Source organism: Neobacillus niacini, from assembly GCF_023715415.1.
Taxonomy (GTDB): Bacteria; Bacillota; Bacilli; order Bacillales; family Cytobacillaceae; genus Neobacillus; species Neobacillus niacini_C.
Window position 1 is genome coordinate 1 of sequence record NZ_JAMBOB010000007.1, and the last position, 230686, is coordinate 230686.

A 230686-nucleotide genomic window follows, 5' to 3' on the forward strand; every position below is an offset into this window, starting at 1 on the left:
AGTATATTCACTATTACAATCACAAACGAATGAAGGCAAAATTAAAAGACCTGAGTCCAGTGGAATACCGAACTCAAGTCTTAAAGGTTGCATAAAATATTTGTCTAACTTTATTGGGTCAGATCATTATGCAGCGGTTTTTGTATATTTGGCGGTTGCATAAATGGTGCCTGTCACCGCTACAGGATAACGATTTTCATGGAGTTAACCTGTGATACGAGTAGTTCTTCGTATTGTTTTTGGGCTTGGAAGTTGATTTCTTGTTGGGCCATGGTTGGGTTTTCTTTTTTTACTTTTTCGATGATGTCGTTTTGTACTTTTTGGGAGAGGACGATGAGTTGATATTGCTGCTTTTCGATTTCCCAAAATTTATCTTCTCCGTATTCGTTGATCATGGCTTTTGCAGATTCGAACTGGTTGTATTGGTCACGGACCTTATTGATTTCTGTTTCCACTTCTGCATCGGTGGCTGTGTGTCCTTTTTCTTCAGCGAGCATCGCCATGGAGCGGAGACGAATGATTTGTGTTAATAATTGATTTTGGTCTTCCACTAGCTTTTCTTGCGATTCCCAGTAGGATAAGGCTTCTTTTAGTTGATCGCCCGTATAGCGCTTTTGATCGGTTTCACGGTTGATGGCTAGCTGAAGATAGTTGATAAACTTGTAAAACTCTATATCTTCATTGGTAATCCATTTACCGTTAATCGATGCCACGCCTTCTGCCTCTTTAACCTCATAATTGATGACCTTTTCTGCCTTTTTTCCATCCTTTTCTAACACAAAGAAAATTTCATATTTACCCGTCATCGGAAGTTCGACTTTACCAGCGTATAGCCCATCTTCTTCCTCTGTAAGTTTCACTTCTGTTGTGCCGTGATCCATATTGGTCATTGAAAATTCTGCTGAAATTTTAAGTCCGGTAGCAGCCTCATCTTTTTCTGTTACCTTCACTTCAAAAGGCATTTCTTTATCTGCTAGTTGATAGATTGGACCTACCACTTCTATATCATACTCAGGGTCGGCACTACAGCCTACAAGGACAGCAAAAAGTAGCAGTGCGGTCAGCCTCATCGCTTTTTTCATGATTCAATCCCTCCAAGATTATGTGTTTGTAAGAATTCCTCAACGGTGTATTTCTCCATTTTCCCATTATTTAAATAGGCGACATGTGTACAAACCTGTTTGATTTCATCAAGATGATGGGAGGAGAGCAGGATGGTCTTATCATGAAGCGATTTTAGCACTTCTAAGATTTCCTTCCGTCCCATCGGGTCAATCCCGCTTGTAGGCTCATCGAGAATCAGAATACTTGAATCCTGATAGAGAGTGATGGCCAACCCAAGGCGCTGCAGCATCCCTTTTGAATACTTCTTCACCTGAACAGTGCGTTCCTCCCACAAACTGACCGACGTAAGGACGCTCTCGATACGGCCATGGTCTACTGTTTTTCCGACGGACTCCGCAAAGAAGGTTATATTTTCAAGCCCTGTCAGCATGGGATACAGTTGAAATTTTTCTGGCAGATAAGCAATTGCTTTTTTCCAGTCATGATTTTTCCTTGTTACTTCAATTCCATTAATAGAAATGGAACCTTGTTTGACGGGAAGGAGACCAAGAAGACTGTTAATAAAAGTCGACTTTCCAGCCCCATTACGCCCAACAAGGGCACATATTTCATGTTTCTTAATTTCAATATTGATAGATTCTAGAATTAACTTTTTCCCGAAGGATTGGTTTAAATTCGATACAGCTATCATTCAAATCCCTCCTTACGGTGAAAAGTAATACCTGTGATGATAGATGTTATGAGCCAGAATAAAAGATTTCCAAGTAAGAAGAATACTGGTTCTGTCCACATGAAGGCCTTTAGAAGCCTTGACATATGACCAAACGAATAAACGCCCATCCCAGTTTCTAAGAACATTCGAACAGACTGCAGTGGATTTAAGAAATACAGTGATGAAAATAGTTTCACATTTTCATGGGTAACATCCGGTAAAAACGAGAGCAAGATAAAGTCGTGCAAAAAGAAAAAGTAAAACCAAACAAAGATGGTGTAGCCGATAATCTGCATTCTTGAAGAGCTGAAGCTGCCGATTGCTGCACCCATCTGTAAAAATACCAGCGACAGAGTCACAATCGCTAAAATAAAGATGAAATACGCCTTCATATCCAGCTGGAAATTAAACTTGAGCAATAATAAGTAGAGAAAAAACCAAACTAGAATTGGGATTAGGACGACCGCATAAAGCCCTAAACTTTTGCGTAGTAAAAAGCTTGTATAGGAATCCTTTTTTGTTAGGAGCATGATTAATGTCTTCTGTTCCTTTTCTTGAAAAATAGAAAAGGCACCTATAAACAAGCAGAGTATCGGGATAAAATAGATAATTGTATCAAATAAATTAATTAAGAGAACATAGAAGCCTTTATCAAATGAAAGGGCAGTGGAACGAAACAAGATACTGACTGATATGAGAACAATGATACTTAAGGCGAGCCATAATCCTTTTCCTCTTATATTTTCCTTCCATTCCTTCCAAATGTAATGCATAGTAAATGTCTCCCTTTTATTAAAATCAGCACTGCGGCGAGCCCTAACGCAGCGAATAGTATAAGGTTGTAATTTCCTTTTGCAGCTGCGAGCGGATGAGGGTCATTAAACATCACTTTTTCATCCACCAAGGCCGCATTCATTTTTTCATAGATAGCAAGTGCTGGACTTTTTAAAAATAAATACGATAATTCTTGGTCCTCTATTAATTGGTATAACGAGGATCGATAGGTTATAGGAAAGTCCCCAATGCCGTTCTGGTTTAAATCAGTAAGCGGGAAGGAGTTTCCCCAGTCATTTCCTTTGCCTTCATGACTCCAGAAATTGGTTTCTCCTGTTCCGCCTATTGTCACGGCGGAAATAGTGTTTTCGGTAATTAGATTTCCAGTAAAGACTTGTTCGTTAGAACTAGCCCAGAGCTCAATCCCAATTTGATTTTGAGAGATTTTATTTCCTTGAATTGCATTTCTTGTCGCTTGATCGATGTATATACCTCTTTGGTTCATATAAAAGGTATTGTTTTTTATTTGATTATCATTCGCTTGCAGCAGCAATAATCCGAACGATTGGTTTCCATAGTTAACGATAAAATGATTATCCTCTAACAGCAGACGATTGGAATTCATGACCGCAGCGCCGCCCGTATTCATCGTAAAAGTATTACCTTTAAAAATATTCTCATCGGAATACATGTAATGCAGGCCGTACCTTGTGTCGCTTATATTATTTTCATAGCTTTCGTTGTTGTTACCATATTCGAAGAACATTCCATCACGCGTGCCTTCAATGGTGTTATGGGATAAAAGATTATGGTTTGCGTAATAGACATGGATTCCGTTTCCTTGTGCCGCAATTTCGCCTTTGCCCATTCCTTGAATCTGGGTATAGGTGATTTTATTGTGGTGTGCCTGACTTAAATAGATTCCATGGAATGAATGGGTAATCTTGATATGTTCCAAGATATTTCCGTTGGTATATATCTTAATGCCGGCATATTCCTCTGGTGAGTTACGGTCCATACCGCTATTGGTAACAGTCAGCTTTTTAAGCGTCACATTGGAAGCTTTTATGGAGATGACATTCCCCGTTCCGTCTCCTTTGATAACGGTTTTTGCCTTGCCAATAAGGGTTAACTCCTTGTTAATAACAATATTGCCTTCATACGTTTTATCTTCAAGCTTGAGAACTGCTCCTTCTTCCAAGCTGTCGATGATGGCTTGTAAGTTTTCGGCAGCACTATTTTTCTCAGGATAAATGAAAATAGTAAGTGAGAAAACGAAAAGAAAGAGCAGTAGTTTTTTCATCTTTTCCGATCCTTCCATAATGGAATCAGTAATAGAATAAAAGCAGCTATTAGGAAATACGCACCATATCCAAGAACACTTTCGGTGACAAAGTTTGCAACTGTATTATGCCCTAAAAGCGGCGGAACAAATGGATCAATTTTTATCGGAGCGGTTGGGCTTAAGTTGGTGCCAAATTTACGAAGTGCTCGTGTAAGGTCCCAAACTCCGAGTGAACCGCCAATGATAAACAGGCCAATTAATCCATAAAGCAATGATTTTTTACGAAGTATGGCTGTCAAGAGTGTAATCACCGCTAACCCAATGACTAGGTAGGATAGATACGCCAACTCAGGGAAGTTCTCTTCACTGAAATTTTCCATTCCAATATAGTGATTTAAGCCGTTAACAATATCGATTTCACCTTCAAGCTTATTTGGATAAACAATAATATTTAATCCTTCTGGATACTGCGGGGCAAAGAAAATCATCTGCCACCAAGGGAAAAATAATGAGAGTCCAACCAAGATAGCAGCCAGGGCAATCAGAATTGAAGATACAAGTGATAATTTTTTTGTTTTCAAAAAAAACAAGTCCCTTCTAAACGGAGAAGGGTATCAATTGAATCAATTGATACCCTTACCATCTTTTTTATTTCTTTGGTTTAACAAGGAAGTAGCCGGTCATTTCTTGGTGTAGTGCTGAACAGAAGTTAGTACAGTAAAGCGGGAACGTTCCTGCTTTGTCTGCAGTAAATTCGATTGTATTTGTTTGGCCAGGCTGAACTTCAATGTTTAAGTTATAGCTGTTGATGGCAAATCCGTGGGTAATGTCCTCATCAAAATCTGTGTTCGTTAAGTGGATAAACACCTTATCTCCTTGATTGACTTCAATCACATCTGGACGTTTTGCTTTGGCGTCAAAGATAAACTTCGAACGCATTGCAATACCATAGACATGAACTTCGTTTCCATTACGTTCGATTCTGGCCTGATCCTGCTTATACGTCGCAAGCTTATTGTTTTCATCCTTCGGATATACTTCAATCGTTTTAATCTTATCTGCCTTAATGATTTGCGCGTAGTGTGGCTCAGGGTTAACTGGTGAAGATTGAATCACCTTCATTTTGCCGCTGATATCGATTAACTGCATGGACTCAGGATGTGATGGTCCTACCGATAAATAGCTGTCTTTGGCAATTTTGTTCAATGCAATCAGCCATTTTCCATCTGGTGCAACTGTATCACCTTCAGCTGCTACAGAGTGTCCAGGTGAATATTGTACAGGTACACGATCTAACGTTTCGCCTGTTTTTGGATCCCATTTCACGATTTCAGAAGAAATGAACATCGTTGTATAAGCCATTCCTTTGTCATCAAATTGAGTGTGAAGCGGTCCAAGGGCATTTTCAGGGTTAACTTCTCTTTCCATAATAGAATCATAGTTGATAATTGGAATACCATTGCGCTCGCCAGCGAAATCTTGTTTTTCAATCGCTGCAAATGCTTTTTCAAACGAGAATACGGTCATCGATGGTGCTAGCTTTCCTGAAGCAATAAAATGTTTTCCATCAGGCGTTACGTCGACACCATGTGGTGATTTCGCAACAGGAACTAGGTAGATACCGCCTTTATGCTTTTCAGGGAAAATCATTTTTTGACCTGTAACTTCATCATATTGTCCGTCGGCAACCATTTTCTCAAGCTCTTTCCAGTTAAAAAGAACAATGAAGTCACGGTCAGCCTGTGAAGCATTAATTTCAAGATTTGTTGTGGCCTCTTCTGTATTATAAGTTGTCATGACTGCCCAATCCGCAGAGGATTTTTTACCAGCGTCTGATAAATCATAGGACCATGGTGGAAGAGCAACCTGGTAGGCAATATTAAGCTTATCTTTGTTTTGATCAAACGTTACGGCTGACATTACACCACGGTATTGGTCGCTGTAATCGTCGAGTGGCTTGTATTCAGAGCCGATTGGAACTGCGAAACGTGTTGGCAGGAACATATACTCAGTATTCTGCGTAACGAACGCCGCACAGTGCGGACCGCTAGTATTTGGAACATTAATAATGTCTTTTACGGTAAAGGTTTCTAAATCCATTGCAGCGGCACGGCTGTTTCCTACATCCGTTGCAAACATGTATTTACCGTCATAGTCACCATTCGTTTCAGAGAATGCTGGGTGATGAAGGTCTCCCCATGTGTAGTCACCCAACATTTTTTTAGAATGCTCGTCAAACCCATAACCTGTGGCAGAGTCTGGTGAGAATACTGGTACAGTCCGAATATGACGCATCGATGGAACACCATAGATAAACATTTGACCGGAGTGGCCGCCTGATGCGAATAGGTAGTAATCATCTTTTTCACCGAATGGTACATAAACTTTTTCAGCATCGCTTTTGGTACTATTAGAAGCAACTTGATTGTTTGTACTATTTGAGAAATCAGCGAATGATATCGTTGCTGCTACAAAGCCTGCTAGTAATCCTGAGGCGATTGGAACCCATTTTTTCATCAATTACACCACCTTATTATTTTTCTGAAGCTTGCTTCAACATATCTAACACTTGCGTGCGTTCTTCATCTGTTAACGGGCTGCCGCCAATAACGCTCGACATAACCGCAGAAGTTGGTTCTTTTAAGAATTCATCAATCGATTTGCCATGCTTTCCTTCAACATCTGTGAAGGCCTTTGAAAGGTCAGGACCTGTTGCCCCGCCGTCTAATCCAAGAGAATCAACTGCGTGACAGCCGAGACAGCCTTTGCTGTTAAGGATGTTATTGGCATCCACCGTTGTGGTTTCCTCTTTTGCTTCTTCTTTTTGACCTTCTGTTTTACTTGCTTCGTCTGTTTGTTCTGTTTGAGCCACCTGTGGCTGTGAATCTCCATCTCCCATAATGACGCCAAATACTAAGTACCCAAGACCAAAACCAATGATTATACTAGCGACAAAGCTCATAATTGCCTTATTCATACTTCCCCCTCCTTTATGTCTAATGAACATCTTCATCCTAATAAGAAATCAAGTTTAAAAATGTGACGTTTCTCACAACTTTTTATCTAACTTTGAACGTTTTGTGAAGGGGGTTGGAATGATAGGGTTTTAAGAAATTGAACGTTTTGTGAAAATTATCACTTCGAGCTGAGACGATTTTCACTACAATGGGATTAACATAAGTGGTATCACAGAATTTTTTAAAAAGGAAGGAGGGGTAGCATGAATCCTGTACATGCTTTACAGGAACAGCCAAAAGGCAGAGTAAGAGAGTTGAAAATCGAGGACTTTCTCCGTAAAATTGTCATTTTTAAAGATTTATCGGCAAAATCTATTCATCTTATCGCCAACCGGATTCAAACAATAACCCTTAAAAAGGGAGCACAGGTTATTTGTGAAGATGAAGTGGCCAAAGGGGTATTTTTTATTCATTCAGGGGCGGTAAAGCTAACAAAGCAGGATGAAAACGGGAATGAGATTATTGTTTGTATGAAGCAAAAGGGGGATGTGTTTGCGGAGGCTTGTCTATTCTCAAAGACCTCCGTGCTCTATCCAGCAACAGCTACATTGCTCCAAGATAGTCAGCTTTTCTTTTTAGATAAAGTAGAATTAGAGAAGGGTCTTCATGAATATCCTGATCTTGCGGTTCAAATGATCGAATACATGAGTGAAGCTCTCCGTGAAATGACTTCGACCTTAAGGGATGTTGCACTGTTAGACGTTTATGCGAAGACAGTAAAGACGTTAGAGCGGTTGGGGAATAAGTTTAATAGTTCAACCTCGAGATGGGATATTGAAATCCCTTTGACGATTCAAGAGTTTGCGACAGTGGTGGGGACCACACGTGAAAGTGTCAGCCGTGTATTTTCGAAGCTGAAAAAAGAAGGAATCATCGATATGAAATCAAGGAAAATCATCATCCTTGATATGTGTAAACTGTGCACCTTAATCAATCCAGCCTATTAAAAAACCCTTCGCTTTTTACGAAGGGTTTTTTGCTGGTTAAGGGGCCATGAAGGACAAAACTCGATAAGTTCACCAGAGATTTGTCCTTCACAGGTCTCTTTAAGAAAAGAGGTATTTTAATTATTCAAATTTGTACGTCCAGAATCGTTCGTTATTGATCCAGACCATCATTTGCGGGTCTTGGTTTTTCAATTTCTCGGTCACGTCTCCAAACATTTGCTCCGTTTGGGAGCGATGAGCTTGAATGGCAGCGAGCTTTTTATCGGCTACGGCAGTAATATTATGGACAATGTCGGCCTCACCAAGTTCTTCTACACAATTATTTGAAAAGGCCACACAGTGCAGCTTTGGTCTTTGCGCAGCAGGAATCTTTTCGATGGCCCTAACGACCGCCGCACCGGTAGCGTCATGGTCGGGGTGAACAGAATAGCCTGGATAAAAAGTAATGACAAGCGATGGATTTACCTCATTAATTAATGACAACATCGCATTTGCCAGTTTCTCATCATCTTCAAACTCAACCGTTTTATCACGGTATCCCAGCATGCGTAAATCCTGAATTCCGATGGCACTTGCTGCAGCCTTAAGCTCCTCTTTTCTGATTTTTGGGAGATTTTCTCGGTTGGTAAAGGGGGGATTCCCCATGTTACGCCCCATTTCACCCAAAGTTAAACAGGCGTAAGTGACAGGAGTACCATTTTGTACATGAGTGGCAATCGTTCCAGATACTCCAAAAGCTTCGTCGTCTGGATGTGGAAAGACGACTAATAGATGACGTTCTTTTTCCATAAAAGGTTCCTCCTTTCCTTTACTCAAACGGTGTGGTGCTGATTTCTAGGGCAACCGCAAGTTTCCCTTTGTTATCATGGCCTGCTAACAGCAAGCGGTCCTCTTCATCGATTTCAAAATGAGTAAGACCTTCTGCATAAATCCAGCCAAGGTTTATTTTTAAGCCGACACGATAGGGGTCAGTTCCAGTGATCTTCCCATGTTCGTACCGGACAAGCGCATTTCGAATATAGGCACCTGCTGAAAAGAAGGTTTGGTCATGGTGGGATGCATAGGCACCGTTTGTTGTTTCCAGGTGAATATAAACATCCTGATTTGCGTATCTGTTAATCGCTTCTTGAACCTGGAGATGGTTTTTTATCGGTTCCATAATTCTTTTCTCCTTTCCCTGTACGTGGTATGTAATCTATCAACTAGTGTATTTAATAATGTAACTATCATACTAAAATAACATTGAAAAAGCGAAATGTACGCCTGATTTTTTTATAATAAAAGGGCCGTTCGATGGGGAACGGCCCTTCAATGATTAACAATCTGTGCAGTATTCAGTTTTTGCGCCGCGATAGGCACCATGCCAAGTAGGTCCTACAAATTCATTTAAGCGGAAGCCTTGGCTGATAGCAGCGGAAATGAAGTCTTTTGCAACTTCTACTGCTTCCACAACGGAACTTCCCTTTGCTAGCTCTGCGGTAATGGCAGATGAGAAGGTACAGCCAGCACCATGAGTGAAGTTCGTCTCAACTTTATCACTTTCAAAAATGGTGAAGTCTTTACCATCGAATAATAAGTCAATGGACTTTTCTTCTGTTAAAAGCTTGCTGCCACCTTTAATAACTACATATTTTGCACCTAAATCGTGAATTTTTCGTGCTGCTTCCTTCATCTGCTCTAGGGTTTTAACGGGACCTGTTTGTGCTAATTGACCAGCCTCAAAAAGGTTAGGTGTCACAACTAAAGCACGTGGCAGTAACAATTCACGCATGGCGTCAGTGGTTTCAGGATTTAGCACTTCATCCTCGCCTTTACACACCATAACGGGGTCAATGACAACCGTTTCTAATTTATGTTCATCGATAACCTTCGCTACTAATTCAATAATTTCAACCGTACCTAGCATGCCTGTTTTCATAGCATCAATTCCTACAGATAAGACGGTATCAATTTGTGGTTTTAAACTTTCGACGGAGATTGGAAAGACACTGTGGTGCCAATCCTTAGGATCCATTGTAACGATGGTAGTCAGCGCTGTCATTCCGTACACGCCTAGTTCTTGGAATGTTTTGATATCAGCCTGAATTCCTGCACCCCCACTCGTGTCTGAACCCGCAATCGTCATAACCTTTTTAATTGTCATATGTACTCCTCCTAAAGCTTGTTGTAAAAACACTATTTCTATTATAAATCAAATGAAGAAATATAGCAGAGATTTAGAAAAATATGATTTTGTCAGAAAGATGACAAAAGACGCTTTTTATCTTATTTAGATGGTTATATGTGATATTTCTTACTTCCGAGAAAAAAGACTCATCGTACGATAGTACTAAAGATACAAAATAAAATTTGGTATCGCTTACAAATAGTGGTTTAGGCTGTCGATTTTGAGAGAATTCAATAATTCGACACACAAATGTCCGAGATTCGTCAAAGTCCTATGATTAAGTGCTCATTATTTATTATAAATTTAAATGGCATAGCTAATTCATTTTGATGTGCTGTAAATTGTGATAAATGTCGCTGAGAAGGCTAGGTAACATCATTACAATTGAAACGCCAAGAATGTATTTCCTGAATAGGAGGGACAACAATGCACCGAAAAGGATGTCCTGATGAATATCCAATTACCTTAATTTTAAATGGGTATGAGATAGCTGTATTTCAACTAACGAAACACGATTTAGAGGATTGGGCCTATGGTTATTTGTTTTCTGAAGGGTTTATTCAGAGATCGTGTGAGATTGAATCCATTACCATTAATGAAGAGATGGGAAGCATCAACGTCTCACTTCTGAATGGCTTTAATGAGGAAGAGCTATTTACAAAAAAGAAGCACTATACAGCTGGCTGCGGCCGCGGAGTCACGTTTTTCTCGATGACAGACGTGAAAAATTTTCAAAAGGTGTTTTCTGAGCACAGTTATAAATTAAGTTATTTGTTAAAAAAGCGAAGTGAATTTGCTCAAAATTCACCGTTTTATTTGGAAACTGGCGGCATGCATGGAGCCTGTATTATTGATGAAGCAGGTACTATCACCGTCCGTGAAGATATTGGGCGGCACAATGCAGTCGATAAGATCATTGGCCACACATTACGAATGGGTTTGCATCCTGAACGGTTAGTACTATTAACAACCGGCAGGGTTTCATATGAAATGCTCTCCAAAGCAGCGAAATTTGGCTTTCCTGTTATTGGTTCACGAACAGCGGCTACCAAGCAGGCTGTTCAGTTGGCTAAATATTTAAATATAGAGGTTATTGGCTATTTACGAGGGAAAATGGCTAATATTTACACCTCAACAGGCCGAGTTGAAAATGATTTATTGGAAATACCCGCTGTCGAGATGCATTGAAGGGGGGAATAAGAAAACGAAGCTAGGCTAGAGAAAAAAAGGGATGTTCTATTCAATACTGGGAAGGAGATAGAAAAATGGTTGAAATCAACTTAAACCGCCGGCAATTCTTGAAGTTGTCTGGTGCTACTGCAGCAACGTTAGCAGTAGTTGAACTAGGCTTCAATGAGAAAAAAGCGTATGCCAGCACAAAAGAATTTAAAATTGCCAAATCAACTGTTACACCAACCATTTGTTGCTTTTGCGGCGTTGGCTGTGGGATTTTAGTCCATACAAAGGACAATACAGTGGTTTATACGGAAGGGGATCCGGATAACCCAATTAACGAAGGTAAGCTATGTAGTAAAGGAACAACAATTAGACAGTTATATACTTCTGAAAAACGTATTAAGAAACCGCTTTACCGTGCACCAGGAAGTAATAAATGGGAAGAAAAAGAATGGGAATGGATGTATGAAACCATTGCCAAGCGTGCGAAAGAAACACGTGATAAAACATTTGTAGTAACAGAAGATGGCATGACAGTGAATAAGACCGAGGCGATTGCCAGCCTTGGCGGAGCAGCTCTTGATAATGAAGAGACGTACCTGCTTTCTAAAATGATGAGAGGGCTTGGTGTCACCTATTTAGAGCACCAGGCACGAATATGACATAGTTCTACGGTTGCCGGTCTGGCACCTTCATTTGGTCGTGGAGCAATGACTAACAGTTGGAATGATGTGCAGTATACTGATTGTGCGTTGATTATGGGCGCAAACCCTGCTGAAAACCATCCAATTAGCTTTAGATGGCTACAAAAGGCAAAGGATAATGGTGGGAAAATTGTTAGCGTTGACCCTCGTTACACAAGAACGTCGTCAATGTCTGATATTTATGCACCTTTACGCTCTGGAACAGATATTCCGTTTATTGGCGGAATGATCAAGTATGCGCTTGAAAATAATCTTTACCACAAAGAGTATGTTGCTAAATATACAAACGCAAGCTTTATTGTTAACGCAAACTATAAATTCGAAGATGGCTTATTCTCTGGTTATAACGAAGATAAGCGTGCTTATGATAAAACACAGTGGGCATTTGAAAAGGATGCCGAAGGGAATCTAGTTAAAGACTTCACATTAGAGCACCCAAGGTCTGTTTTCCAATTAATGAAAAAACATTACTCTCGCTATGATGTAGACACCGTTGTAAAAATCACTGGAACACCGAAAGCGGACCTATTAAAGGTATATGAAGCTTTCTGTGCAACGGGTCAAGTCGGTAAAGCAGGAACCATCATGTATGCAATGGGAACAACCCAGCATACAGTTGGAACACAAAACGTTCGTGCGTTTGCTATTATTCAGCTTCTCTTAGGTAACGTAGGTTTACCAGGCGGCGGGGTTAACGCAATGCGCGGTGAATCCAATGTTCAAGGTTCAACAGATTTCGGGCTGCTATATGGTAACTTAACAGGATATTTGAATGCTCCTACATCCACAGATGTAAAAAATGCAACATTAGCAGGACATTTAGAAAAGGAAACACCAAAAACAGGCTACTGGAGCAATAAACCTAAGTTCATTGTCAGCTTATTAAAAGCTTGGTATGGACCGAATGCAACAGCAGAAAATGAATTTGGCTATCAATATCTGCCAAAAGGCAATAAAAACTATTCACATATTAATCTATTTAAAGCTATGTATGATGGTAAGCTAGAAGGTGCCTTCCTATTTGGAACAAACCCAGTTGTTGGCGGACCAAATGCAGGGAAAGAAAAAGAAGCACTTTCCAATCTAAAATGGTTAGTGGCTGTTGACCTTTGGGAAACAGAAACTTCCGCTTTCTGGCAAGAAGAGGCCGGCAGTAACCCATCTAAGATCAATACAGAGGTATTCCTACTTCCAGCATGTTCTTCTTATGAAAAAGAAGGAAGTATATCGAACAGTGCTCGCTGGATGCAGTACCGCTGGCAGGCGATTAAGCCGCTTGGTGAATCAAAGGCAGACTTAGAAATTATCCATGAGCTTGCAACTAGAATCAAAGGTTTATATAAAAATGAAGCAGGTCCAACCGCAGCTCCAATTAATGCTCTTTATTGGAACTATGGTGAAGGTCACCACCCAGATATCGACCTTGTTTGTAAGGAAATCAACGGCTATGATACGACAACAGGTAAATTAATCGCTGGCTTTGGTGCCTTAAAAGCTGACGGAACAACTTGCTCTGGTAACTGGATTTATTGTGGATTCTACCCTGAAGAAGGCAAGAACCGTGCGAAAAACCGTGATAAGAAAGATACCGGAATGAGTTTATATCTAAATTGGTCCTATTCGTGGCCGATGAACCGTCGTATTCTTTACAATCGAGCATCATGTGATCCAAACGGTGTTCCTTACAATAAGGAAAAAGCAGTTGTATGGTATGACGCAGTACAAGGTAAATGGACAGGAGTGGACGTTCCGGACTTTGTGGCAACAAGGAAGCCTGGCGACGCTGGCTTTGAGGATCCATTTATCATGATGAATGACGGTGTTGGCGGAGTATTTGCACCTACATTAAATGACGGCCCATTACCAGAACACTATGAGCCTTTTGAAAGCCCGGTTAAGAATCCATTCTCAAGTCAGGAAATTAACCCTGCGATCCAATTATTTGATGGCAAATTTAATGAGCGCGGCTTCAAGGCAGATTTCCCGATTGTGGCAACCACTTACCGAGTAAGTGAGCACTGGCAATCTGGTACGATGACACGTAACCAAGCATGGCTATCAGAGCTTGTACCACATATGTATATTGAAATGAGCGAAGAGTTAGCAAAAGAAAAAGGCATCAAAAATAAAGACGAAGTCATTGTCAGCTCTGCACGTGGCGAGGTAAAAGCCTACGCAATGGTAACAAAACGCTTTAAGCCTCATAAGATTGATGGCAAAAATGTTCACCAAATCGGAATGCCATGGCATTTCGGTTATAAAGGAATTGCAACTGGGGAGACAGCGAATCGCCTGACGCCTCATATCGGGGATGCGAATACAACGATTCCTGAATATAAGGCATTCCTCTGTGACGTAAGGAGGGCTGACTAATGGCCACTGAATATGTAAAATTTGTTGATGTGACCAAATGTGACGGCTGTCGTGCCTGTATGGTTGCTTGTAAAAACTGGAATGACCTTCCGGCAGAACCACAGGACTTCTCAGGAAGCGTTCAGTCACATGCCAAGACAACAGCTGATACTTGGAATGTACTGCAATATATTGAGCATGAAGATTCAAAAGGAAACCTTGACTACCTCTTCCGTCACTCAGCGTGCTTCCACTGTACAGATGCTGCCTGTGAAAAGGTTTGTCCAGAAAATGCAATTAGCTACACGGATTTTGGTACGGTTGTCATTGATCATGAGAAATGTGTAGGCTGTGGATATTGCGTAAATAACTGTCCATTTGAAGTTATTTCCCTTAAGGAATACGTTGATAAAAATGGCGACAAATATAAGAAAGCAAATAAATGTACAATGTGTACCGACCGCTTAGAAGAAGGTTTGCAGCCTGCCTGTGTTACAACTTGTCATACAGGTGCAATGGAGTTTGGTGATAAGGCTGAAATGATCAAAAAAGCAGAAGCACGTGTTAAACAAATTAAAGACCGTTACCCGAATGCAATGGTCTACAATCCACAAGGTGTTGGCGGAACACACACGGTTTACGTATTAGCAGAAAAGCCATCTGTATATGGTTTGCCTGAAAACCCTAAGGTTCCAACTTCAGCTGTGATTTGGAAAGATTATGCACAGCCAATTGGTAAAATGATGATTGGTGCAACTACTATGGCGGTTGTCGGTGCTTTTATTACCAACACTATCATTAGTAAGAAAAAGAATGGTAAAAACGAAGACGGAGGTGAGCACCATGAGTAAACCTCAAAAGTCGACAGTAAAAGTAAGACGTTTTTCTAGGGCATTTGTTTGGGCACATGCAGTCAATGCGATTTCCTTCTTCGCCCTTTATATTACGGCTTTGCCAATGTATACGGAGTTTTTCGATTGGCTGTATCCGGTTCTTGGCGGACCGGAAGGAGCTCGTCTCCTTCACCGAATCTTTGCCGTTGCATTTGTAACACCAACGTTTATCTGGGTGATTTTTGACTTCAAAGGTTTTAAGCTATGGATGAAGGAACTAGTTACGTGGAAAAAACGTGATCTTGAATTCTTTACTGAATTCGTAAAAGAGCTTTTCGGTTTCAATTTCAAACATGTTAGACAAACATTTTTTAACGCTGGTGAAAAGATTAACTCAATTATACAAATCCTTACTGCGATTTTAATCATTGGTTCAGGTATCCCAATGTGGTTCCCGGAAATTTTCCCAAGAGCTTTGGTTCAATGGGGGTATTTATTACACAACGTCGGTTTCGGATTAGCTATCGCAGTAGTAGTCGGACACGTCTATCTATCTGTTATCCACAAAAACTCTAAACCAGGATATAGCGGTGTTATTACAGGTGAGGTTCCTGCATGGTGGGCAAAAGAACACTATCCAGACTGGTATGATGAAGAGGTTGCAAAAGGCAACTTCCCTGACATTGATAAAAATGGCAATCCAAAGAAACCAACTAGTCCTGACAAGAAGAAGAAAAAAGGCGCTTGATCATATTAAAAGTTAATACAAATAAAGGCTGTCTCTCGCAGGACAGCCTTTATTTAAAGAAACACTTTGGCCCTACCAAATATAAAAAGAGGTGCACAACGATGAAAAAATCTGTTGTTTCGAAAGAATATCAGAATTTGCAGAAGGATATTTTAGCCCTTCAAGAGAATTGGAAGAAGAGTATCAATCCAGAATCAATTATTCCAAACCTCGATAAGGGTGCAATGTCAGCAGGAGTGCCTGCGGCAGCATTAACGTCTATTAATTTTGAAATTTCACTATTCTTACAGTGGATAGAGGAGATAAACACGCTATTAACCAAGATGAATCCTGAGCTTGAAACAAAGCTTGCTGGTATAAGTGCACTAGTAAACGAAGAAACAGCGATTCGCTGGATTGACGAAGCCTTTTCTTTTAACAGTGTTTATTTTGCTAGTTTTGCTGAAGAAAATGGGCTTGAAGAGTGGATCCCACAATTCTTAGCTGAAACAGCACTGCGACCTTACTTACAGGTAACTGCAGAGAAAGTCCAGCACGAAATTACTCATGCTGTTCCAGGAGCAGGCTGCCCTGTTTGCGGTGAACCAGCTCGTCTTGCCGTTCTTCGTGATGAAGGACAAAAAGTAATGACATGCCCTCGCTGTCTTGCACATTGGCAAGCAAAACGAATTGAATGTGCCCACTGCGGCAATTATGACCATAACACCATTCAGTATATAACCATTGAGGGTGACTCCACCTCTCAAATTCAGGTTTGCGAAAAGTGTACAGGATATATTAAAGTGATAGATACAAGACAATATCTGAGCATGCCGTCAAGCGCTATGCTGGACTTAAATACAATTCATCTTGACTTTGTAGCTCAAGAGCAAGGATATCAAGTGGTTGGGCAAGTAAAACAATCAAATTAAGAAGGTGCACAAATTCATGAAAGCTGCTGCTATTATATTATCAGGCGGAAAATCGAGCAGAATGGGCACAAATAAGGCTCTCCTAAAACTAAATGAGAAGACGACTATTGAAAGAATGGTAGATACTCTTAAAATCTATTTTGATGATATCATTCTTGTCACCAATGAAATGGAGTCCTATCAGTTTTTAGGAGTGAAAATGGTCTCCGATCATTATCCCGGAAAGGGACCACTTGCAGGATTTCATGCCGGCTTAATGGCTTCAGACTATGATGTGAATTTCATTACAGCATGTGATATGCCATTTATTTCTGGCGAGCTAGCTGCGACCCTTGTGAATATGATTGACCATCACGATGCCTTAGTTCCAGTTATTAATGGGAAAATGCAAACTCTATGTGGTGTTTTTCAAAAGAAGAATGTAACAAAAATTGAAGAATGTATTGAAAATGGACGTCTTCCAATCAAACAACTGCTTGATCATCTAAATGTCCTTTATATAACAGAAAATGAGCTGCAGGCCTATACCAACATCGATTTGGAGCGAGTTTTTTTCAATATGAATCATCCCCATGAGTATGAGGAAGCCAAAAAATGGCTCAGAAGCTGATGATGCAGGAAGGATGTAAGGCAAAGTGCAATTTTTCAAAGTAAAAACCGTTGAAGAAACGTTTGAACTGATAGAAGAAAAAATCCAAGCGATCGTAGAAACGGAAGTTCTCTCACTTGAAGAGGCTCTTCATTATATATTGGCCGTGCCTGTCACCGCAAAGGAAAATGTCCCTGGCTTTGACCGCTCAACGGTGGATGGTTATGCTGTGAAGGCAAAGGACACCTATGGTTCATCTGATTCCATGCCGGGGTTTTTAACGGTGGTGGGTGAAGTTGCAATGGGAGAGTGTGCAGCCATTCCTGTCGGTCAAGGGGAAGCTGTCTATGTCCCAACAGGCGGAATGATTCCTCCTGGCAGTGACAGCGTGATTATGATTGAACACTGCGAAGACCATGATGGGCTGTTAAACACTTACAAGTCAGTCGCACCTGGTGAAAATATTATTCGTGCAGGCGAGGATATCCGCGAAGGGGAAATCCTCCTTCGGGAAGGAACCCTGATTCGCCCGCAAGAGTTAGGTGCAATTGCCTCACTTGGAATTAGCCATGTAAGTGTCTACCGTAGGCTCAAGGTCGGTTATCTATCATCTGGTGATGAAATTGTTCCCTATCAAACAGAAAAACTTTCAGAAGGACAAATCCGTGATATTAACTATTTGACGATTTCGGGTCTCGCAAAACAATGGAATGTCGAGGTTGTGTATGGTGGAATTGTGAAGGATGACTATCAGGAGTTTCAGCAAAAAGCGCAGGATTTATATAATGAAGTTGATTGCTTAATTCTCTCAGGAGGAAGCTCGGTCGGCGCAAAGGACTACACAACGGATGTGGTTCAGTCACTAGGTTCACCAGGCGTGTTCGTTCACGGCATTTCAATCAAACCAGGAAAACCTACGATTCTTGCTATGGCAAATGGAAAACCTGTTATGGGCCTTCCGGGGCATCCCGCTTCTGCGATGATTATTTTTATGCTGTTTGGTGAGAAGATTCTTCAAAAGTTAAAAGGGGAAAAAATTGATAAAAAGCCTAATAGAATTTTTGCCCGAATTACGAAGAATATTCCTTCATCACCAGGAAGGTCTGACTACATTCGTGTTCGTTTATTTGAGAAAGACGGAGAATGGTGGGCGGAGCCGATTATTGGAAAATCAGGGTTAATCACTACCTTAGTAAAAAGTGATGGTATTGTTGAAATTATTTCAGAAAAAGAGGGTATTTCACAGGGAGACTATGTTCCTGTGATTGCAACACGATGAGGGGGATAAAATAGATGGACCGCAAAACGTATAAACGGAAAATATATTTAGAGGACAAACCCCGATCGGAAGCGAAAACAGAAATTCTCGAGAACTTTTCTCTGCCTCTCGAAAAAGAAATGATTCCAACAAGTGACGCCCTTGGACGTGTAACGGCTGAACCGATTTTTGCAAATGTATCCATGCCACATTACCATGCATCCGCCATGGATGGAATTGCGGTGATTGCTGAAAAAACGTATACCGCCCATGAACAAAATCCACTTCAGCTTAAGCTGGGGATTGATTTTGCCATTGTGGACACAGGAAATGCGATACCAGCTCCATTTAACGCAGTCATTATGATTGAGCATGTTGATATGATTGATGAAGAAACCATTGAAATTATAGAGCCCGCAACACCATGGCAGCATATCCGCCCAATTGGCGAGGATATTGTACAAGAGGAAATGCTTTTCCCGCAGGGGCATATCCTTAGACCAGCAGATTTGGGTATTCTTTTAGCAGCCCAACAACTACAGATTCCGGTTGTGAAAAAGCCGGTTGTTACCATCATCCCGACAGGTAATGAGCTTGTTGAGGCAAATAGTGTACTTTCCTCAGGAAAGATTATTGAGTTTAATGGAACGGTTTTTGCGAATTTTGTAAAAGATTGGGGCGGGGAGCCAAGACTTCACCAAATTGTGAAGGACGACCCTGAAAAGATTAAGTCTGTATTACTTGAAGCAGCGGAAACCTCGGATATTATTGTTATTAATGCCGGGTCATCAGCAGGTTCAAAGGATTATACCGTTCATATTATCGGTGAAATTGGAACGGTCTTTACCCACGGTGTGGCTGCAAGACCTGGAAAGCCCGTTATTTTAGGAAAAATAAATGAAAAGATTGTCGTAGGTGTCCCAGGATATCCGGTCTCCGCCTATTTGTCGTTAGAATGGTTTGTCAGGCCGTTGATATGTAAGTATTTGCAAATCCCAGAGCCAAAACGGCAAACAGTCACTGTTAAACTTGGCCGCAGAATTGTTTCGGGTATGGGGGCTGAGGACTTTGTACGAATGAATATCGGCTATGTGAATGGACAGTATGTTGCAAATCCACTGACAAGAGCAGCGGGCGTAACGATGTCCTATGTGAGAGCAGATGGCCTTCTTGTCGTACCAGCCAACGTAATTGGCTATGAACAAGGTGATTTTGCTGAAGTTGAGTTATTACGACCACTTGAGGAGATCAAAAATGCCATTATGTTTTGTGGCAGCCATGATTTGACCATTGACCTTTTATCCTCACAGGTGAAAAGACAACGTGCAGATATGAAAATCGTTTCAGCACATGTTGGCAGTATGGCTGGTATTATGGCAATTCGAAAAGGCGAGGCCCATGTAGCGGGCATTCATTTGCTTGATCCGAATACAAAGCAATACAATATCTCCTATGTTAAGAAAATGCTAGCAGGTGCAGATGTTGTTCTCTATCCATTTTTAAAAAGAAAGCAAGGCTGGATACTACCAAAGGGAAATCCGCTGGGAATTGAGACGGTAATGGATATTGCTGAGAAAAAAGCGAACTTTGTTAACCGTCAAAAAGGCGCAGGAACAAGGATTCTCTTTGACTTGCTGCTTGAGGAGAACGGAATTTCTTCAGAAGAAGTTACCGGATATGATAGAGAGATGTTTTCACACTTAGCTGTAGCTGCGGAAGTAAATGGGGACAGTCAGGGTGCAGGGCTCGGGATTTATCCTGCCGCAAAAGCAATGGAATTGGATTTTGTACCTGTCGGTGATGAAGAGTACGATTTAGTGATGTCGAGGAGCTTTTATGAAAGTGAAAGCGGCAAATTATTAATCGACATTATCCAATCACCGCAATTTAAAGAGCAGGTCGAAAAGATTGGCGGATACGAAGTAGTGGAAAAGGCGCAGCCAAAGAATTTGATCTAAAAGAGGTGCACAAAAAATGAACTTTCAAATTTCAAAGGAACCTATTGATATACAATCGGTTATTGATAAGGTTGTTCAGCGTAATGCTGGAGCAATCACTACTTTTATTGGAACGGTACGTGAATTAACAAAAGGCAAAAAGACGCTATTCTTAATTTACGATGCGTATGAAGCAATGGCTGTGAAAAAGCTTGAGCAAATCGGCAGGGAAATTGAAGAGCGCTGGGAAGGTTCTCAGGTGGCGATTACCCATCGTGTCGGCCGTCTTGATATCACGGATATCGCCGTCGTTATTGCTGTTTCCACTCCACACCGTGCCGATTCCTACGATGCCAATCGTTATGCGATTGAAAGGATCAAAGAAATTGTCCCGATTTGGAAAAAGGAACATTGGGAAGATGGTGAAGAGTGGATGGGCAACCAGCTTGAAACGGTTGCTTACCCAAGCGGCAAACCTGAGGAGGACGATTTGAATGAATAAAGTAATGTTTTTCGCCCATTTGCGTGATGCGGTTGGCGAAGAGTTTCTTAAATTAAATGCGACAGGTAAAAGTGTGGCTGAATTGAAGGCAGAGTTGGGAGCAATCTACAATCTTCCTAAATTAGATACCGTTATGACGGCAATAAACGAAGAGTTTGCCCAGGACGATGAAGTGATTCAAGACGGAGATGAAATCGCCTTTATCCCGCCAGTAAGCGGCGGTTGATTCAGGGTAACTCTCGGAAAATGGAGGATACTCTCGGAAAGCGGGGAATACTCTCGGATGGCGGAAATTACTCTCGGATAGCGGGGAATACTCTCGGATAACGCGAGTAATACCCCATTAACCAAGTAAAACGATTGTGGAAGGGGAAGCAGAATGAACGAACGATATTCACGTCAGGTCCTCTTTCCAGGAATCGGGAAAGAAGGACAGGCTAAAATCCGCTCGAAGCATGTGTTAATGATCGGTGCCGGTGCGCTTGGGTCAGGGAATGCAGAAATCCTCACTCGAGCTGGTGTTGGCAGGCTTACGATTGTTGATAGAGATTATGTTGAGGCAAGCAATCTGCAGCGCCAGCAGCTTTATACCGAAGAAGATGTGGCGGAGAAGCTTCCGAAGGCTGCTGCCGCTGAAAAACGGCTAAAGGCAATCAATTCAGACGTTGAAATTCATGCGATTATTGGGGATGCCACTCCAGATATGCTCGAGGAATTGGTGAAGGATGTCGACATCATCATGGATGCCACCGATAATTTTGAAACACGGATGATTATTAATGATGTTTCACAAAAGTATCAGATACCATGGATTTATGGTGCGTGTGTCGGCAGTTATGGGATGAGTTTTTCAATCATTCCAGGAAAGACCCCGTGCCTAAACTGTTTGTTACGGACAATTCCGATGCAGGGATTAACCTGTGATACCGGAGGAATTATCTCGCCGGCTGTCCAAATGGTCATTGCTCATCAAAGTGCGGAAGCGCTCAAAATGCTAGTCGAGGATTGGGACGCAGTTCGGACCTCATTTGTCAGCTTTGATCTATGGCGGAACCAATATACTAGTTTGAAAATGGGGAAAGCCAAATTTACAGGCTGTTTATCCTGTGGCGAGGAAAGAACCTACCCTTACCTCGACAAGGAAAATAGGACAAAAACCACTGTTTTATGCGGGCGAGACACGGTCCAAATTCGTCCAGCCTCTCAAGGCGAAATATCGCTAGAGAAGCTGGCAGGACAGCTTAGTACACTAGGCTATGTCGTAAAAGGGAATCCCTATCTATTATCAGTAGAAATGGGAGAGGAACGGATGGTCATCTTCAACGACGGCCGTGCTCTCATTCATGGAACAAAGGATCTTACCCATGCTAAAACTATTTATCAAAGAATTTTAGGATGACTTAGAACTCGTACCTCATTGGTGCGGGTTTTTTATATGACAAAACCTAACATGTTTCACGTGAAACATGTCGAATTTCTAATTGGCTGGCGAATTTGGTATGATAATAAAGAGATTGAAATAGAGGAGTTAATAAATTGTGGATATTTCAGTAGATAAATTACTAAGGAAAATAGAAGAGGAATTAAGGCTTGCGAAAACCAGCAGTAAGCAAGAAAACTTGCGGGAAAAAGTGTACTCTATTAAAATATTATGCGAGTTGATACTAGATGAAAAGCAGGTACAACAGGAGGCACTACCAATGCCTATAACAGCCTTTCAACCTATGACAACACAGCCAGCCTTTGGGCAGCCCGTATCACTCAATCAACCAAAGAAACTAGAAATGGAAGACGAAGCAAACGGAGATTCATTATTTGACTTTTAAGGGGGAGAAAGTGTGAAAACTTTTATAATCATTGGAGCGATAAATGCCTTTTTAGCGGTTGCACTAGGAGCCTTTGGAGCACATGGACTTAAGGATAAGCTAGATCCTCATTATCTAGAAATTTGGAAAACAGGTGTCACCTATCAAATGTTTCATGCAACAGGACTGTTAGTGATTGGAATGCTGCTTGGAAAAGTTGAAGCTAGTTCCTTCTTTACTTGGTCTGGCTGGTTATTTCTTATCGGAATCATTCTTTTTAGCGGCAGTCTCTATGTTCTAAGCTTGACTAAGATAGGCGTGCTCGGTGCCATCACACCGCTTGGCGGAGTCTGCTTTTTAGCAGGCTGGGTTTTGATGATTATAGGTACTGTTAAAGATTTGTAAAATAGCAAAAAGGCATTGGATATAGCTCCAATGCCTTTTGTTTTTATCTAGGAGAATAAGTACCTAAAGCGGGTGCTCCTGCTGCAAAAGGATACTCATATTCAATTTCTTCATCAAACGTAATGTAGTCAATCGGTACCATTGGGATGAGGAAACGAGTACCAACCTGCGGGTCACTTAAAATAACATGGTCCCTTCCGGCAGCTTCAATAATCCCAACAAATTTCTTGGCATTCCATTGATTGTTGCCCTCAAAGGTTGCATAAACGGTGGCTAACTTCCCTTTGTTTAATCGCAGAATATTTTCGATGTACGATTGTTCAACTGGCAGCATTCCCGGTTGTTGTGCTGCAGGTGGCGATGTAGGTATACCTTGCTGTGGAAATCCTTGTTGTGGGAACTGCGGAAATCCTTGCTGTTGCCCACCAGGAAAAAATCCCTGCCCTTGACCTTGATATGGAGCTTGTGCTCCCTGTCTAGCTTGATAGGGCTGATACCCTTGTTGATTATAATACTGATTCATCTTTTCCCCTCCTAAAAAATGACTAACCCATTTGTGCCAACATTTCATTCATACTCCCAGAAGCCTAAATGGTGACAATCGGGATAGTCCCGTTTGTGAGATTATTCGGAGCTAAAACTTAAGACTCGCTGTTTTATTAGTATGAGGAGGAAGGGAGAAATATGACTTAACGAGAATACAAAAAAAGCCCCCAGCAGATGCTGAGAACTTTCAAGATTAAACCTGCAAGAAGCGAGCTACTCTCTCTTCCTCTAACAGATTACCCACAAAGAAAGCACCAAATTCACCGTAACGGGCACTTACTTCGTCAAAACGCATTTCATAGATAAGCTTTTTGAATTGAAGAACATCTTCAGCAAAAAGCGTTACGCCCCATTCGTAGTCATCAAAGCCGACAGAACCGGTAATGATTTGCTTTACTTTTCCTGCATATGTACGGCCAATCATTCCGTGGCTGCGCATCATACTGCGGCGCTCTTCCATCGGAAGCATATACCAGTTGTCATTTCCTTGACGGCGCTTGTCCATAGGATAGAAACAAACATGTGCAGTTTTAGGAAGCTTCGGATAGAGTCGTGCAAGAATTTGTGGATTTTGGTATGGATCCTCGCCAGCAGGCAGATAGTTGCTGAGCTCAACAACAGATACATAAGAATGTGCTGGGATTGTAAATTCAGCTAATTTTGTTTTATTAAATTCTGTTTCAATTTCGTTTAATTCTGCCATTGTCGGGCGTAAAATCATCATCATAAAATCAGCTTTTTGACCAACAATTGTATAGAGAGCATGGCTGCCTTCGTTGCGCTCCTGCGTGTGATTCCACTTTTCAACTAGACTTAAAAACTCGTGAATCGCACTTTGACGTTCATCACTTGAAAGCATTTTCCAAGTCGTCCAATCAACCGTACGGAAATCATGCAAACAATACCAGCCATCAAGCGTTTGAGCTGCTTCACTCATGATAATCACTCCTAAATAATCATTCTTCTTATTAACAATCTTTACTATATCATAGTTTGACCAAGACACGCTCGAATAAACCCCCATGGATAATTTTAAATAAAGAGGTAAATAGTAAAGGTTGTGTGAGTTTTTTGAATAAAAGAACATTTACAGTGGAAGCGTTACCTAAGTTGAATTTTTCAACAGGTAAAGTATGCTAAAAGAAGTAGATATATTTAGGGAGGATTTAATGTGGCAGATTTATTTGAAGGGTTAAAACAGAAATTATCAGGCCGGGATATGAGGATTGTTTTTCCAGAAGGCTTGGATGAGCGAATTGTCAGAGCAGCCAGCAGACTTGCAGAAGAAAAGCGATTAACTCCTATTTTGGTAGGAAATATTGAACAAGTTCAGGCTAAAGCACAGGAGCTAGGTGTTTCCTTAGAGGCAGCAGAAATTTATGACCCAGCGAGCTATGCGGCAATGGACGAGCTTGTGGCAGCGTTTGTGGAACGCCGTAAAGGAAAAGTGACAGAAGAAGATGCACGTAAGATCTTATTAGATGAAAATTATTTTGGCACCATGTTGGTGTACTTGAATAAAGCAGACGGTTTGGTGAGCGGTGCGGCGCACTCTACAGCCGATACGGTCCGCCCTGCATTGCAAATTATTAAAACAAAAGAAGGCGTGAAGAAAACGTCTGGTGTCTTCATCATGGTTCGTGAGGATGAAAAATATGTATTTGCCGATTGCGCCATCAATATTGCGCCGGACAGCAATGATTTAGCTGAAATTGCGGTAGAAAGTGCGAAAACAGCGGATATGTTTGATATCGAGCCAAGGATTGCGATGCTAAGCTTTTCCACAAAGGGTTCAGCGAAGTCTCCAGAGACGGAAAGAGTTTCAGGAGCAGTGGAAGAAGCAAAGCGCCGTGACCCTTCCTTGGTAATCGATGGTGAATTCCAATTTGATGCTGCCTTTGTTCCGTCTGTGGCAAAAAGTAAAGCACCCGATTCACCGCTGCAAGGCGATGCGAGCGTGTTTATTTTCCCAAGTCTTGAAGCTGGAAACATCGGTTACAAAATTGCTCAGCGTTTAGGCGGATTCGAAGCAGTTGGTCCGATTCTTCAAGGGTTAAACAAACCTGTGAATGACCTATCACGCGGCTGTAATGAAGAAGATGTCTATAAATTGGCATTGATTACGGCAGCGCAAGGAATAAAATAGGGTTTTGCGAGCCAGTCCTGGGGTGGGCTGGCTTTTTGTGTTGGCGGTTTTTGAGTTATGGACTATTTTATGAGGGTTATGGACTATTTTGAGTCAAGTTTGGACTATTTTTTGTGGGTTATGGACCTTTTTGAGTGGCATTTGGACTTTTTTAGAAGGGTTTTGTACTTTTATACATAATATGGAAAATCGACAGTAGCTGTTTTAGTAGGATTCTTTTTGTTAAAATAAGCTTACTATTCATTTTGAGGAGAAAAACAATATGGAAGGTTTATTGCATCAACAAGAATGGCGGATTATTGATCAGTCGAGTGCTGGCCGTCATTTTCATGCATTACAGTCATTTGGCACCGATGATACGCTATGTGCTTCTATCGGCTCTGGACAGGCTCCTGCAACAGCTAGAACCTGGGTCCATCACAATACCATCGTCCTCGGGATACAAGATACCAAACTGCCATTCTTAAAAGAAGGAAGACAATTTCTCGGGAGCCAGGGCTATCAGTCTATTGTCCGGAACTCAGGCGGATTAGCGGTGGTGCTTGATGAAGGTGTTTTGAATATCTCCTTGATTCTCCCTGAAAAAGAAAAAGGGATTGATATCAACCGTGGATATGATACGATGTGGCAGCTGATTCAAGATATGTTTGCGGATTATCATAAGAAGATTGAGGCAAAGGAAATTGTTGGCTCCTATTGCCCAGGAAGCTATGACCTCAGTATTGATGGCAGAAAATTCGCCGGTATTTCGCAGCGCCGCCTTAAAAAAGGGGTCGCGGTTCAAATCTATTTATGTGTTACTGGCAGCGGCAGTCAGCGGGCACAAGTAATTAAACACTTTTATGAGATTGCTAAAGGTGACCAGCCAACAAAGTTCACGTATCCAGAGATTGTACCAGAAGTGATGGCCTCTCTCTCTGAGCTTTTGGAAAAGCCAATGACCATATCAGATGTGATGCTGCGTCTATTAAACCAATTAAAAAAGAACAGCGACCATCTTTACTCAGGAGTATTAAATGAGTTTGAATTGGAACTTCTCCCCGGTTATTACCAAAGGATCATGGAGCGGAATGGGAAAATATAAAAAGCCGTAAACCCCCAGTGGATTTACGGCTCTTTTTTAAGAGGATATTGTTCTCTCCCAATTGCTTTGTCTAGCCCAAGCGCCGATAGGCAGGCGCTTGTAGCTTCTCGTTTTACTCAGCGACTTTCTCTAAATTCCCATTACGGTCCATTTTGAATTTCGTCGCTGCTGGTCTTTCTTCTTCTTCAAATAATACAAGCTTACGAGCGCGGTTCATAATCTTCATGAGTGTCTCGTAATCTTCTTGGATGGTTTCAGTATTTTGCTCGAGACCTTCAATTTTAGCAGACATTTCTTCATTTTGCTTGCGTAGCTCCGCAATTTCACGCTTTAATCTTTCATTCTCACTTTTTAATGCTTCATTTTGCAGATTCGCATGATTAAAGTTTTGCAAGTAATCAATAACGCTATCTAATGATAGTCCCGCTCCTGTAGGTGTTGATACTGTTGGTCTGTACACTGGTGCCGCAGGCTTAACGTATGTTTCAGCGGCAACTTCAGTTGTTAAATCTGGCATTTCATAAGAAGCCTCCATTTGTACTTCGACTGGTGCAGAAAGTGTTTCAAAGTCATCCACAGCCGGTACTGGAGGATTATATAGTAACTTTTTCTTTCCTCCTTGGTCTTTCCCTAACACTCTTTGTCTTTGTTTACGCTGTTTTTTTGCTAATTGCAATGCTTTTTCATAGCGATGGCGCACAACCGCATTCCATCTGAACCCACAGGCTGCAGATGTCCGATTTAGCTTGTCGCCAACCTCTTCAAAAGCGTTCAGCTGGGTACTTCCTTCACGTACATGGCGAAGGACGGTTTCAGCTAACAATAGATCATCTTCATCTGTCCATGCATCTTGCCGTACTTTCATCCTTTTCAACTCCCTAAATAGTAATTTCAGTGAACCCGCTCGGGGACGAGTTTTTAAAAGTTCTAGTCTTATCTTGGACAAGTTTTGGAAGCTTTATACCAAAATGTCTGCAAGGATAATAGTTTTTTTAACTAAAAGAGTTAGAAGGATTTCAAAAGAAAAGCAACTTGCAATGGAAAGAAAGAAATTGTAAAATACCTAAGGAGTTAAACCGTAAATATATTGGACAAAATAGAATAGATAGCCCAAAAGAAAGGGTGGAAGTAATGTCAAATGAATTCCGCGTTTGTGATGATTGTCAGGCCGTGAATCTGAAGACATTAATCCCTCGTTTGAAAGAATTGGATCCTGAAGCTGAAATCATAATTGGCTGCCAATCTTATTGTGGACCTGGCCGGAAGAAAACATTTGCCTTTGTCAATAACCGTCCGGTTGCTGCTCTAACCGAAGAGGAATTAATGGAGAAAGTAAATAAAAAGTTAAAATAATCACCTTCGACTTCACGATCCTAGGTGATTTTTCTTTTTAGGTCTGTCGAAAAATCCTGCAGAAAATTGTTGGAAATTGGGATATAATAGAAGAAAGTTTAGAGGAAGAGGGAAAGCGATGGTATATTCGGCGGAAAAACTAAGTGAAGAAAAAGTGTTTAAAGACCCTGTTCATCGCTACGTACACGTACGTGATCGCGTGATATGGGATTTGGTCGGAACAAAAGAGTTTCAACGCCTGCGCCGTATCAAACAGCTTGGTACCACCTTTTTGACCTTCCATGGCGCTGAGCACAGCCGCTTTAACCATTCTCTCGGAGTATATGAAATTGTCAGACGCATTATCGATGATGTGTTTGCAGGCAGACCGGAATGGAATGACGATGACCGTCTTCTTACGCTATGTGCCGCTCTTCTCCACGATTTGGGGCATGGCCCATTCTCCCATTCATTTGAAAAAGTATTCGACTTCGACCATGAAGATTTTACAAAAAAAATCGTGTTAGGAGATACAGAGGTTAATTTTATTTTAAAAAAAGTTAGTCCTGATTTTCCCCAGCAGGTTGCTGAGGTGATTGCAAAAACATCTGCTAAAAAGCTCGTGGTCAGCTTAATTTCCAGCCAAATTGATGCAGACCGGATGGATTATTTGCAGCGGGATGCTTATTTTACCGGTGTAAGCTATGGCCAATTTGATATGGAGCGAATTCTTCGTGTCATGAGACCAAAGGAAGACCAGGTAGTGATTAAGAAAAGCGGAATGCATGCGGTTGAGGATTATATCATGAGCCGCTATCAAATGTATTGGCAGGTTTATTTTCATCCTGTTTCTCGGAGTGCAGAGGTGATTTTGACCAAAATTCTTCACCGTGCCAAGCAGCTTTATGAAAACAACTATTCTTTTAAAAATGACCCGATTCACTTTTATTCTTTCTTTATGGACAAGGTAACGTTAGAAGACTATTTAAAGTTAGATGAATCGATTATTATGTATTATTTTCAAATCTGGCAGGAAGAAGATGATGCAATTTTAAGTGATCTTTGCCGGCGGTTTGTGAATCGGAATTTATTTAAATATGCTGAGTTTGACCCTGCAAAGGAATATAAAAAACTCGCTGAACTGACAAGTCTTTTTGAAAAAGCAGGAATGGACCCTGAATATTATTTAGTTGTCGATTCGTCTTCGGATTTACCGTATGACTTTTATCGTCCTGGAGAAGAAGAAGAGCGTCTGCCGATACATTTATTAATGAAAAGCGGGGAACTAAGGGAGCTTTCTAGGGAGTCCGAGATTGTGGATGCCATCTCTGGTAAAAGGAGAACGGACCATAAATTATATTACCCTGGTGACTTCTTAGAGGACGATTCTTCAGAAATAAAAAAACAAATACGTAGCCTATTAGAGATATAACCCTGGAGTAGGAGCTGACGAAACTTGTTAAGAGATCATGCTAAGCTGATGCAGGCTGTTTTAGTATCCGGAGAAATCATCGGAAGAAAAAAGCTGCAAAAGATGATATATATTGCAAAAAAGGTGAGCTTTCCGTTCCATGAGCGGTTTCAGTTTCATTTTTATGGCCCATATTCTGAGGAATTAACATTGCGTGTCGAAGAGCTTTGCAATATGGGATTTCTCAATGAAATCAAAGAGAAAAAGGGCGGTTATTTTCAATACCGCTATACGTTGACTGACACAGGAAAAGAGTTTTTGAGCTTAAACGAAGTGGAAATGCCATTTTTACAAGATTGCCTAGGAGATATGAACGAGCAGAATGCTAGATTCCTCGAGCTTGTTTCGACTGTTTTATATTTTGATAATCTATCGAAAGAAGAAGTAACCGACAAAGTCTTTACATTAAAAAGCAGCCAGCGGTATACAGAGGAAGAAATTGACCAAGCCTATGCGTATATTGAGGAATTAAAAGAAAAAGCTAAGCTTAATTAAAAAAGTGTCCGCGTTTTTGAAGCTGTCTTCAAAGACACGGACACTTTTTTGGCTATTTGTCGCTGGCACGAACGCCGGCAACACCGTAATGTTCTTTTTGCATTTCTTCAATAAAAACAACAACAGCCTCTTTTGGTGCGCCAGTCGTTTCACTGACAGCATCCGTCACCTTTTCAACAAGTGCTCTCTTTTGGTCATCCGAACGCCCTGGAAGCATCTTTACAGTTACATATGGCATATATGTATTCCTCCTTTTATGGCTGTGTAAAGGAAACTTTTGTTTTTTGGAACCCTGTTGATTTGTGCGGAAGGCGCGAGACTCCTCGAAAATGCTATCGCATTTTCTTCGTGCGTGGGCAGATTCGAGGATGTAATTCAAAGTCCTGCGGGATGACGGGCCAGGTGAGACCCCACAGGCGCTTTAGCGCCGAGGAGGCTCACCCGTTCCGCCCGCGGAAAGCGAAGCGCCTGGAGCACAAATCAACAGGCCAGTTAACACAGCCAGATTCTTAACAACATAGATAGTTTAGCAAACATTTTCATTTTATATCCAGTATCATGTATACTAAAAGGAAAAAAGAGGAGAAATGGGGAAACTAATTTGGAAGGATTTCTTGCTTATTCGTTACGGGAAATTCCCTATGTGGCGATTACGTTAATGATTGCGTTCACGTTTCATGAATTTGCCCATGCGTATGTTGCCTATAAATTTGGAGATCATACAGCACAAAAGCAGGGTCGATTGACCTTGAATCCGTTGAAGCATCTGGATCCATTTGGTACCATCTTAATTTTTATTGCCGGCTTTGGCTGGGCCCGTCCGGTGCCGGTTAATCGCTTTTTCTTTAAAAAGCCCCGCCTGGCAGGTATATTAGTTTCTGTAGCAGGTCCTCTTAGTAATCTTATCCTTGCGGCAATCGGTTTTTTTGCTGCCTTTGGATTAGCGCGTACTGGTTTAGCGGTGAACCTTCCAGGTATTTTTGAATTCTTTGAAATCTTTAATTGGCTTAATTTAGTTCTGTTTGTCTTTAATTTATTGCCGTTTCCGCCTTTGGATGGCTATCGGATTCTAGAGGATTTGGCGCCAAACCATATTCGAGCAAAAATGACTCAATTTGAGCAGTATGGGGTATTAATCTTTATCATTCTGGTGATTACTCCCCTCGATCGCTACACCATCCAGCCGATTTTCCAATTCATTATCCCTGGAATCTGGCAGGGATTAAATAATATCTTTTATCAACTATTTTTTTAACATAGGAGGTTACTGGTTTAATGGAAGAAAACAAGAAAAAACCAATAGGCTTTAATATAATTAAACCTGACCCGACAGATGGACATAAGGGCTTTGGCAAGGGGGCATTGAGCCTTGATAATGTTTCTCCCGTGATTGTCGATGTTGACGCAGGTGATGCGGTCATCGATGTCGGTGCAATGCATGCACGCAGTGTGGTCGAAAAGGGAATTAAGTTCCTTAAGACAAAGGAAGAAGTTCCAAACGGCAAACCGTACTGGCTGGTGTGGGTGACGGTGGATCGGAAACAAGAGGGTCCTTATTATGCCGGAGTCACTGCCTGTGAAATGACCGTGGACCGTGAAATCCGCCGCGGTTACAAGTCGCTGCCTGAGCATGTGAACCGGATGGATAAGTCGTTGAAGCGTCATATCATCGTTGACCATATGGACGATAAATCGAAAAAAATCTTATCTGACTTCCTCAAAAATCACAATTTAGATATGTGGAACAATTCTGTTGAAGAGTTAAAAAATGGCCTGGCAGTTGAATAAAATTAATTTTTTGCAATAGCATTTTTAAAAAATAAGTAGTAAAATGAAGGCAGTGTTTAAGCACGATAACACTAGGACACAGAAAAGCTCCGGAGACATTCTCCGGAGCTTTTCTAATTCATTTCGAAGCGCAGCCCTAGGCGCCCCACTTAAAAATCCTTTTATACCAAGGGTCCTTTGGATTCTGTTTCTCCTTCGCTGGTTTATCATCCTTATGCTGTAAATGATCTGTACAGTATTCAGTCGGCTCAGTGCCTGCTACAAAATAGGTAAAGCGGCGGACCGGGCAATCCTTTGAGGCAAGTTTGCCGTTTTCAGGATTGACGTAAACGCCAATGACACCCTCTTTTGGCGGAGCAAATGCCTTGACCGGCTTACCTTTTAACGATTCCTCCATGAACCTTGCCCAAATGTTTTTCGCATAGCTTTTTTCCGCAGTTAGGGTAATCGGCTTCCCTACATCATGACCAGCCCAAACAGCTGTCACCAACTGTGGCGTGAAACCAATCATCCAGCTGTCCGTCTCGGTGGAACCAGATTTACCTGCATAAGGACGTGTGATGTCGTCGATCAGGGAATTTCCTGTAACCTTGGCATAGCCGTTCAGCTTCTTATCGAACATTCCTGTCATCATTTGTGTCATTACATAGGCTTTTGCAGGGTCTAGAACCTTTTGGGGCTCGTGGTTTCTTTCGAAAATAACATTTCCATTATAGTCTTCTACTTTTGTAATCAAGGTCGGTTCTACCTTTTTTCCGCCATTGGCAAAAAGGCTATAGGCATTCGCCATGTCAATAACCCGAACGCCGGATGTACCTAGCGCAAGTGAAGGGACATTATCCATTTTTGTAGAGATTCCAAAGTTTTTAACTGTATTAATCAATGTTTTTGCACCCATAAAAAGGTGCGTTTTGACTGCGTAAATATTATCTGAGACAGCCAGGGCTTGTGCAAGGGTTATTTCACCGTCTGCATACTTGTTATTAAAGTTATGTGGTGAATATTCCGCTCTGCCATCATCTAGTTTAAAGGTAGTTTTTTCACTTCTCATTGTTGAGGATGGGGTAAATCCTTGGTTCAATGCTGCGTAATATAGAATTGGCTTAATGGTCGAGCCTGGTTGTCTAATCGCTTGAACCGCACGATTAAACGGACTTTCATCATAATTCCGGCCGCCAACCATCGCTTTGATATGACCGTTTTTCGGATCCATGGCGACGAGGCCCACCTGAATTTCAGATTCACTCGCAATTGTTTCTAGAATTTTTTTCTCCGCAGTCTCCTGCTGTTTTAAATCTAGGGTAGTATAGACTTTTAAACCGCCAAGTTCGATGGTCCGTTCATCAAGATTGAGTTGATTTTTTAATGCATTTCTTACAGCATCCTGGAAGTAGGGTGCCGCTTCTACGCGCTTATGTGGATGTGCGCCCGTAAAGGTAAGCGGGGTTTCCTTTGCCTTTAGGGACGTTTCTTTTTTTATATAACCGTTTTCTACCATTGAGTTTAGAATAATTCTTTGGCGTTTTGTAGCGTTTTCCAAGGACTCCAGTGGTGAATAGTGGCTAGGCCCTTTTGGAACACCTGCTAACATTGAGCTTTCCGCCAGGGATAACTCAGAAGCATCTTTTCCATAATAAAATTGGCTGGCCGCTTGGACCCCATATGCACCGTTGCCATAATAAATTGTGTTTAAATAGCCTTCTAAGATTTCTTCCTTTGAATAATTCATTTCAATCCGAATCGCATAAAAAGCTTCATTTAATTTCCGTGACCACGTCTTGTCGTGCTCAAGGAATAGATTCCGGGCATATTGCTGGGTAATTGTGCTGGCACCCTGAACCTTTGCGCCAGCTTTAATATCAGCAAGAATCGCACCGATAATCCGTTTATAATCAAAGCCATTATGTTCATAAAAATTTTTATCTTCAATCGAGACTGTCGCATGAATCAAATCGGGTGAAATTTCTTCAAGAGGAACCCAGTATCGTTTTTGACCGCTATTGCTTTCCCCAATCAGCGTCCCATCACTGGCAAAGAATAAGGTGGATTGTGGAACGGCAAGCGGCGGCGCCCCAAGAATTTTGGCATAACCCAGAATTCCAAGGAAAACAATCAGCATACATGCCAAGCCTATCAAACTAATGATGATAAAAGCACGCAAGTATTTTACCGTTTTTCGAAACCCATGATTCGTCATCACTTCCACAACAATACCCTCCTTCGCCGATTTGTAAAAAATCCATAGTAACAGTATTGAGACAAATTAAGGGTTTTAAACTAGCAATAAGAAAATTTTTCTAGAAATTTTGATAGATTATGCTAGACTTTTCTTTATGTTTGTAATTCAATAGTTTGGGTACTATAAAAATGGAATCATTTCTTAGTATAAATAAGAATTCGGAAGGAAGATGAAACATGGCAATTTGGTTTACAGAAAAGCAGACTGAAAACTTCGGTATTACAATGAAGATAAATAAAACTTTACATACGGAACAAACAGAATTTCAAAAGCTTGATATGGTGGAAACAGAAGAATGGGGCAACATGCTTCTACTAGATGACATGGTTATGACCTCTGTTAAGGATGAATTCGTTTACCACGAGATGGTTGCGCATGTACCTTTATTTACACATCCAAACCCAGAGAACGTTTTAGTTGTCGGCGGCGGTGATGGCGGCGTTATCCGTGAAGTATTGAAGCACCCAAGTGTGAAGAAAGCAACGCTTGTTGATATTGATGGAAAAGTAATTGAGTACTCTAAAAAGTTTTTACCAGAAATCGCTGGCATGCTTGATGATCCGCGCGTTGATGTTCAAGTAGACGACGGTTTCATGCATATCGCAAAAAGCGAAAATGAATATGACGTAATTATGGTTGACTCAACCGAGCCAGTAGGACCAGCAGTGAACCTATTTACAAAAGGGTTCTATGCGGGAATTTCTAAGGCATTAAAAGAAGATGGAATCTTTGTAGCGCAGTCTGATAACCCTTGGTTTAAAGCGGATCTTATTCGCAGCGTACAACGAGACGTTAGGGAAATCTTCGCGATTACCCGTTTATACGTAGCGAACATCCCTACGTATCCAAGTGGTCTATGGGCATTCACCATCGGATCAAAAAAACACGACCCATTGGAAGTAAGCGAAGACCGCTTCCACGAAATCGAAACCAAATATTACACAAAAGAACTTCACAAAGCAGCATTCGTCCTGCCTAAATTTGTTGGGGATTTAGTGAAGTAATGTATTGATGCTCCTGCAGCGGTGCCTGTCACCTTTGGTGACAGGCACCACTCGTGGACACTGTCCACCTGGGGCGGACACTTCCAACCCTCAGGCGGACAGTTAGAATTGCAAATATGAAAATATAAGTGAGGTTTGATAGATGCGTTTTGATGAGGCTTATTCTGGTAATGTGTTTATAAAGAGTCATCCGAATTTTGAGGATAGCCAGGTTGTGCTATATGGAATGCCGATGGACTGGACGGTCAGCTATCGTCCGGGTTCACGCTTTGGTCCATCTCGAATCCGTGAGGTATCGATTGGGCTGGAAGAGTACTCTGCTTATTTGGACCGCGAGCTAGAAGAGGTTAAATATTTTGATGCCGGTGATATTCCACTTCCTTTCGGAAATGCCCAAAAGAGCTTAGATTTGATTGAGGAATTCGTTGATCAAGTGTTAGCGGCTGGCAAGTTTCCTTTTGGCATGGGCGGCGAGCACTTGGTGTCTTGGCCGGTGATGAAGGCGGTCTATAAGAAATATCCTGATTTAGCAATTATTCATATGGATGCCCATACGGATCTTCGGGAGAACTATGAGGGTGAACCGCTATCCCACTCCACTCCGATTCGCAAAATTGCTGAACACATTGGACCGAAGAACGTTTATTCCTTTGGTATCCGTTCAGGGATGAGGGAAGAATTCCAATGGGCAAAGGAAAACGGTATGCACATTTCGAAATTTGAAGTGCATCAGCCGTTAAAAGAGGTACTTCCTGAGCTTGACGGGCGACCAGTTTATGTCACGATTGATATCGATGTTTTGGATCCAGCACATGCGCCTGGTACAGGTACGGTCGATGCTGGTGGGATAACTTCAAAAGAGCTTCTCGCTTCTATTCATGAAATTGCTCGTTCTGGTGTGAACGTGGTTGGCTGTGACCTTGTTGAAGTCGCACCTATTTACGATCCATCTGAACAAACAGCAAACACTGCCAGCAAATTGATTCGTGAAATGCTGCTTGGCTGGGTGAAATAAAAACTTTTTTCGTGCCTGTCCCAATTGCGGGGCAGGCATGTTTTGAATTGTGGCTTGACTATCGTTATAATGTTAGAAGTGGAAGCGTCTTGCTCAGGGGCTTATGACCCCGAGCCCCTAGACGCTGGAACTGGATAATAGAAAAAGTGCCCTAGTTGGCAAACTAGAAAAATTCCAAGGACCTGCATAAGGTTCATTTTTAAAAAAGGGTGTGCATTTTGATTGTCAATCCCTGAACTGCCTGTGAAAATTAACGTCAAGACGACAATTGACCAGCAAGAGACTTTTGAATTGATGGTATTTGGTACATACTTTGAAAAAGGAAATGCTGCGTATCTTCGATATGAGGAAGCGATGGAAGAGGGAAGTGTACGGACGATTGTGAAGATGGCCGCAAAGGATGCCCTGATTTTACGCGGCGGTGCCGTTAAAATGCGTCTTCCATTTGAATTGAATCGAAAGCTGAATGGCAGTTATGAAATGCCGTTTGGTCAGTTTAAAACCGTGACAAAGGCAAAAAGATTAGACTATTCCTATGAAAAGGAAAAGGGTAAGGGTCATTTTGATGTTCTTTATGATTTTTCAATGGAGGGTAGTCCGACAAGTACATATCAGTTAGAAATTGCGTTTCAGGAGGAAAAGAAATGAACATTGTAGAACAGGTTCAAAGTAGATTAAAAGAGGAAATTCGGGCAGCGGTTGTGAAGGCAAATCTTGCAAGTGAAGACCAGATTCCGGATGTCGTCCTAGAAATACCGAAGGAAAAGGCGCATGGTGATTATTCAACCAACATGGCGATGCAGCTTGCACGTGTTGCGAAGAAGGCGCCACGGGTAATTGCGGAAACACTTATTGAAAATTTTGACCTCTCGAAAGCCTCCATTGAAAAAATGGAAATCGCAGGTCCAGGGTTCATTAATTTTTATATGAATAATGCGTACCTAACGGATTTAATTCCGACGGTTCTTGATGCTGGAGAAAAGTATGGGGAAACGACGGTCGGCGGCAAGCAGAAGGTTCAGGTTGAGTTTGTTTCAGCGAATCCAACGGGTGACCTGCACCTTGGCCATGCGCGTGGTGCAGCGGTCGGCGATTCACTTTGCAATATTCTAGCGAAAGCGGGTTATGATGTTTCCCGTGAGTACTATATTAACGACGCTGGTAATCAGATTAATAATCTAGCACTTTCCGTTGAGGCGCGTTATTTCCAAGCGTTAGGCATGGAAAAAGCAATGCCGGAGGACGGCTACCATGGTGCGGATATCATTGGAATTGGGAAGACGCTGGCAGAAGAGTTTGGCGATAAGTATGTAAATGTGGACGAGCAGGAGCGTTTTGAATTTTTCCGAGAGTACGGCTTGAAATATGAAATGGCGAAATTGCAAAAAGATCTTGAGGATTTCCGTGTTTCGTTTGATGTTTGGTATTCGGAAACTTCCCTTTATAAAAATGGAAAAATCGATGAGGCGCTAAAGGTGCTTACGAAGAGCGGCTATATTTATGAGGAAGAGGGCGCAACATGGCTTCGTTCAACAGATTTCGGTGACGATAAGGACCGTGTGCTCATTAAGCAAGATGGTTCGTATACGTATTTGACACCGGATATTGCTTACCATAAAGACAAGCTTGACCGTGGCTTTGAGAAGCTGATTAATATTTGGGGTGCCGATCACCACGGTTATATCCCGCGGATGAAGGCGGCGATTCAGTCACTTGGCTATGGTGGTGATGCCCTCGAGGTGGAAATCATTCAGCTTGTCCACCTGTATAAAAACGGTGAAAAGATGAAGATGAGTAAACGGACCGGTAAAGCGGTCACGATGCGTGATTTGGTTGATGAGGTCGGCCTCGATGCCACTCGTTATTTCTTTGCGATGAGAAGTTCGGATACCCACATGGATTTTGACTTAGATTTAGCGGTATCGGAATCAAATGAAAATCCTGTGTATTATGCTCAATATGCACACGCGAGAATTTGCAGCATCTTGCGCTCGGGCGAGGAGCAAGGGATTACGGTTGATAAGAATGCTGATTTCTCATTAATTGGTGCGGAAAAAGAAGTTGAGCTGTTGAAGAAGCTGGGCGAGTTCCCGCAAGCGGTTGGAGAGGCAGCTTTGAAGCGTGTACCACACCGCGTTACAAACTATATTATGGAACTAGCTTCAACCTTCCACAGCTTCTACAATGCGGAAAAAGTACTAGACAGCGAGCAGCCAGAGCGCACTAAGGCGCGCCTCGCCTTAATCAAAACCGTTCAAATCACACTGCGCAATGCATTAGCACTGATTGGTGTTTCAGCGCCTGAAAAAATGTAAGCTCTCACGGTGACAGGCACCATTTATACATCACTGCATACTTTTCCGCTTTTTGGTAAATGTTAGTAAGGTGATTTTTGAGATGTGTAGATGGGGGTGACCTTGATGAATGTGGGAAGAGCGAAGGAGATTGCTGATTCTCTGGAGATGATTAATGTTACGTATGAGGGGATGCCTGTAATTATTCAGCATGTGGATGATCATACGAAGATGGCGCGAATTTATGCGAAGTCTGATCCGGAGAATGAACGGGAAGTTCCAGTTTTGAATTTAATTGAAGAGTAGAAAGAGTCTCCTCGAAAAGGGAGACTCTTTCTTTTTAAACACCTTGTGAGTGCTTGTGGTTTGGTAATTTGCTTTCGGGGTCGTTGTTGCCGTGCTTTTTATTTTTTTCCTGCTTTTTTTGATTTTCAGCTAATTTTTGAACAAACTCGTTTGTGCTCTCCATTAACAATCCCTCCTTGTGTGAATCTGTTGTTACTTTAACCATTTCTCCTTGCAAAAATGCTGGGAGTTATTTCACCTCAATGGCAGCCCCGCTGATGCGTTTAAATCCACGAACCTTGCTAATATCCTCGACTAATTTCAACGTTGCCTGGTCCTTTGCCTTCGCCTCAATCATGAAATCAACATCTTGTCCGATTTCCTTCAGCATTTTTAGCAGCGGCATGATAAATTCCAGGTCCACGTAATCGGCATGTGACCGAAATTCCTTCTCAGCCTTTGGTGAGGAAATGTGGATTTTTGGGATAAGGTCAACATGATCCCAGGTATGAAAAATCCTTGGCAGCAAGTCCTCTAGTGGCGGATCGCAAAGGTTTGCCATGTGATGATGATAATCAAACACAAACGGAATGGTTTCTTTTTCACAAGCAATCAGCGTTTCCTCTGTATGATAGGTTTTGTCATCGTTCTCCAGGGTCATTGCCTTTTTAATATGGCTCGGAAGCCTCTTTAAATTTTCATGAAACCGAACAATGGTTTCCACCTTATCCCCATATGCCCCGCCAATATGAATATTCATCATGCCTCTATCCTCGACACCCATTGCCTCGAACATTCGATAATGGTATTCCATATCAATGACGGCATTCTTTGTAATTTTTTCTTGTGGAGAGGTAAATAACGTATACTGGTTCGGATGAAAGCTTACCCGCAAATTGTGCTTTTTTATTAATGCGCCAATCTCTTTCCATTGTTTTTTAAAAGGAGTGACAAAATCCCAAAACACCTCTGGATGGGTAGCCAACGGCACAATAGAACTTGATAACCGGTACAATTCAATCTCATGGGCAAGATTGAAATATAACATTCGAAGCGTATGGGCAAGATTGAGCCGGGTAAGTTCAAGCAATTTGTGTTTTCGCTCTGAATCTGACAACTGCTGATAGCGTGTAAAGGTAAGTGTCTTCGACGGAGAGGCGTCCCACAGTGTAATGGCCGTCGAAACATAGCCAAAACGAATCTTCATACCATAACTCCTTACTATAAAAAGAATGAGAGAGCACCGGCAATGCCTTCCTTAAAACTTCTGAGTAAATTAGGCTTATTAAGATCCTCCAGCCTCAGAGGCTTGGAGTCTAATATGTCTTTGTGAATGATTTCCTTAAACCGATTTACAAACGAAGGATCATGAAAATAACAATTCATTTCTTTGTTTAAAAATAAGCTTCGTTTATCAAAATTAGCGGTCCCGATATCACATAGGCTGTCGTCGATAATAATCGATTTTGCATGGTAAAAACCATTTTTATATTGAAAAACCTGTGCTCCTGCTTTCAACATCAAACGGAAATAGCGGTATGAAGCTTCCTGGACAAGCATATGATCAGTGATATAGGGAACGACAATGGTAATCTTAATTCCGCGCTTTGCGGCACCAATGAGTTCATGGGTGAGTTTTTTGCTTGGAATGAAATAAGGTGTTCCGATCATAATCGACTTTTTGGCACATTGCATCAAGTGGAGATGCTTGTCTTCAAGAGAGCCCACTTCAGTGGGAACAAATTGATGAGGAATCTTCCCTTTTGGCTGCTTTGGAGCATAAGCATCTGCAGACACCTTTTCAGCAGAATATTCATTCCAATCAATAAAAAACTCTCGCTGCAGGTATGGAACGCTTTCACCGGTTATTTTAAGGTGGTAGTCTCGCCATGGGCTAAGCTTTGGATCTTGATCAATATATTCTTTCCCAATATTAAAGCCGCCAAGATAACCAATTTTTCCATCAATAATCGTAATCTTGCGGTGGTTTCGAACCTGAGAGGAATAAAAGAGAAACGGAAGCCGGATAGTGTTGCTAAAGGCGAAATGAACTCCAGCAGCACGCAGTTCATTAATCGCAGGCTTCTTCACTTTATGACTGCCAATCCGGTCGACCAGTAGTCTGACTTCAATTCCCTGCCTGGCTTTTTCTTTTAAAATAGTGAAGAACTGCTGAGTAAATTGGTCATCCTTCACGATATAAAAAAGGATATGAATATGGCTTGCGGCATTATTTAGTTCATGAAAGTAATCGGCAAACAGCTCTTTCCCATGTGGGAAAATATCAAAGTTTCCGTGAAGAATTGGCGTTTCTCGCTTTTGAAAAAGGCTTAAATGCTTTTTCCTGCCAAGGGTGAAATCAAGGTAAAGCCATACAATGATAAGAAGTATAAGAGCGATGACTATGGATGGTAAATTCATTTGAGTATCGTTCCTCCAATCATTTGTTTTAGGTTTGCCAAACAGAGGCTATAGTATGAATTTGATAAAAGGGTAAATAAATTTTCAGAAAACCATTTGACTGAATGCTCATTCATTATATAATGGATTTAATAGTATTCAGAAAATTGTATTGGTTTTAAATTTTCTAGTAAAAAGGATAGTAAAAAACAAGGGGGCGTATTGAATGAATGGGCTTTTATGGGTAAACCTCATTGCATTCCTGGCTGTAACCGCTTACGCGATCAGTCTATTCGTTTACGTAGTGAAAACGAGGATTGAATTCATTAAGCTGGGGAAGAAAGTCGAGTTTGACAATAATGTCAAAGAACGAATGCAAAAAATTTGGGTCAATGTTTTTGGTCAGAAGAAATTATTAAAGGACAAGAAAAGCGGTGCCATGCACGTCATGTTCTTTTATGGCTTTCTTCTTGTCCAATTTGGGGCGATAGATTTTATTTGGAAGGGATTAGTACCGGGTTCGCATTTACCTCTCGGACCGCTTTATGCTGGATTTACTTTCTTCCAAGAAATTGTTACACTCATGATCTTAATTGCCGTCATATGGGCATTTTACAGACGTTATGTCGAAAAACTTGTCCGCCTAAAACGCAATTTTAAATCAGGTCTTGTGTTGATTTTTATCGGTGGGTTAATGCTTTCCGTACTAGTAGGAAACGGGATGGGCATTATCTGGCACGGCCACGAAGCCACTTGGACAGAGCCAATTGCATCATTAATTGCGCTTATTTTTTCAGGAATTGGTGAAACCGCTTCAATTGTCATTTTTTATGCGGCATGGTGGCTGCACTTATTATTCCTTTTAACTTTCTTAGTTTATGTACCACAATCCAAACACGCACATTTAATTGCCGGACCGGCAAACGTATATTTTAACCGACTAGAAAAACCAGGTAAGTTGAAGAAGGTCGATTTTGAGGACGAGTCACAGGAATCCTTTGGAGTCGGAAAAATTGAGGACTTCACACAGCACCAAATGATCGACTTTTACGCTTGTGTAGAATGTGGACGCTGTACCAATATGTGTCCGGCAACAGGAACAGGAAAAATGCTGTCACCAATGGACCTAATCGTAAAAATGCGTGATCACCTAACGAACCATGGTGCTGCCGTTACGTCGAAACAGCCGTGGGTGCCAACTTTCGCATTTGGCAATACAACGGGTAACCAAATCGCACTTGCAGCAAGCGGTCAAGGTGCACAAGAAACAGCTGCCACACTTGCTTATAACCCAAGCTTGATTGGCGATGTAATCACTGAAGAGGAAATCTGGGCTTGTACAACCTGCCGAAACTGTGAAGACCAGTGTCCTGTTATGAACGAGCATGTGGATAAAATTATCGACCTACGCCGTTATCTTGTTTTAACAGAAGGAAAGCTTGACGCAGACGCTCAGCGTGCGATGACAAACATTGAACGTCAAGGAAATCCGTGGGGCTTAAATAGAAAAGAGCGTGAAACATGGCGTGAAGTTCGCGAGGATGTTGAAATCCCTACAGTAAAAGAAATGAACAAAAAAGGCGAAGAGTTCGAATACTTATTCTGGGTGGGTTCAATGGGATCCTACGATAACCGCAGCCAGAAGATTGCTCTTTCCTTTGCGAAGCTGATGAATGAAGCAGGCGTGAAGTTTGCGATTCTTGGTAACAAAGAGAAAAACTCAGGGGATACACCGCGCCGTCTCGGCAATGAGTTCTTGTTCCAAGAGCTTGCGACGAAGAATATTGAGGAATTCCAAAAGGCGGAGGTTAAGAAGATTGTTACGATTGACCCGCATGCCTACAATATTTTCAAAAATGAATACCCTGACTTCGGTTTAGAAGCAGAGGTTTATCACCATACCGAGATTCTTTATGAGCTCGTTCGTGTTGGGAAGCTTGTACCGAAGCATGCAGTCAATGAAAAGATTACCTTCCATGATTCATGTTACTTAGGCCGATACAATGACGTTTACGATCCACCACGTGAAATTTTGAAATCAATTCCTGGTGTACAGCTCGTGGAAATGGAAAGAAACAGAGATACAGGAATGTGCTGTGGTGCAGGCGGCGGCTTGATGTGGATGGAGGAAGAAACCGGACACCGTATTAACGTGGCAAGAACCGAGCAGGCGATTGCAGTCAATCCTTCTGTTATCAGCTCTGGATGTCCGTACTGCTTAACGATGTTATCAGACGGAACCAAGGCAAAAGAAGTAGAAGAAAAGATTGCAACCTATGATGTCGCAGAGCTTTTAGAAAAAGCAGTTTGTGGGGAAGTAGCTTAGAAAAGCGGAGGCACCTTGTCCAGCCCCGACAAGCACTGGAGGCCCAGCGGGTGAAGTCGTGCACTTTGACTTCACCAGTTGGACCGAAGTGACCTCGAGGGGCTAGGTGCCGGAGCTAGACAGAATAGATTTGAGGCAGAAGTTGATTGAAGATTACCTAAATTCATAAAATATTAAGAATTTTGTGTAAAACATTTCAACTTTTGCCTTTTATTATGTAAAATAGATAGTGGGTAGGAAAACGCTTTCAGTGTGAGGGATTTTTTTTTGCTGCTATATCGAGCGAGCGTTCAGTCGGTAATGATTTAAAGCGATAAAAAGGGAGAGTGTTTTGGATGGGAAGAACAGTTATTTTAAGTGGAGTTCGAACACCATTTGGTAAATTTGGCGGATCACTAAGCAGTTTAACTGCCGCACAGCTTGGTGGAATTGCTGTAAAAGAGGCGATTTTACAAGCAGAGGTTAAGGGGGAAGACGTGCAGGAAGTGATTTTAGGTACAGTTTTACAAGGCGGCCAGGGACAAATTCCTTCACGCCAAGCAGCGAGAGAAGCAGGTCTTCCTTGGGAAGTGAAAACAGAGACCATCAATAAAGTATGTGCATCCGGTATGCGCAGTGTCACGTTAGGGGACCAAATTATCCGTGCGGGCGATGAAGATTTGATTGTAGCAGGCGGAATGGAATCGATGAGCAATGCGCCTTATATTTTACCAAAAGCTCGCTGGGGCTTAAAAATGGGCGATTCATCTGTGAAGGATTTAATGATTCATGACGGCCTAAGCTGCAGCTTCACAGGCGTTCATATGGGAACATACGGAAATTCGACCGCAAAAGAAATGGAAATCAGCCGAGAGGCCCAAGATGAGTGGGCATATAGAAGTCACCAAAGAGCAATTGCTGCAATCGAAGGCGGTATTTTTGCAGAAGAAATCGTGCCTGTCACTGTACCGCAGCGTAAAGGTGCACCGGTTGTAGTCGAGCATGATGAATCACCACGAAAAGACACCTCAATTGAAAGACTTTCAAAATTAGCACCTGTATTTAACTCTGATGGAACGATTACGGCAGGTAATGCGCCTGGAATCAATGACGGTGCGGCGGCCCTCGTTCTAATGAGTGAAGAAAGAGCGTTGCGTGAAGGCAGAAAGCCGGAGGCAATTATCTTAGGGCATGCAGCGATTGCCCTTGAAGCAAAGGATTTTCCACAAACACCAGGAGTCGTCATTAACACATTATTGAAAAAGACCGGTAAAAACGTAGAAGACATTGACTTATTTGAAATCAATGAAGCCTTTGCAGCGGTTGCTTTAGCAAGTGGAAAAATCGCTGGCTTAGATGCGGAAAAGTTGAATGTCAATGGCGGTGCGGTCGCACTTGGTCATCCGATTGGAGCGAGCGGGGCTAGAATTATTATTACGTTAATGCATGAACTGAAGCGCCGCGGGGGCGGAATTGGAATTGCAGCGATTTGCAGCGGCGGCGGACAGGGTGATGCGGTAATGATTGAGGTTCCTAGATCCTAGTTGGTTTCCAAATATTGTCTAATTGTCCAAAAGTGGTTGGAAAAAGTCCATAACCACATAAAAATAGTCCAAAAGGTCATGAAAATAGTCCAAAACATGCTGGAAATAGTCCAAAACACCTTAAAAAAAGTCCAAAACTCAAATACGTCAAATTTTTTAAAAAATAAAGGGGCTTGAATGCAGTTCAAGCTCCCAATTGGAGGGGAAATAATGAAGGTTGAAAAAATTATGGTCATTGGAGCCGGACAAATGGGTTCCGGAATTGCTCAGGTTTGTGCACAGGCTGGCTACACAGTGTATCTGAATGATTTAAAACTGGAATTTGTGGAACGCGGTTTGGGGATAATCGGCAAAAATTTATCTCGTCATGTGGATAAGGGACGTATGACAGAAGAGCAAAAACAGGAAGTTTTAAACAAAATTACACCTTCATCTGAACTAAAGGATGCCCGTAGTGTCGACCTCGTCATTGAGGCGGCGGTTGAAAACATGGAAATTAAAACAAAGATTTTCGCACAGTTGGATGAAATTGCGCCAGCTCATGCGATTTTAGCGAGCAATACATCATCACTGCCGATTACGGAAATTGCGGCTGCCACGAAACGTCCGGAAAAAGTAATCGGAATGCACTTTATGAATCCGGTGCCAGTAATGAAACTCGTGGAAATCATTCGCGGTTTGGCTACAGCGGATGAAGTCTATCAAGTGATTGAAGATATGACAAAGACGCTCAGCAAGGTTCCGGTAGAGGTTAATGATTTCCCTGGATTTGTGGCGAATCGAATTCTGATGCCGATGATCAATGAAGCGATTTACACACTGTATGAAGGTGTGGCAACGAAGGAAGCCATTGACGATGTCATGAAGCTGGGGATGAATCACCCAATGGGGCCGTTGACGCTGGCTGATTTTATCGGACTGGATACATGTCTTTATATCATGGAAACTTTACATGAAGGCTTTGGTGATACTAAATACCGCCCATGCCCATTGCTGCGCAAGTACGTTAAAGCTGGCTGGCTAGGCAAGAAATCTGGTCGAGGCTTCTACACATACGAATAGTCGGGAGTGTTACTATGAATCTAAGATTTTCAGAAGAGCAGGAAATGATGCGAAAAATGGTGCGCGATTTTGCCCAAAACGAAATTGCCCCGTTTATTGAGCGGATGGAGAAGGGAGAATTTCCTCGGGAGATACTTCGGAAAATGGGTGAGCTTGGCCTGATGGGAATTCCAGTTCCAGAAAAATACGGCGGTGCTGAAATGGATTTTGTTTCTTACATCATCGCTATCAACGAGATTTCACGAGTAAGTGCTACAGTGGGCGTGATACTTTCCGTTCATACGTCTGTCGGAACGAACCCTATCCTGTATTTTGGCTCGGACGAACAAAAGCAGCGATTTTTGCCAAAACTGGCATCAGGTGAGTATTTGGCGGCGTTTTGTTTAACGGAAGCAGGCTCAGGGTCAGATGCAAAAAATATGAAATCCCGATCAGTAAAAAAGGATGATCATTATGTCATCAACGGTTCAAAGATGTTTATCACCAATGGTGGGGAAGCAGATGTTTATATCGTATTTGCTTCAACAAATCCTGAACTAGGCAGCAACGGAATCTCAGCGTTTATTGTGGAAAAAAATTCACCTGGCCTCGTGATTGGCAAGGATGAACATAAAATGGGACTTCATGGCTCTCGTACGGTACAGCTTACCTTTGAAAACATGATAGTACCAGCCCAAAACCTTTTGGGTGCAGAAGGCGAAGGGTTTAAAATTGCGATGGCGAACCTGGATGTCGGGCGAATTGGCATAGCGGCGCAAGCACTTGGGATTGCGGAAGCGGCATTAGAAGCAGCAGTGGGGTATGCAAAGGAACGTCAACAGTTTGGCAAACCGATTGCGGCTCAGCAGGGAATTGGTTTCAAATTGGCGGATATGGCGACGAATGTGGAAGCTGCAAGACTATTACTCTATCGGGCAGCGGATTTACGGGCACAGGGTCTAAAATGTGGACTGGAAGCTTCGATTGCAAAGTTATTTGCATCGAAAACGGCTATGGAGACGGCAACAGAAGCGATTCAGGTGTTTGGTGGATATGGCTATACCGAGGACTATCCCGTTGAGCGCTATTTCCGTGATGCTAAGGTGACCGAGATATATGAGGGAACAAGTGAGATTCAGAGGATTGTAATTAGTAAATATCTTTAATTTGTAGATATCATACGAAATTGTGTTTGTAAGAACTATATGGTTTTTCGTAACAACGGTTCAATTAATAGAGAACTTACCTTGAGGAGGACATATAAAATGAATTTTCGCTTATCTGAAGAACATGAAATGATTCGAAAAATGGTTCGGGATTTTGCTCGAAATGAGGTGGCTCCAACAGCGGCTGAGCGTGACGAGGAGGAGCGCTTTGATCGTGAGATTTTTGACAAAATGGCGGAGCTTGGCCTAACGGGGATTCCGTGGCCGGAAGAGTACGGCGGAATCGGCAGCGATTATCTAGCGTATTGTATTGCGGTGGAAGAGTTATCAAGAGTTTGCGCTTCAACGGGTGTAACGCTATCGGCACACACTTCATTAGCGGGCTGGCCAATTTATAAATTTGGTTCTGAGGAGCAAAAGCAGCAATATCTTCGTCCGATGGCAGAAGGTAAAAAGATCGGTGCCTATGGCTTAACGGAGCCTGGCAGCGGTTCGGATGCTGGCGGGATGAGAACAACTGCAAGACTTGAAGGCGATCATTACGTCCTCAACGGTTCAAAGATTTTCATCACAAACGGCGGTATCGCTGACATTTACGTGGTTTTTGCATTAACAGACCCGTCTAGCAAACAAAAAGGAACGACTGCCTTCATCGTCGAAAGTGACTACCCAGGCTTCTCGGTTGGGAAAAAAGAAAAGAAACTTGGCATTCGTTCATCACCTACAACAGAAATTATTTTTGAAGAATGTAAGGTGCCTGTCACCAACGTACTTGGTGAAGTGGGCGATGGCTTTAAAATTGCGATGATGACGCTTGATGGCGGCCGAAACGGCATTGCGGCACAGGCTGTTGGGATTGCACAGGGTGCGCTTGACGCTGCGGTGGACTATGCGAAAGAACGCCAGCAGTTTGGCAAGCCAATTGCTGCTAACCAAGGCATCGGCTTTAAGCTTGCGGATATGGCAACAAACATTGAAGCAGCAAGACTATTAACCTATCAAGCTGCATGGCTCGAGTCAGAGGGTCTGCCGTATGGCAAGGAATCGGCCATGTCGAAATTATTCGCTGGCGACACGGCGATGAAGGTTACGACGGAAGCCGTTCAGGTATTTGGGGGTTATGGTTATACAAAGGATTATCCAGTTGAGCGGTACATGCGTGATGCAAAAATCACGCAAATCTATGAAGGAACACAGGAAATCCAACGCCTCGTGATCTCCAGAATGATTACGAAATAACCATTTTAATGAATAAAGGCGGTAAAAAGGGATGAAAAAGCGTGAAGTGCAAGCTTCAGTGAAAGATGAACGCCTTGTACAAAGAAGACGGGATCAGATGATTAAAGGGGCCGTTTCACTTTTTAAAGAAAAAGGGTTTCATCGGACGACGACAAGGGAAATTGCGAAGGCTGCAGGCTTTAGCATTGGGACGTTATACGAATATATTCGTTCGAAGGAAGACGTCCTTTACCTTGTTTGTGATAGCATTTATGACCATGTGAGCGAGCGGCTTCAGGAGGACCTTGAAGATAAGCAGGGTACGCTTGAAAGCCTGAAGCATGGGATTGCCAATTATTTTCGGGTTATTGATGAACTGCAGGAGGAAATCTTGGTCATGTATCAAGAGGCGAAGTCGCTTACCAAGGATGCTCTTCCATATGTGTTGAAAAAGGAAAATGAGATGGCGGCGATGTTTGAAAAACTCATCACGCTGTGTGTGGAAAATGGGGAATTGAATTTAACGGAAAGTCAGGTAAAAATTCTTTCGCACACGATTATTGTCGAGGGACAAATGTGGAGCTTCCGCCGCTGGACACTGCAAAAGTTATTTAGTTTAGAAGAATATATAGAATTGCAAACGGAGTATTTATTTTCAGGAATTAACGGACTTAGTCAAGCCCAGAAAAAAGGGACGATAACGAAATGAAAATTTTTGAAAAACAAAGGGGGAGACATATGAGTACGACGGAGGTTTATCAGCCGAAGCACCATATTCGTTTTGTAACGGCGTCGAGTTTGTTTGATGGACATGACGCTTCGATTAATATTATGCGGAGAATTCTGCAGGCGAGCGGAGCAGAGGTCATCCATCTTGGTCATAACCGTTCAGTCGAAGAGGTTGTCAATGCGGCGATTCATGAGGATGCGCAGGGGATTGCGATTTCTTCTTACCAAGGCGGTCATGTCGAATACTTTAAGTATATGTACGATTTGCTGAAGGAGAAAGGGGCGCCGAACATCCGCATTTATGGCGGCGGTGGCGGTGTTATTATCCCGCGTGAGATTAAGGAACTGCATGATTACGGGATTGCTTGGATTTTCTCGCCTGAGGATGGCCGGAAGCTGGGGCTTCAGGGAATGATTAACCGAATGCTCGAGGAATGTGACTTCCCAACGGTTAGTGCTGATCATGCTGATCACATTGAAAAGCTTCCAGCGGGTGATGTCAATGCGATTTCAAAATTGATTACCCTTGCTGAGCTTCATGTAGACAGCAACCGGGAAGCAGCAGCCGCTGCGGAAAGTCTGCTTGAAAAAGTAAAATCACTAACGAAAGAGATTCCTGTTGTCGGAATCACTGGTACGGGCGGTGCGGGTAAAAGTTCATTGACCGATGAATTGATTCGCCGATTCATCAATGAACTTCCTGATAAAAAAGTGGCGATTCTATCGGTTGACCCGACGAAGCAAAAAACAGGCGGCGCTCTTTTAGGCGACCGCATTCGGATGAATGCGATCTTTAATCCGAATGTTTATATGCGAAGCCTGGCAACCCGTTCTTCAAAAACCGAGCTTTCACTAGCGATTAAAGATGCTGTATCGGTTGTGAAGGCAGCTGGATTTGACCTTGTCATTGTTGAAACGAGCGGTATCGGCCAGGGCGATGCCGAGATTACCGAGATTTGTGATGTGTCCTTTTATGTCATGACCAGTGAATTCGGTGCGCCATCACAGCTCGAAAAGATTGATATGATTGACTTCGCAGACTTAATTGTCATTAATAAATTTGAGCGCAAGGGCTCTGAGGATGCACTGCGTCAGGTGCAAAAGCAATACCAGCGCAGTCATATGCTGTTTGAAAAAGACACAAAACAAATGCCGGTGTACGGTACGATTGCCAGCCAGTTTAATGATCACGGAACCAATGCCTTATTTGCGGCACTTATTGAAAAAATAAATCAAAAAATGGGCACGGATTGGGTGACTTCTTTTAGTAAATCGGCGTTAGTAGAAAAGCAAAATGTGATTATTCCAACTGACCGTCGTTACTATCTCCGGGAAATATCGGAGACAGTCCGCCGCTATCATCAAAAAGCCGAAGAACAAGCAAATATTGCCCGGAAATTATTCCAGCTTGAAGGGGCAATTGCAGCGGTCAAAGAGACAGAAGGCAATCCTGAAGTTCTTGCTTCCTTAGAAGCCATTAAGCAAGCAACGGAAGAGAAATTAACACCAGAGTCGAAAAAAATACTAAATGGCTGGGAGAAAACAAAGGTTGCTTACCAGGCTGATAAATTTGTAACAAGAATTCGTGACAAAGAAATCATTACCATTTTAAAAACAAAGAGCCTCTCTGGCATTGACATTCCTAAGGTCGTTTTACCAAGATATAAAGATTACGGTGAGATTCTCCGCTGGGTGTATCGTGAGAATGTACCTGGTTCTTATCCGTTTACAGCAGGCGTGTTCCCGTTCAAACGAGAAGGGGAAGATCCGAAGCGTCAGTTTGCTGGCGAAGGAACACCAGAAAGAACAAATCGTCGTTTCCACTATTTATCCAAGGATGATGATGCAAAACGCTTAAGTACGGCATTTGATTCGGTTACCTTGTATGGGGAGGACCCAGATCACCGTCCAGACATTTTTGGGAAGATTGGTGAAAGCGGCGTTAATGTGTGTACACTGGATGATATGAAAAAGCTTTACGACGGCTTTGACCTTTGTCATCCATCTACTTCGGTGTCGATGACCATTAATGGTCCTGCTCCAATTATTTTAGCGATGTTCATGAACACAGCGATTGACCAGCAGGTGAAGAAAAAAGAAGCGGAGCTTGGGCGTGTGCTAACCGTGGAGGAATTTGCGCAGGTAAAGGCGTATACGCTAAAGTCTGTGCGCGGTACCGTGCAAGCAGATATTTTAAAAGAAGACCAAGGTCAAAACACATGTATTTTTTCAACAGAGTTTGCACTACGAATGATGGGCGATATTCAACAGTATTTCATCGACCAGCAGGTGCGTAACTATTATTCTGTTTCGATTTCTGGTTATCATATTGCCGAGGCGGGTGCGAATCCAATTTCGCAGCTGGCATTTACACTATCGAACGGCTTTACGTATGTCGAGTATTATTTAAGTCGCGGAATGAACATCGATGACTTTGCACCAAACTTATCGTTCTTCTTCTCGAATGGCTTGGATCCTGAATATACGGTAATTGGCCGGGTAGCCCGCCGGATTTGGGCAAGTGTTATGCGTGATAAATACGGTGCGAGTGAACGCAGCCAAAAGCTAAAGTACCATGTTCAAACCTCTGGCCGCTCGCTGCATGCACAGGAAATTGACTTTAATGATATTCGCACCACGTTGCAAGCGTTGATGGCATTGCAGGATAACTGTAATTCGCTTCATACCAATGCCTATGATGAAGCGATTACTACACCAACAGAGGAATCCGTTCGCCGTGCGATGGCCATTCAGATGATTATCACAAAAGAACATGGCTTAGCGAAAAATGAAAATCCACTTCAAGGTTCTTTTATTGTGGAGGAACTGACGGACCTTGTAGAGGAAGCGGTTCTTCAAGAATTTGAACGCTTAAATGACCGCGGCGGTGTGCTAGGTTCAATGGAAACCCAGTATCAGCGCGGAAAAATTCAAGATGAATCAATGTACTATGAAACGAAGAAGCATACAGGTGAGCTTCCAATCATCGGTGTGAATACGTATTTAAATCCGAATCCACCTTCTGCGGAAGAAATCGACAGCATGGAACTGGCAAGAGCGTCCTATGAGGAAAAGGAATTACAAATTACCAATTTACGTGCCTTCCAACAAGCGCATGCGGCCGATACCGAAAAAGCATTAGAAAAGTTAAAAGCAGCAGCCGTCAACAACGAAAATATCTTTGCACAACTAATGGAAACCGTAAAAGTAGCCAGCCTCGGACAAATCACAAAAGCCCTCTACGAAGTAGGCGGGCAGTATAGAAGAAATATGTAAAGAAATATGCAATGGCTTAAAAAGCAAAAGCTTTTAAGCCATTGTTTTTTATGTTAAACTAATCAACTCCAATCACTGCTAAAAATAATTTTTAAACTAGTACTAATATTAGCTCTCTTTCTTATATAATAGATGGCATACATACATCAATGGTGCCTGGGGCGGGTGTTGACAGATGAAGATAAAACATTTGATTTTACTATTAATAATTTTAGCCTGGCCGTTATACTATCTCTATCAACATCAATTAGGGGCAATTTCCTTTCTCGTCCTTGCGATTCTCTTCTTTTTTTCAGCGATGAAAGAGTTGAAAATGCTGAAAACAGAGAAGAAACCCGATGATCCCCAGGCAAAGAGGTAAAATATCAAACAAAACAATAGATAGAACTAGCATAAACGGGAGAATATTGTTTATAATGAAGAATATGTCAAAATACGTGAAAAGCGAAAGCGCCTTGCACAGGGGCGACAGGCATAAGACGAGCCGGCGGAAAGGTTGCTCTTTAACCTTTTTGACGGATTGGCTTATGACCCCGAGCCCCTAGGCGCTGTAGCTAGACAAGACATAGTTTTAAGCCCGTTATCACTCATGTAAATACAGAGTGTTAAATAGAGAAAGGAAGTGCCGATATTGAGTTTACAGAGTTTCTCAAAAGAGCAGTTACAAGAGTTATCCCTCATTGAGATGGCGTATGAATTTCTAAAAGGCAGCAAACAGCCAATTTCCTTCCATGATTTAATCAAAGAAATTGCGGCAGCTACAGAAATTTCAGAGGAAAATATCAAATCAAGAATTGCACAATTCTATACCGACATAAATATTGACGGTCGTTTTCTTTCATTAGGAGACAACCGCTGGGGACTTCGCGTTTGGTATCCAGTCGATACACAGGAAGAAGAAGTCGTTACCGTGATTAAGCCGAAGAAGAAAAAGGCGAAAAAGGTTGTCGATGAAGACGAGCTTGAAGACTTTGATGATGTCGATGAAGATTACGAAGAGCTTGATGACTTCGCCGATGAAGACGACCTACTCGATGACGATGACGATGAGGATGATCTTTTAGATGATCTTGACGATGTCGATGATTTAGACGATGATGAAGATGTTATCGAAGACGACGATGAATTTGAGCTTGATGAAGAAGAAGACCTTGACGAGGATCTGGATGAAGAAGAAGAATTAGAGGATGAAGACGACCTATTATAGGCTTGACTTTTTACCTCTGCACTTGTAGAATCTTTTTTGGGCTCCTTTAAACAGGAACGGATCATAATTCGCTTATAAAGCGCTCCCTTACGTTTAACGTAAGTGGAGTGCTTTTTTATTTTTTATAGTCAAATGATACATAGCTCTTTCGGCGAAAAGCCCGAAACTTCTTTACAATTTAAAAAATTTTATAAAAGAAGCCTTTTAACAACAAGAATATTGCACAAACTGAATTAGAGGAGGATATTTTATGACGAAGTATATTTTTGTAACTGGCGGTGTGGTTTCATCGTTAGGAAAAGGGATTACCGCAGCCTCTTTAGGCCGTTTGTTGAAAAATCGAGGATTGAACGTTACGATTCAAAAGTTTGACCCATATATTAATGTGGACCCAGGAACGATGAGTCCTTATCAGCACGGTGAAGTATTTGTTACCGATGATGGTGCGGAAACGGACTTAGACTTAGGACACTATGAACGCTTTATCGATATTAACTTAAACAAGTATTCGAACGTGACCACTGGAAAAATCTATTCTACTGTTTTGCGCAAGGAGCGCCGTGGTGATTACCTCGGTGGAACTGTTCAGGTTATCCCGCACATTACCAATGAAATTAAGGAACGCGTCTTCCGTGCTGGCAACGAAACAAATGCCGATGTGGTTATCACTGAAATCGGAGGAACAGTAGGTGACATCGAGTCACTGCCATTCTTAGAAGCGATTCGTCAAATTAAGAGTGATATTGGCAGTTCCAATGTGATGTACATTCACTGTACATTAATTCCTTACATTAAAGCGGCTGGTGAAATGAAGACCAAACCAACGCAGCACAGTGTTAAAGAGCTTCGCAGCCTTGGTATTCAGCCAAATATCATTGTTGTTCGTACAGAAATGCCAGTTTCTCAAGATATGAAGGATAAAATTGCTTTGTTCTGTGATATCGATGCGAAAGCGGTCATTGAATGTCAGGATGCGGATACACTTTATTCGATTCCACTTGCTCTTCAGGAGCAGCATATGGATCAAATTGTCTGTGACCACTTGAAACTAACGACACCAGAACCAGAAATGACCGAATGGAAAGCGTTAGTGGACAAGGTTCTTAATCTTTCCGGCAAAACTCGCATTGGTCTTGTTGGAAAATATGTTGAGCTTCAAGATGCTTATATTTCTGTTGTTGAGGCGATGAAGCATGCAGGCTATGCGTTTGATGCTGATGTGGAAATCAAGTGGATCAATGCCGAACATGTTACTTCAGATAATGTTGCAGAGCTTCTGCATGATGTGGATGGAATCCTTGTACCAGGCGGCTTCGGTGACCGCGGGATTGAAGGGAAAATCCAAGCAACTCGTTATGCTCGTGAAACGAAGAAGCCTTTCCTTGGCATTTGCTTAGGGATGCAGCTGGCAACGATTGAATATGCACGCCACGTTCTTGGCTACCAGGATGCACATTCTGCTGAATTTGTACCGGAAACCAAGCACCCAATCATTGACTTACTTCCAGAGCAGAAGGATGTTGAGGATTTAGGCGGAACATTAAGATTGGGTCTTTACCCATGTCGTCTCATTGAAGGTACGAAGGCGTTCGAAGCCTATGTGGATGAAGTGATTTATGAGCGTCACCGCCACCGTTATGAGTTTAACAATCATTACCGTCAAGAAATGGAGGACGCTGGATTTGTGTTCTCTGGGACTAGCCCAGATGGCCGTCTTGTGGAAATCGTTGAGCTGAAAGACCATCCATGGTTTGTTGCGTCTCAGTTCCATCCGGAATTCGTTTCAAGACCAAACCGTCCGCAACCGCTATTCCGTGAATTTATTAAAGCTACCTTGCAAAAATAAAATTTTGGCCAGTTCTCTTTATGGGGAACTGGCTTTTTTATGGTTGGATTTTCCAGAAAATGTCTAATAGTCCAAAACCTATTGAAAAAAGTCCATAACCACTTTAAAAAAGTCCATAACCTAAACAAAATAGTCCATAACCACTCAAAAATAGTCCAAAACACCCTAAAAATAGTCCAAAACAAAAAACGACCCAATCAAGGTCGTTCCAAAGTCACTCATATTCTGCTAAAATCTCATCAATGGTGAATTTTAAGCCATAATACACGTATAATCCTGCCATGGAGGACGGATAGCCATAGCGATTTCCGAAGTCATCTGGCAATAGGCCCTTTAAAAGCTGTAAATTTATATGGACATCCGCCATTTCTTCCAGTTTTCCACCTTCTGGGACCGATGTAGATACGGCCACAAACGGGATATCTTTTTCCTTGAGTGTAGAAGCAAGCGCCAGTGCATCGTCATCAGCCGAGGTACGTGTAAATAGCAGCACCCTGTCGGCAGGGGTTGCAGCTTCAACATTTGTTAACGCACCCTTTAATGGTTCTGCACCTTCTAAAGCCTCATATTCAACAGCCTTCATTTCCCGAAATCCCACAAGATATATACTTTGACCTTGTGCGAGCAGGCGGGCACCGTCTTCAAAAGAAAACTCTGCCTTTTCCTCAATCCTTTTAAATAGCCCAGTCAATTGGGTTGTAAACATTTTCATCAACTAAAACCACTCCTTCACAAAAGATATTATAGCTTTTTAAAAATAAAAGACAATTACCACAATATACCTATATAATTAATAGAGGATTTTTAAAAGAAATGTCGAAGAATATCAAGGTGGAAGAAATAGGTATATACTATACATAAATAGGGTGGAAGAGGTGGAGTTATGAAAGAGAAAATTTTAATTGTTGACGACCAATTTGGGATACGGATTTTACTGAATGAAGTATTCTCAAAGGAAGGGTATCAAACCTTTCAGGCAGCAAATGGAATACAGGCACTTGATATTGTTACGAAGCATGACCCTGATCTCGTCCTATTGGATATGAAAATACCTGGTATGGATGGTATTGAAATTTTAAAAAGAATGAAAGTCATTGATCCTGATATTCGCGTGATTATCATGACCGCCTATGGTGAATTGGATATGATCCAAGAAGCGAAGAATCTAGGTGCGATTACCCATTTTGCAAAACCATTTGATATTGATGATATTCGTGCGGCAGTAAGAAAGCATATTCCTCAAAAAGCAAATTAGGCTATTTTTAAAAATAAAATGATTGTCGAAAAGTGTTGCCGCTTTCATTGTGAACGTTTATAATATTGGGCTTTCTTTAATGGCAATTTATCAATCAGTTTGGTATGATACTTATGAACTTTTGACTTGACCATTTATCTTTCTCGGTTATACATAATCAGTAAAATGATAGGAAATCCTTTATAGGAAAGCCCTAATTCGAGAAGATAAACACCCATACCAAGGAGGAAATAAAATGCCTTTAGTTTCAATGAAAGAGATGCTCATCAAAGCGAAAGCAGAAGGTTACGCTGTTGGGCAGTTCAACCTAAATAACTTAGAATTTACCCAAGCTATTTTACAAGCAGCGGAAGAGGAAAAATCACCAGTTATTCTTGGTGTTTCTGAAGGGGCAGCTCGTTACATGTCCGGCTTTAAAACTGTTGTAAAAATGGTAGAAGGTTTAATGGAAGATTTGAAAGTTACCGTACCTGTTGCGATTCACTTGGATCACGGTTCTAGCTTTGAAAAATGTAAAGAAGCGATTGACGCTGGCTTTACTTCTGTTATGATTGACGCTTCTCACCATCCATTTGAAGAAAACGTAGCAACTACTTCTAAAGTAGTAGAATACGCACATTCAAAAGGTGTTTCGGTTGAAGCAGAATTAGGAACGGTTGGCGGACAAGAAGACGATGTATCTGGAAGCATTATCTATGCAAATCCAGCTGAATGTAAAGAACTTGTTGAGCGTACAGGCATCGACTGCCTTGCACCAGCACTTGGTTCTGTTCATGGACCATACAAAGGCGAGCCAAAGCTTGGTTATAAAGAAATGGAAGAAATCGGTCAAGCTACTGGTCTTCCGCTTGTTCTACATGGCGGAACTGGTATTCCAACACATGATATCCAAAAATCAGTTTCTCTTGGAACTGCGAAAATTAACGTGAACACTGAAAACCAAATTGCGTCTGCAAAAGCGGTTCGTGAAGCATTAGCTGCAAAGCCAAATGAATACGATCCACGTAAATACATGGGCCCAGCTCGTGAAGCCATCAAAGCAACAGTAATTGGCAAAATGCGCGAATTCGGTTCAGCTGGCAAGGCTTAAAACGAAAAGCGGAAGCGCGTAGGCTGCTTGCGCTAGACAATTTTAATAGAAGAGGGCAATGTCCTCTTGAAAAAACGATTCAATGTTTGTTACATTGTGAGTAATTTGAAACCGCCCCTTAACGAATGGGCGGTTTCAAACTGTAAGGAAAAATTAGAATATTGGCGAAACTTGTCATAAAATTGGAGGAGAAACAGTTGAAATTTTTTATTGATACAGCTAACTTAGAAGAAATTCGTGAAGTACATGAGCTTGGATTATTATCAGGAGTGACAACAAACCCATCGCTTGTTGCAAAAGAAAAAGAAGTATCCTTCCACGATCGCATTAGAGAAATTGCTGCACTTGTTCCAGGTTCTGTTAGTGCAGAGGTTATTGCCCTTGACGCAGAAGGCATGATTCGAGAAGGGAAAGAACTTGCAGCAATTGCCCCAAATATCACGGTTAAAGTTCCAATGACTCCTGATGGCTTAAAGGCTTGTCATGCATTTTCAGAAGCAGGAATTACAACCAATGTCACCTTAATCTTTAACGCCAATCAGGCACTTTTAGCAGCAAGAGCAGGAGCTACATACGTTTCACCATTCCTAGGCAGATTGGATGATATCGGTCAAAACGGCTTAGAATTAATTTCTCAAGTGGCAGATATTTTTACTGTTCACGGACTTGATACACAAATTATTGCGGCATCCATCCGTAACCCAATCCACGTTACAGAAGCAGCGCTTAGAGGAGCACATATTGCAACGATTCCTTACAAAGTATTAATTGGCTTATTCCATCACCCATTAACAGATAAAGGGATTGAAGGATTTATGAAGGATTGGGCAGCACGTAACGCATAAATTTACCGATTTTTAAAACTTTTTTTCATATTGATACATGAAAATAATATATTGGTGTACACTAGATGATAGACAAATTGTCGGATTATGTAATTTGCTATTGGAAATAATTACCTAAAGAAGAATATTTGGTTATCAATTTAGTTGATTAATACAGGATAACAGTCCATCCCAATGGCGTAGAAGGGAGTCGAAAATGGAAAAACTTAAAATTGCAGGCGGATATCCGCTTAAGGGAACCGTACGAATAAGTGGTGCCAAGAACAGTGCAGTTGCGTTGATACCAGCAACCATTTTAGCAGAATCACCGGTGACAATTGAAGGGCTGCCAGATATTTCAGATGTGGAAATATTGAAGGACCTGCTCGAAGAAATTGGCGGGAAAGTGGAGCTTTCAGATGATTTTGATATGACGGTTGACCCATCGACAATGATTTCGATGCCATTGCCAAACGGAAAAGTAAAGAAGCTTCGTGCCTCTTATTACCTTATGGGGGCGATGCTTGGCAGGTTTAAAAAGGCCGTCATCGGTTTACCGGGTGGATGTCATCTTGGGCCACGTCCAATTGATCAGCATATTAAAGGCTTCGAAGCACTTGGTGCTCAGGTAACAAATGAGCAGGGGGCTATTTATTTGCGTGCGGACGAGCTTCGCGGCGCACGTATTTACCTTGATGTTGTCTCTGTTGGCGCAACCATTAATATCATGTTAGCAGCAGTAAGAGCTAAGGGCAGAACGATTATTGAAAATGCCGCAAAAGAACCGGAAATCATTGATGTTGCTACCTTGCTTACAAATATGGGAGCGAAAATCAAGGGTGCAGGAACCGATGTTATCCGTATTGATGGCGTGGACAGCCTCCATGGCTGCCGTCATACGATTATTCCTGATCGGATTGAAGCAGGAACTTATATGATCTTAGGTGCTGCTGTCGGTGAAGGGGTATTGATTGATAATGTTATTCCCCAGCACTTAGAATCGCTGATTGCTAAGCTGAGAGAAATGGGTGTGACAATTGAAACAGGTGATGACCAGGTGTTTGTCAGCAGTTCGGACAAGCTGAAGGCAGTTGATATTAAAACCCTTGTATATCCTGGTTTTCCAACGGATCTACAACAGCCATTTACAACACTCTTAACGAAAGCATCGGGTTCTAGCGTTGTAACGGATACGATTTATGGTGCCCGGTTTAAACATATTGATGAATTAAGAAGAATGAACGCAAACATTAAAGTGGAAGGCCGCTCGGCTATTATTAGCGGACCTATTAAGCTTCAAGGTGCAAAAGTGAAAGCGAGCGATCTTAGAGCGGGAGCTGCACTTGTGATTGCCGGACTTCTTGCGGAAGGCATTACAGAAGTCACCGGCCTTGAGCACATTGACCGTGGTTATAGCCATCTTGTTGAAAAATTAAATGGGCTCGGTGCAACGGTTTGGCGTGAAGCTTTGACAAAAGATGAAGTCGAACAACTAAAGAATACCTAAATAGGCTATACTAATTCCTCTAATCTGTTATACTAATGTTATTGAAAAGTATGAATAGATAAATTGGGGGATTGAGAACATGGAGAGAAGTTTATCAATGGAGCTTGTCCGCGTAACAGAAGCGGCTGCGCTTGCTTCAGCACGTTGGATGGGACGCGGGAAAAAAGATGAAGCGGATGGTGCAGCAACCTCTGCGATGCGTGATGTGTTTGATACGATCCCAATGAAGGGTACGGTTGTCATTGGTGAAGGCGAGATGGACGAGGCACCAATGCTTTATATCGGTGAAAAACTTGGTACAGGGTACGGACCTCGTGTTGATGTAGCCGTTGATCCACTTGAGGGTACAAATATCCTAGCAGCAGGCGGATGGAACGCTCTAGCAGTTTTAGCCATTGCTGACAATGGCAACCTTCTTCATGCTCCTGATATGTATATGGAGAAAATTGCTGTGGGCCCTGAAGCTGTAGGACTTATCGATATCAATGCTTCTGTTCTTGATAATCTGAAAGCAGTGGCGAAAGCGAAGAACAAGGATATCGAAGACGTTGTTGCAACGGTATTGAACCGTCCGCGTCATGAACATATCATTGCACAGCTTCGTGAAGCAGGTGCACGAATTAAGTTAATCAATGACGGCGATGTGGCAGGAGCGATTAATACGGCTTTTGATAACACTGGCGTTGACATTTTATTCGGATCTGGCGGTGCTCCAGAAGGGGTCATCTCAGCGGTTGCGTTAAAATGTTTGGGCGGAGAAATCATTGGTAAATTACTGCCTCAAAGCGATGCTGAATTAGAACGCTGCGTGAAAATGGGACTAGATGTCAGTAAAGTTCTTCGTATGGAAGATCTTGTGAAAGGTGACGACGCCATTTTTGCAGCAACCGGTGTAACAGACGGCGAATTACTGCGTGGTGTCCAATTCAAAGGCTCTTATGGTTCTACTCATTCGATTGTTATGCGTGCAAAATCAGGTACTGTCCGCTTTGTCGAAGGCCGTCACAGTTTGAAAATGAAACCAAATTTAGTGATTAGATAAAGATAATTAGTAAACTCTTACCAAGAGACTAGACCTGGATTCTAGTCTCTTATCTCCATATCCTGCAAATAGAAAATTTCCAGTTGATTATTATTTTAAACAAAGGGTACAATAGATAGTGTTTTTATAAAAAAAGATTCTGCTATTCTATTCATTTCTATCTTCCTCAATATATATTTAGAAATCAAAAATCCTCTATTATACGATTAGGTTCTCGGTAACGAAAATAGAGTAAAAATTTTAAAGTGTGGTGTACTATGGAATTAACTATATCAAGTTTAGAAAACATGAAGCTGAAGGAGCTTTATGAGCTTGCGCGCGAATTTAAAGTGACTTACTATAGTAAGTTGTCGAAAAAAGAACTTATTTTTGCCATTTTAAAATCACGAGCAGAGCAGCAGGGTTATTTTTTCATGGAAGGCGTTTTGGAAATCATCCAATCTGAAGGCTTTGGATTCTTACGCCCGATTAATTACTCGCCAAGTTCGGAAGATATTTATATCTCTGCATCACAAATCCGTCGTTTTGACCTTCGTAACGGGGATAAAGTATCCGGTAAGGTTCGACCTCCAAAGGAAAATGAACGTTATTACGGACTTTTGCATGTAGAAGCAGTTAACGGTGAAGACCCAGAGTCAGCGAAAGAACGTGTTCACTTCCCAGCATTAACTCCTCTCTATCCAAACAGACATATGAAACTCGAAACCACTCCAAAACATATCTCTACAAGAATTATGGATGTTGTTGCTCCAGTTGGTTTTGGACAAAGGGGCTTAATTGTTGCGCCGCCAAAGGCAGGGAAAACCATGCTGTTAAAGGAAATCGCTAACAGTATTACGACCAATCATCCTGAAGTGGATTTAATTGTACTTCTCATCGATGAACGTCCAGAGGAAGTGACGGACATTGAGCGCTCTGTTGCCGGCGATGTTGTCAGCTCGACGTTTGATGAGGTGCCAGAAAACCATATTAAAGTGGCGGAGCTTGTGCTGGACCGCGCGATGCGCTTAGTTGAGCATAAGCGCGATGTCGTTATTTTAATGGACAGCATCACACGTTTGGCTCGTGCTTATAACTTGGTGATTCCGCCAAGCGGCCGTACCCTTTCAGGTGGTATTGATCCAGCGGCTTTCCATCGTCCGAAGCGTTTCTTCGGGGCAGCCCGAAACATTGAAGAAGGCGGAAGCTTAACGATTCTTGCTACGGCATTAGTCGATACGGGTTCACGTATGGATGACGTTATTTATGAGGAATTTAAAGGAACAGGTAATATGGAACTGCATCTAGATCGTCAGCTTGCAGAACGCCGTATCTTCCCAGCGCTTGATATCCGCCGCTCTGGCACACGAAAAGAAGAGCTTCTTCTTCCAAAAGATCATCTGGACAAGCTATGGGCCATCCGAAAATCGATGTCCGACTCACCAGACTTCGCCGAGCGCTTCCTGAAAAAACTAAAACAAACCAAATCCAACGAAGAATTCTTCGCCCAAATCGGGGAAGAACTAAAAGGCAGAAGATCTTAGGTTTATTTCTCGGTCTGTGTTAACGCGGGAACCTTGTGGTTTTAGAACCTGTTGATTTGTGCGGAAGGTGCGAGACTCCTGCAGGAGGACGGGGCAGGGGAGACCCCGCAGACGCTTTAGCGTCGAGGAGGCTTCCCGAACCGCCTGCGGAAAGCGAAGCACCTGGAGCACAAATCAACAGCCTAATTTAACACAGCTAGCATAAAAACCATAAAAACCCAACTTGCCAAAATAGGTTCACCTTGTTATAATGTGAACAGCGTGTTTTTAGTAATTAGTGCTCGTCTTTAAGACAGGCATGTATATAACTCTGTTTCGAATGATTCAGGGCGGAAGGAGATGAAAAGAATGAAAGCAGGAATTCATCCAAATTATAAAATGGTACAGGTGACTTGTGCATGCGGAAATACTTTTGAAACTGGTTCAGTGAAAAAAGAAATTCGCGTTGAAACATGTTCTGAATGTCATCCATTCTATACTGGTCGTCAAAAGTTTGCTGAAGCTGGTGGACGTGTAGACCGTTTCAACAAAAAATACGGCCTTAAAGATCTTAACGCGCAACAACAATAATCACTCACACAAAACAGGCAAGCAGAAACTTACTTGCCTGTTTTTTAATTGAATAAAACAGGGTAAATCTTAAAAATATAGATGTAGAAGGTTTCGTACATAGGAAGGAGACGCCGATTTATGTATTTAATGAAGCAACTCGGATGGGTTGAGGTTATTTGCGGCAGTATGTTTTCAGGAAAATCAGAGGAATTGATTCGTCGAGTCAGACGGGCTCAATTTGCTAAACAAAAAATAGCTGTTTTCAAACCGAAAATAGACAATCGCTATAGCGAACAATCTGTCGTTTCTCATAATGGCAACTCTTTTCATGCGAAACCCATTTCCCATTCGATTGAGATTTTACACCATGTAGAGGCGGATATCGATATCATCGCCATTGATGAGGTACAATTTTTCGATGAAGGAATTTTAAGGGTTGTTCAACAGCTTGCTGATAGTGGACATCGCGTCGTTGTGGCAGGTTTAGACATGGATTTCCGCGGCGAACCGTTCGGACAAATGCCAGCATTGATGGCGATTGCGGAAACAGTAACGAAGCTCCAGGCTGTTTGCAGTGTTTGTGGGTCGCCATCAAGCCGGACGCAGCGCTTAATCGACGGCAGACCAGCATCGTATCATGATCCTGTTATCTTGGTAGGTGCTTCGGAGGCCTATGAGCCACGCTGCCGCCACCATCATGAGGTACCTAAAACAGCATCCTACCGCATACAAGAACCTGCGGTGAAATAAGACACGAAAAACCGTCTGAGACTCTCAGGCGGTTTTTTGGCATTATCTTACTTGAACGTTCCCCCGATTGCTTGGGAAAGATAGTGATAGGGGGTGCAATACGTTGAAAAAGATGATGTGTTTAGGGGTATTAACGATTCTTATGCTTTCAGGGTGTATGAAAGGGAATGATACGGAAAATACTGCCTATAATTTGCGCAATGACAACACAAATCCGAATTTTATGTCGAACAATGTAAATCAGGATATGGGACCGATGTCTGATCAAAACCCGAATTTCCTTAATTTACGCGGAACATCTATGAATGATGCTTCTAATAGAAACAATACCGGCAGAGATATAGACGTCGCCAGAGATATTGTAAATGGAAGTAATCATTTTAGATCGGAATCGATTTGGATTAACAACGCAGGGGATAGGATGACCGTTTCGGTAGATAGTAAAGGGGCGCTTGATGGCAGAGAACGCAAGAAAGCCATTGAAACCCTTCGCACAAAACTACAACAGGCTCTGCCTCGTTATTCATTCGAAATAAGAGAACGTTAACATGCTCTGGCTTCAGGGCATGTTTTTTTGATTTTGGACTTTTTAAATGGAACCAAAATTTTTTCTCCAAGAATTTGGTTTTGACGGGGGTTTTCACCTATACTATAATTAGAATGTTATGGACAAAAACTAGAGGTGGTAACTGTGTTTGATCGTCTTCAATCCGTTGAAGATCGCTACGAAAGATTAAATGAGCTTTTGAGTGATCCAACAATTATTAATGATTCAAAAAAACTACGTGAATATTCAAAAGAACAATCTGATATACAAGAGACTGTACAAACGTATCGTGAATATAAAGAGGTTCGCGAACAGCTTCAGGATGCGAAGGCTATGCTTGAAGAGAAGCTTGACAACGATATGCGCGAAATGGTCAAAGAAGAAGTAAATGAATTGGAAATGCAAATTGAGGAACTAGAAGCAAAAATGAAGTTCCTGATGATTCCGAAGGACCCGAATGATGACAAAAACGTTATCTTTGAAATCCGCGGTGCTGCTGGCGGCGAGGAAGCGGCGCTATTTGCTGGTACGCTTTACCGTATGTACAGCCGTTATGCGGAGGCTCAGGGCTGGAAAACGGAACTGATTGATGCCAACGCAACAGGTCTTGGCGGTTACAAGGAAATTAGTTTTATGATCAATGGACAAGGTGCCTATTCCAAGTTGAAATTTGAAAATGGTGCTCACCGTGTGCAGCGTGTGCCGGAAACTGAATCTGGCGGACGTATTCATACTTCAACCGCTACCGTTGTTTGCTTACCAGAAGCGGAAGAACTAGAAGTGGAAATCCATGATAAGGATATTCGTTTTGATGCGTTTGCTTCAAGCGGCGCCGGCGGTCAGTCTGTTAATACGACGATGTCAGCGGTTCGTTTAACGCATATTCCAACTGGAATTGTGGTATCCATTCAGGATGAAAAATCGCAGCACAAAAATAAAGATAAAGCGATGAAGGTATTGCGTGCACGTGTATATGACAAGTTTCAGCAGGAAGCACAAGCTGAGTATGATCAGGTTCGTAAATCAGCGGTTGGTACCGGTGACCGTTCTGAACGTATCCGTACGTACAACTTCCCGCAAAACCGTGTGACCGATCACCGTATTGGCTTAACCCTTCAAAAGCTGGATCAAATTATCGAAGGCAAGCTTGACGAAATCATCGATGCGTTAACGCTAGAAGATCAAACAAGTAAGCTTGAAAGTGGTTCGGATGAGTAAGAAAGTGTATGAAGCTCTGCAATGGGCTTCTTCTTTTTTAAAAAAAGCAAGTCGGGACGAAAACGCTGGGGAGCTGCTGCTGCGCCATATCACGGGGATGTCGCGCTCGCAGCTGTTTGCCAATGTTCGTGATGACCTGCCACAAGCTCAGTGGGAAGTATTTGAAAAAGCAGTCCATGAACATGTGAAGGGAACGCCGGTTCAATACATAATGGGTTCTGAGGAATTTTATGGCCGCTCATTTATTGTCAATGAAGAGGTTCTAATCCCTAGACCGGAAACTGAGGAGCTCGTTTACGAAACATTGAAGCGGATCAATAAGCGGGAAGTAAAGGTAGTTGATATTGGGACGGGCAGCGGGGCGATTGCGATTACCCTGAAGCTTGAGCAGCCCTCGTTAACTGTATATGCTTCTGATATTGCTGAGGAATCCTTGAAGGTTGCACGAGAAAATGCCGCCCAGCTTGGTGCTGAGATTGAATTTGTTCAAGGTGATTTGTTGCAGCCGTTTCGGGGACAGAAGTTTGATGTGGTAATTTCAAACCCGCCGTATATTCCGGTAAGTGACATTGTAACCATGTCAGAGGTAGTAACGGAGCATGAGCCGCATCGGGCGCTGTTTGCGGGCGAGGATGGACTTGATTTCTACCGCCGCTTTATGATGGAGCTGCCGGAAGTGATCGCACACGAAGCGCTGGTTGGCTTTGAAATTGGGGCCGGACAGGGGGAGGCGGTAGCCGACCTTTTTAAAAAGAACTTTGTAAATGTGGAAGTGGAGATACTAAATGATATGAATGGCAAGGACCGGATGGTGTTTGCAGAAATAATTCAGTAGCAGAGCGGTTCGTCCATGAATTCGCTCTGCTTCTTTGTTTACTTGTTTTGACGTTCTTGAGCTTTTAATGCGACTTTTTCAAGTCCATTATGGGCAAATTCTACATCTGTTTTTGGCATGGCCGGATTATTTTTCAATTTCTTATTTTTCTGTTTGGACATATTTTTTCACCTCCGCTATTTTAGTTTGCTTTCTTTGTTAAGAAAAAATTCTAATTCTAGTTTTTTTAATTTTACTAGTTTAAGATTCTTGGCATTTGTCCACAATGAGGATAGTGAAGGGACGGTGCGAGAATATGAACAGTAAAGTATTAGTATGGTCTTATTTAATCATTTTATCGTTAGGAACGATTTTAAACTTATATATACCAAAAACGGAAGCGGTGGCGAAGGATGCGGTGGTGATCCCAGCGGAAGCGATTCGACTCCGAATTCTTGCCAATAGTGATAGTGCACAGGATCAGGAGCTTAAAAGGAAGGTCCGTGATGCAGTCAATGAGCAGATTACGTTGTGGGTTCAGGAGTTAACGTCCTTGGAAAAGGCAAAAGAGGTGCTTACCTCGAAGCTGCCAGAGGTTCAAAACATTGCTGAGAAGGTTGTCGCTGAGCAGGGGTCGAAACAAAGTGTCAATGTGGAGTTTGGAAAGGTTCAGTTTCCAACTAAATTGTATGGCGAGTTTTTATATCCAGCAGGAGAGTATCAAGCGATTTTGATTACCTTGGGTGAAGGAAAAGGCGCCAACTGGTGGTGCGTGCTCTACCCGCCATTGTGTTTCTTGGATTTCTCAAATGGTGTGGCTGTCCAAAGTGAAGGATTTGAAAGCAAGGCGTATGCGGCGGAGAATGAAGAACCCGTTGAAGTAGTGGAAAAACCAAAAGCAGAAGAAGTGAAGGTTTCTAATTTTAGTAAGAAAAAGATTCTAGAAGAAGTTGTTGAAGAAGAGGAAGCTGTAGATGTAGAGGAAGTTATAGAGGAAGTAGTAGAGGTAAAAGTAGAAGAGAAGAAGCAAACTAATGTGAAAAAGGAAAGCAAAAAGGAAAAAACAGCTCCGGTTTATACAGCAGAAGACGAAGAACCGGTGAAAGTGAAATTTTTTGTGGTAGAAATGTTTGAAAGTATTTTTAAATAAGCACCAGCCTCCTAAATGGGGCTGGTTATTTATTTTTAATAGATTTTGCACGTATTTGGTTCTAGTTCTCTCATTTACTCATAATAATAGAGTATCAAAATAATGAGGTGGTAAGGATGCAAGCACTTATACGTTGCGCGACTAAAGAGGATTTGGGCACTTTAAGAGAGTTCCTGATGAAGGCGAGCCTTGGGACGGATGGATTAACGGAGGAAACGGTAGAGTATTTTATATTGCTAGAGGATGAGGATGGGGCGATTAAGGGTACACTGGGAATGGAGGCTTTTGCGGATTGTGGATTACTGCGTTCGCTAGTGGTCTCGCCGGGACAGGCGGAAAAGGATATCGTCCTGTTGATAACTCAAATGATGCAGCTGGCGAAGGAAAAAGGGATAAGAAACTTGTTTTTGGCGACAAATAAAGGAGTGGCATTGCCGTTTTTTGAATTGCTAGGTTTCGAGAAGGTGGACCGGGACCTATTACCTGAGGAACTTTATTCACTTGAACACATTCAGCATGTATTTAATGTGGATAACTCGTTATTTTTGAAATTTTCACTCTAACTGTGGATTAATCCACAAAGTTATCCACATTTTTAAGATTGTTATGCACAATTTGTGGATAAAGGGTTGTGTTTATGTTCACCATCTTTTATACTTTCAAAAGTAATATGAGACAAAGAGCCTAAATTCGGCAAATTTCGATATCATTTGCGCTTCCGGTAAAGGTGGATAACTATGAACACAAAAGTATGGAAAGTGGATAAATATGTGGATAACCTCGAAAATAATCCACAGGTTGTGGATGCCGCTCATTTTTTACAGGAAAATGAAGTGGTGGCATTACCAACAGAGACTGTTTATGGACTAGGTGGAAATGCAAAAAGTGATGTGGCGGTGGAAAAAATCTTTGCTGCAAAAGGCAGACCGAGTGATAATCCACTGATTATCCACATTGCGGATAAACATCAGCTTTCAGCATTTGTTGCGGAAGTTCCTAAAAATGCTGAACGATTAATGGAAAGGTTCTGGCCAGGACCGTTGACAATTATTTTTAAAAAGAGAGACGGTGTTCTTTCGGAAAAAGCAACCGCAGGTTTGGAGAGTGTTGCCGTTCGGATGCCAGATCATCCTGTCGCCTTGGCACTTTTGAAAAAATGCCAGCTTCCGATTGCGGCGCCAAGTGCGAATAGTTCCGGAAAGCCAAGTCCGACAAATGCCCAGCATGTGTTGGATGATTTAAACGGGAAAATAGCTGGTGTGCTGGACGGCGGTTCGACGGGTGTTGGTGTGGAATCGACGGTTTTGGATTGTACCGAGGAAATTCCGGTTATTTTACGTCCGGGCGGAGTGACGAAGGAACAGCTGGAGAACGTTATCGGTGAGGTTCATCTGGATGCGGCATTGATTGATGAAGCTTCTAAACCGAAGGCCCCTGGGATGAAGTATCAGCACTACGCTCCGAATGCCCCACTTTATTTAGTTAATGGAAGTACATCTTTTCTGCAAGGTTTAATAGAAGAAAAGCAGAATGCTGGGCTGCGAGTGGGTGTGCTTGCAACGGAAGAAAGTGTGGAAGATTATCAGGCTGATGTTTCGGTCGCATGTGGAAGAAGAGACGAGCTTGAAAGTGTTGCAACAAAGCTATATGAAACATTACGGGCGTTTAATCAGGAAAAAGTAGACGTTATTTTCAGTGAAACTTTTTCGAATACGGGTGTCGGTCATGCCATCATGAATCGTTTGCAAAAAGCAGCAGGGAACAAAATGATAAACGAGTAACCCAGGTCTCCTAATAAGGAGGCCTTTTTTTAGAAATTACTCTTTCGGAACGGGGTGGTGAGTATATTAATGAAACTTCCTAATGGAGTGAGTGGTTTTTATGATTCAGAAGCAAATGAGCCTCCACAAATAGACGGAAAACTATTTAAACAATTGTGTTACCATTTGACCGCTTGTAATGGTGGGAAGGTTCTAGATGGTAATCTCTCTCATTCTTCAGCAAATTTTTTTAAAGTTCAGGTTGAGATGTTTGATTTTGTGTTCTATATCCTGCTCAATAAGCATTATCCTTATCTAGCATTTGCGGCTGCCGTTGACTTTGGGGATATTCAATTCGTGGATATACCTGCTCTTTCGGAACAGTTTTCTCCCTTTTATCAGGTTTTAGATACATTAGAGCTTCGTACGCCTTTAGAAGACAAGCATAAAAGTGGGTTGAATCGTGCTGAGTTGCAGCAGATTTCATACTGGAAACCTGAAAAAGTAGGACAGATCGTTTTTAATTTTTGGGATTAGCATGGGCAGGCAGGTCCGTGTACATGCGCTTTTCGATTCTAAAACCCTTTGGACGTGCATATGTTAAATCAGGGCAAGTCCGAGGGGGTAGAGATTCGTGTATGGAATTATTGGGGAACTTGTAACGCTGTTGTTAATGGCGTTTGCACTAGGGATGGATGCCTTTTCTGTTGGTCTCGGAATGGGTATGTTTAAGTTAAGACTTCGGCAGATTTTTAAAATTGGAATCACGATTGGTTTATTCCATGTGTGGATGCCGCTTGTGGGAATGCTCGCCGGGAGGTTTTTATCCGATAAATTTGGAACCTTTGCGTCTTTGGTGGGAGGGCTGCTCCTTATGTTGCTCGGGGTGCAAATGATTTGGTCAAGCCTTCGGAAAAGTGAGGAAAAGGTGATGACGCCGGTTGGATTTGGACTACTCATCTTTGCAACCAGTGTGAGTCTCGATAGTTTTTCGCTCGGACTGACGCTAGGAATCTATGGGGCAAAAACGATTTTGGTGATTATCTGCTTTGGGGTAGTGGCAACCATTTTAACTTGGGCGGGTTTGTTATTGGGAAGAAAAGCGCAGGGTTGGATTGGATCGTATAGCGAAGCATTAGGGGGAAGCATCTTACTCGCATTTGGAATAAAATTACTTTATTCCTTTTTATAAAACCTTTCCAAAAATGTGAAAGGTTTTTTCGTTACTGTTGGAGAAATGATAGAATGTACATAGAAAAGCGGAAGCGCCTTGCCCAAGGAAAAAAGCAGTTCATTTTTTCCCAGGGGTGACAGGCATAAGGCGAGCCGGCGAGAAGGTTGGTTTTTACCTTCTTGCTGGATTGACTTATGACCCCGAGCCCCTAGGCTGCTTGCGCTAGACAATAGAAAAGTGTCTAGGCTGCTTAAGCTAGACAATTTTGAAAGGAGGCTGGCAGTTTGCAGCGCATTTTGTTTGTTTGTACAGGGAATACGTGCAGAAGCCCGATGGCGGAAGCAATTTTAAAAAGTAAGAAGATTGAAGGTTTAGAAGTGAAGTCGGCAGGAATTTATGCGGCAACGGGAAGTGAGGCATCTGCTCACGCTAAACAGGTGCTTAATTCTCATTATATTGAACATAACCATTCCTCCACGATGCTAACTATAGAATCTGTACAATGGGCAGATCTAATTTTAACGATGACAGGTTCGCATAAAAATGCCATTCTGGAGCAATACGCTTCTGCAGCCGGAAAAGTTTTCACCTTAAAGGAATTTACGGGAGAGGACTATGATGTCGATGTTGTTGACCCTTTTGGCGGCAATTTGGCCATCTATCAGGAAACCTATCAGGAATTAGAAAAATTGATTACAAAAGCGATTGAAAAAATGTAAAGCTCTCAGTAGTGAGGGCTTTATATTTTTTTACCGGTATGTCAATATTAAGGAAGGATTAGTATAGGAGGTTTTTAGATGAAAGTAGCATTAGCGTCTGATCATGGCGGAGTGAATATTCGTAAGGAAATTGCTAACTTAATGGATGAACTTGGGATTGAATATCAGGATTTCGGCTGTGACTGTGAAGGGTCTGTCGACTATCCGGATTATGCGCTGCCGGTTGCTGAGAAGGTAGCGAGCGGTGAGTTTGATAGAGGAATCTTGATTTGTGGAACAGGAATTGGCATGAGCATTGCTGCGAACAAGGTAAAGGGTATACGCTGTGCCCTTGTGCATGATACGTTTAGTGCAAAGGCAACACGTGCGCACAATGATACCAATATTCTCACGATGGGTGAGCGTGTAATCGGACCTGGCCTTGCTCGTGATATTGCACAAATTTGGCTGACAGAAGAGTTTGAAGCCGGCCGACATGCTACTCGGATTGGAAAAATCAGCGAATACGAGCAGAAGTAGGTTGATGACCGTGATTCAAGTATGGGAAAAAGAGCTTGAAACAATTTTAACTGAATTTCAATTGCAGGCTTCTTTGGTGCCGGGGCAGCTGCTAGTCGTGGGCTGTAGTACGAGTGAAGTAATTGGTGAGAAAATCGGAACGGCGGGGACATTGGATGTCGCTGAGATGATTTTCCGTCAATTAAGTAGGTTTGCGGCGAATACCGGTGTTGCGTTGGCATTCCAATGCTGCGAGCACTTAAACCGGGCACTTGTGATTGAAAGAGTTGAGGCGGATAAGCGAAGATTAGACGAAGTATCTGTGGTGCCAGTAAGGACTGCAGGCGGAGCAATGGCTACACATGCGTTTGAAAAAATGGAGGACGCCGTTGTTGTTGAATTTTTGAAGGCGGATGCTGGGATTGATATTGGTCACACCTTTATTGGTATGCACCTGAAACATGTGGCGGTTCCCATCCGAGTGGCACAGAAAAACGTTGGACATGCACATGTTACCTTAGCGAAAACACGGCCAAAACTCATTGGCGGGGCTCGAGCGGTTTATGAAAAGACAGCGGGAAATTCCAGCTGTAGTTGATTGTTAAAGGCGAACGTTTTTAGTATAATTTATTTTAATGTTCGTGTATAGTGTATTTTCTTTATCCTTTTACTAGGGTAAAATAAAAGAAATGGAGATTTTACGAATATCCATTTCTCTTTTTGAGAGAAACGTGCTATTATATAGAGAGAATTTTCAGGAAAGTCATTTCAGGTTTATACATACAGGGGGGATTACCATGAAGCATTTGTCTAATCAGGACAAACAGGTATTTGAAGCGATTCAACAGGAATTAGGACGCCAGCGCGGAAAAATTGAATTAATTGCCTCAGAAAACTTTGTGAGTGAAGCGGTAATGGAGGCACAGGGTTCTGTGTTAACCAACAAATATGCAGAGGGCTACCCAGGTCGCCGCTATTATGGCGGTTGTGAATACGTGGACGTAGTCGAAGACCTTGCTCGTGAGCGTGCGAAGGAGATTTTTGGTGCGGAGTATGTGAACGTTCAGCCGCATTCTGGTGCACAGGCGAATATGGCTGTTTACTTTACGGTCCTTGAACAAGGCGACACTGTTCTTGGTATGAACCTTTCGCATGGCGGCCACTTAACACACGGCAGCCCGGTCAATTTTAGTGGTGTTCAATATAAGTTTGTTGAGTACGGTGTGGACGAAACAACACATCTGATTAATTATGATGATGTGTTGGCAAAAGCTCGCGAACATAAGCCGAAGATGATTGTTGCTGGTGCAAGTGCGTATCCTCGTGCAATTGATTTTGCGAAATTCCGTGAAATTGCCGATGAAGTGGGCGCTTATTTAATGGTTGATATGGCTCATATTGCTGGACTTGTGGCAGCTGGCCTTCACCAAAATCCAGTACCTTATGCTGATTTCGTTACAACAACTACGCATAAAACGCTACGTGGACCTCGTGGTGGAATGATTTTATGTAAAGAGGAATTCGGGAAGAAAATTGACAAATCGATTTTCCCTGGTATCCAAGGCGGACCGTTAATGCATGTTATTTCTGCAAAAGCGGTAGCATTTGGGGAAGTTCTTCAGGATAGCTTTAAAGAATATGCAGGTCAAATTATTGCAAATGCCAAGCGTTTAGCGGAAGGTTTGCAAAAAGAGGGGATCAAGCTGGTTTCCGGTGGTACGGACAATCACTTGCTGCTCTTAGACATGCAAACACTAGGTTTAACGGGTAAGGTTGCGGAAAAGGTCCTTGACGAAGTAGGGATTACCGTTAACAAAAATACAATTCCGTTTGATCCGCAAAGCCCATTTGTAACGAGCGGTATCCGTATTGGTACTGCGGCGGTTACGAGCCGTGGCTTTGGATTAGAAGATATGGATGAAATTGCGTCCATCATTGCGTTTACCTTGAAAAATCATGAAGACGAAGCAAAGCTTAAAGAAGCTAGTGATCGTGTTAGTGCTTTAACAGGTAAATTCACGCTTTATCCTGAATATTAAACAACTTTTGAAATCGACTCTGTGAATGGGTCGATTTCTTTTTTGATTTTTATTTGCTCTCTATATCGTTTTTCTGTAAAATGAGACGGAGTTAAATTTTAATAAAGGGGCGATCATTGTGGCAAAGGTATACGTCTTCGACCATCCACTTATTCAGCATAAACTTACATACATTCGTGATAAAAACACAGGAACGAAGGAGTTCCGTGAATTAGTAGACGAAGTGGCAACGCTTATGGCGTTTGAAATCACACGAGATATGTCGCTTGAAGATATCGAAATTGAAACGCCAGTCTGTTCGGCGAAATCAAAGGTATTATCAGGGAAGAAAATGGGCGTTGTCCCGATTCTGCGTGCAGGAATTGGTATGGTGGACGGGATTCTGAAATTAATTCCAGCTGCAAAGGTTGGCCATGTTGGTTTATACCGCGACCCGGAAACGTTACTGCCAGTGGAATATTACATTAAGCTGCCAAGTGACGTTGAAGAACGTGAATTCATCGTTGTTGACCCAATGCTCGCAACGGGCGGTTCTGCGAATGTGGCAATTGATAGCTTGAAAAAGCGCGGTGCGAAGCATATCAAGTTTATGTGTTTGATTGCGGCACCAGAAGGCGTTGAAGCGGTTAAGGCAGCACATCCGGATGTGGATATTTATATCGCTGCATTAGATGAGAAGTTGAATGACCATGGATATATCGTACCTGGGCTCGGAGATGCTGGGGATCGATTGTTTGGGACGAAATAATAAGGTAATTGGGGCTGAGCAGAACTATTTTTCTGCTCAGTTTTTGTTTTTTAAAATACCTATTTCGAGGGGTGTTTTTTACAAATATTGGCTAATAGTCCAAAACCCCTTGAAAAAGGTCCATAACTGCATGAAAAAAGTCCAAAACCCTCTAAAAATAGTCCATAAACCCATGGAAAAAGTCCAAAACCCCTCGAAAATAGTCCATAACTTTTCCTGAGGCTTTTCCCAAAAAATAAGTTCACACTATCTACTTATTTTTTAAGCAGGAATACTCAAATTAGTAGAGAATTACCCTTTTAATTCGAAAAAGAGGTGATTTTGTTGATCATGTTAGAGTTAAAACTCTCCGTTCACGCTGAACAATGCATAGCTTTATTAAAAAGGATGCCAAAAGGGCACCCCGTAAGGCCGATTGTGGAAAAGGACCTAAAGATATGGCTGAAAGGGTATTATGGGGAACTCAATACGAGTTATTACGTATCGTTTTTACCAGAAAATGAATATTACATTTTTTATGGATTGCGGCTAAAGGATAAAAAGGACTTCCAGATGGATTTGCTGCTGATTTCTTCAAGATTTGCGTTAATCATCGAGGTCAAAAATATTTCCGGTAAGTTAAAGTTTGAAAAGGGATCGGACCTAATGATCAGGGAATTAAATAATGTAGATGAAGGGATGGATAACCCTATACAGCAAGTGAAAAGGCACCACCTTCAATTTACGAATTGGTTAAAGTTTCATCAAATCAGGGGGATACCGGTGGAGAGCCTAGTGGTAATTAGTAAAACGTCTACGATTATCGAAACAACTCCAGACAACCAGCAAATTTTTCAAAAAATCATCTATGCCGAATCGCTGCTTGATAAGATAAAAGAATTGGAAGACAAGTATCAAAAGCCTCGCATGACAAAGAATACCCTAACTCAACTTTCAGATACCCTCTTAAAAGCCCATCATATCTACATTCCGGATATCTTTCAAAAGTACGAATTATCCCAAACCGATTTGATAACAGGTGTACAGTGTACGAATAGTAATTGCAAGTGTTACCCAATGGAGTATGTTTCAGCTTCTTGGCGGTGTAACAAATGCAAAGAAACCTCCAAAACCGCACACATCCAAGCTGTAAGTGATTATTTTCTTCTCTACAGTCCGACCATCAACAGGAAGCAGTTTGCTGATTTTCTACAGGTCGATTCCTCTATTAAAGCTAGATATTTACTGCTTTCCCTAAATCTTTTCTCGACAGGATCCAAACGAGGTACCAAATACTTTCTCCCAAAAAACTGCATATTTTCCCCTCACGATGAAAACTCTATGAAAAAAGGGGGATTTTTTACATGAAAAAATGGACACTTTTATTCGTACTAGTTTTCTCCCTTCAAACGACTACTTCTGCTCGGTCGCTCGAGAACCCTCCGATACCGAAAGAACGGGTGGCGATTGTGGTTCTTGAAGAGCCGCAAACCCCCGAGGACATTCAACAGCTCATTAAACCCTACAAAGATATTCACCTCAGGCATGTTTTTACAGAAGCGATTTATGGATTCTCGGTCGAAGGAAACCCAGAATCAATAGAACAATTGGCGGAAACCAGCAAACAAATTATCAGTATTTCACCTGTAAATCAGTACAGGGTGCAGGGGGAGGAAGGTGTTAAAATTATTGGCGGTGAAGAGATTCGCGGCCTTTTTGATAAAAAGAATCGCCGCTTGACGGGGAAAGGAATTACGGTCGGGGTTATCGATACGGGTGTGGATTACACCCATCCTGACCTGAGAAGAAATTATGCGGGCGGACGGGACCTTGTGGATAATGATGGTGATCCAATGGAAACAAAAACGCTAGGAAGTGCGACGGTTCATGGCACCCATGTGGCCGGAATTATTGCGGCAAATGGAAAGATAAAGGGAGTCGCACCGGAGGCGAAAATCCTCGCTTACCGTGCGCTGGGACCTGGTGGCGGCGGAACGACGGAAAATGTGCTTGCGGCAATCGAGCAGGCGATAAAAGACAAAGTGGATATTATGAACCTTTCTCTTGGCAATGATATTAATGGTCCGGACCTGCCCATCTCCCTCGCTTTGAATCGAGCGGTGGATAAGGGGATTGTGGCCATCGCAGCATCCGGTAATTCCGGTCCAAATATCTGGACAGTTGGTTCGCCGGGAACGGCATCAAAGGCAATATCGGTTGGAGCTTCGACCCCTACCTTAGAAGTCCCTCATATTCTAATAGAAGGAATACGGGATAAAATCAAGATTCAGCCTCTGGCGGGCTCAGCGAATTGGGCAATGGACCGGTCCCTTCCTATTGTTGATGGCGGGATGGGGACGCAGGCAGATTTAAAGGACGTAATGGGAAAAATAGTTCTCATAAAAAGAGGGAAATTGACGTTTACTGAAAAAGCCAATAATGCTAAGGCGGCTGGGGCGAAGGGAGTTATTATTTACAATAATTTAAGTGGCGGGTTCATGGGGAATCTGGAGGCTCCGCTCGATATTCCGGTCGGTTCCATCACAAAGAAAGAGGGGGAGGTTTTAAAAAGCAAAACCAATTCCTTAGCGAGAATCGAATGTGTGGAGGAAAGGGATTTGCTGGCGGATTTTAGCTCGAGGGGGCCGGTGACGGACACGTGGGAGGTCAAACCGGATCTTGTTGCACCAGGTGTGGCGGTTAATTCAACCATTCCCGGCGGTTATCTTTCTCTCCAGGGAACGAGTATGGCAGCCCCCCATGTGGCGGGGGCATGTGCGCTTATTAAACAGGCACATCCAGAGTGGACCCCGGATCAAATTAAGGCAGCCCTAATGAATACCGCCAAACCGTTAGAAAAAAACGGTAAACCTTACCGGACGTATGAACAGGGGGCAGGAAGGATTCAGGTGAATGAAGCTGTAAAAGCCACCTCGCTTGTTAGTCCAAGTTCGCTCCGATTTGGCAAGTTTGAGAGTGAAGGCGATACCCACAAAGCATTTTTGCGTGTTGAGAATCTAAGTGAAAAACCTGTGCGCTATACCTTTGACATCCCCAAAGGTAAAGACGGCCTTGAATGGCAATTCCCGCTGGCTTTTACCCTTAAGCCTGGAGAATCTCGAGACGCTAAGCTTGAACTAAAGGTGAATCCTGTAGAATTGAAAGGAAAGATTCATGATGGGTATCTAACCATTCATGCTGGGGCTAATTCGATTCAAGTTCCCTATATCTATGTACTTGAGGAACCGAATTACCCGAGAGTAATGGGATTTGATTTTAAGGATGGCGACAAGCCTGGGACTTATCACTATGAGGTCTATCTACCAGGTGGGGCGGAGGAGTTTGGAATTGCCCTTTTTAATCCGGATGATTTCCGATTCGTTGGCTTTTTAGACAGTAATCAGAACGTAAAGAAAGGGTTGGTCAGCAAGGTGATTACAGCTGAGAACCTCCCTCCTGAAGGAACGTATCTTGCCAAGGTATTTGCAAAAAAGGCAGGGAAAGAGGATTTTATTGAAACGATGCTTGTGATTGGAGCAGCGGTCAGGTGAATTTAATTGGGGTGGTGTTATTTGCCACTCCTGATCAATTTGTTCACAAAATGGTCACATTTTAGACATAAATATATTGGTGAATTACACTACAATTATAGTGTTAACTAAAACTTCCAAATGGAAGAAATTACTCAGAATAGTTTGTACGTAATTTCACGTAAATCCATTGACTTTGAAGAATCGCTATTGTATGCTAACAAAGGATGTAGAATGAGAGGGTTTTCACGTAATTCGACAGAATTCTCGGAATTCTACCTATCTTCTTTTTGTACATACCCTCGTTTTTTTGATTGTATTCTCTAAAGGTGAGAGAGCGATAAGTATGCGTAATGAAAACCGCAATCCGTTTAAAGCATATGCCCTAATGTCCGCCATTCTTGCAGCCCTTGTAGGATCCATTCTTATCGGTATATTTTTTGGCAGATGGCTGGATAAGCAGTGGGGCACAGAACCAATTTTCTTAATTGTTGGATTGTTTATTGGTTTAGCGGCCGGTATTTACTCGATGCTTGTTACAATTCGCAAGTTCAATTCAGGAGATTAGACCAACCATGCCAGAATTTCAAACCATGTTTGTCCGACAGCGAAAGTGGATGTTTTTCATATTGTCTTTTTATGTGCTTGGTTGGGGGTTCACTGCGCATCAATCAATCTTTCTTGGATTGATTCTTGGGACAAGTTTGAGCCTCTTTAATTTGTGGTTGATGGCTCGAAAAATCGACAAGTTTGGTCAAGCGGCAGCTGAAGGAAGACAAATTCGTTCACTTGGATCTTTTTCACGAATGGCAAGTGCTGCTTTAGCGATTGTCATCACTTTGAGGTATCCTGAGCAATTTCACCTCATTAGTGTGGTTATAGGATTAATGACATCCTACATTGTCATTATGATAGATTTTTTTATGCGCAATTTCTATTCAGATAAATAGCGGGGGAAGCGAGGTGAATACTGTTGCATCACGAAGCTCCAATAGTTACGTTTCTTGGGCTCCAATTTAATCTGGCAAACATTTTGATGATTACAATAGCAACTGCAATTGTCTTTTTGTTAGCCGTCCTATCTACTCGAAAGCTGGCCATGAAACCGACCGGAATGCAAAACTTTATGGAATGGGTCATGGATTTTGTTAAAAACATTATAAACAGTACGATGGATTGGAAAGATGGCGGACGATTTCATATTCTCGGAATCACCATCATCATGTATATCTTTGTTTCGAATATGCTAGGGCTTCCATTTTCAATCGTTGTCGACGGAGTTCTTTGGTGGAAATCGCCAACAGCAGATCCGGCTGTAACGTTGACACTAGCCACATTGATAGTGGGATTATCTCACTTCTACGGTGTCAAGATGAGAGGTGCCGGAGCATATGGGAAGGAATTCTTTAAACCTTTCTGGTTCATGTTCCCAATCAAAATTATTGAAGAGTTTGCAAATACTCTGACTCTCGGTCTCCGACTTTACGGAAACATTTATGCGGGGGAAATTTTATTAAGCTTACTCGCAGCTGGTTTAGCTACCGGTGTGGGCGGAACAATCGCCGCTGCACTTCCAATGCTGGTATGGCAAGGCTTCTCACTGTTTGTCGGTGCCATCCAATCATTTATTTTCTGTATGTTAACAATGGTGTACTTAGCTCATAAAGTGAGCAGCGACCATTAAGATAAACCGTTCTTAAAAATTAAGAACAAAAAATAAGAATTCATTTTTTTATACATTAAAGGAGGAAATTTTCAAATGGGTCTTTTAGCAGCAGCAATCGCAATTGGTTTAGCAGCACTAGGTGCTGGTATCGGTAACGGTCTTATCGTATCAAAAACAGTAGAAGGTATCGCTCGTCAACCAGAAGCTCGTGGTATGCTTCAAACTACAATGTTCATCGGGGTTGCGTTAGTTGAGGCGATTCCAATTATCGCGGTTGTTATCGCGTTCATGGTTCAAGGTCAATAATCGAACGCTAAAAAGTGTTCATATAAATGGCGAAGATCATTCGTGAGAACCTTCGCCATTCGTTTATGTTCATTAGTGTGCATAAACGATTGATTTCGACAATTATTTCGACTGATAGATAGGTTGTTTTAAGGAAAGACCTTGAAAGGAGTGAACCGCGGGTGTTAACAAATAGTTTTGTATTAGGAGCTGCAGCAGCACATTCTGGTGTGAACTGGGGAGATATCATTTTCCAGCTAGTTATGTTCATTATCTTAATGGTATTGCTTAAAATATTCGCTTGGGGTCCATTAATGGGCATCATGAAACAGCGTGAAGAGCATGTTGCTGGTGAAATTTCAGCGGCTGAACAAAGTCGTGTCGAAGCAAAGAAACTATTAGAAGAGCAACGTTCTCTTTTAAAAGAAGCTCGTTCAGAAGCGCAAGTTTTAATTGAAAGTGCGAAAAAGCAAGGCGATATTCAGCGTGAAGAAATCATTGCTGTAGCACGCACAGAAGCTGATCGTATGAAAGAATCTGCTAAGCTTGAAATCGAGCAGCAGAAAGAAAAAGCGGTTGCCGCTATTCGTGAACAAGTTGCTTCCTTGTCTGTATTAATTGCTTCAAAAGTTATTGAAAAAGAATTGAATGCAGCAGACCAAGATAAACTTATTAACGAATATATTCAAGAGGCAGGAGATAAGCGATGAGCAACTCCATGGTAGCGAAACGCTACGCGTTGGCTCTTTTTCAAATCGCAAAAGAACAGCAGCTTCTTGGAGTAGTAGAAGAAGAACTTCGTGTAGTGAAGGAAGTTTTTGTTTACAATACCGATTTAAAAGCAGTTTTGAAGTCTTCGAAGCTTACACTAGATAAGAAGAAAGAGATTTTAACAAATGCTTTTTCAGCGGTTAATCCATATGTAATGAATACACTAATGCTTTTGATTGATCGCCATCGCGAAGACGAGATCATTGAAGTAGCAAACCAATTCTTTGAACTAGCAAATGAAGAAAAGGGAATTGCTGATGCTGAAGTTACTAGCACACGTGAGCTATCTGATGCTGAACGTGAAGCAATCTCTGCAACATTTGGAGCAAAGGTTGGCAAGAAATCACTTAGAATTGAAAATATCGTGGATTCCGAATTGCTCGGCGGCGTTAAGGTCCGAATCGGAAACCGTATATACGACGGTTCATTGCGCGGGAAGCTAGACCGTTTAGAACGTAAATTGTTAAGCTAAGATTCGAAAGAATAGGGGTGAAACTCATGAGCATCAAAGCTGAAGAAATTAGTGCCCTGATAAAAAAGCAAATTGAAAACTATCAGGCTGAAATTCAAGTGAGTGATGTAGGTACTGTTATCTCCGTAGGTGACGGTATCGCACGTGTTCATGGCCTCGACAATGTCATGGCTGGAGAACTTGTTGAATTTTCAAACGGCGTTATGGGTATGGCTCAAAACCTTGAAGCCAATAACGTTGGTATTATCATCTTAGGACCTTTCACTGAAATTAAAGAAGGTGACGAGGTTCGTCGTACAGGACGCATCATGGAGGTTCCAGTTGGTGAGGAACTCATTGGTCGTGTTGTTAACTCTTTAGGACAACCAGTTGATGGTATGGGTCCAATCAATACTACAAAAACTCGTCCTGTTGAAGCAGTTGCTTCAGGCGTTATGGCTCGTAAATCCGTTCATGAGCCATTACAAACAGGTATTAAAGCGATTGACGCACTTGTACCAATTGGCCGTGGTCAACGTGAGTTAATTATCGGAGACCGTCAAACAGGTAAAACATCTGTTGCCATCGATACAATTTTGAACCAAAAAGGTCAAGATATGATCTGTATCTACGTAGCAATCGGTCAAAAAGAATCAACTGTACGTGGTGCGGTTGAAACCCTTCGTAAATTTGGAGCATTAGATTACACAATCGTTGTTACTGCATCTGCGTCTCAACCAGCTCCATTGCTATTCTTAGCTCCATATGCGGGCGTTTCAATGGCTGAAGAATTTATGTATGCTGGCAAGCATGTTTTAATCGTATATGATGATTTATCCAAACAAGCGGCTGCATACCGTGAGCTTTCCCTATTACTTCGCCGTCCTCCAGGTCGTGAAGCATATCCAGGGGATGTATTCTACTTGCACAGCCGTTTACTAGAGCGTGCAGCGAAATTGAACGACACACTTGGTGCTGGTTCAATTACTGCATTGCCATTTATCGAAACACAAGCAGGAGACGTTTCTGCTTATATTCCAACAAACGTTATTTCCATCACAGATGGACAAATTTTCTTACAATCAGATCTATTCTTCTCCGGTGTACGTCCAGCGATTAACGCAGGTCTTTCCGTTTCACGTGTAGGTGGATCCGCACAAATCAAGGCGATGAAGAAGGTAGCAGGTACACTGCGTCTTGACCTTGCTTCATACCGTGAGCTAGAAGCATTCGCACAGTTCGGTTCTGACCTTGATAAAGCGACACAAGCGAAGCTTAACCGTGGTGCACGTACTGTTGAAGTACTAAAGCAAGATCTTCATAAACCGCTATCTGTTGAAAAGCAAGTAGCTATTCTTTATGCATTAACACGCGGATTCTTGGATGATATTCCATTAGAAGATATCCGTCGTTTCGAATCAGAATACCTTAATTGGTTAGACCACAATCGCAAAGACTTGTTAGACCATATTAAAAACAGTAAGGACCTTCCTTCTGATGACGATATGGCTGCTGCGCTTAACGCCTTCAAAAAGACGTTCGCAGTTTCCGAATAAGTAGGGTCTGACATTTAATTGATGGCGGAGGTGGTGACAGGCACGGTTTTGGGTGCCTGTTTCCACCGGAGCCGAACACAATCTTTGTAAGAGGGTGGTGAGAACCTATGGCATCATTACGCGATATAAAAAATAGTATAAATTCTACCAAAAAGATGAGTCAGATTACCAAAGCAATGGAGATGACGTCTGCAGCTAAATGGAATCGTGGAGTTATGAATGCGAAAGCATTTGTTCCTTACATGGAAAAAATCCAGGAAGTTACTGTGGCAGTCGCAATGGGCAGCAAAGGGATTAATCATCCTATGCTTCAATCTCGTCCTGTTAAGAAAACGGGTTATATTGTTATGACTTCTGACCGTGGTCTGGCTGGTGCTTTTAACAGTAACGTGATCCGACGTGTGTTTCAAACAATCCAAAATCGTCACAAGTCGAAAGACGAATACTCGATTATTGCAATCGGTCGTGTAGCACGTGACTTTTTTGTGAAGCGCGGCATTAATGTCGATCTTGAAATTGTTGGAGTATCGGATCAGCCGAACTTCGAAAGCGTGAAAGATATTACCAGTAGTACGGTAGGTATGTTCTCCGATGGAACCTTCGATGAACTTTACTTATTCTACACTCATTATAAAAGCGCAATTACACAAGAGGTAATGGAGAAGAAGCTGCTTCCGTTAACGGATATTTCAACGACTTCGAAGCTTACTGCTTATGAATTTGAGCCATCTGCAGAAGAAATTTTGGACGTTCTCTTGCCACAATATGCTGAGAGCTTAATTTATGGCGCTCTGTTAGACAGCAAAGCGAGTGAGCATGCAGCCCGGATGACTGCGATGAGAAATGCTACTGATAATGCGAAAGAAATGATTAAAAATTATTCACTTATCTACAACCGTGCTCGTCAAGCAGCGATTACGCAAGAAATTGCGGAAATTGTCGGCGGAGCGGCAGCATTAGAGTAGAATCTTTTATTTAAAATGAACCCCATTTAGGGGCCTTGATAAGTTCTGCGAGTCGCGGGAATGAGTTCATCGTTCCCGACTACATATCAGGACGATAACGTGTTAAGTGCGATTCACAGGTTCCTTTTTAAAAAAGGGTTTGTGAGAAAGTAAGATAGGAGGGAAAATAATGAATAAAGGACGCGTTCTTCAGATTTTGGGTCCGGTTATTGACGTTAAGTTTGAAAACGGTCAGCTTCCTGAGATTTATAACGCTTTGCGTATTGAGTACAAAGCGCAGAATCAGTCAGAAGTTGATATTAACTTAACTCTTGAAGTAGCCCTTCATTTAGGTGACGATACGGTTCGTACGATTGCAATGGCTTCCACTGATGGTGTAATGCGTGGAATGGATGTTGTTGATACAGGTGCAGCTATTTCTGTACCGGTTGGGAACGTAACTCTTGGCCGTGTATTTAACGTACTAGGTGAAGTTATTGACCTTAACGAGGAAATTCCAGCGAGTGAGCGCCGTGATTCGATTCACCGTGAAGCTCCAACGTTTGAAAATCTTTCTACTGAGGTAGAAATTCTTGAAACGGGTATTAAGGTAGTAGACTTGCTTGCTCCATACATTAAGGGTGGTAAGATCGGTCTATTTGGTGGTGCCGGTGTAGGTAAAACGGTATTAATCCAGGAATTAATCAATAACATCGCGCAAGAGCACAGCGGTATTTCGGTATTCGCTGGTGTTGGTGAGCGTACACGTGAAGGTAATGACCTTTTCCATGAAATGACGGATTCAGGCGTTATCAAGCAAACAGCGATGGTATTCGGACAAATGAACGAGCCGCCAGGAGCACGTATGCGTGTTGCCCTGACTGGTTTGACAATGGCTGAATATTTCCGTGATGAGCAAGGACAGGACGTTCTTTTCTTCATGGATAACATCTTCCGTTTCACGCAAGCAGGTTCGGAAGTGTCGGCGTTACTCGGCCGTATGCCTTCTGCCGTAGGTTACCAGCCGACTCTTGCTACTGAAATGGGTCGTTTACAAGAACGTATTACTTCTACTAATAAAGGTTCTGTAACATCTATCCAAGCGATTTACGTACCAGCCGATGACTATACGGATCCGGCTCCGGCTACAACATTCGCTCACTTAGATGCGACTACTAACCTTGAGCGTAAGCTATCTGAAATGGGTATCTACCCTGCGGTGGATCCACTTGCTTCGACTTCTCGTGCATTGTCACCTGAAATCGTTGGCGAAGAGCATTACAATGTAGCGCGCCAAGTTCAATCAACTTTACAACGTTACCGTGAATTACAAGATATCATTGCAATCCTTGGTATGGATGAGCTTTCTGATGATGATAAGTTAGTGGTACTTCGTGCACGTCGTATCCAAAACTTCTTGTCACAGAACTTCCACGTTGCTGAACAGTTTACTGGCCAGCCAGGATCTTATGTACCTGTAAAAGAAACGGTTCGTGGTTTCAAAGAAGTCCTTGAAGGTAAGTATGACCACCTTCCAGAAGACGCATTCCGCTTAGTTGGACGTATTGAAGACGTAGTGGAAAATGCAAAACGCATGGGTGTAGAGGCCTAAAGCCTGTCAGGAGGGTAAAAAATGAAGACGATTGAAGTCAGTGTTGTTACTCCGAATGGCCCGGTGTATGAGTCTGATGTGGAAATGGTTATTACGAAGGCTCAAAGTGGTGAATTAGGTATTTTACCTGGACATATTCCAATGGTTGCTCCTTTAGCAATTGGGGTAGTCCGCATGAAGAAGAATGGCAAGGAGCAGGATCTTATTGCAGTGAGCGGAGGCTTCCTAGAAGTCCGTCCTGATAAAGTAACGATTCTAGCCCAAGCCGCTGAAAAAGCAGAGGATATCGACGTTGAACGTGCACTAAGAGCGAAAGAACGTGCCGAGCAGCGTATGAGAGATCAGAAAGTGGAAGACATCGACTTCCGTCGTGCTGAATTAGCCCTGCAGCGTGCCATTAACCGTCTAACGGTTACAGGAAAACAATAATAGTTATAGATAGAAACCCCTGCTTAGTCGACGGACTGGCGGGGTTTTTTATTTTTTTTAAAAAAGCTATTAAATAAATAATATTTCATCTGTTCCTAGGGTTGGATTTATGGTAACTTAGGCTAATAATGAACTATCGTAGAATACTTATATTGAAAAAGGTGAGACCTTTTCGTCTCTGCCGCAGTCTATTAAAAATTGTTTGAAAGTTCCCCCAATTTAGATATTGACTCTAAAGGTTATATAATGTAATATCATATTATAATACAACAGGGCATCTAAGAGTACATCTTGAAGGTTAGTCTGGAGGCTGATAGGGACAAAAATAACTTGTAAGCGCTTTATAACCTTTTTTCAAAAACAAGAAGAAATATTGGGGGGTATGTTTGTGAAACGTTGGATGACTCTAGCAATCAGTATTTTAGTAGTAATGTCATTATTAATAGGATGTTCATCACAGAGCTCTAATTCAAAATCAGAAGATGGAAAAACTACGATTACCTTTTTCCACCGTTGGCCGAATGAGCCGTATAAGTCTTATTACAAACAAGTTATTGCAGAGTTTGAAAAACAGAATCCTGATATTAATGTTGAAGAGGTAACAGCTTTAAATGATGATTACAAACAAAAGGCGAATGTCATTCTTGGCAGTAAGAATCCCCCAGATATTTTCTTCAGCTGGGTAGGAGAATATGGTGAGAAGTTTATCCGTGATGGTGTGGCGTTAGATTTATCCGAATACTACGCAGCAGACACTGGGTGGTCTGGCCAATTAATTGAGTCACAGGTGGAACACTTCAAGAAGGACGGAAAAGTGTACGGCGTACCACTTTTTACCGATAGTAAGTTATTTTTCTACAACAAAGAGGTTTTTGATAAGTTAAATCTTAAGGCGCCAACTACTTGGGATGAGTTCATCACAGTACTTGAAACACTTAAAGGTAGTGGTACAACGCCATTAATTCTAGGTAATAAATCACCTTGGGCTGCGGCTCATTATGTAACGGCATTAAATCAAAGAACTGTTCCGGGTGAAGTATTGGATAAGGATTTTAGTTACCAAGGTGCAGAGTTTACGGACCCTGGTTATGTGGAAGCTTTAGAGAAGCTGAATGAATTAAAACCATATTTAAATGAAAATCCAAATGCCTCTGCACATGATGAAACAAGAAACTTATTCATTGGCGGTAAAGCGGGAGTGATTCTTTTAGAAACGCTTGAAATTTCTTTCTTAGATGATGCTCCGTTTGAATGGAGTTCCTTCAAGGTTCCGACCATTGAGGGTGCCAAGGGGGACCAAGAAGGAATCATCGGTGCTCCTGAAGGATTTATGGTAACGAAGAAATCAGCACATCCTGAAGAGGCAATGAAATTCTTGAAGTTTTTAACGTCTAAAGCAAATGGTGAAAAGTTAATCAAGGATACAGGTTTTGCTAGTACTGTTCAGGGTGCCGTAAACGAAGATACAGCAAGTGAACAAGAAGTGAAGGCTATGGATATGATTATCGAAGCAGGAGATATGTTAATTTGGGCCGATAGCGCCTTAGACAGCCGAGTGTTCAAGCCATATGGCGATGGTGTACAAGCAATGTTAGGCGGTACGATGACACCAGAGGAAGTTATGAAGAGTGTTCAAGAGGCAGCAAAACAAGTGAAAAAATAGGAGAAAGATGCAGTCTATTAAATGGTCGGTTTATAGATAACTAGTTTCCTATAAACCGACTTTTACTAGATGTTTGATGGGAGGGGTATAAATGCGCAGAACACGGATCATCCCGCTACTCTATATTGCACCAGCTTTACTTATGCTATCCTTATTTGTGTACTATCCATTAGTTCGAAATTTAGTAAATGGTTTTTATGAATGGAACCCGTTTACTTTAGATAGAAGCTTTGTATCAATCGAAAATTACACACGCCTCTTTAAAGACCCTGTCTTTTACACCGTGCTAAAGAACAATCTTTTCTACGCTGTGATCTCCGTTGTCCTTCAAGTTGGGCTTGGATTAGTGATTGCCGCCATCTTAGAAGACAAATTATTCAGGAGATTTTCTACCTTCTTTCGGACAAGCTTTTTTATCCCGGTTTTGATTTCGATGACGGTAATTGGGATTCTCTTTAGTTTTATTTATAACCCTGAAGTAGGTTTACTTAATAGTTTCTTGCGTGCAATCGGATTAGGTGAATGGGCAGAAGGCTGGCTCGGGAATCCAAAAACAGCAATCTTCGCGGTGATATTTGTCTCGCAGTGGCAGAGTATCGGGTATGCGGTCATGCTATTTGTGCTAGCCGTCCAAAAAGTACCTGGGGAGTTATATGAAGCAGCTACCATCGACGGAGCTGGGAAACTCCGTACCTTTTTCAGCATAACGGTCCCGCAAGTAAAAGAAATGACCTTTGTATTATTAATCTATACGGTTACAGGATCGTTCTTAGTGTTTAGTGAAGTATATGTATTAACGAGTGGTGGTCCTGCTAACTCATCACAAGTCTTTAGTACATATCTTTATCAGAAAGCGTTCATTGATAGTGAACCAGGGTTTGCCTCATCGATTGCCAATGTAATTTTGGGGATTACACTAATCTTTTATTTTGTTCAGAATAAGGTCTTAAAAACGGGGGAGGAGTAAAAAATGAAGCCGGTAGAGTCAGAGGTTGAGAGCCCGGAAGTAAAGCTAACACAGATCAGGTTGAAGTCGAAATTACGTAGACCAGGCACGCCAGTCGTTGTCGGACTAATCTTTGTTTTCCTCCTCCTTTATTTTATTGCAATTGCTTATCCGTTATTTTGGATGGTAATCAATTCCTTTAAAAATACGGCAGATATTTTCAATGATAGCTGGGGACTGCCGAAGGAATGGTTGTTTTCCAATTATGCAACAGCATGGCAGCAGGGTGTTTCCAGCTATTTTATTAATAGCGTAATTATTACCGTAGGAACCTGTTTGTTAACGGTGTTAATCAGTGCGTTGTGTGCGTTTGGGTTGACGCGCTTTCAAATCAAAGGTGGAAAGTTTCTGTTGCTATTTGTTTCAGCAGGCTTGATGTTTTCGCCGCAAAGCAGTTTAATTCCGCTTTATGAGTTAATTCAACAAATGGGGATATTTGATACGCATTGGGCATTGATTTTAACATTTACTGCTTATCGAATACCTTTAACCGTCTTGTTAATTCGCTCCTTTTTCCTATCCATTCCTAAGGAGCTAGAAGAGTCAGCTTACCTTGACGGGGCAACAACTTTAGATGTATTTGGAAGAATATTTTTACCGATGAGTAAACCAATCTTGTTTACCGGGGTGATTTTAACCGCTTATTACGCTTGGAATGAGTTCTTGTTTTCGCTTATTTTCATTCAAACGGAAGCTGTTAAGCCGATTACATCTGGTTTATTAGTGTTTAAAGATGCGCTTAATACGAATTGGGGAGTGTTAATGGCTGGCTTGGTGATTTCGGCACTGCCATTGATAGTTGTCTTTATGTTAATGCAGAAATACTTTGTCCGTGGTTTAGCGGACGGCAGTGTAAAAGGATAATGATGGGGGATTTCCCCCCCTTTGTAAAAAATAATTTACTGGTATTGACTAAATTGGGTAATCATTCTATTATTTATATAACGTTATATAACGTATTATTAAAAGGGAGTGGAATTGATGTTGAATTTTAGTAAAGAAAAGTATTTGAAGGTAACCGGTGGAGCGATAGGATTAAGGGAAGAAATTGAAAAGGTTGCAGGCAAGGTCTTTGAAAAAGGGTTCAAAAACATTTTTCTAATTGGATCTGGCGGGGCAGTGGCTACATTTTATCCTTTCGAATACATGATTAACTCAACATCAACAATTCCAGCCTATGCAGAGATTGCAGCAGAGCTTGTGCTGCAAAATCATAAGCAATTAAGTGAAGAATCATTAGTCATCTTATCTTCGTTATCAGGTACAACAGAAGAAACAGTCGCAGCAGCAAAATATTGTAAACAGCTTGGAGCCATAACAGTTGGTTTAACGGGTGAATACAACCAGCCGCTGGCAGATATCGTTGATTACCCGTTAGTGAATTTTGCGGAAAATGATTTTGCTAGTGATTCCAACCAATTGGTGCTTTATCACTTGATTTTTAAGCTTATGAATAAAAATGGTGATTTTCCTCGTTATGAGGAGTTTGCAGCTCAATTAGAGGTCTTACCTGAGAAGTTAATAGAGGCTAAGGAACAATTTGAACCTCATGCAGAAAACTTTGCGATTACGTACAAAGATGAGCCTTATCATTTGGTGGTGGGTTCTGGTACAACCTGGGGCCGTGCTTACTCCTATGCGATGTGTGTATTAGAGGAAATGCAATGGATTAAGACAAAATCAATTCATGCGGCGGAATTTTTCCATGGGACATTGGAGATTGTTGAGGAAGATACAAGCATGCTATTACTAAAAGGTCAGGACGAAACGCGTCCGCTGATGGACCGTGTCGAGCGCTTTGCTGAAAAGTATACAAAGAAACTGACCGTCATTGATACGGCCGATTATGAGTTAGCAGGAATCAGCGAAGAGTTTAGAAAATACCTGTCACCCATTGTCACGTCTACTTTGCTGCAAAGATTGAGCGTTCACTTAGAAGATAAGCGAAATCATAATTTAGAGATTAGAAGATACTATCGAACAGTGGCTTATTAAAAAATACCTAGAAAGATACAATAAACTATTGTATCTTTCTCTTATTCATTTTTATTGGGAGGGTTTTGAGGATGAGGCTGATAGCGGTTGGAGATAATGTAGTGGATTATTACGATGATCGCCAGGAGATGTTCCCGGGTGGAAACGCATTAAATGTAGCAGTCTTTTGGAAACGTTACGGAATCGAGGAGGTTGCTTACATAGGCATCATCGGGAACGATGAAGAAGGCGATCATATTATCGACTCGTTACAGAAAGAAGATATCGATGTTTCTCAAGTGCGCCGTGCGTATGGACCTTCAGGGGAGGCGGTTGTGTCTTTGGACGAGCAGGGTGACCGGATTTTTGTCGGCTCTAATAAAGGCGGTATTCAAAAGCACCTGAAGTTGAATTTTACAAAGGAAGACCTAGAGCGTATTGGCACCTATTCACTACTCCATACAAGTGTGTTTAGCCATATCGAAAAAGAACTGCCCTTATTAAAAAAGTACATTACTATCTCATTTGATTTTTCAACCATCCGTGATGAGGAATATTTGAACCTTGTCTGCCCGCATGTGAAGTTTGCGATTTTCTCTGGTGGAGATTTATCGGCTGCTGAATGTGAAGATTTTATAAAAAAGGTTCATGCAGCGGGAACACCCAATGTGATTGTTACGAGAGGTTCTGAAGGGTCGCTCTTCTCCGATGGAAAACAGGTGTTTAAACAAGGTATCGTCGAAACCGAGGTTGTGGATACATTAGGAGCAGGAGATACCTTTGTGGCTGTGTTCTTAAAGGAATACATCGTACATGGCGATGCACAGGAAGCGATGGAAAAGGGTGCGGCTGCGGCATCTGAAACCTGTCAGCGATTTGGCGCCTTTGGCCACGGGAAGAAGCGAGCAAGGAAGATAGTGCTTTGTTAGTGTTTAGGATAGAAGGGACCTGTTCTGGTAGAGAGCAGGTTTTTTTGTTGTTGGAAATTTGAGAGTCAGTGTGATTGAAAAGAAAAAAGCTCCTAGAGTTGAAACTCGAGGAGCTCTTGTTATTAGTATTCTACTTTCCACATATAACGTCTTTTTGAAAGCGGGTGGTTGCGGGCTTCTGCTAATTGTTCTGCATATCGGCGTAGCACGTTGTTTAATACCAGCGGTGCGATGTAGCCTTTTAACTCTTCATCGACACCCGTTAAATCTAGATCCTTAGCATCTAAAACTACCAATTTCTCGCCGTATTTTTTCGAGAAGTCTAAAGCTCTTTCGTCTAGTGGACGTGTTTCATCTAAGCCAAGAAGGATAATGAAAGGTACATCTTTATCGATAATTTCGAATGGTCCATGGAAGTATTCGCCTGCGTGAATAGCGTTGGAGTGAATCCACTGCATTTCCATTAGGATACAAATGGCATAAGAATAGGCGATTCCATAGTTTGCTCCGCTTGCCATAGTGTAAATAACTTTTTCGTCCTTGTATTCCTGACCGAATTGGAGCGCCTGCTCTTTATATTGTACATCTGATTTTTCAAATACAGCTTGAAGGTTTGTTAAGCTATTGATTACTTTATCAAACTTGTCATTTCCTTCTAACACATTTAGGACACCAAATGTTAATTGGTAAAGCAGTCCTAAGTTGGTATTAAAGGCAACAGATTCAGTACCCCATTCGTATTTAACAACAAATTCACTTTCAATAGCTAATGGTGAGGTTGGCTGGTTGGTATATCCAACCGTTAAAGCGCCTTTTTGGCGGGCAAATGTTGCTGCAGCGACAGTTTCAGGTGTTGTACCAGACATCGAACACAGGACAACAAGTGAGTTTTCGCTAAGTTTTTTAGGATTACGATGAATGAATTCATTGGCACTATAAACATCTGATGTAAGGTTTTTTGCCTCGCGGTCTAGTATGTACTTATTTGGGTACATAATCGCAGAAGAACCCCCGCAAGCTACAAAATATACGTGGTTAATGGTACGTCCTTTCAATGCCTCTAATACATTTTGAACCTGTGGATCTACAACTACTTGTGAATTTACCATTCATGTTTCCTCCTTAAATTCTTTTTGGAAGGTTTAAAATATAATATAACATTATATAACATTATATTAATTCACAGCTATTTAATTGTCAATCTTTTTTGAACATTTGATTTATTAAATTATACCACATTGACGTATAACGTAATATGATGTTATATTAACTTTAATACTATACTTTTTAAAGGGAAGGGGTTGGAATGATGGCTAAAATTACGATGGATCAGGTAGCTGGGATGAACTTTCATTATAAGCACTACCCGCTGGAGTACTTTCTAGATGCTATGGTTCGCTATGAATGCAAAAATATCGAATTATGGGGTGCATCTCCTCATTTTTATGTTAATGATTTGAGTCTCCACGAAATTCGAAATATAAAAAGAGAGATTAATAGAAGAGATTTATCGATAGTCTGTTTCACACCCGAGCAGTGTGTATACCCAGTCAATCTCGCTGCAAAAGAAGAGAGTCTTCGTGAGAAAAGTATTCAGTATTTTATCAAATCAGCTGAGGCTGCTAAGGAATTAGGCGCACCGATGCTCCTAGTGACTCCAGGCTGGGGCTATGAAAATGAGGAACCGGACGAGGCTTGGAAAAGAACGAGAGATTCATTGGAAAGGTTATCAACTGTTGCAGCTGAATTAGACCTAACCCTTGCGTTTGAACCTTTAACAAGAGTAGAGTCCAATTTGGTTTATGATTCTAAATCTTTAAAAAGGATGTTAGATGAAGTCAATTCTCCAAACCTAAAAGGAATGATTGATACGATTCCAATGGCGTTAGCGAATGAGGATTTTGAGAAATACTTTCATTTAATAGGAGAGGATTTAGTCCATATTCACTTTATAGATGGTAAGCCAGAAGGTCATTTGGTCTGGGGAGACGGCGTTTTACCGTTAGAGACCTACATCCATCAATTAAATGAAATTGGGTATAAAGGCTATCTAACTTTAGAATATACTTCCTATCAATATGTGCGAAATCCAGATGAAGCGATGGAACGGTCTTTGAAGGTCCTTTCAAGTGTGATAGATGGATGAAACAAATTGATAGTATGTAATAAAAGCTATATACTTAGTAGTACGAAGGATAAAGTAGGTATTACTTAAAATAATGATGTAAGCCTTTACTTTATCAAATATTAGGCAGGTGGAATATATGTTAAAACAGGATGATCAAGTTCCTTTATACATCCAATTGAAAGAATCGATTCGCGGCTCTATTGTTAATGGTCAGTTAAAATTTGGTGACAAGATTCCAACTGAATTAGAGTTAAGTGAAGAGTATAAAATTAGTAGAATCACCGTTAGAAAAGCGATTCTTGAGTTGGTAGAAGAAGGGTATCTGGTGAAAAAGCAAGGTAAGGGTACCTTTGTAAACAAGCGGAAGATAGAAAGGAAAATTGTTCATTTTTTAAGCTTTAGTGACGCCTGCAAGGCAAATGGCTTGATACCTAGCAGTAAAGTGATTAAAAAGGAAATTATCCAGCCAACCCCAAGAGATCAAAAGCTGCTTCAACTTGATGAGGGTGATGCTCTTTTATTTATTCAACGAATCAGATATGCGAGTGATTCACCAATTATGCTTGAGAATAACTATTTTTCATATAAAGAGTTTCATCCGTTATTAAATGAAGATTTGGATGCGTCCGTCTATAAAGTTTTGGAAGAAAAGCTGAATGTAAGACCAACGGATGCCGGTGAAACTTCTTTGGAGATTGTCAGGGCTGGTGAAGAAGAAACTCAACTGTTGAACGTTGCGAGCGGGGAACCTTTGTTTTATATGGAAACCATGGTATTTGACGAAAATGGCAAGCCAGTTCACATCGGAAAACAGTATATTGTTGGCGAGAGTTATAAATTTATCTTGAAGCAATAGGACAGTTAAACATTGACAGACATGAGATAACTGAAATTTTTTCATGAGGAAGTAGATCACAATGTGGAAATTGACGAAAATGGCAAGCCAGTTCACATCGGAAAGCAGTATATTGTTGGCGAGAGTTATAAATTTATCTTGAAGCAGTAGGACAGTTAAACATTGACAGACATGAGATAACTGAAATTTTTTCATGAGGAAGTAGATCACAATGTGGAAATCGGTCAAAGAATGTCTGTACATTTTATTTGGTGGACTCATTTTTTCAGTAGGTATCAACTATTTTACGATTCCAAACCTGTTGTCAGAGGGCGGGATTATTGGTCTGACTGTAATTGCACATTATTTATTTGACCTTTCCCCCGGAATGGTGAATTTTGTCCTCAATACGGTGCTGGTATTGATTGGATATAAATTTTTAGAAAAAAGAGCGATTCTGTATACGTTATTTTCTATCTTTTCTTGTTCTCTTTTTATGTATATCACGGAGGAGACGGGTAAAAGGATAACGGATGACCCGTTATTAGCGTCAATCTTTGCTGGACTTTTGGTTGGTGGAGGCTTAGGAATCATTTTCCGTGCTGGGGGCACTTCAGGTGGAACCACAATTCTGGCGAAATTGGCGAATCAATTTTTAGGCTGGAGCATGGGAAAGGGCATTTTACTGATTGATATCATTGTTGTTGCTGGTTCTGTTTTTATCATTGGACTAGTGAAAGCGATGTATACCCTCATTGCCGTTTATATCGGTGCTAAGGTCATCGACTTTATTGTGGATGGCCTCGAGGAAAAGGTGGCAGTTTTCATTATTTCGAATTCCCCACAATTAGTGCTGCATAGGGTGACGAAAAATATGTCCAGAGGTATTACCGTGCTAGAAGGGCGAGGCGGGTATACTGGTGATAATAAGGAAGTTCTTTATATTGTGATTAGCCGGCAAGAGGTTGTTCGGTTGAAAAATATGATTAGTGAAATTGACGAGCACGCCTATGTCACCGTCCATCATGTTCAGGAAGTGATTGGGAAGGGGTATAAGGCTAGCTGAGTGGGGCAGAGTGGACTCTGTCCTTTTTTGTTGTTCCTAGAAATGGTGAAGGCCAGTCTTTCGACTGGCTATTTTGGTGTTTAGCTGGGGGGATTTGTTAGGCAGGTAAACAAAGGGTATTGGCAGGTAAGCTGCGGAAAATGCAGGTAAGGGAGAGAATTATGCAGATATGTTAGGGGGAGTGGCAGGTAAGAGGTGGTGAGGCGTAAATTTATGTCGGGGGTTTGTTAAAAGAAGGGGATTTATGGGGGGGAATGAGGATGGCCAGTCTTGCGACTGGCTTTATCTAAGGTTAGTAGGGGTGTGGAATTGGTTAGGCAGGTAAACAAAGGGGATTGGCAGGTAAGTTGAGGAAAATGCAGGTAAGGGAGTGGATTATGCAGGTGGGGGAGGGGGAATGGCAGGTAAGAGGTGGTAAGGAGTAAATTTATGTCAGGGGTTTGTTAAAAGAAGTGGATTTATGGGGGTGGAATGAGGATGGCCAGTCTCGCGACTGGCTTTTTCTGGGGTTAGTGGGGTTGTGGAATTGGTTAGGCAGGTAAACAAAGGGTATTGGCAGGTAAGTTGAGGAAAATGCAGGTAAGGGAGTAGATTATGCAGATAGGTAAGGGGGATAGGAGAGGAAGTGAGCTGCGATATAATTAAAGTCGGGGTGTTTTATGAGGGGGGAAATGACGATGCCAGTCTGGCGACTGGTTTTTATAGGAATTTAGTAGGATGTTGATTGTATTTATTCTATTTTAATAGAAATTTTTGAATGATTTGGTTTATTGTGAATATGATGGTGGTGGTGATGTACAAGGATGTTTTGGTAATGTTGGATTTTGATAGTTGGCTTTTTTGTATAAATGGGTACGGTTTGGTGAAGGTTTTATGACAATTCTCACTGACAATGGTGGGTTTTTGTTGTTAAATGTCGATATAAGGACAAAACCCGGCTCTTGCGAGCCTTATACTATGCACGTCATCTTCCGCTTGCGCTGCAGATCACGTGCAGTAAGTTCAGGGGTTTGCGGTTCGCTCTTGCGTCATCTCTGAAGTGTTTTCAGGAAGCCTTTTCTGCGAGATCACGCAAACGCTCAGGGGGTGGGGCCCTTGTGTCGCAAAACCAGGCTGCCGACAAAATTGGAAATTCTATCGCCATGTGCTAACGCACATTGCGCTTCCGCTGCCGCGTAAGCTTGCAAAACTCCCCAATCCAAGGCGATTTTGTGAGCAAGCTCCCAATCGCTTGGATTGGGAAGTTTTGCGGCGATAGAATTTCCAATTTTAATGGGGTGGTGTTGTCGACACAGGTTTGTAACAATGCTATAATGTTATCGGTTACAAGTTTCATTTGTATGAAAATTTTCAACATTGGAGGGATGGACTTGGAACTTTTGAATTTATATCAGAATAATTATCTGATAGTTTTTGTGTTCCTCTGTCTTGGGGTGCTGCTGCCGTTGGTGGCTTTATTTTTGGGTAAGTTTTTGCGTCCTCATAAGCCGAGTGTCGAGAAGTATACCACTTATGAGAGCGGTATTGATCCATTTCACGATTCCCGTGTACAGTTCAATGTCCGCTATTATATTTTTGCCCTTATGTTTGTTATTTTTGATGTAGAGACTGTGTTTTTATACCCATGGGCGGTTGCCTATGATAAGCTAGGCGTTTTTGCGTTAATCGAGATGTTGATTTTCGTAATTATGCTGTTAATTGGCTTAATCTACGCTTGGAAGAAGAAGGTGCTACGATGGACTTAAAACTAGATGACCTTTCACCAGAGGAAATGAGAGAGTTAGAACGAAATGTGTTTTTTGCGACGCTGGAGCAAATTAAGGCTTGGGCACGAAGTAATTCTTTGTGGCCGATGACTTTTGGTCTGGCTTGTTGTGCGATTGAAATGATGGGTACGGGTGGAGCGAATTACGACCTTGACCGTTTTGGAACCATTTTTCGGACGTCGCCAAGGCAATCGGATTGTATGATTGTGTCTGGTACGGTTACGAAGAAAATGGCGCCGATTGTTCGCCGTTTGTATGATCAAATGCCAGAGCCGAAATGGGTTATTGCGATGGGATCTTGCGCAACTGCAGGGGGACCGTATGTGAAGTCTTATGCTGTTGTCAAGGGTGTCGATCAAATCGTCCCTGTTGATGTTTATATCCCTGGATGCCCGCCAAACCCGGCCGCATTAATTTATGGAATCAATAAATTAAAGGAAAAGATTCGCTATGAGGCGAAGACTGGGAAGAAGGTGATCTAACCGATGAGCGGGGAAAAGGATCTCGATCAATTGAAAAAGGAAGCCGTTGCAAAGGCAAAGGCGGAAGCTATAGCAAAACGTCAGGCAAAGGCTGCAGGGGAAGGTGCTCCAAAGCAGGAGGACAAACCTGCTGAACAAGCGCTTAGTCAGGATACGCATCCAGTTGAACCAGCGCAAACAGCGGGAACGCCTGCTGAAGATGGTGCGGACCTTGCGAAGAAAAAGGCAGCGGCGGCAGCGAAAGCAAAAGCGGCTGCATTAGCAAAGAAAAAGCGCGAGGGTATTGAAGAGGAAGAAGCTCCTGCTCCGGTTGAAACGACACCAGCTTCAGCCCAACCGAGCGAAGACGGAGACGACCTTGCGAAAAAGAAAGCAGCGGCGGTAGCGAAGGCAAAAGCGGCAGCAGCGGCAAAGCGTAAGGCGATGGAGTTAGCGGGAGAATCAACTCCGGCTGAAGAAACACCAGCAGCCCAAACGAGCGATGAAGCTGACGACCTTGCGAAGAAGAAAGCTGCAGCAGTAGCGAAAGCAAAAGCAGCGGCGGCAGCCAAGCGTAAAGCGATGGAGTTAGCAGGAGAATCAACTCCGGCTGAAGAAACACCAGCAGTCGATGCGAGTGACGATGGTGATGACCTTGCGAAGAAGAAAGCAGCGGCGGTAGCCAAAGCAAAAGCGGCGGCAGCGGCAAAAGCAAAAGCAGCAGCAACGGCGAAAGCGAAGGCAGCTGGTACCGGTGACGCAGACACTGCGGCGGGTGGCGATGATGAAAAAGCCAAAGCGAAAGCGGCAGCAGTAGCGAAAGCAAAGGCAGCGGCAGCAGCGAAGGCGAAAGCAGCAGGCGCGGCAAAAGGCGGCGACGTATCGCCAGCCGATACGGCCGAGAAACCATCGGCTAATCAACCTTTCTTAGACAAATATAGAAAGGTGATCGAAGAAAACTTGGGCGCGGATGTTTTAGAAGATTCTTATATTAATAAATTGTCTAAAGACGTTCCGACACTTGTTGCGAAGAAAGATACATATTTCAAGGTAGCTCAGTTTTTAAAATATAATGAGCTCCTAGGGTTCGATTATCTATCTGAGCTGCATGGAACAGATTTTGTTACACATATGGAAGTTTATGTTCACTTATTCTCATACAAAAATCGCCAATCTGTGGCGTTAAAAGTTAAGATTGACCGCGATGAACCAACAATCGAGTCCTTGCAGCCAATTTGGGCAGGTGCCAACTGGCCTGAGTGCGAAGCTTATGATTTACTAGGAATTAAGTTTACCGGACATCCGAATTTACATCGGATTATGCTAGGAGAAGATTGGGTTGGCCATCCACTGCGTAAAGATTATGAACCGTATGATGTGGAGGTGTAACCAATGATCAGAACAGAAGAAATGCTGCTAAACGTCGGTCCTCAGCATCCTAGTACGCACGGAGTATTCCGTCTTGTCGTTAAAATCGATGGGGAAATCATTACCGAAGCAACCCCTGTCATCGGTTATTTACACCGTGGAACAGAAAAGCTAGCAGAGGACCTGCAATACACCCAAATCATTCCGTATACCGACCGGATGGACTATTTGTCTGCAATGACGAATAACTATGTCATCTGTCATGCCGTCGAAACGATGATGGGCATCCAAATTCCTGAACGTGCCGACTTCCTTCGTGTAATGGCGATGGAATTAGGGCGTATCGCGAGCCACCTGGTTGCATGGGGAACATACATCCTCGACCTAGGTGCGACAAGTCCGTTCATCTATGCGTTCCGTGACCGTGAAATGATTATCAATATGCTTAACGAATTATCAGGTGCACGATTGACCTTTAATTATATGCGTGTTGGCGGGGTGAAGTGGGACGCTCCAGAAGGCTGGGTTGACGGAGTAAGGGAATTTGTTCCTTATCTAAGAGAACAGCTGAAAGGCTATCATAACCTTGTATCTGGAAATGAAATCTTTTTAGACCGTGTAAAAGGGGTTGGCGTTTATTCAAAAGAAGAAGCCATCAACTATTCACTCAGCGGTCCAAACCTTCGTAGTACTGGTGTGAAATGGGACCTACGTAAAGATGAGCCATACTCCATCTACGACCGCTTTGACTTTAATGTGATCACAAGGGAAGAAGGAGATTGCTTGGCTCGCTACCATGTGCGCCTTGAAGAAATCGAAGAATCCTTGAAAATCCTTGAGCAGGCCTGTGAACAATTCCCTGCTGAAGGCGAAATTATGGCCAAAGTACCAAAAATTATCAAAGCACCAAAAGGGGAAGCTTTTGTCAGAATTGAATCTCCACGTGGGGAAATCGGCTGCTATATCTCAAGTGACGGTAAAAAAGAACCGTATCGCTTGAAGTTTAGAAGACCTTCATTCTATAATCTACAAATTCTCCCTAAATTATTAGTAGGCGAAAACATTGCAAACTTGATTGCGATATTAGGGGCAGTTGACATTGTCCTTGGGGAGGTGGACGGCTAATGATTGAAGAGTTGCTCCAATCAAGTCCAGGCTTGATGAACTTTGGAATCTTCTTTTTACTCGCAGTTGTCTTACTATTAGTGGTTTTAGGTTTCGTAACCTATGCGATTTTAGCAGAGCGAAAGGTTCTAGGATACATGCAGGCACGTCACGGCCCTAACCAGCTTGGTGGTAAGTGGGGATTACTGCAAACCGTAGCCGACGTTCTGAAACTCTTAATCAAAGAAGACGTTATTCCAAAGGCAGCCGACAGGCCGTTATTTATCATTGCGCCAATCATTGCCTTTACGCCAGCCTTTATGGTCCTTGCGACCATCCCGTTCACGGACAAATTCCAATTTGCCGATATCGGAGTAGGCTTGCTCTATTATATTGCGGTTTCCGGAATGACCATATTTGGAATGGTTCTCGGCGGCTGGGCGTCCAACAATAAATATGCGCTCCTAGGGGGCATGCGTGCAGGTGCACAAATGATCTCCTACGAAATTCCGCTCGTTATGTCTGTTTTAGGTGTCATTCTATTAACAGGAAGCTTGAATTTAACAGATATTGTTGTGCAGCAAGAGCATGGCTGGTTCATTCTTTATCAGCCGATTGCGTTTATCGTATTTTTCATCGCATCAATTGCAGAATTAAACCGGACACCCTTTGACCTTCCTGAATCAGAGAACGAACTGGTTGCCGGATACTTTGTAGAATACTCAGGATTCCGTTGGGCATTCTTCATGCTCACAGAATATGTTTATATGTTCGCGATGTCATCCTTGATCACCGTCATCTTCTTAGGCGGATGGCTGCCACCGCTGGATATCCTAGGATTTATCCCTGGCGCTGTATGGTTTGCACTCAAATTCTGCGTCGTTGTCTTTGTATACATGTGGTTACGGGCCACACTTCCACGATTTAGAATCGACCGATTAATGGAATTCGCGTGGAAAGTGCTATTCCCAGTCGCATTAGCAAACATATTCTTAACAGCGCTAATTAAAACATTATTTTTCTAAGGCTATTTCAAAATGCTGTGTTAAAGGATACTGTTGATTTTAGAACCTGTTGATTGGAGCGGAAGGCGCTTGACTCCTGCGGGATGCACGAGCTGAGTGAGACCCCGCAGGAGCGAAGCTGCGAGGAGGCTCACTTGCGAGCCCGCGGAAAGCATAGCGCCTGGAGCGCAAATCAACAGCCTAGTTTAACACAGGCTTTGAAAAAGGAACCTAATGGGGCGTTCGCAAGTGCGTTAGTCCTTGAAGGAGTCCATAAAAACGTATGCAGAATGCAATTTTTAAAATGAAAAAGGGGTGAAAAACGTGCTTGGATTTACAAAAGGCTTGAAATATACCCTAAATCAGCTAACGAAAAAAAAGGTAACCTATAACTATCCAGATGAGCCGCTGCCGCTTCCGGACCGCTTCCGCGGAATTCAAAAGTTCTATCCGGAAAAGTGTATCGTGTGCAATCAATGCATGAACATTTGCCCGACAGAATGTATTAATTTAACGGGTAAAAAACATCCGGATCCAACGAAAAAGGGGAAAATCATTGATACCTATGATATCAATTTCGAGATTTGTATCCTTTGTGACCTCTGTACAGAGGTTTGCCCGACTGAAGCGATTGTGATGACCAATAACTTTGAGTTAGCGTCCTACAGCCGTGATATGTTATTTAAAAACCTTGAATGGTTAGATGAGAACGACGAAAACGTACGGCAGGTGAATAAACCATGACAATTACAGGCGAGTTTATCGCATTTATGGGCCTCGCCCTAGTTGCTATCATTGGCGGTGTCCTGTTATTGAACCTTACCAAGGTCGTGCACATGGTCGTTGCCCTCATTTTTACGTTCGTCAGCATTGCCGGTATTTACGTGCTGCTGTCAGCTGAATTTGTCGCAGCGGTTCAAATCCTGATTTATTCTGGTGCGATTACGATTATCATGTTATTCGGGATTATGTTAACGAAGCATGATGACGAAGGGGAAACAACCACAGGTAAAGGAAGAAAGTTCTTTTTATTCCTAGGTGTACTTGGCTTTGCAGTGGCAGTCTATATTGGAATCTATGATTTCAACGTGGTACAGGTACCAACCGACTTACATGTAGACAATACCATGAAAATTGGGGAAGCTCTGTATTCGAAATGGGTAATTCCATTTGAATTAACTTCTGTATTATTATTGGTGGCACTTGTCGGAGCGATTGTTCTGGCGAAGAAAGACGAGAAGGAGGGTGACAAGGAATGAGTTCAGTTCCTGCTTCAGCCTTCCTGGCACTCGCACTGATTTTATTCTGTATCGGTTTATATGGGGCACTGACAAAAAGAAACACCGTCATCGTCCTTATCTCTATCGAACTTATGCTGAATGCGGTTAATATCAACCTGGTAACCTTCAGCAAATACGGGGTGGCACCGTCCATCACCGGTCAAATCTTCGCGTTGTTCACGATTAGCGTAGCCGCTGCAGAAGCAGCGGTCGGTCTGGCTATCTTAATAGCCCTATACCGCAACCGCAAAACCGTCAACATCGACGATATGGACACAATGAAAAACTAGTTTTTAGGTAAGATAAATTTTTTTCTAGACTGCGGTGCCTGTCACCACAGAAAGACACTGTCCGTCTCGGGTGGACAAATTGGTAATAATTGGTGTCCTCCCTCGGCGGACAGTGTCCACGGGCGGTGACAGGCACCATTTTTAAAAAGGGGATTGTGATGATGATGGAAAATGCATGGATCATACCGCTTTTCCCGCTACTTTCGTTTTTGATTCTTCTTCTATTTGGTAAGCGGCTGAAGGATGCGAGTGCGTATGTGGGGATTCTTCTTACGTTAGCGTCGCTTGTGTATTCGTTGTTGGTGTTGTTCGAGCGGTTCACGGAACCCACGTTTAAGACTTCAACGGAGTGGCTCAGGATAGGAGATATTTCTTTAACAGCGGGCTTTGAAGTGAATCAATTGAATGCATTAATGCTTGTAATTGTCTCGCTCGTCAGCTTCCTGGTACATACTTATTCAAAGGGATATATGCACGGGGATGAGCGGTTTCCAGTATTCTATGCCTATTTAGGACTATTTACGTTTGCGATGCTTGGCCTAGTCATCTCGCCAAACCTACTGCAAACTTATATTTTCTGGGAGCTCGTCGGAGTCGGTTCCTTCCTCTTAATTGGATTCTATTTTTACAAAGAAGAAGCGAAGGCTGCGGCAAAAAAAGCGTTCATTATGACCCGAATTGGAGACGTTGGTCTCTTGATCGGGATGATTTTATTATTCTGGGAAACAAAAAGCTTTGAATACAGTGAGATTTTCGAGGCCGTTGAGGCTGGTGCTGTATCCACTACGATGATTACTTTAACAGCCATTTTAATCTTCATCGGAGCTGTTGGTAAATCAGGTCAGTTCCCGCTCCACACATGGCTGCCGGATGCGATGGAAGGTCCGACACCAGTTTCTGCTTTAATCCACGCAGCGACAATGGTTGCTGCCGGGGTATACTTAGTTGCGGCATTGTTCCCGCTGTTCGCAGCGAGTGAAACTGCACTATTAACCATTGCGATTATCGGTGCGTTTACGGCGATTTTTGCAGCAAGTATTGGTCTTGTACAAACCGATATTAAACGGGTTCTAGCTTACTCAACTGTCAGCCAGCTTGGCTACATGATGCTTGCTTTAGGGTCTGCAGGCTATGTTGCTGGTGTATTCCACTTAATGACACATGCTTTCTTTAAGGCGTTGCTCTTCTTAGCAGCCGGAAGCGTCATTCATGCGGTACACACTCAGAACATCGAGGAGATGGGCGGACTTTGGAAAAAGCTAAAGCTTACTGCACCATTATTCTTAATCGGAACACTTGCAATCAGCGGTGTGCCATTGTTTTCAGGGTTCTTCAGTAAGGATGAAATTTTAATTGCAGCCTGGGAAGGCGGACATCCAGTTCTGTTCTTACTAGCGCTTGCAGCGGCATTTATGACTGCTTTTTATATGTTCCGTTTGTTCTTCATGGTTTTTACCGGAGAAGCGCGAACACCAATGAAAAATGTTCACGAATCACCATCGATGATGACATTTCCAATGATCGTTCTTGGCGTATTAGCGATTATCGCAGGTTATGTTCAAACACCACTTAACCACAATCTTGGTGATTGGCTGGTGGACGGCAACGAAGCACTTGGTCATAGTCATATTGAAGGTCCAATTTGGATTATGATTGCAGCAACCGTTGTTTCATTAGCAGGTATTTACCTTGCTTATATGATTTACTACAAGCGTTCTATTGCACGCAACTGGCTTTCTGGCAGCGGCGATACGCTTCATACCATTCTTACGAACAAATATTACATTGACGAATTCTATCAAATGTCAGTGGTTGCCATTACAAAAGGAATCAGCTACTTCTTACGCTTCATCGATGTCTTCTTAGTGGAAGGAATCATGAAGGGGGTCGCAGGGATTGTTCAAGGACTTGGAGCAGCAGGGTCAAAGCTGCAAACGGGTCAAACACAAACCTATGTTACCGTAGCATTCGTTGGCATGGCACTGCTTGCTGTCATCTTTGTATTAACAGGGGGGTACTTATAAATGGATCTTTCTTTCGTTCTATCACTATTAGTATTCTCCCCGTTACTCGGTATTATTGTTTTGGCCTTCATGCCTAAAACAGAAGAAAAAACCATAAAAATCGTCGGCTTTCTTGCGACACTGCCAGCACTGGTTATTGCAATCGGCCTGTATCTTCATTACCTAGCTGGGAAAGCGTTGAGCGACTTTAGCGTTGCAAAGGATTGGATCACGTTTGGAGGTCTGCAGGGTGCTGAAGCAGGATTCTGGAAAGTGAACTATGAACTCGGTGTCAGCGGCTTTTCGATGCTGTTAGTACTCCTAACGGCTGTAGTCGCAACACTCGCAGCGATTGCCTCCATTTATATTAAAAAAGAATGGAAAGGCTACTTCATGCTGTTCCTGCTGTTAGAAATCGGAATGCTTGGTGTATTTACCGCTGAAAACTTAGTTCTCTTTTTCTTATTCTTTGAGATTACGTTAATTCCAACCTTCTTCTTAATCGGAAAATGGGGTTATTTTGAAAAAGAAAAAGCAGCCTACAGCTTCTTGATCTATAACGGGTTAGGCTCAGCTGTCCTGTTAATCGTGATCATGATTCTGTTTGCAAAAACAGGAACCACCAATATTGAAATGTTAACGCAAATGATGAACGACCCGAATGTTCCATTATCGGGCGATTTAAAACTAGGATTATTGATTGCCCTGCTTATCGCTTTTGGCGTTAAGTTGCCAATCTTCCCATTACACAGCTGGATGCTTCGCGTTCACGTGCAGGCACCGCCATCGATCGTTATGATTCACTCTGGTATTCTATTGAAAATCGGGGCGTACGGTTTAATCCGTTTTGGAATGGGAATTTTTCCAGAGCAGTTTGAAACGTTAGCAGTATTGCTAGCCATTCTTGGTGTGATCAACCTTCTCTACGGAGCTTTCCTAGCATTCATTCAAACAGACTTCAAAATGGTTTTGGCGTACTCGTCGATTTCTCACATGGGAATCGTGTTAATCGGGTTAGCGGCAATGAATGAGGCAGGCGTGCAAGGGGCTATTTTCCAAGTGGTATCACATGGTTTAATCTCTGCACTATTGTTCTTCTTAGTCGGTGCTTTCTATGAGCGCACAGATACATCATTGATGGAAAACCTTGGCGGAATGGCAAAAGGAATGCCGATTGCTTCAGGATTCCTGCTCGCTGGCGCTTTAGCGTCACTTGGCTTGCCAGGTATGTCTGGATTCGTCAGTGAATTTATGGCGTTCTTAGGGCTATTTGAAGAAATGCCATGGATCGCAGCCGTCGGTTGCATTGGTATCATCATGACCGCTGTATATTTATTACGTGCCGTACTCGGCATTACGTACGGACAATCACACCGTGACTTTACAGGAGTCCTTGATTTGAAGGGCGTTGAATTCGTTCCGGTTGTCGTGCTAATGGCTTTAATTATCTTAATCGGAGTAATACCAAGCGTTCTAAGCTCACCGCTTCAAGCCACACTTGAAACGATTATGCTAGGGTTAGGAGGGTGATGAAGGATGAGTCTTGAAGATTTAACATCATTTAATTGGGGCATCATGACACCAGAGTTCATCATCGTTGGTGTTGCAGCGCTTATCACAGTACTAGATTTATTTATGCCAAAAAAACAAGACCGTCGAATCCTAGGCTGGATCGGGATTGCTGCGATTTTCGCCGCAATGGTTTCCCTTGCCGGATTATTAGGGGCAGCGCCTGAATCTATTTTAGACGATACCTTCCGTCTTGATTCTTTTGGTAAAGCATTCAAATTCCTTCTTCTTGCTGGAGGAGCGCTTGTATTATTTTTAGCTGTCTCTTACAAGGCTGACGAGGGATTGGAAGAATACCGCGGTGAATTTTATTATTTATTCCTAACCGGATTACTCGGCGGAATGATTATGACTTCAAGCGGTGACTTAATCACCTTATTTATCGGTCTCGAGTTGTTATCCATTTCTTCTTATATTTTAGCGGGTATCCGCAAAAACAACTTACAGTCAAATGAATCGGCGATGAAATACGTCATCAACGGTTCGATTGCCACAGCGATTACACTGTTCGGTATGAGCTATGTATACGGCTTAACAGGCTCAACGAACCTGTTATCCATCGCACGGACACTGCAGGCCTTAGCGGACGCACAGCATGCTTATCTGCTCGGACTAGCGTTCTTAATGATCTTCGTTGGATTAGCCTTTAAACTGGCTGCTGCTCCATTCCATATGTGGGCACCAGACGTATACCAAGGCGCACCAACACCAGTTACCGCATTCTTGAGCGTTGTATCGAAAACAGCCGGCTTTGTCATTGTGGCACGAATTATGATTTCAATTTTTGGAGTAGCGGCTTCAGAAGGACCAGGTTCCATGCCTATCCTTTATAATATGCAGGACTACATCGCTGTTATTGCTGGAGCTACAATGATCATCGGTAACGTTGTCGCATTGAAGCAAAGCAATATTAAAAGAATGTTTGCGTACTCAAGTATCGCCCACGCTGGTTACATCCTAGTGGCGTTCACGTCTTTAAGCTCAAACTTCTTTTACACAGTTTGGTTCTATTTATTAGCTTACCTATTCATGAACCTTGGTGCCTTAGCTGTGATTCAAATAGTGGAGGCAAAAACCGGTTCAACGAAGATTGCTGACTTTGCTGGCTTGTATCGCCGTTCACCGGTGTTAGCAGTGGCAATGGGGATCTTGTTGGTCGCATTAGCCGGCTTCCCAGGAACCGCAGGCTTCATCGGAAAGTTGAACATCTTTATTGGTGCCTTCATGGTGCAAGAACCGCATTATGTATTAGCATCCGTGATGATTGCGACAACAGTAGTTTCCTATTTCTACTACTTCGGAATCATGACACAAATGTTCTTCCGCCCAGCAGCGGACGACAGCAAGTTTACAAAAATTCCAGTTGGAATTGTGGTTGTCTTAATCGTCACCGTCGCAGCATCTTTACTGTTTGGAATATTCCCAGACATCGCTATCGACTTCGTAAACGAAAACTTCAACCATTTCTCAGACTTCTTGCAATAGATCGGCAACTTTGGGGGAAGAACCCGATCTAGGTCGAATAAAGGGGTACCATATAAAGCAAAAGAAGAGGCATCGGGGCCTCTTCTTTTTTCTATATACAGATATCCTTGCATAAAGATGTTTTTTTGCATAAATGGTGACAGGCACCGCTATTTATTCTTCATTTCATCGCCAAGCTTTTTCACTTCATCCCAATCCTGTGCCATCGAGCTATTGTTCGCTGCCGCTAATGAATTCCTATCATCCATATGATGACTCATTCTATTCTTGGTTAAAACTAATATTTTTCCTTCTTTAACAGAGTTCCCGTAGTATTCGGCTTCATCATCAGGAATTCCCATTCCTATGAGTGCTCCCGTTAAGCCGCCTACACCAGCACCCGCTATGGTTCCAATGATACTTGAGGCAATGGGACCAGCTGCGATGATGGGGCCAGCTCCCGGGATTGCCAGAGCACCTACTCCTACTAATAAACCTGTTATCCCGCCGAAAGTTCCACCTGTTAACGCACCCGTCGCAGCCTTTTCCTCCACTACCGTACCAGTTTCGTCCGCAATATGATTCACATCTTTGAGGTCTTTACCAATGACACAGATATCCTGCTTGTCGTATCCTTGTTTAACAAGCGCCTCAATCGCAACAATCGCTTCTTGTTCTGTTTCATAAACACCTACAACATTCTTTTCAACCTTGTCCATTTTCAATTCCTCCTCTTTTTTTCAGTTCGAAAGTTTCATAGTTTGATAGATAGTAAAGTAGTTTTATCCAATGATTATCTTGATAATTTATCCTTTACTTTCCCAACACCTTCTTGTAATTTACCTTTAGCTTGATCAACTTTCCCTTCGGTTTCCGTTGAACGATCATCCGTCAGTTTACCCCATTGCTCCTTTGCCTTTCCTTTCACGGTATCAACATATCCATTCATTTTATCTTTGTTCATTTCGTTTCAGCTCCCTTGTTTTTATTATTTTACTGGGCGTAGTTCTTCTCAGCCATGAGTTACTGGTTAACACCATCACTAACGCCATTATCCTCAACTTTTTTCTCTAAGTTTTGTTGTGCTTGATTTAATTCTGTTTTTACATTATTAACGGTATCTTCGGCTTTTTGCTTTGTATCATTATCTACCGCATCCTTCTGCTGTCCATCACTGACTCCATTATCTTGGTCGACCCCATCGCCGCAACCAGTTAAACCTGCAAGAGTAAGAGAAACAGCCATTCCACCAACTAGTAAACTCTTCTTCATGATTTACACCTCCAAGAATTTTTGGAACTTTGTAGTGTTTTGTTCTGCCCTTTTTATATTCCCGTTAAAAAAGATCTGAAACTTTTTTTAGTAGAAAAGGGCTGGAAAACCTTTTTCTTCCTATTAATAGTTTTTTGAAAAAAATTAGGTTTGCTAGTAGGTTGATAGAAAAACAACATTTTTTGTTTAGGTTACTTACGAAAAGGGTAAAAGCATACTAGACAAATTAAAGGAGGAAATAACAATGGATAGAACCTGGAAAAAGAAATTATTCATGACAGGTCTGGTTTTTACATTAACATTTGGTGCTCTGACTGGCTGTGGAGATGGAGTGGACCAGGATAATGGAGTCAGTGACGGAGAACAAAAGGATGAGCTAGATAATAAAAATCCAGAAACAAACTAGGATCTAATCTATTAAAAAGTAGAAAAGGAGATTGGTAGAATGAATGTAAACGAAATGATGACAGGATGGACCTCGTACTTTTATCAGCTTCCCAACCTATTATTTGCCCTTTTAGTCTTATTGGTGGGCTGGTTGATTGCCAAAAGCATTGGAAAAAGTGTGGAGGCCCTTTTAAAGAGAACAAAATTTGATGATAAGCTGTTTGCAAACGTTGGACATAAGAAATATTCTTCTGAAATCATTATTGGAAAAATTGTTTATTATATCCTATTGGTAGTCGTGTGGATTATCTTTTTCAATATGCTTAACTTAAGCTTTATTGCGACGCCGCTTGTAGAAATGCTGACAATGATTACAGCAGCGATTCCAAACTTTTTAAAAGCTGCCCTTATTTTACTTTTTGCTTGGGGTGTTGCCTCGCTGCTGCGTATGCTCTTTAAAAAGGGAGCGGCTCTGGTTCATTTAGAACGCCACTTAGTAAAATGGAAGATTGCGATAAGCCAAAGTGAAGCGGTAAACAAGGTGAACGGTATCGCAACGGCACTCTTCTATTTTGTAATTTTACTATTCCTGCCTGGAGTATTAGGAGCCCTGCAGATTGAAGGGGTTTCAGAACCATTTGCAGATACGCTTTCAACCTTGCTGGCATTTATACCTAAGTTATTTGCAGCGGCCCTTATTGTGTTTGTCGGCTGGCTGATTGCAAAAATAGTCCGAGATATTCTAACAAACTTCTTACACAGTATTGGTACGGAAAAGCTTGGTCAACGTATAGGTATTGTAAAAACGACGGATAGTACAAGTCTTTCAAGTATAATCGGAAATATCGCGTTTATTTTCATCTTAATTCCTACCATCATTACAGCCTTAGAAAAACTAGAACTAAAGGGCATTTCGGATCCAGCAATTGCGATGCTCCAGGATGTCGTATCGGTTATTCCGAACATTGCGGTGGCCGTAATTCTAATTTTAGTTGGGATATGGCTTGGAAAATGGGTGGAGAAAATCGTTACACAAATGCTATGGCGTTTAAAGGTTGATAATATCTTCATCCACATGGGTCTCGGTTCACTTAAAACAGAGCAAACCACCTACACACTTTCTCAAATCATTGGATTGCTAGCAAAGATTGTCGTTATTTTATTATTTACGGTGGAAGCCTTACAAATTATCCAATTAGAGTTCCTTGTCGTTCTTGGAACAGGTGTGATTTCGTATTTACCAATGTTGTTTGCCGCCCTTATTATCTTAGGGATTGGTTTATATCTTGGTAACTTCGTACAGCGCATTTTACAAAATATCCTTAAGAACAGCTATTCCGGAACGCTCGCCGCTGTTGCGAAATATGCCATTTTCACGATAACCATCTTTATGGCATTAGATCAACTAGGTGTGGCGCACTCCATCGTTAATGCTGCATTTATTCTCCTCTTAGGTGGATTAGCGTTAGCTTTTGGACTTGCATTCGGTCTCGGAGGAAAAGACTTTGCTTCCAAGTATCTGCGTAAGCTAGACCATAAAATCGATAATAAAATAATAGAATAAGAGATTCGTTTAGGCTAAACGAAACGATAACAATCCGGATTTAGGTGATTTCGGATTGTTATTTTTATAAGAGGGAGGAAGACCGCTCAATGCTTATTTTAAATCTACTATTAATTGCCCTTTTAATCGCACTAACGGGTTTTTTTGTAGCGATAGAATTTGCGATTGTGAAAGTGCGTCCATCTAGAATCGATCAATTGATTGCAGAAGGGAAAAAGGGTGCGGTTTCAGCTAGAAAGGTGGTAAACCACTTAGATGAATACTTATCTGCCTGTCAACTGGGGATAACAGTTACGGCGCTCGGACTCGGGTGGTTAGGAGAACCCACAGTGGAAAAACTAATCCATCCCTTGTTTTCGGCATTAAATCTGAATGAATCGATTTCACATATTTTATCTTTTATCATTGCCTTTGCCTCCGTTACGTTTCTGCATGTTGTAGTCGGGGAGTTAGCTCCCAAAACACTTGCCATTCATAAAGCTGAGAAGGTAGCACTTCTGTTAGCCGCTCCCATCATAGGGTTTACCAAAGTGATGCGGCCATTTATTTGGGCACTAAATGGTTCTGCCGGGCTGCTGGTGGGAATCTTTGGCTTAAAGCCGGAATCTGAAAAAGAATTGGCTCATTCGGAAGAAGAGCTTCGGTTGCTATTGTCAGATAGCTATAAGAAGGGTGAAATCAATCAAAGTGAACTAACCTATGTAAACAATATTTTTGAATTTGATGAGCGGATTGCAAAAGAAATAATGGTCCCGCGGACGGAGATGAGCACGTTTTCGATTAACGACACCATTCATGAGGTGATGGAAAGAGTAAGGACAGAAAATTATTCGCGTTATCCGATTATTGATGGTGATAAAGACAACATCGTCGGTCTCCTAAACGTTAAAGTGTTCCTAACGTCAAAAGTAATTGGTATAAATCATCATGAAGAAATAAGTCTAAGCTCCTTCATAAAGCCAGTAATGAAAGTAATTGAAACCATTCCGATTCATGATTTATTGGTGAGAATGCAGAAGGAACGCAGTCAAATGGCCATCCTCGTCGATGAATACGGTGGGACATCAGGGTTAGTGACTGTTGAGGATATCATTGAGGAAATTGTTGGCGAGGTAAGGGATGAATTTGATACAGACGAAGTCGCAAAGATTCAAGAGGTGAAGGAAAATCATTATTTAGTGGATGGAAAAGTCTTAATTGAGGATGTTAACAGTTTACTCGGCATAAACATAACCGGTGAAAGAATCGATACAATCGGTGGCTGGTTTCTTACACAAAACTTTGATGTTGCGATTGGGACAGAGGCTAAATTCGATGGATACCTGTTCAAAGTCCGTGAGGCTGTTGGTTACCATATTTTGTATTTAGATGTGAAAAAAATTGTTAGCTAAGCAAATGGAAAAACAAACAAAGGCACACGTCATTTAATATAACGTGTGCCTTTTTATGTCCATATAGGGAGTGATTTGGGATTTTAGTCGGACCTGCACTTATGGTGATGATTGGTGCTCGCTAACCGGCGTATGTTGGGTATTCTTAAGTTTTTCCTCCATGATTTTAATGTCGTTTTTAAATAGCTTGGAAATGACGTTTTTTTCTCCGAATAACAGAATCTGATCGCCTTCGTGTATTTTTGTGTGATAGATATTTCTTCTGAGTTTTAATTCGCCTCTTTTGATAAACAATACAACAAACTCTAACTGGTCATGATCATGAATCACTTGATTGATCTGTTTTTGAAAGAGAGAAGATCCCTTATAGATATGAAGATTTAGCAGCTTGTCTTGTTTTTCGGACATAAAGATATCTCTTATTGGCAGATCACCAAGTTCAATATTCTGTTTCATGTCTTGCTTAAATAGCTTGGATAATTTCGTTTGCACACTCTTTAGCTTTAAAATGACAAAAGCAAGCAGTACACCGCCTGCACCATAGAAAATATCTTTCGTTCGAAGATCCTCTGACAAAATAGTACTAATCGATGAAATGATAACAGCAAGTGAGAAGGCCCCAAAAAGGATTAGAAAAGTAGCGAGTTTCCTCCGAACCGGGTGACCTAAAATCAGCTCAGACTCTCCAGTCGTAAAACCTGTACCTGTCATCAATGAAATGACCTGAAACCTCGAAATCTCCAATTTGAGGTCCGTTAGCCGAAAGAGAATCACAAAAATTTCGATGACAGTAGTAATGATGATGAAATAGATGAGTAGAAAGAATAGATTCATTTTTTTCACCTCTGAATTCAATAATAGGCTGGGCCAAAAAGAGCCCCAACCTTTTTATCACTGCATTTTCTACTAAATAAACGAACAGTTCAGTTCGAGTGACTTACTAGGTAAATACCCGATATATGTTGTCTTAATCTTTTTCGAAGGAAAAATAACCTTTTTAGTGGATTAGCTTCGGTAAGGAACGGGTATGTATTCATAAAGGGTTTTGATGAATGGAGTTGAGGAATATGCTTCAAACGAAGGCATTTCGATTTGGTTACGGCCTTTTGCTAATTTTTTTAATTATTTTTGTAGCAATGAAAATTGATTTTATTTTTCGACCTGTCTTTTTACTTGTCCAAACGCTCTTTTTTCCCTTCTTGTTTGCCGGGGTGCTCTTTTACTTATTTCGTCCACTCGTGAATTATCTTCAGTTGAAAAATATTCCAAAAACACTATCTATTCTGCTGATTTATTTAGTATCTGGTCTTTTAATCGCATTACTAATCTCTCTTGGCGGACCCGTTCTGAAAGAGCAAATGAAGAGTTTCGTTGATACCGCACCTCAACTCATTGAGGACATACCGGACAAATTGACTGAACTGCAACAGAGTAGATGGATCAATCATTTACAAGAAAATGACAGTGTTGATTTAGACAAGGCTTCCAAAGCGATTAAAAAGTCGGTTTCTTCAAGTCTCTCTACTATTGGAACAAATTTAATGAATATTATTGGGGTAGTCGCAAGTATTGTAACGGTCTTTGCGACTGTTCCGTTTATTCTCTATTACATGTTAAAGGAAGGCGAAAAGGCGCCTCAGCATATTCTACGTTTATTGCCAGCCAAGCAGCAGAAAAATGGACGAAGGATATTAGCAGATTTAGATGAGGCGCTCAGCTCTTATATCCAAGGCCAAATTCTTGTTAGTTTTTGTATAGGTATCATGCTTTTTATCGGTTATTTGATTATTGACCTTGACTACTCCCTTATTCTTGCGATTTTTGCAATGTTTACCAATGTCATCCCATTTATCGGACCAATCCTTGCGATTACTCCTGCAATGATTATTGCGTGTATGGATTCACCGATTATGGTGGTAAAAGTCCTCATTGTCATGATTGTCGTCCAACAGATTGAAGGACACATTATTTCACCACAGGTGATGGGGAAAAAGTTAGAGATCCATCCGCTCACGATTATATCCTTATTACTTGCAGCAGGACGTATAGGAGGGGTTCTGGGGTTAATCATAGCGGTTCCCATGTATGCGGTCATAAAGGTGATTGCTCATCATACCTATCGACTATGGAAGCTGAGAAAAGAGAAATCAATAGAAGAAAAAATAATCAAGGGGGAAAACAAGGATGAAACGAAGTCATACAAAAATGCGATTTTTTAAAAAGGAATCAACTAGGGTGGTAACGAGCAGGAACAACTGGATCGATTACAATGTTTCAGAGTTAACCATTCATGGGTAAATAAAAGGAAAGAAGTAAGGGAGGAATAATAAATGTTATCAAAAGAAGAGCTGAGCTATTTTAAGAAAAAATTAGTACAACTTAAAGAAGAAAGTATTCAAATGGTAGAAGCCAGTCAGCCTTTATCGTTCGAGGATTACGGAGAATTAACAAGTTATGATAATCATTTTGCGGATAGTGCCACACAATTAGAAGAACGAGAAAGACAAAGGGTTTTGCATGATACAGCAAACAATCTCCTCGAAGAAGTGAATGAGGCTTTGGAGCGGATTAACACAGGATCTTATGGCGTTTGTGTCGATACAGGAGAACCCATTTCCTATGAAAGGCTTAAAGCCCTGCCGTATGCCAAACGAACGGTAGAAGCGCAAAAAGAGCTGGATAAAGAGAAAATGGCTAGCCCTCAGGAGGATCCGTCATTTTTGACCCCGGAGGAAGATGTAAGAGGAGATAAGCGGATTCAAACCGTGGATGAACTGATAAGCGTGCATGGAAACTCATCGTCATAAAATGTACTCGTAACAAAAAATGTCTTCTTTCCGAGAGAAAGGAAGGCATTTTTATGTTGAAAGGAATTGGTTATCGAAGAGAAAATAAAAAAGAGTTGGGGTCCAAGGACCCCAACCACTGCTCTATTATTGGATTTTCTCATTATAAAATTGAACGGCATACTGTGCGCCCTCGCTCACCATTTCGTTATCGGCAAAATCCTGTGGATGCGGGTTGCCGCCCTTCTCAATCGGAAGCTGCTCGGCTTTTTCGTATACAGTCGGTTTCACCTTGCGTTTCCAGTCTCTTAACACACTCTCAGCTTTAATCCTGTTCGGTTTGTTTGATAGCCATACGGCAGCTGATGCTCCAATTCCTACCGCTACTAGCGAGCTCATACTTGCGACCTTTTTCATCAATAAAACCTCCTTAAGATTTGGACTTGTTCTGTACATACCCGTTTTCTTTCTCTAGTAAACATTTTTTTACGTTTGGGTTCCCTTTTTTTAGGGAATCAAAAGGATTGATTGGGAGGCGGTATAGTTTGGAGAGAAATATCAATTTTGATCAATGGAAATGGGTTCAATTAAACAAGAATGAGCTGAATACAGTCTGGGAACAGGAGACCATGATATCTGACTGGTTTACTTCTGTTCGAAAAAGTCAAACCAATTTTGTGAAAGTGCATGGGTTGGTAGATGGGGAAAGGGTTGTGAATGGGTCTCTTATTTATAGACAAGATGAGGAGGAGGAAGAAAATCGTCGAATCTTTCATTTCTATCTAACCTCTAACACCTTATTTACGATTGATTTAGAGTTTACCTCTTTTAAAGAACTGGCCCCAGAAGTGATGCTTCGGCAGCTAAATAAGACAGAGAATGCCGTCGATGGCTTTTTATTTTTGCTGGGGGAACTGGTTAATGACTTACTGGATGAGATTGACCAGTTTGAGGAGTCGCTCCATAAGCTAATGTGGGGTGTGAAAAACAGGAATGAAATGCAGATATTGGAACATATCTTTGCCCAAAGGCATGAACTGATGGTTTGTAAAAATCTATTGATTCCATTCCAGGAGCTGAAAATGGCGATAGAGGAAATTAATTTTCCTGCCGTCAAAACAAGCGAAATTTTTGTAAGGACGTGCAAACGGATCGATCGGGCGATGGTGTTGCTAAGGGAGTATGAACAGGAGTTAGACTCGATGATTCATTTAGAGGAGGTCATCTCCTCTCATCGGGGAAATGAAATTATGAAAACCTTAACGGTCCTGACAATTATTTTTACCCCGATTATGGCTTTAGGGGCGCTATGGGGAATGAATTTTAAACATATGCCTGAGCTTGAGTGGAGGTATGGGTACCTGGTTTCGATTATTTCGATTGTCTTGTCCACAGCTCTACTCTATGGCTATTTAAAAACAAAGGGCTGGACAGGAGATCTATTAAAAGGGAAAAAGAAAGGTTCATTTTTTCATTGAAAAAGGTTTGAACCTAGTACAATCGGGTATAACACTATCAAGGTTAGAAACTAGCTAACCTATTAAATCAAGATAGCATAGAAGGAGGGTGGTTGAAGTATGTGGTTGCATTGTTCGGTAAAACCAGCAGGAATGAAAAACAGCAATCTGAAAAAATAAAAGGAGGAAACAAATCATGAATAAAAATTATGTTGATGACAAGGATATGGAACGTAAGGAAGAAAACGAAATGAACAAAAGTTACGATATTAACGAAAAAAGACGAACAGGATATACCGATGGTGAAGATCCTTCGATGAAGCAAGAATTCCCTGGCGACGAGATTGTCGAGGATTTAAGAGAGCTTTCGCAGCAGAATGGGCAAAATAATCCAGCCTTTCTAAGCGGTGAAAATGTTAAACAAGAGACTGACAGGCAGAGATATGGTGATTCGATTTCCAAGAATGGTGATAAACAATTTCAAGACCCCCCATCGGAGTCGCAGAATAAAAGTAACGATCAAAATCGTAACTGATTCTTAATCTACCATTCACTACCTTTTCTATAGATAAGAGGCTTGCACAAATGCGTGCAAGCCTTTTTCTTAATTAATACAATTCCACTGGGAATTTAGTACTATTCGAAAATCTTCCTAATTTTGGTATAATGCTAGGAAATTATTTTTTTAAAAAATAGGTTTAGCTTTCTAGTAGAAAGGGTATGTAACCATTAACTATTTTCAAGAGGTGATGACATGAAGGTAAATATAGAGAAACATCAGAATGAGAAGGAAATACTGGTGAGTATAACTGGAGAAATCGATGCGTATACAGCGCCGAAGCTTCGTGAGGAACTGCTGCCTCTTACGGAGGGTAAAAATAAAGTGATTACGGTGAATCTAAAGGATGTCTCGTACATGGACAGCACCGGACTTGGAGTGTTTGTAGGATTGTTCAAGCAACTGAACAAGAATGACGGAGAACTAAAGCTAGTTGAGTTATCAGGCACCTTAAAGCGGCTATTTAAAATTACTGGTTTGAGTAACATTATGAACATTACAGAGGATGGGGGACGATGAAACACGTGATGGATTATATTGAAATGAAGATTCCAGCCAAACCGGAGTATGTGGGTGTTATTCGATTAACGATTTCAGGAATTGCCAGCACCATGGGTTATACATATGAGCAAATTGAGGATATTAAAATTGCTGTAAGTGAAGCCTGCACAAACGCGGTGCAGCATGCCTATCCGGAAGAGGAAGGCGGAGAGGTCATTGTCGGCTTCGGTATTTACGAGGATAAGTTAGAAACGATGGTTGCGGACAGCGGTCAAAGCTTTAATTTTTTACAGAAAAAAGCAGAACTGGGCCCATATACAGAATCCAGTACAGTGGATCAACTGGCAGAGGGAGGGTTAGGTTTGTATCTGATTGAAACGCTCATGGATGAAGTCCGTGTTTCGAATACTTCGGGAGTAAGTGTCTTCATGGTGAAGTATCTAGGCGAGGAGCGTGAAAATCATGACAAAGCTACCTCAGACCGTGAAACGAACTAAGGAAGAAATCTATTCATTGATCCTGGATTTTCAGGAGAACGAGAGTGAGGCCGCCCAAACCCAGTTAGTTAAACAGTACACCAATCTGATTGGGAGTATTGCGAGAAAATATTCAAAAGGCAGGAATTTGCATGAGGATATTGTGCAGGTAGGGATGATTGGATTATTATCCAGTATCCGACGGTTCGACCCCAGTACCGGGAATCCATTCGAAGCCTATTTAGTTCCGATGGTGATTGGTGAAATTAAACGATTTTTAAGGGACAAGACGTGGGATGTGCATGTGCCAAGGCGGATTAAAGAAACATGGCCCAAATTGAATGGAGCCGTGGATGAGCTGACGAACCGCTATCAACGCTCACCTAAGATACATGAAATCGCTGAGCATTTAGGGATTTCGGAAGAGGAAGTACTGGAAACAATGGAATTAGGAAAAGGGTATCAAACAGCCTCCGTGGACCAAACAATTGAAACCAGTTCCGATGGCAGCGGGGTTACTGCGTTAGATGTGATTGGGTCAGAAGATAAAGGATATGAAAAAATCGACCAGAAGCTGCTGCTCGGCAGCGCCCTTCATGTGTTGAACGAGAGGGAGAAGCAAATTATTCAGTGGACCTTTATCGAAAACAAAAGCCAGCGTGAAGTGGGGGAGCTGTTAGGAATTTCGCAAATGCATGTTTCTCGTATGCAAAAAAAGGCGATCGAGAAATTGCGTAAGGCGCTTGCCCGTAATAACTATCAAGACTGGAAAACGTAAAACAGATGCCTGACTCAAAAATGGACATGCACAGGGTCAGGCTCAGCTTTTGCAATAGGGGGGAAGCCAAATGCCAATGAAGATTGTCGTTGTTGATGATAATAAAACAAACCTAATAATTGTCGAGAAAATCCTAAGAAAAGCTGGCTATAATAGGTTGCTTATGCTGTCATCTTCAGGGGAGTTATACCAGTATTTACAGCTTGATGCACCGAACCCGAGTGAAGTACCGGTAGACTTAATTTTAATGGATATGATGATGCCGGAAATTGATGGAATTGAAGCCTGCAGGACGGTACTGGCCAATGAAAGGTTCTCAGACCTGCCGATTATTTTTGTTACGGCGATGGGAGATTCCAATAAAATGGCTGAGGCAATGGATGCGGGAGCCCTTGATTATGTGCTAAAACCGATTAATAAAGTGGAACTCCTTGCCCGGATTCGTTCCGTTCTGCGATTAAAGCAGGAAAAAGATTTGCGGAAAGAGCGGGACAGGCGAATTCAATATGAACTTGATCTGGCTAGGCAGGTGCAAAGGAGTATGCTCAGCAGCCCTCTTAAGGAAAAGGATGTCTGCATTTCCTCCGTGTACAGGCCCACCTTTGAGCTTGCCGGCGATTTCTATGCCTGGTATCAGATTAGTCACAACCAGTATGGCGTAATTTTGCTCGATATGATGGGTCATGGAATCTCATCCTCTCTTGTCGGGATGTACATCTATTCCGCTTTAAAAGATACAATTACGGGAATCGTTGATCCGGAAAAGGTTATGTTGGAATTGAACAGGCGAATGAATCAGCTTCATAACCCTGATAGTTTAATGAATTACTATTTTACGGCGATTTACTTTGTCCTCGATACGAAAAAACAAACCATCGAATACGTCAATGCAGGTCACCCTGCGGGGATTGCGATTGTGGATCAGGAAGTGAAACTGTTAACAGAAGGGTCATGCGCTCTTGGTTTTTTTGAGGAGATTGAAGTCACTAAAGGGGTCATTCCTTATCGAGAATCTGCGCGGATTCTGATGTTTACCGATGGGTTATCCGAATGGCTGGAGGAGAAATATGAGGATGCAAGTGATAAATTGATTGGCGCTTTGCAGGCGGAGGATATGCAAGACCCTGCGGCGTTACTTCATCAACTTGAGCCAGGCTGGGAGCTCGTCAATCCTCCAAAAGACGATATGTGTCTCGTCTTGATTTCTACAAATGCCTCCTGATAGAAGGGTGTCAGCTTTTTGGCTGACACCCCAATTTGAGTGGCTATTACTCACCTAGATAGGCTTCAAACATCCATCTGTGCTTTTCTAATGAGGTACGGATGTGAACGAGCATATCGGCTGTCGGCTGATCATCATCTTCCTCGGCAAGCGAGATCCCTTCTGTCAGCTCGGTACAAATCATCTCAAAATCATCCGCCAGTGTTTGGACCATTTGCTGGGCATTTTCATCACCTGTTGCTTCCTTTAGTGAGGTGAGTTCTAGGGTCTCCGTAAGGGTTGCCACCGGTAATGCCCGTTGCGACAGCATTCTTTCCGCAATGTTATCAAGATGTAAGGCTGCTTCTTTGTAAAGTTCCTCAAATTTGACGTGCAGAGTGAAAAAGTTCTCGCCCTTTACATACCAGTGGAAATGGTGCAGCTTCATATGAAGAACGGAAAAGTTCGCCACCTGCCTGTTGAGAGCCTCGGTTAGGGATTTGTTTTTTGTTTTCGTTTTTGTAGTTGTTGCCATTGTTATAACCTCCTCGATTTTGTGGTGTACTTTTTATATACCCGTTTTACTAGTTTTGAAACTATAAAATTTTCCTCCTAGGATAAGTAGATATTCCGTTCATAGGTTTGATGAAGGACAAATCGTGCCAAACGGATTGGAGAAATGTCCTTCATAAGGTTGGGACCAAATTCCCATTGGGTGAGATTGCTAGAAACGATATGATAGAAACATCTATTTTTTTACAAAGGGGAAAGCTGAGAATGAAGGGATTACATTTCAACATTCACACGAAAATTATTACAGGCTATGTATTCATTTTGGTTTGCTTAGTGGTCTCCCTGCTGATGGTCATGAATCGGATGTCAGCCATGCAGGAAGAGGTCGATTTCGTCACGCAGCATGATATCGAGGTCCACAATTTGGCCAGTCAGATTCAAAAAAATGTTCTCGATATGGAAACGGGCATGAGAGGGTATGTGATAACCGGCAATGAGGAGTACCTCGAGCCCTACAATACATCCAGCCGGAACTGGCTCGATTCCTTCAACAAACTTCACTCCCTGCTTGCGAATAACGGGTCGCAGCAGCGAAACTTAGAAGAAATAAAACCGCTGATTATCAACTATATCAGCAGTTCTGCAGAATATGCGGTTAATCAAAAAAAGAGTAATAACCAAACTGCTTTGGACGACTTTTTTAAAAATAACAAAGGCAAAAAGATGACAGATGAACTCCGGGCGCATTTTGATTCCTTCCTTGAACATCAGAAGAACCTGACAAAAGAGCGAGTTGAGAAGCTAAATCAGGATAATAACAATTTAAAAATCACGTTGTATGGCCTTATCATAGTGGTTACGTTGATTACGATTGCAACGGCTGTATTCCTGTCCAATTCGATTGTCAAAACGATTAAGCAGGTAGTCCGGACAATTAAAGGTGTTACAGATTCAAGAGAGACAGAGGTAGACCTTTCCACAAGAATTGAGGTCAGCACCCATGATGAAACCCGCGAACTTGCGGAAGCGATGAACGAGCTTCTCAGCAATCTTGAGAAACAGAATTGGATTCAGAAAAATATGGCGGAAATCTCGACGATGTACCAGGGAATGACGGATCTGACAGAATTGACGCATGCTTTTATCACGAAGCTTGCTCCTATGCTTGATGCGGTCTATGGCGTCGTCTACCTGCGCAGGAATCAAGGCAGCGAAGTTCGATACGTGAAGGAGGCCGGGTATGCCCTTGCTGGGGAAGAAGGGGCTGCTGTGAGTTTCCGGTTAGGTGAAGGGTTAATCGGTCAGGCGGCTATGGATAAAAGAATTTTCCTGATTGATCAGCTGCCAGAGGAGCATTTTAACGTCACATCGGGGTTAGGTGATTCTTCACCACGTAATCTTTTGATTGCGCCGATTTTAGTGGATGGCCGGGTGGAAGCAGTCGTTGAGTTTGCGGCGTTTCAGCAGTTTATGTCTCAGCATCTTACTTTGTTGGATTTGCTTCAGGATAAGTTCGGTTCTGCCATTACCAATGTGTCCGGAAGGATGGAAGTGGAAAGGCTGCTCGGGGAGTCTCAGGTATTAACCGAAGAACTTCAGGCGCAATCAGAGGAACTTCAAGCTCAATCGGAAGAGCTGCAAATGCAGCAGGAACAGCTGCGGATTACCAATGAATATTTAGAAGAACAGAAGCAATTCGCTGAACAAAGGGCGTTTGACTTGAAAAAGGCAAAGGATGAACTGGAAGACTATTCAAGGAAACTGCAGATGAGCTCTCAGTATAAGACGGACTTTCTAGCGAATATGTCCCATGAACTGCGCACGCCATTAAATAGTATTCTGATTCTCTCTCAAATGCTGATAGAAAATGACGAGGAAATGGACAGTTCAGAAGTGAAGGAATCCTCTCGGGTTATCTACACGGCAGGAAGTGATTTACTGCGGCTGATTGATGATATTCTTGATTTATCAAAAATTGAAGCAGGGAAAATTGAAATTCTAACGGATGAAGTCAATGTGACAGAAATTCCACAAATGATGAAAAGCATGTTTGATCCCGTTGCAGCCAAAAAGAATCTAACCTTTGAGGTGCATACATCTTCAAATGTACCTTCTGTGATTACGACAGACGGGCATCGCCTACAGCAGATTTGGAAGAATCTATTATCCAATGCCTTTAAGTTTACCGAACAGGGTTCTGTACAGGTTAGAATTGAACGGGCTGAACGAGGAAAGGTGGAGGAACTACTGCCTGGACTGGATGAGGAGGAAATGGTACTGGCCATATCGGTAAGCGATACAGGGATTGGAATCGCGCCGGAGAAGCAGGAAATTATCTTCAATGCCTTCCAACAGGTGGATGGTACAACCAACCGGCAATATGGCGGGACTGGTTTAGGATTATCGATATGCCGTGAATTTACCCGTTTACTTGGCGGTGCGATTACGGTTCAAAGCGAGCCGGAAAAAGGAAGTACATTTACGCTGTATATCCCTGGAAGACTGGAGGCAGCTGAATATTCTCTACAGCTTGAACAACTAGCGCTAGATGAAGTAGCAGTTAGTGTGAGCGAGTTGGCCGAGGACCAGCAGCCGATTAACGAAGAAACAGAAACAGTCGAGGTAATAGAAGCAGAGGCCACTGATGACCAGTTGTTTAAAGGGAAGAAGGTGCTGTTGGTTGAAGATGACCGCCGGAATGTATTTGCACTTGTAACCGCACTTGAGAAAAAGGGTGTGAAGGTTCAAGTGGCAGAGAATGGCAAACGGGCGATTGAATTTCTACAGGAGCAAGCAGATGTTGACCTCGTTTTTATGGATATCATGATGCCGGTAATGGGGGGCTATGATGCGATGAAGGTCATCCGGCAGGACTTGGAGATGGAAAGACTGCCAATTATTGCGCTGACGGCCAAGGCAATGAAAGGTGAACGTGACAAGTGCATGGAGGCAGGGGCTTCTGATTATATTATGAAACCCTTAAATATCAATCAGTTATTCTCGTTAATGCGGGTATGGCTGACACAGCAGGTGAATGAAGAGTGAAACAGATTGTAACAGACACCAATTTGCTAGAGCCCAATGAACTTCAGGAAATTGAAATCAACTTGCTGCTCGAGGGCTTGTATCAACTGTATGGCTATGACTTCAGGGGCTATGTCAGGGGTTCGATTGGCAGGAGGATTTTAAACCGGATGAAGGCGGAGAGGCTTCCAACGATTACGGCTTTATTGGAAAAAGTACTCCACGAACCAGGGGTTTTGGAGCGGCTGTTGAATGATTTTTCCATCCGGATGACGGAAATGTACCGAGATCCTCCCTTTTTTGTAGCCTTTCGGAACGAAGTGGTGCCTTTGCTTCGGGAGCTTCCTGAGATTCGGATTTGGCATGCGGGCTGCGCAACGGGCGAGGAGGTTTATTCCATGGCAATCCTTATGCAGGAGGAGGGCCTCTATGGGAAAACGAGAATTTACGCTACAGATATGAATGAAAAAGCGCTGATGGCTGCGCAAAAGGGAGCGTTTCCGCTAAAAAAGATGCAGCAATATACGAAAAATTATTTGAAAGCGGGAGGAAAAATGGCGTTTTCCGAGTACTATAACACGGACCATCAGTTCGCTTATTTTTCACCAAGCTTGAACGAGAATCTAACCTTTGCGCAGCACAATTTGGTGAGTGACAGCTCGTTTAATGAATTTCATGTGATCCTATGCCGCAATGTGATGATTTACTTTGATAATACCCTGCAGCAGCAGGTTCATAGCCTTTTCTATGACAGCCTGGCGGACGGAGGATTCATTGGACTGGGAAGTAAAGAATCGATTCTAGGAATGCCAAAGGGTATAAAATACGCAGAATTTAATTCAAGTGAAAAAATTTATCGAAAAAAAGCAGATGTCTGACTCTGAGTCAGGCATTTTTTTATGTTTGATAGGGTTGTTGAAAGGGTATATCTCTTTAAAAAGACTGTGAGGGAACAGGATGAAAATAAGAATCGAAATATTCTTTGTGATAATGATGTTTTTCTGCTGCTGGATGGTTCTTTTTACAAGATTCCCTTTTGGGTGGAAAGCATTTGGGTTTAGTTTGTATGCAGGTATCATTCTATACAGTTTAGCAGGGTTATGGCTTCAAAATCGTTCCGTTCCGAGAACTCTTTTATGGACCGTTCTGTTAATTTTAGTACCGGTGGCAGGCTATATTTTTTATGTGTATTCAGGACAATTGTTATATAATGGGGAGCTTTTTAAAAGCAAGCGCACTAGTGACCGTGAGTTGTTCGAGGCACTCGGTAAAAAAAAGCGGCCTGTTGAGGTGCCGCCTGAGCTCAATGAACATCAGCGCGGGTTTATCGGTTATCTCGAACGGGTGACCTTAACGAATCAAAACCAGAATACGAGGACCCAAATTTTAAAAAACGGGGAAGAAACCTTTCAGGAGATGAAACAGCGGTTGAAGGAAGCGAAGGACTTTATTCATTTAGAGTATTATATTTTTCGCTATGACCGACTGGGGCAGGAACTGATGGAAATCTTGGGCGATAAAGTAAAGGAAGGAGTGGAGGTCAGGCTGATTTACGATGATTTCGGAAGTTACTCCCTTTCCGAACAGGATAAAAGGAAAATGGCGGACTCCGGGATTCAGCTTCACCCTTTTCTACCGCTCAAATCCGGATGGTTTACGCAAAAGTTTAATTTCCGTAATCATCGAAAGATTATTGTCATTGATGGAAAAATTGGATTTGTCGGCGGGCTGAATGTGGGAGTCGAATATCTTGGGGAGGATAACAAGATTGGTTTTTGGTGCGATACGCATGTTTTGCTGGAAGGAGAAGCGGTCCAGACACTGCATGCAGTTTTTTTAGTAGATTGGAAGTATGTCTGTGGTGAAAAGCTGTTTGAAAATCCCCGCTATCTCAAGGGTGTGCCGGTGAAAGGGGATGGTCTCGTTCACGTGGTCGCTACTGGACCGGAAACCCGTGACATGGGTGATCACTTTTATGCGCTGATTACCTGTGCGACAGAATCGATATGGATTGCGACTCCGTACTTTATTCCCAATCAGGCCATTATGACCGCACTGCGGGTGGCTGCGAAAAAAGGCATTCAGGTCAGGCTAATGGTGCCCGAGAGCAATGACGGTTTTCTCACCCAATATGCCACTCAATCCTATTTTTCAGAACTTCTTCGTGCGGGAATAGAGCTCTACACCTACCAAAAAGGCTTCCTACATAAAAAAGTAATGATAGTCGATGGTGACATCGCCTCGATTGGAACGGCAAATTTGGACCTGCGCAGTTTTCATTTGAATTTTGAGGTGAATTTGTTTTTAACAGGCACCGACAGCATTAACGACCTTGTTGTTCATTTTGAAGAGGATCTTAAAGAATGCAGCCGGGTCCGGCCGGTTGCCTTTTACAAAAGAAATCTAGGTGTTAAATGGAAGGAATCCTTTGCCCGGCTGTTCTCGGGTGTCCTTTAACACAGTTACTAGGCATCTGCACTCCCGCAGATGCCCTTTTGAGAATATAAAAAAGGAAGACTGCAGGAATTTGCAGTCTTCACTTCTTTCTATATTATGCGTTTCGTCGAATCGTTCGGAGCACAAGGCTTAGGATAAGTACAAAGACGATGGCGCCGAGGAGTGCGGGTAAAACGTAAAATCCCCCAATTACAGGTCCCCATCCGCCTACAAGTGAACCAATCCAGGCCCCGATAAAACCTGCTATGACATTTCCAATAACTCCGCCTGGAACATCACGCCCCAGAATCAGCCCAGCCAACCAGCCGATAACTCCTCCAATAATTAATGACCAAATAAATCCCATGAAAATCTCTCCTTTTTCGTTTTTTCGTGAGTATGGTTAGTACATACCCGCCAATTTCAGCTTCGAAACTTATAAATGAAAAAATTTGTCACGATTTTGATCCAGACGTTCTATGAAGGAGTTCTCTTGGTGCTTCATTAGTGTTCCTAAATAACGCTGGCAAACTTTTAATTCATAAGATAATTGAATAAATCCTTCCCGGTCCCGATTATCCAGACACTGATCAATTTTTTGTTTTAACAAACTAATCTTTGTAATTAACTCTGCTCTTTTCTTCATTTCAAACCTCCCAAGTATTCTTTTTAATAATGGCTGTTTTAAACTTGGATGTTGATTTACGCTCCAGGCGCTATGCTTTCCGCGGGCTCGCCCGTGAGCCTCCTCGCAGCTTCGCTCCTGCGGGGTCTCACTCAGCTCGTTCATCCCGCAGGAGTCAAGCGCCTTCCGCTCCAATCAACTGGTGCCAAAAATCAACAGTCTCCTTTAACACAGCCATTAAAATAACTAAAGGGTAAATACCCCATTATCTGTTCACTTAAACTTTTTTAAAAAAAAGGTTTCGTTTATTGAAAGAGAGGATATATAACTGGTACAAGCTGACACAGCAGCTGACTATACCGCTTGAGGAGGAATGAAAATGGAAACTTTAAGAATAGTAGAAAACGGAGTCGAAGCAAGAAGGGAAATCGCTCAATTTCAGAGACAGGGATTTACCAAGGACGAAATTTATTTATTCGCACATGACAAAGACCGTTCCGAACATCTTACAGATGCACTGGAAATAAGCGCTATTGGTGTAGGTGAGCAGGGGGTCTTTGAATCGATTGCCAACGTATTTCGTTCCAGGGGGGATGAACTGCGATCGAAGTTAGAGTCATTGGGGTTATCAGCGCATGCTTCGGAGCTTTGTGAAGAACAAATGGATCATGGAAGAGTCATTGTCATCGCATCTAAATCGGCTTAATCTAGGGAACTAAAAAAGAATGAGGTGAAGGAATCATGAAAAAGACTAGTCAAAGTATAGAAGAATTGAAAGGTATGCGTAAACGAGCAAGGCACCGTATTAGGGAGAGCGAGTCATTCATGCAATATTTTAAAAAACCAATTATTCATAAGGAGATACACGGGGACAGAGTTTTCGTTCCGTTAAGAATCAGCAGGATTTGGAATGGAATCTAACATTTATATACACCTATTAACTGCCTAAACACTGATTGTTCCCACATAACCAGTGTTTAGGCAGTTAATGCGTTAAAAATTTGCTATAATAAAACGAAACCTTTCAGACTTTCATCCGTCAGTATGGTATGCACTTCTTTTATGCAACTCTTTTATGCAAAAAATCATGCATAAAAGAAGTTTATTGCATAAATGGTGACAGGCACCAAACACCAAAAGGAGGGGTATGATGGAGAATTTTGGACAGATTGCTTTGCTGAGTATTGTCTCGCATCTGGTGTTTATTGCGTTGGCGTGGTGGGCGCTGCAGTCGATCCGCTTAGACAAGCTGTTAAAACCCAGCCATGTTTTTCAAGCAAGATTGCTTTATATATTGTTGGCTATTGTTATTGGATCATCTGTTAGTAATTTTTTCCTAGACTACCTTCAATGGTCTAGACAGCTGCCATTGATTTTACAATACATACAACTGGTAAAAATTTAGGTCTTCGTACATGTATCTTTTTCAGGAGAAATTGAGTACAATTCTCTTTGTGTGAAAAAATAAACAAAGCTCACAGCTTAGATATAGAGTTAGCGCAAAAAGCGGAATTACATCAATGTGAAGAACCTCATGCAAAAACGAAAGCTATTCTAACGCAGGAAATAGGTAATTTTTCAAAGGAAAGATCTTCGGATTCAAAAAGCTTGTCAAAAAGTGACGACATTTCCCAAGTATGCTCTTGCTCTCCTTGGTAACAATGGTAGTAAGGGGGAGAGTAGAGATGAAGAGAAAAAAGGTCCTTTTTAGCATAGGTATGTTGATGATAGTTGGTTTGATGGCGGTCCTTGGCAGCCGGATGACGGAAGCTAGCGGTGAACTCGAATTAATAAAAATCGCCGACGCTTTTCAAACAGAAGATATTTTGCTCGAAGAATGGTCGTTTTATGCAAGGGAGCATTTGGTTGACCTGAATACTGAGAATGAAGTGCAGGAATATGTGAAGGAGCTTCAGCAAAAGTTTCCTGATTGGGATTGGTCTCGTAGCGCGACCAATGACAAATGGGAAGTAACAGCAGTATCTCCGACTTCTAAACACCACACAGAAATGCTTCAAATTATGGCAACCCACACAAAACAACCTGTAGATGCGTATATAGTATATAGGGTCAGCGGTAAAGCGTGGAACGAGGAGATGGAGTCCTTTTTCACGAAGAATCAATTTAAAAATAGGCAATCTGACATATTTCGAGGAAATCCAACAATTTTCTCTAGTATGAAGGGTAGTATCAGTGATAAGATTGATAAGTCTGTACCATCGATTGCAAATGATATTATGGAAATTTTTAAAGCAACAGAAATCGAAGCGTTAAAAGAGGAAAATTTCATGTCTGTTTCGGCGAATTCGCCAATGTTTACAGACTCCATAGCTGGTGACATGAATTTACAAATTGGGATACGCTCCGAAGGATTGGGCACAAAGACTACCATAGTAGTTGGCACACCAATCATTACGATTGAATATTAATATAGAGAAAATGGACGCGGAGGGGAATACTCTTGGAAAAGATCATCGTCCGCGGCGGACAAAGGCTAAACGGATCGGTTAAAGTAGAAGGCGCAAAAAATGCGGTCCTGCCTGTACTCGCTGCCACATTATTAGCAAGTGACGGAAAAAGTGTAATTCGTGATGTACCTACACTCTCCGATGTATACACAATTAATGAAGTATTGCGCAACTTGAATGCAGAGGTTGCCTTTGACAATAATACAGTTGTCGTTGATGCATCTAGAGTGTTGAAAGAAGAAGCGCCATTCGAATACGTTCGCAAGATGCGCGCATCTGTCCTCGTGATGGGATCGCTCCTCGCACGCAATGGCCGTGCACGTGTGGCTCTGCCAGGCGGCTGTGCGATTGGTTCTAGACCGATTGACCAGCATCTTAAAGGCTTTGAAGCCATGGGTGCGAAGGTGAAAGTAGGAAATGGATTTATCGAAGCGGAGGTTGAAGGCCGCTTAAAGGGAGCAAAGATTTACTTGGATTTCCCAAGTGTTGGTGCCACTGAAAATATCATGATGGCTGCAACGCTTGCTAAAGGTACGACAATCATTGAAAACGTAGCAAAGGAACCAGAAATCGTTGACCTTGCAAACTTCTTGAACAAAATGGGCGGTAATGTCCGAGGCGCAGGCACGGGCACTCTTCGTATTGAAGGTGTCGATGTACTGTTTGGCGCGGACCACAACATCATCCCAGACCGAATCGAAGCGGGAACCTTTATGGTTGCTAGTGCGATTACGGGCGGAAATGTATTGGTACAAGGTGCTGTCCCTGAACATCTCTCTTCTTTAATTGCAAAAATGGAAGAGATGGGCGTTACGATTATTGAAGAAGGTGATGGCGTTCGTGTCATCGGTCCTGATAAGCTTAAGGCTGTTGATATTAAAACGATGCCGCATCCTGGATTCCCAACGGATATGCAATCACAAATGATGGCTCTTCTGCTTCGTGCGGATGGTACATCAATGATTACCGAAACGGTCTTCGAAAACCGCTTCATGCATGTTGAGGAATTCCGCCGGATGAATGCTGACATTAAGATTGAAGGCCGTTCTGTTATTTTAAATGGTCCTTCTAACTTACAAGGCGCAGAAGTATCTGCTACAGATCTTCGTGCAGCAGCAGCTCTGATTTTAACAGGCTTGGTTTCTGAAGGTAACACACGCGTAACGGAATTAAAGCATTTAGACCGTGGATATGTAAACTTCCATGGAAAATTAGCTTCTTTAGGCGCAGATATCGAGCGCGTGAAGGAAGCAGATGAAGTTTTCCCAGAAGTCGAAAGTTATATTACGGATTTAAACGCGTAATTTTATAAAAAATAATCAACCGAAGAGGGTATCCTTGCTGAGGATGCATTCTTCGGTTTTTTATTATATGCTGTTTTTAGAAAATTCAGTCATTTATTTTTTGTCATAAATGCTTGTCCGCCTCCATATGATGGAATGAGAAAGCGCCCAAGAATGGGGTGCGTAAATTTCATAATTGGAGGCTCCTACATGAAAAAATTCAAACCACTCATCCTACTAGCGTCATTCTTATTTGCCCTCACATTAATCATTCCAGCGATCCTAGTGCTACCGTTCGGGGATGGGAAAGCAAGCGGCAAATTAGGTGAAGACCTATCCAACAAAGCCCCAAATTCCGAAACTGCAGACAATCCATCAAAAGACTCCTCCGTTGAAGTGGCGGTTTATCGCACATCGGCAGGACAAATTGATAACGTTCCATTAGAAGAATACCTTGTCGGGGTGGTAGCAGCTGAAATGCCTGTTGAATTCAAGGAGGAAGCCTTGAAGGCACAAGCGTTGACAGCTCGAACGTATATTGTTAAAAAAATGCTGAGCAAAGATGGCATCGGCGTTCCTGAAGGCGCACAGGTAACGGACACCCAGCTCCATCAGGTGTATTTGAGTGAGGAGCAAATGAGAAATAATTGGGGGATGGAGTTTGAATCAAACTACGCAAAAATACTATCTGCGGTTCGGGACACGAGCGGACAGATTTTGACGTATGACGGTCAGGCCATCGACGCCTCCTTCTTCTCCACCAGCAATGGCTACACCGAAAACTCCGAGGACTACTGGCCAAATGAAATGCCTTATTTGCGAAGTGTATCAAGTCCATGGGACAAAAATTCCCCAAAGTTTAATTCTGTTAAAGAAGTGACCGTCAAACAATTTGAATCCGCACTAGGAGTGAAGGTTGGATCGAGCGGGACGATTGGAAAAATTGTTGAGCGCACCGCAGGCAAGCGTGTCGCCAAAGTGGATTTCAACGGCAAGGTCCTAACCGGAAAACAAATCCGTGAAAAATTAGATTTACGGTCGTCTGACTTTGAATGGGAGCGGAAAGGAAGCAGCATCGTGATTACGACCCGCGGCTTCGGACACGGCGTCGGCATGAGCCAATACGGCGCAAACGGCATGGCCGCCGCAGGGAAGGACTATCAGGAGATCGTGAAGCACTATTATCAGGGAGTCGAAGTGACAAGTGCGGATACAATGCTTGCTACGATTACGGCGAAGAAATAAATGGTGGAGCTAGGCAATGCCTGGCTCTTTTGCTGTGCATGAGGCGGTGGGGAATTAGTTAGGCAGATAAACAAAGGGTTTATGCAGGTACAATGGAATCTAGGCAGGTAAGCGAATAAAAATAGCAGGTGGAGGAATCATTTTGGCAGGTAGAGGTTTTTTTAGAAAAAAGGTAATTAAAAAATCATACCTCGATTCCGAATCCACGCTTAATTCAGTGTCTGATATCCATATATAGGGGATTCTGATGCCTGAGCCAGGCCGCAGCCTGGCTTTTTCAGCTACATTCTGGTGTGTAGAATTAGTTAGGCAGATAAACAAAGGGTATATGCAGGTAAAAAGGAATCTAGGCAGGTAAGCGAGTGAAATTCGCAGGTGGAGGAATCATTTTGGCGGGTAGAGGATTTTATATAAAAATGGTAATTAAAAAATAACACCTCGATTCCGAATCCAAGCTTAATTCAAGGTCTAATATCCATATATAGGAAATTCAAATACCTATACCAGTCTGCAGCCTGGCTTTTTCAGTTACATTCTGGTGTGTGGAATTAGTTAGGCAGATAAACAAAGGGTATATGCAGGTAAAAAGGAATCTAGGCAGGTAAGCGAGTGAAATTCGCAGGTGGAGGAATCATTTTGGCAGGTACAGGATTTTATATAAAAAAGGTATTTAAAAAATAACACCTCGATTAAGTATCTAACAGTATTTTTGAGTCCAATACCCATATATAGGAAATCCAAATGCCTAAGCCAGGCCGCAGCCTGGCTTTTTCAGCTACATTCTGGTGTATGGTATTAGTTAGGCAGATAAACAAAGGGTATATGCAGGTAAAAAGGAGAATAGGCAGGAAAGCGAATAATATCTGCAGGAGAAGAACATAATTTGGCAGGTTAGAAAAAACTACTTATTTCTGTAACAACTTTTTTAAAGGATTCACCGATGGAAGAGAAGAAATACTGTAAAAAAGAAAGGATGGGTGGGAATGATAGCAAAACCATGTGTGCTGCCGCCAAGTATTGCAAAGTATCAAGCTTTAATAAGGAGGCTAAGTGAGAATCACTTGGTCAAATATGATGTGGTGACGGAGTATAATAATCGAATGACGGGATTCCTAGGCGAGGAGTCGGTAATGAATTTTCATTTAGAACCGATTGCAGACCTTAATTACCGAATTTATCACGATCTTCGTTTTTACCACGGCAAATATTTCTTCCAAATAGATATCCTCATTCTCTGTGCCTACTTTGCACTTGTGCTGGAAGTGAAAAATTGGGCAAGAGATTGGCACTTTGAAAAGGTCCTCCATCAAACGACCATCGATGTAAATGGAAAAATGGAGAGAACGAAGAATCCTATTTTTCAAGCAAGGTTACAAGCATTTAAACTGAGAGAATGGCTTAAGCTGCATAATGTTCAGGGGATTCCGATCCAATACCTATTTGTCAACAGTAATGAAAAATCCAATATCATTATAGGTGAGGACAATAAATACAAGTGGAATGCTTGTAATAGTGAATATTTGCTAGAGAGAATTGACCAAATTACCAATGATTATAAAATAGAATTGCTAGATGAAAAAGAACTGCGAAAAATAAACAAACTTCTATTAACCAGCCACACACCTGAAAATTTCGATCTCCTCGAAAAATATCATGTCACACGTAAAGAGATCCTCACAGGCGTTCACTGCCCGGATTGCAAACATTTACCGATGACATATAATGCGGGTACATGGAGATGTTCAAAGTGTCGAATCCAATCAAAAACAGCCTTCAATGACACACTTCATGATTATTTTCATCTCATAAGCCCTACTATTACCAACGCTGAGGCACGAAGATTTTTACAACTAAATTCACCGAAAATGGCCCACCATTATTTAAATTCAATAAACCTAAATAGTACAGGTAAATTCAAGTTCAAAATTTACCACCAATAAAAAACCACCGCACAAGCTTCGCAGTGGCTACCATTTCCTCACGAATCCTAGCACCTTCCCTAACCTCGTAAATCGACCTTTAAACAGTGCGCCCCGAATAAAATAAAAACATACGAGGATCCCGGTGACGTCTTTGACGAGGTCAAACCAGGACGCGGAGCGGTAAGTATAGAAGGATTGGTGAATCTCGTCTGTTAGTCCGTAAAGACCTGCCAGGACGGCACAGAACACGTTTAGTACCATTGTGAACGGAGCCTTGCGTGTGAGGAAGGCCAAAACGAGTAATACATATAGAATGGCGAACTCTATTAAATGCAGGGATTCTTTGATACTCCGATCGAGCGTGGAATCGGGGAGTTCGACAAAGTGATTGGATGGGAGACTCGACATAATCCAGATGGCCCCCATATAGAGTAAAGGCAGGATTCGCAAGATCCATTTGAAAACTTTCATAAAAATGTTCCTCCAAAAAAATAAATTTTCAACAAAAATGCATAAAAACTTCAGTACTTTCAAAAAATAAGTGGAAAAAATTTTTTTACTAGTGTATATAATTCTACTTATCTGTTCAGAATGATTGCTGAGGTGATGAAAATGAGAGAGGAAGAAAACAAGCGATCTTCTCAAGGTTCCAGCGTAAAACGCTTTTTCAAAAAGCGTTGGGTATTTCCAGCCATTTATATTGCAAGTGCAGCAATCATTTTGACAGGTGTTCTTTGGTTCCAAGGCAGTGACAATGCAACAGACAAGTATGATTACGAGTCTTCTGACCTAACAGGTAAAAAGAACGATGCTCCAGCACTTGAGGTTAACTCAAGTTTAGAAAACCTGAAAATGCCAGTAAAGAATCCATTGGAAGCAACTGTTAAAATGGAATTCTATGATGACAATGCAAGTCAAGAAAAACAAGAAGCGGCAATAGTAGTTTACAACAATAATTATGAGCCGCATACTGGTATTGACTTCACATCCAAAGATGGCGAAACTTTCGATGTCGTATCTGCCCTAAGCGGGAAAGTTACTAGAGTCGAAGAAGATGCTCTCCTTGGGAATGTCATCGAAATCGAACACGATAAAGGTATTATAACAAAATATCAGTCGGTGAAAGATATTAAGGTCAAGGTTGGCGATAAAGTAAAGCAAGGACAAGTTCTTGCCATGGCTGGACAAAGCTTGTACCAAGAAGAAGCTGGAACACATGTACATTTTGAAGTCCGTAAAGATGGTATCCCAGTAAATCCAACTGAATTTTTTAACAAACCAGTAAGTGACTTACAGGAAGAAACTACAGCGGATGAAAATACTGATAATAAGAAGAGTCCAAAACAACAAATGATTGAGGACCCTGCGAGTGATGAGTCAACTCCATCAAAGGATGAATCTTCTGAGTCAACAGATAAATCAAACTCTTAATACTGAACAAAGGGGAAAGGGGAATCTACTTTCCTCTTTTTTTGTGCGCTTTTGCCCACGTTATATTTGCATAAATATGGTAAACTGGTGGGAAAGGGGGGATCTTTTTTGAAAAAAATAATAGGGTTGCTTGTGACACTCGTTCTCTTTGCGATGGTGGCAGCCGGCTGCAGCAAGGAGCCCACACCGCAGGATCGATTCGACGCATACATAAAGCTATGGAATGAGCAAAAATTTGATAAAATGTATGACTACCTTACAGAAGGTTCCAAAGGGGTAATCTCAAAGGAAGACTTCACCAATCGCTATCAAAAAATTTACGAAGACCTACAAATTACAGACCTCAAGGTTAACTATAAAAAACCGAAAGAACAAGAGTTGGACAAGGAGCAAGACCGTATTACATATGATTTTTCCGCCTCTATGGACAGCATCGGCGGGCCCATCGAATTTACACACACTGCTAAGATGAAGAAAGAAGAACGGGATAAGAAGAAAAACTGGTATGTGGATTGGAATACCACCTATATTTTTCCGCAATTGAAGGATGGCGACAAAATCGGAATCAGCAATAGTAAGCCTAAGCGCGGGAAAATCCTTGACCGGGCAGGAAATGGGTTAGCTATAAATGGACAAGTATATGAGGTTGGGGTGGTCCCTGGAAAGCTTGAGGGGCAAAAGGAGACTGTTATTCAGCAATTATCCAGCCTATTAAAAATGACACCTGAGCAAATCAACAAAGCACTTAACGCCAGCTGGGTGAAGCCGGATTTGTTTGTGCCGTTAAAGAGCGTATCGATGGACGATACGGAGCGTATCGCTCAGTTAATCGCTTTAGAACCGGTGCAAACAAAAAAGGTGGAGGCTAGAATTTACCCTTATAATGAAGCGGCGGCCCATTTAATCGGCTATGTCGGTTCGATTACAGCTGAAGAGCTGGAAAAGGTTAAGGATAAAGGCTACACAAGCAATGACGTAATTGGAAAAAGAGGACTTGAGGAAGTATTTGACGAGCAGCTTAAAGGGAAAAGAGGCGTGAAGGTCAGCATTAAGAAACCGGATGGCGCTACGGAAATCCTAGCTGAAAAGCCGGTAGAGGACGGGAAGGATATATCGCTTACCATCGATATCGATATGCAGGTAAGTTTGTACGAAGAGCTTGTTGGTGAGGCAGGCGCAGGAGCGGCGATAGATCCCGTTAGTGGGGAGACGCTTGCACTTGTCAGCTCACCGTCGTTTGATCCGAATCAAGCTACCTTGGGCTTCTCAGGCGATGAGTGGAAACAGCTTCAGGACAATCCGCAAAAGCCGCTGACGACCAGGTTCAATAAGGCATATGCACCTGGGTCTGTATTTAAGCCCATCACGGCGTCTATTGGACTCACAAACAAGACCATCACTCCCGAGCAAACGATGGATATTAAGGGATTGAAATGGCAGAAGGGTGCCTCATGGGGCGATTATTTTGTGACGAGGGTTCATGAAGCCAACCCTGTTAACCTCGAAAAAGCAATGGTCTTCTCGGACAATATTTATTTCGCACAAACGGCATTAGGAATCGGAAAAGAGCCATTCAGTGCAGGCTTGAAGGAATTTGGCTTTGAGGAAGAATCCAATTATCCATTCCCGCTTGAGAAATCTACTATTGGGAATTTGGATAAGGAACTTGCCTTAGCGGACTCAGGTTATGGTCAGGGGCAAATTCAAATGAGTATCGTTCATTTGCTTGAAACCTATACTCCATTTGTAAATGCTGGGAATATGATTAAACCAAGTCTTATCCTAGATACCCAGAAGAGTGAGAAAGCAGTGGTTTCACCAGAAATCGCCACTACGGTGTCATCTTCGTTAAGAAAAGTCATCGGTGATGCGGATGGAACAGCACATTCTGCTGAAATTGCAGATTTACCACTAGCCGGAAAGACTGGAACAGCAGAAATCAAGGAAAAGCAGGGTGAAAAAGGAACGGAGAACGGCTGGTTCATCGCCTATAATACCAACTCGCCAAGCTTAATGGTTGCGATGATGGTCGAAAACGTCCAGGATCGGGGCGGTTCGCAGATTCCAGTGAAAAAAGTGAAAAAAGTCTTTATGCAAAATAGATAAGCGAAAACAGAAACCAGCTGCTGGTTTCTATTTTTTTTATCGAATAAGGATAATTAAAACAGAACTAGAAAAAATAATAGGAAAAAGACAGGAGCAGCAATTTGACCCAACAACCTCAAGCCCGAAGATATAGAGCACATTTATCTCAATTTACGACATCTGTTCTTCAAAAAAAGAATCCATGGGTGGTTGCCTTTTTTGCCTTTTCCTATCCTGGTTTTGGCCACCTATTACTGCATCGCTATATCGCTGGGTTTATTCTAATCCTCTGGGAAACGTTTATTAATGATAAGGCAAATGTGAATCTTGGGATTTTATTTACCCTGATTGGCGACTTTGACAAAGCCAAGGAGGTAATGGATGAACGCTGGCTTATGCTTTATGTAGGAATCTATATGTTTGGAATCTGGGACGGCTATCGAACCACGGTGGACTTAAACAAACAATATATATTAGCGGATCATGAGGATGCCTCCATACTTCCGACTACCATGGGGGCTTGGGATATAAACTTCATGGATAAGCGTAAACCCTGGGTCGCCGTCACGTGGTCCGCACTATTTCCAGGCTTGGGTCATCTTTATATCCATAAGGTGATTTCGGGATTTTTTATTTTTGCCTACACGGTTGCCATCATGTATTTTGGGAATATTCCAGAGGGGATTCAGTTCACGATGCTTGGTAAGTTTTCAGAGGCGAAAAAGGTAGTCGATATGCAGTGGCTCATTTATCTGCCTTCTATTTACTTTTTTATTCTATATGACGCTTATAGTACAACGATTGAATACAATAATCTTTTTGAAAAAGAATTGAAAAGGTTTTTACGTGAAAATTATCAAAAAAGGGAGTTCAAATTTCCTTTTTAAGAAGTGAGTGGAGTGGATGTGTTTGTTATTGCTACGTTTGAGAATTCCATTTATATTGAATTAGCTATTACAGCACTAGAACAGCAGGGGATTTCAAAGGAATTTATATTAGCGGCTCCACTTGATAAACGCAAGGAATTGAGGGGGGTGTTTGATACCATCCACAAATCAGACGGATTCAGTCTGTTTGACGGACCGTCGATTCTTGGAACCTGCTTGATGCTGCTTGGTGCCATTTATGGGTATGTCCTAGAATGGGGGCCGATTCTATGGGGAATCATTGGGGCGGTTTCAGGAATGCTGATAGGGTTTCTTATTAAGTTGCTTCTTCTTAAGAAAAATAAAAGAGGGAGAGCCACGATCACATCAGAAATTGTCCTTATGGTCCGTTGTGAGGACCGCAAATGGGAAATGGTTGAAAAGATATTATGGGACCACTTTGCACTGGGTCTAACGAAATTATAAAATACCACCTCTTTTTTTAGGGGTGGTATTGGTATTTTTCAAGGTCAATGGTTCCGTTAAGCCCGATTTGAATACCCTCACTTTCAAGTGAAAATAGCTGTTCATGGTAGGATTCATCATCCTGTAGGGCGATTTGACCTTTAGCGTTGACGACACGGTGCCAAGGGAGACGGTGCTTCCTGCTCATCGAGTGCAGGGCTCGAACAACCTGCCGTGCTGCACGTGGACTTCCAGCTTCTCTAGCGATTTGTCCATAGGTCATCACCTTGCCTTCAGGAATGTTTTTTATAATTTCTATGACTCTTTCTGTAAAAGGCTGCATCGTTCAAAATCCTCTCAGTCTAACTTATCCCATTATACAATAGTATGGTAAAAAGGCAGTGGAAAATTATTTTTAAAACAGTGTAATAGGGGTAGAAATCTTTAAAATAAACAAAAATTATTATTTTCAATAAAATTTTCATTCGACATTTGCACCTGACAAATTTCTCAGGAAATAATTGAAAGGACACATCATTTCCGAAATAAACCTATACCTCATGCGGACTTCAGCTCTTTCGCCAAATTGTCGATTTTGTGGTAAAAAGCACTTGAGGTGTCTGATTTTTCAAATAATTCACAAGCACCCTTGTCCATATTGTGTAATTCGTGCATATTCCCGTATCCAAGCTAATAAAATGGTTACAAACCTTTACAAAGAGAGTGTTTGAGGTGAAGCGTCGTTTGAAGCATTTGTGGATTCAGTTGGGGACATGATTATTCATCATATTACCGCATAATTGCATAAATGGTGACAGGCACCGGGCAATTTGTGGATGTAGTATTTCGTCTTAGTGATAAGCGGATTTCATTTCGCACTTCTCACATCCAATTTAGGGAGGGCGAGTGGTGTGCACGATTACATCAAAGAGAGAACTATCAAGATTGGAAAGTATATCGTGGAGACGAGGAAAACGGTTCGTGTAATTGCGAAGGAGTTTGGCGTATCCAAAAGTACTGTCCATAAAGATTTAACAGAGAGACTTCCTGAAATAAATCCTGAGCTGGCAAATGAGGTAAAAGAAATTTTAGATTATCATAAATCGATTAGACATCTCCGGGGTGGAGAGGCGACAAAGATGAAATACCAGAAGGAAGAAAAAGAAGGTGAGGCTGTAAAGTAAGCCAATTTTCAGAAGTACTCTCGAAAAAAAAAGAAAAAAGTTTTGAAATGGCCATTTTCATAGACTTCTTGGAGCATTCTAAGAAAGTCGGGGAAAGGGCCATTTTTAATGGCAAAAATAGCAGCATTCTCTTTCAATAAATTTTTTCCGACAAATTTCTACGTTTTTTGAGTTAAGAGTATGGAAATTTTAAGGAATATGATACAATTAGCAATTAGGAAAGTATGACCGTTTCAAGGAGGAAAGAAAAGAGAATGTTTGCTAGGGATATTGGGATTGATTTGGGAACGGCTAACGTGTTAATTCACGTAAAAGGCCGTGGAATTGTATTGAATGAGCCTTCTGTTGTTGCAATTGATAAAAATACAAACCGAGTTCTTGCTGTAGGTGAGGAAGCTCGCCGTATGGTCGGACGTACACCTGGGAACATCGTCGCGATCCGTCCGTTAAAAGATGGGGTAATCGCTGACTTTGACGTAACTGAAGCAATGTTAAAACATTTTATTAATAAGCTGAATGTGAAAGGCTTTTTATCGAAACCGCGTATTTTGATTTGCTGCCCGACGAATATTACAAGCGTTGAGCAAAAAGCAATCCGAGAAGCGGCTGAAAAAAGCGGTGGCAAGAAGATTTACTTAGAAGAGGAGCCGAAAGTGGCAGCGATTGGCGCTGGGATGGAAATTTTCCAGCCAAGCGGTAATATGGTTGTTGACATTGGCGGCGGAACGACGGATGTAGCGGTTCTTTCAATGGGTGATATCGTTACTTCATCCTCCATTAAAATGGCCGGCGACAAGTTCGACATGGAAATCCTTAACTACATCAAGCGTGAGTACAAGCTATTGATCGGTGAACGTACATCTGAGAATATTAAAATCAACATTGGTACCGTATTTCCAGGATCACGCTCGGAAGAAATGGAAATTCGTGGACGTGACATGGTCAGCGGCTTGCCGCGTACAATCACGGTTCGCTCTGAGGAAATTGAAGGTGCATTACGCGAGTCTGTGGCTGTTATTGTGCAAGCGGCTAAGAGCGTTCTTGAGCGAACACCTCCAGAACTTTCTGCAGACATCATTGACCGCGGCGTTATCTTAACAGGTGGCGGAGCGCTGCTTCACGGGATTGACGCTTTGCTAGCTGACGAGTTGAAGGTACCAGTCCTCGTGGCTGAGAATCCAATGGACTGCGTAGCAATCGGAACAGGCATTATGTTAGACAACATTGATCGAATTGCGAAAAGAAAACTTGGATAACAGGTAAGACCTCTTACCTTAAAAAAGTCTAGTGACCTTAAAATCATTGGGCTTTTTTTAGTTGGTTTGGTTAGGTTGATAGTGGAATTTGGTAATAAGAATCCAAAAATTTGCAATTACAACAAAAAATTTTCGCCACTTTTTGCCATGGAAATACTTTTTTTTCGCAAAATTTACTGCTATTTCCCTAATTTTTTTATAAAATAGAGTATAATATTAGGTAAAATGTAAATTCAGGCAAACTACAGGTCCATTACAATATAGAGGATTTCGGTTAAAGGGGAATACGAGATGTCAGTGAATCATCTAAAACAGGTGAAAACGAGGGAAGAGTATAAGAAGGCGAAGGAAGATGGGGTGCAGGCTGTAGAAAGTACAGCCACGCAAAAAGCTTCTAAGGTCAAAAGTGCTCAAAAAGCCCACAAAGCTGAAAGTACGAAGAAGAGAATTCGAATCCGTCTGATTCCAATTTGGCTGAGGATTGTCTTGTTGGTCATTTTTACAGGAGTTTTTGCAGCTCTTGGTGCCGCGGTTGGGTACGGCGTGCTCGGAAATGGAAATGCCGGAGATGTGTTTAAAGCATCTACCTGGACACATATTATCGATTTAGTGGAAAAAAAATAAACGAGGAAGGGCTCACTTGCCCTTCCTTTTTGTATGCTCTTAATAGTAAAATGTATATATCTGTTCCTAAGAGGAGGTACTAAAATGTTAGATGTGACTCAAATTAAAGAAATTATTCCCCATCGTTATCCCTTTTTGCTCGTCGATAAAATTTTAGAAATCGAAGAAGGGGTTAGGGCGGTTGGAATCAAAAATGTAACAGCTAATGAAGAATTCTTCAATGGCCATTTTCCTGATTATCCGGTTATGCCAGGAGTGCTAATCGTTGAGGCACTTGCGCAGGTGGGAGCGGTCGCTGTATTGAAGAAAGAAGAAAATCGCGGGAAATTAGCTTTTTTTGCTGGAATTGATGGCTGCCGTTTTAAAAAGCAAGTAAAGCCGGGGGATCAGCTTCGATTGGAAGTTGAAATCATTCGCCTGCGTGGACCGATTGGAAAAGGTAAAGCGGTGGCGACAGTAGATGGAGAAATCGCCTGCGAAGCAGAAATCACATTTGCACTAGGAAAATAATCGGGGAATCCTCCCGGTTATTTTTTTTTGTAATAGTCCTTAAATTCTTGGGGAAAATAACATCAGACCAAGTCAAACGGGTCAATATTTTTTTCATGGAAAGGGGCTTTTACGCTTGAAGAAAAAGCTGTTTTTGGTACTATTAAGTGCGCTTCTATCAGGGTCTATGTTAGCGGGTTGTAATAATAATGACGATGAACAAAATCCGCCGCCACCGGTAAACGATAATACACCGCTTGATGATGATAACAACCTGGATGGTAACGGCAACAACGACTTGAACAACACGAACACACGTTATAACAACAATAATGATGTATTTGATAACAACTACCCAAGAAGCGAAGACAAAAACACGGATACTGATAAAGATCCGACCAGAGACAGAAATACACCACGGGAAGACATGATTGAAGATGACATTGATATGAACGACCGCGACAATAAAGACGAATAAAGCACAAGGGGCATGCTGAATCAGCCTGCCCCTTTCATTTTAATCATGTTTAATTTTTAACTTCGGTTTACTTTTCATTTTATCCTTGAATTCTTCGAGTAAAGCTTGACCGCCAAGGCCTTTTTCAAGCAGGCTGTCGAGCAGCAGCTCAGAATAATCACTCCTGTTTCGGCGCAATTGACCTTCGAACAGGATACTAATATGTTTTTCAAACTTGTGAAGTGAAGCAACTTTCGTTTGGAAATAGGCAGGTGCGTTTTCGCGCTTCGTAATCACGGCTTGTACGATGACCTCGCGACGTTGCTCCTGAATATTTTTGAAAAAGTCATAGAGGGATAAATCCGTATAGGCCTCAAGCAGCCAGCTGGCACGTTCGTTTTCTTTATTGATAATTAATCCATCTTCTAATGGAATCTCCACTGTATTTCCACCGTCAACAACTTCTAAAGCGACTAACTTAAAGGTTTTCATCTGCGATACCTCACTTTCGATTCTCGGGTCACATTTTCTAAATTATAACATATTCGTACTAGAAACAAATGTCGAAAAATATTTGTCGCTTTTTGCAAGTTTGTACTTTATGTAACAAATGGCCTTCCAAACTCGATTTTTGCCCTAGGTGAAATCATGAATTTGGTGGGAGAATCTCGTCGGAAATTTTCATATCACAATTTTACAGGAAGGTGCCTGAGGATCTATGATTAAGCCATTAAAAGGAGAGGAGAATGTGTATGATCAATCAAGTCACGATTGTCGGACGACTCACACGCGATCCGGAGCTAAGGAAAACAAGTGAAGGGCTGTCGGTAACGACAATCACCTTAGCGGTAAGCCGTCATTTCCGAAATCAGCATGGCGAAATTGAGGCGGATTTCGTTCCATGCACTCTTTGGAAAAAAGCAGCCGAGAATACTGCTCAATACTGTCGAAAAGGCTCAGTCGTTGGGGTGACAGGCAGGCTGCATTCACGGCAATATGACAATAAAGAAGGAAAACGGGTTTATGTGACAGAGGTAGTGGCCGAATCGATTCAATTCCTAGGGGCAAAGCCAAATATCACTCCTGCTGGCCCACCTCCAGTTACCGTAACTGTTATGAAGGAGGAGCTGCCATTTTGACAAATCGTGACGATGTAGCCGCCAGTTTAGAACAGCTGCTTGAAAGTTTGATAAAAATGGTGGGTCGAGCCAATCAGAATAACGACCAATTACAAAAAAGAATGATTGAGATGAACGAAAATACGGAGAGTCTGCAGAAGAGAATCAGCCAGCTAGAATGGATTATGAAAGGGCAGATAAAGGAACGAGATTGGAGCCCTGTCAGAAATTACCCCACACATCCTCATACACACTCACCATCAGAAATTCACGACCAAGTCTCCATTCATTTTTAATAGCTTGAATTATTTTGGTAAAACTAAAATCAGCTTCTGATGCCTTTTTCAAAATTTCCCCCAAAGTTAGAGTATAGAAAAGGTAGTACTCTCCAAAATAATCCTCATTTTCCGGCCAAGCAGCGCCGGAATTTTTTTATCTATTTTTCCGTATAAATTATCGGCAGCCGGGCACACTAGTACAAAACCCCCTGTGTTTTATTTTTCGAGGCCGCTGATACTTGATCAGCGGCCTATTTTTTTTACTAGCTTTGAGAAAGATAAAAGGAGTTATGAAATTATTGTCGAATAGTAAATGTTAATGTAAATATTTGTCTCATTGGGGGTCACATAAGCGATGCCAAACTCATTAGTGTTTATTGGAGAACGACCGAGTCACATGGAGATGCAAATCAAAGGTAAACCGGATTTCTACGACGCCATCTTACTCTCGAAAAAATCCCATCACCCATCATCAAACCTTTCCTACCATTCTATCCCTCTTCACCAATCAAGAGTTACCATCCACATTCGTGAGAATAACTCCCTATTTAATTGTTATCATCAATCTCTACAGCTAATTGAAGGCGAAAAGCCACTTTCCGAGGAAGAGGCTTACGATGTGTTCACAAACTTTGCAATCATGGAGGGCAACAAGGTTGCATTCTTACTACGTTCAGGAAGTAAAAGAATCAAATTACGAGAAAAAGTGGAACCCAGGGTTTTGTCAGCGTGTGAAAAACAGGAAATCTAGTATGATTTGTTAAAATAGAAGAAACGAAGAAATAGCCATTATGTTACAAAGAAATGACAAATTGAGGGGTTCGGTTCCTGCCGAAGCCCTTTTCTTGTTTTTAGTTAACCTCGTTTACATCATATATTACACAAATTAGACAGAACCATCCCTAAATGACCCTTTTTCCCGTTTCTTTGCGCGTGCACTAATCTTATAAAAGATACTGTAGTATTGCGTAATATTACACATAGAAACATACTGTCCACCCCACACGGACAAAAAGGGCAAAATGTCCACGAGTGGTGACAGGCACCGCACTATTACCCATATTTTTCATCTGTTCACATTGTTTTCCACTGTTATATGACAATTTGTGATAGAGTTTTAACATTTCTGTAATATAACTGGTACATTGTCATGGTATAAATAGATTAATAGAGAAGGGGGAAAATTATGCAACTTTTAAAGCGTATGATTTTCATGTTTCTAACATGCGTATTATTGGTGTCAGGTACCGTTGTGGCACATGCACAATCAAGTAAGGAAGCTTTACATAGTGTGGAGCAAGAACTTGAACAAAAGGCGAATGAAAAGAACTCTATAAACCAAGAAATTGAAAAGATTAAAAGTGATATGGAAGCTTTACAATCTTATATAGCACAAAATAGAGAAGCATTGGCAGGAACACAACAGAGAATCGCAGAAACTCAACAGCAAATCGAAAAGAAAAAAGAAGAAATTGTCGTTCTTCAAGATAAAATTCATAACCGTAAAGATGTTATGAAAAGTAGGTTAGTGGCTTTACAAGAGGATGAAAAACTGAATGTAGCCATCAATGTCATTCTAGAATCGAAAAGTGTCGCCGATCTTATTCAACGTGCAAGCGCGGTAACGACTTTGTTTAACGCAGATAATGATATTATTAATGATCAAGAAAATGACTTAGCACAAATTGAAAAAGACAAGCAAGAAATTGCAAAGCATGAGGAACAGCTAGCTTTAGAAAAGGAAACGCTTTCAAAGCAACAAAATGAACTTGCTCTAAATTTACAAAAGAGACAGGAATCATTAACCGTCATGCAGCAAAAATACAGCGAAGTTAACGAAGAAATGGCTGGAATTCAAGCTGAACTGAACGCAGCGCAAGAGAAGGTTCGCCTAGAACAAGAGGCTGTTAAAACAATGAGCATTGCTAATGCACCTGCTGCTCCTTCGACACCTGCGCCAACGGGTTCAGAAATGTATGTAACTTCAACTGCCTATAGCTGGCAATCTTCCGGAAGTATTACGTACATGGGATACAATATTAAAGAAAATCCAAATATGAAATTAATCGCAGTGGATCCTTCGGTTATTCCATTGGGCTCAAAGGTATGGGTAGAAGGATATGGAGTCGCTATAGCAGGTGATACGGGCGGCGCCATCAAAGGCCATAAAATAGATGTATTAATGCCAAACAATGCACAAGCATACGCTTGGGGCAGAAGAACAGTAAAAGTTGTAGTCTTACCATAGTAGAAAAAAGAGACCTGTCATCGTAAAAAGATGGCTGGTCTCTTTTGGCTATTCATTGGATAACTGAGCGTAATTATTCCTTATACTGAGGTAATGTGCACTCATATATATAGCAATTTGGATGGGAACAGAGTAGGTATAGCGCCAATTTTTTGGTACATATACACCTAACCAATCAAAGACTGGTTCTCCAACATAGGACGCTAAGAGTGCAAAGAAAATAGCTTTCAACCAAGGATTAACGTGAGGTTTTACTTGCAGCAGCACAATTACCGCAAGGGGCATTAAGGTAACATCCCAGGGAAAGTATGTGGGAAGAACGGGAATAACATGAAACCGATAATGCCAAAGACCTATTTGGTCTCCTATGATATCCAAAAGAACAGAAATCGTCATAACATAAAAAGCGATATACAGTAACCGGTCGGTACTTCCCCTTTTCCTGAAAAAAAACCAAATGATCCAAGGCAAAATTGATAAAGCCAAGCCCATCCACCACAAACCAGAAAAAAGGACATAATCCAGCCAGAGATCAATTTTTTTACCAATTAACCTTTCAATTTGGTTTTGATTTCCGTCGAGAATTTCAATTACTTTCTCCTTATTCGCCATATCATTACCTCTTAACTTTTTACATCTCCTCACATTAGTATTAAACCCAATCCAAAATGTATGCCATATAAAAAAAGGAAAAGGTGCCTGTCACCACCGATAGTGTGGTGGTGACAGGCACCAAATATACATCAATGCATAATTAACCAAATTACCCCAAACTACCAAAGCTACCCTAAGTACACCAGGTCTTTGAGTTCGTCTGTGGAGAGTTCGGTGATCCAGTTTTCGCTTTGGATGATTTGGTCGTTTAGGTGCTGCTTTTTTTCTAGCATGGCGTCGATTTTTTCTTCGAGTGTGCCAGTGCAGATGAGTTTGTGTACGTGAACGAAGCGAGATTGCCCAATCCGATACGCTCTGTCGGTTGCTTGGTTTTCAACGGCCGGATTCCACCAGCGATCATAGTGGATGACGTGATTCGCCGCTGTCAGATTCAAACCTGTTCCTCCTGCTTTCAAGGATAGTAGGAACACGGGAAACTCATGATTTTGGAACCGCTCAATCATATCGTCACGCTGTGTTTTCGGTACACTTCCATTCAGGAACGGTACATCTACCCCAAACTTCTTTTTGATTGACGCACGAATCATTTCACCCATTTCAATATACTGAGTAAAAATCAGACAGCTTTCGCCTGAGTCCAAAACAGCATCGACCAGGTCAACCAGCTTCTCTAATTTATTCGAACGATTAAGGAGCAATCTGTCAGCCGACTTTTCTTTCAGATAGAGAGCAGGGTGATTACAAAGCTGCTTCAACCGGCTGAGCATTTGTAGGATTAGACCCTTCCGCTCAAAACCCGACAGCTTTTCAATCTCAGCAAAAGTATCACGGACAAGCTGCTCATACAACGAAGCCTGTTCCGTTGTAAGTGGACAGTATTCTTTTTGCTCCTGTTTGTCAGGAAGATTAAGAGCCACCTCTTCATCCTTTTTCGTCCTCCGGAGTAGGAATGGACGGATTAAAGATTGAAGCTCATTAACCTTCTCTTTTTTCTCATCCTTCTCGATTGGAATGACAAACTTTTTCTGAAATTGCCCTAGGCTGCCAAGATAACCATGATTGGTAAAATCAAAAATCGACCACAACTCAGATAATCGGTTTTCCATTGGAGTCCCCGTCAAGGCAATATGATGACTCGCTCGCAGCCTTCGAACGGCTTTCGACTGCTTCGTTCCAGCATTTTTAATATTCTGTGCCTCATCAATGGCAATCGAACTCCACAGTTTGGACTCAAACTCCTCCGTGTCCATATGGCTCAGTCCATATGAAGTCAGGACAACGTCAGCATCCTTGATTATTTCCGAAAATGCCTCTTCCTTCAGTCGGTTCGACCCATAATGCAAATACACATTCATTTCAGGAGCAAACCGTTCAAGCTCCTTCTGCCAGTTACCGAGAACAGAAGTCGGGCATATGATTAACGCTGCCTTAACAGGTGTTTTTGCAGTAGTGCTCTTTTCCTTCGAACTCTTGGCAGAATCCGCTCCACGTTTGGTGCCTGTCACCACTTCAGATGTCTCTATTTCCGGAAGGGCACCGATTTCATCTTTTACCTTCAAAAGGTAGGCAATTAATTGCACGGTTTTTCCGAGTCCCATATCATCAGCGAGAACTGCGCCAAAACCGTATTGCCGCAGAAACCAAAGCCAGCTCATCCCCAGCTGCTGGTAGGGGCGAAGTTCACCCTGGAGCCCTTCAGGAACTGCTTCTAGCGGAATCTCATGTGCTTCAGAAAGCTGTTTAATCATTTTTTTCCACTGGCTGTTCAATTCAATTTGAATTCGAGCAAAGGCCTTTGGATTTTCGAGTTCATCCTCCGTTAGAGGAGTCTCGACCAGTTCCTGCTCAAGCAAATCCCTTACATGGAGGCCCTCTTTCTCAGCACGCTTCATCAAATCCTGAATTTGTCGAATAAAGCCTGGATCGAGCTTGACCCAGCGCCCACGAATAAACACAAGTCGACGTTTTTCTTCGACAAGCTGGCTGAACTCCTCTTCGGAAAAATCGACACCATTCATGGAAAAACGCCAGTTGAAATCAAGCATCGCCTGCAGCCCAACAAACGACGGGCGGTGGCTGGATGATCCTTTTAATGATGCTTTCACCTTCAAATTAGCATTCTTCATTGCCTGCCACCAGGAAGGAAGCAGGATTTCAACATCCAAAGCGACAAGGGTTTCACTGGCCTCTGTTAAAAACATCCACGCTTCTTCCTCTGCAAGCCCAGACTTCAGGGTCACTCCGTCCTCACTCAACCAGGGAATCAATCGAGCCCAGCGGCTTTGCTCAGTGTCAACCCTTTCTAAAAAGGGCTTCCAGCGGGCAGGGAGCTTTGCTTCCAATCCGTACACATCATCGACATTCTTTTTACCACGCAAAAAGACATCTAGGTTCCAAGGGCCTTCTCCGTCTAGCGGTTCCTCTAACTTCAGGCCAATCGTGAATGGAGTGTCGCTTTCCTTAATCCCAACCCATACCTGCCAGCTGTCCTCATCAAAATACCTTGCCAGCTCAGCGCCAGAAATATTTTGTTTTCTCAGTAAGGCCAGCTTCGGTCCAAACAACTCCTTCATTGAAGCGTTTCGTGTCAAATAGGCATCTAGGGCATGGTCGTATAAATCAGAAATAAATTCATGTACGGTTCCAGAGGCTTCTTCTTGCGGGTCAACTTCCTGATTCCAGAAAGAAGGATCGAACTCATCCACCACCCTGTTAGGAAGCTGCCAGCGGAATTCCCCATTTTCCCAAACGGAAAAGTCAGGCAGCCAATCCTTCTCGAGAATCCCCTCATGGAGGGCGTGAGCAGCAGCAAGGCAAATTTCTGATTGTTCACTCCAGTCCCAGTCAATAAACCGGTTGAACGACTCCTTCGCAAAAAGAGAGACCAGATGCCAGCCTGTGACCACAACACCCTCGATGCCATTCACAGACTCTGTTTCCAAAAGCGTGCCAAAAAAGCTCTCTTCATGGCGGCCGAATAGCACATTCTTCCACTCAGAAGGGGGTAGATTATACCCGTGCTCATCCTGGGCGCCAAGAAGATAGGTTCCATCCTCCAATTTCATAGTCAGAAGCTTAACAAATCTAGTCTTCAGCATCGTAAGTTACTCCTTTTACTAGGGTGGGGTGGTGAGTTGGTTTGGAGTTTGGTGGCAAAATAGGTGTTTTGATTTCCATATATTGTCTAAACGTCCAAAACCCCTAAAAAAACATCCAAAACATCTATAAAAAATTCCATAAGTCCTCTAAAAAAGTCCAAAACCCTCAAAAAATAGTCCAAAACCCCAGGAAAAAAGTCCAAAACAAATTTTAGCACCAAACCACCTGAATATTGAGGGGAATACTGTCCGCCTGGGGTGGACAGTGTCCGCGGGCGGTGCCTGTCACCATAGAAAGACACTGTCCACGAGCGGTGACAGGCACCTATTCTTCTATGAGTTTGCTCCGTTTGCATTCTTCGTGGAAGGCGCGGAGTCTTTTGGTTTTTTCCATTAGGGTGTCGAGGAAGTATTGCCAGTCGTCGACTCTTTTGATTTTTTTGTAGAGGGTGCGCAGTTTTTTTAGGTGTCGGACGGCCGCTTTGTAGCTGGAACGATTTTTTTGATTGATCTCGTTCAGCGCGGATTGGTGCAGCATTCCCAGTAGTACTTCCGGTTTTTCCTTCTCAATCACCTTCACGCGTTCCCGCGGCAAATCATAGAAATTCCAGCCCATGAATGCCTGAAGGTCACCCCATTTGTCATATTGCTTTCGTTCAAATAGCATATATTCATATTCTGTATAGCTGTATGGCAGCGTCGCCAGCATCATCTTTTCGTACAATTCAACCTTCCCGTTTTCGGAAACGTAAGGAGCAATCGCTTTAAGAGAAGACCGGGTAAAAGACGCGCACGAATGATAGGCCCGCAAAAAATCTAAATATCCTTTTAATTTGGCTGAAAACAGCTCAATGAAAGGACCAACCCGTTTCCATGCTTTCGTCTGTGACAATAGGTCAATCCAATGAAGCAGATAGGGGGTAATCACCTTATCGTCCATTTTATGAATCAACTCTAAGGCCAGTTCATCCTTTTGCTGCAAAATGCTGATATGAATCCCAGCAATCATCAGTGGATTTGGATTTTCCCACTCCTCCAAGGATTTCAACCGTTCGTTAATACTTATAATCTCCTGCTCACGCCATTCTTTCTTTTTAAAAAGATTTGTCCACAAGAGGCGATAGAGATAGATTCGTTCCTGCTCAAGGCCGCTCGAAGCTGTCAGAAGCTCAAACACATCGTCTTTTAATTGTAAAATAAACTCGTCGAAGTCAAACGGCAGCGATTGAACGCCAATCTTCAATACGAGCTCATCGGCATCCTCGATTAAATTATGGAACACAGAAAGGTACGCACGTCTGACGACATCCTCTGCAAACCCAGAATCCTCAGTCAGAACGGCGAGCTTTTTAAACGATACAACAATCCCGACTATTTCATACAGCAATCGCCACTCTTGCTCAACCGGGGCACTCGCCCTAATCCGTCGTTCGTAAATGTTGAACAGTTCAGCAATAATAAACGGACTCGAATATTTTTTCGAATTCAAAATCGTATCAAAGCTCACTTCAAAGGATTCAACCCAGCGCCGGTAATCAGGCTTCATCGTACCGTTCGCCTTGATCAAATCCTTCGCCTTTTGAAGCCCCCAGCTCGCAACGTCATTCTTCTCCTTCATCGGTTCCCGCCAATCCGCCACCCAATCAGCGACACTGCCCACCCTGCTATAGGCCGCAAAAAACACGGCCAGCTGATGGCGGCAAAGTCCCTCGTGCGGGCACGTACAGGAGCTAAACGACAAACGCGCAAAATTCAGCTTTACATGGCATGGCGTCACGTCCTGCACCATTGCCGTAATTTGAGCATTCCATATTTGTAATTGCTTGACCATCCCTTGCCGGTAAAGCATTAAGCCTTTTTGTATAAGCTTTACATCATCAGCAGCATGCGGATGAAACAAATCCTTTATCTCCTCAGAGAGAAGTTCAATCCGTTCGTTAGCAGTCGTTGCTCCCAAAGCCACGACCCCCTTTTTTAGAAAAATCCATATTCCTATATTATACCCAAAAAATGGCCATTCGAGGAGAGAAAAAGGGATTTCTATTCTAGACAGGCTTTTTTTGTAAAAAAAATCTCTGTAAATGGCGGCCATTGCCCCCTAAACAAAAAAAGTCCAGGCATATATCCAACGCCTGGGCTCAGCTATTTTCCATTTCAGTCGTTACGTTTACGGTCGAAGCCTGTCCCAACTGATTCGAAACATATTCAAACAGCTGAGTCAGATAGTTTGTAAGCTCAAAGCCTTCTTCATTAGCAAATTGTGATAATAGCAATTTAGATTCTTTCATTCTACGTCCCCCTTAAATTACTTTCTATCCTCATTCTTACCAATCTAGCATTCTCTTATACATACAAAAATCTGGTTCCAATTACCCTAATTTCTAATTATTCTGATATAACTAAAATACCAAATTCTGTGAATCTTCATCAAAAACCCCCAATTTCAAAGGGAAAGGGAGTAAAATATATCGAAAAGAGGATGGCACAATATGAGACACAAACGCGAGTATAAATCCCCCTATGCAGCAGCGGTATGGTCAATGGTCTTACCGGGTTTTGGACAGTTTTATAATAAGGATTACATTATTGGCTTTGTGTTAATTGGCTTTGAATTTCTTATTAATTTATACTCCAACTTGAATCTAGCGCTTGTATACTCATTTACTGGCGATTTCGCCCGAGCTCACAGTGTCATTGATTACAGCTGGGGCATGTTCTACCCATCGTTATATGCTTTTGCCATCTGGCAGGCGTTTAACACAGCCAAAGCACACAATGACAAGGATCTTGATGACATGCAAAAAAGAACCTACCATACTGGTTTTTTCATTGGATTGGTGGTTGGCATGGATCTCGGGCTATTTTGGCATGAATTCACGTTTCTAGAGCAATTTCAAACCCTTAGTATTTTGGACATGCCTGTTTTTAGCGGATTAGTTTTCGGACTTTTGCTAGGAGTGCTAGGCTATTTTTTTGAAAAAAAAATCTATCGAAAAAAGAAGGCAGTCTTACTACATAAGATAGAGTAATGAATCTTCACTTGATTAGCAGGATCCATTTCCCCGCAACAAGGACATTTGGTAATTGTAGGTTCAATCGTAGAAACCTGTTGGTCAATTTCATGTTGTTACCGCTGGTTTTTGCGCCAATCTCAGCTACATGGTGCTCGAATTGTTGTGGCTGTCACCAGCATTTGACCGTAAGCCCAACCTTCTCGAACACCTTGTCCAATTACAAGGTATGTCCAATTCAGCGAATGTGTCACGGCGGTTCACGCAAAAACCAGCCCCAGCAGCGCTAGGACTGGAAAGCTTTATTATAGGTTTTCTACTGAATCTATCTCTTCGGTTACCCCGGGTTCCTGTGTCTCGACATCCGAAGAGAACCTTTCCAAACCGCCTGTCGCACAAAACAAAACCAGCGCAATAAACAACGCAATTAAAACTTTTTTCATCGAAATGATCCCCCAGTTATTTCCTTTCTATCTACTCAATTAGACGTCAATAAATGGTAAAAGGTTCCATAAAACTGTTTGACAAAATCTGCAGGATAAAAAAACCTTGAAGAAGATACTACAATTTGTTGCATTTCAAAAATCGACATGTTATATTACTTTTCGTACAAATGACCAATTTAGTATTTTAGTCAGTCGGAGGTGAGTGGATGTGGCAGTGATTGATCGTAAGAAGTTGATTTTGGAGGCGGCGGCTAAGTCTTTTTCCTTGTATGGCTATAAGGCAACGACGATGGACCAGGTTGCGAAGCTTGCCAATGTGGGGAAAGGAACAATCTATACCTTTTTTAAAACAAAGGAAGAGTTGTTTGAGGAAATTATCAATTCGCTTATCGCTGAAATTCGCTACGAAGTCGAAAGCGTAATGAATGAATCGGCATCAGTTCTTGAAAATGTGAACAGGGTGTTAAGTCGGGTGCATGTGTTTAGGGAATCACACCAATTGACGATTAAATTGATTCAAGAAGAGCGTGATATGGGCACGCAAACGGTGATTGAAGCCATGCAAAGGGTAGAACAATCCATTATTCAGTACATGAAGGGCATCATTCAAAAAGCAATCGATAAGGGTGAAATCAAAACCTGCAATCCAGAGGTCACGGCTTTTGTAATGCTGAAGATGTACTTTTCCTTGGTGAATGACTGGCAAAGGAACCATCCACCATTAAAAAAAGAGGAAATCGCCAAGCTGTTTGAACTTTACCTTTTAAAAGGCTTGTTAACGTAGATAAGTCTTTTATTTTTAACAAAAAATGACCAGTTGAACAAAATGGTCACTATTTTCCAAAAAAGAATGACTATCTGAATAAATACCATTTTTAAAAGAAAGGCTGACTGTTTGAATAAAATAGTCACTATTTGTAAAAGTAAAAATGACTAATTGGACGAAATAGTCAATTAAGCAGGAGGGAGACAAACATGAAAGAATCTTCATTTAAAGCAGAATTAAAAACAATCCTTTCCAATCGAAAGGTGCTCATTCCCATCATCGCCATCCTCTTTATACCTGTTCTTTATGCAGGAATGTTCCTGTGGGCGTTTTGGGATCCTTATAAATATTTAGAACACCTGCCTGTGGCGATTGTGAATCAGGATGAGGGGGCCGAACTCGAAGGGCAAAGGCTTGAGATTGGGGATGACCTGGTCAAAAATCTGAAGAAAAGTAATACGTTTGATTTTGATATTGTGGACAAAAAGCAGGGTTACCAAGGCTTAGAAGACCAAAAGTATTATATTCTAGTGGAAATTCCAAATGATTTTTCAAAAAATGCCACAACACTGCTTGAGGATCAGCCCCAAAAGCTACAAATCAAATATGTACCGAATGAGGGGGCAAACTTTCTATCGGCGCAAATTGGGGAAACCGCGATGAAGGAAATCAAAGCGGAGATTTCAAAAGAGATTGTCGCCACTTACTCTGAAAGCATTTTTGAAAAAGTAACTGAGATGGCAGGCGGGTTAGACCAGGCAAGTGAAGGAGCCGGCCAGCTCAACGAGGGTTCGGTAAAACTCAACGAAGGTGCTGAACAAATCAAGGAAAACCTCGAGCTCTTAGCAAGTAAATCAATTGAGTTCGGAGAAGGTATGAATAGCGCGGCGAACGGTTCCAATGAAGTAGCCAAAGGAACCGCAGCGATACAACAAGGGTTACAGGAAGTCGACGAAAAACTACCGCAGCTGGTGACAGGCACCGAAAAAGCACAAGCAGGAGCACAGCAGATAAAAGAAGAGCTGCCAGCGGGAATTGCGGCAGGTATCAGCTCGCAATTAGCAGGAAGTACGGAGAAATTGAATGCGGGTATCAATCAATTTGAAACGCAGCTTGGGGCAGGTTTGTCATCGCAGATTGCTGATCAAATGATTGCGCAGCAAACCGCTAAAATGCAGGAGCTGGCGGCAGCGTTAATCGAAAATGGTATTCCAGCTGAAAAAGTGGCAGCGATTATGAAACAACAGACCGCACCAACTAAGGAAGAGGTCGAGCAGCAGGTAGCGCAGGCAATCAACCCTGGATTGCACCAGGGCTTCTCGCAATTTAAAACACAGGTAAATGGACAATTGCTTGGAGCGACTGCTGGTTTAGAATTACAATTGAAAAAACAAACAGATCCTGTATTTGATCAATTAATTGGCGGAATCGGTGAAATCAACGCCAACCAGGTGAAGTTACAGCAAGGAATCCACCAGCTGTATACTGGTTCAACTACACTAAATGCAGGTGCCAACCAACTGACAACTGGAATGGGAGAATTGACTGCAGGTGCGGGCAAAATGACAGAAGGAACGGGTAAGCTTGCGGAGGGTTCTACTAAATTGCAAGAAGGTACGGAAAAATTGCAGGACGGTACTTCCGAATTAAACGCGAAGCTTTCGGAAGGGGCTGAAGCTGCGAATAGCGTAAAAGCCGATGAAGACACCTATGATATGATGGGCGAGCCCGTTAAGGTCGATAAAAATGAGATTAACACTGTGCCAAACTATGGTACCGGCTTTGCTCCTTACTTTATCTCACTCGGACTTTTCGTAGGTGCCCTAATCATCTCCATCGTGTTCGGTCTGAGAGAACCAGCCATCAAACCAGCTTCTGCTGCACAGTGGTTCTTCGGTAAATTAGGAGTTATCACGATTATAGGTGTGCTTCAAGCACTATTAGTTGATTTTGTGTTACTCGTTGGATTGGGAATTGAGGTACAAAGCTTGCCAGTGTTTATCGTGACCACAATTCTTACAAGCATGGTATTCGTTACATTAATACAAATGCTCGTCACATCCATGGCAGATGTGGGTCGATTCATTGCGATTCTCATCCTGATCATGCAATTAACGACAAGCGCGGGAACCTTCCCACTTGCGTTAATTCCAGAGGCGCTGCAGCCATTCAACGCATTCTTCCCAATGACGTACTGTGTCCAAGCGTTCAAAGCCGTCATCTCAAGCGGTGATTTTGCTTACATGTGGCAAAACAATTTGATCTTACTAGCTTACAGTGCTGGTTTCATGATTGTTACAATTACCTACATGGCACTTACGTTCAAAAGAAAACAGGTTAGTGAGGCAGTGCTTGAACAAGCAGCATAATAGTAAAGAAACACTGGGTTCGTGGAGGCGAATCCGGTGTTTTTTTTATCCGTGGATTTTGTTAGGCAGATAAACAAAGGTAATATGCAGGTAAAAGGAGCTTTATGCAGGTAAGAAGATATAATCCGCAGGTGAAGGAACCATTTTGGCAGGTAAAGAGATTTTGGATAAAAAAGGTAATTGAAAAATCGCAAACTGTTCTATAATGAACGAAAAAAACTGAGCAAAATACCAATTTACAGGAAGTTTAGATACCTAAACCATGCCGCAGCCTGGCATGATAAGCATCAAGTTTAGGTTTGGATTTTGTTAGGCAGATAAACAAAGGAAAAATGCAGGTGAACTGGAAAAGATGCAGGTTAGAGGCTAAAATCCGCATGTGAAGGAATCAATTTGGCAGGTAATAAATAATTGTGATTTGTAATTTAAATATAGAAAAAGCAGTGGAATGCCACTGCTTTAGAGTTACCAATCTATTAATGTGCCTTTTCCAGTGCCAGTTTGATCCCGAAACCAATTAGAACAGTTCCCGTTATTCCTTCCATTAACATTTGAGTCTTAGGCTTTTTCATAAAAGTACGAATTTGATTAAGAAGGTAGATATAGAACAGAAACCAGAGTGCAGTTAACAGCGTATAGGTGATTCCCATGATGAGAAACGGAATAAAAGAATTGCTGCCGGAATCTACGAACTGAGGCAGGAAGGTTAGGAAAAATACGGCTACTTTTGGATTTAAGAGGTTGGTTAGGAACCCCTGCTTAAAACAAGACTTGTTATCATACTTGCTCTCAGCAGCCATTTCGGCGGGTGCTGTTTTGTTCTGCTTTAATGCCCATAATGTCTTGATTCCTAAAAAAACCAAGTAGACCGCACCGAAATATTTGAAGACAGAAAATAAAAGAGCTGACTTCACAATAATCGCTGAAAGCCCGACCACCGCAGCCAGAGTATGGATGAGTAAGGCGCAACAAGTACCAAACATCGTTCTAAACCCACCGGTTCTTCCCACTGTTAGCGTGTTTTTTGTCGCAATGGCTGTATCAGGACCAGGTAAAAGAATCAGTAAAATACACATAATCACAAACAAATAGAAGTTCTCCAAAATAATCAGCACCTTCCCATTGAAAATTGTTAAACTTACTTTATCATAAATATTTTGAATTATGTTTCACTTTTTAAAAATTACTTGTAACCTTTTGCAGTTTCGTTTGTCATTAGTAATGGGAGGAGAGAGAGACATGACAGATCCGCTTGAAGAAATGTATCAGGCATATAAAGATTCGGTTTTCCGTTATCTTCGCAATATGTGCCACAGCACCACGACTGCAGAAGAATTGACGCATGATACATTCATTAAAGCCTTCAAGGGATTGGGGCGGTTTCGCGGCGAGTCTTCCCTGAAAACGTGGCTTTTTAAAATTGCACGCAATACATATTTGAATGAGGCAAAGAAAATTTCACAAAAGAACGAGATTACATATGCAGAGCCGGAGCTTCAGTCTCGTGGAACAATCCGGAACATCGAAACAGAATTGATGGTAAGACACACTTTTCAAAAGCTAACAGAACAAGAAAAGACGCTTTTGGTTTTAAGGGAACAAGGTTTTTCGCTTAACGAGATGGCGGATATTCTAGGTCAGAAAGAAGGCAGCGTTAAGGTCGGAATTCATCGGGCGAAAAAGAAGTTTAAAAAGTACTATCTTGAAGGGGAGGGGGAATGAAAATGAAGCTGAATTGCAGCCTGGTAGAAGATTTGTATCCTTTGTATGAAGAAAATGAATTAAGGCCGGAAAACCGTCGGGCAGTGGAAGAGCATTTACAGCACTGCAGGGAGTGCCGAGAATTGTATCAAAAGGGATCTGGATTTTCAGAGCTTTCTTTTTCCTCTGAAGAGACATTATCAAAGGAAGTCGATGACAGGATCCGGATTGGCTTCAGACTAAGAAGGATGAAAATGATAGCAGCCCTTCTTGCAGTCGTCATTCTTGTATCTGGAATCAATCAGTATGCTGCGAACCGTGAAAAAGTTGCTACTCTTCTGGATGGAGTTTATCTATATGCGGAGTCACTTAATGAAATAGCCAAAAATCCATATGAAATCGACCGAAACGGGCAGTTTCTATCGTATGCAGCAGAAGATATTGTGGATTTAGACGAGGAATTGATTTGGTTTGAGCGTAAAAATGCCCCTTTACTTGTTAATAGCCAGGAGCTGGATGAAATGGCTGCAACCCTTAGAGAGCGAAGAAACCAGGGCCTTGAGGATGAAACGGACCTTAAGGCCATAGAACTTTTACAAACGTATGCCAGCACTCTTTTTAAGCATGTTGGGAAGGAATATAATGAATTCCATCATGGCTATAGTTCTTATTTTGAGTTTTTAGATACAGAAGGAATCGGAAATCCAATAAGCAAAATAAATGAACTCGCGTTTTTTTATAACAGGTACCACAAGCTTCCTTCCGAGATGAAGCTGATAAAAGAGAAAAATCTAAAGGAGATTATTAGAACGGCCTTCAATGCGGAGGATGGCAAGGTTGAATTTGAAAAAATGAATGATCATTATGGAGTGTATCGGTTTGATCTTCAACAAGGAAAAACCAAAATCGATGGTGAAATGGACGGTTATTCCGGAATTATTGTATCAGCATTTAATTATGGACATCAATTAAATGATCAAAAGCCTCTAGAACAGAGGGAGGTCATGAAAAAAGCAGAACAAATGCTTAAGTCGATTTACGGGAAAACTGCGGCCTTTGAAATTAACGTTGAACAAAACAAGGAAGAGATAGAAGGACAGCCGAATCTTTATCGTTTTAGGTTCACTCCCGTTGCAGGAGAATACAAGCTGCACTTCCCACTAGGAGAGCCGTTTGTCATTGAATTTGACGCGGGAACTGGGGGGTTTTACATGTTATCCGCCCAGCCGGCACTGCATTCAAGAGAGTTATTCTCGAAAAATTATCAGGAAAAGCTAAGTCAAGCTTCACTCGAAACCAAGGCAGAGCAAATTTTAGGTGAACCAGTGAAAGTTATTGGAACTGGCATTATATACTCAACCGTTTCGGCCGACCATGTCCTTGTCCATATTTTTGAAGGGAAAGAAAAACGGATTTATATCAATGCCGAAACTGGCATAGTGGAAAGACCTTCTTTATCTTTTCATTAAGCCTTTGGGACCATGGGGACGGTTCTAGCGGTCTTTTTGTGGAATGAGTTTTCATTCTTCGGACCACTAGAACCGTCACCGTGGATTTAACTTCTGGTAAATTTGTATTTTCTCAATGAAATAAATAAGAAAATTCCAAGAGAAACAATGGTCCAAATAAGGGAAATCGCCGGATTAATATTTGTGACAACAAATAAGGATGGGATGTCACCTAAGGCAGAGTCATCCATCGTGAGGAACCACCCCAACAGCATATTATTGGCTGCGTGTGCCCCAATCGACAATTCGGCACTGTTTGTTTTTACGGTGATATAACACCAAATGAATCCAGTTAACAAATAATCGGCACCCACCAAAAGGGGAGAATACCCCATCTCAGGATTGGCGAAATGGAGTGCGCCAAAAATGGATCCTGCTAGAAGTGATAAAAGAAAAGGAATGGTAATCCATTTTCCGAAAAACTGTAAGAGATAGCCTCTAAAGAATAATTCCTCACAGGTTGTTTGAAGGGGAGTTAAAACCAGCACGAGCACAAATAAAATCAAGAAATCAGAAACGGTAACATCGTTAAGGTAGTAATCCCCAGGGGTTAGGATGGAATCGATGATGGAAGTAAGACCCAGGATGACAAAGAAAGTAATAAATCCAAAGCCAAGTTTCTTCCAATCTATTTTTCGATTTGGCGTGATGAGCGATGTAAATCTGCGTTTATGAATGAAACGAATACCGACAAATAGGCCCAACAGCCAAAATAAAAATTGTGAGTTCATCAAGACGAAATAAAGTGACGGGTTAATTCCCACATAATCCTCTTTTTCAAAGTCAAAATAGGTATTGGGGTTTCCGTCTGTATTCACGATCCATTCACTAATGATGATATACGGCAGCGCCCCAACCAAGATGAACAGAATAATGACGATAAATGAAGATAAATAACGCTTCCAGCTATTCTTGCCTTCTTTTACTTTAATAAAATTCAATTTTTTGTAACACCAACATTCTAATAATTTTGAAAAATACATACAGATTATTACATCTTTGGCTAGATTAGTCAATAAGGACCGTGGGGACGGTCCGAGTGGTCTTTTTGTGGAAGGGATATCCATTTTTGGACCACGAGAACCGTCCCCGTGTCTCCCCGTGTCTCCCAATGGGTGTTCAAACTGTCCATTTCTGTATAATAAACCTAGCAAAGAGCCCTGTAACGATATAAAAAACAAAGGAATAGATGTATTTCCATTTTAAATAGGTAACCGTTCCAAGCATAATGGAAATAGGCTCTCCAACAAATGCAAAAATTGCAGCTTGACTAACAAGGGCAATCGTGAATGTTTTCCATGTAGTAAAGTATTGAAATATCAACATACACGCGACTGGAATGATAGAGAAGTCAAATGGAAGTGCTAGAAGACCAACAGGTACAAAACTAATGGGATAAATCCAAGCACATAATTCACTGCCCAGATCATCAGTGAAACTGGTAATAAGAATGACAATGAGTCCAAAACTCCAGATTTGAAGAATACGGTCTCTATCAAGAAGTTTCATAAAGAGTAACCAAGGTCCAACAAAAGTAATGACAAGAAACCACCATCCCCAAGTAAATAAAGAATGTGCTAACCAATTTTCAATAGCCAAAGTGGCGTATCTTTGTTGTAATTCCATTAACTCCCTTACAATTCCATCCATATCCGCCAACTCCATTTTTACTTACTAGTGTGTCATTTTTATTTGGTGAAAATTCAAGGCAGTTCCTATTCAACCCTTTTATTTAAATCGTTTTAAGGGCATACAAAAAACCATTGATTGGCAAAATGATAATCTTAATGAAGCAGCCGAAATCTATGCGGCAGATATCATCAAAAAGATTAGATGAAAAGACCAATGTATTTTGAATAAAGGGTTATTCAACTATTTAAGGAATACATAAAAATACGTTAGGAGAGGGTGATTATATGAGCATAGGTGGAGAGTATTTGAAAACAGTTACTCATCGCTTTACGGAAGCAAAAATAACCGCTGAAAAAGCAATTGCGCAATTAAACGAAAGCGAATTATTTTGGTCCCCGAATGAAGAGTCCAATAGTATCGCGATTATTATCAAACACATGAGCGGGAATATGGTATCTCGCTGGACTGATTTCTTACACAGTGATGGGGAAAAACCATATCGCAATCGTGATGATGAGTTTGTGGGGGATATGAAAACGAAAGAACAAGTGATGGAATTGTGGGAACTTGGTTGGGGTACCTTTTTATCTGCATTGAAAGATATTGACGAAGAACACCTCTTAAAAACAATTACGATTCGAAATGAATCACATTCAGTTATAGAAGCAATTGAACGCCAAATGTACCATTATTCTTATCATGTTGGGCAGATTATTTATATCGCGAAATATTTGAAATCTGGTGACTGGAAATCCCCAACCATTCCTCGGAAAAAGTAAATATGTTCATGAGTTAACATTTTGATTTAATAGTGATAGGAAATAAAAAATGGTGGTCGGAGGTAAGTTATGGTGAATGAAAAATGTGACTTGATACACCCAAACGGTGTCAAAGAAAAGAAACTGGCAGTGATTGATGGATACACGATAAAGTACCATGCAAATGGAAAAACAATATGGTCAAAAGGAAAAATGGTTGAAGATATGCCAGAAGGCTATTGGGAATGGTACCGTGCCGACGGGACAATAAAGCGTTCAGGATATTTTGAAAAAGGTGAGCCTGTTGGTGAGTGGGTCACTTATGATAGCAAAGGTGAAAAATACAAAACGACCAATCGTGATAAAAAATAGTTACTTAATAATTACCACAGGGGGAATGGGTATGGAGCAAGATTTTTGGATAGAAAGCTAGTTGGCTTTTTCTTTTTCGATGCTGGCTGGTTGAATAAAGAAGATGCATTTTATTTAACAAAAAAGGACACGTTATATATAGAATTTATACTGAAAGGACTAAAAAAATGGTTAAAGTGGTTATTTGGTCTATATTTATTCTTCCTTGGATTTCTTTGATCTTTTTAGACCGTTCAGCAATTAGAAGATATATGCCTGTTGCTCTTTTTGCCACAGTGCTCAACACAATAGTGGCACAAATGGCTTGGAAGTATAACTGGTGGGAATTTAAAGAGACACTTTTTAGCTGGGACAAAATAGCTCCATTATTTACTGTATATAGCATATTTTTAGTTGGGACGATATGGATATTTTATTTTACATTTCGTAAATTTTGGATATATATAATTGTTAATTTAATAATCGATCTCTTTTACGGGATGGGTCTTACTAAAATGTTAAACAAGCTTGAGATAAGAGAAACTGGTAGTTTCTCTCCACTCACTAATCTTTTGGTAATGACAATACTATCCGTCATTCTATATCTTTATCAATTATGGCAGGAAGATATCTATGATCAGGAAAAAGTTAAGTAAAATTTATTCGACTCCTGCTTTAGTAGATCATGCTGATGATCTAATCACTTTCTTTATATAGTAATCCTAGTTCAAAATCCCCTTTAATGATTGGATAATTTTAGTAGTATTTTCTCTATATTATATTTCGCAAAGGGAATATAATTGGAATCACTATTTGACCCCTATTAAATAGATTAACTTTTTAGACTCCCAAGGTTTTCGGGAGTCTCTTTTTTAATAAATTTTTTCTTAATATGAAAAGGCAATCCGAATTATAAACTAATCTACACCCAGCAACGCTTAGTTCCAAGTGATTTAATAATAAACTTACTGTTAAAGGTTTTCTGTATTGATTCTTGGCATATCTGGTTCAAGAGCCGCTGCTTCCCTCGCATTAACATTATGTCGATCATCTTCGTATCTTTCTAATTTACTGTCTCTTTCTATGTTTCTGGAAGTTTTCTTTTCTTCAGCCACGTAATCACCTCCTACGAATAATATGTCCAACTTTTACCTTGAGAATAAAAATTGTCAGTCAGTTGCAAGCAACTTTAGATAGAGAACACCCGTCTAAATAAATAAAGGGGGAAAAAAGGTGGTTCAAAAGTTACTTTCTGTCTTCATTGTATTAACGTTATTAACGATTACTGGATGCTCTAATAGTGGGGAAACAACCAAAGTAACCATTGATCGTATTGATGCTGAAGAAGTATTAAGACTAGACCCTGATGCAGATATTTTTCAATATGAGGGAGTAATCTACAAAACGAATATCGATTGGGTGGAGGAATTGGCTTTAACAAAAGACGTTCAAATCGGTGAAATAAAAACACAAAATGATCAAGATACAGATTTCAAGGATGGGATGGCGAATAAACTTTTAGTGGGTGCAAAGATTTTTTCAGCCAAGGAAAGAGGAGATATATTAATCGTGGAATTAGAAGGGGAAACCTTGAAATACCTTGCCATTGTTGAAGGGTAATCCATTTTGAAATCATGTTTGTTAATGTTGAAAACTATAAAAATATACTGTAGATAAGGGCGTTCAAGGGGGAATAAGGCTTAGAGAAACATTTAACACCTAATATGTAGCTTCGATAGTTTTCTAATTGGGTAAATAATACCTCATGGCGCTGTTTCATCTGCACTCCTCCTTTTATTCACTAGCATTTATTCGGCAAAATAAATAGACTTCCTGCCTTTTTTCAAAAAAAGGACCATGGTCACAAAAAAATAACTGACTAAAATTAGTCAGTTCATGTGACGCGAGGTGCTGCCTCCCGTCTAATATAGTATATTCAAGTGAAGGGAGAGGTGTTACAAGTTTCTATTATATGAAAATAAAATCCATTTTTGTGACCAGTAGAACCGTCCCTGCGGTTTCCTTTAGCTGAGTATCCTATCCTATAATGACTCTCTCTTTAGGATAATGGTAGTTCTCTTCTTTTGTGTCACCCCTTAATAGGAATAGGAAGGAAAAGATACCGATACGTCCGATGAACATTAGTAGAATAATGATGATTTTCCCGCCAATACTTAAATCTGCCGTGATTCCCATAGAAAGCCCTGTCGTACCAAACGCTGAACACACTTCAAAGAACAGTTGAAGAAAACTCATTTTCGGTTCTAGAAAGGTCAATAGGGCAACTGCGATTCCGCAGATCATTGCAGCAGTTGTAATGACAACAAATGCTTTTGTCACATCTTCAGGATCAATCTCTCTCTTAAAAACTTTAATACTGTTTTTTCCTCTTGCGTAGCTATAGACAGCTAATAACATGATGGCAAACGTCGTTGTTCGAATTCCTCCGCCAACACTGCTGGGAGATGCACCAATAAACATTAGCCATGAAAGAACCAAAAGAGTTGGCGTAGAAAATTGATTCATATCCATTGTTGCTAAACCACCGTTGCGTGTTGTAACGGATTGAAATAGAGAATAGAATAAAGATTGATGCCATGATTTATCAGCAAAGAAATGATTGTGCTCAAATATATAAATAAATAGGGCCCCAACGATGATTAATGCAAAAAAAGTAAAGGTGGTTAATTTTGTGAAAAGTGAAAAACGGAAAGACTTCTTCCGTTTCTGAATGAAATAGTCCTTTATTTCTATAAGGACTGGAAAGCCGATGGAGCCAAAAATCATTAACAAGATATTAATACTTTGAATGAAGTAATCGTTGGCAAAAGGGATTAATGATTCACCTGTAATGTCGAAGCCTGCATTCGTTGTTGCGCTTATAGAAGCGAAAAATCCTTGGAGAAACGCTTCTTCCCAAGTAGGGAAATAGTTTAAGAAATATAACCCTAAGATCAACGTCCCTATTATCTCAATCGCAATCATGATGAGAAGGATTTGACGCATTAATATAACCAATCCTGAGAGATTCGTTTGATTCTGATCAGTCATGATTAATTTTCTTTCCATTAAGCCAATTTTTTTACCCAATAAAAGCCAAATAAAGGTTCCAAGCGTCATTACGCCGATTCCACCAAATTGTAATATAAATGCAAAAATAAATGTGCCAGGAACACTGAGTATTTCTGTTAACGATACAGTCGATAGTCCTGTAACACTGACAGCACTTGCAGAAATAAACAAAGCATCTAATAGTGGTAATTCGGCTCCATCCTTTAATGTGATAGGCAACAGAAGTAATAGAGTTGAAAGGATAACCGCAGCAAAATAAAACATAACTAGCATTTGTACGGATGTCATACGCATCTTCTTTTTAGAATGTGAATCTAAGTTCATTTTTTTACCCCATTATCATTGTCTTGTCACTAAATCATTTTATGGTACATGCCTAATATAAGCAAGAGGAGCGGGGGGACCAGGGGGACGGTTCTAGTGGCCTTTTTCATGGAAGGGATATCCATTTTCGGACCACAAGAACCGTCCCCGCGGTTTTATTCGCTAAAAGAAGGAAGGGGAATAGGTTGAAAACAAAAAATAAGCTGGTCCGGATGTCAAAGGTGTTATCGATGGCTTTTGTGATTTTCTTGCAAATTTATTGGTATAAACTTCGCCGAAAACCAAAAGCGGAGTGGGAAACACTTTGGGGGAAAATAGGTGAACAGTATCGAAATACTCTGTTTGAATTAGAAGGTTTATTGATTAAAGTCGGACAATTTCTGAGCACACGGGCGGATTTGCTGCCGAAAGCATTTATCAGTCAAATCGAAGACCTGACTGATAAAGTTCCCCCGTCTGACTGGAGGGAGATTGAGAAAATTCTAGAGAATCAGTGGGGGGAGTCACTTCAAGAAAACTTTCTCTCCATCGAAAAAACAGCGATTGCTTCCGCCTCGATTGGAGAAGTGTATAAAGGGATCCTAAAGGATGGGACAGAGGTTGCGATTAAAGTAAAACGGCCTTATATCGATAGCATTGTCCAAACGGATTTCCGGGTTTTAGCGATTATCATTTGGTTTCTCGACCATCTCGTGCCGATTCCAAAAGGTTTTATTAATTTTAAAGTCCTCTATCAAGAACTTAAACAAGTAATTGAACGAGAGCTTGACTATACAATGGAACGCGATACCATCTTGTTCTTTAGAGAACGGTTTAAGGATATGGATATCGTCAAAATTCCTTCAGTGTATGCGGAGCTTAGTACACCCAATGTCCTGGTGATGGAGTGGGTAGAGGGGATTCGACTTACCGATATCGAGGGGTTGGAACTGGTTACAGTCAGTCGCCAAGAGCTGGCTCAAAGGCTGATGAAGGTTTTTCTTCCCCAATGGCTGGAGCCTGGTAAGTTCCATGCAGATCCGCATCCCGGGAATGTTCTGGTTTCAAACGACGGGAAAATCATTTTACTCGATTTTGGAATGATTGGCGAAATCAGCAAAAAGGATGCTGCTCATTTTCAAAATCTAATAGAAAGTTTTCTTTCGAAAAATTATTCAAAAGCCGTGGATGGCTTATCCCAACTAGGATTCTTGCTTCCGGAGGCAGATTCTAGAACAATGGAGAAGCTTTTGGCAGAGATGGTTTCCTTCGATCCGGATCAATTAAAGCAAATGGATTTGCTTGCCTTTAAAATGGAGATGAACGATACCATCCAATCGCTTCCGATTCAGGTTCCGACAAGATTTGTCTTCTTAGGCAGATCTTTCGTTACGGTCGAAGGAATCATCCGCAATCTTGCTCCGGAGGCAGATCTCATGGACTTAGCTAAACCTATTTTTTTAGAATGGTTGAACAAACAAGGGAATCATAAATGGTCCTTTATCTGGCAATGGGTTCAGTCACAGCCTGTATTTAAGCTCTTCCACTCGGTAACGGAATTCCTAAATACCCCCCAAAGGCTGGAGGATTTAAAGGAACTGGAACAAAGAAGACAATTTCAATTTATGATTTATGAAAATAATAAAAAGCACTTCTTTCAGTTACTCATCCTTGGAATCATCGGAATGGCAGCAGGTACTTATACGTCTCACTCGCTTATCTTGAATGTGGCAGCTGGTGGAACCGTCGTCGCTTTGGCAGGGTATTATATGTGCGGCCATAAACAGAAAAAATGGATGAAGTACATGCATGAGAAAAGAAGAGATTAGGGAGGTTTTGATATGAACTTAGTGTTTTACGGTGCCATTAGTTTGGATGGCTATTTAGCACGTGAGAATCATTCATTGGATTGGTTATTTGGAACCGAGGGGGAAAAGGAAACGGGTTATCAGGAGTTTTATGAAAGTGTCGACATCATTTTAATGGGTCGGAATACGTATGATCAAATCTCCATTTTGTCACCAGATAAATTCCCGTATGAGGGTAAGCCCTGCTATGTTTTTTCGCGTACGCTGAAGGGTTCGATGGAACATGTAACTTTTATTAATGAGGATATTGTCGGTTTTACTCAATCCTTGAAGGAGCAGGAGGGCAAAAGAATTTGGATGGTGGGCGGGGGAGAAGTGCTACAACACCTTATCCAGTCAAATGTAGTGGATGAATTCATCATTCAAATTGCTCCAACCCTTATCGGCCGAGGGATTCCATTGTTTGTCCCAGGCGACCAGGAAAATGAACTCACCCTCGTTGACGTTCGACGGTACAAGCAATTTGCGGAATTGCACTATCATGTAAAGAGGTGACCGTGGGGACGGTTCTAGTGGTCATTTTATGGAGTGGATATCCACTTTTCTGACCACCAGAACCGTCCCCGTGTCCCCCACCCTCGTTATCTAGTGGTTTCCTGATAGGTCACGTTGGTGACTTGTTGGGTTTCGTTGTTAAATTCAATATTTACATAAACGCCAAATTCCTTTTGATTATCTTTAAGCCAAAATTTGAATCGCTCAATGGAGGTTTGCTGTCCTCGAGTTTTTCCGACATAGAGATAATCAATCACTTTGGCATTTGGATACTTTTCCTTCGTCTTATCCATCGCCAACACACTCCACTTCGCATACGGAGGTATCGGTTTTTGTTGTGCATGTGCAGAGTTGTCGAAGTGAAATGGAGTAGCAAGGGTAGAACAGAAAAGTATCGATAGACATATTATCAGCTTTTTCATGTAAAATCCCCCTTTGTTGTTCTGTTATCATGGCATTCAAAAAAGGAAATTATGTACCTGACTGAATAAATGGGTCATGAGGCCTATCTGGGACCGGGGGGATGGTTCTAGTGGTCTTTTTTATGGAAAAATAATCCATTTTTCGGACCACAAGAACCGTCCCCATGGTCACAACTATGGGTCAAAAAAGAGGAGGGTTAACCTTGAAGAAGAAGATTGGCTGCTTGCATGCGCATTATTCTAATATCGACTATATCGAAAGTGTATTTTCACTATATGACCTCGAGCTACGTCATTACGTTGACCCTGGTTTGATCTATGTGTTGCAGAACGACCAAGTGTCTGTGGCGGAAAAGAGGGTGAAGGATCAAATACAATGGATGGCTCAATCAGGAGTGGATGCCATTCTCATCACATGCACGAACTATATTGCATTACTGAAGCAATTCGAGGTTACTATACCCATCATCAAGATCGATGAACCGTACTTTGAAGCGCTGTGCAAGACGCAACAGCCTCAGACGATTCTATTTACGAACCCTGATACGGTACCAGGAACGATGGCTAGGCTCCACCACTATGCAAAAATCCAACAGAAAACATTGGATATCGAGGTTAAAGTAATAGAGAATACCTTCCAATTCATTATGAGCGGAGAAAAGGAGAAGTATCAAACTGCTGTTTGCGATTACATAATGCAACTGGATAGCACCCGCAGCCTGTCAGTTGCTCAATTATCGATGGTGGCAGCGGCAAACCAGATAGAGCATGAGACCTCCAAAACCATCATCAACCCATTAAATACGTTGATTTCATCGATGGTAAGTCAATTAAACCTAGAAAAAATCGCAGAACAATGATTGTTCTGCGATACCAGTTTAAATTCCTTTTCCACCTCTAGGCATAAGCGTCGAAATCCTTTCCATTCCAGCAAGAATCGGTTTCGCCTTCTGAATCAAGGTTTGTGTGGATTCCAGTGATAATGAACCCTGATGGGCACTCTCGCTGCTCCACACCTCATAGACATAGACAGCGTTAGCATCTTCCGGTGCCACGCTTACAAGATATAATTCACAATCATCTAGGTTTTGCAACGATTCTGCGGCTTCTAAAAGAATCGTTGTCAGCCTTTCCCGTTCGCCATCTTTTGCAATCAGCTTTCCATATATCCCGAATTTCTCCACCTGCATTCCTCCTCTTTACGTTCCATTTTACTTTAATCGCCCTAATGACTGTCTATTAATCAACGCCACAAAAAAATTTTTTCTCTATCCATTTTTTCACTTAAATGTTGGGCAATTTAAAAAGAAACTACTATCAAGGCAGGGATTATAATGAGTGCTCAAAGTGAGGCTTTACATAAGTTAATCAAAGAACAACAACAGGGAGCAGAACAATGGCTGCATTATTGGCGGGAGTTTTCGGCCTTTGATACGTGGCAATTTTGGTTTCATGTGATGATGTTCGTGACCCCGCTAATCATACTTTTTTTTGCAATGGACTGGAAAAGGGCCCTTCAACTAGGCTTTTATGGATTTAATGTCCATGCTTGGTTTTTCTATTTTGATGATTTTGGTACGACGCAGGGGCTTTGGACGTATCCTTATAAAATGATCCCCTATATCCCTCACAGTGTAGGAATGGACGCCTCACTGGTCCCGGTATTGTTCATATTGGTGTACCAATGGACGACAAAACATAATAAAAATTATTACCTCTATACACTGTTATTAAGTCTATTTCTTTCGTTTATTCTAAAACCAATCTTAGTCATGCATTATTTGTTCAAGTTCAACTCTTGGGTCAATTACTTTCACCTGTTCTTGACCTATATCGTTATTCTCGTCCTATCGAAGGTGATTACGGATTTCTTCCTATTTATGAAAAAAAGGGCAGAAGAGAAGCCAACACAAGTGGAACCTAAAAAGAAACGCAGGAAGAGCAGGTTTAAATGATTATTGACTACCTGCCAAAACAGACTCTCCATAAAAGTTTAGTTTATCTGCCTAATTAACTATTCTACCTGCATAAACAAGTACTTCACCTGCGAACTAGTCACTGACACCAGTTGTATTCTGAAAAAGCCCCCGGAACTGGTAAATAATTGGGTAAAATGGGTTGAAATGAGGTTGAAATTCTCCAAGGAGATATGTTTTCAAGATACCTTCTTTCAGGAAAACCATCTTACCTGCCGAAAATGTTACTCTATCTGCATAGAAGGTTAGTTTACCTGCCTAATTAACTATGTTACCTGCATAAACTATCTCTTCACCTGCAAGCTAGTCACGGAGACAAGTCGCTTCTAAAAAATAGACTGGAACTGGTACTCAAATGGGTAAAAAGGGGTGAAATGAGGACAAAATTCTCCGGGGAAGTCTGTTTTCAAGACACCTTCTTTCAGGAAAACCATCTTACCTGCCGAAAATGTTGCTCTATCAGCATAGAAGGTTAGCTTATCTGCCTAATTAGCTATTCTACCTGCATAAACAAGTTCTTCACCCGCGAACTAGTCTCCCTAGATTAGATCAGCGTGGTTTTAGAATCAAAAAAGCCAGGCAATTATCATGCCTGGCGTAGGGTGTTAATAGAATCGTTTAAACCCATCAAAGTGAGCGGTGTAGTAAGGGTTGCTTAGGTTAGCGATTGAGACTCCCCTTTTCTCATCGGCATGGAGAAATTCGTTATTGCCAAGATAGATGCCGAGGTGAGAGATTCCTTTTTTATATGTATTTTCGAAAAAGACCAAGTCGCCTGGTTTTGGCTGGTCGACATAGTAGGTACGGCTATAGTAACCCTCAGCGGAATAGCGGCCGATTTTGTAGCCAGCCTTATTTGCAACATAATAGATAAAGCCGCTGCAATCAAAGCCATTTAACGTAGATCCACCCCAAACATATGGTGTACCCATAACGCTTTTGGCTACATTAATAAAGTCAGTTGCGAATTCTCCAACTGTAACTGGTTCAACAACAGGCGGAGTAACGACCGCTGCCTCACCAGAAACCTTCAGCTTTTGGCCTACAAAAATCTTGTCCGAATTCAAACCGTTGATTTCCTTTAATTTCTGAACCGTCATATTAAACTTCAGAGAAATTCCACCTAAAGTATCCCCGCTTTTGATTGTATACTCAGACGTTTTCTCAGATTGGACAGGTGGTGCTACGGGAGGTGCTGGAGTAGGAGTTACCTCTACTGCCTTCCCAGTAACCTTCAATTTTTGTCCCACATAGATTCGATCCGAGTTTAAACCGTTAAGCTGCTTTAATTCTGCCACACTCATTTTAAACTGCAAACCAATTTTTCCTAATGTATCACCATTTACAATGGTATAGACAGAAGAATCAGCAGGTGGAGTAACCGGAGTCTCTACTGGCGGCGTCGGTGGGGTTGGAGCTGCACCAACATTTCCTGAAACTTTAAGTGTTTGTCCAACATAAATCATGTCGGAATTCAAACCATTGAGTGATTTCAGTTCGGCAACACTTGTGCTAAATTGCTTGGCGATTTTGCCAAGGTAGTCACCGCTTTTGACTACATACGTAGTAGTAGAAGGAGCAGTTGTGTTTGTAACTGGCTTTGCTGGTTCTGCAGCAGCCGAAACCTTCAGTTTTTGATTCACTTGAAGCAAATCAGAATTTAAGTTATTCAAGCTCTTTAATTCTGAAACAGTCGTTTGATATTTTGATGCAATCTTCCATAGGGAATCTCCCTTTTCAACCGTATGTGTACTGGCGTATGCGGAACCAGCATATACTGTCGAAAGAAAGGCAGCGGTCGAAACCGCTCGAACGATAGTTTTCTTCATTGACAGATCACCTCTATTATTCTGGTATATTACACATATTCTACCATGAATTTCCTCTAAAACGGTATACAAAGTTACAAACTAACCCTAAGTAAGGCGAAAAAAGTAATATCCTCAAAGTTTAATAGAAAAAAACTCACTTTTTGAAAGATGAAATTGTTAGTCTGATAGCAAAAAAGTAGTTCTTTTTTAAGACAAGAACACAATATATTAAGTGTACTATTTTCCTAGGAGGTTCATTTTGAAACATTACAAAAGGTATATGAAAAAGTATGGAATGATATCTGCCGTTGTCGTCGTCGTAGTCGTTGGAACAACTCTTTTCCTCGTTTTTAATAAGGATAATAAGGACAAAGTCGATGGAAATTCGCAACTGAGTGCAAGCCGTGGTGAGATTCAAGTAGACCCAATCGCGAATAAGGCAAATCCTAAGGTCGGAGAGAATGGAACTCCTACTAGCAAAAGAGCTGCAGAAAACCAACAAGCTAAAAAACAAGAAGAACTAGTAGAGGAAATTAAGAAAATGGTTAAACCGGAATGGGAAAAGATGAATCAAGTTGCGGATAAAAGGCTCACTGAACTAATGAACGAGGCGCAGGAAGAGTATAAGGCTAAGAAGGAAAGAAATCTGGATTTTTCTAGAATGGAAGGGAAGTATCGGGCCATTTATAACGACTATGAGGAAGATACGAAGACCATGGTTGATAAAATCATTTCCACGATCCAAAAAGAAGTGATAGAGAACAATCTGAATAGTAATATTGGCAACGAATACTTGCAACTGTATAAAGTTGAAAAAGAAAAACGAATAGAAAAAGTAAGTAATGAATTAAAGAAACTTTCCTAAAACGTTGTAGGTTTGCACTCTCAGCACCTTTGAGAGGCAATCCTTTTTTATTTTCTTTGAATTTGCCGTAGATAAATACCATGTGATGTCATAGTATTCAATACTATTATAAGAAAAATAATATTCTGTTAATTTTTTTAGTACGAGGTTCTAAAGTGGGAGATTATTCCTATACATAGTAACAAAGGAGGGGATCAATTGAGTAAAGGAAAAAAGAATAAGGAGGGCTATGATTGAGAAAAAGACCAATTATTCTTAGTGCTTTGTGCCTGTTATTAGCCCTTCCAAACGCTGCGTTGGCAAATAGTAATCAGGCACAAACTCCACAATCCGTAAACGTGGAGGCAGGTGAGCAAGTAAACGCAGAAGTAAAATCTACCGCTATTACCGCGTTAGCAGAGGATTACACTGCACCTGTTCTAGTAAATGCAACCGTTGATAAGACGTCAGTGGGAGTAGGGGAAAGTATTTCGATAACAGCAGAAGTAACCGATGATTTAAGTGAAGTGGCACGGGTAGAAGCCGTCCTAGTTCATGATGGAGGCTGGAAGTTTCTCCCGTTAACACTTGATACTGAGACAAATGAATGGAAAGGTACATATACTATCGAAGAATATGATCGCAGTGGTACCTGGACGATAGAGTTTGATATGTACGACGCTTTAGGGAATTATGATTATAGTGTGGGACCTGATGTGGAAGTGGTGAATCCGACTGGCGGTGACACGGAAAGTCCAACAGTAGGACCGGCATCTGTCTCTCCCTTAAATGTAGTTGCAAATCAAGAGTTCACAATCAAGGCAGAAGTAAGTGACAATGTTCAAGTGGGCAATGTAAGAGCGGAGATAACCAATTTTTCTTCTTCTTATTATGTGCCGTTAACCTTAAATACCGAAACAAATCAGTGGGAAGGCAGCTATTCTCTTAGCGAAGATGATCTTTCGGGTTCTTGGTATGTGTATATTGATACGTTTGATACCGCGGGGAACTTTAGTTTTAGTGAAAACCCTTTAGAATTTGTATTATCCAATCCTTTAAGTGATGGTAATGCTCCAAGTATTGGGGAACCAGTCTTTTCTCAAACTTCTGCCTATGTGAATGATACGATTCAAATAAAGGTTCCGGTAAGTGATGACAAAACAGGGGTAAGTTCTGTTTTTGCTAGTTTCTCCCATGCAGACACTCCTAATGAGGTACACACTACTGCTTTTGGTTTCCCTAGTGCAACGGAAGGAGAATGGGTCATTGATCTCTACATTGACTCCAGTTTCCAATCTGGTGCATGGAATGTAGTGATTTATGCTTCAGATAAAGCTGGAAACAGTGTATTCAAAGAACAGATAGGTGCCTTTGATGTTATGAATGATGAGGTCGACATAATACCTCCTGATATTTCAAATGTAGTAGTGACACCTCAAGGAGAGGTCCAGGTGGGTGACACTGTTACCGTGACAGCCAAGGTAACCGACAATGTAGGAGTAGATTCCGTAAATGCTATTTTTGATAGTCAATTAGCTTACGAATTTATACCAATGAGTTACGATCAAGCAAATGACCAGTGGGTTGGAACCTTCCCAATCCAAGAAACAACACCACCAGGTTTCTACCGGGTTTCTGTTAATGCTCTTGATAAAGGATGGCTTCCTAATTGGGCAGATGCAGAAGGCAGCTTTACGGTAGTCAACCCTGAAGGTGACTATACGGGCCCTGTTATTTCTGATGTCCTGCTCGATAAAACGGAGGTGGATGCCGGTGCCAGTGTCACGATATCGGCAACTGTGGAAGATGCAGAATCAGGCGTAGCGTTCGTAACCGTAAATTATGGCAATAACTTTGATACCATCGATTTGACTTACGACAGTACCCTCCAGAAATGGATTGGAACCATCCCTGTTCCAACGAATATTCCTGATGGGGAAGTCGTTACGATCAATTCGGTTACTGCAGTAGACATGGCAGGAAATCCTACTCCATACTTTGGCGCAGGTTCATTCCTCGTTCATAATCCTGATGGAGACTTTACGGCACCGGTTCTGGCAGGCTTGGAGATTACACCTGCTGTTGCTCGGGTAGGTGACGTAATTCAATTTAAAGCGAAGGTTACCGATAACAAAACAGGTGTGAAGGAAGTCTATTTATGGATGGGCGACCAGCCAGAAATACCGTTAACCTATGATGAACCTTCTGATTCATGGATAGGAAGTTATACGGTAAAAGAAAATGATCCGTCGGGTGAATATCCTGTTTGGTTTGGAGCAGGAGACAATAATGGTAACTACAACGAGTATGATTCACAACAAAGTGTAACGATAGATAATTCGGAAGCAGATGTAACGGCGCCTGTTGTGGAAGCAGTAGAAATTACACCAGCAGAAGCGAATGTTGGCGACACTGTGATCATTTCAGCAACACTCTCAGATGCAGATTCTGGAGTTTTTAGTGCATTTGCTAGAGTAACTTCTCCAGACGGCGGAAAATCTGAATCTATCACACTAGCTTTGAATACAGCTACTAACAAGTGGGAAGGAACCTATGAAATTACTGAATTTGATGTTCCAGGCACTTGGCAGGTAGATGTAACCGCATATGACGTTGCGGGTAACGATGGAAGCAATGCAGAAGCCTATCCATTCGTGATCAATAATCCTGATAACGGTGATGAAACGGCACCTTCTGTTGTATCTTTTGCGATGACGCCAACAACGGTGTGGCCAGGAGAAACACTTCATTTTGAAGCAGAGATTGCGGATGAAGACTCTGGGGTTAAAGCAGCAGTTGTCACTTTGTTTAATAGCGAAAATCTGACTACAACAAGGATTGACTTAACAGAAGCAAACGGAGTTTGGAGTGCTGACTATATCATTCCTGAATTCACTGGAGCAGGTTTCTATTCAGTAAAAGTAGAGGTTGAGGACAATGCAGGAAATGTGGCGAACTATTTGCCATCCGAAAGTCTGCTTATTCTGAATGAAGCACCTGATGAAACCGCACCAAGCTTTGAGGGAATCAGCATTTCACCTGAAACAGCAGCAGCGGGTGATGAGGTAACCTTTAAGCTGACCTTTAGTGATAGTCAATCAGGCGTGAAGAATGCTAGATTAATCTTGTTTAATCCAGATGGTCCAGATTCCTATAACGCAGATGATACAAGAGGGTATAGATATATTGAGTTAACACAGCAAGACAATCAGTGGGTGGGAACGTACACAGTGGCAGAAAGTGATCCTGCTGGAGCCTGGACTCTTTCTTATGAGGTAGAGGACAATATAGGAAATGCGAATTCAGCAGCCATTGGCCAAGTGCTTGAAGTTGTAAAAGCACCGGTGGAATTACCTGTGTCGGTGAATGAGGTAAGTGATAAGGATTCATCCGTAACAGGTCAAACCCAAGCGGGTGCTAAAGTGGAAGTAAAAGCAAATGGAACCATCATTGGCAGTACTACAGCTGGAGCGGATGGGAAGTTTACAGTTACCATCCCTGTTCAAAAAGCGGGAACGGAATTAGTGGTTACGGCTGCAGACGATGCTGGGAATACAAGTGCCGCAGCGAAAGTGGTGGTAAAAGACGTAACAGCTCCTGAACAGCCAACTGTCAATCAGGTAACTGAGAGTGATACTTCTGTAACAGGAAAAGCAGAAGCCGGTTCTAAGGTTGAAGTGAAAGCAAATGGAGCGGTGATCGGAAGCGGTACAACAGGTGAAGATGAGACGTTTAGCGTCACAATCCCAGCTCAAAAAGCGGGAACGGAATTAGATGTCACCGCGGCAGACAATGCAGGGAATGTAAGTGCCGCAGCGAAAGCAGTTGTAAAAGACGTAACCACACCTGACCAGCCAACGGTTAATGAAGTAACGGAAAAGGATACTTCCATAACTGGAAAAGCAGAAGCAGGATCTAAAGTAGAGGTAAAAGCAAATGAAACCGTCATTGGCAGTGCAACGGTTGGTAATGATGGCGCGTTTACCGTCACGATCCCACTTCAAAAAGCAGGAACGGAATTAGAAGTGACTGCTATAGACGGAGCTGGAAATGCAAGTACGCCGGTGAAAGTGGTAGTAAAGGACGTAACAGCCCCTGATCTGCCATCTGTAAATGAAGTAACAGACAAGGCTACTTCTGTTACAGGAAAAGCAGAAGCAGGTTCTAACGTAGAGGTAAAAGTAAATGGAACCATTGTTGGCAGCACTACAGCTGGAGCAGATGGAACGTTTACTGTCACAATTCCAGTTCAAAAGGCAGGAACTGAATTAGAGGTTACCGCTACAGACAAAGCTGGCAATATAAGTGCAGCAGCGAAAGTGGTTGTGAAAGACGTAACCCCACCTAACCAACCAACTGTAAGTGACGTAACCGACAAAGCTACTTCTGTAACAGGAACAACAGAAGCTGGATCTATTGTAGAAGTAAAAGCAAATGGTTCTAGCATTGGCAGTGGAACAGCTGGAGCCGACGGAAAGTTTACCGTCACAATTCTAGTTCAAAAAGCAGGAACAGAATTAACAGTTACAGCTACAGACAAAGCTGGCAATCTAAGTGCAGCAGCAAAAGTGGTTGTGAAAGACGTAACCGCCCCTAACCAACCAACTGTAAGTGACGTAACCGACAAGGCTACTTCCGTAACAGGAACAGCAGAAGCTGGTTCGAGTATAGAAGTAAAAGCAAATGGTTCTGCCATTGGCAGTGGAACGGCTGGAGCCGATGGGAAGTTTACCGTCACAATCCCTGTTCAAAAAGCAGGAACAGAGTTAACTGTCACGGCTACAGACAAAGCTGGCAATCTAAGTGCAGCAGCAAAAGTGGTTGTGAAAGATGTAACCGCACCTAACCAACCAACTGTAAGTGATGTAACTGACAAGGCTACTTCCGTAACTGGAACAGCAGAAGCGGGAACTATAGTAGAAGTAAAAGCAAATGGTTCTGCCATTGGCAGTGGAACAGCTGGAACCGACGGGAAGTTTACCGTCACAATCCCTGTTCAAAAAGCAGGAACGGAATTAGTCGTTACGGCTACAGACAAAGCTGGAAATGTAAGTACAGCGGCGAAAGTAGTGGTAAAAGACGTAACTGCGCCTGCACAGCCAGCTGTAAATCAAGTTACTGACACTGATACTTCTGTAACAGGAAAAGCAGAAGCCGGTTCTAAGGTAGAAGTGAAAGCAACTGGAAAACTCATTGGCAGTACGACAGCTGGAACGGAGGGCACGTTCACCGTCACCATTCCTGTTCAAAAGGAAGGAACGGAACTAGAGGTAACGGCTACAGACAAAGCTGGCAATGTGAGCACAATAGCGAAAATAGTAGTAAAAGACACAACGGCATCCGAAAAACCATCTGTGAATGAAGTAACTGACAAAGATGCTTCTGTAACAGGAATAGCGGAAGCAGGATCTAAAGTAGATGTAAAAGTAAATGGTTCTGCCATTGGCAGTGCAATTGCTGCAACAGATGGAAAGTTCACCGTGGCAATCCCTGTTCAAAAGGCAGGAACAGAATTAGTCGTTACAGCTACAGACAAAGCTGGCAATATAAGTGCAGTAGTGATTGTCGTGGTAAAGGACATAACGGCACCTAACCAACCATCAATAAGTGAAGTAACTGACAAGAGTACCTCCGTAACAGGAACAGCAGAAGCAGGTTCAAAAATAGAGGTAAAAGCAAATGGTGCTGCCATTGGCAGTGGAACAGCTGGAGCCGATGGGAAGTTCACGGTCACAATCCCTGTTCAAAAGGCAGGAACAGAATTAACCGTTACAGCTATAGACAAAGCTGGCAATGTAAGTGGAGCAGCAAAAGTCGTGGTAAAAGACGTAACGGCCCCTAACCAGCCATCTGTAAGTGATGTAACTGACAAGGATACTTCGGTAACAGGAACAACAGAAGCCGGTGCTAAAGTAGAAGTAAAAGCAAATGGAACAGTCATTGGCAGTGCTGCTGCGGGAGCAGATGGGAAGTTTACGGTCAACATCCCTGTTCAAAAGGCAGGAACAGAATTAGCTGTAACAGCTACAGATAAAGCTGGCAATGTAAGTGCAGCAGCGAAAGTAGTAGTTAAAGACCAAACTCCATCTGAAAAACCAACTGTAAATGAAGTAACAGACAAAGCTACTTCAGTAACTGGAAAAGCAGAAGCAGGCTCTAAAGTAGAAGTAAGAGCAAATGGAACTATCATTGGCAGTGCTACAGCTGGGGCAGATGGAACGTTTACCGTCACAATCCCTGTTCAGAAAGCAGGTACGGAATTAGCGATTACAGCTACAGACAAAGCCGGTAATGTAAGTGCGGCAGTGAAAGTCATCGTTAAGGACGTAACAGGACCAGGCCAACCGTCTGTAAATCAGGTAACTGATAAGGATCCTTCTGTATCAGGAAGTGCAGAAGCTGGTTCTAAAGTAGAAGTAAAAGCAAATGGTTCAACCATTGGCAGTGCAACCGCTGGAGCGGATGGGAAGTTTACTGTCACCATCCCTGTCCAAAAAGCAGGAACAGAACTAGTCGTAACAGCTACAGACAAAGCTGGGAATGTAAGTGCCGGAGTGAAAGTGGTGGTTAAAGATGTCACACCGCCAGCCAAGCCGACAGTAAATGAAGTAACTGACAAAGATACTTCTGTAACAGGAAAGGCAGAAGCTGGTTCCAAAATTGAAGTGAAGGCAAATGGAACAGTCATTGGCAGCAGTACAACAGCTACCAATGGGGAATTTGCAGTTAAAATCCCAGCACAAAAAGGCGGTACGAACTTAGTGATTACTGCATCAGATGCAGCGGGTAATGTGAGTCAAGGTACCACGATAACAGTAAAAGGCACTACAACGGCTCCAGGAACCTCTACACTGGTAACATTAGCTGGTGATACGAGATATGATACAGCCATTAAGGTTTCGCAAACAGGCTGGAAAACAGCGAACAGCGTGCTGTTAGTAAACGCGTTTGCGATTGTCGATGGGTTAACAGCCACTCCATTAGCGTCAGCGAAGGATGCACCAATTCTCTTAACAGCAGCCGATTCCATTCCGCAATCTACACTGGACGAACTCGCACGCTTAAAGACAAAAGAGATCATCCTCATTGGAGGAGAGCTTGTTATTTCTCCTAAGGTTGAAAGTCTGCTTAAGCAAAAGGGGTATAAAGTTATTCGAATTGGCGGCATAACTCGATATGCTACCTCCCTGTTAATTGCGAAGGAACTTGATAAGCTAATGGATGTGAGCACGATTTATGTGGCCTATGGTTTTGGTGAACCTGATGCGCTATCAATTTCTGCTCAGGCAGGTTTGAAAAAGCAGCCAATCATTCTAGCTGACTTAGCAGCTGTGCCAGCTGAGACGTTAGCATGGTTAAAGAATGAACAGCTAACAGATGCTTATTTTATCGGTGGTGAAGATGTCGTTGCACCTTCTATCCTTACCCAAATCGATAAGATCACGTCTGCAAATGTTCTGAAGAACCGTATAGCTGGCTCAAATCGTCATGAAACGAATGCAAAGGTCTTTAGCAAGTTCTATTCGAATGTAGAATTATCTTCGATACTGGTAACGAAATCAGAAACCTTGAACTTAGTTGACGCTCTAACAGCAGGTCCATTAGCAGCTAAGCTAGGCTCACCGGTACTTTTGGTTTCAACTCCGTGGGGAATTTTACAGTCACAAAGACAAGTATTGGCTGGTAAGCATTTCAAACATGTTTATCAAGTTGGCGGCGGAGTTAACCCGACAGCCCTGGATGAAGTTTTAAAGTAAATAGTTAAGGAAGGAGCCCCGCTTTTTATAAAGCGGGGCTCTCTTTTAATATTTCTTATAAAGCCGGCTCCATTAGTCTGGCTTTTTTGTATACAGGGCTATAAAAGTGCACTTTGTAATATTTGCTTAATCCTAAGTCTAATCGGATAGTTTCTACCTATATAATAGAGAGAAATGTTTAAAATTGAAAAATAATTTACAAATTTCACCTATTTTCTACAATTAACTCTCCAAATAGGTTTACATATAGAAGCTAATTTAATAGAATGATAAATTATAAGAAGAAAAAGGAGGCTAAAACAAAGAGTGGATAGCAATAAAAAAGACCTTACGTCAGTACCTGTCGAATTCTCGGAGATTGTAAAAAAGGCTTATGAAAAGGGTCATAATGAAGATGGGATAACAATCACAAAATTGATTGAAGAGCTGAAATTGGATTTGAAAAATATGATGATTAATTAATATATAGAAAAGAAGACGAATCAGTTTGATTCGTCTTTATTGCTTGCTTATAAAGTAATTAAGAAGGAATTCACTCCAAATTTGAACGCCTTTGTCACTTGGTCCGTTTTGTTCTGGTAATAGATATTCAATCATTTCATCAGATTGATAATCTGGCCAAGCAGTCCAGTGATCAAGATAGGTAATACCATTTTGAACAGCGTAGTCTTTAACGGCTTCTACTTGAATTGGATAATATTTGGCATTATGAAGTGGATAGCCTGGTTGTATAATAATAGAAGCTTCAGGATTCTTAATACGAATTGCTTCTATTAAGAAAGACAAATTCTCTAATGTATATGATATTTCAACCACGCCGTTATCCATTAAGATGAAAGGCTCAATGACAACTAAATCTGCGGTCTCAGCTGCAACTTCCTCTTGGTGATTATTATTAATGAATTCTGAAGAGGATAAATCAAATGTTTTTAGACTAAGCTGGACATTTTTCTCACCGAAGGAATCAATCATTTTTTCCTTTACGACTGGGTAAGTGCCGGCAGTTTCAGAGCCGATAGAAGATGAACCGACAAAAAGAATTTTAAATGCCATATCTTCTGCTTGAGTTTGTTTGAATCGCTCGATGGCACTTGCGGGCCAATTGGATGCTAGAGCAATAACATCATTATTATCAGTTTCCTTATTTTTGGACTCTGACTTAGTGTTAGAATTTTGCTTAGTAGTTATTCCATCTTCAGTTGCCTTTGCTGACTGAATTCTTTCATTCCAGTAAGAATTGCCTAATATGATGACGGTAATACACGCAATTCCTAGTAAGACAGTTAGAATATTCTTCATTATATGATACCCCCAAAAAGATTTGCATATTCATTATAACAGAAACTGACAAAAAACTACGTCAAATTTCTCATTTATCAACATTAGACTGTAAAATTATTTCCAATTTCATTTTCGGACTTCAAAAATCGACAAAAGCGTGTAGAATAGTATAGGTGTTAAACAAATGAACAAAAAATGTAATCAAATTGTAAAAAATACATTTTTCTACAAGTTTCTATGATATAATACTTCTTGGTTTTTACCATCGATTAATAGGAGGTCAACATGGAAGAAACAATTGGTTTAAAAGAATTGTTACAAACTTTACGCAAACGACTTAGAATAATATTGAGCATAACTTTCATTGCTGTTTTGGTAAGTGGTATTGCAAGTTATTTCATCATAACGCCTGTGTATCAGGCATCTACACAATTGCTTATTAGTCAATCCAAAGATGGACAGGCTTCATATCAACTGAATGAAGTTCAAGCAAACCTGCAATTAATAAACACCTACAATGTTATTATTAAGAGCCCCGCAATTCTTGAATTGGTTATCAAAGATTTAAAATTGGATATTTCAGTTGGCGAACTGAATGAAAAAATCACCGTTCAAAAAGAGAAGGATTCACAAGTTGTAAACCTATCTGTACAGGACACAGATGCTGCGACTGCTGCAAAGATTGCAAATAAAACAGCTGAGATTTTCAAAAGTGAAATTGTTAAGATTATGAGTGTTGATAATGTCAGTGTTCTAGCAAAAGCTGATGTTTCAGAAAACCCAACACCAGTTAATCCTAAACCGTTATTAAATATTCTTGTTGCTTTATTTATTGGTCTTGTGGCGGGAATTGGATTAGCATTTATTTTAGAATACTTCGATAATACAGTTAAAGACGAACAAGAAATTGAAAAACTAATTGGGGTACCTGTTCTTGGTGTTATTGCAACGATGGATGATGCTATGGTGAAGGACAATAAAAATAGAAGAACTGACCGAAATACTAGACTAAGAGGTGAGACAATTGGCTCTTAAAAAAGATATTAAAAAAGTTATGAATAATAAAAGAAACTTGATTACAATCTTTGATTCTAAATCGCCAATTTCTGAACAATACCGAACGATTAGAACGAATATTCAGTTCTCCTCCATTGATAATGAAGTGAGTTCGTTAATGGTCACATCTTCTGGCCCAGGAGAAGGTAAATCAACTACTGTAGCAAATTTAGCTGTTGTTTTTGCTCAACAAGGTAAGAAGGTCTTGCTTATTGATGCGGACATGAGAAAACCAACTGTTCACTATACATTTAATTTTACTAATACAGTTGGACTAACAAGTGTATTAACAAAACAGGTGACTTTAGACCAAGCAGTTAAAGGATCATCTGAAAATAATCTGTTTGTATTAACAAGTGGTCCAATTCCACCAAATCCAGCAGAATTACTAAGTTCACAGGCTATGGCTCAATTTTTTGAGGATGTTAAAGAATATTTCGACCTTATTATCTTTGATACACCTCCTTTATTGGCAGTTACAGATGCTCAGATACTAGCCAATAAATGTGAGGGAACCTTGTTAGTAGTGTCTAGTGGTAAAACAGAAAAAGATATGATTGTTAAGTCAAAAGAGCTATTAGATAATGCTCAAGGAAAGTTATTAGGTGTAGTATTAAATAACAAAAAAATGCAAAATACCAACTATTACTATTATTATGGTGCGAAATAATTGCAAAAAATATTATTTATGACTGTTATTTGAAAGGGGTTGGATTGAATGATAGATATTCATTGCCATATATTAAATGGTATCGACGATGGTGCAAAATCAATTAATGATAGCATAGAAATGGCCAAGGAAGCTGCAAGAGAGGGGATTCATACAATCATCGCAACCCCTCATTTAAATAATCAGTATGATAATAGAAAGAAAAACATTCTTACTAGTGTTGAAGAGTTAAATAATGTACTTTCACAAGAAAAAGTCAACATTAAAATTCTACCGGGACAAGAACCGAGAATATACGGAGAAATACTCGAGGATTTTGAAAGAGACGAGATCCAAACGTTAAATGATACACAATACTTGTTTATTGAATTTCCATCAAATCATGTCCCAAGATACGCTGAAAAGTTGTTGTTTGATATACAAGTAAAGGGACTAACACCGATTGTCGTACACCCTGAAAGAAATTCCGAACTTATAGAGCGTCCAGAGTTATTATATAAATTTGTTGAAAAGGGTGCATTAACGCAATTAACGGCATCAAGTCTTACTGGTTATTTTGGAAAGAAAATCAAGGAATTCTCAATACAGTTAATTGAGTCTAATTTAACACATTTTGTTGCATCAGATGCTCATAATATTGTGAATCGATCTTTTAAAATGGGGGAAGCATTTGATTTCATAGAGTCGAAGTTTGGAATGGACTATGTTTATCTCTTTAGCGAAAACGCAGAGTTACTAGTTGAAGGAAAAAATATAATAAAAGAAATTCCAGAACCTATCAAAAAGAAAAAGCGATTCATACTATTTTAATTTAATAAAAAATAGTTGAGATGAGTAGCTACACTTTCTGTTATATATGGACACACTTGTTCATGGGTCCCTCTACCTGGTGACCCATGAACAAGTGATTTAACATAATGTATGAAGTTGGATTTTTTGCCTATGAAAAAAGCTATGAAAAAGCTATAAATATCTAATGAAAGATTGAGTGTGTACACTTGCAATTCCATTAGATATTTATTTTTTTGTTGTTAGTTAGAGAAGCGAAATATATTTGATGAAAATAGGGAGGAATAAATAGATGAAAAAAGTTAGAAAAGCCATAATACCAGCTGCTGGTTTAGGAACTAGATTTTTACCTGCAACAAAAGCTATGCCTAAAGAAATATTACCTATAGTAGATAAACCAACCATTCAATATATTGTGGAGGAAGCAGTAGCCTCAGGTATAGAAGACATCATCATTGTTACCGGGAAAGGAAAAAGAGCGATTGAAGACCATTTTGACAATGCTCTAGAGCTGGAGAGTAATTTAATTGAAAAAGGAAAATACGACCTTTTAGATAAAGTGCGATACTCTTCAAATCTAGCAAATATTCATTACATTCGTCAGAAGGAACCGAAAGGCCTCGGACATGCGGTCTGGTGTGCTCGTAACTTTATTGGGGATGAACCATTCGCAGTTTTACTAGGCGATGATATTGTTCAAAGTGAAACGCCTTGCCTGCGACAACTAATTGACCAATATGAAGACACATATTCATCAGTAATAGGGGTGCAGCAAGTGTCTGATGCAGAGACAGATCGTTATGGCATTATAGATCCCTCAACTAAACAAGGTCGTCGTTATGAAGTTAGTGATTTTGTTGAAAAACCAAAACTGGGAACAGCACCTTCAAACCTAGCAATTATGGGAAGATACATCTTGACACCTGAAATATTTACGTTACTGGATCAACAAGAAAAAGGTGCAGGTGGGGAAATTCAATTAACGGATGCAATTCAGAAGCTAAATCAAATTCAAAGGGTCTTTGCTTATGATTTTGAAGGACGCCGTTATGATGTGGGTGAAAAGTTTGGATTTGTAAAGACAACCATTGAATTTGCGATTCAACACGAAGATCTCCATGATGACATGCTCGAGTACTTGAAGAACTTAGTAGCATCATTCGAAAAAGAAAAAGTAATGCTTTAGTAGAAGGAAGGGAAGTATTTTGTCTAATCTGGCGAACCAGGAAGTTGCATATAAACAAAACAAATCCATAAGTGTAAATGAACATAAACCCTATCTTCTAGTAAAGAGATGTATAGATATACTTGGAGCAACAGTTGGAATTGTGCTATTAAGTTTTCTCTTTGTAGTTGTTGCGATTCTAATTAAGATTGAAGACCCTAAAGGTGCGGTACTATTTTCTCAAAAGAGAATCGGCTTAAATGGAAAAGAATTTAAAATGTATAAGTTCCGTTCGATGGTATCCAATGCCGAAGAAAAGTTGGAAAATTTATTAAAATACAATGAGGTTAGTGGGGCTATGTTTAAAATGAAAGACGACCCACGGATCACAAAAATAGGGAAGTTTATAAGGAAAACGAGTATTGACGAACTCCCACAGCTAATTAATGTTTTAAAAGGTGATATGAGTTTGGTTGGGCCAAGACCGCCTCTTCCTAGGGAAGTGGCTGAATATAGCGAATATGACAAGCAAAGGTTAATGGTGATACCAGGTTGTACAGGTCTTTGGCAAGTCAGTGGACGAAATAGCCTTGGATTTACTGAAATGGTGGAATTAGACCTCGAGTATATCCGAGAAAGATCTTTGGTATTTGATGTAAAAATTATTTTTAAAACAGTTTTTGTGCTATTCGGTTCTAAAGACGCATTTTAATAGAACGATTGTGATAGACCACCGATACTAATAATTTTTACAAAATGGAGGAAATTATAAATGAAAATTTCAGTTGTTGGAACTGGCTATGTAGGATTAGTGACTGGAGTCTGTTTATCTGAAATTGGACACAATGTAACGTGTATTGATATAGATGAAAATAAACTAAACCAATTGAGAGCGGGAATTTCTCCAATATTTGAGCCTGGTCTTGATGAATTAATGAAAAAGAACATTGAAGCCAATCGGTTGGTTTTTACTTCTGATCATAAAGATGGTTTTAAAGACTCGGAGGTAATTTACATTGCTGTGGGTACACCAGAAAAGGAAGATGGATCTGCAAACCTTTCCTATGTAGAACAAGTAGCAATGGATATAGCAAAACATGTAAATAATGATGTAACAGTTGTTACGAAAAGTACAGTTCCAGTTGGCACGAATAGTTGGATTAAACAAGTTATTCATTCGAACTTAGTGAATGACGTCAAAGTTGAGATTGTATCCAATCCGGAGTTTTTACGCGAAGGTTCTGCTATCTATGATTCATTTAACGGAGATCGAATTGTAATTGGATTTGATAATGAAGAAGCAGGTAATATTATTGAGGAAATTAATAAGCCCTTCGGTATTCCTGTATTTAAAACGGACATTCGTAGTGCTGAAATGGTTAAATATGCTTCTAATGCTTTCCTTGCAACGAAAATAAGCTTCATCAATGAAATATCTAATATTTGCGAAAGACTAGGAGCAAATGTGGAAGATGTTGCACTTGGTATGGGACAAGACAGTAGAATCGGTACTCAATTCTTAAAAGCAGGTATTGGATATGGCGGCTCTTGCTTCCCTAAAGATACAAAGGCATTAGTACAAATCGCTGGTAATGTTGAATATGAATTTGAATTATTAAAAGGTGTCATTAACGTAAATAAAAAGCAGCAAGAAATCCTTATGGAGAAGCTTAATAATCGATTTGGTTCACTAGCAGGGAAAAAGGTAGCGGTACTAGGACTTGCTTTTAAACCTAATACAGATGACATGAGAGAGGCAGCTTCAATTACTATTACGAATCAATTGGTTGAAGGTGGAGCGCGAGTATTTGCATACGATCCAGTAGCAGCTGACAATGCAAAAAGAATTCTTAATAAAGAAGTAAATTATGTGGAAAATATTTTGGAAGCTATAAAAGATGCCGATGCTGCAATGATTCTAACAGAATGGGCTGAGATCAAAGATTTAAACCCAAAAGTATTTATAGAGAATATGTCAAGTCCGATTGTTTTTGATGGTCGTAACTGTTATGAACTAGATCAAATGAAAGAATTTGATATTGAATATTACTCAATGGGTAGAGCAACAATAAATAGTAAAAGTATCACAAGGGTTTTACAGAATAATTAAATAAAATTGGACTTTATGTAATTATATTTAACCTGCATTCTTTGAAAAAAGAATGAATGAATACTTTAATATACAAAATAAATTAAAGTGAGTGATTAAAGTTCAATATGAAAAATGTATTTATTATCGGAAGTAAAGGAATCCCATCAAGGTATGGCGGTTTTGAAACGTTTGTAGATAAATTAACAGAGCATAAGAAATCAAATGAAATTAAATATCATGTGGCTTGTTTAGCGGATAATTTTAACGAATTCGAGTATAACAATGCAAGATGTTTTAATGTTAATGTTCCAGAGATTGGACCTGCAAAAGCAGTCTATTACGACATTAAATCACTCGAGTTAGTTTATAAGTATATTAAAGATAATAGGATTAGTAACGCAATTGTTTATATACTAGCCTGTCGAATAGGCCCATTTATGAATTCTTACAAAAGTAAATTTGAGAAACTAGGGGTTCCCGTTTACGTGAACCCTGATGGTCATGAATGGAAAAGAGCGAAGTGGAATCGTTTTATACGACAGTACTGGAAATTATCTGAACGCTTAATGATAAAAAATACTGATTTGGCTATTTGTGACTCTAAGGCAATTGAGAAATATATTCATGAAGAATATAAAAGCTATCACCCAAAAACCACATTTATTGCATATGGTGCAACGGTAAATACTCCGAATCAGTTGGATGAAAATAAATATCTTGAATGGTTAAAAAGTTGGAACATACAAGAAAGTGAATATTACTTAATTGTTGGTCGGTTTGTTCCTGAGAACAACTACGAGTTAATGATTCGAGAATTTATGAAATCAAGTACTACAAAAGCTTTAGTTATTATTACAAACATTGAAGAAAATAAGTTTTACAATGACTTAAAAAAGAGTACTAATTTCGATTCGGACAAGAGAATTAAGTTTGTTGGAACTGTTTATGATCAGGAATTGCTATCTCAAATAAGAACCAAAGCTTTTGCGTACCTACATGGACATGAAGTAGGCGGAACAAATCCATCGCTATTAGAGGCTATGGCGACAACTCCCTTAAACTTACTGTTAGATGTTCAATTTAACAGAGAAGTTGGCAGTGATGCTGCCCTTTATTTCGGAAAAGGTTCTAATGCCCTAGCAGCTACTATTCAGCAAGCGGATCATTTATCCTTGGAAGATTTGGAAACTATTGGCAACGAAGCGAAGAAGAGAATTGAAGAGGAGTATTCATGGGATATCATCGTTGATAAATATGAAAATCTATTCTTGGGGGATTAGTACATGAGAATATTACATTATACTCTTGGTCTCCCGCCAGTTAGAAGTGGTGGTCTCACAAAATATGCCGTGGATCTTATGGAAGAGCAAACGAAGGATCATGAAGTCATTCATTTATATCCCGGAAATATAGATTTACTTAACAAGGAGACTAGGATATCAAAGAACAAAAAAATCACTTCAACTATCGAGCATTATCATATTATTAATTCGTTACCTCTTCCATTGTTTAGAGGGATTAAGCAGCCAGAGGATTTTATGAAGGATGGTCCCTCTGATATATATCTAGGTTTTTTGCAAGAAGTTAGGCCGGATGTAATTCATATCCATACCTTGATGGGGATTCACAAGGAATTTTTCAAATCTGCCAAAAGTCTTGGAATCAGGATGGTCTATACTTCTCATGACTATTTTGGCATTTGTCCTACCATCAATTTATATAAGGATCAACACAAAACGAATTGTACGGATTATGAAGATGGGAAGGGCTGTATAGAATGTTGTGCTAATGCGATGGGTACCAAGTCTCTATTCCTTACACAAACACCTATTTATCCATTTTTGAGAAAACTAAAAAAGTTAAAGCCTGCAAAACAAAATGGTGAGTCAGATTTACCTATTCTTACTATAGAAGATTATAATCAAGAACATGCTGATAAATATGTAATGTTAAGAGAATTCTACTTAGACATTCTTCGCAAAATTGATTTTTTCCATTTCAATAGTACAGTAGCAGAGAGCGTCTTTAAGGAGTATTTGCCAAACTTAAAAGGTAAAGTTGTGGATATTACTCACAGTGGAATTAAGGCAGTTAAAAGTATGAAAACAAAGTCTTCTAAAATTCGTTTAGGATATTTAGGGCCGTTAAAGGAATTTAAGGGCTTCAATTTACTACTCAATGCCTTTATACAATTGCCGAGTGATAAATATGAACTACATCTGTATGGCGATGAAGGTAAGTTAGGGATCCCAGAGAATGTATTCTTGCATGGCCGTTATTCAACAGATGAGCTTGAAAAGATATTTTCTATGATAGATGCCTTAATTGTGCCAAGTATCTGGAAAGAAACATTTGGTTTTGTTGCATTAGAGGGATTAAGCCATGGCACTCCGATAATCGTATCTGAAAATGTAGGTAGTAAAGATTTAGTATCAGATGAATACGGTTGGAAATTCTCCTTTAGTTCCATAACAGATTTAAGAGAGCTTTTGCTATCACTAAATAAAAAGGATTTATATAAAAAGCATTTAAATATCCAACAAAATTTTAAGGTAAGCACTATAAATGAACATTGTAGTGCGCTTTATGCTGAAATTTACGATAGTAAAAAGGTGACTTTATGAGAAAAATAGTTTCATTTCTTGCTTCAAAACTTAAGGGTAAGGAAATGGTAATTGACGAGAATATCCCTATGAGCTACTTGTTTTTTTTAGGTTTAGATTTTTTCCTAGCTATTTTAAGAGGGGTATTGTTACTAGGTTTGGGTTCCAAGGGGAAGATGTTTGTTAAATCCAAAAGTGTTAAGCTACTCTGCCGATCTAAAATACAACTAGGCAATAATGTTAGACTTGGTGAAAAGGTTTTGATTGATGGTTTATCAAAATATGGAGTACAACTAGGCAATAATGTCGCCATTGGATCAAGTACAATCATAAAATGCACGGGCAGTTTTACTGATATTGGAGAAGGTTTGAAAATAGGTAACAACTTTGGATGCGGTGAGAATTGCTTTTTTGGGTCTGCAGGTGGAATCGAAATAGGAAATGATGTGATAATGGGACAATCTGTTCGATTTCATGCTCAAAACCATAATTATAGCGACATAAACAAGCCAATAAGAGAACAAGGAGTTAATCAAATCGGTATTAAAATAGGAAATGACTGTTGGATTGGTTCGGGCGTGGTTTTTTTAGATGGTGTTAAAGTTGGTAATGGTTGTGTAATAGGCGCTAATACACTTGTAAATAAAGATATTCCCGATAATAGTATAGCCGTTGGTAACCCAGTAAAGGTAGTAAAACAAAGATGAAAATATAAGGGGTGAAACAATGATTGATGTAATTATTCCTGTATACAATGGTTTTGATGAAACAAAGGAATGTATAAATTCCTTATTGTCATGTAGTAATAAGAGTAGTCATAGATTGATTTTTATTAATGATAATTCACCAAATAAAGATATTCATACATTACTTAATGAACTAAATAATGAGAACACAATTGTATTGCATAATCAAAATAATCTTGGGTTTGTCAAATCGGTAAATAAAGGTATGAAGTATTCTAATCATGATGTAATTTTATTGAATTCCGATACAGTCGTAACTAACAATTGGATTGATAAATTATATCATGCGGCATACTCTGATGAGAAAATTGGAACTGTTACAGCAAGCACTAATAATGGCACGATTGCGTCTGTTCCATATTTTAACCAAGACAATGAACTCCCAGAGGGTTATTCAATAGAGCAGTTTTCCCAACTAGTTGAAAAGGTCTCGGATAAAATATATCCCGTCATACCAACGGCCGTAGGTCATGCCATGTATATTAAAAGAACTATGTTAGATTTGATCGGCTATTTTGATGAAGAGACTTTTGGTATGGGTTATGGTGAGGAAATGGACTTTTCCTGCAGAGTGATAAGGAGAGGGTATAAAAACATTTTAGCAGATGATACATTCATTTTTCACTATGGAAGTACATCATTTAAAAGTGATAAAGCAAAACTAATCGCAATTCATAAGAGAAAGCTATTAAAAAAGCATTGGTGGTATCCAATAAATGTGAAAAAGTTTATTTACTTTGATAAAAAAGTAAAAAATATATGCAAAAGAATTGAAGAAGAAATTAGGATGCGGTGAAATGAGTATTTTTCAAAAAAAAATAGGCTTAAATATGATCGCGGTAATCATAACTATTATATTAGTTTCTACCTTAAGTTTATTGGGCGTATTCAAATCTAATATTATTTCTCTGGCTTTATTTGGAGCAATTCTATTTATACTTCTATATTTAGCGGCCAATAAAAAAGTATTTTGGTGTTATTTGCTAATTATACCTTTGGTACCTACTTATTTTGCTTTTAATTTATCCGATAGTCTTCCACTTCTAAGTGCATACAGAATGCTTTTACTTGTATTAGTTATTGATCAGTTAATCCTAAAAAAAAGGACCCCTTTATTAGTAAAAACAATAAGCAAGGATAAATTTGCTCCAATCATTACCATTTATTCATTAGGGATTTTTTTCATAGGTTTATATCACTTTATATCTAAATCCAATACAACTGCGTTTGTAGGAACTATTGCTATTTTATTTGAGTATGTTCTTTTGTATTACATTGTTTTAATGAATATAAACTTGATAATTAAGAAAAAAGGAAAAAGTGAAACACTAAAGGGAATATTAAAAATACTTTGTATAAGTGCGTTTATACTTGCAATATTTGGTATTATTGAACGCTTAATTTCATTTAATTTATTTACTTTACTTGATATTTCTCAGAGAGCTGGAATAGGGGCAACTACCCATGTGAGGATGGGGGAACTTCGTGTAAGTACGAGTTTTATTCATTCTTTAGGTTATGGTTTATATCTACTGTTAATGATACCAATTGTCTTTTATCAAGTAACTATCTATAAAGAAACAAAAGGAAAGCAATATTATTTTAATTTGATTTTATTACTGTTACTCTTTGTAAATATATTGTTCACAAACTCAAGATCAACTTTGTTAGCACTTGCAGCTTCAATGCTAATCTTTTTTTTCCTTTCGAATTTTAAGAAAAAAATTATTAGTTTATATCTCGTGATTTTAATTGGTATACCGATAATAGGTCTTAGTTTGACACCTTTTGCAGAGAAAATCCCTGTGATTTCAAGTATAAGCGGAAATGTTAAATCTCTGTCAGATACTTTATTAGGGACATCCTATGTTGAAAACTACGGATCGAATGAGGAACCTTTTACCTATAGGAAGCAGCTGATTACTTTTGCTTTTAGTCAAACAGGTTATGAAAATATTGCTGGAAAAGGCATTGGATTTATTCGTAAGGAACCTTTAGTCTTTTATCTTCCTGAAATTAATCCTTACGGTTTAACAGTCTCTTACTCCGTGGATAATTACTATGTAAATGTTAAATTAGAATTAGGCTGGGTTGGATTAATATTAACGATTTCACTATTTTTAGTATTTTTAGTATCAATATTTAAAAACAGGAATAATTCCTTTTTTAATAAAATTCTTTTAGTGTCACTATCTGGTTATTTATTTGAGTTAACAATGGTTGGCGAACTAGACACACTAAAATATATTTGGATTATTTTCGCAGTATTTACTGCATTTTCTGTTTATCCTCAAAACTACGATAAACAAAGTATTTCTCCACAATAGCCGGACAAAATATCTATTGATTCTTTTTTTATAAATACTTTTTGTACCATTACTAAATTATGATACTAAAGGAGGTGTCGGTTTGGATATTTCAGTTGTTATTCCAACCTATAATCGTGCTGGTATTATTAAAGAGTCAATAAAGAGTGTGCTTGATCAAACCTTGGCTCCTCTTGAAATCATCATTGTGGATGATTTTTCTACGGATAATACTAAGGACGTAATAGACTCTTTTAATAATCCAAAAATTAAATACGTATTAAACAAGTTTTCAAAAGGGGCAAATGGGGCAAGAAATACCGGAATAAAACTGGCTCAAGGCACCTATATTGCCTTTCAAGATAGTGATGATATTTGGCTGCCAAACAAGTTAGAACTACAAATAAAATATATGATAGAAAACCCTGAAGTGGACATGTGCTTCTGCAGTTTAAATATCATAAATGGTCCAAGGAGAATCGTACCTAAAAGAAAAGTACAATTTACTGAAATTGAAAAAGAACTAAGAAAAAATAACTTTATTAGTACACAGGCGATTTTTATCAAAAAAGAAGTAGCTATGAATACTTTGTTTGATGAGGAGCTTTTGCGTTTTCAAGATTGGGATTTTTGCTTAAGGGTTGCTAAATCATACACAATTGGTCATCTAGATAGTCCGCTTGTAGATGTTGAAGTTCAATCTGACAGTATAACTAAGAAAGTAAATGGACTAGAAGCTTTTTATCAACTAATAAATCGACACCCAGAAATTGCAAATGCTGATATAGCAAATAAATCATTATATAATAAAGTTTTGTTTAACAGAACAAAAAAAGACAATAAGTTTGAATCCTTAATGTATTTCACAAAATACGTAATATATAAGGTTTTTGAAAAAACATTTATCAAAGTTGAGCGAGTATAAAAGTATTATTTATATGCAAATAAAGAGGACTGGCCGTTAAGGAGAAGTAGAATGCAAAAAGTAGACATACTATTGCCTATATACAATTCATATGATGAAACTTTGAATTGTATCGAAAGCATATTAAAACACACGCCGGAAGGTTCTTATAACCTATACTTATTGGATGATAACAGCCCCGACCAAAGGATTGAAGAACTAACTTTTCAACTTTCCAACAAACATCAGCATATCACTGTAATTCGAAACATGAAAAATTTAGGATTCCCTGAAAATGTAAATAATGGATTGCGTTCTAGTAAAAATGATGTGGTAATTATTAATAGTGATACATTAGTTACTAATTCATGGCTCGAAGTATTAGTGGAGACTGCATACCTGGATGAGAAAATAGCTGCAGTCAACCCCATGAGTAATTATGGAAACATTTCAGGAGTCCCGACACTTAATAACGAAATCAATGATTTATTCAGTTATGAAGAGTTAGTAGCTGCATTTGTAAAAAGCAATTTAAACGGATATGTAGAGGCACCGTTATTAATTGGTTTTTGTATGTATGTAAAAAGAAGTGCTTTACAGAGAGTTGGATTATTTGATTCAGAAACCTTTAAAAGGGGCTATGGTGAAGAATCAGATTGGTGTATGAGGGCAAGGAAACTGGAATATAAGTTAGTGGTTGCCAAGGGCTCTTATGTTCATCATATTGGCGGGGTCTCATTTGGAGAAGAAAAAGAAAAACTAAGAAATCAATCAAGAGAAATTCTTCTAACTAGGTATCCTGGAATCGATCAAGAACTGGTGAAATATGTGAAGGAAAACACATTAAAAGATATTAGAAAAATGATGTGTGGTGAACTTCATTTATTGAAAAAGAATACGAACATGAAGTTAAAACTAAAGATAATTAAAAACTTATTGAAGAATTATCTATGATATTTCAAATTGTCATGAAAGCTTTATATTGTATTAGACGATATATATAAAAGGGTATGAACATATTAAATGAGTAAACTTATATCAAATTATCTATTCACAGTAGTTTACCAGCTACTATTAATGTTAACACCATTTATCACAACACCCTATGTCTCACGCATCTTAAAGGCTGAGGGTATTGGAATTGATGCCTATGTTACATCCATTGTTCAATTATTTCTTGTATTTATTATCTTGAGTATCCCGTTGTATGGAAGCAGGCAAATTGCTACCAAACAAACCCAAGAGGCTAGTTCAAAGGAATTTTGGTCAATATTTACTTTTCAAGCTCTTGTTTCTTTGGTTAATATATTTATTTATTTTATATTCGTTAGTAATGTTAATGAATACAAAGATTTATTCCTAATTAATATTTTTACAATTTTGGCATCTAGTTTAGATATTTCGTGGTATTTCATTGGAAAAGAACAAATGAAAAAAATCGCTATAAGGAATATGATTGTAAAAATAGCAGGGATTATCCTAATATTTGTTCTTGTAAAAGATTTTGATGATTTACCATTGTATCAACTTATCAATGGGGGAACTTTATTTATTGGTCAATTAATCATGTGGGTTCCGTTATTGAAGGAAGTTAAAATTGTTAAATATACCTTTAAAGAGTTAAAAGCTCATGTCCAGCCTATTCTTGTTTTATTTTTACCCCAATTATTAATTCAAGTATATGTACTAGTTAATAGAATCGTATTGGGGAATGTATCAGGAGAAGTGGAAGTCGGGTTTTATAACCAGGCGAACAAAGTGATAAGAATCGCATTGGGTGTTATTTCTGCTTTAGGCACTGTGCTGCTTCCAAGGATGGCTAGTGAATTTGCAAAAGGAAATCATAATGAAATAAATAAATATATTAATTATGCGCTACAATTCGTACTTTTGATTACATTACCTATGACTTTTGGGATGATGGCAATCGCTCCAAATTTTGTTGAATGGTTTTTAGGAAGGGATTTCTTAGAGGTCTCTAGTATACTTATGATCATGAGTCCAGTTATCTTTTTTGTGGGACTTGCCAATGTTTTTGGAGTACAAATATTAATTTCCACGAATCAGCAGAATAAATATTCTATTTCAATTACTGTTGGAGCAATCTTAAGCTTATTGATTAACTTCATGCTCGTTTCTCCTTTTGGCAGTACTGGAACGACTATTGCTTTAGTGGTTGCGGAAGGCGTTGGTGCAATCATACAAATGTATTTTGCAAGGAAGTATTATAACTTTGGATATTTCCTTAAACTGTTCTTTAAATATTTATTAATAAGCTTAATATTATTTATTGCAGCAAGTCTATTTGCTATGTTAGTGGATATTTCACCAATAATGATAACATTTATTCAACTATTGATTGGCTTTGTTGTATACTTTGTTGGGCTTTTGATTACAAGAGATACACTTGTAATGAAATTACTTAAGACAACACAAAATAAATATATGCATAAAAAGTAATGAGAGGATAGGTTCATTTATGAAAGGGATTATTTTAGCAGGTGGGAGCGGCACACGCTTATACCCATTAACCATGGTAACAAGTAAGCAATTATTACCCATTTTTGATAAGCCAATGATATATTATCCAATGTCTACCTTAATGCTTGCGGGCATAAGGGAAATTTTGATTATTTCTACACCTGAAGATACGCCGCGTTTTGAGGCATTATTAGGCGATGGCTCTCAATTTGGAATAAGTCTTGAATATAAGGTTCAACCGAGCCCGGATGGATTAGCTCAGGCTTTTTTAATTGGTGAAGAGTTTATTGGAAACGATTCAGTTGCCATGATTTTAGGAGATAATATTTATTACGGTAGTGGGATGCGTAAGATTTTACAAAGGGCTGCACAAAAAGAAATGGGTGCAACCGTTTTTGGCTACCATGTTCATGACCCTGAGAGATTCGGTGTAGTTGAATTTGATGACAGCGGAAAAGTATTAAGTGTGGAGGAAAAACCTGAGTTTCCTAAATCAAATTATGCCATTACTGGTTTGTATTTTTATGATAATCGGATTGTTGATATTGCGAAAAATGTCAAACCATCTTCAAGAGGCGAATTGGAGATTACCTCAGTGAATGAAGCCTATTTACATATGGGAGAATTAGAGGTAGAGCTATTAGGCCGAGGATTTACGTGGCTAGATACTGGTACCCATCAAAGTTTAGTGGAAGCAACAAATTTTGTAAAAACGGTTGAAGAGCATCAAGGAATTAAAATTGCTGCATTAGAAGAAATTGCTTATATTAATGGATGGATCAATAAGGATGCTTTGTATGAATCAGGTGAAAAATTTTCTAAGACAGGCTATGGTCAATATTTGTTAAAAGTAGCGAGTGGACGTATTAAGTACTAAATTGGGAGTGTTAAAAGTTGAATGTAATTGAGACATCATTACCAGGGGTAAAAGTAATTGAACCAAAAGTATTTGGCGATCATCGTGGGTGGTTTATGGAAACGTATAGTGTTGCCAAATTTGAGGAAGCGGGAATTAATCATAAATTTGTGCAAGATAATCAATCATTTTCTGCTGCGAAAGGTACATTAAGGGGGCTACATTACCAATTAAATCCCAAGGCGCAAACAAAGCTTGTCCGTTGTACTAAAGGTTCTATCTTTGATGTTGCGGTGGATATCCGAAAAGGAAGCCCTACTTACGGCAAATGGTTTGGAATAGAGTTATCTGCTGATAATAAAAAACAATTATTAATTCCACATGGCTTTGCGCATGGCTTCATGACATTAACAGATGATGTCGAAGTTCAATATAAAGTCGATGAGCTATATGCACCTGACTGCGACCGTGGTATTTTCTGGAATGATCCTGCAATCGCTATTGAATGGCCGATGGATATCACTCCAGTTTTATCTGCAAAAGACGAAAAGGCACCACTCCTTGCAGATGCAGAACATAATTTTAGCTACGGTGAGAAATAATGAAAATTTTAGTTACTGGTTACACAGGTCAACTCGGATATGACGTCGTTCAAGAAGGACAGAAGCGTGGTTTCCAAATGATCGGTGTCGGATCTAAAGATTTGAACCTTACAGTAGAGCATGCAGTTTCACAATTTGTAATTGAACAAAAGCCCGATGCAATCATCCACTGTGCCGCCTATACCGCAGTGGACAAGGCAGAGGATGATAGGGAAAGCTCTTGGAATGTAAATGTAAATGGGACCAAATACTTAGCGGAGGCAGCCAAAGGTGTAGACGCCAAGTTTATGTTTATCAGTACAGATTATGTATTTGATGGACAAGGGGAAACTCCTTTCCTTGAGTCGGATACTCCAAACCCTGTTGGGTATTACGGACAGACAAAATATGAGGCTGAAAAAGTGGTACAAGATTTATTATCAGAATGGTTTATTGTCCGAATTTCTTGGGTGTTTGGTTTGAATGGGAACAACTTCGTAAAGACAATGCTGCGTTTAGCAGAAACGCGAAATGAATTAAATGTCGTAGGTGACCAAATTGGTTCTCCAACAAATACATTTGATTTATCCCGATTATTATTAGATATGATTGTAACAGATAAGTACGGTATCTATCATGCATCAAATGAAGGCTATTGCAGCTGGGCTGAATTTGCAAAGGAAATATTCCTGCTAGCTGGGAAGAACGTAAAGGTTCATTCCATTACAACAGATGAATATCCGACTAGAGCGGTAAGACCAAAAAATTCCCGTATGTCGAAACAGAAACTGAAGGATAATGGGTTTATTCCATTACCAAGCTGGCAGGATTCTTTAGCAAATTACTTAAATGCATTAAAATATGAGGTGAAATAATGGCTAGGAAGAAAATTCTTGTAACCGGCGGTGCTGGTTTTATTGGTGGGAATTTTGTTCAGTATATGGTGAACAAGTACCCGCAGTGTGATATTTATAATTTAGATTTATTAACGTATGCAGGTGACTTAACAAAGCATCGTGAAATCGAGAAGAAAGAGAACTATCACTTCGTGAAGGCAGATATTGCGAATCGTGAAGAAATAATCCCTCTTTTTGAGAAGGAAAAGTTTGATTATGTGGCTCATTTTGCGGCTGAAAGCCATGTGGATCGCTCAATTACAGAACCAGAGATTTTTGTTCAAACCAATGTTTTAGGAACACAAGTGTTGTTAGATGCTGCAAAACAAACGGGGGTAACGAAATTTGTCCATGTATCAACTGATGAGGTATATGGTGAATTGGATTTTGACCCAACTACGTTCTTTACAGAGGAAACACCATTACAGCCAAATAGCCCGTACAGTGCAAGTAAAGCATCATCTGATTTCTTGGTACGCGCCTATCACGAGACTTATGGATTACCAGTGAATATCACTCGCTGTTCAAATAACTATGGCCCATTCCATTTTCCTGAAAAGCTAATTCCGTTAACGATTTCTCGTGTCCTAAATGAAGAAAAGGTACCAGTTTATGGTGACGGTAAAAACATCCGCGATTGGTTACATGTACTTGACCATTGTGCTGCCATTGACCTTGTGATGCATGAGGGTGTCAATGGTGAAGTTTATAATGTTGGCGGACATAATGAGCGGACGAATTTAGAAGTGGTTAAAACGATTATTAGTACATTAGGTAAATCGGAAGAATTGATTGAATTTGTAACAGATCGTCTAGGTCATGATAAACGTTATGCGATTGATCCAACCAAATTAGAAAAATTAGGCTGGGAACCAACTTATACATTTGAATCAGGAATTGCCCAAACCATCCAGTGGTATTTAGATAACAAGTGGTGGTGGGAGCAGATTATAAGTGGTGAATACAAAAGCTATTTTGACAAACAGTATTCGTTAAAATAGGCAGTGAACATTAACCCGTACTCACAACTGTGGGTACGGGTTAATGTATAGTCATGTTTTTTGGTGTCTGTGTAATTATATGAAAAAAGCCCTATGAAAATCATAGAGCAGGAATAACTTAACTTTCAGATATAAAATATGTGTTAATTAATTCTTGTATTTGCTGTTGATTCAGCACTATCTGAGAGTTTTTTGCTTTTAGAATATCATCATATAATGTTTGTCCAGAGCCAACTAGCTGATGGTAGGTTAATTGAGTGTCAGGATCAAAGTCCTTGCCAGCAAGTCCGAGACTAAGCATATCGGAGGTAGTCATATTCGTCGCTACAATGAATTCAGGAATAGAATCAACTAAATCTGGTAAATTACCGATGTTATTAGGAGATAAAGATTTCTTCGCAATCCCTTTTAATGCTTCCACCTGAAGTTGCTGACGGCCATATTCTCCGTTCTTTAATGAATATCGTTCGTGAACAACCTCTGTTACCATTTTTCCGTCAAAAGAGTAGGTACCTGCAGTAATAATTTTATCTTTATTTTCTGGATACCAAGGATGTGTCAGTTTCACATCGAATGGTACATTCATTTCAATACCATCTACCGAATCGACTAACGCTTGGAAGCCATAAAAATTGGTTTCTACATAATAATTAATCGGAACACCCATTAATTCACCAACGGCTTTTACAGCTGTTTCGATGCCTTCTTTAGACCCATTCTTAGCCTGCATGATATATTGGACACTTGTTAATTTTGTATATCCATAACCATCTAGGTGAACCCGTGTATCGCGAGGAATACTAACGGCATGATATTCATTTTTAGTCAGATCCACATGAACGAGAATCATGGAGTCTGAATGGCCAACTTTTTGTCCTATTCTTTGGTCAGAGCCAATTAATAAAATATTAAAAATAGGTTCACTTACTTCCACGTTTTGAATTTCTTGTATATCTGAATTGTCCTTATTTTCACTATTGCTAACAACAGGAATGGATGTAAAGTGTTTCTTTGGTTGAAGCTGATAATATTCATATCCAATAAAAGCCATAACGGCCACGATAACTCCTGCTATACTAAAACCGATGATCTTCCATTTGCTTTTGGTTTTTGTTTTCATATTTTCCTCCAATAGATATGGTGCGAGTTATTACTGTTTTACTAGGTAAATAGAGACAACGTTATTTTACTCTTGTTGGAAAAGGGTATCAATATATAATAGCTGGAAAGTAAAACATATTTAGAAATGATAGTAGGAAATTAGCCCTTTGCTCCTGCTGTTGTTACACCCTCAGTTCTACTGGGAATTCTTTAATTGAGATAGATATATATATGATAAGGGAAAAATTTCAAACAGCATTAATGCTTTTACCTTAACTAATTTTTATAATAAACTAAGACTATTCTATTGGAGAGGACAATTGGTTTTGAAAAGAAGGAATTTCTTATTGCAAGTATTTATCGGCATTATTGCATTCCTTTTTGGGTTTTCTATAAAACAAAAAGGTGAAGATATAATACTGCAACGTGATAATAATAAAATAAAAGATATGGTTGGATTTAGTCCAGAAGATTACCGAAAAGATGATGAGAAGGATTATACAAAGGCTTTTTCACGGATTATATCTGAAATTAAGAGAAATGGCCATGGCTCCATCATTTTATCCCAGAACAGAGAATACGTTGGGAATATCATTATTACAGCTAGTAATATAAATGTTAGTGGAAAGGGAATTTTAAAAGGCAGCATAAAAATAGAAGGAGAAAAAATTGAACCGTATACAAAGCGATACAGTGGAACAAGAAATATAACAATAAATGAGATTACAATCGAAGGCGAAGGAAAAAGGAACGGGATCTCAATACAATTTGCTTATGGGATTACGATAGATGGAGTCTATTTTAAAAACTGCTTAAGATCTATAACAGTTAATTCCATTGATTATCGTCAACATGTTTCACGATTAGATATAATAAATAACCACTTTTTAAATTGTCAGTATGGTTATTTTGTCAACAAGGGTTCTTCAAAGACCTATGTGTGCGGAGATGTAAAATTTAATAATAATACTGACGAGAGTACTCCCAATGCAAAAGTTGAAAGAATTGCTACAATTGCTGCAAATGGACAGGATGGTATAATCATTAATGGCAATGTCTTATTTGGAGGATCAGGAACTATAAAAAATATTTATATTGATAACTCAAACTGGGTGACAGTAGGAGCAAATAATTTATTTGCACCGAAAGAACATTGTATTCATGTTCAAAATTCAAAAAACGTCACTATTTCAGGTGGGAATAACTGCGCCTGGGCAAAAAAGGATGCCATTCTTTTAGATAACTGTTCAGTATTCACAATTGTTGGTAATACTATTTCTTGGTATGAAGTGAATGGACTTGCAGAAGATGGGTATTCAGGGAGTGGAATTGTAATTAAAAATTCACAACAGGGCTATGGGAATATTAGTACTAATACAATAATATTCCCATATAGAAATGGAATACGACTTGAGCAATCGGGTCAAATAACAGTTGGAATGAATACTATTCGGAACTATGAAAGCAAAGAAGCAGCTATATCCGCTAGTGGTGAATATAATCATATTGTTGGGAATTCATGTATTGGGTTTTTAAAAGGGAACCATGTGGATGGTAAGAATTCTATTGATAATTTAACCTTTACTATATAAATAGTAGGCTTTTTCGCAATTATTTGATTGACTAGCCAAAAATTCACAAAATTAAATCCCTAATCATTAGGGGCTTAATTTAGTATTATGTATCTATGATAAGGATATTGCTTTTCATATGCATTAACTTTTAATCCATACTCACATTCTGTGGGTATGGGATTAAAGTTTTGATAATGAATTTATAAGTGTAATTGTTTTAGAAGCTACTGTGAAAAGTGGATAACCAGTTTGAGCCAGCCTAAAAACGCAATCCATAGTGGAACACTTAAGGTTGTTCCCCAGAAAAGTCCGGCATTGAAATTGCTTTCTTTGTACATGTTATCCACCCACCCCTTACTTCTAATAGAAAGCGTTTCCATTTATATAGAAGAAACACGGAGAAAAAAATTAAATATGCCAAGTTGTTTAAATATAGTATACCTTAATAAAAGTAAAAAAGAAAACGACATAATTCGACATTTTTCTTTAATAACGTAAAAAAACCGGTTGAAGAATCCAACCGGCAGTTTAAAAGTTATTGTAACTCTAATTGTGTTTTTAACTCAGTTTGTACACGCTGTTTCTCTTCTTCAGAAACAATTCCATAATAGACTCCGTTTATCTTTGTTCCTTGTGACTTAATTTCCATTTGTTGAACATTGTTTCCTACTTCTCTATAGTTTTTCTGAATATCAATCATTTGATCAAAGGTTAGGTTTGTTTTCACATTTTTACCTAGTGCAGAGAAAATATCACCATAGTTGGTTAATGTTGATAAGCTTGCACCTTCTTTAATGACTCCCTGGATAATCTGGCGTTGTCTAGTTTGACGTCCAAAGTCACCACGTGGGTCTTCATATCTCATTCGAGAATATTTTAATGCCTTTTCTCCATTTAAGTTTAATTCACCTTTTGTAAAGTGAACACCTTCATAAGTAAAATCAAGGTCATTATTCACTGTTACTCCACCAACTGCATCAACGATATCCTTGAAGCCTTCCATATTAATCTGCACATAGTAATCAATCGGAATATCAAGAAAGTTTTCTACAGTATCCATCGCCATTGGAACTCCTCCAAAGGCATATGCATGGTTGATTTTGTCGTCAAATCCCTTTCCGATGATAGCAGTACGCGTATCTCGTGGGATACTTAGCATTTTGACTGATTTATTAGTAGGGTTAACAGTCAGAACGATGATGGAGTCTGAACGTCCTCTGTCTCCTTGTCGCTCATCTACACCTAGCATTAATACAGAGAAAGGATCCTTCTCTTCTAAAACAACTGGCTCAGGACGCTTTTCAGTCTGTTTTCTTTCCACTGGTTCGTGCATGGTATCAACAGCAGTGGTTAATGATTTATATACATTGTATCCATAAGCGCCAGCACCAACTAATAGCAGTAGTATTACAATTCCAGTGACTTTAAGCCATGTTCTTTTCTTTTTTTGAGTTCTCAATGGATAATTCCTCCAAAAATATACAAATTTCTACAGCTAGTATATAGAATATCAAAAAGCAGGCTGAATGAATAGATTAAAATTATGGAATATATAAATTCAACTAGGATTATTATCACATTATAATATAAGCGGAAAATCATACCAAATGACTATTTCCTCTTCTATTTTCTTACAAAAAGGTGTTTAATAAGAAGTAGCAAAATTATACATTAATAGAAAAAATACGACAAAAAATGTGATATAATAATCTTTGTTTTTATTAGAGTTCGGGAGGATACCATGGAAGAAACAATTAGTTTAAAAGAGTTATTGCAAACACTAAGAAAAAGGATAGGGTTAATTTTATCAATAACTTTCCTCGCTGGAACAGTTAGTGGTTTGATAAGTTACTTTTATTTGACACCCATATACCAATCCTCAACAAAACTACTTATTAATCAGACAAAAGATGAGCAATCCTCTCTTAATTCAATGGATATTCAAGTTCAGGCCAATCTACAGTTAATTGATACCTATAATGAAATCATTAAAAGTTCCAGAATTCTTTCAATGGTTTCACAGAAAGTTAGCTCAGAATTAACAGTTGGTCAATTAAATGAACAAATATCAATACAAAAGTCAGAGAACTCACAGGTAGTTACGATTGTAGTGAAAAATCCTGATGCGGAACTTGCAGCTGAAATTGCTGATACAACAGCTGAAGTGTTCCAAACTGAAATTGTGAAGATTATGAAGGTGGATAACGTAAACATTCTTGATGCTGCGACAGTGAATAATTCACCAGTTGCGCCCAACCCATTAATGAACATTGCAATTGCGATTGTAGTTGGATTAATGGCAGGAGTAGGACTAGCTTTCTTATTAGATTATTTTGATAGCACCTTAAAAAGTGAAAATGATATTGAAAGAATTTTAGAACTACCTATTCTCGGTAATATTGCTGTTATCGATGATGCAAAAATGGAAGAATTAAGTAGAAGGAAGTCTACTAGGATGTCAGTCGGAAGAGGTGAAATACATGGCTCTTAAAACAAATAAAAATTCGAAAATAACCGACCCTAGCCGAAAGTTAATTGCTACTCTAGATCCGAAGTCGCCGATTTCTGAACAATATAGAACAATTCGGACAAATATTCAATATTCATCTATTGATGAAGAACTTAAAGCGCTGATGGTAACTTCCTCTGGTCCAGCTGAAGGGAAATCTACTACTACTGCAAACCTGGCAGTTGTATTCGCACAGCTTGGGAAAAAAGTATTGCTTGTAGACGCGGATCTTCGTAAACCAACGGTTCATCGGACGTTTGGTGTAAATAATTTATTTGGTTTTACTACAGTATTAACAAAGCAAGCGACGCTTGGAAGTGCAGTTCTTGAAACAGATGAAAAGGATTTATATATCTTAACAAGTGGGCCAGTTCCACCGAACCCAGCTGAATTATTAAGCTCGAAGTCAATGGAACAATTTATTGAAGAGGCTAAAGAGCAATTTGATTATGTCTTATTTGATACCCCGCCATTGCTAGCTGTTGCAGATCCTCAAATTCTTGCGAATAAAATTGATGGTTCTATCTTTGTAGTCTACAGTGGCAAAACAGATATTGATCAAGCAAAAAAGGCAAAAGATTTGCTTATGAATGCACAAAGCAAATTGGTTGGTGTAGTTTTAAACCATAAAGAGGCCAAAGATAATGACTATTACTATTACTATGGTTCAAAATAACTAATTTTCGACAAATTCTCCCCCTTTACCAAGGTTTTCGACGGTGTTAAGATGAATATTGTCGGATGAAAATAACAATCTTTTGGAAAGAGAGTGTGAACCATAATTGATTTACATTGTCATATATTGATAGGTGTAGATGATGGTGCGCAGTCTCTTTCTGAAGAATTAGAAGAAAATAGCTATTAATTTGTTCTAAATCCAACTAACCAGCTAGTATGAAGTTTATTACTTATACATTTTTCAGGTATAACTCCCTGAACGGCGAGGCTCCCTGTCCGTTATCCATGGGTGCACTCGATTATGCTGTGGGAGGGGAGATAGTATACCAATCCTTAGACGCCTGTCGTCAGAAGTATATTGCGAGGATGGGTTACAGGCCTGATTTATAAAAAGAGAAAAAAACAATAAATATCTAATGAAAGGTCAGGTGAAAAGTCAACTGAGTTTCCATTAGGTATTTATTTTTTTTGTAAAAATTTCGCTTTAACCAATTATAGAGATAAAGGGGGAATGTTCAAGTGACATATAAAAAAAGATTAACGACACTTGCCATTTTGGATTCGATTATTGTGTTAACCGCTATCTACATAAGCTATTGGACGCTCAATCCATCGATACATATCTTTAAAGTTCCAATGTTATTTGTTACGGCTCTTACCTTATTAGCTTGTCATCATTTATTTGCTTCTATGTATCATCTTTATAATAAGGCTTGGCAATATGCGAGTGTCGGTGAACTCATTGCGATTGTCAAAGCCGTTACGTTTTCGATTGCGGCCACTTCGGCAATGCAGTTGTTGGTTTTTCAAAACACCTATGTAAGAGCATTATTGATAACCTGGATGCTGCACGTGCTATTAATTGGCGGTTCAAGGTTCTCATGGAGAATGTTCCGAGACAACATCATCAACAAACAAATGGATATCAAAAAAACATTGATTATCGGTGCGGGTTCAGGTGGAACGATGGTTGCTCGACAGCTGCTAAACAACCATGGAATTGACCTAAAGCCTGTTGCTTTTATTGATGATGATCCAAAGAAGTTTAAATTGGATATTCTAGGAGTACCAGTAGTTGGGAATTCTGATTGTATTTCACAGACGGTTGAAAAATACCAAATTGAAAACATTGTGATTGCGATTCCTTCTTTAAAGCAAAGTGAGTTACATCGCATTTTTGAGGAATGTTCGAAAACAAAGGCAAAGACGCAAATCATTCCGAAGCTTGAGGATTTAATGACGGGGAAGATCTCGGTTAATCAATTCCGTGAGGTACAGGTGGAAGATTTATTAGGAAGAGATCCAGTAGAGTTGGATATCGGTAGTATTTCTGAATATGTATCTGGTAAGACAGTGTTAGTAACGGGTGCAGGTGGATCGATTGGATCAGAAATCTGTCGCCAGATATGCAACTTTAATCCTAGTAAAATTGTTTTGGTGGGTCATGGTGAAAATAGTATTTATTTGATTGATATGGAACTCAAAAAAATCTATAAAGAGCAAATTGAGATAGTACCAGTCATCGGTGATATCCAAGATCGAAATCGAATGTTTGAAGTAATGGAAGAACATCGACCGTTTGTGGTTTATCATGCAGCTGCGCATAAGCATGTGCCTTTGATGGAATATAATCCTCGGGAAGCAGTTAAGAATAATGTGTTTGGGACGAAGAATGTGGCTGAGGCATGTGATACATTCGGTGTTAATACCTTTGTTTTGATTTCTTCTGATAAAGCGGTGAATCCTCCTAATGTGATGGGGGCCACGAAGCGATTTGCGGAGATGATTATTCAGAGTCTAGCTCAACATAGCAATACGAAATTCGTTGCGGTTCGGTTTGGGAATGTGCTTGGTAGCCGCGGTAGTGTTATACCATTATTTAAAAAGCAAATTCAGGCTGGTGGACCGGTGACGGTTACACATGAGGATATGACACGGTATTTTATGACGATACCTGAAGCTTCACGGCTTGTTATTCAGGCAGGATCTCTTGCTCGTGGTGGAGAGGTGTTTGTGCTTGATATGGGTGAGCCGGTTAGGATTGTTGATCTTGCGAAAAATGTGATTAAACTTTCTGGCTATACTATAGAAGATATCGGGATACATTTTACAGGACTTCGTCCTGGGGAGAAGATGTATGAAGAGTTATTGAATGAGAATGAGATGCATCCTGAGAGTATTTTCCCTAAGATTCATATTGGGAAGGCGAATGTACTTGAGGCTGAGGTGCTGAGTGAGTTAATTAGCGGACTTTTAGAGATGTCTGAAGTGGAAATGCATGATACGTTGATCGCTGTGGCTAATAATAAGTTTGATTTTTCACCTGTTTTGGCAGCGGTGAACTAGTTAATAGTTTAATAGAAGCAAACCTTGCGGTTTGATTATGGTAAATCTAAAGACACAAACCCTTGGTTTGTAATCTATTTAATAATGCACAAAGGTGGAATTAGTATGAAAAAGGTACGGAAAGCGATTATTCCGGCCGCAGGGCTGGGAACCAGATTTTTACCGGTTACAAAGTCAATGCCAAAAGAAATGCTGCCGATTGTTGATAAACCAACGATTCAGTATATTGTCGAAGAGGCGATTGCATCTGGAATTGAAGATATCCTTATCGTTACTGGAAAAGGGAAGCGAGCAATTGAAGATCATTTTGATTTTGCACCTGAGTTAGAGCAAAACCTTAGAGAAAAAGGGAAGTTAGAGTTACTAGATAAAGTTCAATATTCTACTAATCTGGCAGATATTCATTATATTCGTCAAAAAGAACCAAAAGGGCTAGGGTATGCGGTTTGGTGTGCACGTAATTTTATTGGGGATGAGCCTTTTGCGGTTCTACTTGGGGATGATATTGTTCAAAGTGATACGCCTTGCCTACGACAGTTAATGAATATATATGAAGAAACTCACTCATCTGTGATTGGGGTGCAGACTGTTCCGGATAATGAGACACATCGTTATGGGATTGTTGAACCTTCGGTTCAGGAGGGACGTAGATATCAGGTTGATAACTTTGTGGAGAAACCTGCACCGGGAACGGCACCTTCTAATCTAGCGATTATGGGACGGTATATTCTTACACCGGAGATCTTTACAATCTTGGATAAACAGCAAACAGGTGCTGGTGGAGAGATTCAGTTAACCGATGCAATTCAGAAATTGAATCAGATTCAACGAGTGTTTGCATATGATTTCGAAGGTAAACGGTATGATGTTGGGGAGAAGATTGGCTTTGTAAAGACAACCATTGATTTTGCATTACAAAATCCTGAGTTGAGATCTGAGTTACTTACCTATCTTGACGAAGTCATGGATGAATTAAAGGTTAAATGAATATTTAAAATCAATAGACCCTGTTCATGGATTTGTTTTCTATGGGCAGGGGCTGTTGTAATGAAATCTTTAGTTGGTTAGTAGTTAGTTAGAACTATAATTTCTAATTAAGTACTAAGTGACTAAAAAATAATAAATTATGTGTAACTTAACTATGGAAGGAAGTCTTTGAAAATGGGAGAAAGAATATTCCTCTCATCACCACATATGAGTGATGAAGGCTATGAAATGGAATATGTAAAGGAAGCTTTTGATACAAACTGGATTGCACCTCTAGGCGAAAATGTGAATCAGTTTGAAAAAGAACTGGCTGCTAAAGTCGGTTCAAAAAACGCTGCTGCACTAACTTCTGGAACAGCTGCCATTCATTTAGCTCTAAAAGCAGCAGGGGTAGGAGAAGGGGATATTGTGTTCTGTCCAACTCTTACATTCTCAGCTACTGCTAATCCAATCATCTACCAAAATGCAATTCCAGTTTTTATAGATAGTGATTATGAGACTTGGAATATGTGCCCTAAAGCTTTAGAAGAGGCATTTAAAAAATATCCGAATGTGAAAGCTGTAATTGTAGTTCACCTTTATGGCTTGTCTGCTGACATGGATAGAATAGTAGAACTTTGTAAAAAGCATAATGTTGTATTAATAGAAGATGCCGCTGAGTCTTTAGGTACTTACTATAAAGGTAAGCATACTGGGACTTTTGGGGATTATGGGATTTTCTCGTTTAACGGTAATAAAATTATCACTACCTCCGGTGGTGGGATGTTAGTGTCTAATAATGAAGAACGAATTGCAAAGGCAAGGTTCTGGGCTACTCAGAGTAGAGATCAAGCAAGACACTACCAGCATAGTGAATTAGGATTCAATTATCGAATGAGTAATGTTGTTGCTGGAATTGGTAGAGGGCAACTTAAGGTACTGGATAAGAGAGTTGAGAAGAAGAATTATATCTTTGAATTTTATAAAAGAGAACTAAGCGGATTAGATGGTGTTGAGTTCATGCCTAGCAATGAGTGGAATGAACCTAACTATTGGCTAAGTTCTATTACTTTAAGTGGTAAAGTTAGGCCAATAGATATTATGGAAGCTCTTGAAAAAGAGAATATTGAGTCAAGACCAGTTTGGAAACCAATGCATATGCAGCCGTTTTTTGAGAAGTATAATTTTGTTGGGACTGATGTATCGGAGAAGTTGTTTGAAAATGGCGTGTGCTTACCCTCGGATACGAAAATAACAGAAAGTGAATTAAAAAAGGTCGTGAAAATTATTAAAGGGTTGTGGCTGGATTAATGGTAAACTCCAAAGGGGGAATTTATAGAACTTTATTAAAAAGGTCGATGGATTTAATACTATCTTTGGTTGCAATTATAGTTCTTAGTCCTGTTATTTTGATAGTTGCTATCCTTGTCAGAGTAAATCTAGGTAGTCCTATATTGTTTAAACAGGAAAGACCAGGTCTAAATGAGAAGATTTTTATGATGTATAAGTTTAGAACGATGACGGATGCAAGAGATGAAAAAGGAAGTCTACTTCCTGATAGTATTAGGTTAACAAGGTTTGGGAAGTTTCTACGCTCTACATCTCTTGATGAGTTACCAGAACTCATTAATATACTAAAAGGTGATATGTCGATCATAGGTCCTAGACCATTACTTGTTCAGTATTTGCCTCTTTATAATGAACACCAAAAACGTCGCCATGAAGTTAGACCTGGTTTATCAGGATTAGCTCAAGTTAGTGGTAGGAATGCAATCAGTTGGGAAGAAAAATTTGATCTCGACATAGAGTATGTGGAGAATGTGAGTTTTATTGAAGATTGGAAGATTATTCTGTTAACTATAAAAAAAGTAGTAGTCAGGGAAGGCATTAACTCAGAAACTGCAGCTACAATGGAATACTTTAATGGTAGTAAGGTGGGTAACGATAATGAATGAAATAAACATATTAATATTAAGTGCCGGAAGACGTGTGGAACTAGTACAGTGTTTTCAAAATGCTGCTAAAAAACTTAAAGTAAAAAGTAACATTGTAGCCGGTGATTGTTCTGATACAGCCCCTGCTTTATATTTTGCTGATAAAACGTGTATGTTACCACGTATTGGTGATCCAAATTATATTAGTTCAATTATTGATATTTGTAATAAGGAAAACATATCGCTAGTAGTACCTACAATCGATACTGATTTATTATTGCTTGCAGAGAATAAAAGTTTTATAGAAGAACAAACTAAAACTAAGGTATTAATATCAGATTCAAGAGTTATACAAATTTGCAGAGATAAAATTGGTACTCAAAGATTTTTGGAGGAAAACAGTTTTAAAATACCAAGAATGTATACAGAGGAAGAAGTTGCTATAGGTAATCTGAATTTCCCATTATTTATTAAACCTAAGTCTGGAAGTTCCAGCATTAATACCTTTAAAGTAAATAATATTAATGAACTAAAGATATATAAGGAAATAGTGAATGAACCTATAATTCAGGATTTTATGGAAGGTCAAGAGTTTACTGTTGATGTATTCTTAGATTTTGATAGTACTATCATTACCATTGTTCCAAGGTTAAGATTGGCTACTCGAAGTGGAGAGATATCTAAAGGCAAGATAATTAGAGACCAAGAAATTATTGAGGATGTTACAAGATTAATGAAGGTTCTTAAACCAATAGGGCATATAACAGTTCAACTTATGAAAACTCAAAAAGGAATTGAATATATTGAAATAAATCCTAGATTTGGCGGCGGAGCACCTATGAGTATTCAAAGTGGAGCAGACTCATGTGAAAATATTATTCGTTTATTATTAGGTGAGAAACTTCAATATAACTTAAATTACAGGGAAAATATTACCTTTATTAGATTTGATAGCAGTATTTGTTTAGATGAGAATATGGAGTTAGTGAAATGGTAAAAGCAGTAGTATTTGACTTAGATGATACCTTGATATCTGAAAAACAATATATTAAAAGTGGTTACAAACACATTTCGGAGTTACTGAGTAATAGATTCAACAGAGATGAAACAGAACTATATAACCTATTAATAGGAATATTTAGCGAAAGCCCATTAAATGTATTTAATAGACTTTTTGATAAATTAGGAATTACTTATACTCAAAACGATATACTTGAACTTGTTGAATCATACCGAAATCATTTACCCTCAATTGAGTTTTTTGAGGATGTAATTTCATGTTTGGAAAGTTTAAAGAAGGAAAGAGTAAAACTCGGCATTATAACAGATGGTTATGCTGATGCTCAGTTTCAAAAATTAAAGGCAGTAAAAGCAACTGATTATTTTGATGAAATAATTGTTACTGATGAACTAGGAAGAGAGTATTGGAAACCACATCCTAAAGCATTTGAAATGATGAAAGAGAAATTCAATATAGAATATAATCAGATGATTTATGTAGGGGATAATCCAGAAAAGGATTTTTATATAAGTAATATTTATCCTATTAAAACAATAAGAATTTTACGAGATGGTGTATATAAAGAGAAATGTTATTTAAAAAATATTAGGGAAACCCATTCAATTAATAGTTTAAGTGAGTTGAATACTTTTTTCAAAGTTAAATAAGTATTAGCAACATATGAGGAAGTTTTTTGAATTTGAGTAATTTTACTGCTTACGAATTCTGTTAGGAGAGTTTATAAAATGAACGTACTATTTTTAACACTTTTAGATTTTAATTCAATTAATGAAAGTGGTATCTACACTGATTTAATGAGAGAGTTTGTAAATAATAACCATAAAGTATACATTATTTCTCCAACAGAAAAGAGGAGCAAAAAGGCAACTAGTTTGTTAGATAGAGGTAATTACAAAATACTAAAATTGCAAATTGGAAACATTCAAAAAACCAATATGTTAGAAAAGGGTATCACAACTCTTACATTAGAAACTAAGTTTCTAAAAGGGATTAAACAATATTTCTCAGATGTCAAATTTGATCTGATAATTTATTCTACTCCTCCAATAACTTTGCAAAAAGCTGTTGAATATGTGAAAAAGAGAGATAATGCAATAACATATTTATTATTAAAAGACATCTTTCCTCAAAACGCTGTAGATATTGATTTGATTAGGAAAGAAGGGGTCAAAGGTCTATTATACCGTTATTTTAGGTCAAAGGAAAAAAAATTATATAAAGTTTCAGATTATATAGGATGTATGTCCCAAGCAAATGTAGATTTTATATTAAAGCATAATATTGAAATACCTCATAATAATGTAGAAATATGTCCAAATAGTGTAGAGCCGGTACAAATTCAAATTGATGTAAAAAAAGCAGTTGAAATTAAAAAGAAATATAACATACCTTTGGAAAAAGTTATCTTTATCTATGGTGGAAATTTAGGCAAACCGCAAGGCATTAATTTCCTAATTGAGTGTTTAAACGAAAATAAGGCTAATGATAATGTGCACTTTGTCCTAGCGGGTTCAGGAACAGAGTTTGCTAAACTTAAAAATTTTCTAGATACTGAGAAAATAACCAACGCACAGTTATTTTCTCAATTACCAAGAGTTGATTATGAAATACTTGTAAATTCATGTGATGTTGGATTGATTTTTCTCGATTCTCGATTTACAATTCCAAATTTCCCATCGAGGCTTCTATCGTATATGCAGGCTTCGATGCCTATAATAGCTGCAACTGATAGGAACACAGATATCGGAAAAGTAATAGAACAAGGGGAATTTGGACTTTGGTGTGAAAGTACTGACGTCGACAAGTTTAATGAATATGTAATGCAGTTATGTGACGATAAATTACGAAACAAGATGGGACTAAATGCTAGAAGGTATTTAGAAGATAATTATACGGCAAGGCATTCATATGAAATAATAATGAGTCATTTTAAATAAAATGAAATGAGGTAAGTGCATGTTTAAACATAAAACTCTATTAATTACAGGTGGCACTGGTTCCTTTGGTAATGCTGTAATGAAAAGATTTTTAGATACGGACTTAAAAGAAATTCGAATCTTTTCTCGCGATGAAAAGAAGCAAGATGATATGAGAAAGCTATATAAAAATGATAAATTAAAATTTTATCTTGGGGATGTAAGAGATTTAGCAAGTGTTAAAAATGCTATGCATGGCGTGGATTACATTTTTCATGCGGCTGCATTAAAACAAGTCCCATCTTGTGAATTTTTCCCTATGGAGGCAGTAAAAACGAATGTAATGGGGACGGATAATGTTCTCACTGCAGCTATTGAATATGGAGTTGAAAAGGTTATCTGTTTATCAACAGATAAGGCTGCATATCCAATTAATGCAATGGGTATTTCAAAAGCAATGATGGAAAAGGTATTTGTTGCTAAATCCAAAACAGTTTCTCCAGATAAAACGCTTATCTGTGGAACGAGATATGGTAATGTAATGGCTTCTCGAGGTTCAGTTATACCGTTATTTATTGAGCAGTTAAAAAATGGACAGCCATTAACAGTCACGGATCCCGGTATGACAAGATTCCTAATGAGTTTAGAAGAGGCTGTGGAATTGGTTGTCTTTGCGTTTCATAATGCTGAGGCAGGAGATATCATGGTACAAAAATCTCCAGCTAGTACGATTGGGGACCTAGCACGAGCAGTTAAGGAATTGTTTAATGCAGAAAATGATATTAGTATAATTGGTACACGTCACGGTGAAAAGAAATATGAAACTCTCCTAACAAAGGAGGAATTTGTAGTAGCGGAGGACTTAGGTGGTTTCTTTAGAGTTCCTGCTGACCAACGAGATCTTAACTATGATAAGTATTTTGCTGAGGGAGACCAGAAGCTTACTACTATAGAAGAATATAATTCAGATAATACACAAATTCTAAGTATTGAAGAAATAAAAGAAAAATTACTTGAGTTAGATTTCGTTCAAAAAGAACTTAAGGAATGGAACAAAAAGATTCACGTAATGAACTAAGGGTGGAATAATGTAATGAAAATACTTGTAACAGGTGCAAAAGGTTTTGTTGGGAAAAATCTTATCGCTGAACTGAGAAATAAAGGGTTCGATGAAATATTTGAATTTACCAAAGAGATGGACCTTTCACTACTAGATGGATACACTAAAGTATGTGACTTTGTATTCCATTTAGCAGGGGTAAACAGGCCCAAAGATGAAAATGAGTTTATGGAAGGCAATTTTAGTTTTACTTCTATATTACTTGAGTCGTTAATGAAACATGGAAATAAGGCTCCAGTTCTTATTACTTCATCTATTCAAGCTGAATTGGATAATGCTTACGGGAGAAGTAAGAAAGCAGGAGAAGAATTATTATTTAGCTACAACAGAGAAACTGATACGAAAGTCTATGTTTATAGGCTACCAAACATATTTGGCAAGTGGAGCAAGCCTAATTATAATACTGTTGTTGCAACCTATTGTCACAATATAGCAAGAGGATTAGACATCCAAATAAATAATCCAGAAGCCAATCTTAATCTTTGTTATATAGATGATTTATTAGAGGAGTTTCTAAAGGTACTTGAAGGTAACCCGACTATGAAAGGTCCTTACTGTGTTGTCCCTGTTACACATTCAATTAAACTAGGGGAGTTAGCTCAACTAATTAATAGTTTCAAGGAGAGTAGAATTAATTTAAACATCCCAAATATGGAACAACCATTAACTAAGAAGCTTTATAGTACTTATTTAAGTTTCTTACCAGATAAAGACTTTGCTTATGACCTTAAAATGAATATAGATCAAAGAGGATCTTTTACTGAATTTGTAAGAACAGCTGACAGAGGTCAAGTTTCTGTAAATGTATCGAAACCAGGGATTACAAAGGGGAATCATTGGCACCATACTAAGAATGAAAAGTTTTTAGTAGTAAGTGGTGAAGGTTTGATTCGATTTAGAAAGATCGGTTTTGAAGAGGTTATTGAATACAGGGTAAGTGGAGACAAGTTACAGGTTGTAGATATTCCTACCGGTTATACTCATTCGATTGTAAATGTTGGGGAAAAAGATCTAGTAACTGTAATGTGGGTAAATGAATGGTTTGACCCTGAAAGACCAGATACTTATTTTTTGGAGGTTTAAAATGAAGAAATTAAAAGTCATGACAGTCGTTGGTACACGACCAGAGATTATTAGATTGTCAGCTGTAATAAATAAATTAGAAGAATCAAATGCTATTGAACATACACTTGTCCATACGGGACAAAATTATGATTATGAATTAAATGAAGTGTTTTTTGAGGATTTCAATTTAAAAAAACCAGATTATTTTCTCAATGCAGCTACTGGGACTGCAGTTGAAACGATAGGAAATATTTTGGTGAAAATTGATCCAATTTTTGAAAAGGTAAATCCAGATGCGTTTCTAGTACTTGGAGATACTAACAGCTGTTTAGCTGCGATTGCTGCAAAAAGAAGGCATATTCCAATCTTCCATATGGAAGCGGGAAATAGGTGTTTTGATCAAAGAGTCCCAGAAGAAACAAATAGAAAAATAGTTGATCACACAGCTGACATTAATTTAACTTATAGTGATATAGCAAGAGAATACCTTTTAAGAGAGGGATTCCCTTCAGATAGAATTATTAAAACGGGAAGCCCAATGTTTGAAGTACTAAATTCTAGAAAAGCTGATATAGAAAAGTCAGATGTATTAGGTAGATTAGAACTAGAAGAAGGCAAATATTTTGTAGTTTCAGCTCATAGAGAAGAAAATATTAATTCAGAAACAAATTTTTTGAATTTAGTTGAAAGCTTAAATGCAATTGCAGAGAAATATAATATGCCGGTAATTGTAAGTACACACCCAAGAACAAGAAATATGATTAATGCTAAGGGAATCGAGTTTAATCCTTTAGTTATTACTATGAAACCTTTAGGGTTTAATGATTATGTAAAACTCCAAATTAAAGCCAAAGCAGTATTAAGTGATAGTGGGACAATTAGTGAGGAGTCTTCTATTCTTGGGTTTAGAGCACTTAATATCAGACAAGCTCATGAAAGACCGGAGGCAATGGAAGAGGCAGCTGCTATGATGGTTGGGTTAAAGCAGGAAAGAATATTACAGGGATTAGATGTATTAGATACACAACAACTTGATACATTGAGACTAGTTTCCGATTATAGCATGCCAAATGTTTCAGATAAGGTGCTAAGAATAATTTTATCATATACAGATTATGTAAATAGAGTTGTTTGGAGGCACAACTAGTGAAAGTTTTACAGATAAACACAGTAAGTGGTATAGGGAGTACCGGTAGAATAGCAGCAGATATCCATAGTATATTATTAGAAAAAGGTCATGAAAGCTTTATTGCATACGGTCGAGGTAAGACAAATGATCTTGTAAATAATATAAAAATAGGAACGAAATATGATAATTATCATCATGTAGTTTTAACAAGATTACTTGACAAGCATGGATTTGGATCAAAAAAATCTACACATGATTTTATAAAAGAAGTAGAAAAAATCAATCCGGACATAATTCATTTGCATAATATTCACGGGTATTTTATCAATATCAAAATTCTGTTTGATTATCTAAAAAGAGCTAATAAGCCCGTTATATGGACGTTGCATGATTGTTGGGCATTTACTGGACATTGTACGTATTTTGATTATGTAGATTGTAATAAGTGGAAAAGCCAATGTTCTAACTGTCCTGAAATACGGTCATACCCATCAAGTTTATTAGTAGATAGTTCACAAGATAATTTTTTGAATAAAAAGGAAATATTTACCGGTGTTAAGAATTTGACATTAGTAACTCCCTCTCAATGGTTAGCCAACCTTGTAAGCCAATCATTTCTAAAAGAATATCCTGTAAAAGTAGTCAATAATGGAGTTGATACTAAGGTTTTCAAGCCAACAAAAAGTGAATTTAGAAGTAAATATAATATAGAAAATAAATTTATCATTTTAGGCGTTGCAAGTATTTGGGATAGAAGAAAAGGATATAAATATTTTGAAGATATATCAAGTTTAATAGAAAAAGATGAGGTTATAGTATTAGTTGGACTTTCTCAAAAGCAAAAAGAGAAGTTACCTGAAAATATTATTGGCATATCTAAAACACATAATGTAAAAGAGTTAGCTGAGATTTATTCGGCAGCTGATGTATTTATGAATCCTACATTAGAAGATAATTTTCCAACAACTAATTTAGAGTCTTTAGCCTGTGGAACACCAGTAATAACATTTAACACAGGTGGCAGTATCGAAAGTATAGATGAAAGATGTGGAATTATTGTTGAAAATCAAAGTGCCATTGACTTAATTCGTTCAATCAGGATGCTGAAAAAAAGTGATATATCAAATAAAGATTGTCTTAATAGATCAAAGTTATATAACAAGGAAAACATATATAACCACTACATTGATTTATATACCCAATCCTATTAAATTAAAATTACTTTGCAAATTTTTTTAAGTGAAATATTAAAGATATTAATATTTCACTTAAAATAGTATTTGCTCAACGTTATTGGATATTGGAAAGTAAATCTATAGATTAGAAAACGAGGTTTAAAAATATGGATAATTCAAAAGCATTACTTGAAAAACTCTATACTATATTTTTAATATGCTATCCCTTGTTAAGTGTATATAAGAGTCCGGTTAGTAGTATAAACTTGCCAAATCTTTTTATGATTGTAATCCTTATATCTCTATTGATTACTAAGCGCATAAAAATTCAGCTAAGTGTTGGTAACACAGTGAATTTTCTATATATATTTGCAGGAATATGCTTGTTTTTAGCTTTAATATCATCACTAATTACTCAAGAATATAGTATGATTTCAATCTTTGGTAGATTTACCTTATTTATTTTATACATTATTATTCTTTCTGTTTCAAGAACAGTTCTAGATTTTGAATTAGCTATCAGATTAGTTAAAGTAATATCAATAGTTGGATGTATTTCTTTGTTAATACAAATCATTGCCTATTATACGCTAAATTTAAATATCCATATGTATTTACCTTTTTTACCCTTAACTGACGGTATGTCAAAGTCAATTAATAATTTAATTTATGAAAATTATTCAACTATCGTAATTTACCGCCCTATGACAGTGTTCGGTGAACCCTCTCATTTTGCTTATTATGTTGTAATGGCATTGGCAGTTTTGTTATTTATTGATAAAAAGGTGAAGAAAAGAAATAAGTTATTTTTAGGATTATTATACTCAATTGCACTTGTTCTTTCAACGTCGGGGACTGGTGCATACTTAATGGTACTTATTTGGACAATCTATTTACTTAATAACAAAAAAAATAGAGCAAAAAATCTTATCATCGTATTTGTTTTTATTTTTATGACATTAACTTTCATGTACATTTCCGGCAATACGTTTGAGTACTTTAATTATGCTTTTTCTAGGCTAACAATAAGTTCTAGTAGGATGTTTTCATTTTTAAATTACTTAGGAGAGATGGATTTTGGATTACAGTTAATCGGTAGTGGGATGGGGAACTCTAGCATTTACTTTAAAGAAATGAATGATGATGCTGTTTCTAGTTTTATGAGTAGCTTTGGGAGGATTTTTGTAGAAAGCGGCTATATAGGGATTTTAATTTTTATGGGAATTTTAATAATGCTTTATATAAATACCCGGAGAAATATGCGCATTTTTGTTTTTATTTTTATTATTGGTTGTTTAATTGAGTCTACAATTTTCAGTATCTATTTGCCTCTATATTTAATCTGGCCAATGGCATTTAGTTACAAGTACGAATTTCAGGAAATTGGCAATAAAAAAGCAAGGGACAAATTTTAAGGAATACGGAATTATGAATAGAAATGTTTAGTTAAGAAAGGAAGATTATTACCTATGAATATCATGGTTATTGTAAATTATAATGATAGTGACAATACCATTAAACTTATTAATCAAGTTTCTGGATATAATTGTATAGATAAAATTATTATCGTAGATAATTGTTCTACTGATAATTCAATAAATAACTTTAGCAAAATAAATAATAAAAAGGTTGATATTGTGGTTAGCGACTATAATGGTGGATATGCTTATGGTAACAATTTTGGTATTCACTATGCAGAAAAGAGATACAAAATAAAAAATATTATTATTTCAAATTCAGATATTTCTGTAAAAGAGACCTCTATCATAAAAATTATTGAGTTTTTAGCTTGTAACAAAAACATTGGTATTGCCACAGGTGTTATTAGGAATAGTAATAATGATATTTCTGGAAATTTAGGATGGAAATTACCTAGATATCGAGATATGCTGATTAATAATTTTTATACTTCCTATAAAATTTCTAGATTAATAAATAAAAGTATATATTATAATACTGAGGAAATTTTAAATGTTGATTATGCCAAAGTAGAGGCAGTTTCGGGTTGTTTTTTCATCGTAAGATACGAGGCTATTAGGAACGTTGGATATTTTGATGAAAAAACATTTCTATTTATGGAGGAAAATATATTAGGGAAAAAAATGATGGCTGCAGGATATGGTATTTATGTTGTTACTGGGGCACAAGTTTACCATTTACATGTAAGTAAAAAAGGCACTTCGAAAAGTAGAGTGATACTTCAAAATGCATATCTAGATAGCTGTTCTTATTACATGAAAAGGTATTTGAAAGTTCCTGAAATAGGTGCCAAAATATTTTCTGCTTTGTATTTTTTGGGAAGATATGAATGGATGTTCGCTTCAAAAATAAGTGCTTTGTTGTTAAAAAAGTGAAATCAACTTCTTATAAGGAATCTATTTAGGGTAACTAAACTTCTTTAAGTTGGACAATAATCATACAATAAGAATTCAAATTATGAGAATGTTCTTAAGTTCCCTTAAATCTTGTGTCAGTAATTTTCTCTATTGAATACGTCTAAAGATAAAAATGTGTTATTAGGAATCTTTGTAATTATTTTCGGGGTTTTAGATTATATATCAAAAAGTTTTCAGAGTAACTGTTAAGTGAGGATCTGGTTAAAGAAGATGACAAATGTTATATCTATAAAAAAAAACCTAATGTGGAATTCCATACGTATAGGCACTGGCTATATTTTTCCTGTTATTTCATTTGCATATGTATCAAGAATATTAGGAGCATCAGGTATTGGTACTGTAAGTTATGTATATACAATAGTTAGTTATTTTACTATGTTTGCGTTACTAGGTATTCCAACCTATGCATTACGAGAAGGTGCTAAATTTAGAAATGATATAGTAATGCTAAGTAAATTTGTTTCAGAGATGTATATTATTATTATTGGAACTACGGTTATTTCATTGGGGTTATATTCATTCCTAATATTTAACAATGATTTTGCAGAATATAGGACACTATTACTTATTATGGGTTTGGTGATTCCGTGTAGTTCCATTGGGGCATCTTGGTATTTTCAGATTATTGAAGATTATAAACGAATAAGTTTACAAGCAATACTATTTCAGATAATATCACTTGTCTTAATTTTTACTTTTATAAAAACAAGCGCAGATGTTATTAAATATGGTGCTATTCACATTTTGGGAACTGTTGGTTCAAATGTTTTATATTTTGTTACAGTGCAGAAGCGTATTAAACTATTTCAAAGCAATAACTACAACATTATTCGGCACATAAAGCCGATTCTGATAATATTCGGTATGACTATTGCCTCAACCATATATTTAAGTTTTGATTCTATCATGTTGGGTTATATGATTGGCGATGAAGCTGTGGGATTATATGCTGTTGCATTAAAGTTAATTAGTGTTGTAATTGCTTTAATTGCATCATTGAATGGAGTAATATTGGCACGTCTTTCAGTTTATATTAACAATAATAACTTAGAAAAATTTAGAGAGTTATTATCAAATGCCTTCAATTTCATTTTTATGCTCGCTGTACCTGCATCTTTTGGTTTGTATGCATTGAGTGAACAATTAGTTTCTTTGTTTAGTGGTGCGGAATACATGGAATCTGCGGAGATATTACGTTTGTTAAGTATTAATGTTATATTATCACCAATAAATGGATTGATAGCATATCAAGTATTTATGCCGTACGGAAAAGAGATGTATTCTCTAATAGCAACAATAGTTGGATCTTTAATTAATTTCACATTGAATTTAATTTTCATACCTATTTTTCAACAAAACGGTGCTGCTATAACAACAATAATTGCAGAGCTATGTGTTTTTAGTATATGTATATTTTATGCCAGCAAATTAACAAACATGAAGTTATATTTTAGAAACTTATATCAATATATCTTAGCAGCGATGCCAATTATTTTGATTGGATATATTACAAGCAAATTGGTAAATAACATGGTACTACAAACATGTATTGTAGTAACTCTAGGATTCTTCACATATTTTACACTATTAAAATTACAAAAGAATGATTTCTTATTAACTGTAATTAGAAATGTTTACAAAAGAAAATTGTAATCTGTTTATTTCATCTTGAGGTTACAAAACAATAATTTAAATCTGTTGAAAAAATATAGGAATATTTACACTAATAATGAAATGCAATCATTACTTTAGTGTAATGAAAAAGGAGAATTACTTTTATGAGTGAAATTACAATAGTTACAGCCTTTTTAAATATAAAACGTGCAGATTGGAAAACGTTTAGTAGAAATGCTGATGAATATATCAGTTATTTTGAATTTTGGGCTCGGATTAGAAATAAAGTAATAATTTATTTAGATAGTAAAGAAGTTGCTGCTAAAGTTCTAAAAATTCGTGAAGAATATGGTCTAGCAGAAAAAACAGTCATTAATATCGTGAATGATATTACGGAATTAGATAAAGAATTATATCAATCAATAAAAAAGGCAACAGAAAATGGTATTCAACGAGAATTTAGGGTCAGATCAGATAATCCTGAATCTTGGAATGCAGATTATAATTATGTTATGTTGCTAAAAGAATGGTTTGTTAAAGATGCTGTCCAAAATAAAAGTGCTTCTGGGATGGTAGCATGGCTGGATTTTGGTTTTAATCATGGAGGATCATTGTTTGATAACGCTTCCGATTTTGACTTTTTATGGAAATATGAATTCCCTGAAAAGATTAATATCTTTAATATTAAAGAATTAGATGATAGACCTATTTTTGATATCATTAGAACAATGGACACCTATATTATGGGGCCAATTATAGTAGCCCCAGATTACCTTTGGAATGAGTTATGGGAACTTATGAGAAATGCTATGCTTTCTTTAAATTATTGTGGACTTGTGGACGATGATCAGAACATTATTCTAATGGCTTATAGAATGAAACCAGAATTATTTGAGGTTAGAAAATCCAATTGGTTTCTTCCATTAAAAGAATATGGTGGAGGGCATTTACAGGTTAGAATTAATAAAAATTCAATAAAAAAATATCCGATACTAAAGCCAATTAGAAAGATTGTTCGTTGGTTAAGAAAGACTAAAATGAATATGAAATATTTAATAAAAGAGTTTAAGGTATTACAAAAGACGGATTTATAAGCAATTAACTAGTTGGTAGGAAGAGATTTAATATTTGGTATATAGGATATATAATTTTAATTATTCGCAGAGTCAGTAGGTCAAAAATTCCTAAAAGGTCGGTTTGAAAAGGAAGTTAGGAGAGATATAATAGTGAAAGGCAATATTAAGGTATTGATTACACACCCTGCTCAACAGCACTCGTTTAGGACTGCTGCTGCACTTAAGAAAACAGGGTATTTATATAAATATGTGACTAGTGTATATGATAAGGAGAATTCATTAACATCAGTTGTAAAAGGGTTTTTAAGGGGAGAAAACTTAACCCGTGCTAACACACGAAAGAGTGATTACCTCGAAAATGATGATATTGTACAATTTTGTGAGTTCGAAAGTCTATTATTACTGTTAATTAGGCGATTAGATAGAAAGAAGATATTTTACTATAAATGGCATAGGGTTATACTGAATTTGTTTAATCGGAAAGTAGCTCGCTATGCAATTAAACATAAAGTAGACGCAGTAATTATGTATGATACCTTATCATATAAGGCGTTTGAAATATTAAAACGTAAGGCACCTAATATTAAAAGAATTATAGATATGTCGGCTCCAAACTTATCATATATGGATCTTATATATAATAATGATTTAAAAGAAAATAATAAATATACTTTTACTTTAAAACAAGAAGTACAGTCATCTTCCTACTTAAAAACTCTTTGTGATAGTAAAAAAGAAATTGAATTAGGCCAATATTTTTTAGTTGCATCATCTTTTAGCGAACGTTCATTAAATTACAGTGGTGTACCCAGTGATAGAATTTTCAAATGCACTTATGGAATAGATAGTAGCTTTTTTTCAGTGAAAATAAAGAATGTATATGAAAAAAGGAGATTGAACTGTATCTTTATTGGAAAGGTGTCGCAGAAAAAAGGAGCTTTCTATTTGCTTGATGCAATCAAAGACATTGATCTAGAGAAATTTTCATTCAGATTTATTGGGGAATATGATGAGCAATCTAAATACTATAATGATTTTAAGGATAAATGCGATTTTGAAGGTCACGTGACAAAGGATAAATTGTTACACTTCTTTAGTAAAGCAGATATTCTTATCTTTCCTTCTTTGGCTGATGGTTTTGGTTTATCAGTTCTAGAAGCATTGTCATGCGGAATTCCAACAATTTGTTCAGATAATTCGGGAGTTAGTGACCTAATAGAAGATGGATATAACGGATTCGTAGTTCGGACAGGAAATTCTAAAGATATTTATGAGAAATTAGTTTGGTTTGATCAAAATAGGGACAAGTTACCGTCTATGAGTGATAATGCTCGTAAAACTGCTAAAAGTTATTCATGGGATAAATATGATGACTTAATAAAAACTACAATTGAAAATATTTGTAAATAGGAAGAGAGTAAGTATTATTTAGATAAATTCTAATATCACACATATAGCTTAACAGGACTATATTTTAATGTAGAATGTTTATGATGGAGGATGCGTAAGAATATGGATAAGCAGTTAAGAAAACTCCAACTTTGTCAACTTGATCTTGCTTTAGAAATAAAGCGAATATGTGAAAAACATAAAATAAATTACTTTCTAATTGGCGGTACATTGCTTGGAGCCATCCGCCATAGCGGTTTTATTCCTTGGGATGATGATTTGGATATAGGAATGCTTAGAAGTGATTATGATCGTTTTTTAAATGTTTGTAATGGGGAGTTGGATCAAAGATATTTTTTACAGATATCTGAGACAGATAAAGATTTTGGTTTTGCATTCGCTAAAATAAAGATTAATAATACTGAGTATATCGAAGAAATTGCAAAAGATAATCAAAGTCACAAAGGAATATTTATAGATGTTTTTCCATTCGATAATATGCCAAATGAGGTAAAAAAGCAAACAATACAAAGTAAAAAGGTAAGGCTTTTTAGAAATTTATTAATTTATAAATGCGGATATAATCATTGGAATAAAAGTGACAAGATAATGAGTGGAACAAAAAAGTATCTCTTTTATCTTTTAAAGCCTGTAAGTAAAGGGTTTTTGCTTAACTGTGTTATCAATGAGGAAACAAAATACAATAATAATAATTGTGAAAATGTAATTAACTTGGAAGGTGCTTATAGATATAAAGAGTTTTTACCAGTAGCTACTGTTAAACAAACTAAGATGTATAATTTTGAAGGATATCAATTCTCTATTCCAAGTTTTCCAGAATTTTATTTAAAAAATTTGTATGGAAATTATATGGAGTTTCCACCAATTGAAAAAAGAGTTAATCGGCATGGAATTCTTAAAATAGATTTTGGGGATTATGTAATTAAAAATGATAAAGCGAACGAGGTTCAGTAAATTTCCTACCTAGCCTTTAAAGTAATATCGTCAGTAATTAGCAATTTTTTTAATTGTTAATGGATTTAGATTTAATAATGTTCAATTGGGAGGTGAAGGGATGCAAGCATTTAATTTGCCTTTATTTTTAAGTATAGAAGAAAATATATTTCAAAATCTAAAAGAAAAATTAGATAAACAATTTGATAATATAGAGAAGAAGAAAATAATGGTATTTACATCGAATGGTGTTTATGAGAAATTTAATCCGGAATTTGAAAATTTGCAGTTTCAACTAGATAATTTGTCTATTTACTTTGTTGAAGTCAGTTCTTATGATGTTGCAGTAGAGGTAGCAAAGATTATTTCTATAGAAGACTTCGACATAATAATAGGTATTGGAGGGGGAAAGGTATTAGATACTGCAAAATATGCTGCTTACGTTAGTAAGAAAAAGTATATTAGTATCCCCACAATATTAAGTAATGACGGTATAGCATCACCTATTGCTGTATTGAAAACTGTAAAGGGTAGAGCAAAAAGTTTTGGATGTAAAATCCCGGATGGGATATTAATTGATATTGGAATAATAAAAAACACACCAGAATTTTTATTAATGTCTGGGATTGGGGATACAGTTTCTAACTATTCAGCACTATTTGATTGGAAGCTTGAGTGTAAATATAAAAATATACTTGCAAATGATTTTGCTTATTTACTTTCCGATACGGCACTTAACATGTTGTTATATTCTCGAGAAACTAACATACGTAGTAAGAACTTTATTCGTCAATTAGCACAATCGCTAGTATTAAGTGGATTGGCGATGGATATTTCTGGGAACAGTAGACCTTGTAGTGGATCTGAACATCTATTTAGTCATTCTTTAGATGAATACTTTAATATTGATGCACCACATGGATTAAAAGTTGCATTGGGTTGTTTAGCAAGTTGTATATTACAGAAAAGAGACTATTCGATTATCTTAGAATTTTTACAACGTTATAATATTAATGTTTCTCCTAGTCAATTAGGTATTTCTAAAGAGACCTTTATTGATGCATGGTTAAAAGCCCAATCTACAAGACCTGATCGTTTTTCAATACTTAATACAATTAACCTAACAAAGGGAAATTTAGAAGAAATTTACAATGAGTTAATGGAGGCAATAAATTGAAAGCTTTAATTTTAGCAGCAGGTATGGGAACCAGATTAAGACCAATAACTGATGATATTCCAAAGTCTATGGTAGAAGTAAACGGAATTCCAATACTTTTCAAACAAATTAATAATTTGGTAGAAAACGGCGTTCAGGAAATTACTGTAGTGGCAGGTTACAAATCTGAAATAATAAAGAATGCTTTAGGAAGGTCGTATCCTTTTGTTAATGTTATTATAAACGATGAGTATGATAAGACTAATAACATGTATTCGGCCTTCTTAGCAAAAGAAAATTTTATCAATGATGAATTTATTTTAATGAACGCAGATGTATTTTTTGATGGTTCTGTTATTACTGAGCTTATTTTAAATAAATATAAAAATTCAATTGTGGTAGAAAAAGGCACTTATAATGACGAAAATATGAAAGTATCATCAGTTGATGGGAAAATTGTTGAAATTAGTAAGAAAATTACACAAGAGAATGCCTTTGGTGTATCTATAGATGTATATAAATTTACTTCCCAGGGTTCTAATGTGTTTTACGAAAAGATAATTGATTATATTGAAAACAAAAAAGATCTCAACCAGTGGACCGAAATAGCATTAAATGATGCACTTAAGGATATAGATTTCCTAACATGTCCTTTAGTTGGAAATTGGATGGAAATTGATAATCATGATGATTTAAAAAGAGCGGAGAGAATATTTAATGATAGGAACTAGGGGACTTTCACAAAAGAAACTCTTTTTATTAGATATGGATGGAACAATTTATTTGGACAATATTTTATTTGATAAAAGCTTAGAATTTCTAGAAGCTTTGAAAAATAGTGGTGGTAAGTATGTTTTTTTAACAAATAACTCATCAAAAAGTGTTCAAGACTACATTGTGAAACTTACACATCTAGGTATACATGTTGACGAAAGTAATTTCTTGACCTCTTCGCAAGCAACATCAATATACTTAACACAGTATTATAAGAATAAGAAAATTTATGTATTAGGTACAGAATCATTCAAAAAGGAATTAGAACATAATAATATCTGGGTTACAGACAGATATGATCAGGCAGTAAATTGCTTAGTTGTTGGTTTTGACACGGAACTTACATTTAATAAACTAGTTGATGCATGTCAATTATTGAATAATGGAGTAGACTTTATTGCAACAAATATGGATTTGGTATGCCCTACATCACATGGCTTTATTCCAGACTGTGGATCAATATGTAATATGTTAGCAACAGCTACAGGAAGACAACCAACTTTTATAGGAAAGCCTAACCCTTTAATGGTAGAACTAGCAATTAAGAATAGTGACTTTAGTAAAGATGAAACAATTGTTTTAGGCGATAGGTTATACACGGATATAGCATGTGGTATCAATGCAGGTGTTACAACAGGTGTTGTACTTACGGGTGAAACAAAAATAGGAGACCTTGATAATACAAATTATAAACCTGATTTTGTATTTGAGAATATTAAAGAAGTATATAATAATCTGAATTTTGCTAACCCGGTGTTCCCTCTTCAGTAGTTCTTGATGAAAAAAAATGGACAAATAAGTAAAACAATCCTACATCTTTATCTATTCAAAAAATCTTACTAGCTGAATTGAGGGACTAAATGTTTATCTAATCAAACGTTTAATTAGTGGAATTGGGATTAACTAATCAATTAATTAATCGTTGGAAATGTTGGCAATGCAGGGTTTGTACCTTCTGAGAGGCGCTGGAAAGTGTTGAAAAGGTGGAATAGTAAAAATGGGGATATTTATATTAGTTTAATAAATGGATGCAATTGAAGGGGCTTCTGCCACCTTACGATGTTAGTGCCCCTTCTGTACCCTTACTAAATGATTACCCTCTTCTAATCGCCATATGGGTTCCTCCCATAAATGACAGCCATTTTAGTTGGAAAGGTTTTTATCTACTATTTACTCGGTCCTAATTCATAGGGAGTTTTTACTGCTTTACTAGACTTTAAATACTTTAAAATAATATGGATACTTATTTACAATTACCTCGAATAGCCCTTTATCTTTGATAAAGTCTCTTTTCCAATTGGAACAATTGGCATGAACAATACCGTTTATGCCATCCATATAGACAAACTGGCCGGCTTTCAAATCTTTTTTGCAGAAAATACAGTGGGGTACAATTTTTTCTATACTGTGTCTCATAGTTCACCTCATCTTAATAATACGTGACAGTAATGAGAAAATCCTTGTTAGTTACAATGAATACACACATTATACAAATATCCTGAGCAAACTTCCAAAACTAGTAAATACATAAAAAATCCAAAGGGACATATGCGTATCCTTTGGATTTTTTACTTCTAAACTATCCTAAAATATAAAATAAAGGTTTATCTTTAATAACATTTGCCTAATAGATTCTAGATTAGTCTTCGATTTTCTTGAATGAAATGATTTGATTCATATCGTCAATTTCTAGTGCATCCGCTATTTGGGCTAGATGATGAAAGTGTACGCTGAGCCTCTTTTGGTTCGCTAATTCACTTAAAGCTGCATGACGGACATCACTTTCACGAGATAGTTCTCTTAGCGACATTCCTTTTTCTATAAGTAGTTCTTTTAATTTTACAACAACGATTCTACTCATAGTTCTCTTTACACCCTGTCCGTTCATTGGTATAAGGAGAAATTAACATAGGAAATTTTTTCATGTGGTACGCATGAGCGTACCATTAGAAGGTTTATTATAGAAAAGTTTGAATTTTCTTATTATCATATCTACATTATAATGCTGGTAAATGCATTAACTTCATTTTGGACTTTCTCTTCCTGACCTTCTTTGGAGGTTCAATGATAAATGATACCGGATTGTTTGCATTTTCAGTTGTTATTTTACTTAGCTGCTCTGCTGATTTCCATTTGTGATTAAAAGAAAATAGCTTGGAATCGCTCATGAGTATAAATCCATTTCGGAACTCTTGTATTTTGCAAGGAAAAAG

General features: G+C 39.9%; 231 protein-coding genes. 182 read left to right on the forward strand and 49 right to left on the reverse strand.

Going from position 1 to position 230686, the window contains the following annotated elements:
* Positions 1–95 (forward strand): IS3 family transposase (locus tag M3189_RS16985; protein ID WP_251636430.1); only part of this gene is annotated, 95 nt, incomplete at its 5' end.
* A gap of 84 nt (positions 96–179) precedes the next feature.
* On the opposite strand, the gene M3189_RS16990 is transcribed toward M3189_RS16985, so the two are convergent.
* The 7 genes from M3189_RS16990 to M3189_RS17020 form a co-directional block, all read right to left on the reverse strand.
* Positions 180–1082 carry a FixH family protein gene (locus tag M3189_RS16990; protein WP_251635618.1) on the reverse strand — a complete coding sequence of 301 codons (903 nt, stop codon included), beginning with the start codon at positions 1080–1082 and terminating at the stop codon, positions 180–182.
* Positions 1079–1756 (reverse strand): ABC transporter ATP-binding protein, encoded by a 678-nt coding sequence (locus M3189_RS16995; RefSeq protein ID WP_251635621.1) that lies wholly within the window; start codon positions 1754–1756, stop codon positions 1079–1081. Before M3189_RS16995 ends, M3189_RS16990 begins: the two co-directional genes overlap by 4 nt.
* On the reverse strand, positions 1753–2550 hold the full coding sequence (locus M3189_RS17000; RefSeq protein WP_251635623.1) for an ABC transporter permease: 798 nt from the start codon (positions 2548–2550) through the stop codon (positions 1753–1755). The genes M3189_RS16995 and M3189_RS17000 overlap by 4 nt, the downstream gene beginning before the upstream one ends.
* Complete coding sequence (gene nosD / locus M3189_RS17005; protein WP_251635625.1) at positions 2514–3854, reverse strand: nitrous oxide reductase family maturation protein NosD; 1341 nt, start codon at positions 3852–3854, stop codon at positions 2514–2516. Before nosD ends, M3189_RS17000 begins: the two co-directional genes overlap by 37 nt.
* Positions 3851–4417 (reverse strand): hypothetical protein, encoded by a 567-nt coding sequence (locus tag M3189_RS17010; protein ID WP_251635632.1) that lies wholly within the window; start codon positions 4415–4417, stop codon positions 3851–3853. Before M3189_RS17010 ends, nosD begins: the two co-directional genes overlap by 4 nt.
* Before the next feature lie 67 nt (positions 4418–4484).
* A complete protein-coding gene (nosZ, locus tag M3189_RS17015; protein WP_251635634.1) occupies positions 4485–6353 on the reverse strand; it encodes a Sec-dependent nitrous-oxide reductase in 1869 nt (622 codons plus the stop codon).
* A gap of 16 nt (positions 6354–6369) precedes the next feature.
* The gene (locus tag M3189_RS17020) at positions 6370–6813 is read right to left on the reverse strand and encodes a cytochrome c family protein (protein ID WP_251635636.1); all 444 of its coding nucleotides are present in this window, start codon (positions 6811–6813) and stop codon (positions 6370–6372) included.
* A gap of 243 nt (positions 6814–7056) precedes the next feature.
* On the opposite strand from M3189_RS17020, the gene M3189_RS17025 reads away from it, so the two are divergent.
* Positions 7057–7800 carry a Crp/Fnr family transcriptional regulator gene (locus tag M3189_RS17025; RefSeq protein WP_251635638.1) on the forward strand — a complete coding sequence of 248 codons (744 nt, stop codon included), beginning with the start codon at positions 7057–7059 and terminating at the stop codon, positions 7798–7800.
* 120 nt (positions 7801–7920) lie between these two features.
* On the opposite strand, the gene bshB2 is transcribed toward M3189_RS17025, so the two are convergent.
* From bshB2 to pdxK, 3 genes are all read right to left on the reverse strand, one after another.
* Positions 7921–8589, reverse strand: a complete 669-nt coding sequence (gene bshB2, locus M3189_RS17030) for a bacillithiol biosynthesis deacetylase BshB2 (protein WP_251635640.1) — start codon at positions 8587–8589, stop codon at positions 7921–7923.
* Positions 8590–8608: 19 nt separating this feature from the next.
* Positions 8609–8959, reverse strand: a complete 351-nt coding sequence (locus tag M3189_RS17035) for a YojF family protein (RefSeq protein WP_251635641.1) — start codon at positions 8957–8959, stop codon at positions 8609–8611.
* Positions 8960–9115: 156 nt separating this feature from the next.
* Positions 9116–9943 carry a pyridoxine/pyridoxal/pyridoxamine kinase gene (pdxK, locus tag M3189_RS17040; RefSeq protein WP_251635651.1) on the reverse strand — a complete coding sequence of 276 codons (828 nt, stop codon included), beginning with the start codon at positions 9941–9943 and terminating at the stop codon, positions 9116–9118.
* A 450-nt stretch (positions 9944–10393) separates the two neighbouring features.
* Here pdxK and fdhD point away from each other — a divergent pair, with 450 nt between their 5' ends.
* The 13 genes from fdhD (at position 10394) to M3189_RS17105 (ending at position 23187) form a co-directional block, all read left to right on the forward strand.
* Entirely contained in the window at positions 10394–11155 is a 762-nt protein-coding gene (gene fdhD, locus M3189_RS17045) for a formate dehydrogenase accessory sulfurtransferase FdhD (RefSeq protein ID WP_251635660.1), read from the forward strand.
* Positions 11156–11241: 86 nt separating this feature from the next.
* A complete protein-coding gene (gene fdnG, locus M3189_RS17050; RefSeq protein WP_251636432.1) occupies positions 11242–14220 on the forward strand; it encodes a formate dehydrogenase-N subunit alpha in 2979 nt (992 codons plus the stop codon).
* Positions 14220–15050, forward strand: a complete 831-nt coding sequence (locus tag M3189_RS17055) for a 4Fe-4S dicluster domain-containing protein (protein WP_251635662.1) — start codon at positions 14220–14222, stop codon at positions 15048–15050. The genes fdnG and M3189_RS17055 overlap by 1 nt, the downstream gene beginning before the upstream one ends.
* Complete coding sequence (locus tag M3189_RS17060; RefSeq protein ID WP_251635664.1) at positions 15043–15780, forward strand: formate dehydrogenase subunit gamma; 738 nt, start codon at positions 15043–15045, stop codon at positions 15778–15780. The genes M3189_RS17055 and M3189_RS17060 overlap by 8 nt, the downstream gene beginning before the upstream one ends.
* A gap of 101 nt (positions 15781–15881) precedes the next feature.
* Positions 15882–16691, forward strand: coding sequence for a formate dehydrogenase accessory protein FdhE (locus M3189_RS17065; RefSeq protein WP_251635666.1), 810 nt, complete (start codon positions 15882–15884; stop codon positions 16689–16691).
* Positions 16692–16707: 16 nt separating this feature from the next.
* Complete coding sequence (mobA, locus tag M3189_RS17070) at positions 16708–17301, forward strand: molybdenum cofactor guanylyltransferase (protein WP_251635668.1); 594 nt, start codon at positions 16708–16710, stop codon at positions 17299–17301.
* A gap of 25 nt (positions 17302–17326) precedes the next feature.
* Entirely contained in the window at positions 17327–18559 is a 1233-nt protein-coding gene (locus M3189_RS17075) for a molybdopterin molybdotransferase MoeA (RefSeq protein ID WP_251635670.1), read from the forward strand.
* Between the two features lie 14 nt (positions 18560–18573).
* Positions 18574–20496 carry a molybdopterin biosynthesis protein gene (locus tag M3189_RS17080; RefSeq protein WP_251635672.1) on the forward strand — a complete coding sequence of 641 codons (1923 nt, stop codon included), beginning with the start codon at positions 18574–18576 and terminating at the stop codon, positions 20494–20496.
* Between the two features lie 16 nt (positions 20497–20512).
* Positions 20513–20977 carry a molybdenum cofactor biosynthesis protein MoaE gene (locus tag M3189_RS17085; protein WP_251635674.1) on the forward strand — a complete coding sequence of 155 codons (465 nt, stop codon included), beginning with the start codon at positions 20513–20515 and terminating at the stop codon, positions 20975–20977.
* Positions 20970–21203 carry a molybdopterin converting factor subunit 1 gene (gene moaD, locus M3189_RS17090; protein ID WP_251635676.1) on the forward strand — a complete coding sequence of 78 codons (234 nt, stop codon included), beginning with the start codon at positions 20970–20972 and terminating at the stop codon, positions 21201–21203. The genes M3189_RS17085 and moaD overlap by 8 nt, the downstream gene beginning before the upstream one ends.
* Positions 21204–21356: 153 nt before the next feature.
* Positions 21357–22376 (forward strand): thiazole biosynthesis adenylyltransferase ThiF, encoded by a 1020-nt coding sequence (locus tag M3189_RS17095; RefSeq protein ID WP_251635678.1) that lies wholly within the window; start codon positions 21357–21359, stop codon positions 22374–22376.
* 139 nt (positions 22377–22515) lie between these two features.
* A complete protein-coding gene (locus M3189_RS17100; protein WP_251635685.1) occupies positions 22516–22803 on the forward strand; it encodes a YwdI family protein in 288 nt (95 codons plus the stop codon).
* Between the two features lie 12 nt (positions 22804–22815).
* A complete protein-coding gene (locus M3189_RS17105; protein ID WP_251635687.1) occupies positions 22816–23187 on the forward strand; it encodes a DUF423 domain-containing protein in 372 nt (123 codons plus the stop codon).
* 43 nt (positions 23188–23230) lie between these two features.
* On the opposite strand, the gene gerQ is transcribed toward M3189_RS17105, so the two are convergent.
* Both gerQ and hemQ read right to left on the reverse strand, forming a co-directional pair.
* Positions 23231–23710, reverse strand: coding sequence for a spore coat protein GerQ (gene gerQ, locus M3189_RS17110; protein WP_251635689.1), 480 nt, complete (start codon positions 23708–23710; stop codon positions 23231–23233).
* A 216-nt stretch (positions 23711–23926) separates the two neighbouring features.
* Positions 23927–24670 carry a hydrogen peroxide-dependent heme synthase gene (gene hemQ, locus M3189_RS17115; RefSeq protein WP_251636434.1) on the reverse strand — a complete coding sequence of 248 codons (744 nt, stop codon included), beginning with the start codon at positions 24668–24670 and terminating at the stop codon, positions 23927–23929.
* Positions 24671–24904: 234 nt separating this feature from the next.
* Between hemQ and pta the strand changes: the two genes are divergently transcribed.
* Complete coding sequence (gene pta, locus M3189_RS17120; protein ID WP_251635691.1) at positions 24905–25879, forward strand: phosphate acetyltransferase; 975 nt, start codon at positions 24905–24907, stop codon at positions 25877–25879.
* A gap of 262 nt (positions 25880–26141) precedes the next feature.
* A complete protein-coding gene (locus tag M3189_RS17125; protein ID WP_251635694.1) occupies positions 26142–26963 on the forward strand; it encodes a lipoate--protein ligase family protein in 822 nt (273 codons plus the stop codon).
* 112 nt (positions 26964–27075) lie between these two features.
* Here the strand turns inward: M3189_RS17125 and M3189_RS17130 are convergent, their stop codons facing one another.
* A complete protein-coding gene (locus tag M3189_RS17130; protein ID WP_251635696.1) occupies positions 27076–27828 on the reverse strand; it encodes an RsfA family transcriptional regulator in 753 nt (250 codons plus the stop codon).
* Positions 27829–28094: 266 nt separating this feature from the next.
* Between M3189_RS17130 and M3189_RS17135 the strand changes: the two genes are divergently transcribed.
* The 3 genes from M3189_RS17135 (at position 28095) to M3189_RS17145 (ending at position 30261) form a co-directional block, all read left to right on the forward strand.
* Entirely contained in the window at positions 28095–28316 is a 222-nt protein-coding gene (locus M3189_RS17135) for a DUF1450 domain-containing protein (protein ID WP_251635698.1), read from the forward strand.
* A 118-nt stretch (positions 28317–28434) separates the two neighbouring features.
* Positions 28435–29727, forward strand: a complete 1293-nt coding sequence (locus tag M3189_RS17140) for an HD domain-containing protein (protein ID WP_251635700.1) — start codon at positions 28435–28437, stop codon at positions 29725–29727.
* 24 nt (positions 29728–29751) lie between these two features.
* On the forward strand, positions 29752–30261 hold the full coding sequence (locus tag M3189_RS17145) for a YwgA family protein (RefSeq protein ID WP_251635702.1): 510 nt from the start codon (positions 29752–29754) through the stop codon (positions 30259–30261).
* 52 nt (positions 30262–30313) lie between these two features.
* On the opposite strand, the gene M3189_RS17150 is transcribed toward M3189_RS17145, so the two are convergent.
* On the reverse strand, positions 30314–30499 hold the full coding sequence (locus M3189_RS17150) for a 2-hydroxymuconate tautomerase (RefSeq protein WP_179158010.1): 186 nt from the start codon (positions 30497–30499) through the stop codon (positions 30314–30316).
* Positions 30500–30862: 363 nt separating this feature from the next.
* Here M3189_RS17150 and M3189_RS17155 point away from each other — a divergent pair, with 363 nt between their 5' ends.
* Both M3189_RS17155 and M3189_RS17160 read left to right on the forward strand, forming a co-directional pair.
* Positions 30863–31516: a site-2 protease family protein gene (locus tag M3189_RS17155; RefSeq protein ID WP_251635705.1), complete on the forward strand. Its 654-nt coding sequence runs from the start codon at positions 30863–30865 to the stop codon at positions 31514–31516.
* A 20-nt stretch (positions 31517–31536) separates the two neighbouring features.
* Positions 31537–32049 (forward strand): YwhD family protein, encoded by a 513-nt coding sequence (locus M3189_RS17160; protein WP_251635706.1) that lies wholly within the window; start codon positions 31537–31539, stop codon positions 32047–32049.
* Positions 32050–32185: 136 nt separating this feature from the next.
* On the opposite strand, the gene M3189_RS17165 is transcribed toward M3189_RS17160, so the two are convergent.
* Complete coding sequence (locus M3189_RS17165; RefSeq protein ID WP_251635708.1) at positions 32186–34255, reverse strand: transglycosylase domain-containing protein; 2070 nt, start codon at positions 34253–34255, stop codon at positions 32186–32188.
* Between the two features lie 209 nt (positions 34256–34464).
* Between M3189_RS17165 and speE the strand changes: the two genes are divergently transcribed.
* The 5 genes from speE to M3189_RS17190 all read left to right on the forward strand — a co-directional run bounded on the left by speE (position 34465) and on the right by M3189_RS17190 (position 38907).
* Positions 34465–35292 carry a spermidine synthase gene (gene speE, locus M3189_RS17170; RefSeq protein WP_251635710.1) on the forward strand — a complete coding sequence of 276 codons (828 nt, stop codon included), beginning with the start codon at positions 34465–34467 and terminating at the stop codon, positions 35290–35292.
* Between the two features lie 142 nt (positions 35293–35434).
* Positions 35435–36307 (forward strand): agmatinase, encoded by an 873-nt coding sequence (gene speB / locus M3189_RS17175; RefSeq protein ID WP_251635712.1) that lies wholly within the window; start codon positions 35435–35437, stop codon positions 36305–36307.
* A 222-nt stretch (positions 36308–36529) separates the two neighbouring features.
* Positions 36530–36955 carry a DUF1934 domain-containing protein gene (locus tag M3189_RS17180; protein WP_251635714.1) on the forward strand — a complete coding sequence of 142 codons (426 nt, stop codon included), beginning with the start codon at positions 36530–36532 and terminating at the stop codon, positions 36953–36955.
* Positions 36952–38622, forward strand: coding sequence for an arginine--tRNA ligase (gene argS / locus M3189_RS17185; RefSeq protein ID WP_251635716.1), 1671 nt, complete (start codon positions 36952–36954; stop codon positions 38620–38622). Before M3189_RS17180 ends, argS begins: the two co-directional genes overlap by 4 nt.
* A gap of 105 nt (positions 38623–38727) precedes the next feature.
* On the forward strand, positions 38728–38907 hold the full coding sequence (locus tag M3189_RS17190) for an H-type small acid-soluble spore protein (RefSeq protein ID WP_251635717.1): 180 nt from the start codon (positions 38728–38730) through the stop codon (positions 38905–38907).
* Between the two features lie 34 nt (positions 38908–38941).
* On the opposite strand, the gene M3189_RS17195 is transcribed toward M3189_RS17190, so the two are convergent.
* The 3 genes from M3189_RS17195 to cls (M3189_RS17205) form a co-directional block, all read right to left on the reverse strand.
* Positions 38942–39070, reverse strand: coding sequence for a DUF4023 family protein (locus M3189_RS17195; protein WP_251635719.1), 129 nt, complete (start codon positions 39068–39070; stop codon positions 38942–38944).
* A 66-nt stretch (positions 39071–39136) separates the two neighbouring features.
* Entirely contained in the window at positions 39137–40093 is a 957-nt protein-coding gene (uvsE, locus tag M3189_RS17200) for a UV DNA damage repair endonuclease UvsE (protein ID WP_251635721.1), read from the reverse strand.
* Positions 40094–40107: 14 nt separating this feature from the next.
* Entirely contained in the window at positions 40108–41307 is a 1200-nt protein-coding gene (gene cls, locus M3189_RS17205) for a cardiolipin synthase (RefSeq protein WP_251635723.1), read from the reverse strand.
* Between the two features lie 205 nt (positions 41308–41512).
* Here cls (M3189_RS17205) and M3189_RS17210 point away from each other — a divergent pair, with 205 nt between their 5' ends.
* The 10 genes from M3189_RS17210 (at position 41513) to M3189_RS17255 (ending at position 55618) form a co-directional block, all read left to right on the forward strand.
* On the forward strand, positions 41513–43612 hold the full coding sequence (locus M3189_RS17210; RefSeq protein ID WP_251635724.1) for a heterodisulfide reductase-related iron-sulfur binding cluster: 2100 nt from the start codon (positions 41513–41515) through the stop codon (positions 43610–43612).
* Between the two features lie 335 nt (positions 43613–43947).
* Positions 43948–45135 carry an acetyl-CoA C-acetyltransferase gene (locus M3189_RS17215; RefSeq protein WP_251635726.1) on the forward strand — a complete coding sequence of 396 codons (1188 nt, stop codon included), beginning with the start codon at positions 43948–43950 and terminating at the stop codon, positions 45133–45135.
* Positions 45136–45345: 210 nt separating this feature from the next.
* A complete protein-coding gene (locus M3189_RS17220; protein ID WP_251636436.1) occupies positions 45346–46197 on the forward strand; it encodes a 3-hydroxybutyryl-CoA dehydrogenase in 852 nt (283 codons plus the stop codon).
* 14 nt (positions 46198–46211) lie between these two features.
* Positions 46212–47342, forward strand: a complete 1131-nt coding sequence (locus tag M3189_RS17225) for an acyl-CoA dehydrogenase (RefSeq protein WP_251635728.1) — start codon at positions 46212–46214, stop codon at positions 47340–47342.
* 99 nt (positions 47343–47441) lie between these two features.
* Positions 47442–48581, forward strand: a complete 1140-nt coding sequence (locus M3189_RS17230) for an acyl-CoA dehydrogenase (protein WP_251635730.1) — start codon at positions 47442–47444, stop codon at positions 48579–48581.
* Positions 48582–48612: 31 nt separating this feature from the next.
* A complete protein-coding gene (locus M3189_RS17235) occupies positions 48613–49269 on the forward strand; it encodes a TetR/AcrR family transcriptional regulator (RefSeq protein ID WP_251635733.1) in 657 nt (218 codons plus the stop codon).
* 29 nt (positions 49270–49298) lie between these two features.
* Positions 49299–52565, forward strand: a complete 3267-nt coding sequence (gene icmF, locus M3189_RS17240) for a fused isobutyryl-CoA mutase/GTPase IcmF (protein WP_251635734.1) — start codon at positions 49299–49301, stop codon at positions 52563–52565.
* A 175-nt stretch (positions 52566–52740) separates the two neighbouring features.
* Positions 52741–52926: a hypothetical protein gene (locus M3189_RS17245; protein WP_251635736.1), complete on the forward strand. Its 186-nt coding sequence runs from the start codon at positions 52741–52743 to the stop codon at positions 52924–52926.
* 270 nt (positions 52927–53196) lie between these two features.
* Positions 53197–53772: a DNA-directed RNA polymerase subunit delta gene (gene rpoE / locus M3189_RS17250; RefSeq protein WP_251635738.1), complete on the forward strand. Its 576-nt coding sequence runs from the start codon at positions 53197–53199 to the stop codon at positions 53770–53772.
* Positions 53773–54022: 250 nt separating this feature from the next.
* Positions 54023–55618 carry a CTP synthase gene (locus M3189_RS17255; RefSeq protein ID WP_133369756.1) on the forward strand — a complete coding sequence of 532 codons (1596 nt, stop codon included), beginning with the start codon at positions 54023–54025 and terminating at the stop codon, positions 55616–55618.
* 214 nt (positions 55619–55832) lie between these two features.
* Here M3189_RS17255 and M3189_RS17260 read toward each other — a convergent pair whose 3' ends face one another.
* Positions 55833–56333: a DUF2529 domain-containing protein gene (locus M3189_RS17260; RefSeq protein WP_251635740.1), complete on the reverse strand. Its 501-nt coding sequence runs from the start codon at positions 56331–56333 to the stop codon at positions 55833–55835.
* Between the two features lie 168 nt (positions 56334–56501).
* Here M3189_RS17260 and M3189_RS17265 point away from each other — a divergent pair, with 168 nt between their 5' ends.
* The 11 genes from M3189_RS17265 (at position 56502) to prmC (ending at position 66761) form a co-directional block, all read left to right on the forward strand.
* Positions 56502–56873: a response regulator gene (locus M3189_RS17265; protein WP_095247517.1), complete on the forward strand. Its 372-nt coding sequence runs from the start codon at positions 56502–56504 to the stop codon at positions 56871–56873.
* A 235-nt stretch (positions 56874–57108) separates the two neighbouring features.
* On the forward strand, positions 57109–57963 hold the full coding sequence (locus M3189_RS17270) for a class II fructose-bisphosphate aldolase (protein WP_251635742.1): 855 nt from the start codon (positions 57109–57111) through the stop codon (positions 57961–57963).
* Positions 57964–58160: 197 nt separating this feature from the next.
* The gene (gene fsa, locus M3189_RS17275; protein WP_251635744.1) at positions 58161–58808 is read left to right on the forward strand and encodes a fructose-6-phosphate aldolase; all 648 of its coding nucleotides are present in this window, start codon (positions 58161–58163) and stop codon (positions 58806–58808) included.
* Between the two features lie 196 nt (positions 58809–59004).
* Positions 59005–60294: a UDP-N-acetylglucosamine 1-carboxyvinyltransferase gene (locus M3189_RS17280; protein WP_251635746.1), complete on the forward strand. Its 1290-nt coding sequence runs from the start codon at positions 59005–59007 to the stop codon at positions 60292–60294.
* A gap of 79 nt (positions 60295–60373) precedes the next feature.
* Positions 60374–61336, forward strand: coding sequence for a class II fructose-bisphosphatase (gene glpX, locus M3189_RS17285; RefSeq protein ID WP_251635748.1), 963 nt, complete (start codon positions 60374–60376; stop codon positions 61334–61336).
* Positions 61337–61593: 257 nt separating this feature from the next.
* Positions 61594–62859, forward strand: coding sequence for a transcription termination factor Rho (rho, locus tag M3189_RS17290; RefSeq protein WP_251635750.1), 1266 nt, complete (start codon positions 61594–61596; stop codon positions 62857–62859).
* Positions 62860–63207: 348 nt separating this feature from the next.
* Positions 63208–63429, forward strand: a complete 222-nt coding sequence (gene rpmE / locus M3189_RS17295; protein WP_251635752.1) for a 50S ribosomal protein L31 — start codon at positions 63208–63210, stop codon at positions 63427–63429.
* A 120-nt stretch (positions 63430–63549) separates the two neighbouring features.
* Positions 63550–64161, forward strand: a complete 612-nt coding sequence (locus tag M3189_RS17300) for a thymidine kinase (protein ID WP_251635754.1) — start codon at positions 63550–63552, stop codon at positions 64159–64161.
* Between the two features lie 103 nt (positions 64162–64264).
* Complete coding sequence (locus M3189_RS17305; RefSeq protein WP_251635756.1) at positions 64265–64708, forward strand: hypothetical protein; 444 nt, start codon at positions 64265–64267, stop codon at positions 64706–64708.
* A gap of 144 nt (positions 64709–64852) precedes the next feature.
* Positions 64853–65926, forward strand: a complete 1074-nt coding sequence (prfA, locus tag M3189_RS17310) for a peptide chain release factor 1 (protein ID WP_251635758.1) — start codon at positions 64853–64855, stop codon at positions 65924–65926.
* Complete coding sequence (gene prmC, locus M3189_RS17315) at positions 65919–66761, forward strand: peptide chain release factor N(5)-glutamine methyltransferase (protein WP_251635761.1); 843 nt, start codon at positions 65919–65921, stop codon at positions 66759–66761. Before prfA ends, prmC begins: the two co-directional genes overlap by 8 nt.
* Before the next feature lie 38 nt (positions 66762–66799).
* On the opposite strand, the gene M3189_RS26980 is transcribed toward prmC, so the two are convergent.
* The gene (locus tag M3189_RS26980) at positions 66800–66922 is read right to left on the reverse strand and encodes a hypothetical protein (RefSeq protein WP_285889717.1); all 123 of its coding nucleotides are present in this window, start codon (positions 66920–66922) and stop codon (positions 66800–66802) included.
* A 134-nt stretch (positions 66923–67056) separates the two neighbouring features.
* Between M3189_RS26980 and spoIIR the strand changes: the two genes are divergently transcribed.
* From spoIIR to M3189_RS17450, 27 genes are all read left to right on the forward strand, one after another.
* Positions 67057–67890, forward strand: a complete 834-nt coding sequence (gene spoIIR / locus M3189_RS17320) for a stage II sporulation protein R (RefSeq protein ID WP_251635763.1) — start codon at positions 67057–67059, stop codon at positions 67888–67890.
* A 116-nt stretch (positions 67891–68006) separates the two neighbouring features.
* Positions 68007–68453 (forward strand): GNAT family N-acetyltransferase, encoded by a 447-nt coding sequence (locus M3189_RS17325; protein ID WP_251635765.1) that lies wholly within the window; start codon positions 68007–68009, stop codon positions 68451–68453.
* Positions 68454–68627: 174 nt separating this feature from the next.
* Positions 68628–69671: an L-threonylcarbamoyladenylate synthase gene (locus tag M3189_RS17330; RefSeq protein WP_251635774.1), complete on the forward strand. Its 1044-nt coding sequence runs from the start codon at positions 68628–68630 to the stop codon at positions 69669–69671.
* Between the two features lie 69 nt (positions 69672–69740).
* Positions 69741–70187 (forward strand): hypothetical protein, encoded by a 447-nt coding sequence (locus M3189_RS17335; RefSeq protein WP_251635776.1) that lies wholly within the window; start codon positions 69741–69743, stop codon positions 70185–70187.
* A 136-nt stretch (positions 70188–70323) separates the two neighbouring features.
* A complete protein-coding gene (locus M3189_RS17340; protein ID WP_285889731.1) occupies positions 70324–70842 on the forward strand; it encodes a manganese efflux pump MntP in 519 nt (172 codons plus the stop codon).
* A gap of 266 nt (positions 70843–71108) precedes the next feature.
* Entirely contained in the window at positions 71109–71543 is a 435-nt protein-coding gene (locus M3189_RS17345) for a low molecular weight protein arginine phosphatase (protein ID WP_285889718.1), read from the forward strand.
* 78 nt (positions 71544–71621) lie between these two features.
* Positions 71622–72062 (forward strand): ribose 5-phosphate isomerase B, encoded by a 441-nt coding sequence (rpiB, locus tag M3189_RS17350; protein WP_251635780.1) that lies wholly within the window; start codon positions 71622–71624, stop codon positions 72060–72062.
* A gap of 4 nt (positions 72063–72066) precedes the next feature.
* A complete protein-coding gene (locus M3189_RS17355) occupies positions 72067–72639 on the forward strand; it encodes a TIGR01440 family protein (protein ID WP_251636440.1) in 573 nt (190 codons plus the stop codon).
* A gap of 199 nt (positions 72640–72838) precedes the next feature.
* Positions 72839–74080: a serine hydroxymethyltransferase gene (gene glyA, locus M3189_RS17360; protein ID WP_251635782.1), complete on the forward strand. Its 1242-nt coding sequence runs from the start codon at positions 72839–72841 to the stop codon at positions 74078–74080.
* Positions 74081–74198: 118 nt separating this feature from the next.
* A complete protein-coding gene (gene upp / locus M3189_RS17365) occupies positions 74199–74828 on the forward strand; it encodes a uracil phosphoribosyltransferase (RefSeq protein WP_251635784.1) in 630 nt (209 codons plus the stop codon).
* Between the two features lie 330 nt (positions 74829–75158).
* Positions 75159–76175 carry a nuclease-related domain-containing protein gene (locus M3189_RS17370; RefSeq protein ID WP_251635786.1) on the forward strand — a complete coding sequence of 339 codons (1017 nt, stop codon included), beginning with the start codon at positions 75159–75161 and terminating at the stop codon, positions 76173–76175.
* The gene (locus M3189_RS17375) at positions 76172–78358 is read left to right on the forward strand and encodes a S8 family serine peptidase (RefSeq protein ID WP_251635789.1); all 2187 of its coding nucleotides are present in this window, start codon (positions 76172–76174) and stop codon (positions 78356–78358) included. Before M3189_RS17370 ends, M3189_RS17375 begins: the two co-directional genes overlap by 4 nt.
* 325 nt (positions 78359–78683) lie before the next feature.
* Positions 78684–78905: an AtpZ/AtpI family protein gene (locus tag M3189_RS17380; protein WP_251635791.1), complete on the forward strand. Its 222-nt coding sequence runs from the start codon at positions 78684–78686 to the stop codon at positions 78903–78905.
* Positions 78906–78912: 7 nt separating this feature from the next.
* Positions 78913–79287, forward strand: coding sequence for an ATP synthase subunit I (locus M3189_RS17385; RefSeq protein WP_251635792.1), 375 nt, complete (start codon positions 78913–78915; stop codon positions 79285–79287).
* Positions 79288–79310: 23 nt separating this feature from the next.
* Positions 79311–80021, forward strand: coding sequence for a F0F1 ATP synthase subunit A (gene atpB, locus M3189_RS17390; protein WP_251635794.1), 711 nt, complete (start codon positions 79311–79313; stop codon positions 80019–80021).
* 75 nt (positions 80022–80096) lie between these two features.
* Positions 80097–80309, forward strand: a complete 213-nt coding sequence (atpE, locus tag M3189_RS17395; protein WP_053368380.1) for a F0F1 ATP synthase subunit C — start codon at positions 80097–80099, stop codon at positions 80307–80309.
* A 161-nt stretch (positions 80310–80470) separates the two neighbouring features.
* Positions 80471–80998: a F0F1 ATP synthase subunit B gene (locus tag M3189_RS17400; protein ID WP_251635797.1), complete on the forward strand. Its 528-nt coding sequence runs from the start codon at positions 80471–80473 to the stop codon at positions 80996–80998.
* Positions 80995–81531 carry a F0F1 ATP synthase subunit delta gene (locus tag M3189_RS17405; RefSeq protein WP_251635799.1) on the forward strand — a complete coding sequence of 179 codons (537 nt, stop codon included), beginning with the start codon at positions 80995–80997 and terminating at the stop codon, positions 81529–81531. The genes M3189_RS17400 and M3189_RS17405 overlap by 4 nt, the downstream gene beginning before the upstream one ends.
* A gap of 26 nt (positions 81532–81557) precedes the next feature.
* Positions 81558–83066 (forward strand): F0F1 ATP synthase subunit alpha, encoded by a 1509-nt coding sequence (gene atpA / locus M3189_RS17410; RefSeq protein ID WP_251635801.1) that lies wholly within the window; start codon positions 81558–81560, stop codon positions 83064–83066.
* A 107-nt stretch (positions 83067–83173) separates the two neighbouring features.
* Positions 83174–84031 carry an ATP synthase F1 subunit gamma gene (gene atpG / locus M3189_RS17415; RefSeq protein ID WP_251635803.1) on the forward strand — a complete coding sequence of 286 codons (858 nt, stop codon included), beginning with the start codon at positions 83174–83176 and terminating at the stop codon, positions 84029–84031.
* 169 nt (positions 84032–84200) lie between these two features.
* The gene (atpD, locus tag M3189_RS17420; RefSeq protein WP_251635805.1) at positions 84201–85622 is read left to right on the forward strand and encodes a F0F1 ATP synthase subunit beta; all 1422 of its coding nucleotides are present in this window, start codon (positions 84201–84203) and stop codon (positions 85620–85622) included.
* Between the two features lie 21 nt (positions 85623–85643).
* Positions 85644–86051: a F0F1 ATP synthase subunit epsilon gene (locus tag M3189_RS17425; protein WP_251635807.1), complete on the forward strand. Its 408-nt coding sequence runs from the start codon at positions 85644–85646 to the stop codon at positions 86049–86051.
* A 382-nt stretch (positions 86052–86433) separates the two neighbouring features.
* Positions 86434–87714: an ABC transporter substrate-binding protein gene (locus M3189_RS17430; protein ID WP_435368098.1), complete on the forward strand. Its 1281-nt coding sequence runs from the start codon at positions 86434–86436 to the stop codon at positions 87712–87714.
* A gap of 91 nt (positions 87715–87805) precedes the next feature.
* The gene (locus tag M3189_RS17435) at positions 87806–88681 is read left to right on the forward strand and encodes a carbohydrate ABC transporter permease (RefSeq protein ID WP_251635809.1); all 876 of its coding nucleotides are present in this window, start codon (positions 87806–87808) and stop codon (positions 88679–88681) included.
* 3 nt (positions 88682–88684) lie between these two features.
* Positions 88685–89584, forward strand: a complete 900-nt coding sequence (locus M3189_RS17440; protein ID WP_251635811.1) for a carbohydrate ABC transporter permease — start codon at positions 88685–88687, stop codon at positions 89582–89584.
* A 117-nt stretch (positions 89585–89701) separates the two neighbouring features.
* Positions 89702–90715: an SIS domain-containing protein gene (locus M3189_RS17445; RefSeq protein WP_251635813.1), complete on the forward strand. Its 1014-nt coding sequence runs from the start codon at positions 89702–89704 to the stop codon at positions 90713–90715.
* 65 nt (positions 90716–90780) lie between these two features.
* A complete protein-coding gene (locus M3189_RS17450) occupies positions 90781–91623 on the forward strand; it encodes a PfkB family carbohydrate kinase (RefSeq protein ID WP_285889719.1) in 843 nt (280 codons plus the stop codon).
* Between the two features lie 122 nt (positions 91624–91745).
* Here M3189_RS17450 and M3189_RS17455 read toward each other — a convergent pair whose 3' ends face one another.
* Positions 91746–92732, reverse strand: a complete 987-nt coding sequence (locus tag M3189_RS17455) for an SIS domain-containing protein (RefSeq protein ID WP_251635817.1) — start codon at positions 92730–92732, stop codon at positions 91746–91748.
* Positions 92733–92932: 200 nt separating this feature from the next.
* Here M3189_RS17455 and M3189_RS17460 point away from each other — a divergent pair, with 200 nt between their 5' ends.
* The 15 genes from M3189_RS17460 (at position 92933) to nuoN (ending at position 107982) form a co-directional block, all read left to right on the forward strand.
* A complete protein-coding gene (locus tag M3189_RS17460; protein ID WP_251635825.1) occupies positions 92933–93769 on the forward strand; it encodes a sugar phosphate isomerase/epimerase family protein in 837 nt (278 codons plus the stop codon).
* A 118-nt stretch (positions 93770–93887) separates the two neighbouring features.
* Complete coding sequence (locus M3189_RS17465; RefSeq protein ID WP_251635826.1) at positions 93888–94607, forward strand: GntR family transcriptional regulator; 720 nt, start codon at positions 93888–93890, stop codon at positions 94605–94607.
* Positions 94608–94818: 211 nt separating this feature from the next.
* Positions 94819–95652 carry a YitT family protein gene (locus M3189_RS17470; protein ID WP_251635828.1) on the forward strand — a complete coding sequence of 278 codons (834 nt, stop codon included), beginning with the start codon at positions 94819–94821 and terminating at the stop codon, positions 95650–95652.
* 1370 nt (positions 95653–97022) lie between these two features.
* A complete protein-coding gene (locus M3189_RS17475; RefSeq protein WP_285889720.1) occupies positions 97023–97397 on the forward strand; it encodes an NADH-quinone oxidoreductase subunit A in 375 nt (124 codons plus the stop codon).
* On the forward strand, positions 97388–97900 hold the full coding sequence (locus M3189_RS17480; RefSeq protein ID WP_179158069.1) for a NuoB/complex I 20 kDa subunit family protein: 513 nt from the start codon (positions 97388–97390) through the stop codon (positions 97898–97900). The genes M3189_RS17475 and M3189_RS17480 overlap by 10 nt, the downstream gene beginning before the upstream one ends.
* A gap of 3 nt (positions 97901–97903) precedes the next feature.
* Positions 97904–99268: an NADH-quinone oxidoreductase subunit C gene (locus M3189_RS17485; RefSeq protein ID WP_251635830.1), complete on the forward strand. Its 1365-nt coding sequence runs from the start codon at positions 97904–97906 to the stop codon at positions 99266–99268.
* Between the two features lie 3 nt (positions 99269–99271).
* Positions 99272–100372 carry an NADH-quinone oxidoreductase subunit D gene (locus M3189_RS17490; protein ID WP_251635832.1) on the forward strand — a complete coding sequence of 367 codons (1101 nt, stop codon included), beginning with the start codon at positions 99272–99274 and terminating at the stop codon, positions 100370–100372.
* A complete protein-coding gene (gene nuoH, locus M3189_RS17495; protein WP_251635834.1) occupies positions 100372–101376 on the forward strand; it encodes an NADH-quinone oxidoreductase subunit NuoH in 1005 nt (334 codons plus the stop codon). Before M3189_RS17490 ends, nuoH begins: the two co-directional genes overlap by 1 nt.
* An 83-nt stretch (positions 101377–101459) precedes the next feature.
* On the forward strand, positions 101460–101663 hold the full coding sequence (locus M3189_RS17500) for a hypothetical protein (RefSeq protein ID WP_251635836.1): 204 nt from the start codon (positions 101460–101462) through the stop codon (positions 101661–101663).
* Positions 101664–101679: 16 nt separating this feature from the next.
* Positions 101680–102099 (forward strand): NADH-quinone oxidoreductase subunit NuoI, encoded by a 420-nt coding sequence (nuoI, locus tag M3189_RS17505; protein WP_251635838.1) that lies wholly within the window; start codon positions 101680–101682, stop codon positions 102097–102099.
* Positions 102096–102614, forward strand: coding sequence for an NADH-quinone oxidoreductase subunit J (locus M3189_RS17510; RefSeq protein ID WP_251635840.1), 519 nt, complete (start codon positions 102096–102098; stop codon positions 102612–102614). The genes nuoI and M3189_RS17510 overlap by 4 nt, the downstream gene beginning before the upstream one ends.
* Positions 102611–102925 carry an NADH-quinone oxidoreductase subunit NuoK gene (gene nuoK, locus M3189_RS17515; RefSeq protein ID WP_045518735.1) on the forward strand — a complete coding sequence of 105 codons (315 nt, stop codon included), beginning with the start codon at positions 102611–102613 and terminating at the stop codon, positions 102923–102925. Before M3189_RS17510 ends, nuoK begins: the two co-directional genes overlap by 4 nt.
* Positions 102926–103086: 161 nt before the next feature.
* On the forward strand, positions 103087–104949 hold the full coding sequence (gene nuoL, locus M3189_RS17520; protein WP_251635842.1) for an NADH-quinone oxidoreductase subunit L: 1863 nt from the start codon (positions 103087–103089) through the stop codon (positions 104947–104949).
* Positions 104950–106458: a complex I subunit 4 family protein gene (locus tag M3189_RS17525; RefSeq protein WP_251635844.1), complete on the forward strand. Its 1509-nt coding sequence runs from the start codon at positions 104950–104952 to the stop codon at positions 106456–106458.
* 6 nt (positions 106459–106464) lie between these two features.
* Positions 106465–107982: an NADH-quinone oxidoreductase subunit NuoN gene (gene nuoN / locus M3189_RS17530; protein WP_251635846.1), complete on the forward strand. Its 1518-nt coding sequence runs from the start codon at positions 106465–106467 to the stop codon at positions 107980–107982.
* A 149-nt stretch (positions 107983–108131) separates the two neighbouring features.
* Here the strand turns inward: nuoN and M3189_RS17535 are convergent, their stop codons facing one another.
* From M3189_RS17535 to M3189_RS17545, 3 genes are all read right to left on the reverse strand, one after another.
* On the reverse strand, positions 108132–108680 hold the full coding sequence (locus M3189_RS17535; protein WP_251635847.1) for a general stress protein: 549 nt from the start codon (positions 108678–108680) through the stop codon (positions 108132–108134).
* A gap of 74 nt (positions 108681–108754) precedes the next feature.
* Positions 108755–108925, reverse strand: a complete 171-nt coding sequence (locus M3189_RS17540; RefSeq protein WP_251635849.1) for a CsbD family protein — start codon at positions 108923–108925, stop codon at positions 108755–108757.
* 59 nt (positions 108926–108984) lie between these two features.
* Positions 108985–109233, reverse strand: a complete 249-nt coding sequence (locus tag M3189_RS17545; RefSeq protein WP_251635851.1) for a hypothetical protein — start codon at positions 109231–109233, stop codon at positions 108985–108987.
* A 244-nt stretch (positions 109234–109477) separates the two neighbouring features.
* Between M3189_RS17545 and M3189_RS17550 the strand changes: the two genes are divergently transcribed.
* The 3 genes from M3189_RS17550 to M3189_RS17560 all read left to right on the forward strand — a co-directional run bounded on the left by M3189_RS17550 (position 109478) and on the right by M3189_RS17560 (position 112575).
* Positions 109478–109639, forward strand: a complete 162-nt coding sequence (locus M3189_RS17550) for a hypothetical protein (protein WP_251635853.1) — start codon at positions 109478–109480, stop codon at positions 109637–109639.
* A 39-nt stretch (positions 109640–109678) separates the two neighbouring features.
* Entirely contained in the window at positions 109679–111184 is a 1506-nt protein-coding gene (locus M3189_RS17555) for a mechanosensitive ion channel (RefSeq protein WP_251635856.1), read from the forward strand.
* 89 nt (positions 111185–111273) lie between these two features.
* Entirely contained in the window at positions 111274–112575 is a 1302-nt protein-coding gene (locus M3189_RS17560) for a hemolysin family protein (protein WP_251635858.1), read from the forward strand.
* Between the two features lie 99 nt (positions 112576–112674).
* Here the strand turns inward: M3189_RS17560 and M3189_RS17565 are convergent, their stop codons facing one another.
* A complete protein-coding gene (locus M3189_RS17565) occupies positions 112675–113418 on the reverse strand; it encodes a hypothetical protein (protein ID WP_251635860.1) in 744 nt (247 codons plus the stop codon).
* Between the two features lie 224 nt (positions 113419–113642).
* Here M3189_RS17565 and M3189_RS17570 point away from each other — a divergent pair, with 224 nt between their 5' ends.
* Both M3189_RS17570 and M3189_RS17575 read left to right on the forward strand, forming a co-directional pair.
* A complete protein-coding gene (locus M3189_RS17570; RefSeq protein ID WP_251635862.1) occupies positions 113643–114794 on the forward strand; it encodes an AI-2E family transporter in 1152 nt (383 codons plus the stop codon).
* A 111-nt stretch (positions 114795–114905) separates the two neighbouring features.
* On the forward strand, positions 114906–115382 hold the full coding sequence (locus M3189_RS17575) for a TraR/DksA C4-type zinc finger protein (RefSeq protein WP_251635864.1): 477 nt from the start codon (positions 114906–114908) through the stop codon (positions 115380–115382).
* A 126-nt stretch (positions 115383–115508) separates the two neighbouring features.
* Here M3189_RS17575 and M3189_RS17580 read toward each other — a convergent pair whose 3' ends face one another.
* Positions 115509–115778, reverse strand: coding sequence for a hypothetical protein (locus M3189_RS17580; protein ID WP_251635866.1), 270 nt, complete (start codon positions 115776–115778; stop codon positions 115509–115511).
* A 128-nt stretch (positions 115779–115906) separates the two neighbouring features.
* On the opposite strand from M3189_RS17580, the gene M3189_RS17585 reads away from it, so the two are divergent.
* The 6 genes from M3189_RS17585 to M3189_RS17610 all read left to right on the forward strand — a co-directional run bounded on the left by M3189_RS17585 (position 115907) and on the right by M3189_RS17610 (position 120354).
* Complete coding sequence (locus M3189_RS17585; RefSeq protein ID WP_251635868.1) at positions 115907–116839, forward strand: magnesium transporter CorA family protein; 933 nt, start codon at positions 115907–115909, stop codon at positions 116837–116839.
* A 175-nt stretch (positions 116840–117014) separates the two neighbouring features.
* Positions 117015–117353, forward strand: coding sequence for a hypothetical protein (locus tag M3189_RS17590; protein ID WP_251635871.1), 339 nt, complete (start codon positions 117015–117017; stop codon positions 117351–117353).
* Positions 117354–117572: 219 nt separating this feature from the next.
* A complete protein-coding gene (locus tag M3189_RS17595) occupies positions 117573–117896 on the forward strand; it encodes an anti-sigma factor antagonist (protein WP_251635872.1) in 324 nt (107 codons plus the stop codon).
* Positions 117893–118375 (forward strand): anti-sigma B factor RsbW, encoded by a 483-nt coding sequence (rsbW, locus tag M3189_RS17600; protein WP_251635880.1) that lies wholly within the window; start codon positions 117893–117895, stop codon positions 118373–118375. Before M3189_RS17595 ends, rsbW begins: the two co-directional genes overlap by 4 nt.
* Positions 118341–119132 carry an RNA polymerase sigma factor SigB gene (gene sigB / locus M3189_RS17605; protein WP_251635882.1) on the forward strand — a complete coding sequence of 264 codons (792 nt, stop codon included), beginning with the start codon at positions 118341–118343 and terminating at the stop codon, positions 119130–119132. The genes rsbW and sigB overlap by 35 nt, the downstream gene beginning before the upstream one ends.
* Before the next feature lie 76 nt (positions 119133–119208).
* Positions 119209–120354, forward strand: a complete 1146-nt coding sequence (locus tag M3189_RS17610; RefSeq protein ID WP_435368102.1) for a PP2C family protein-serine/threonine phosphatase — start codon at positions 119209–119211, stop codon at positions 120352–120354.
* Between the two features lie 46 nt (positions 120355–120400).
* Here M3189_RS17610 and M3189_RS17615 read toward each other — a convergent pair whose 3' ends face one another.
* On the reverse strand, positions 120401–120868 hold the full coding sequence (locus M3189_RS17615; protein ID WP_251635886.1) for a Dps family protein: 468 nt from the start codon (positions 120866–120868) through the stop codon (positions 120401–120403).
* 242 nt (positions 120869–121110) lie between these two features.
* Between M3189_RS17615 and M3189_RS17620 the strand changes: the two genes are divergently transcribed.
* The 3 genes from M3189_RS17620 to cls (M3189_RS17630) all read left to right on the forward strand — a co-directional run bounded on the left by M3189_RS17620 (position 121111) and on the right by cls (M3189_RS17630) (position 126327).
* Positions 121111–123891 (forward strand): CHASE3 domain-containing protein, encoded by a 2781-nt coding sequence (locus M3189_RS17620; protein ID WP_251635888.1) that lies wholly within the window; start codon positions 121111–121113, stop codon positions 123889–123891.
* Positions 123888–124748, forward strand: coding sequence for a CheR family methyltransferase (locus tag M3189_RS17625; RefSeq protein WP_251635890.1), 861 nt, complete (start codon positions 123888–123890; stop codon positions 124746–124748). The genes M3189_RS17620 and M3189_RS17625 overlap by 4 nt, the downstream gene beginning before the upstream one ends.
* Positions 124749–124827: 79 nt before the next feature.
* Entirely contained in the window at positions 124828–126327 is a 1500-nt protein-coding gene (cls, locus tag M3189_RS17630; RefSeq protein WP_251635892.1) for a cardiolipin synthase, read from the forward strand.
* A gap of 94 nt (positions 126328–126421) precedes the next feature.
* Here cls (M3189_RS17630) and M3189_RS17635 read toward each other — a convergent pair whose 3' ends face one another.
* Complete coding sequence (locus tag M3189_RS17635; protein ID WP_251635899.1) at positions 126422–126673, reverse strand: GlsB/YeaQ/YmgE family stress response membrane protein; 252 nt, start codon at positions 126671–126673, stop codon at positions 126422–126424.
* 69 nt (positions 126674–126742) lie between these two features.
* Positions 126743–127096, reverse strand: a complete 354-nt coding sequence (locus tag M3189_RS17640) for an IDEAL domain-containing protein (RefSeq protein WP_251635902.1) — start codon at positions 127094–127096, stop codon at positions 126743–126745.
* A gap of 214 nt (positions 127097–127310) precedes the next feature.
* Here M3189_RS17640 and M3189_RS17645 point away from each other — a divergent pair, with 214 nt between their 5' ends.
* The 7 genes from M3189_RS17645 to M3189_RS17675 all read left to right on the forward strand — a co-directional run bounded on the left by M3189_RS17645 (position 127311) and on the right by M3189_RS17675 (position 133867).
* Complete coding sequence (locus M3189_RS17645; protein ID WP_251635904.1) at positions 127311–127637, forward strand: general stress protein; 327 nt, start codon at positions 127311–127313, stop codon at positions 127635–127637.
* A 35-nt stretch (positions 127638–127672) separates the two neighbouring features.
* A complete protein-coding gene (locus M3189_RS17650; protein ID WP_251635906.1) occupies positions 127673–127852 on the forward strand; it encodes a hypothetical protein in 180 nt (59 codons plus the stop codon).
* 226 nt (positions 127853–128078) lie between these two features.
* Positions 128079–128336, forward strand: coding sequence for a DUF1146 family protein (locus tag M3189_RS17655; RefSeq protein ID WP_251635908.1), 258 nt, complete (start codon positions 128079–128081; stop codon positions 128334–128336).
* Between the two features lie 280 nt (positions 128337–128616).
* Entirely contained in the window at positions 128617–129360 is a 744-nt protein-coding gene (locus M3189_RS17660) for a YwmB family TATA-box binding protein (protein ID WP_251635910.1), read from the forward strand.
* Between the two features lie 32 nt (positions 129361–129392).
* Positions 129393–130703 carry a UDP-N-acetylglucosamine 1-carboxyvinyltransferase gene (gene murA / locus M3189_RS17665; RefSeq protein WP_251635919.1) on the forward strand — a complete coding sequence of 437 codons (1311 nt, stop codon included), beginning with the start codon at positions 129393–129395 and terminating at the stop codon, positions 130701–130703.
* Positions 130704–130892: 189 nt separating this feature from the next.
* Positions 130893–131927, forward strand: coding sequence for a stage II sporulation protein D (spoIID, locus tag M3189_RS17670; protein WP_251635921.1), 1035 nt, complete (start codon positions 130893–130895; stop codon positions 131925–131927).
* A gap of 983 nt (positions 131928–132910) precedes the next feature.
* Positions 132911–133867: a nuclease-related domain-containing protein gene (locus tag M3189_RS17675; RefSeq protein WP_251635923.1), complete on the forward strand. Its 957-nt coding sequence runs from the start codon at positions 132911–132913 to the stop codon at positions 133865–133867.
* A 27-nt stretch (positions 133868–133894) separates the two neighbouring features.
* Here the strand turns inward: M3189_RS17675 and M3189_RS17680 are convergent, their stop codons facing one another.
* Positions 133895–134320 carry a VanZ family protein gene (locus M3189_RS17680; RefSeq protein WP_353057434.1) on the reverse strand — a complete coding sequence of 142 codons (426 nt, stop codon included), beginning with the start codon at positions 134318–134320 and terminating at the stop codon, positions 133895–133897.
* Positions 134321–134461: 141 nt separating this feature from the next.
* Here M3189_RS17680 and M3189_RS17685 point away from each other — a divergent pair, with 141 nt between their 5' ends.
* The 4 genes from M3189_RS17685 to M3189_RS17700 all read left to right on the forward strand — a co-directional run bounded on the left by M3189_RS17685 (position 134462) and on the right by M3189_RS17700 (position 138717).
* Positions 134462–135280, forward strand: a complete 819-nt coding sequence (locus M3189_RS17685; protein ID WP_251635925.1) for a M23 family metallopeptidase — start codon at positions 134462–134464, stop codon at positions 135278–135280.
* A gap of 108 nt (positions 135281–135388) precedes the next feature.
* Positions 135389–137386 (forward strand): penicillin-binding transpeptidase domain-containing protein, encoded by a 1998-nt coding sequence (locus tag M3189_RS17690; protein WP_251635928.1) that lies wholly within the window; start codon positions 135389–135391, stop codon positions 137384–137386.
* A gap of 101 nt (positions 137387–137487) precedes the next feature.
* Complete coding sequence (locus M3189_RS17695) at positions 137488–138252, forward strand: hypothetical protein (RefSeq protein ID WP_251635929.1); 765 nt, start codon at positions 137488–137490, stop codon at positions 138250–138252.
* A gap of 3 nt (positions 138253–138255) precedes the next feature.
* Positions 138256–138717, forward strand: a complete 462-nt coding sequence (locus M3189_RS17700; RefSeq protein WP_251635931.1) for a hypothetical protein — start codon at positions 138256–138258, stop codon at positions 138715–138717.
* Between the two features lie 16 nt (positions 138718–138733).
* Here M3189_RS17700 and M3189_RS17705 read toward each other — a convergent pair whose 3' ends face one another.
* Positions 138734–139039: an MGMT family protein gene (locus M3189_RS17705; protein WP_251635933.1), complete on the reverse strand. Its 306-nt coding sequence runs from the start codon at positions 139037–139039 to the stop codon at positions 138734–138736.
* A 568-nt stretch (positions 139040–139607) separates the two neighbouring features.
* On the opposite strand from M3189_RS17705, the gene spoIIID reads away from it, so the two are divergent.
* The 5 genes from spoIIID (at position 139608) to M3189_RS17730 (ending at position 142727) form a co-directional block, all read left to right on the forward strand.
* Entirely contained in the window at positions 139608–139880 is a 273-nt protein-coding gene (spoIIID, locus tag M3189_RS17710; RefSeq protein ID WP_007086083.1) for a sporulation transcriptional regulator SpoIIID, read from the forward strand.
* A gap of 254 nt (positions 139881–140134) precedes the next feature.
* On the forward strand, positions 140135–141136 hold the full coding sequence (locus M3189_RS17715) for a rod shape-determining protein (RefSeq protein WP_251635935.1): 1002 nt from the start codon (positions 140135–140137) through the stop codon (positions 141134–141136).
* Between the two features lie 291 nt (positions 141137–141427).
* Positions 141428–141760: a DNA-directed RNA polymerase subunit beta gene (locus tag M3189_RS17720; RefSeq protein WP_251635938.1), complete on the forward strand. Its 333-nt coding sequence runs from the start codon at positions 141428–141430 to the stop codon at positions 141758–141760.
* An 84-nt stretch (positions 141761–141844) separates the two neighbouring features.
* Complete coding sequence (gene fabZ, locus M3189_RS17725) at positions 141845–142270, forward strand: 3-hydroxyacyl-ACP dehydratase FabZ (protein WP_251635948.1); 426 nt, start codon at positions 141845–141847, stop codon at positions 142268–142270.
* A gap of 115 nt (positions 142271–142385) precedes the next feature.
* On the forward strand, positions 142386–142727 hold the full coding sequence (locus M3189_RS17730; protein WP_251635950.1) for a hypothetical protein: 342 nt from the start codon (positions 142386–142388) through the stop codon (positions 142725–142727).
* A gap of 39 nt (positions 142728–142766) precedes the next feature.
* Here M3189_RS17730 and M3189_RS17735 read toward each other — a convergent pair whose 3' ends face one another.
* Positions 142767–143198 (reverse strand): YwpF-like family protein, encoded by a 432-nt coding sequence (locus tag M3189_RS17735; protein ID WP_251635952.1) that lies wholly within the window; start codon positions 143196–143198, stop codon positions 142767–142769.
* 260 nt (positions 143199–143458) lie between these two features.
* Here M3189_RS17735 and M3189_RS17740 point away from each other — a divergent pair, with 260 nt between their 5' ends.
* From M3189_RS17740 to M3189_RS17755, 4 genes are all read left to right on the forward strand, one after another.
* Positions 143459–143845 carry a single-stranded DNA-binding protein gene (locus M3189_RS17740; protein WP_251635954.1) on the forward strand — a complete coding sequence of 129 codons (387 nt, stop codon included), beginning with the start codon at positions 143459–143461 and terminating at the stop codon, positions 143843–143845.
* Positions 143842–144120 (forward strand): hypothetical protein, encoded by a 279-nt coding sequence (locus tag M3189_RS17745; protein WP_251635956.1) that lies wholly within the window; start codon positions 143842–143844, stop codon positions 144118–144120. Before M3189_RS17740 ends, M3189_RS17745 begins: the two co-directional genes overlap by 4 nt.
* 337 nt (positions 144121–144457) lie before the next feature.
* A complete protein-coding gene (locus M3189_RS17750) occupies positions 144458–144853 on the forward strand; it encodes a hypothetical protein (protein ID WP_251635958.1) in 396 nt (131 codons plus the stop codon).
* A gap of 435 nt (positions 144854–145288) precedes the next feature.
* The gene (locus M3189_RS17755; RefSeq protein ID WP_251635967.1) at positions 145289–146350 is read left to right on the forward strand and encodes a 3D domain-containing protein; all 1062 of its coding nucleotides are present in this window, start codon (positions 145289–145291) and stop codon (positions 146348–146350) included.
* Positions 146351–146398: 48 nt separating this feature from the next.
* On the opposite strand, the gene M3189_RS17760 is transcribed toward M3189_RS17755, so the two are convergent.
* The 4 genes from M3189_RS17760 to M3189_RS17775 all read right to left on the reverse strand — a co-directional run bounded on the left by M3189_RS17760 (position 146399) and on the right by M3189_RS17775 (position 152351).
* Positions 146399–146962: a CBO0543 family protein gene (locus M3189_RS17760; protein WP_251635969.1), complete on the reverse strand. Its 564-nt coding sequence runs from the start codon at positions 146960–146962 to the stop codon at positions 146399–146401.
* Positions 146963–147132: 170 nt separating this feature from the next.
* Complete coding sequence (locus tag M3189_RS17765) at positions 147133–150063, reverse strand: DEAD/DEAH box helicase (protein WP_251635971.1); 2931 nt, start codon at positions 150061–150063, stop codon at positions 147133–147135.
* A gap of 325 nt (positions 150064–150388) precedes the next feature.
* A complete protein-coding gene (locus tag M3189_RS17770; RefSeq protein ID WP_251635972.1) occupies positions 150389–152020 on the reverse strand; it encodes an SWIM zinc finger family protein in 1632 nt (543 codons plus the stop codon).
* A 181-nt stretch (positions 152021–152201) separates the two neighbouring features.
* Positions 152202–152351 carry a hypothetical protein gene (locus M3189_RS17775; protein ID WP_251635974.1) on the reverse strand — a complete coding sequence of 50 codons (150 nt, stop codon included), beginning with the start codon at positions 152349–152351 and terminating at the stop codon, positions 152202–152204.
* A 201-nt stretch (positions 152352–152552) separates the two neighbouring features.
* Between M3189_RS17775 and M3189_RS17780 the strand changes: the two genes are divergently transcribed.
* Complete coding sequence (locus M3189_RS17780) at positions 152553–153092, forward strand: DUF5683 domain-containing protein (RefSeq protein WP_251635977.1); 540 nt, start codon at positions 152553–152555, stop codon at positions 153090–153092.
* Positions 153093–153379: 287 nt separating this feature from the next.
* Here the strand turns inward: M3189_RS17780 and M3189_RS17785 are convergent, their stop codons facing one another.
* Complete coding sequence (locus M3189_RS17785; protein ID WP_251635979.1) at positions 153380–153517, reverse strand: hypothetical protein; 138 nt, start codon at positions 153515–153517, stop codon at positions 153380–153382.
* A gap of 217 nt (positions 153518–153734) precedes the next feature.
* Between M3189_RS17785 and M3189_RS17790 the strand changes: the two genes are divergently transcribed.
* Both M3189_RS17790 and M3189_RS17795 read left to right on the forward strand, forming a co-directional pair.
* The gene (locus tag M3189_RS17790; RefSeq protein WP_435368103.1) at positions 153735–154304 is read left to right on the forward strand and encodes a TetR/AcrR family transcriptional regulator; all 570 of its coding nucleotides are present in this window, start codon (positions 153735–153737) and stop codon (positions 154302–154304) included.
* Between the two features lie 191 nt (positions 154305–154495).
* The gene (locus M3189_RS17795) at positions 154496–156655 is read left to right on the forward strand and encodes a YhgE/Pip domain-containing protein (protein ID WP_251635980.1); all 2160 of its coding nucleotides are present in this window, start codon (positions 154496–154498) and stop codon (positions 156653–156655) included.
* A gap of 476 nt (positions 156656–157131) precedes the next feature.
* Here M3189_RS17795 and M3189_RS17800 read toward each other — a convergent pair whose 3' ends face one another.
* A complete protein-coding gene (locus M3189_RS17800; protein WP_251635982.1) occupies positions 157132–157758 on the reverse strand; it encodes a LysE family translocator in 627 nt (208 codons plus the stop codon).
* 136 nt (positions 157759–157894) lie between these two features.
* Here M3189_RS17800 and M3189_RS17805 point away from each other — a divergent pair, with 136 nt between their 5' ends.
* Positions 157895–158377: an RNA polymerase sigma factor gene (locus M3189_RS17805; protein WP_251635984.1), complete on the forward strand. Its 483-nt coding sequence runs from the start codon at positions 157895–157897 to the stop codon at positions 158375–158377.
* A gap of 2 nt (positions 158378–158379) precedes the next feature.
* On the forward strand, positions 158380–159825 hold the full coding sequence (locus M3189_RS17810; protein ID WP_251635986.1) for a zf-HC2 domain-containing protein: 1446 nt from the start codon (positions 158380–158382) through the stop codon (positions 159823–159825).
* A gap of 86 nt (positions 159826–159911) precedes the next feature.
* Here M3189_RS17810 and M3189_RS17815 read toward each other — a convergent pair whose 3' ends face one another.
* On the reverse strand, positions 159912–160805 hold the full coding sequence (locus M3189_RS17815; RefSeq protein ID WP_251635988.1) for a CPBP family intramembrane glutamic endopeptidase: 894 nt from the start codon (positions 160803–160805) through the stop codon (positions 159912–159914).
* 178 nt (positions 160806–160983) lie between these two features.
* Positions 160984–161514, reverse strand: a complete 531-nt coding sequence (locus M3189_RS17820) for a CBO0543 family protein (protein WP_251635989.1) — start codon at positions 161512–161514, stop codon at positions 160984–160986.
* Between the two features lie 266 nt (positions 161515–161780).
* On the opposite strand from M3189_RS17820, the gene M3189_RS17825 reads away from it, so the two are divergent.
* The 3 genes from M3189_RS17825 to M3189_RS17835 all read left to right on the forward strand — a co-directional run bounded on the left by M3189_RS17825 (position 161781) and on the right by M3189_RS17835 (position 163261).
* Positions 161781–162275: a DUF1572 family protein gene (locus M3189_RS17825; protein ID WP_251635991.1), complete on the forward strand. Its 495-nt coding sequence runs from the start codon at positions 161781–161783 to the stop codon at positions 162273–162275.
* Between the two features lie 69 nt (positions 162276–162344).
* A complete protein-coding gene (locus M3189_RS17830) occupies positions 162345–162626 on the forward strand; it encodes a hypothetical protein (protein ID WP_251635993.1) in 282 nt (93 codons plus the stop codon).
* Positions 162627–162793: 167 nt separating this feature from the next.
* The gene (locus M3189_RS17835; protein WP_251635995.1) at positions 162794–163261 is read left to right on the forward strand and encodes a hypothetical protein; all 468 of its coding nucleotides are present in this window, start codon (positions 162794–162796) and stop codon (positions 163259–163261) included.
* Between the two features lie 315 nt (positions 163262–163576).
* On the opposite strand, the gene M3189_RS17840 is transcribed toward M3189_RS17835, so the two are convergent.
* Complete coding sequence (locus M3189_RS17840) at positions 163577–163720, reverse strand: hypothetical protein (protein WP_251635998.1); 144 nt, start codon at positions 163718–163720, stop codon at positions 163577–163579.
* Between the two features lie 118 nt (positions 163721–163838).
* Between M3189_RS17840 and M3189_RS17845 the strand changes: the two genes are divergently transcribed.
* Positions 163839–164225 (forward strand): hypothetical protein, encoded by a 387-nt coding sequence (locus M3189_RS17845; RefSeq protein WP_251636000.1) that lies wholly within the window; start codon positions 163839–163841, stop codon positions 164223–164225.
* A gap of 417 nt (positions 164226–164642) precedes the next feature.
* Here the strand turns inward: M3189_RS17845 and M3189_RS17850 are convergent, their stop codons facing one another.
* Positions 164643–166001 (reverse strand): TrkH family potassium uptake protein, encoded by a 1359-nt coding sequence (locus M3189_RS17850; RefSeq protein WP_251636002.1) that lies wholly within the window; start codon positions 165999–166001, stop codon positions 164643–164645.
* A gap of 185 nt (positions 166002–166186) precedes the next feature.
* Here M3189_RS17850 and M3189_RS17855 point away from each other — a divergent pair, with 185 nt between their 5' ends.
* On the forward strand, positions 166187–167809 hold the full coding sequence (locus tag M3189_RS17855) for an ABC1 kinase family protein (RefSeq protein ID WP_251636004.1): 1623 nt from the start codon (positions 166187–166189) through the stop codon (positions 167807–167809).
* A gap of 12 nt (positions 167810–167821) precedes the next feature.
* Entirely contained in the window at positions 167822–168343 is a 522-nt protein-coding gene (locus M3189_RS17860) for a dihydrofolate reductase family protein (protein ID WP_251636005.1), read from the forward strand.
* 86 nt (positions 168344–168429) lie between these two features.
* Here M3189_RS17860 and M3189_RS17865 read toward each other — a convergent pair whose 3' ends face one another.
* A complete protein-coding gene (locus M3189_RS17865) occupies positions 168430–168765 on the reverse strand; it encodes a DUF3889 domain-containing protein (protein ID WP_251636007.1) in 336 nt (111 codons plus the stop codon).
* Between the two features lie 203 nt (positions 168766–168968).
* On the opposite strand from M3189_RS17865, the gene M3189_RS17870 reads away from it, so the two are divergent.
* A complete protein-coding gene (locus tag M3189_RS17870; RefSeq protein ID WP_251636009.1) occupies positions 168969–169625 on the forward strand; it encodes a hypothetical protein in 657 nt (218 codons plus the stop codon).
* 18 nt (positions 169626–169643) lie between these two features.
* On the opposite strand, the gene M3189_RS17875 is transcribed toward M3189_RS17870, so the two are convergent.
* Positions 169644–169955 (reverse strand): putative quinol monooxygenase, encoded by a 312-nt coding sequence (locus M3189_RS17875; RefSeq protein WP_285889721.1) that lies wholly within the window; start codon positions 169953–169955, stop codon positions 169644–169646.
* 144 nt (positions 169956–170099) lie between these two features.
* Between M3189_RS17875 and M3189_RS17880 the strand changes: the two genes are divergently transcribed.
* Positions 170100–170720: a CBO0543 family protein gene (locus tag M3189_RS17880; protein ID WP_251636013.1), complete on the forward strand. Its 621-nt coding sequence runs from the start codon at positions 170100–170102 to the stop codon at positions 170718–170720.
* Between the two features lie 626 nt (positions 170721–171346).
* Here M3189_RS17880 and M3189_RS17885 read toward each other — a convergent pair.
* A complete protein-coding gene (locus M3189_RS17885) occupies positions 171347–172570 on the reverse strand; it encodes a LysM peptidoglycan-binding domain-containing protein (RefSeq protein ID WP_251636015.1) in 1224 nt (407 codons plus the stop codon).
* Between the two features lie 241 nt (positions 172571–172811).
* Between M3189_RS17885 and M3189_RS17890 the strand changes: the two genes are divergently transcribed.
* The 3 genes from M3189_RS17890 to M3189_RS17900 all read left to right on the forward strand — a co-directional run bounded on the left by M3189_RS17890 (position 172812) and on the right by M3189_RS17900 (position 181615).
* On the forward strand, positions 172812–173417 hold the full coding sequence (locus M3189_RS17890) for a hypothetical protein (RefSeq protein ID WP_251636017.1): 606 nt from the start codon (positions 172812–172814) through the stop codon (positions 173415–173417).
* 233 nt (positions 173418–173650) lie between these two features.
* Complete coding sequence (locus M3189_RS17895) at positions 173651–181153, forward strand: Ig-like domain-containing protein (protein ID WP_251636049.1); 7503 nt, start codon at positions 173651–173653, stop codon at positions 181151–181153.
* Positions 181154–181459: 306 nt separating this feature from the next.
* Positions 181460–181615 carry a hypothetical protein gene (locus M3189_RS17900; protein WP_251636051.1) on the forward strand — a complete coding sequence of 52 codons (156 nt, stop codon included), beginning with the start codon at positions 181460–181462 and terminating at the stop codon, positions 181613–181615.
* A gap of 36 nt (positions 181616–181651) precedes the next feature.
* Here the strand turns inward: M3189_RS17900 and M3189_RS17905 are convergent, their stop codons facing one another.
* Positions 181652–182452, reverse strand: coding sequence for an SGNH/GDSL hydrolase family protein (locus tag M3189_RS17905; protein ID WP_251636053.1), 801 nt, complete (start codon positions 182450–182452; stop codon positions 181652–181654).
* A 267-nt stretch (positions 182453–182719) separates the two neighbouring features.
* Between M3189_RS17905 and M3189_RS17910 the strand changes: the two genes are divergently transcribed.
* The 18 genes from M3189_RS17910 to rfbB all read left to right on the forward strand — a co-directional run bounded on the left by M3189_RS17910 (position 182720) and on the right by rfbB (position 200580).
* A complete protein-coding gene (locus M3189_RS17910) occupies positions 182720–183469 on the forward strand; it encodes a YveK family protein (RefSeq protein WP_251636055.1) in 750 nt (249 codons plus the stop codon).
* On the forward strand, positions 183459–184160 hold the full coding sequence (locus M3189_RS17915; protein ID WP_285889722.1) for a CpsD/CapB family tyrosine-protein kinase: 702 nt from the start codon (positions 183459–183461) through the stop codon (positions 184158–184160). Before M3189_RS17910 ends, M3189_RS17915 begins: the two co-directional genes overlap by 11 nt.
* 48 nt (positions 184161–184208) lie before the next feature.
* Positions 184209–184970, forward strand: a complete 762-nt coding sequence (locus M3189_RS17920; RefSeq protein ID WP_251636057.1) for a tyrosine-protein phosphatase — start codon at positions 184209–184211, stop codon at positions 184968–184970.
* A gap of 271 nt (positions 184971–185241) precedes the next feature.
* On the forward strand, positions 185242–186135 hold the full coding sequence (gene galU, locus M3189_RS17925) for a UTP--glucose-1-phosphate uridylyltransferase GalU (RefSeq protein WP_251636059.1): 894 nt from the start codon (positions 185242–185244) through the stop codon (positions 186133–186135).
* A gap of 16 nt (positions 186136–186151) precedes the next feature.
* Positions 186152–186826, forward strand: coding sequence for a sugar transferase (locus M3189_RS17930; RefSeq protein ID WP_435368104.1), 675 nt, complete (start codon positions 186152–186154; stop codon positions 186824–186826).
* A gap of 60 nt (positions 186827–186886) precedes the next feature.
* Positions 186887–188224, forward strand: coding sequence for a UDP-glucose dehydrogenase family protein (locus M3189_RS17935; RefSeq protein WP_251636063.1), 1338 nt, complete (start codon positions 186887–186889; stop codon positions 188222–188224).
* Between the two features lie 107 nt (positions 188225–188331).
* The gene (gene cps2T / locus M3189_RS17940; protein WP_251636065.1) at positions 188332–189486 is read left to right on the forward strand and encodes a beta 1-4 rhamnosyltransferase Cps2T; all 1155 of its coding nucleotides are present in this window, start codon (positions 188332–188334) and stop codon (positions 189484–189486) included.
* A gap of 3 nt (positions 189487–189489) precedes the next feature.
* Positions 189490–190830: a glycosyltransferase gene (locus M3189_RS17945; protein ID WP_251636067.1), complete on the forward strand. Its 1341-nt coding sequence runs from the start codon at positions 189490–189492 to the stop codon at positions 190828–190830.
* The gene (locus M3189_RS17950; protein ID WP_251636068.1) at positions 190827–191516 is read left to right on the forward strand and encodes an acyltransferase; all 690 of its coding nucleotides are present in this window, start codon (positions 190827–190829) and stop codon (positions 191514–191516) included. The genes M3189_RS17945 and M3189_RS17950 overlap by 4 nt, the downstream gene beginning before the upstream one ends.
* Positions 191517–191535: 19 nt before the next feature.
* Positions 191536–192351: a glycosyltransferase family 2 protein gene (locus M3189_RS17955; protein WP_251636070.1), complete on the forward strand. Its 816-nt coding sequence runs from the start codon at positions 191536–191538 to the stop codon at positions 192349–192351.
* Between the two features lies 1 nt (position 192352).
* Positions 192353–193882, forward strand: a complete 1530-nt coding sequence (locus tag M3189_RS17960) for an O-antigen ligase family protein (protein ID WP_251636072.1) — start codon at positions 192353–192355, stop codon at positions 193880–193882.
* Between the two features lie 82 nt (positions 193883–193964).
* On the forward strand, positions 193965–194786 hold the full coding sequence (locus M3189_RS17965) for a glycosyltransferase family 2 protein (RefSeq protein ID WP_251636074.1): 822 nt from the start codon (positions 193965–193967) through the stop codon (positions 194784–194786).
* A 51-nt stretch (positions 194787–194837) separates the two neighbouring features.
* Positions 194838–195719, forward strand: coding sequence for a glycosyltransferase family 2 protein (locus tag M3189_RS17970; protein ID WP_251636076.1), 882 nt, complete (start codon positions 194838–194840; stop codon positions 195717–195719).
* A 69-nt stretch (positions 195720–195788) separates the two neighbouring features.
* Positions 195789–197225, forward strand: a complete 1437-nt coding sequence (locus M3189_RS17975; RefSeq protein ID WP_251636079.1) for a flippase — start codon at positions 195789–195791, stop codon at positions 197223–197225.
* 19 nt (positions 197226–197244) lie between these two features.
* The gene (gene rfbA, locus M3189_RS17980; RefSeq protein ID WP_251636089.1) at positions 197245–198123 is read left to right on the forward strand and encodes a glucose-1-phosphate thymidylyltransferase RfbA; all 879 of its coding nucleotides are present in this window, start codon (positions 197245–197247) and stop codon (positions 198121–198123) included.
* 17 nt (positions 198124–198140) lie between these two features.
* The gene (rfbC, locus tag M3189_RS17985; RefSeq protein ID WP_251636091.1) at positions 198141–198704 is read left to right on the forward strand and encodes a dTDP-4-dehydrorhamnose 3,5-epimerase; all 564 of its coding nucleotides are present in this window, start codon (positions 198141–198143) and stop codon (positions 198702–198704) included.
* Positions 198704–199558, forward strand: coding sequence for a dTDP-4-dehydrorhamnose reductase (gene rfbD, locus M3189_RS17990; protein ID WP_251636093.1), 855 nt, complete (start codon positions 198704–198706; stop codon positions 199556–199558). Before rfbC ends, rfbD begins: the two co-directional genes overlap by 1 nt.
* The gene (rfbB, locus tag M3189_RS17995; protein ID WP_251636095.1) at positions 199558–200580 is read left to right on the forward strand and encodes a dTDP-glucose 4,6-dehydratase; all 1023 of its coding nucleotides are present in this window, start codon (positions 199558–199560) and stop codon (positions 200578–200580) included. Before rfbD ends, rfbB begins: the two co-directional genes overlap by 1 nt.
* Positions 200581–200698: 118 nt before the next feature.
* On the opposite strand, the gene M3189_RS18000 is transcribed toward rfbB, so the two are convergent.
* Positions 200699–201700: an LCP family protein gene (locus M3189_RS18000; RefSeq protein ID WP_251636097.1), complete on the reverse strand. Its 1002-nt coding sequence runs from the start codon at positions 201698–201700 to the stop codon at positions 200699–200701.
* 328 nt (positions 201701–202028) lie between these two features.
* Between M3189_RS18000 and M3189_RS18005 the strand changes: the two genes are divergently transcribed.
* A complete protein-coding gene (locus M3189_RS18005; RefSeq protein ID WP_251636099.1) occupies positions 202029–203273 on the forward strand; it encodes a right-handed parallel beta-helix repeat-containing protein in 1245 nt (414 codons plus the stop codon).
* Positions 203274–203790: 517 nt separating this feature from the next.
* Here M3189_RS18005 and tagU read toward each other — a convergent pair.
* The gene (tagU, locus tag M3189_RS18010; protein WP_251636101.1) at positions 203791–204714 is read right to left on the reverse strand and encodes a polyisoprenyl-teichoic acid--peptidoglycan teichoic acid transferase TagU; all 924 of its coding nucleotides are present in this window, start codon (positions 204712–204714) and stop codon (positions 203791–203793) included.
* A gap of 282 nt (positions 204715–204996) precedes the next feature.
* On the opposite strand from tagU, the gene M3189_RS18015 reads away from it, so the two are divergent.
* The 23 genes from M3189_RS18015 to M3189_RS18120 all read left to right on the forward strand — a co-directional run bounded on the left by M3189_RS18015 (position 204997) and on the right by M3189_RS18120 (position 229244).
* Positions 204997–205746, forward strand: coding sequence for a YveK family protein (locus M3189_RS18015; protein WP_251636103.1), 750 nt, complete (start codon positions 204997–204999; stop codon positions 205744–205746).
* On the forward strand, positions 205736–206440 hold the full coding sequence (locus M3189_RS18020; protein WP_251636104.1) for a CpsD/CapB family tyrosine-protein kinase: 705 nt from the start codon (positions 205736–205738) through the stop codon (positions 206438–206440). Before M3189_RS18015 ends, M3189_RS18020 begins: the two co-directional genes overlap by 11 nt.
* 105 nt (positions 206441–206545) lie before the next feature.
* Positions 206546–206629, forward strand: a complete 84-nt coding sequence (locus M3189_RS27180) for a CpsB/CapC family capsule biosynthesis tyrosine phosphatase (protein WP_353057443.1) — start codon at positions 206546–206548, stop codon at positions 206627–206629.
* A gap of 332 nt (positions 206630–206961) precedes the next feature.
* A complete protein-coding gene (locus tag M3189_RS18025; RefSeq protein WP_251636106.1) occupies positions 206962–208788 on the forward strand; it encodes a polysaccharide biosynthesis protein in 1827 nt (608 codons plus the stop codon).
* Positions 208789–208893: 105 nt separating this feature from the next.
* Entirely contained in the window at positions 208894–209775 is an 882-nt protein-coding gene (gene galU / locus M3189_RS18030) for a UTP--glucose-1-phosphate uridylyltransferase GalU (RefSeq protein WP_251636109.1), read from the forward strand.
* A gap of 174 nt (positions 209776–209949) precedes the next feature.
* Positions 209950–211065, forward strand: coding sequence for a DegT/DnrJ/EryC1/StrS family aminotransferase (locus M3189_RS18035; RefSeq protein WP_251636120.1), 1116 nt, complete (start codon positions 209950–209952; stop codon positions 211063–211065).
* Complete coding sequence (locus tag M3189_RS18040; protein ID WP_285889737.1) at positions 211065–211709, forward strand: sugar transferase; 645 nt, start codon at positions 211065–211067, stop codon at positions 211707–211709. Before M3189_RS18035 ends, M3189_RS18040 begins: the two co-directional genes overlap by 1 nt.
* Positions 211702–212685, forward strand: a complete 984-nt coding sequence (locus M3189_RS18045; RefSeq protein WP_251636122.1) for an ATP-grasp domain-containing protein — start codon at positions 211702–211704, stop codon at positions 212683–212685. The genes M3189_RS18040 and M3189_RS18045 overlap by 8 nt, the downstream gene beginning before the upstream one ends.
* Positions 212679–213356 carry an HAD family hydrolase gene (locus M3189_RS18050; protein WP_251636124.1) on the forward strand — a complete coding sequence of 226 codons (678 nt, stop codon included), beginning with the start codon at positions 212679–212681 and terminating at the stop codon, positions 213354–213356. Before M3189_RS18045 ends, M3189_RS18050 begins: the two co-directional genes overlap by 7 nt.
* A 78-nt stretch (positions 213357–213434) precedes the next feature.
* Positions 213435–214646 carry a glycosyltransferase family 4 protein gene (locus M3189_RS18055; RefSeq protein WP_251636126.1) on the forward strand — a complete coding sequence of 404 codons (1212 nt, stop codon included), beginning with the start codon at positions 213435–213437 and terminating at the stop codon, positions 214644–214646.
* Positions 214647–214665: 19 nt separating this feature from the next.
* Positions 214666–215703 carry a polysaccharide biosynthesis protein gene (locus M3189_RS18060; RefSeq protein ID WP_251636127.1) on the forward strand — a complete coding sequence of 346 codons (1038 nt, stop codon included), beginning with the start codon at positions 214666–214668 and terminating at the stop codon, positions 215701–215703.
* 15 nt (positions 215704–215718) lie between these two features.
* Positions 215719–216828 carry a capsular polysaccharide biosynthesis protein CapF gene (locus M3189_RS18065; RefSeq protein WP_251636128.1) on the forward strand — a complete coding sequence of 370 codons (1110 nt, stop codon included), beginning with the start codon at positions 215719–215721 and terminating at the stop codon, positions 216826–216828.
* 1 nt (position 216829) lies between these two features.
* Positions 216830–217957: a non-hydrolyzing UDP-N-acetylglucosamine 2-epimerase gene (gene wecB, locus M3189_RS18070; protein ID WP_251636130.1), complete on the forward strand. Its 1128-nt coding sequence runs from the start codon at positions 216830–216832 to the stop codon at positions 217955–217957.
* Positions 217957–219150, forward strand: coding sequence for a glycosyltransferase (locus tag M3189_RS18075; protein WP_251636132.1), 1194 nt, complete (start codon positions 217957–217959; stop codon positions 219148–219150). Before wecB ends, M3189_RS18075 begins: the two co-directional genes overlap by 1 nt.
* A gap of 131 nt (positions 219151–219281) precedes the next feature.
* A complete protein-coding gene (locus tag M3189_RS18080) occupies positions 219282–220529 on the forward strand; it encodes an O-antigen polymerase (RefSeq protein WP_251636134.1) in 1248 nt (415 codons plus the stop codon).
* A gap of 54 nt (positions 220530–220583) precedes the next feature.
* Positions 220584–221468, forward strand: a complete 885-nt coding sequence (locus M3189_RS18085; protein WP_251636136.1) for a glycosyltransferase — start codon at positions 220584–220586, stop codon at positions 221466–221468.
* A 252-nt stretch (positions 221469–221720) separates the two neighbouring features.
* Entirely contained in the window at positions 221721–223163 is a 1443-nt protein-coding gene (locus tag M3189_RS18090; protein ID WP_251636145.1) for a flippase, read from the forward strand.
* Between the two features lie 125 nt (positions 223164–223288).
* The gene (locus M3189_RS18095; protein ID WP_251636147.1) at positions 223289–224218 is read left to right on the forward strand and encodes a WlaTC/HtrL family glycosyltransferase; all 930 of its coding nucleotides are present in this window, start codon (positions 223289–223291) and stop codon (positions 224216–224218) included.
* A 132-nt stretch (positions 224219–224350) separates the two neighbouring features.
* Complete coding sequence (locus M3189_RS27185; protein ID WP_251636149.1) at positions 224351–225610, forward strand: glycosyltransferase family 4 protein; 1260 nt, start codon at positions 224351–224353, stop codon at positions 225608–225610.
* A gap of 102 nt (positions 225611–225712) precedes the next feature.
* A complete protein-coding gene (locus M3189_RS18105) occupies positions 225713–226564 on the forward strand; it encodes a LicD family protein (protein WP_251636151.1) in 852 nt (283 codons plus the stop codon).
* A gap of 100 nt (positions 226565–226664) precedes the next feature.
* A complete protein-coding gene (locus M3189_RS18110) occupies positions 226665–227720 on the forward strand; it encodes an iron-containing alcohol dehydrogenase family protein (RefSeq protein WP_251636161.1) in 1056 nt (351 codons plus the stop codon).
* Positions 227717–228430, forward strand: coding sequence for a sugar phosphate nucleotidyltransferase (locus M3189_RS18115; RefSeq protein ID WP_251636164.1), 714 nt, complete (start codon positions 227717–227719; stop codon positions 228428–228430). Before M3189_RS18110 ends, M3189_RS18115 begins: the two co-directional genes overlap by 4 nt.
* The gene (locus M3189_RS18120; protein WP_251636173.1) at positions 228417–229244 is read left to right on the forward strand and encodes an HAD-IIA family hydrolase; all 828 of its coding nucleotides are present in this window, start codon (positions 228417–228419) and stop codon (positions 229242–229244) included. Before M3189_RS18115 ends, M3189_RS18120 begins: the two co-directional genes overlap by 14 nt.
* Before the next feature lie 868 nt (positions 229245–230112).
* Here M3189_RS18120 and M3189_RS18125 read toward each other — a convergent pair.
* Positions 230113–230334, reverse strand: a complete 222-nt coding sequence (locus tag M3189_RS18125) for a helix-turn-helix domain-containing protein (RefSeq protein WP_251636175.1) — start codon at positions 230332–230334, stop codon at positions 230113–230115.
* Positions 230335–230686 lie beyond the last annotated feature (352 nt).

Excerpts from the sequence above, each read along its gene's own strand:
- M3189_RS17085 (WP_251635674.1), top strand. The coding sequence starts at position 20,513 with ATGAACTTTCAAATTTCAAAGGAACCTATTGATATACAATCGGTTATT.
- M3189_RS18080 (WP_251636134.1), top strand. The coding sequence starts at position 219,282 with ATGGATAATTCAAAAGCATTACTTGAAAAACTCTATACTATATTTTTA.
- M3189_RS17755 (WP_251635967.1), top strand. The coding sequence starts at position 145,289 with ATGCAACTTTTAAAGCGTATGATTTTCATGTTTCTAACATGCGTATTA.
- cps2T (WP_251636065.1), top strand. The coding sequence starts at position 188,332 with ATGAAAAATGTATTTATTATCGGAAGTAAAGGAATCCCATCAAGGTAT.
- rho (WP_251635750.1), top strand. The coding sequence starts at position 61,594 with ATGGAATTAACTATATCAAGTTTAGAAAACATGAAGCTGAAGGAGCTT.
- rfbB (WP_251636095.1), top strand. The coding sequence starts at position 199,558 with ATGGCTAGGAAGAAAATTCTTGTAACCGGCGGTGCTGGTTTTATTGGT.
- M3189_RS17720 (WP_251635938.1), top strand. The coding sequence starts at position 141,428 with ATGTCAGTGAATCATCTAAAACAGGTGAAAACGAGGGAAGAGTATAAG.
- M3189_RS17160 (WP_251635706.1), top strand. The coding sequence starts at position 31,537 with ATGGAAGAAAACAAGAAAAAACCAATAGGCTTTAATATAATTAAACCT.
- M3189_RS17535 (WP_251635847.1), bottom strand. The coding sequence starts at position 108,680 with ATGGACAAGGTTGAAAAGAATGTTGTAGGTGTTTATGAAACAGAACAA.
- nuoL (WP_251635842.1), top strand. The coding sequence starts at position 103,087 with ATGATGGAAAATGCATGGATCATACCGCTTTTCCCGCTACTTTCGTTT.
- rpmE (WP_251635752.1), top strand. The coding sequence starts at position 63,208 with ATGAAAGCAGGAATTCATCCAAATTATAAAATGGTACAGGTGACTTGT.
- M3189_RS17265 (WP_095247517.1), top strand. The coding sequence starts at position 56,502 with ATGAAAGAGAAAATTTTAATTGTTGACGACCAATTTGGGATACGGATT.
- M3189_RS18045 (WP_251636122.1), top strand. The coding sequence starts at position 211,702 with ATGAATGAAATAAACATATTAATATTAAGTGCCGGAAGACGTGTGGAA.
- spoIID (WP_251635921.1), top strand. The coding sequence starts at position 130,893 with ATGAAAAAATTCAAACCACTCATCCTACTAGCGTCATTCTTATTTGCC.
- M3189_RS17095 (WP_251635678.1), top strand. The coding sequence starts at position 21,357 with ATGAACGAACGATATTCACGTCAGGTCCTCTTTCCAGGAATCGGGAAA.
- M3189_RS18050 (WP_251636124.1), top strand. The coding sequence starts at position 212,679 with ATGGTAAAAGCAGTAGTATTTGACTTAGATGATACCTTGATATCTGAA.
- M3189_RS18035 (WP_251636120.1), top strand. The coding sequence starts at position 209,950 with ATGGGAGAAAGAATATTCCTCTCATCACCACATATGAGTGATGAAGGC.
- M3189_RS17715 (WP_251635935.1), top strand. The coding sequence starts at position 140,135 with ATGTTTGCTAGGGATATTGGGATTGATTTGGGAACGGCTAACGTGTTA.
- M3189_RS17125 (WP_251635694.1), top strand. The coding sequence starts at position 26,142 with ATGGAAGGTTTATTGCATCAACAAGAATGGCGGATTATTGATCAGTCG.
- M3189_RS17805 (WP_251635984.1), top strand. The coding sequence starts at position 157,895 with ATGACAGATCCGCTTGAAGAAATGTATCAGGCATATAAAGATTCGGTT.
- M3189_RS18110 (WP_251636161.1), top strand. The coding sequence starts at position 226,665 with ATGCAAGCATTTAATTTGCCTTTATTTTTAAGTATAGAAGAAAATATA.
- spoIIR (WP_251635763.1), top strand. The coding sequence starts at position 67,057 with ATGAACAGTAAAGTATTAGTATGGTCTTATTTAATCATTTTATCGTTA.
- M3189_RS17780 (WP_251635977.1), top strand. The coding sequence starts at position 152,553 with ATGAGACACAAACGCGAGTATAAATCCCCCTATGCAGCAGCGGTATGG.
- M3189_RS17525 (WP_251635844.1), top strand. The coding sequence starts at position 104,950 with ATGGATCTTTCTTTCGTTCTATCACTATTAGTATTCTCCCCGTTACTC.
- M3189_RS17245 (WP_251635736.1), top strand. The coding sequence starts at position 52,741 with ATGAAGATAAAACATTTGATTTTACTATTAATAATTTTAGCCTGGCCG.
- rfbA (WP_251636089.1), top strand. The coding sequence starts at position 197,245 with ATGAAAGGGATTATTTTAGCAGGTGGGAGCGGCACACGCTTATACCCA.
- M3189_RS17945 (WP_251636067.1), top strand. The coding sequence starts at position 189,490 with ATGAGAATATTACATTATACTCTTGGTCTCCCGCCAGTTAGAAGTGGT.
- M3189_RS17355 (WP_251636440.1), top strand. The coding sequence starts at position 72,067 with ATGACCGTGATTCAAGTATGGGAAAAAGAGCTTGAAACAATTTTAACT.
- M3189_RS17620 (WP_251635888.1), top strand. The coding sequence starts at position 121,111 with ATGAAGGGATTACATTTCAACATTCACACGAAAATTATTACAGGCTAT.
- M3189_RS17640 (WP_251635902.1), bottom strand. The coding sequence starts at position 127,096 with ATGAACGAGCTGAGTGAGACCCCGCAGGAGCGAAGCTGCGAGGAGGCT.
- M3189_RS17655 (WP_251635908.1), top strand. The coding sequence starts at position 128,079 with ATGATGGAGAATTTTGGACAGATTGCTTTGCTGAGTATTGTCTCGCAT.
- M3189_RS17470 (WP_251635828.1), top strand. The coding sequence starts at position 94,819 with ATGTGGAAATCGGTCAAAGAATGTCTGTACATTTTATTTGGTGGACTC.
- M3189_RS17455 (WP_251635817.1), bottom strand. The coding sequence starts at position 92,732 with ATGGTAAATTCACAAGTAGTTGTAGATCCACAGGTTCAAAATGTATTA.
- M3189_RS26980 (WP_285889717.1), bottom strand. The coding sequence starts at position 66,922 with ATGTCCAAACAGAAAAATAAGAAATTGAAAAATAATCCGGCCATGCCA.
- nuoN (WP_251635846.1), top strand. The coding sequence starts at position 106,465 with ATGAGTCTTGAAGATTTAACATCATTTAATTGGGGCATCATGACACCA.
- M3189_RS17500 (WP_251635836.1), top strand. The coding sequence starts at position 101,460 with ATGCACGAGCTGAGTGAGACCCCGCAGGAGCGAAGCTGCGAGGAGGCT.
- speB (WP_251635712.1), top strand. The coding sequence starts at position 35,435 with ATGCGTTTTGATGAGGCTTATTCTGGTAATGTGTTTATAAAGAGTCAT.
- M3189_RS17255 (WP_133369756.1), top strand. The coding sequence starts at position 54,023 with ATGACGAAGTATATTTTTGTAACTGGCGGTGTGGTTTCATCGTTAGGA.
- M3189_RS18090 (WP_251636145.1), top strand. The coding sequence starts at position 221,721 with ATGACAAATGTTATATCTATAAAAAAAAACCTAATGTGGAATTCCATA.
- M3189_RS17425 (WP_251635807.1), top strand. The coding sequence starts at position 85,644 with ATGAAGACGATTGAAGTCAGTGTTGTTACTCCGAATGGCCCGGTGTAT.
- nosZ (WP_251635634.1), bottom strand. The coding sequence starts at position 6,353 with ATGAAAAAATGGGTTCCAATCGCCTCAGGATTACTAGCAGGCTTTGTA.
- M3189_RS17635 (WP_251635899.1), bottom strand. The coding sequence starts at position 126,673 with ATGGGATTTATTTGGTCATTAATTATTGGAGGAGTTATCGGCTGGTTG.
- sigB (WP_251635882.1), top strand. The coding sequence starts at position 118,341 with ATGACAAAGCTACCTCAGACCGTGAAACGAACTAAGGAAGAAATCTAT.
- atpE (WP_053368380.1), top strand. The coding sequence starts at position 80,097 with ATGGGTCTTTTAGCAGCAGCAATCGCAATTGGTTTAGCAGCACTAGGT.
- M3189_RS17065 (WP_251635666.1), top strand. The coding sequence starts at position 15,882 with ATGAAAAAATCTGTTGTTTCGAAAGAATATCAGAATTTGCAGAAGGAT.
- M3189_RS17000 (WP_251635623.1), bottom strand. The coding sequence starts at position 2,550 with ATGCATTACATTTGGAAGGAATGGAAGGAAAATATAAGAGGAAAAGGA.
- M3189_RS16990 (WP_251635618.1), bottom strand. The coding sequence starts at position 1,082 with ATGAAAAAAGCGATGAGGCTGACCGCACTGCTACTTTTTGCTGTCCTT.
- M3189_RS18095 (WP_251636147.1), top strand. The coding sequence starts at position 223,289 with ATGAGTGAAATTACAATAGTTACAGCCTTTTTAAATATAAAACGTGCA.
- M3189_RS17510 (WP_251635840.1), top strand. The coding sequence starts at position 102,096 with ATGACAATTACAGGCGAGTTTATCGCATTTATGGGCCTCGCCCTAGTT.
- M3189_RS17935 (WP_251636063.1), top strand. The coding sequence starts at position 186,887 with ATGAAAATTTCAGTTGTTGGAACTGGCTATGTAGGATTAGTGACTGGA.
- M3189_RS17785 (WP_251635979.1), bottom strand. The coding sequence starts at position 153,517 with ATGAAAAAAGTTTTAATTGCGTTGTTTATTGCGCTGGTTTTGTTTTGT.
- M3189_RS17795 (WP_251635980.1), top strand. The coding sequence starts at position 154,496 with ATGAAAGAATCTTCATTTAAAGCAGAATTAAAAACAATCCTTTCCAAT.
- M3189_RS17740 (WP_251635954.1), top strand. The coding sequence starts at position 143,459 with ATGATCAATCAAGTCACGATTGTCGGACGACTCACACGCGATCCGGAG.
- M3189_RS17300 (WP_251635754.1), top strand. The coding sequence starts at position 63,550 with ATGTATTTAATGAAGCAACTCGGATGGGTTGAGGTTATTTGCGGCAGT.
- cls (WP_251635892.1), top strand. The coding sequence starts at position 124,828 with ATGAAAATAAGAATCGAAATATTCTTTGTGATAATGATGTTTTTCTGC.
- M3189_RS17280 (WP_251635746.1), top strand. The coding sequence starts at position 59,005 with ATGGAAAAACTTAAAATTGCAGGCGGATATCCGCTTAAGGGAACCGTA.
- M3189_RS18120 (WP_251636173.1), top strand. The coding sequence starts at position 228,417 with ATGATAGGAACTAGGGGACTTTCACAAAAGAAACTCTTTTTATTAGAT.
- prmC (WP_251635761.1), top strand. The coding sequence starts at position 65,919 with ATGAGTAAGAAAGTGTATGAAGCTCTGCAATGGGCTTCTTCTTTTTTA.
- M3189_RS17540 (WP_251635849.1), bottom strand. The coding sequence starts at position 108,925 with ATGAACAAAGATAAAATGAATGGATATGTTGATACCGTGAAAGGAAAG.
- wecB (WP_251636130.1), top strand. The coding sequence starts at position 216,830 with ATGAAGAAATTAAAAGTCATGACAGTCGTTGGTACACGACCAGAGATT.
- M3189_RS17610 (WP_435368102.1), top strand. The coding sequence starts at position 119,209 with ATGAAGATTGTCGTTGTTGATGATAATAAAACAAACCTAATAATTGTC.
- M3189_RS17850 (WP_251636002.1), bottom strand. The coding sequence starts at position 166,001 with ATGAACTTAGATTCACATTCTAAAAAGAAGATGCGTATGACATCCGTA.
- M3189_RS17820 (WP_251635989.1), bottom strand. The coding sequence starts at position 161,514 with ATGGATGGAATTGTAAGGGAGTTAATGGAATTACAACAAAGATACGCC.
- M3189_RS17810 (WP_251635986.1), top strand. The coding sequence starts at position 158,380 with ATGAAGCTGAATTGCAGCCTGGTAGAAGATTTGTATCCTTTGTATGAA.
- M3189_RS17950 (WP_251636068.1), top strand. The coding sequence starts at position 190,827 with ATGAGAAAAATAGTTTCATTTCTTGCTTCAAAACTTAAGGGTAAGGAA.
- M3189_RS17485 (WP_251635830.1), top strand. The coding sequence starts at position 97,904 with ATGAGCGGGGAAAAGGATCTCGATCAATTGAAAAAGGAAGCCGTTGCA.
- M3189_RS17765 (WP_251635971.1), bottom strand. The coding sequence starts at position 150,063 with ATGCTGAAGACTAGATTTGTTAAGCTTCTGACTATGAAATTGGAGGAT.
- gerQ (WP_251635689.1), bottom strand. The coding sequence starts at position 23,710 with ATGAATCAGTATTATAATCAACAAGGGTATCAGCCCTATCAAGCTAGA.
- M3189_RS17970 (WP_251636076.1), top strand. The coding sequence starts at position 194,838 with ATGCAAAAAGTAGACATACTATTGCCTATATACAATTCATATGATGAA.
- M3189_RS17960 (WP_251636072.1), top strand. The coding sequence starts at position 192,353 with ATGAGTATTTTTCAAAAAAAAATAGGCTTAAATATGATCGCGGTAATC.
- M3189_RS17435 (WP_251635809.1), top strand. The coding sequence starts at position 87,806 with ATGCGCAGAACACGGATCATCCCGCTACTCTATATTGCACCAGCTTTA.
- glyA (WP_251635782.1), top strand. The coding sequence starts at position 72,839 with ATGAAGCATTTGTCTAATCAGGACAAACAGGTATTTGAAGCGATTCAA.
- M3189_RS18020 (WP_251636104.1), top strand. The coding sequence starts at position 205,736 with ATGGCTCTTAAAACAAATAAAAATTCGAAAATAACCGACCCTAGCCGA.
- M3189_RS17080 (WP_251635672.1), top strand. The coding sequence starts at position 18,574 with ATGGACCGCAAAACGTATAAACGGAAAATATATTTAGAGGACAAACCC.
- M3189_RS17270 (WP_251635742.1), top strand. The coding sequence starts at position 57,109 with ATGCCTTTAGTTTCAATGAAAGAGATGCTCATCAAAGCGAAAGCAGAA.
- icmF (WP_251635734.1), top strand. The coding sequence starts at position 49,299 with ATGAGTACGACGGAGGTTTATCAGCCGAAGCACCATATTCGTTTTGTA.
- M3189_RS17135 (WP_251635698.1), top strand. The coding sequence starts at position 28,095 with ATGTCAAATGAATTCCGCGTTTGTGATGATTGTCAGGCCGTGAATCTG.
- moaD (WP_251635676.1), top strand. The coding sequence starts at position 20,970 with ATGAATAAAGTAATGTTTTTCGCCCATTTGCGTGATGCGGTTGGCGAA.
- M3189_RS17570 (WP_251635862.1), top strand. The coding sequence starts at position 113,643 with ATGCTTCAAACGAAGGCATTTCGATTTGGTTACGGCCTTTTGCTAATT.
- M3189_RS17190 (WP_251635717.1), top strand. The coding sequence starts at position 38,728 with ATGAATGTGGGAAGAGCGAAGGAGATTGCTGATTCTCTGGAGATGATT.
- M3189_RS17955 (WP_251636070.1), top strand. The coding sequence starts at position 191,536 with ATGATTGATGTAATTATTCCTGTATACAATGGTTTTGATGAAACAAAG.
- rpiB (WP_251635780.1), top strand. The coding sequence starts at position 71,622 with ATGAAAGTAGCATTAGCGTCTGATCATGGCGGAGTGAATATTCGTAAG.
- M3189_RS17060 (WP_251635664.1), top strand. The coding sequence starts at position 15,043 with ATGAGTAAACCTCAAAAGTCGACAGTAAAAGTAAGACGTTTTTCTAGG.
- M3189_RS17595 (WP_251635872.1), top strand. The coding sequence starts at position 117,573 with ATGAAGGTAAATATAGAGAAACATCAGAATGAGAAGGAAATACTGGTG.
- M3189_RS17130 (WP_251635696.1), bottom strand. The coding sequence starts at position 27,828 with ATGAAAGTACGGCAAGATGCATGGACAGATGAAGATGATCTATTGTTA.
- pdxK (WP_251635651.1), bottom strand. The coding sequence starts at position 9,943 with ATGACAATTAAAAAGGTTATGACGATTGCGGGTTCAGACACGAGTGGG.
- M3189_RS17020 (WP_251635636.1), bottom strand. The coding sequence starts at position 6,813 with ATGAATAAGGCAATTATGAGCTTTGTCGCTAGTATAATCATTGGTTTT.
- M3189_RS17880 (WP_251636013.1), top strand. The coding sequence starts at position 170,100 with ATGAGTGCTCAAAGTGAGGCTTTACATAAGTTAATCAAAGAACAACAA.
- M3189_RS17550 (WP_251635853.1), top strand. The coding sequence starts at position 109,478 with ATGGATAGAACCTGGAAAAAGAAATTATTCATGACAGGTCTGGTTTTT.
- M3189_RS17460 (WP_251635825.1), top strand. The coding sequence starts at position 92,933 with ATGGCTAAAATTACGATGGATCAGGTAGCTGGGATGAACTTTCATTAT.
- M3189_RS17150 (WP_179158010.1), bottom strand. The coding sequence starts at position 30,499 with ATGCCATATGTAACTGTAAAGATGCTTCCAGGGCGTTCGGATGACCAA.
- nosD (WP_251635625.1), bottom strand. The coding sequence starts at position 3,854 with ATGAAAAAACTACTGCTCTTTCTTTTCGTTTTCTCACTTACTATTTTC.
- M3189_RS18055 (WP_251636126.1), top strand. The coding sequence starts at position 213,435 with ATGAACGTACTATTTTTAACACTTTTAGATTTTAATTCAATTAATGAA.
- M3189_RS17830 (WP_251635993.1), top strand. The coding sequence starts at position 162,345 with ATGGTGAATGAAAAATGTGACTTGATACACCCAAACGGTGTCAAAGAA.
- M3189_RS17645 (WP_251635904.1), top strand. The coding sequence starts at position 127,311 with ATGGAAACTTTAAGAATAGTAGAAAACGGAGTCGAAGCAAGAAGGGAA.
- nuoH (WP_251635834.1), top strand. The coding sequence starts at position 100,372 with ATGATTGAAGAGTTGCTCCAATCAAGTCCAGGCTTGATGAACTTTGGA.
- M3189_RS17865 (WP_251636007.1), bottom strand. The coding sequence starts at position 168,765 with ATGAAAAAGCTGATAATATGTCTATCGATACTTTTCTGTTCTACCCTT.
- fabZ (WP_251635948.1), top strand. The coding sequence starts at position 141,845 with ATGTTAGATGTGACTCAAATTAAAGAAATTATTCCCCATCGTTATCCC.
- speE (WP_251635710.1), top strand. The coding sequence starts at position 34,465 with ATGGCAATTTGGTTTACAGAAAAGCAGACTGAAAACTTCGGTATTACA.
- rfbD (WP_251636093.1), top strand. The coding sequence starts at position 198,704 with ATGAAAATTTTAGTTACTGGTTACACAGGTCAACTCGGATATGACGTC.
- M3189_RS17370 (WP_251635786.1), top strand. The coding sequence starts at position 75,159 with ATGTTAGAGTTAAAACTCTCCGTTCACGCTGAACAATGCATAGCTTTA.
- M3189_RS17215 (WP_251635726.1), top strand. The coding sequence starts at position 43,948 with ATGGGAAGAACAGTTATTTTAAGTGGAGTTCGAACACCATTTGGTAAA.
- bshB2 (WP_251635640.1), bottom strand. The coding sequence starts at position 8,589 with ATGGAAAAAGAACGTCATCTATTAGTCGTCTTTCCACATCCAGACGAC.
- M3189_RS17735 (WP_251635952.1), bottom strand. The coding sequence starts at position 143,198 with ATGAAAACCTTTAAGTTAGTCGCTTTAGAAGTTGTTGACGGTGGAAAT.
- M3189_RS18060 (WP_251636127.1), top strand. The coding sequence starts at position 214,666 with ATGTTTAAACATAAAACTCTATTAATTACAGGTGGCACTGGTTCCTTT.
- M3189_RS17750 (WP_251635958.1), top strand. The coding sequence starts at position 144,458 with ATGCCAAACTCATTAGTGTTTATTGGAGAACGACCGAGTCACATGGAG.
- M3189_RS17885 (WP_251636015.1), bottom strand. The coding sequence starts at position 172,570 with ATGAAGAAAACTATCGTTCGAGCGGTTTCGACCGCTGCCTTTCTTTCG.
- hemQ (WP_251636434.1), bottom strand. The coding sequence starts at position 24,670 with ATGAGTGAAGCAGCTCAAACGCTTGATGGCTGGTATTGTTTGCATGAT.
- M3189_RS18040 (WP_285889737.1), top strand. The coding sequence starts at position 211,065 with ATGGTAAACTCCAAAGGGGGAATTTATAGAACTTTATTAAAAAGGTCG.
- argS (WP_251635716.1), top strand. The coding sequence starts at position 36,952 with ATGAACATTGTAGAACAGGTTCAAAGTAGATTAAAAGAGGAAATTCGG.
- M3189_RS17325 (WP_251635765.1), top strand. The coding sequence starts at position 68,007 with ATGCAAGCACTTATACGTTGCGCGACTAAAGAGGATTTGGGCACTTTA.
- M3189_RS17580 (WP_251635866.1), bottom strand. The coding sequence starts at position 115,778 with ATGAAAAAGGTCGCAAGTATGAGCTCGCTAGTAGCGGTAGGAATTGGA.
- M3189_RS17330 (WP_251635774.1), top strand. The coding sequence starts at position 68,628 with ATGAACACAAAAGTATGGAAAGTGGATAAATATGTGGATAACCTCGAA.
- M3189_RS17490 (WP_251635832.1), top strand. The coding sequence starts at position 99,272 with ATGATCAGAACAGAAGAAATGCTGCTAAACGTCGGTCCTCAGCATCCT.
- M3189_RS17920 (WP_251636057.1), top strand. The coding sequence starts at position 184,209 with ATGATAGATATTCATTGCCATATATTAAATGGTATCGACGATGGTGCA.
- mobA (WP_251635668.1), top strand. The coding sequence starts at position 16,708 with ATGAAAGCTGCTGCTATTATATTATCAGGCGGAAAATCGAGCAGAATG.
- cls (WP_251635723.1), bottom strand. The coding sequence starts at position 41,307 with ATGAATTTACCATCCATAGTCATCGCTCTTATACTTCTTATCATTGTA.
- M3189_RS17705 (WP_251635933.1), bottom strand. The coding sequence starts at position 139,039 with ATGCAGCCTTTTACAGAAAGAGTCATAGAAATTATAAAAAACATTCCT.
- M3189_RS17335 (WP_251635776.1), top strand. The coding sequence starts at position 69,741 with ATGAAACTTCCTAATGGAGTGAGTGGTTTTTATGATTCAGAAGCAAAT.
- M3189_RS17405 (WP_251635799.1), top strand. The coding sequence starts at position 80,995 with ATGAGCAACTCCATGGTAGCGAAACGCTACGCGTTGGCTCTTTTTCAA.
- M3189_RS17225 (WP_251635728.1), top strand. The coding sequence starts at position 46,212 with ATGAATCTAAGATTTTCAGAAGAGCAGGAAATGATGCGAAAAATGGTG.
- M3189_RS17875 (WP_285889721.1), bottom strand. The coding sequence starts at position 169,955 with ATGCAGGTGGAGAAATTCGGGATATATGGAAAGCTGATTGCAAAAGAT.
- M3189_RS17835 (WP_251635995.1), top strand. The coding sequence starts at position 162,794 with ATGGTTAAAGTGGTTATTTGGTCTATATTTATTCTTCCTTGGATTTCT.
- atpG (WP_251635803.1), top strand. The coding sequence starts at position 83,174 with ATGGCATCATTACGCGATATAAAAAATAGTATAAATTCTACCAAAAAG.
- M3189_RS17775 (WP_251635974.1), bottom strand. The coding sequence starts at position 152,351 with ATGAAAGAATCTAAATTGCTATTATCACAATTTGCTAATGAAGAAGGC.
- M3189_RS18085 (WP_251636136.1), top strand. The coding sequence starts at position 220,584 with ATGAATATCATGGTTATTGTAAATTATAATGATAGTGACAATACCATT.
- M3189_RS18125 (WP_251636175.1), bottom strand. The coding sequence starts at position 230,334 with ATGAGTAGAATCGTTGTTGTAAAATTAAAAGAACTACTTATAGAAAAA.
- M3189_RS17615 (WP_251635886.1), bottom strand. The coding sequence starts at position 120,868 with ATGGCAACAACTACAAAAACGAAAACAAAAAACAAATCCCTAACCGAG.
- fdhD (WP_251635660.1), top strand. The coding sequence starts at position 10,394 with ATGCACCGAAAAGGATGTCCTGATGAATATCCAATTACCTTAATTTTA.
- M3189_RS17380 (WP_251635791.1), top strand. The coding sequence starts at position 78,684 with ATGCGTAATGAAAACCGCAATCCGTTTAAAGCATATGCCCTAATGTCC.
- M3189_RS17650 (WP_251635906.1), top strand. The coding sequence starts at position 127,673 with ATGAAAAAGACTAGTCAAAGTATAGAAGAATTGAAAGGTATGCGTAAA.
- M3189_RS17440 (WP_251635811.1), top strand. The coding sequence starts at position 88,685 with ATGAAGCCGGTAGAGTCAGAGGTTGAGAGCCCGGAAGTAAAGCTAACA.
- M3189_RS17055 (WP_251635662.1), top strand. The coding sequence starts at position 14,220 with ATGGCCACTGAATATGTAAAATTTGTTGATGTGACCAAATGTGACGGC.
- uvsE (WP_251635721.1), bottom strand. The coding sequence starts at position 40,093 with ATGAAGATTCGTTTTGGCTATGTTTCGACGGCCATTACACTGTGGGAC.
- M3189_RS17385 (WP_251635792.1), top strand. The coding sequence starts at position 78,913 with ATGCCAGAATTTCAAACCATGTTTGTCCGACAGCGAAAGTGGATGTTT.
- M3189_RS17375 (WP_251635789.1), top strand. The coding sequence starts at position 76,172 with ATGAAAAAATGGACACTTTTATTCGTACTAGTTTTCTCCCTTCAAACG.
- M3189_RS17860 (WP_251636005.1), top strand. The coding sequence starts at position 167,822 with ATGAACTTAGTGTTTTACGGTGCCATTAGTTTGGATGGCTATTTAGCA.
- M3189_RS17035 (WP_251635641.1), bottom strand. The coding sequence starts at position 8,959 with ATGGAACCGATAAAAAACCATCTCCAGGTTCAAGAAGCGATTAACAGA.
- M3189_RS18015 (WP_251636103.1), top strand. The coding sequence starts at position 204,997 with ATGGAAGAAACAATTAGTTTAAAAGAGTTATTGCAAACACTAAGAAAA.
- M3189_RS17025 (WP_251635638.1), top strand. The coding sequence starts at position 7,057 with ATGAATCCTGTACATGCTTTACAGGAACAGCCAAAAGGCAGAGTAAGA.
- M3189_RS17545 (WP_251635851.1), bottom strand. The coding sequence starts at position 109,233 with ATGAAGAAGAGTTTACTAGTTGGTGGAATGGCTGTTTCTCTTACTCTT.
- M3189_RS17465 (WP_251635826.1), top strand. The coding sequence starts at position 93,888 with ATGTTAAAACAGGATGATCAAGTTCCTTTATACATCCAATTGAAAGAA.
- M3189_RS17680 (WP_353057434.1), bottom strand. The coding sequence starts at position 134,320 with ATGAAAGTTTTCAAATGGATCTTGCGAATCCTGCCTTTACTCTATATG.
- M3189_RS17445 (WP_251635813.1), top strand. The coding sequence starts at position 89,702 with ATGTTGAATTTTAGTAAAGAAAAGTATTTGAAGGTAACCGGTGGAGCG.
- M3189_RS17220 (WP_251636436.1), top strand. The coding sequence starts at position 45,346 with ATGAAGGTTGAAAAAATTATGGTCATTGGAGCCGGACAAATGGGTTCC.
- M3189_RS18065 (WP_251636128.1), top strand. The coding sequence starts at position 215,719 with ATGAAAATACTTGTAACAGGTGCAAAAGGTTTTGTTGGGAAAAATCTT.
- M3189_RS16995 (WP_251635621.1), bottom strand. The coding sequence starts at position 1,756 with ATGATAGCTGTATCGAATTTAAACCAATCCTTCGGGAAAAAGTTAATT.
- M3189_RS17675 (WP_251635923.1), top strand. The coding sequence starts at position 132,911 with ATGATAGCAAAACCATGTGTGCTGCCGCCAAGTATTGCAAAGTATCAA.
- M3189_RS17555 (WP_251635856.1), top strand. The coding sequence starts at position 109,679 with ATGAATGTAAACGAAATGATGACAGGATGGACCTCGTACTTTTATCAG.
- galU (WP_251636109.1), top strand. The coding sequence starts at position 208,894 with ATGAAAAAGGTACGGAAAGCGATTATTCCGGCCGCAGGGCTGGGAACC.
- M3189_RS17140 (WP_251635700.1), top strand. The coding sequence starts at position 28,435 with ATGGTATATTCGGCGGAAAAACTAAGTGAAGAAAAAGTGTTTAAAGAC.
- M3189_RS17975 (WP_251636079.1), top strand. The coding sequence starts at position 195,789 with ATGAGTAAACTTATATCAAATTATCTATTCACAGTAGTTTACCAGCTA.
- M3189_RS17910 (WP_251636055.1), top strand. The coding sequence starts at position 182,720 with ATGGAAGAAACAATTGGTTTAAAAGAATTGTTACAAACTTTACGCAAA.
- M3189_RS17430 (WP_435368098.1), top strand. The coding sequence starts at position 86,434 with ATGTTTGTGAAACGTTGGATGACTCTAGCAATCAGTATTTTAGTAGTA.
- M3189_RS17590 (WP_251635871.1), top strand. The coding sequence starts at position 117,015 with ATGAATAAAAATTATGTTGATGACAAGGATATGGAACGTAAGGAAGAA.
- M3189_RS17660 (WP_251635910.1), top strand. The coding sequence starts at position 128,617 with ATGAAGAGAAAAAAGGTCCTTTTTAGCATAGGTATGTTGATGATAGTT.
- M3189_RS17210 (WP_251635724.1), top strand. The coding sequence starts at position 41,513 with ATGAATGGGCTTTTATGGGTAAACCTCATTGCATTCCTGGCTGTAACC.
- M3189_RS17340 (WP_285889731.1), top strand. The coding sequence starts at position 70,324 with ATGGCGTTTGCACTAGGGATGGATGCCTTTTCTGTTGGTCTCGGAATG.
- M3189_RS17905 (WP_251636053.1), bottom strand. The coding sequence starts at position 182,452 with ATGAAGAATATTCTAACTGTCTTACTAGGAATTGCGTGTATTACCGTC.
- M3189_RS18000 (WP_251636097.1), bottom strand. The coding sequence starts at position 201,700 with ATGAAAACAAAAACCAAAAGCAAATGGAAGATCATCGGTTTTAGTATA.
- glpX (WP_251635748.1), top strand. The coding sequence starts at position 60,374 with ATGGAGAGAAGTTTATCAATGGAGCTTGTCCGCGTAACAGAAGCGGCT.
- M3189_RS17825 (WP_251635991.1), top strand. The coding sequence starts at position 161,781 with ATGAGCATAGGTGGAGAGTATTTGAAAACAGTTACTCATCGCTTTACG.
- atpD (WP_251635805.1), top strand. The coding sequence starts at position 84,201 with ATGAATAAAGGACGCGTTCTTCAGATTTTGGGTCCGGTTATTGACGTT.
- M3189_RS18105 (WP_251636151.1), top strand. The coding sequence starts at position 225,713 with ATGGATAAGCAGTTAAGAAAACTCCAACTTTGTCAACTTGATCTTGCT.
- atpA (WP_251635801.1), top strand. The coding sequence starts at position 81,558 with ATGAGCATCAAAGCTGAAGAAATTAGTGCCCTGATAAAAAAGCAAATT.
- galU (WP_251636059.1), top strand. The coding sequence starts at position 185,242 with ATGAAAAAAGTTAGAAAAGCCATAATACCAGCTGCTGGTTTAGGAACT.
- rsbW (WP_251635880.1), top strand. The coding sequence starts at position 117,893 with ATGAAACACGTGATGGATTATATTGAAATGAAGATTCCAGCCAAACCG.
- M3189_RS17685 (WP_251635925.1), top strand. The coding sequence starts at position 134,462 with ATGAGAGAGGAAGAAAACAAGCGATCTTCTCAAGGTTCCAGCGTAAAA.
- nuoK (WP_045518735.1), top strand. The coding sequence starts at position 102,611 with ATGAGTTCAGTTCCTGCTTCAGCCTTCCTGGCACTCGCACTGATTTTA.
- M3189_RS17575 (WP_251635864.1), top strand. The coding sequence starts at position 114,906 with ATGTTATCAAAAGAAGAGCTGAGCTATTTTAAGAAAAAATTAGTACAA.
- M3189_RS17230 (WP_251635730.1), top strand. The coding sequence starts at position 47,442 with ATGAATTTTCGCTTATCTGAAGAACATGAAATGATTCGAAAAATGGTT.
- M3189_RS17760 (WP_251635969.1), bottom strand. The coding sequence starts at position 146,962 with ATGGCGAATAAGGAGAAAGTAATTGAAATTCTCGACGGAAATCAAAAC.
- M3189_RS17480 (WP_179158069.1), top strand. The coding sequence starts at position 97,388 with ATGGACTTAAAACTAGATGACCTTTCACCAGAGGAAATGAGAGAGTTA.
- M3189_RS17195 (WP_251635719.1), bottom strand. The coding sequence starts at position 39,070 with ATGGAGAGCACAAACGAGTTTGTTCAAAAATTAGCTGAAAATCAAAAA.
- M3189_RS17235 (WP_251635733.1), top strand. The coding sequence starts at position 48,613 with ATGAAAAAGCGTGAAGTGCAAGCTTCAGTGAAAGATGAACGCCTTGTA.
- M3189_RS17560 (WP_251635858.1), top strand. The coding sequence starts at position 111,274 with ATGCTTATTTTAAATCTACTATTAATTGCCCTTTTAATCGCACTAACG.